The sequence below is a fragment of the Micromonospora sp. NPDC047738 genome, from assembly GCF_040642675.1.
Lineage (GTDB): Bacteria > Actinomycetota > Actinomycetes > Mycobacteriales > Micromonosporaceae > Micromonospora.
Genome location: NZ_JBEYSO010000002.1, coordinates 394,197 through 579,113 on the forward strand (window position 1 = coordinate 394,197; position 184,917 = coordinate 579,113).

At 72.4% G+C, this 184,917-nt stretch carries 176 protein-coding genes, 1 tRNA gene, 6 pseudogenes and 1 riboswitch (1 of these 184 cut by a window edge); of the genes and pseudogenes, 106 read left to right on the forward strand and 77 right to left on the reverse strand.

Annotation, left to right across the window (positions count from 1 at the left end; genetic code table 11):
• Positions 1 to 1,033 carry the 3' portion of an FAD-dependent oxidoreductase gene (locus ABZ783_RS05200; RefSeq protein ID WP_357434612.1) on the forward strand. It extends 452 nt beyond the left edge of the window, so the window shows 1,033 of its 1,485 coding nt (coding positions 453-1,485); its start codon lies beyond the left edge, outside the window; it ends in the stop codon at positions 1,031 to 1,033.
• Positions 1,034 to 1,040: 7 nt separating this feature from the next.
• Here ABZ783_RS05200 and ABZ783_RS05205 read toward each other — a convergent pair whose 3' ends face one another.
• The 6 genes and pseudogenes from ABZ783_RS05205 to ABZ783_RS05230 form a co-directional block, all read right to left on the reverse strand.
• Positions 1,041 to 1,805: a crotonase/enoyl-CoA hydratase family protein gene (locus ABZ783_RS05205; RefSeq protein ID WP_357434613.1), complete on the reverse strand. Its 765-nt coding sequence runs from the start codon at positions 1,803 to 1,805 to the stop codon at positions 1,041 to 1,043.
• Between the two features lie 85 nt (positions 1,806 to 1,890).
• Positions 1,891 to 2,316: a PIN domain nuclease gene (locus ABZ783_RS05210; RefSeq protein ID WP_357434614.1), complete on the reverse strand. Its 426-nt coding sequence runs from the start codon at positions 2,314 to 2,316 to the stop codon at positions 1,891 to 1,893.
• Positions 2,313 to 2,522 (reverse strand): type II toxin-antitoxin system VapB family antitoxin, encoded by a 210-nt coding sequence (locus tag ABZ783_RS05215; protein WP_357434615.1) that lies wholly within the window; start codon positions 2,520 to 2,522, stop codon positions 2,313 to 2,315. Before ABZ783_RS05215 ends, ABZ783_RS05210 begins: the two co-directional genes overlap by 4 nt.
• A 77-nt stretch (positions 2,523 to 2,599) precedes the next feature.
• Positions 2,600 to 2,770, reverse strand: a pseudogene (locus tag ABZ783_RS05220) (DUF397 domain-containing protein); the annotation flags it as partial.
• Between the two features lie 16 nt (positions 2,771 to 2,786).
• Positions 2,787 to 2,924 (reverse strand): annotated as a pseudogene (locus ABZ783_RS05225) (DNA-binding protein); the annotation flags it as partial.
• A gap of 456 nt (positions 2,925 to 3,380) precedes the next feature.
• Positions 3,381 to 4,112: a replication-relaxation family protein gene (locus ABZ783_RS05230; RefSeq protein ID WP_357434779.1), complete on the reverse strand. Its 732-nt coding sequence runs from the start codon at positions 4,110 to 4,112 to the stop codon at positions 3,381 to 3,383.
• Between ABZ783_RS05230 and ABZ783_RS05235 the strand changes: the two genes are divergently transcribed.
• Positions 4,008 to 4,226: a hypothetical protein gene (locus tag ABZ783_RS05235; RefSeq protein ID WP_357434616.1), complete on the forward strand. Its 219-nt coding sequence runs from the start codon at positions 4,008 to 4,010 to the stop codon at positions 4,224 to 4,226. The genes ABZ783_RS05230 and ABZ783_RS05235 overlap by 105 nt on opposite strands.
• A gap of 202 nt (positions 4,227 to 4,428) precedes the next feature.
• On the opposite strand, the pseudogene ABZ783_RS05240 reads toward ABZ783_RS05235, so the two are convergent.
• Positions 4,429 to 4,769: pseudogene (locus ABZ783_RS05240) on the reverse strand (type VI secretion protein); the annotation flags it as partial.
• On the opposite strand from ABZ783_RS05240, the gene ABZ783_RS05245 reads away from it, so the two are divergent.
• A complete protein-coding gene (locus ABZ783_RS05245; RefSeq protein WP_357434790.1) occupies positions 4,738 to 4,914 on the forward strand; it encodes a hypothetical protein in 177 nt (58 codons plus the stop codon). The pseudogene ABZ783_RS05240 and the gene ABZ783_RS05245 overlap by 32 nt on opposite strands.
• 3 nt (positions 4,915 to 4,917) lie before the next feature.
• Here the strand turns inward: ABZ783_RS05245 and ABZ783_RS05250 are convergent, their stop codons facing one another.
• Positions 4,918 to 5,205, reverse strand: a complete 288-nt coding sequence (locus ABZ783_RS05250) for a hypothetical protein (protein WP_357434617.1) — start codon at positions 5,203 to 5,205, stop codon at positions 4,918 to 4,920.
• Positions 5,206 to 5,427: 222 nt separating this feature from the next.
• Here ABZ783_RS05250 and ABZ783_RS05255 point away from each other — a divergent pair, with 222 nt between their 5' ends.
• On the forward strand, positions 5,428 to 5,790 hold the full coding sequence (locus ABZ783_RS05255) for a hypothetical protein (protein ID WP_357434618.1): 363 nt from the start codon (positions 5,428 to 5,430) through the stop codon (positions 5,788 to 5,790).
• Between the two features lie 57 nt (positions 5,791 to 5,847).
• Here ABZ783_RS05255 and ABZ783_RS05260 read toward each other — a convergent pair whose 3' ends face one another.
• Positions 5,848 to 6,747, reverse strand: coding sequence for an EamA family transporter (locus ABZ783_RS05260; protein WP_357434619.1), 900 nt, complete (start codon positions 6,745 to 6,747; stop codon positions 5,848 to 5,850).
• Between the two features lie 137 nt (positions 6,748 to 6,884).
• Between ABZ783_RS05260 and ABZ783_RS05265 the strand changes: the two genes are divergently transcribed.
• On the forward strand, positions 6,885 to 7,736 hold the full coding sequence (locus tag ABZ783_RS05265) for a Rieske 2Fe-2S domain-containing protein (protein ID WP_357434620.1): 852 nt from the start codon (positions 6,885 to 6,887) through the stop codon (positions 7,734 to 7,736).
• Between the two features lie 14 nt (positions 7,737 to 7,750).
• Here the strand turns inward: ABZ783_RS05265 and ABZ783_RS05270 are convergent, their stop codons facing one another.
• The 12 genes from ABZ783_RS05270 to ABZ783_RS05325 are packed head-to-tail and all read right to left on the reverse strand — an operon-like array spanning position 7,751 to position 16,954.
• Positions 7,751 to 8,914 carry a LysM domain-containing protein gene (locus ABZ783_RS05270; RefSeq protein ID WP_357434621.1) on the reverse strand — a complete coding sequence of 388 codons (1,164 nt, stop codon included), beginning with the start codon at positions 8,912 to 8,914 and terminating at the stop codon, positions 7,751 to 7,753.
• A gap of 16 nt (positions 8,915 to 8,930) precedes the next feature.
• On the reverse strand, positions 8,931 to 9,362 hold the full coding sequence (locus ABZ783_RS05275; RefSeq protein ID WP_357434622.1) for a hypothetical protein: 432 nt from the start codon (positions 9,360 to 9,362) through the stop codon (positions 8,931 to 8,933).
• Entirely contained in the window at positions 9,359 to 9,826 is a 468-nt protein-coding gene (locus tag ABZ783_RS05280) for a TadE/TadG family type IV pilus assembly protein (RefSeq protein ID WP_357434623.1), read from the reverse strand. The genes ABZ783_RS05275 and ABZ783_RS05280 overlap by 4 nt, the downstream gene beginning before the upstream one ends.
• Before the next feature lie 5 nt (positions 9,827 to 9,831).
• Positions 9,832 to 10,320 carry a TadE family protein gene (locus tag ABZ783_RS05285; protein WP_357434624.1) on the reverse strand — a complete coding sequence of 163 codons (489 nt, stop codon included), beginning with the start codon at positions 10,318 to 10,320 and terminating at the stop codon, positions 9,832 to 9,834.
• Positions 10,320 to 10,529, reverse strand: a complete 210-nt coding sequence (locus tag ABZ783_RS05290; protein WP_073834216.1) for a hypothetical protein — start codon at positions 10,527 to 10,529, stop codon at positions 10,320 to 10,322. Before ABZ783_RS05290 ends, ABZ783_RS05285 begins: the two co-directional genes overlap by 1 nt.
• A 24-nt stretch (positions 10,530 to 10,553) precedes the next feature.
• Positions 10,554 to 11,414 carry a type II secretion system F family protein gene (locus ABZ783_RS05295; RefSeq protein ID WP_357434780.1) on the reverse strand — a complete coding sequence of 287 codons (861 nt, stop codon included), beginning with the start codon at positions 11,412 to 11,414 and terminating at the stop codon, positions 10,554 to 10,556.
• A 55-nt stretch (positions 11,415 to 11,469) separates the two neighbouring features.
• Positions 11,470 to 12,369 carry a type II secretion system F family protein gene (locus tag ABZ783_RS05300; RefSeq protein WP_357434625.1) on the reverse strand — a complete coding sequence of 300 codons (900 nt, stop codon included), beginning with the start codon at positions 12,367 to 12,369 and terminating at the stop codon, positions 11,470 to 11,472.
• A 55-nt stretch (positions 12,370 to 12,424) separates the two neighbouring features.
• Entirely contained in the window at positions 12,425 to 13,954 is a 1,530-nt protein-coding gene (locus ABZ783_RS05305) for a CpaF/VirB11 family protein (RefSeq protein WP_357434626.1), read from the reverse strand.
• The gene (locus tag ABZ783_RS05310) at positions 13,944 to 14,777 is read right to left on the reverse strand and encodes a ParA family protein (RefSeq protein WP_357434627.1); all 834 of its coding nucleotides are present in this window, start codon (positions 14,775 to 14,777) and stop codon (positions 13,944 to 13,946) included. The genes ABZ783_RS05305 and ABZ783_RS05310 overlap by 11 nt, the downstream gene beginning before the upstream one ends.
• The gene (locus tag ABZ783_RS05315; RefSeq protein WP_357434628.1) at positions 14,777 to 15,433 is read right to left on the reverse strand and encodes an SAF domain-containing protein; all 657 of its coding nucleotides are present in this window, start codon (positions 15,431 to 15,433) and stop codon (positions 14,777 to 14,779) included. The genes ABZ783_RS05310 and ABZ783_RS05315 overlap by 1 nt, the downstream gene beginning before the upstream one ends.
• A gap of 19 nt (positions 15,434 to 15,452) precedes the next feature.
• Positions 15,453 to 16,394 carry a hypothetical protein gene (locus ABZ783_RS05320; protein ID WP_357434629.1) on the reverse strand — a complete coding sequence of 314 codons (942 nt, stop codon included), beginning with the start codon at positions 16,392 to 16,394 and terminating at the stop codon, positions 15,453 to 15,455.
• Positions 16,388 to 16,954 (reverse strand): hypothetical protein, encoded by a 567-nt coding sequence (locus ABZ783_RS05325; protein WP_357434630.1) that lies wholly within the window; start codon positions 16,952 to 16,954, stop codon positions 16,388 to 16,390. The genes ABZ783_RS05320 and ABZ783_RS05325 overlap by 7 nt, the downstream gene beginning before the upstream one ends.
• A gap of 680 nt (positions 16,955 to 17,634) precedes the next feature.
• Between ABZ783_RS05325 and ABZ783_RS05330 the strand changes: the two genes are divergently transcribed.
• On the forward strand, positions 17,635 to 18,315 hold the full coding sequence (locus ABZ783_RS05330) for a prepilin peptidase (RefSeq protein ID WP_357434781.1): 681 nt from the start codon (positions 17,635 to 17,637) through the stop codon (positions 18,313 to 18,315).
• A 140-nt stretch (positions 18,316 to 18,455) separates the two neighbouring features.
• On the opposite strand, the gene ABZ783_RS05335 is transcribed toward ABZ783_RS05330, so the two are convergent.
• The 4 genes from ABZ783_RS05335 to ABZ783_RS05350 form a co-directional block, all read right to left on the reverse strand.
• On the reverse strand, positions 18,456 to 19,082 hold the full coding sequence (locus ABZ783_RS05335) for a phosphatase PAP2 family protein (RefSeq protein ID WP_357434631.1): 627 nt from the start codon (positions 19,080 to 19,082) through the stop codon (positions 18,456 to 18,458).
• 125 nt (positions 19,083 to 19,207) lie between these two features.
• Complete coding sequence (locus ABZ783_RS05340; protein WP_357434632.1) at positions 19,208 to 19,699, reverse strand: hypothetical protein; 492 nt, start codon at positions 19,697 to 19,699, stop codon at positions 19,208 to 19,210.
• A gap of 142 nt (positions 19,700 to 19,841) precedes the next feature.
• Positions 19,842 to 20,738 (reverse strand): SdrD B-like domain-containing protein, encoded by an 897-nt coding sequence (locus tag ABZ783_RS05345; RefSeq protein ID WP_357434633.1) that lies wholly within the window; start codon positions 20,736 to 20,738, stop codon positions 19,842 to 19,844.
• Positions 20,739 to 20,834: 96 nt separating this feature from the next.
• Positions 20,835 to 21,317 (reverse strand): nuclear transport factor 2 family protein, encoded by a 483-nt coding sequence (locus ABZ783_RS05350; RefSeq protein WP_357434634.1) that lies wholly within the window; start codon positions 21,315 to 21,317, stop codon positions 20,835 to 20,837.
• A 352-nt stretch (positions 21,318 to 21,669) separates the two neighbouring features.
• Here ABZ783_RS05350 and ABZ783_RS05355 point away from each other — a divergent pair, with 352 nt between their 5' ends.
• The 5 genes from ABZ783_RS05355 (at position 21,670) to ABZ783_RS05375 (ending at position 24,487) form a co-directional block, all read left to right on the forward strand.
• Entirely contained in the window at positions 21,670 to 22,056 is a 387-nt protein-coding gene (locus tag ABZ783_RS05355) for a YbaB/EbfC family nucleoid-associated protein (RefSeq protein WP_357434635.1), read from the forward strand.
• Between the two features lie 5 nt (positions 22,057 to 22,061).
• Positions 22,062 to 22,391 carry a type VII secretion target gene (locus tag ABZ783_RS05360; RefSeq protein WP_357434636.1) on the forward strand — a complete coding sequence of 110 codons (330 nt, stop codon included), beginning with the start codon at positions 22,062 to 22,064 and terminating at the stop codon, positions 22,389 to 22,391.
• Complete coding sequence (locus ABZ783_RS05365; protein ID WP_357434637.1) at positions 22,388 to 23,089, forward strand: hypothetical protein; 702 nt, start codon at positions 22,388 to 22,390, stop codon at positions 23,087 to 23,089. Before ABZ783_RS05360 ends, ABZ783_RS05365 begins: the two co-directional genes overlap by 4 nt.
• Positions 23,090 to 23,378: 289 nt before the next feature.
• Positions 23,379 to 23,813: a hypothetical protein gene (locus tag ABZ783_RS05370; protein WP_357434638.1), complete on the forward strand. Its 435-nt coding sequence runs from the start codon at positions 23,379 to 23,381 to the stop codon at positions 23,811 to 23,813.
• Positions 23,810 to 24,487: a pentapeptide repeat-containing protein gene (locus ABZ783_RS05375; protein WP_357434639.1), complete on the forward strand. Its 678-nt coding sequence runs from the start codon at positions 23,810 to 23,812 to the stop codon at positions 24,485 to 24,487. Before ABZ783_RS05370 ends, ABZ783_RS05375 begins: the two co-directional genes overlap by 4 nt.
• Before the next feature lie 586 nt (positions 24,488 to 25,073).
• On the opposite strand, the gene ABZ783_RS05380 is transcribed toward ABZ783_RS05375, so the two are convergent.
• From ABZ783_RS05380 to ABZ783_RS05390, 3 genes are all read right to left on the reverse strand, one after another.
• Positions 25,074 to 25,262, reverse strand: coding sequence for a hypothetical protein (locus tag ABZ783_RS05380; RefSeq protein WP_357434640.1), 189 nt, complete (start codon positions 25,260 to 25,262; stop codon positions 25,074 to 25,076).
• A 174-nt stretch (positions 25,263 to 25,436) separates the two neighbouring features.
• Positions 25,437 to 25,676, reverse strand: coding sequence for a hypothetical protein (locus tag ABZ783_RS05385; protein WP_357434641.1), 240 nt, complete (start codon positions 25,674 to 25,676; stop codon positions 25,437 to 25,439).
• Positions 25,677 to 25,969: 293 nt separating this feature from the next.
• Positions 25,970 to 26,041 (reverse strand) — tRNA-Lys (locus ABZ783_RS05390).
• A gap of 129 nt (positions 26,042 to 26,170) precedes the next feature.
• On the opposite strand from ABZ783_RS05390, the gene ABZ783_RS05395 reads away from it, so the two are divergent.
• The 3 genes from ABZ783_RS05395 to ABZ783_RS05405 all read left to right on the forward strand — a co-directional run bounded on the left by ABZ783_RS05395 (position 26,171) and on the right by ABZ783_RS05405 (position 28,193).
• Entirely contained in the window at positions 26,171 to 26,644 is a 474-nt protein-coding gene (locus tag ABZ783_RS05395; RefSeq protein ID WP_357434642.1) for an anthrone oxygenase family protein, read from the forward strand.
• A 122-nt stretch (positions 26,645 to 26,766) separates the two neighbouring features.
• On the forward strand, positions 26,767 to 27,066 hold the full coding sequence (locus ABZ783_RS05400; protein ID WP_357434643.1) for a hypothetical protein: 300 nt from the start codon (positions 26,767 to 26,769) through the stop codon (positions 27,064 to 27,066).
• Positions 27,067 to 27,110: 44 nt separating this feature from the next.
• The gene (locus ABZ783_RS05405) at positions 27,111 to 28,193 is read left to right on the forward strand and encodes an NAD-dependent epimerase/dehydratase family protein (protein ID WP_357434644.1); all 1,083 of its coding nucleotides are present in this window, start codon (positions 27,111 to 27,113) and stop codon (positions 28,191 to 28,193) included.
• 128 nt (positions 28,194 to 28,321) lie between these two features.
• Here ABZ783_RS05405 and ABZ783_RS05410 read toward each other — a convergent pair whose 3' ends face one another.
• The 4 genes from ABZ783_RS05410 to ABZ783_RS05425 form a co-directional block, all read right to left on the reverse strand.
• The gene (locus tag ABZ783_RS05410; RefSeq protein ID WP_357434645.1) at positions 28,322 to 29,071 is read right to left on the reverse strand and encodes a ZIP family metal transporter; all 750 of its coding nucleotides are present in this window, start codon (positions 29,069 to 29,071) and stop codon (positions 28,322 to 28,324) included.
• Between the two features lie 39 nt (positions 29,072 to 29,110).
• Positions 29,111 to 30,310 (reverse strand): GNAT family N-acetyltransferase, encoded by a 1,200-nt coding sequence (locus tag ABZ783_RS05415; RefSeq protein WP_357434646.1) that lies wholly within the window; start codon positions 30,308 to 30,310, stop codon positions 29,111 to 29,113.
• Between the two features lie 49 nt (positions 30,311 to 30,359).
• Complete coding sequence (locus ABZ783_RS05420; protein WP_357434647.1) at positions 30,360 to 31,079, reverse strand: protein phosphatase 2C domain-containing protein; 720 nt, start codon at positions 31,077 to 31,079, stop codon at positions 30,360 to 30,362.
• 103 nt (positions 31,080 to 31,182) lie between these two features.
• On the reverse strand, positions 31,183 to 31,731 hold the full coding sequence (locus tag ABZ783_RS05425) for an XRE family transcriptional regulator (protein ID WP_357434648.1): 549 nt from the start codon (positions 31,729 to 31,731) through the stop codon (positions 31,183 to 31,185).
• Positions 31,732 to 31,801: 70 nt separating this feature from the next.
• On the opposite strand from ABZ783_RS05425, the gene ABZ783_RS05430 reads away from it, so the two are divergent.
• From ABZ783_RS05430 to ABZ783_RS05440, 3 genes are all read left to right on the forward strand, one after another.
• Positions 31,802 to 33,022, forward strand: coding sequence for a benzoate/H(+) symporter BenE family transporter (locus tag ABZ783_RS05430; protein WP_357434649.1), 1,221 nt, complete (start codon positions 31,802 to 31,804; stop codon positions 33,020 to 33,022).
• 96 nt (positions 33,023 to 33,118) lie between these two features.
• On the forward strand, positions 33,119 to 33,517 hold the full coding sequence (gene tnpA / locus ABZ783_RS05435) for an IS200/IS605 family transposase (RefSeq protein ID WP_357434650.1): 399 nt from the start codon (positions 33,119 to 33,121) through the stop codon (positions 33,515 to 33,517).
• A complete protein-coding gene (locus ABZ783_RS05440) occupies positions 33,518 to 34,735 on the forward strand; it encodes a transposase (protein WP_357434651.1) in 1,218 nt (405 codons plus the stop codon). It abuts the gene before it with no gap.
• A gap of 59 nt (positions 34,736 to 34,794) precedes the next feature.
• Here the strand turns inward: ABZ783_RS05440 and ABZ783_RS05445 are convergent, their stop codons facing one another.
• The 4 genes from ABZ783_RS05445 to ABZ783_RS05460 all read right to left on the reverse strand — a co-directional run bounded on the left by ABZ783_RS05445 (position 34,795) and on the right by ABZ783_RS05460 (position 36,709).
• Positions 34,795 to 35,154: a hypothetical protein gene (locus tag ABZ783_RS05445; RefSeq protein WP_357434652.1), complete on the reverse strand. Its 360-nt coding sequence runs from the start codon at positions 35,152 to 35,154 to the stop codon at positions 34,795 to 34,797.
• Positions 35,155 to 35,184: 30 nt separating this feature from the next.
• Positions 35,185 to 35,433 carry a hypothetical protein gene (locus ABZ783_RS05450; protein WP_073834232.1) on the reverse strand — a complete coding sequence of 83 codons (249 nt, stop codon included), beginning with the start codon at positions 35,431 to 35,433 and terminating at the stop codon, positions 35,185 to 35,187.
• Between the two features lie 80 nt (positions 35,434 to 35,513).
• A complete protein-coding gene (mscL, locus tag ABZ783_RS05455) occupies positions 35,514 to 35,984 on the reverse strand; it encodes a large conductance mechanosensitive channel protein MscL (protein ID WP_357434653.1) in 471 nt (156 codons plus the stop codon).
• A gap of 41 nt (positions 35,985 to 36,025) precedes the next feature.
• Positions 36,026 to 36,709 carry a FadR/GntR family transcriptional regulator gene (locus ABZ783_RS05460; protein WP_357434654.1) on the reverse strand — a complete coding sequence of 228 codons (684 nt, stop codon included), beginning with the start codon at positions 36,707 to 36,709 and terminating at the stop codon, positions 36,026 to 36,028.
• Between the two features lie 49 nt (positions 36,710 to 36,758).
• On the opposite strand from ABZ783_RS05460, the gene ABZ783_RS05465 reads away from it, so the two are divergent.
• A complete protein-coding gene (locus tag ABZ783_RS05465; RefSeq protein ID WP_357434655.1) occupies positions 36,759 to 38,066 on the forward strand; it encodes an MFS transporter in 1,308 nt (435 codons plus the stop codon).
• 10 nt (positions 38,067 to 38,076) lie between these two features.
• On the opposite strand, the gene ABZ783_RS05470 is transcribed toward ABZ783_RS05465, so the two are convergent.
• Positions 38,077 to 38,433 carry an STAS domain-containing protein gene (locus ABZ783_RS05470; protein ID WP_073834183.1) on the reverse strand — a complete coding sequence of 119 codons (357 nt, stop codon included), beginning with the start codon at positions 38,431 to 38,433 and terminating at the stop codon, positions 38,077 to 38,079.
• A gap of 219 nt (positions 38,434 to 38,652) precedes the next feature.
• On the opposite strand from ABZ783_RS05470, the gene ABZ783_RS05475 reads away from it, so the two are divergent.
• Positions 38,653 to 39,831, forward strand: a complete 1,179-nt coding sequence (locus tag ABZ783_RS05475; RefSeq protein WP_357434782.1) for a PP2C family protein-serine/threonine phosphatase — start codon at positions 38,653 to 38,655, stop codon at positions 39,829 to 39,831.
• A 30-nt stretch (positions 39,832 to 39,861) separates the two neighbouring features.
• Here ABZ783_RS05475 and ABZ783_RS05480 read toward each other — a convergent pair whose 3' ends face one another.
• Positions 39,862 to 40,671 carry an AraC family transcriptional regulator gene (locus ABZ783_RS05480; RefSeq protein ID WP_357434656.1) on the reverse strand — a complete coding sequence of 270 codons (810 nt, stop codon included), beginning with the start codon at positions 40,669 to 40,671 and terminating at the stop codon, positions 39,862 to 39,864.
• A 31-nt stretch (positions 40,672 to 40,702) separates the two neighbouring features.
• Between ABZ783_RS05480 and ABZ783_RS05485 the strand changes: the two genes are divergently transcribed.
• The 3 genes from ABZ783_RS05485 (at position 40,703) to ABZ783_RS05495 (ending at position 44,013) form a co-directional block, all read left to right on the forward strand.
• The gene (locus tag ABZ783_RS05485) at positions 40,703 to 41,269 is read left to right on the forward strand and encodes a TIGR03086 family metal-binding protein (RefSeq protein WP_357434657.1); all 567 of its coding nucleotides are present in this window, start codon (positions 40,703 to 40,705) and stop codon (positions 41,267 to 41,269) included.
• Between the two features lie 141 nt (positions 41,270 to 41,410).
• Positions 41,411 to 41,893, forward strand: coding sequence for a hypothetical protein (locus tag ABZ783_RS05490; RefSeq protein ID WP_357434658.1), 483 nt, complete (start codon positions 41,411 to 41,413; stop codon positions 41,891 to 41,893).
• Positions 41,894 to 41,895: 2 nt separating this feature from the next.
• On the forward strand, positions 41,896 to 44,013 hold the full coding sequence (locus ABZ783_RS05495) for a bifunctional polysaccharide deacetylase/glycosyltransferase family 2 protein (RefSeq protein ID WP_357434659.1): 2,118 nt from the start codon (positions 41,896 to 41,898) through the stop codon (positions 44,011 to 44,013).
• A 54-nt stretch (positions 44,014 to 44,067) separates the two neighbouring features.
• Here the strand turns inward: ABZ783_RS05495 and ABZ783_RS05500 are convergent, their stop codons facing one another.
• Complete coding sequence (locus ABZ783_RS05500; RefSeq protein ID WP_357434660.1) at positions 44,068 to 44,247, reverse strand: hypothetical protein; 180 nt, start codon at positions 44,245 to 44,247, stop codon at positions 44,068 to 44,070.
• A gap of 52 nt (positions 44,248 to 44,299) precedes the next feature.
• On the opposite strand from ABZ783_RS05500, the gene ABZ783_RS05505 reads away from it, so the two are divergent.
• Positions 44,300 to 45,253, forward strand: coding sequence for a threonine/serine dehydratase (locus ABZ783_RS05505; RefSeq protein WP_357434661.1), 954 nt, complete (start codon positions 44,300 to 44,302; stop codon positions 45,251 to 45,253).
• A 99-nt stretch (positions 45,254 to 45,352) separates the two neighbouring features.
• Here the strand turns inward: ABZ783_RS05505 and ABZ783_RS05510 are convergent, their stop codons facing one another.
• Entirely contained in the window at positions 45,353 to 47,443 is a 2,091-nt protein-coding gene (locus ABZ783_RS05510; protein ID WP_357434662.1) for a S9 family peptidase, read from the reverse strand.
• A 99-nt stretch (positions 47,444 to 47,542) separates the two neighbouring features.
• Between ABZ783_RS05510 and ABZ783_RS05515 the strand changes: the two genes are divergently transcribed.
• Entirely contained in the window at positions 47,543 to 49,015 is a 1,473-nt protein-coding gene (locus ABZ783_RS05515; RefSeq protein WP_357434663.1) for an FAD-binding oxidoreductase, read from the forward strand.
• Between the two features lie 97 nt (positions 49,016 to 49,112).
• On the opposite strand, the gene ABZ783_RS05520 is transcribed toward ABZ783_RS05515, so the two are convergent.
• Positions 49,113 to 51,179: a SpoIIE family protein phosphatase gene (locus tag ABZ783_RS05520; protein ID WP_357434664.1), complete on the reverse strand. Its 2,067-nt coding sequence runs from the start codon at positions 51,177 to 51,179 to the stop codon at positions 49,113 to 49,115.
• A gap of 167 nt (positions 51,180 to 51,346) precedes the next feature.
• On the opposite strand from ABZ783_RS05520, the gene ABZ783_RS05525 reads away from it, so the two are divergent.
• Both ABZ783_RS05525 and ABZ783_RS05530 read left to right on the forward strand, forming a co-directional pair.
• Entirely contained in the window at positions 51,347 to 55,711 is a 4,365-nt protein-coding gene (locus ABZ783_RS05525; RefSeq protein WP_357434665.1) for a HAMP domain-containing protein, read from the forward strand.
• Positions 55,708 to 56,265: a response regulator gene (locus tag ABZ783_RS05530; protein WP_357434666.1), complete on the forward strand. Its 558-nt coding sequence runs from the start codon at positions 55,708 to 55,710 to the stop codon at positions 56,263 to 56,265. Before ABZ783_RS05525 ends, ABZ783_RS05530 begins: the two co-directional genes overlap by 4 nt.
• A gap of 4 nt (positions 56,266 to 56,269) precedes the next feature.
• On the opposite strand, the gene ABZ783_RS05535 is transcribed toward ABZ783_RS05530, so the two are convergent.
• Positions 56,270 to 56,773, reverse strand: coding sequence for a MarR family transcriptional regulator (locus tag ABZ783_RS05535; protein WP_357434667.1), 504 nt, complete (start codon positions 56,771 to 56,773; stop codon positions 56,270 to 56,272).
• 96 nt (positions 56,774 to 56,869) lie between these two features.
• Between ABZ783_RS05535 and ABZ783_RS05540 the strand changes: the two genes are divergently transcribed.
• Positions 56,870 to 57,787 carry an ABC transporter ATP-binding protein gene (locus tag ABZ783_RS05540; RefSeq protein WP_357434668.1) on the forward strand — a complete coding sequence of 306 codons (918 nt, stop codon included), beginning with the start codon at positions 56,870 to 56,872 and terminating at the stop codon, positions 57,785 to 57,787.
• A complete protein-coding gene (locus tag ABZ783_RS05545; RefSeq protein ID WP_357434669.1) occupies positions 57,784 to 59,376 on the forward strand; it encodes an ABC transporter permease in 1,593 nt (530 codons plus the stop codon). Before ABZ783_RS05540 ends, ABZ783_RS05545 begins: the two co-directional genes overlap by 4 nt.
• A gap of 98 nt (positions 59,377 to 59,474) precedes the next feature.
• Here ABZ783_RS05545 and ABZ783_RS05550 read toward each other — a convergent pair whose 3' ends face one another.
• Positions 59,475 to 59,807 carry an STAS domain-containing protein gene (locus ABZ783_RS05550; protein WP_357434670.1) on the reverse strand — a complete coding sequence of 111 codons (333 nt, stop codon included), beginning with the start codon at positions 59,805 to 59,807 and terminating at the stop codon, positions 59,475 to 59,477.
• 146 nt (positions 59,808 to 59,953) lie between these two features.
• Here ABZ783_RS05550 and hemL point away from each other — a divergent pair, with 146 nt between their 5' ends.
• The 6 genes from hemL (at position 59,954) to ccsB (ending at position 66,064) form a co-directional block, all read left to right on the forward strand.
• A complete protein-coding gene (hemL, locus tag ABZ783_RS05555) occupies positions 59,954 to 61,291 on the forward strand; it encodes a glutamate-1-semialdehyde 2,1-aminomutase (RefSeq protein WP_357434671.1) in 1,338 nt (445 codons plus the stop codon).
• Positions 61,292 to 61,376: 85 nt separating this feature from the next.
• Complete coding sequence (locus ABZ783_RS05560) at positions 61,377 to 62,024, forward strand: histidine phosphatase family protein (RefSeq protein ID WP_357434672.1); 648 nt, start codon at positions 61,377 to 61,379, stop codon at positions 62,022 to 62,024.
• Positions 62,024 to 62,596, forward strand: coding sequence for a TlpA disulfide reductase family protein (locus tag ABZ783_RS05565; protein ID WP_073834163.1), 573 nt, complete (start codon positions 62,024 to 62,026; stop codon positions 62,594 to 62,596). The genes ABZ783_RS05560 and ABZ783_RS05565 overlap by 1 nt, the downstream gene beginning before the upstream one ends.
• Positions 62,596 to 63,465, forward strand: a complete 870-nt coding sequence (locus ABZ783_RS05570; RefSeq protein WP_357434673.1) for a cytochrome c biogenesis protein CcdA — start codon at positions 62,596 to 62,598, stop codon at positions 63,463 to 63,465. The genes ABZ783_RS05565 and ABZ783_RS05570 overlap by 1 nt, the downstream gene beginning before the upstream one ends.
• Positions 63,465 to 65,081: a cytochrome c biogenesis protein ResB gene (locus ABZ783_RS05575; RefSeq protein ID WP_357434674.1), complete on the forward strand. Its 1,617-nt coding sequence runs from the start codon at positions 63,465 to 63,467 to the stop codon at positions 65,079 to 65,081. Before ABZ783_RS05570 ends, ABZ783_RS05575 begins: the two co-directional genes overlap by 1 nt.
• Positions 65,081 to 66,064 carry a c-type cytochrome biogenesis protein CcsB gene (gene ccsB, locus ABZ783_RS05580; RefSeq protein ID WP_357434675.1) on the forward strand — a complete coding sequence of 328 codons (984 nt, stop codon included), beginning with the start codon at positions 65,081 to 65,083 and terminating at the stop codon, positions 66,062 to 66,064. The genes ABZ783_RS05575 and ccsB overlap by 1 nt, the downstream gene beginning before the upstream one ends.
• Here ccsB and ABZ783_RS05585 read toward each other — a convergent pair.
• Positions 66,057 to 66,263 (reverse strand): hypothetical protein, encoded by a 207-nt coding sequence (locus ABZ783_RS05585; RefSeq protein ID WP_357434676.1) that lies wholly within the window; start codon positions 66,261 to 66,263, stop codon positions 66,057 to 66,059. The two genes, ccsB and ABZ783_RS05585, sit on opposite strands and share 8 nt — an antisense overlap.
• 103 nt (positions 66,264 to 66,366) lie before the next feature.
• Between ABZ783_RS05585 and ABZ783_RS05590 the strand changes: the two genes are divergently transcribed.
• The gene (locus ABZ783_RS05590) at positions 66,367 to 67,893 is read left to right on the forward strand and encodes an ATP-binding protein (protein WP_357434677.1); all 1,527 of its coding nucleotides are present in this window, start codon (positions 66,367 to 66,369) and stop codon (positions 67,891 to 67,893) included.
• Positions 67,894 to 68,059: 166 nt separating this feature from the next.
• On the opposite strand, the gene ABZ783_RS05595 is transcribed toward ABZ783_RS05590, so the two are convergent.
• The gene (locus tag ABZ783_RS05595; RefSeq protein WP_357434678.1) at positions 68,060 to 68,530 is read right to left on the reverse strand and encodes a MarR family transcriptional regulator; all 471 of its coding nucleotides are present in this window, start codon (positions 68,528 to 68,530) and stop codon (positions 68,060 to 68,062) included.
• A gap of 63 nt (positions 68,531 to 68,593) precedes the next feature.
• Here ABZ783_RS05595 and ABZ783_RS05600 point away from each other — a divergent pair, with 63 nt between their 5' ends.
• A complete protein-coding gene (locus tag ABZ783_RS05600) occupies positions 68,594 to 69,154 on the forward strand; it encodes a carboxymuconolactone decarboxylase family protein (RefSeq protein ID WP_357434679.1) in 561 nt (186 codons plus the stop codon).
• Positions 69,155 to 69,462: 308 nt separating this feature from the next.
• Here the strand turns inward: ABZ783_RS05600 and ABZ783_RS05605 are convergent, their stop codons facing one another.
• Entirely contained in the window at positions 69,463 to 70,656 is a 1,194-nt protein-coding gene (locus tag ABZ783_RS05605; RefSeq protein ID WP_357434680.1) for a S8 family serine peptidase, read from the reverse strand.
• 26 nt (positions 70,657 to 70,682) lie between these two features.
• Positions 70,683 to 71,342: a hypothetical protein gene (locus ABZ783_RS05610; RefSeq protein ID WP_357434681.1), complete on the reverse strand. Its 660-nt coding sequence runs from the start codon at positions 71,340 to 71,342 to the stop codon at positions 70,683 to 70,685.
• Positions 71,343 to 71,748: 406 nt separating this feature from the next.
• Between ABZ783_RS05610 and ABZ783_RS05615 the strand changes: the two genes are divergently transcribed.
• Together ABZ783_RS05615 and mqnP are read left to right on the forward strand one after the other, a co-directional pair.
• Entirely contained in the window at positions 71,749 to 73,209 is a 1,461-nt protein-coding gene (locus tag ABZ783_RS05615; RefSeq protein WP_357434682.1) for a menaquinone biosynthesis decarboxylase, read from the forward strand.
• Entirely contained in the window at positions 73,209 to 74,123 is a 915-nt protein-coding gene (mqnP, locus tag ABZ783_RS05620) for a menaquinone biosynthesis prenyltransferase MqnP (RefSeq protein ID WP_073834153.1), read from the forward strand. The genes ABZ783_RS05615 and mqnP overlap by 1 nt, the downstream gene beginning before the upstream one ends.
• Positions 74,124 to 74,131: 8 nt before the next feature.
• Here the strand turns inward: mqnP and ABZ783_RS05625 are convergent, their stop codons facing one another.
• Positions 74,132 to 75,127 carry a terpene synthase gene (locus ABZ783_RS05625; RefSeq protein ID WP_357434783.1) on the reverse strand — a complete coding sequence of 332 codons (996 nt, stop codon included), beginning with the start codon at positions 75,125 to 75,127 and terminating at the stop codon, positions 74,132 to 74,134.
• A 168-nt stretch (positions 75,128 to 75,295) separates the two neighbouring features.
• Here ABZ783_RS05625 and ABZ783_RS05630 point away from each other — a divergent pair, with 168 nt between their 5' ends.
• Positions 75,296 to 75,940 (forward strand): UbiX family flavin prenyltransferase, encoded by a 645-nt coding sequence (locus ABZ783_RS05630; RefSeq protein ID WP_073834152.1) that lies wholly within the window; start codon positions 75,296 to 75,298, stop codon positions 75,938 to 75,940.
• Between the two features lie 30 nt (positions 75,941 to 75,970).
• Here ABZ783_RS05630 and ABZ783_RS05635 read toward each other — a convergent pair whose 3' ends face one another.
• Positions 75,971 to 76,237 carry a BldC family transcriptional regulator gene (locus tag ABZ783_RS05635; protein ID WP_073834151.1) on the reverse strand — a complete coding sequence of 89 codons (267 nt, stop codon included), beginning with the start codon at positions 76,235 to 76,237 and terminating at the stop codon, positions 75,971 to 75,973.
• A 270-nt stretch (positions 76,238 to 76,507) separates the two neighbouring features.
• Here ABZ783_RS05635 and ABZ783_RS05640 point away from each other — a divergent pair, with 270 nt between their 5' ends.
• The 3 genes from ABZ783_RS05640 to ABZ783_RS05650 all read left to right on the forward strand — a co-directional run bounded on the left by ABZ783_RS05640 (position 76,508) and on the right by ABZ783_RS05650 (position 78,981).
• The gene (locus tag ABZ783_RS05640; RefSeq protein ID WP_357434683.1) at positions 76,508 to 76,966 is read left to right on the forward strand and encodes an Lrp/AsnC family transcriptional regulator; all 459 of its coding nucleotides are present in this window, start codon (positions 76,508 to 76,510) and stop codon (positions 76,964 to 76,966) included.
• A gap of 70 nt (positions 76,967 to 77,036) precedes the next feature.
• Entirely contained in the window at positions 77,037 to 77,867 is an 831-nt protein-coding gene (locus ABZ783_RS05645; protein WP_357434684.1) for an SDR family oxidoreductase, read from the forward strand.
• A 22-nt stretch (positions 77,868 to 77,889) separates the two neighbouring features.
• Positions 77,890 to 78,981: a PLP-dependent cysteine synthase family protein gene (locus ABZ783_RS05650; protein ID WP_357434685.1), complete on the forward strand. Its 1,092-nt coding sequence runs from the start codon at positions 77,890 to 77,892 to the stop codon at positions 78,979 to 78,981.
• Between the two features lie 16 nt (positions 78,982 to 78,997).
• On the opposite strand, the gene ABZ783_RS05655 is transcribed toward ABZ783_RS05650, so the two are convergent.
• The 4 genes from ABZ783_RS05655 to ABZ783_RS05670 all read right to left on the reverse strand — a co-directional run bounded on the left by ABZ783_RS05655 (position 78,998) and on the right by ABZ783_RS05670 (position 84,817).
• Complete coding sequence (locus ABZ783_RS05655) at positions 78,998 to 79,618, reverse strand: putative glycolipid-binding domain-containing protein (RefSeq protein WP_357434784.1); 621 nt, start codon at positions 79,616 to 79,618, stop codon at positions 78,998 to 79,000.
• Positions 79,619 to 79,767: 149 nt separating this feature from the next.
• A complete protein-coding gene (locus ABZ783_RS05660; RefSeq protein WP_357434785.1) occupies positions 79,768 to 81,678 on the reverse strand; it encodes a DEAD/DEAH box helicase in 1,911 nt (636 codons plus the stop codon).
• A gap of 235 nt (positions 81,679 to 81,913) precedes the next feature.
• Positions 81,914 to 83,152 (reverse strand): hypothetical protein, encoded by a 1,239-nt coding sequence (locus ABZ783_RS05665; RefSeq protein WP_357434686.1) that lies wholly within the window; start codon positions 83,150 to 83,152, stop codon positions 81,914 to 81,916.
• A gap of 111 nt (positions 83,153 to 83,263) precedes the next feature.
• Positions 83,264 to 84,817: a C40 family peptidase gene (locus ABZ783_RS05670; protein WP_357434687.1), complete on the reverse strand. Its 1,554-nt coding sequence runs from the start codon at positions 84,815 to 84,817 to the stop codon at positions 83,264 to 83,266.
• 243 nt (positions 84,818 to 85,060) lie between these two features.
• Between ABZ783_RS05670 and mqnE the strand changes: the two genes are divergently transcribed.
• From mqnE to ABZ783_RS05755, 17 genes are all read left to right on the forward strand, one after another.
• Positions 85,061 to 86,230, forward strand: coding sequence for an aminofutalosine synthase MqnE (gene mqnE / locus ABZ783_RS05675; RefSeq protein WP_357434688.1), 1,170 nt, complete (start codon positions 85,061 to 85,063; stop codon positions 86,228 to 86,230).
• Between the two features lie 118 nt (positions 86,231 to 86,348).
• On the forward strand, positions 86,349 to 87,098 hold the full coding sequence (locus tag ABZ783_RS05680; protein ID WP_357434689.1) for a hypothetical protein: 750 nt from the start codon (positions 86,349 to 86,351) through the stop codon (positions 87,096 to 87,098).
• Positions 87,099 to 87,432: 334 nt separating this feature from the next.
• Positions 87,433 to 87,945, forward strand: coding sequence for a hypothetical protein (locus ABZ783_RS05685; RefSeq protein WP_357434690.1), 513 nt, complete (start codon positions 87,433 to 87,435; stop codon positions 87,943 to 87,945).
• Entirely contained in the window at positions 87,942 to 88,988 is a 1,047-nt protein-coding gene (gene pstC, locus ABZ783_RS05690; RefSeq protein WP_357434691.1) for a phosphate ABC transporter permease subunit PstC, read from the forward strand. The genes ABZ783_RS05685 and pstC overlap by 4 nt, the downstream gene beginning before the upstream one ends.
• Before the next feature lie 10 nt (positions 88,989 to 88,998).
• Complete coding sequence (gene pstA, locus ABZ783_RS05695) at positions 88,999 to 90,264, forward strand: phosphate ABC transporter permease PstA (RefSeq protein ID WP_357434692.1); 1,266 nt, start codon at positions 88,999 to 89,001, stop codon at positions 90,262 to 90,264.
• A 4-nt stretch (positions 90,265 to 90,268) separates the two neighbouring features.
• On the forward strand, positions 90,269 to 91,981 hold the full coding sequence (pstS, locus tag ABZ783_RS05700; RefSeq protein ID WP_357434693.1) for a phosphate ABC transporter substrate-binding protein PstS: 1,713 nt from the start codon (positions 90,269 to 90,271) through the stop codon (positions 91,979 to 91,981).
• Positions 91,978 to 94,605, forward strand: a complete 2,628-nt coding sequence (locus ABZ783_RS05705; protein WP_357434694.1) for a hypothetical protein — start codon at positions 91,978 to 91,980, stop codon at positions 94,603 to 94,605. Before pstS ends, ABZ783_RS05705 begins: the two co-directional genes overlap by 4 nt.
• A 187-nt stretch (positions 94,606 to 94,792) precedes the next feature.
• Positions 94,793 to 95,962 (forward strand): hypothetical protein, encoded by a 1,170-nt coding sequence (locus ABZ783_RS05710; protein WP_357434695.1) that lies wholly within the window; start codon positions 94,793 to 94,795, stop codon positions 95,960 to 95,962.
• A 97-nt stretch (positions 95,963 to 96,059) separates the two neighbouring features.
• Positions 96,060 to 98,030 (forward strand): Ig-like domain-containing protein, encoded by a 1,971-nt coding sequence (locus ABZ783_RS05715; protein WP_357434696.1) that lies wholly within the window; start codon positions 96,060 to 96,062, stop codon positions 98,028 to 98,030.
• Between the two features lie 79 nt (positions 98,031 to 98,109).
• Entirely contained in the window at positions 98,110 to 99,057 is a 948-nt protein-coding gene (locus tag ABZ783_RS05720; RefSeq protein WP_357434697.1) for a sortase, read from the forward strand.
• Positions 99,058 to 99,244: 187 nt separating this feature from the next.
• On the forward strand, positions 99,245 to 100,009 hold the full coding sequence (locus ABZ783_RS05725) for a phosphate ABC transporter ATP-binding protein (RefSeq protein ID WP_357434786.1): 765 nt from the start codon (positions 99,245 to 99,247) through the stop codon (positions 100,007 to 100,009).
• Positions 100,010 to 100,165: 156 nt separating this feature from the next.
• A complete protein-coding gene (locus tag ABZ783_RS05730; protein ID WP_357434698.1) occupies positions 100,166 to 101,356 on the forward strand; it encodes an Ig-like domain repeat protein in 1,191 nt (396 codons plus the stop codon).
• A gap of 114 nt (positions 101,357 to 101,470) precedes the next feature.
• On the forward strand, positions 101,471 to 102,568 hold the full coding sequence (locus ABZ783_RS05735; protein ID WP_357434699.1) for a DUF916 domain-containing protein: 1,098 nt from the start codon (positions 101,471 to 101,473) through the stop codon (positions 102,566 to 102,568).
• On the forward strand, positions 102,565 to 103,002 hold the full coding sequence (locus ABZ783_RS05740; RefSeq protein WP_357434700.1) for a hypothetical protein: 438 nt from the start codon (positions 102,565 to 102,567) through the stop codon (positions 103,000 to 103,002). Before ABZ783_RS05735 ends, ABZ783_RS05740 begins: the two co-directional genes overlap by 4 nt.
• 56 nt (positions 103,003 to 103,058) lie before the next feature.
• Positions 103,059 to 103,481 (forward strand): hypothetical protein, encoded by a 423-nt coding sequence (locus ABZ783_RS05745; protein ID WP_357434701.1) that lies wholly within the window; start codon positions 103,059 to 103,061, stop codon positions 103,479 to 103,481.
• A 36-nt stretch (positions 103,482 to 103,517) separates the two neighbouring features.
• A complete protein-coding gene (locus ABZ783_RS05750; protein WP_357434702.1) occupies positions 103,518 to 103,796 on the forward strand; it encodes a DUF4229 domain-containing protein in 279 nt (92 codons plus the stop codon).
• Between the two features lie 123 nt (positions 103,797 to 103,919).
• Positions 103,920 to 104,405 (forward strand): hypothetical protein, encoded by a 486-nt coding sequence (locus ABZ783_RS05755; protein ID WP_357434703.1) that lies wholly within the window; start codon positions 103,920 to 103,922, stop codon positions 104,403 to 104,405.
• Positions 104,406 to 104,477: 72 nt separating this feature from the next.
• Here ABZ783_RS05755 and ABZ783_RS05760 read toward each other — a convergent pair whose 3' ends face one another.
• Both ABZ783_RS05760 and ABZ783_RS05765 read right to left on the reverse strand, forming a co-directional pair.
• On the reverse strand, positions 104,478 to 105,821 hold the full coding sequence (locus tag ABZ783_RS05760; protein WP_357434704.1) for a C39 family peptidase: 1,344 nt from the start codon (positions 105,819 to 105,821) through the stop codon (positions 104,478 to 104,480).
• A gap of 27 nt (positions 105,822 to 105,848) precedes the next feature.
• Positions 105,849 to 107,186, reverse strand: coding sequence for a C39 family peptidase (locus tag ABZ783_RS05765; RefSeq protein WP_357434705.1), 1,338 nt, complete (start codon positions 107,184 to 107,186; stop codon positions 105,849 to 105,851).
• Between the two features lie 205 nt (positions 107,187 to 107,391).
• Here ABZ783_RS05765 and ABZ783_RS05770 point away from each other — a divergent pair.
• From ABZ783_RS05770 to ABZ783_RS05785, 4 genes and pseudogenes are all read left to right on the forward strand, one after another.
• Positions 107,392 to 108,702 (forward strand): annotated as a pseudogene (locus ABZ783_RS05770) (M14 family metallopeptidase); the annotation flags it as partial.
• Between the two features lie 119 nt (positions 108,703 to 108,821).
• Positions 108,822 to 108,915, forward strand: a riboswitch (cobalamin riboswitch).
• Positions 108,916 to 109,027: 112 nt separating this feature from the next.
• Positions 109,028 to 109,966, forward strand: a complete 939-nt coding sequence (locus ABZ783_RS05775; protein WP_357434706.1) for an ABC transporter substrate-binding protein — start codon at positions 109,028 to 109,030, stop codon at positions 109,964 to 109,966.
• A gap of 142 nt (positions 109,967 to 110,108) precedes the next feature.
• Positions 110,109 to 111,197 carry an iron ABC transporter permease gene (locus tag ABZ783_RS05780; RefSeq protein ID WP_357434787.1) on the forward strand — a complete coding sequence of 363 codons (1,089 nt, stop codon included), beginning with the start codon at positions 110,109 to 110,111 and terminating at the stop codon, positions 111,195 to 111,197.
• Entirely contained in the window at positions 111,194 to 112,033 is an 840-nt protein-coding gene (locus ABZ783_RS05785; RefSeq protein ID WP_357434707.1) for an ABC transporter ATP-binding protein, read from the forward strand. The genes ABZ783_RS05780 and ABZ783_RS05785 overlap by 4 nt, the downstream gene beginning before the upstream one ends.
• 44 nt (positions 112,034 to 112,077) lie before the next feature.
• On the opposite strand, the gene ABZ783_RS05790 is transcribed toward ABZ783_RS05785, so the two are convergent.
• The 3 genes from ABZ783_RS05790 to ABZ783_RS05800 all read right to left on the reverse strand — a co-directional run bounded on the left by ABZ783_RS05790 (position 112,078) and on the right by ABZ783_RS05800 (position 114,583).
• Entirely contained in the window at positions 112,078 to 112,851 is a 774-nt protein-coding gene (locus tag ABZ783_RS05790; RefSeq protein ID WP_357434708.1) for a VOC family protein, read from the reverse strand.
• A 94-nt stretch (positions 112,852 to 112,945) separates the two neighbouring features.
• A complete protein-coding gene (locus ABZ783_RS05795; RefSeq protein ID WP_357434709.1) occupies positions 112,946 to 113,683 on the reverse strand; it encodes an ABC transporter permease in 738 nt (245 codons plus the stop codon).
• A 12-nt stretch (positions 113,684 to 113,695) separates the two neighbouring features.
• Positions 113,696 to 114,583: an ABC transporter ATP-binding protein gene (locus ABZ783_RS05800; RefSeq protein WP_357434710.1), complete on the reverse strand. Its 888-nt coding sequence runs from the start codon at positions 114,581 to 114,583 to the stop codon at positions 113,696 to 113,698.
• 187 nt (positions 114,584 to 114,770) lie between these two features.
• Between ABZ783_RS05800 and ABZ783_RS05805 the strand changes: the two genes are divergently transcribed.
• From ABZ783_RS05805 to ABZ783_RS05820, 4 genes are read left to right on the forward strand one after another with little or no spacing between them, the layout of a single operon-like run.
• Entirely contained in the window at positions 114,771 to 115,091 is a 321-nt protein-coding gene (locus tag ABZ783_RS05805) for a type VII secretion target (RefSeq protein ID WP_073834123.1), read from the forward strand.
• 9 nt (positions 115,092 to 115,100) lie between these two features.
• Positions 115,101 to 116,027 (forward strand): WXG100 family type VII secretion target, encoded by a 927-nt coding sequence (locus ABZ783_RS05810; RefSeq protein WP_357434711.1) that lies wholly within the window; start codon positions 115,101 to 115,103, stop codon positions 116,025 to 116,027.
• Positions 116,028 to 116,036: 9 nt separating this feature from the next.
• Positions 116,037 to 116,390 carry a YbaB/EbfC family nucleoid-associated protein gene (locus ABZ783_RS05815; protein ID WP_357434712.1) on the forward strand — a complete coding sequence of 118 codons (354 nt, stop codon included), beginning with the start codon at positions 116,037 to 116,039 and terminating at the stop codon, positions 116,388 to 116,390.
• A 4-nt stretch (positions 116,391 to 116,394) separates the two neighbouring features.
• Positions 116,395 to 116,994, forward strand: coding sequence for a hypothetical protein (locus ABZ783_RS05820; protein ID WP_357434713.1), 600 nt, complete (start codon positions 116,395 to 116,397; stop codon positions 116,992 to 116,994).
• A 124-nt stretch (positions 116,995 to 117,118) separates the two neighbouring features.
• Here ABZ783_RS05820 and ABZ783_RS05825 read toward each other — a convergent pair whose 3' ends face one another.
• A complete protein-coding gene (locus ABZ783_RS05825; RefSeq protein WP_357434714.1) occupies positions 117,119 to 119,326 on the reverse strand; it encodes an AAA family ATPase in 2,208 nt (735 codons plus the stop codon).
• Positions 119,327 to 119,509: 183 nt separating this feature from the next.
• Between ABZ783_RS05825 and ABZ783_RS05830 the strand changes: the two genes are divergently transcribed.
• Genes ABZ783_RS05830 through ABZ783_RS05840 form a run of 3 tightly spaced genes read left to right on the forward strand, consistent with a single transcriptional unit; the run spans position 119,510 to position 122,386 of the window.
• A complete protein-coding gene (locus ABZ783_RS05830; protein WP_357434715.1) occupies positions 119,510 to 120,091 on the forward strand; it encodes a winged helix-turn-helix domain-containing protein in 582 nt (193 codons plus the stop codon).
• A gap of 42 nt (positions 120,092 to 120,133) precedes the next feature.
• Entirely contained in the window at positions 120,134 to 121,501 is a 1,368-nt protein-coding gene (locus ABZ783_RS05835; protein WP_357434716.1) for an MFS transporter, read from the forward strand.
• Positions 121,502 to 121,534: 33 nt separating this feature from the next.
• Positions 121,535 to 122,386, forward strand: a complete 852-nt coding sequence (locus ABZ783_RS05840) for a menaquinone biosynthesis protein (protein ID WP_073834117.1) — start codon at positions 121,535 to 121,537, stop codon at positions 122,384 to 122,386.
• A 72-nt stretch (positions 122,387 to 122,458) separates the two neighbouring features.
• On the opposite strand, the gene ABZ783_RS05845 is transcribed toward ABZ783_RS05840, so the two are convergent.
• Entirely contained in the window at positions 122,459 to 123,403 is a 945-nt protein-coding gene (locus tag ABZ783_RS05845; protein ID WP_357434717.1) for a hypothetical protein, read from the reverse strand.
• Positions 123,403 to 124,356, reverse strand: coding sequence for a hypothetical protein (locus tag ABZ783_RS05850; RefSeq protein ID WP_357434718.1), 954 nt, complete (start codon positions 124,354 to 124,356; stop codon positions 123,403 to 123,405). The genes ABZ783_RS05845 and ABZ783_RS05850 overlap by 1 nt, the downstream gene beginning before the upstream one ends.
• Before the next feature lie 368 nt (positions 124,357 to 124,724).
• Here ABZ783_RS05850 and paaA point away from each other — a divergent pair, with 368 nt between their 5' ends.
• From paaA to paaE, 5 genes are all read left to right on the forward strand, one after another.
• Positions 124,725 to 125,795, forward strand: coding sequence for a 1,2-phenylacetyl-CoA epoxidase subunit PaaA (paaA, locus tag ABZ783_RS05855; protein ID WP_357434719.1), 1,071 nt, complete (start codon positions 124,725 to 124,727; stop codon positions 125,793 to 125,795).
• 76 nt (positions 125,796 to 125,871) lie between these two features.
• Complete coding sequence (gene paaB / locus ABZ783_RS05860; protein WP_357434720.1) at positions 125,872 to 126,159, forward strand: 1,2-phenylacetyl-CoA epoxidase subunit PaaB; 288 nt, start codon at positions 125,872 to 125,874, stop codon at positions 126,157 to 126,159.
• A gap of 67 nt (positions 126,160 to 126,226) precedes the next feature.
• Entirely contained in the window at positions 126,227 to 126,952 is a 726-nt protein-coding gene (gene paaC / locus ABZ783_RS05865) for a 1,2-phenylacetyl-CoA epoxidase subunit PaaC (RefSeq protein ID WP_357434721.1), read from the forward strand.
• 55 nt (positions 126,953 to 127,007) lie between these two features.
• Positions 127,008 to 127,484 carry a 1,2-phenylacetyl-CoA epoxidase subunit PaaD gene (paaD, locus tag ABZ783_RS05870; RefSeq protein ID WP_357434722.1) on the forward strand — a complete coding sequence of 159 codons (477 nt, stop codon included), beginning with the start codon at positions 127,008 to 127,010 and terminating at the stop codon, positions 127,482 to 127,484.
• A complete protein-coding gene (gene paaE, locus ABZ783_RS05875) occupies positions 127,481 to 128,617 on the forward strand; it encodes a 1,2-phenylacetyl-CoA epoxidase subunit PaaE (protein ID WP_357434723.1) in 1,137 nt (378 codons plus the stop codon). Before paaD ends, paaE begins: the two co-directional genes overlap by 4 nt.
• A gap of 78 nt (positions 128,618 to 128,695) precedes the next feature.
• Here the strand turns inward: paaE and ABZ783_RS05880 are convergent, their stop codons facing one another.
• Positions 128,696 to 129,376: a hypothetical protein gene (locus ABZ783_RS05880; protein WP_357434724.1), complete on the reverse strand. Its 681-nt coding sequence runs from the start codon at positions 129,374 to 129,376 to the stop codon at positions 128,696 to 128,698.
• 134 nt (positions 129,377 to 129,510) lie between these two features.
• On the opposite strand from ABZ783_RS05880, the gene mqnC reads away from it, so the two are divergent.
• From mqnC to ABZ783_RS05980, 20 genes are all read left to right on the forward strand, one after another.
• The gene (gene mqnC / locus ABZ783_RS05885) at positions 129,511 to 130,701 is read left to right on the forward strand and encodes a cyclic dehypoxanthinyl futalosine synthase (RefSeq protein WP_357434725.1); all 1,191 of its coding nucleotides are present in this window, start codon (positions 129,511 to 129,513) and stop codon (positions 130,699 to 130,701) included.
• A 297-nt stretch (positions 130,702 to 130,998) separates the two neighbouring features.
• A complete protein-coding gene (locus tag ABZ783_RS05890) occupies positions 130,999 to 132,216 on the forward strand; it encodes a cell wall anchor protein (RefSeq protein WP_357434726.1) in 1,218 nt (405 codons plus the stop codon).
• A 163-nt stretch (positions 132,217 to 132,379) separates the two neighbouring features.
• A complete protein-coding gene (locus ABZ783_RS05895; RefSeq protein ID WP_357434727.1) occupies positions 132,380 to 133,090 on the forward strand; it encodes a demethylmenaquinone methyltransferase in 711 nt (236 codons plus the stop codon).
• 90 nt (positions 133,091 to 133,180) lie between these two features.
• The gene (locus ABZ783_RS05900) at positions 133,181 to 133,399 is read left to right on the forward strand and encodes a hypothetical protein (RefSeq protein WP_073834102.1); all 219 of its coding nucleotides are present in this window, start codon (positions 133,181 to 133,183) and stop codon (positions 133,397 to 133,399) included.
• 134 nt (positions 133,400 to 133,533) lie between these two features.
• The gene (locus ABZ783_RS05905; RefSeq protein WP_357434728.1) at positions 133,534 to 134,808 is read left to right on the forward strand and encodes a geranylgeranyl reductase family protein; all 1,275 of its coding nucleotides are present in this window, start codon (positions 133,534 to 133,536) and stop codon (positions 134,806 to 134,808) included.
• Between the two features lie 133 nt (positions 134,809 to 134,941).
• The gene (locus ABZ783_RS05910; RefSeq protein WP_073834101.1) at positions 134,942 to 135,307 is read left to right on the forward strand and encodes an NADH-quinone oxidoreductase subunit A; all 366 of its coding nucleotides are present in this window, start codon (positions 134,942 to 134,944) and stop codon (positions 135,305 to 135,307) included.
• Positions 135,308 to 135,321: 14 nt separating this feature from the next.
• A complete protein-coding gene (locus ABZ783_RS05915) occupies positions 135,322 to 135,999 on the forward strand; it encodes an NADH-quinone oxidoreductase subunit B (RefSeq protein WP_073834100.1) in 678 nt (225 codons plus the stop codon).
• The gene (locus ABZ783_RS05920) at positions 135,996 to 136,733 is read left to right on the forward strand and encodes an NADH-quinone oxidoreductase subunit C (protein ID WP_357434729.1); all 738 of its coding nucleotides are present in this window, start codon (positions 135,996 to 135,998) and stop codon (positions 136,731 to 136,733) included. The genes ABZ783_RS05915 and ABZ783_RS05920 overlap by 4 nt, the downstream gene beginning before the upstream one ends.
• Positions 136,730 to 138,058, forward strand: a complete 1,329-nt coding sequence (locus tag ABZ783_RS05925) for an NADH-quinone oxidoreductase subunit D (protein WP_357434730.1) — start codon at positions 136,730 to 136,732, stop codon at positions 138,056 to 138,058. The genes ABZ783_RS05920 and ABZ783_RS05925 overlap by 4 nt, the downstream gene beginning before the upstream one ends.
• A 55-nt stretch (positions 138,059 to 138,113) precedes the next feature.
• Positions 138,114 to 138,944 (forward strand): NADH-quinone oxidoreductase subunit NuoE, encoded by an 831-nt coding sequence (gene nuoE / locus ABZ783_RS05930; protein WP_357434731.1) that lies wholly within the window; start codon positions 138,114 to 138,116, stop codon positions 138,942 to 138,944.
• Complete coding sequence (gene nuoF, locus ABZ783_RS05935; RefSeq protein WP_357434732.1) at positions 138,941 to 140,257, forward strand: NADH-quinone oxidoreductase subunit NuoF; 1,317 nt, start codon at positions 138,941 to 138,943, stop codon at positions 140,255 to 140,257. The genes nuoE and nuoF overlap by 4 nt, the downstream gene beginning before the upstream one ends.
• On the forward strand, positions 140,257 to 142,773 hold the full coding sequence (locus tag ABZ783_RS05940; RefSeq protein WP_357434733.1) for an NADH-quinone oxidoreductase subunit G: 2,517 nt from the start codon (positions 140,257 to 140,259) through the stop codon (positions 142,771 to 142,773). Before nuoF ends, ABZ783_RS05940 begins: the two co-directional genes overlap by 1 nt.
• Positions 142,770 to 144,119, forward strand: coding sequence for an NADH-quinone oxidoreductase subunit NuoH (nuoH, locus tag ABZ783_RS05945; RefSeq protein WP_357434734.1), 1,350 nt, complete (start codon positions 142,770 to 142,772; stop codon positions 144,117 to 144,119). Before ABZ783_RS05940 ends, nuoH begins: the two co-directional genes overlap by 4 nt.
• Position 144,120: 1 nt before the next feature.
• Positions 144,121 to 144,762, forward strand: coding sequence for an NADH-quinone oxidoreductase subunit NuoI (nuoI, locus tag ABZ783_RS05950; protein WP_357434735.1), 642 nt, complete (start codon positions 144,121 to 144,123; stop codon positions 144,760 to 144,762).
• The gene (locus ABZ783_RS05955) at positions 144,759 to 145,529 is read left to right on the forward strand and encodes an NADH-quinone oxidoreductase subunit J (RefSeq protein ID WP_073834092.1); all 771 of its coding nucleotides are present in this window, start codon (positions 144,759 to 144,761) and stop codon (positions 145,527 to 145,529) included. The genes nuoI and ABZ783_RS05955 overlap by 4 nt, the downstream gene beginning before the upstream one ends.
• On the forward strand, positions 145,526 to 145,825 hold the full coding sequence (nuoK, locus tag ABZ783_RS05960) for an NADH-quinone oxidoreductase subunit NuoK (RefSeq protein ID WP_073834091.1): 300 nt from the start codon (positions 145,526 to 145,528) through the stop codon (positions 145,823 to 145,825). Before ABZ783_RS05955 ends, nuoK begins: the two co-directional genes overlap by 4 nt.
• Positions 145,826 to 145,835: 10 nt before the next feature.
• Positions 145,836 to 147,794, forward strand: a complete 1,959-nt coding sequence (gene nuoL / locus ABZ783_RS05965) for an NADH-quinone oxidoreductase subunit L (protein ID WP_357434736.1) — start codon at positions 145,836 to 145,838, stop codon at positions 147,792 to 147,794.
• A 64-nt stretch (positions 147,795 to 147,858) separates the two neighbouring features.
• Positions 147,859 to 149,391: an NADH-quinone oxidoreductase subunit M gene (locus ABZ783_RS05970; protein ID WP_073834089.1), complete on the forward strand. Its 1,533-nt coding sequence runs from the start codon at positions 147,859 to 147,861 to the stop codon at positions 149,389 to 149,391.
• Positions 149,388 to 150,941 (forward strand): NADH-quinone oxidoreductase subunit NuoN, encoded by a 1,554-nt coding sequence (nuoN, locus tag ABZ783_RS05975; protein ID WP_357434737.1) that lies wholly within the window; start codon positions 149,388 to 149,390, stop codon positions 150,939 to 150,941. The genes ABZ783_RS05970 and nuoN overlap by 4 nt, the downstream gene beginning before the upstream one ends.
• Positions 150,942 to 151,026: 85 nt before the next feature.
• The gene (locus ABZ783_RS05980; RefSeq protein ID WP_357434738.1) at positions 151,027 to 152,109 is read left to right on the forward strand and encodes a polyprenyl synthetase family protein; all 1,083 of its coding nucleotides are present in this window, start codon (positions 151,027 to 151,029) and stop codon (positions 152,107 to 152,109) included.
• Positions 152,110 to 152,188: 79 nt separating this feature from the next.
• Here the strand turns inward: ABZ783_RS05980 and ABZ783_RS05985 are convergent, their stop codons facing one another.
• Positions 152,189 to 153,373 carry an MFS transporter gene (locus tag ABZ783_RS05985; protein ID WP_357434739.1) on the reverse strand — a complete coding sequence of 395 codons (1,185 nt, stop codon included), beginning with the start codon at positions 153,371 to 153,373 and terminating at the stop codon, positions 152,189 to 152,191.
• A gap of 174 nt (positions 153,374 to 153,547) precedes the next feature.
• Here ABZ783_RS05985 and ABZ783_RS05990 point away from each other — a divergent pair, with 174 nt between their 5' ends.
• The gene (locus ABZ783_RS05990; protein WP_148799720.1) at positions 153,548 to 154,330 is read left to right on the forward strand and encodes an IclR family transcriptional regulator C-terminal domain-containing protein; all 783 of its coding nucleotides are present in this window, start codon (positions 153,548 to 153,550) and stop codon (positions 154,328 to 154,330) included.
• Between the two features lie 75 nt (positions 154,331 to 154,405).
• Here the strand turns inward: ABZ783_RS05990 and ABZ783_RS05995 are convergent, their stop codons facing one another.
• The gene (locus ABZ783_RS05995) at positions 154,406 to 156,523 is read right to left on the reverse strand and encodes a PhoX family phosphatase (protein ID WP_357434740.1); all 2,118 of its coding nucleotides are present in this window, start codon (positions 156,521 to 156,523) and stop codon (positions 154,406 to 154,408) included.
• A 239-nt stretch (positions 156,524 to 156,762) separates the two neighbouring features.
• Here ABZ783_RS05995 and ABZ783_RS06000 point away from each other — a divergent pair, with 239 nt between their 5' ends.
• On the forward strand, positions 156,763 to 157,257 hold the full coding sequence (locus tag ABZ783_RS06000; protein WP_357434788.1) for a sigma-70 family RNA polymerase sigma factor: 495 nt from the start codon (positions 156,763 to 156,765) through the stop codon (positions 157,255 to 157,257).
• Positions 157,254 to 157,940 carry a zf-HC2 domain-containing protein gene (locus ABZ783_RS06005; RefSeq protein WP_357434741.1) on the forward strand — a complete coding sequence of 229 codons (687 nt, stop codon included), beginning with the start codon at positions 157,254 to 157,256 and terminating at the stop codon, positions 157,938 to 157,940. The genes ABZ783_RS06000 and ABZ783_RS06005 overlap by 4 nt, the downstream gene beginning before the upstream one ends.
• A gap of 7 nt (positions 157,941 to 157,947) precedes the next feature.
• Here the strand turns inward: ABZ783_RS06005 and rarD are convergent, their stop codons facing one another.
• From rarD to eccE, 4 genes and pseudogenes are all read right to left on the reverse strand, one after another.
• Positions 157,948 to 158,877 (reverse strand): EamA family transporter RarD, encoded by a 930-nt coding sequence (rarD, locus tag ABZ783_RS06010; protein ID WP_357434742.1) that lies wholly within the window; start codon positions 158,875 to 158,877, stop codon positions 157,948 to 157,950.
• Positions 158,874 to 159,362, reverse strand: a complete 489-nt coding sequence (locus ABZ783_RS06015) for a GNAT family N-acetyltransferase (protein WP_357434743.1) — start codon at positions 159,360 to 159,362, stop codon at positions 158,874 to 158,876. The genes rarD and ABZ783_RS06015 overlap by 4 nt, the downstream gene beginning before the upstream one ends.
• Positions 159,363 to 159,455: 93 nt before the next feature.
• Positions 159,456 to 159,842, reverse strand: a complete 387-nt coding sequence (locus tag ABZ783_RS06020) for a phage holin family protein (RefSeq protein WP_073838920.1) — start codon at positions 159,840 to 159,842, stop codon at positions 159,456 to 159,458.
• Positions 159,843 to 159,907: 65 nt separating this feature from the next.
• Positions 159,908 to 161,682, reverse strand: a pseudogene (eccE, locus tag ABZ783_RS06025) (type VII secretion protein EccE).
• A gap of 345 nt (positions 161,683 to 162,027) precedes the next feature.
• Here eccE and ABZ783_RS06030 point away from each other — a divergent pair.
• Together ABZ783_RS06030 and ABZ783_RS06035 are read left to right on the forward strand one after the other, a co-directional pair.
• Entirely contained in the window at positions 162,028 to 162,345 is a 318-nt protein-coding gene (locus tag ABZ783_RS06030; protein WP_357434744.1) for a WXG100 family type VII secretion target, read from the forward strand.
• A gap of 18 nt (positions 162,346 to 162,363) precedes the next feature.
• On the forward strand, positions 162,364 to 162,657 hold the full coding sequence (locus tag ABZ783_RS06035) for a WXG100 family type VII secretion target (RefSeq protein ID WP_357434745.1): 294 nt from the start codon (positions 162,364 to 162,366) through the stop codon (positions 162,655 to 162,657).
• 123 nt (positions 162,658 to 162,780) lie between these two features.
• Here the strand turns inward: ABZ783_RS06035 and mycP are convergent, their stop codons facing one another.
• Positions 162,781 to 164,112 (reverse strand): type VII secretion-associated serine protease mycosin, encoded by a 1,332-nt coding sequence (mycP, locus tag ABZ783_RS06040; protein ID WP_357434746.1) that lies wholly within the window; start codon positions 164,110 to 164,112, stop codon positions 162,781 to 162,783.
• Between the two features lie 152 nt (positions 164,113 to 164,264).
• Between mycP and ABZ783_RS06045 the strand changes: the two genes are divergently transcribed.
• Both ABZ783_RS06045 and ABZ783_RS06050 read left to right on the forward strand, forming a co-directional pair.
• Positions 164,265 to 167,084, forward strand: coding sequence for an SseB family protein (locus ABZ783_RS06045; protein WP_357434747.1), 2,820 nt, complete (start codon positions 164,265 to 164,267; stop codon positions 167,082 to 167,084).
• Positions 167,081 to 167,446 (forward strand): hypothetical protein, encoded by a 366-nt coding sequence (locus tag ABZ783_RS06050; RefSeq protein WP_357434748.1) that lies wholly within the window; start codon positions 167,081 to 167,083, stop codon positions 167,444 to 167,446. Before ABZ783_RS06045 ends, ABZ783_RS06050 begins: the two co-directional genes overlap by 4 nt.
• A 1-nt stretch (position 167,447) precedes the next feature.
• Here the strand turns inward: ABZ783_RS06050 and ABZ783_RS06055 are convergent, their stop codons facing one another.
• The 7 genes from ABZ783_RS06055 to acs form a co-directional block, all read right to left on the reverse strand.
• A complete protein-coding gene (locus ABZ783_RS06055) occupies positions 167,448 to 168,380 on the reverse strand; it encodes an alpha/beta hydrolase (RefSeq protein WP_357434749.1) in 933 nt (310 codons plus the stop codon).
• 186 nt (positions 168,381 to 168,566) lie between these two features.
• Complete coding sequence (locus ABZ783_RS06060; RefSeq protein WP_357434789.1) at positions 168,567 to 171,008, reverse strand: immune inhibitor A domain-containing protein; 2,442 nt, start codon at positions 171,006 to 171,008, stop codon at positions 168,567 to 168,569.
• 276 nt (positions 171,009 to 171,284) lie between these two features.
• Positions 171,285 to 173,591 (reverse strand): immune inhibitor A domain-containing protein, encoded by a 2,307-nt coding sequence (locus ABZ783_RS06065; RefSeq protein WP_357434750.1) that lies wholly within the window; start codon positions 173,589 to 173,591, stop codon positions 171,285 to 171,287.
• A 350-nt stretch (positions 173,592 to 173,941) separates the two neighbouring features.
• On the reverse strand, positions 173,942 to 175,258 hold the full coding sequence (locus ABZ783_RS06070) for a phosphatase PAP2 family protein (RefSeq protein ID WP_357434751.1): 1,317 nt from the start codon (positions 175,256 to 175,258) through the stop codon (positions 173,942 to 173,944).
• A gap of 177 nt (positions 175,259 to 175,435) precedes the next feature.
• Positions 175,436 to 176,353 (reverse strand): hypothetical protein, encoded by a 918-nt coding sequence (locus tag ABZ783_RS06075; protein ID WP_357434752.1) that lies wholly within the window; start codon positions 176,351 to 176,353, stop codon positions 175,436 to 175,438.
• Positions 176,354 to 176,609: 256 nt separating this feature from the next.
• Complete coding sequence (locus ABZ783_RS06080) at positions 176,610 to 179,399, reverse strand: immune inhibitor A domain-containing protein (protein ID WP_357434753.1); 2,790 nt, start codon at positions 179,397 to 179,399, stop codon at positions 176,610 to 176,612.
• Between the two features lie 239 nt (positions 179,400 to 179,638).
• Positions 179,639 to 181,627, reverse strand: a complete 1,989-nt coding sequence (gene acs, locus ABZ783_RS06085) for an acetate--CoA ligase (protein WP_357434754.1) — start codon at positions 181,625 to 181,627, stop codon at positions 179,639 to 179,641.
• A 344-nt stretch (positions 181,628 to 181,971) separates the two neighbouring features.
• Here acs and ABZ783_RS06090 point away from each other — a divergent pair, with 344 nt between their 5' ends.
• Complete coding sequence (locus ABZ783_RS06090) at positions 181,972 to 182,718, forward strand: oxidoreductase (protein ID WP_357434755.1); 747 nt, start codon at positions 181,972 to 181,974, stop codon at positions 182,716 to 182,718.
• A gap of 153 nt (positions 182,719 to 182,871) precedes the next feature.
• On the opposite strand, the gene ABZ783_RS06095 is transcribed toward ABZ783_RS06090, so the two are convergent.
• Positions 182,872 to 183,678 (reverse strand): HAD-IB family hydrolase, encoded by an 807-nt coding sequence (locus tag ABZ783_RS06095; RefSeq protein WP_357434756.1) that lies wholly within the window; start codon positions 183,676 to 183,678, stop codon positions 182,872 to 182,874.
• Positions 183,679 to 184,278: 600 nt separating this feature from the next.
• Between ABZ783_RS06095 and ABZ783_RS06100 the strand changes: the two genes are divergently transcribed.
• The 3 genes and pseudogenes from ABZ783_RS06100 to ABZ783_RS06110 all read left to right on the forward strand — a co-directional run.
• Entirely contained in the window at positions 184,279 to 184,509 is a 231-nt protein-coding gene (locus ABZ783_RS06100; RefSeq protein ID WP_357434757.1) for a hypothetical protein, read from the forward strand.
• Between the two features lie 3 nt (positions 184,510 to 184,512).
• Entirely contained in the window at positions 184,513 to 184,635 is a 123-nt protein-coding gene (locus tag ABZ783_RS06105; protein ID WP_357434791.1) for a hypothetical protein, read from the forward strand.
• Positions 184,629 to 184,828, forward strand: a pseudogene (locus ABZ783_RS06110) (pilus assembly protein CpaF); the annotation flags it as partial. The gene ABZ783_RS06105 and the pseudogene ABZ783_RS06110, both read left to right, overlap by 7 nt.
• Positions 184,829 to 184,917 lie beyond the last annotated feature (89 nt).

The window sequence follows — 184,917 nt, forward strand, 5'->3', positions numbered from 1 at the left end:
CGACGGCCTGGCCGACACCCCGTACTGGACGAACCACCAGGCGATCGAGGTCGAGGAGCTGCCGGCGTCGCTGCTGGTGCTCGGCGGCGGCGCGATCGGGCTGGAACTGGCCCAGGTCTTCGCGCGGTTCGGCGTCCAGGTGACCGTGATCGAGGCGGCCGACCGGGTGCTCGCCATCGAGGAGCCGGAGGCGTCCGAGGTGGCCGCCCGGGCGCTGCGCACCGACGGCGTACGGATCGAGACCGGGGTGCGGGCCGGGCGGGTCAGCCACGACGGCACCACCTTCACGGTGCACGCGGACGGCACCGAGTTCACCGGCGAGCAGTTGCTGGTGGTGACCGGCCGGAGGGCGCACCTGGAGGAGTTGGGCCTGGACACCGTCGGCGTGGACGCCGCCCAGCGCTACCTGCCGGTCAACGAGCGGATGCACGTCACCGAGGGCATCTGGGCGGTCGGCGACCTCACCGGCGAGGGCGCATTCACGCACATCGCCATGTACCAGGCGGCCATCGTGGTGGCCGACGTGCTCGACCACATGCGGCATACCAGGGGCGGCCCGGACGCGAGCGGCACCGCCAGCGTGGTCGGCGGCGCCGCCGGGGCGGCCAGCGCGGTCGGCGGGGCGATGAGCGCCGGCGGGCCGACCGCCGCGCCGGGCAGCGTCCCGCGCGCCGACTACCGCGCGATGCCCCGGGTCACCTTCACCGACCCGGAGGTGGGCGCGGTCGGCCTCACCGAGCGGCAGGCCCGCGAGCGCGGCATCAACGTCCAGATCGGGTACGCCGACCTGACCGCCTCGGCCCGGGGCTGGATCCACAAGGCCGGCAACGAGGGCTTCATCAAGCTGGTCGCCGACGCCGACCAGGGCGTGCTGGTCGGCGCCACCTCGGTCGGCCCGGCCGGGGGCGAGGTGCTGTCCGCGCTGGTGGTGGCGGTGCACGCGGCGGTCCCGATCAGCCACCTCCGGCACATGATCTACGCGTACCCGACGTTCCACCGCGCCATCGAGGACGCGCTGCGGTCGTTGAAGTAGGCCCGGCTCAGTCGGCCGGTGCGCCGTGGCGGCCGGCGCCCTCGGTGAACCGGGCGGCGCCCTTCATCGCGTCGGTGATCAGCGACTCCGTGCCGAAGGCCAGCTCGGTGGCCATCGCCTCCGGCTCGGGCAAGCCGGCGTTGGCGAGCAGCGCCGCGCGGTCGTTGCGCAGGCAGGTCTGCGGGTGCCGGGCGATCTCGACCGCCAGCCGCTCGGCCGCCGCGCGGGCCTCGCCCGGGGCGACCAGCCGGTTCACCAGACCCATCGTGTACGCCTCGTCGGCGGGGACCGGGCGGCCGGTGAGGATCAAGTCCATGGCCCGGCTCTCCCCGATCAGCCGGGGCAGCCGCACCGTGCCGCCGTCGATCAGGGGTACGCCCCAGCGCCGGCAGAACACCCCGAGCGTCGCGTCCGACTCGGCGATCCGCAGGTCGCACCAGAGCGCCAGCTCCAGGCCGCCGGCCACGGCGTACCCGGAGATCGCGGCGAGCACCGGCTTGGAGAGGCGCATCCGGGTCGGGCCCATCGGGCCGTCGCCCTCCGGCTCGACGCGGTTGCCGCGGGGCGTATCGATGGACTTGAGGTCGGCGCCCGAGCAGAAGATGCCGCCCGCGCCCCAGAGCACGGCGACCGCCGCGTCCGGGTCGGCCTCGAACGCGCGGAACGCGTCCGCCAGGGCCCGGGCGGTCGGGCCGTCGACGGCGTTGCGGGCCTCCGGCCGATCCAGGATCACCGTGGTCACCGGCCCGGCGTGCTCGACGCGTACTCCCATCGGGTCAGCATGCCGTCGGCGGCGGCCGGCGCGCCAGAGATCGGCGCGGTGACGGCAGGTCTCGGTCCGTGGTGCGGAACATTCCTCACTTGATCGAACCGGCCGGGGCCAGCCAGCGCATCGGCTGGCCGGTCACCGCGCCGACCTGCTCGAAGTCCCGGTCGTAGTGCAGCAGGGACAGCCCCTGGTATTCAGCCGTTGCCGCGATGAGCAGGTCAACGGCACCAGCCGACCGGTGAGTTCCGCGCTCGGTCAGCTCCAGCTGTATCTCGGCCGCCCGCTCATACACCCGGTCGGGCATCGCCACCCAGCCAAAGGCGGCGCGAAGCTGCTGTTCAAGTCGGGTGCGGTCGGCGACGGAGCGGGCCGAGTAGAGGAACTCCAGCTCGACGAGGGGGCAGATGGCGACCAGACCGGCGGTGATGGTGGGTTCCCAGCGGGCCAGCACCTCCGGGTCGCGGAGTAGCCGGACGAGTGCGCTGGTGTCGACGAGATAGTCGGCGAGCTTCACGACCGGTAGGCGTCCTTGTCGAGCAGCTCGTCGAAGTCACCGGCCTGCCCGCGGCTGGCCAATTCGGCCAGCGCGCGGGCCCGGCGCAGCCGTGCCGCTCCCTCGCGGAGCGCGACGTTGACCGTGTCCTTCTTCGTCTTGGTGCCGAACGCCCTGGCCGCGTCGGCCAGCGCCTCATCGTCGACGTCCACGAGGATCTTGGTCATTCGCGCCTCCTATATACGGCAAGCAGTAGCAGTATATCCGAGCGCGGGCCCTGAACAGGGATGGTGAATGGATCGCGTCAGGCGCGGGTGGGTGGCTGGGTGAGGAAGGTGCGCCAGGCGGTGGGGGTGAAGGTGAGGGTGGGGCCGGTCGGGTCCTTGGAGTCGCGGACGGCGACCAGGTCGGGAAGGTTGTCGGCGACCTCGACGCAGTCGCCGCCGTTGCCGCTGCTGCGGCTGCTGGTGTAGCGCGGTGAGGATCGGTGGAATCGGCACCCGGTAGTGGGCTCCGGCGCAGATCAGCGGCACGGGGAAGGCGTTCCGGCGGGCCAGCTTGTAGGCCGCTGACCGTGAGATGCCGAGGATGTCGGCGGCGGTGGCGAGGTCGGTGGTCAGGCCCAGAGCGGCGGCGGGGTGAGGGGGGAGGATTGCGCCGCGAAGCGAGCGTGGGCTCTCTTGGTTATTGACGGTTAAGGACGGTTCGGCGGAAGCACGCTTCCGGCCGTTCGGTAGCACACTTCCGGCCGTCTGGTACTGCACTTCCGCCCGGTCGCGGACCGGGGGGAAGCTGGCTTCCGCCCGCTTTTCCACAGGCTCCGGGGGCTCGGTCGGGCGGCCCGACTCGGCGGCGTTTGCGCTGGGAAGCTGCCGTGACAGGCGCGAGGTGTAGGTCACGAGCCGACCTGAGAGGTGGGGTTTGGGTGATCCCGCTGGCGCGGGCGCATCTGCAGAGGAGCAGACGGGCGGCGGTGCGAGGAAAGAAAGAAATTTTCACCGTACCTTTGTGACCTGACAGCACCGCGCCTGTCAGGAATCACGACCATGCCTCTGACCTGGGCTGACAGGATTCGTCAGGGCTTGTCAGAGCACGAATACGCCGTCGTCGTAGTTCGGGTTGTCCGCCACGGGCTGGCCGTGGTCGCTGGGCAACTCGGCGAGCCGGATCCGGCAGGTGGCGCCGCCGGGGAGCCAGGCCACTGCGGCGGGGTCGGTGGCGTGGGTGGCGGTCGCGAATGGGGCATCGCCGCGCCTGCCGCGCAGGAGCCGGTGAAGGTGTTCGTCGCGTTGCTGGCTGCGGAGCCAGAACAGCACCGGGTAGCCGGGTCCGCCGCGCCGGGGGAGTGGGGCGTAGCGGTCGAGTTTGGCCACGACCCGGCCCAGGGGTTCGGTGCCTGTGTCGGCCTCCAACCAGAACCCTGCGGTGGTGTCGGCGACGCTCCACAGGCCGTGCCCGTCGGCGGTGATGGTGCGGAACTGCTTGGTGGTCGTCGCCTCCGACCACCACCGGTCCAGCCGCGTCGCGGAGTGCTGGCGGGTGTGTGCGGTGAGTCGGACGAAGAATTCGTTGGTGGTGAGCAGGTGTGTCAGGTTGGGGTTGGCCGACAGCCGTTGCACGCTCTGGCGGCTCGCTCGGACGGTGGGTTCGGGCAGGTTGTGGGCGGCGGCTTGGAATCGGTGGCCGTTGTGGCCGAGGGTCCAGTGCCACGGTTGGCTGCCGCCGCCGTCGCGGGCGAACCGGAACCGGTCCAGCAGGCCCAGGGCGGCCAGCTCACCGAGCCGGATCTGACAGGTCCGGTGGGCGTGGAACAGGATGCGGTGGATCTGGTCGGTGGTGAGGACCTGATGGTCGTCGAGCAGCTGGAGCAGCAGGCGGTCGCGGGTGGTGGTGTGGGGATAGGTGGCCAGCAGAGCACGATTGCGGCATAGGTGTGTTCACCCCTGGAGAGAGAATCCCGTAGGGAGTCTGGACGAGTCGATCTTGCATGCGACGCTGTTGTCGGCCGGATTTGGGCAGTTCAGGCACCTGACAGGCCGGATGGAGGGGACTCGTGTGGGGCCTCGTCTCGTGGACACCCCCAAACGAGCCCCCCATGCCGTACCCGGCCGAGCCCCCGAACGAGCGAGCGGGTCAGCGTTCGTGTTCGGCCATGCGCCGCTTCATCGCCGTGCGGGCGAGCTGCTGCAACGGCGGCTCGCCGTCGGTGCGGCGGTGGGCGGCGGCGCACTCCTGCCGGATCGCGGTCGCCTCACCCACGACCGGCGCCGGCGGATTGGTCACGAACGTGAACCCGGGCAGTTCCCGGTTGCCGACCAGCAGCCGGGCGGCGGTGTACACGTCGAGGTGGGCGAGGTCGTGCTCGTCCAGCTCGGGTTTGGTGTGCCGGGACAACTCCCTGGCGTCGCCTGGGTCGACGGTGAAGAACAGCTTCGACCGCCGTTGGCGGACACTGCCGCAGCGACGTCCCTGGGCAACCCGGGGGCGCGGCGCGGTGGTCGAGTCCGCCGTCGCGTCCGGCGCCGCTACGCCGGCGTCCGCCCGGTCCGGCTGCCCGCCAGCCTGGTCAGCCTGGTGCCGGCCGGCAGCCCGCTCGACCCGGCCGCCGCCCCCGCCTGACGATCAGCCCGACCGGCCGGCGCCGGCGTCGGGCGAGGTGCCGCCCCGGCGGCGGCCCGCCCACAGCGCCAGCCCGGCGTAGGGCAGCAGGAAGGTGAACCCTAGCCCGACGGGGCTGTCGAACGGCCAGTGCTGCCGCCAGTCCGCCGGCCCCAGCAACACGCACGCGACCACCACGGCCCAGATCACCGGCATCGCGAACAGCCCTGGTGCGGGCAGCCGCAGGATCCGCGCGGCCAGTGGGCCGACGACGGCCATCAGGACCGGCACGGACAGGATGGCGAGGATCACGGGCCCGAGGTCGGGCAGGCACGGCGCATCCTCGGCGCAGGATGCCGGCTCCCGCTCGGCGAGCTTGGCGAGAGCCAGGCTGCCGCCACCGCGACACCGAGCGTCACCAGTCCGACCAGCAGCCCAGCCGCAACCAGGCGGAGGGCCTTTCGCGGGCGGACAAGGCGGGCCGGAGCGGCCGGGGCAACCGGGTCGTCAGACATCCCGGCAGCATAGGGGCAAATGGATCAGCCGGCGGGGCGGCGAAGGACGCTGACCGCGAAGTCGGCGTCCTCCTGCCACCGACGCAGGTCCCAGGTGGCGGGCCGGTGGATGGCGGCGGAACGGCGGCGTGAGATGAGCCGGGCGTCCCGCCCCCACCTGCCGATGCGTCCGCTGTGGCGGTGCCGGCGATGCGGCGCGGAGTGGCCCTGCCAGCCGGCCCGGCTCGCCCTGCTGGTCGAGTACCGAGCCGACCGGACGGCGCTGCTGGTCTACCTGAGCACGTTGATGGCCGAGGCGGGCGCGCAGTTGTCGCAGCTCAACGGGCATGCCGCGCCGGAGGACCTGACCCGGCGCTTCATCTCCTGGGCCCGGGCTCGGTGACCGGCTCGAGGACGCGGCCGCCCGGTGGGCGGCGCGAGCCGCGTGGCCGGTGAGCGCTCAGCCGCGGCGGGCCAGGGTGGCGCCGAGGGCGGCCCCCACCACGCAGGCCACGCCGAGCATTTGCGGCCAGGCGAGCAACTCGCCGAGCAGCAGCGCGCCCACCAGCGCCGCCACCGCCGGCTCCAGGCTGAGCAGCACCGCGAAGACCCGGGCCGGCATCCGGCGCAGCGCGGCCAGCTCCGCCGAGTACGGCAGCACCGACGACAGCAGCGCCACCCCAAGCCCGAGCGCCACGATGCGGGGGTCGAGCAGTTCCGCGCCGCCGGACGCCACCCCGAACGGGAGTACGCAGAGCGCACCCACCGCCATGCCCAACGCCAGCCCCCGGCTGCCCGGCACGTGCCCGCTCATCGCCTTGCCGAGCAGCACGTACCCGGCCCAGCCGACCGCGATCAGCGCGCAGAGCAGCAGGCCGAGCGGGTCGACCCCGATCCCGCCGAGCCCGGCCAGGAGCAGGACGCCCGCCCCGGCCAGCAGCGCCCAGAGCACGTCGACCACCCGGCGACTGCCCAGCAGCGACACCAGCAGCGGGCCGGCGAAACCGACCGTGACCGCCACCCCGAGCGGCACCCGCTGCAGGGCGGCGTAGAAGGCGAGGTTCATGGCGGCCATCGCCACCCCGAACGCCCCGACCAGGCCGGCCGCCCGCCAGCCGGGCCACCGCGTGGGGCGGGTGACGGACAGCAGGACCAACGCGCCGAGGCCGAGCCGCAGCGTGGTGGTGCCCCCGGCACTGGTGTCGGCGAAGAGCTGCTTGGCCACCGCCGCACCGACCTGGGTGGACACCATCCCGAGCAGCATCAGCAGCGGCGGGGGTACGGCCTCGGGGCGGCTCAGCGCCGCGACCAGCCGGGCCGCTGGCAAAGACGACGGGGTGCGGGAGGCGTGCGCGTACACCCGAACCACGATGGCGGCCGGCGGCGCGGAAGGCGACGGATTTACCGTCGCGAGGCCGCTCCGCGAGGTGACACCCAATGGGGTGATTCGGGGTTGCCGCCCGGTTTGGGAGCTCGACTGCCGGGAAGTTGGACCGGGTGCGCGGACTATTGATGAAACTCGAACAGAACTCCCGGCTCGACGGGATCGGCGACCGGCTTCAGCGGGCCGTCCAGGGCACCCTGCGCGGCCAGCGGATCCGGGACTTCCTGCACGGTGTCTGGCTCGGGCATCCGCTGCACCCGGCGATGGTGCAGCTGCCCGTCGGCGCCTGGATGAGCGCCGCGGTACTGGACCTGATGCCCGGGCAGCGCCGGGCCGCGACCACCCTGATCGCGGCGGGCACGGTGACTGCCGTACCGGCCGCCGTCGCCGGACTCAACGACTGGGCGGCCCTGTCCCGCGACCAGCGGCGGGTCGGCCTGGTGCACGCCACCGCCAACAGCATCGCCCTGGCCTGCTACGTCGGCTCGCTGGTCGCCCGGCGGAACGGTCGACACGGCATGGGCCGGGCGCTCGCGTACGCGGGGCTGTCGGCGGCGAGCGGCGGGGCGTACCTGGGTGGGCACCTCGCCTACAAGCAGGGGGCGCAGGTCAGCCAGAGCATCTCGGAGATGCACCTGATGAGCGAGGGCTGGCACCCGCTGGGTGACCTGTCCAGCGTGCCGCAGCGGCAGCTCGTCACCCGGGAGATCGACGACGTGGCGGTGATCCTCTACCGGCACGGCGACGACGTCACCGTGATGCTGGAGCGCTGCCCGCACCAGAGCGGCCCGCTCGGCGAGGGCAACGTGGAGCAGGTGGACGGCCACGACTGCGTGGTGTGCCCGTGGCACGGCAGCACGTTCCGGCTCAACGGTGGCGAGGTGGTGCACGGGCCGGCCGCCAACGACCAGGTCATCCTGCCGACCCGGGTGGTCAACGGCCGGCTCGAGGCCCGCCTGCCCTGACCCGGGGCCGCCGGTCAGTCCTTCCGATGCCGGCCGATGGCCAGCGCCCGGCCGGCGGCCCGGGCGGCCACCGGCCGTCTCCGCAGGCCGAGCACCGCCCCGATCTGCGCGCCGACGATGCTCGCCACCGCCAGAACCGCCGAGATCGCCAGCGGCCGGTTGATGCCGTCGGCGGCGGTGGCCGGGGAGGCCCCCGCCGCCATCGCCGGCGGCTGGCCCGCCGGTTCCGCCACCGTGGGCCCCGCCCCGGTCCGCCCTGGGGACGGCTTCGCCTTCGGCGCCTGCCCGGTCGCCCCGGCACCGCCCGCGTTCGACGTCACGCCCGCTCCGTTCAGGGGCGTCGTCGACGATCCGGGCGCCGCCGGTCCGTCCGGAGCGGCGGCCGGCGTACCCGGGCCGGAGGCCGGCCGGGCCGGGATGACCACCTTTCCGGTGGCGTGCCGGCGGGCTCCCTCGTCCACCGCCCCCGCGGGCAGTTTCAGCAGTTGGCCGGGGCGGATCCGGTCCGGGTCGGCGAGCCGGTTCAGCCGGGTCACCTCCCGGTAGCGCTCGAAGTCGTCCAGGTACCGCTCGGCCACCGTGCCCAGGTAGTCGCCCTTCGCCACCCGGTAGACGGCTGGCCCACCGGCGTCGGACGCCGGCGGGGCGGCGAGGACGGGAGCGGCCACCTGTTCCGGCGGGGCGGCGCGCCTCGGGGCGGCCTGTTCCGGCGGCGCGGCGGCGAGCGGCGGCGCGGCGGCGACCGGCGGCGCGGCCGCCGGGTGCGGGGCGGCCAGGGTGGCGGCGCTCGCCGCGGCCGGGCTCGCCGCCAGGATCAGCGCCACTGAGCCGACCAGCGCGGCCGCCGCCCGCTGCTGCCGGCGCATCCCGGGCAGCCGGGGCGCCGGCCGGCGCAGCGCCGCCGCCAGCAACTCCACCAGTACGGAGAACGCGAACGTCGCCCAGCCGAACCAGCCCACCACGGCCAGCGCCCGCAGGAAGAGCTGTCCGTCGTCGCGGCTGGTCAACGCCGTACCCACCTCGGCGAGGGTGGGCAGGTGATCGGGGAGGGGGTTGCCGGCGAAGGCGAGGAGCGCGATCGGCCCGCCGGCCAGCACCGCGCAGAGCACCACGAGGGCGCCGAGCCCGGTGAGGACCTGGCCGGTCCGCCGTACGGCGGAGCGTTGCGGTGCGGCCATGGCTGCCTTCCTTTCCTTACGGTGCCCCGGTGAGCGCCCGCGCGGTGGCCTCACCGGTGACGGTGACGGAGTTGCCCAGGCCGAACAGGCCGAGCAGGTCCCGGCGGTAGGTGATGCGGACGCGTACCTGGATCTGCTTCTCGCCGTCGACCACCGGGAAGCTGACGTCGTGCCCGCGGACCCCGCCGGCGGCCCGCAGGTAGTCCGCGACGGCGTCCCGGGCGCCCGCCTCGTCGATCTCCTTCGGGCCGCCCTCGATCGCCCGGGCCCGGTCGATGACCTGGCCACCGCTGCGGGCCGCCTCGGCGGCCAGGTTGTCCGCGCGCTGCAACGAGCGGAGCTGCCCGGCGCCGTCGTAGGCCAGGCTGATGATCACGAGTACGCCGGTCATCGCCACGGCGAGGAAGATGCTCACCCGGCCGCTGTCCGACACGTGCCCACCGCTCATCGTCGGCTCCGGTAGGTGTCCAGCGGGGAGGTGAAGCTCGCCGAGACGGTCTTGCCGTCCGGCACCCCGGGCAGCCCGGGCGCCTCCAGGTCGGCGAAGGAGACCCGGCAGGTCACCGTGACCGTGACGGTGGCCGGCACTCCGGGCGCGCTGCGGTACGCGGCGGCGAAGCTGGTTTCCCTCCCCCGTATCGAGCCTCGGAAGGTCAGTGCCGGCGGGGCGGTGCAGTGCAGCCCCGACCAGTCGAGCTGACGGCGGGCCGCGTCGGTGGCCGCGGTCCGGCCGGCACCCGCGTCCCGAGCGATCGAGGCGGCCCGGGCGGCATCGTGCGCGGCCGACTCCACCGCCTCGGCGGCCACGGCCGTCCGCCCGGCCACCCCGGCCAGCACCATCAGCCCGATGAAGGCCGGGGCGAGCACCGCCACCTCGATCGAAACGGAACCCCGGTCCCGCCGGCCCGCCATGCGCCTCACCCCGTCGTCCAGCGTTCGACCGTGCCGTGCGCGGTCTGCCGGACCGGGAAGTGGACCCCCGGAATCACCGACAGGCTGCGCCCGCTGACCGTGCAGGTGACCTCGGTGGCGGTCGTCGTGCAGGTGGGACCGGGGGCCTGCCAGCCGACGAGCCAGTCACCGGCGGCGCGCAGGAAGGCGCTGGCCCGGTCCCGGCCCGCGTCGGGCGGGGCCTGGAACGCACGCTGGGCGTTGACCCCGGTCTGCGCCGCGTTGAGGGCGGTGGACCGGGCGACGAACCAGACGGCGACCTGGATCGAGGCGAAGAGCAGCACCAGGATCGCCGGCATCACCACCGCCAGTTCGACCGGGTTGGCCCCCCGCTCCGTTCCGCCCTCGGCGAGCCGGCCACGGACGACGGCGGCGATCCGCCCCGGGTCGCACCGGCCGGTGGGCCGGCTGGCGGACGCCGGCCGGGTCCGGTCCGTACGAGCGGGGCGACGCATCACGGTGCCTTCGGCGCCGTGTTGTCCGGGATGGCGTTCATCCAGTTGTTGGCCTTGGCCAGGGCGAGTCCGGTGACCGCCATGGCGACCGCGACCAGGCCAAAGATGATCACCGCGGTCGGCACCGGGCTGTCGCCGCGCTCGGTGTCCCGCCGTAGCTCGGCCAGGCGGCTGGTCACCGCGGCGTACAGGTAGGTGGACAGGCGCATGGGGTTCTCCTTCTCGCGGGTGGTTCACAGACGGGCGAGGAACGGATAGACGGCGAAGCCGAGCAGTACGAAGACCAGCAACGAGCCCGGGATGTCCAGCCGGCTGGTCACCCCCTCGGCCCGGGCCAGGTTGTCGGTGCGGATCTGGTCGCGCAGCGAGTCGGCGCGGCTGCGCAGGGTCTCGTGCACCTGGGCGCCCTCGCTGCCGGAGGAGCGCATGATCGCGCCCACGTCGCCCAGCTCCGGGATGCCGATCCGGTCGGCCAGCTCCTGGAGCTCGTCCCAGGGCGAGTGCATCTGGAGCTGGGCGATCCGCAGCGCCTCCCGGATCCGGTCGAAGACCCAGCCGTCGCAGACCGCCGCCGCCCGTTCCAGCGACTGCACCGGGCCGTGCGCCGCGGACAGCTGCAACGCCACCAGGTCCAGGTAGGTGCAGACCGCCTGGCGGAACTCGTCCCGCGCGGCGTCCGCCTTCGCCAGCACCTCGCGGTGGGCGAGCAGGCCGGCCAGGAACGCCACCCCCAGGCTGCCCAACACGGGTACGACCAGCGGCAGCGACACCCCGCCGAGGAACAGCACGGCCGACGTCAGGGCCGGCGTGGCGAACCCGATCAGGGCGGAGAGCAGCACCGACAGGGCGTACTGCTCGGGGGTGCGGTCGAGCAGGGCGAGCTGCCGGTGCGGCGGGCGCAGCCAGCGGGAGAAACCGCCCAGCCAGTCCGGCCCGCCCCGGGCGGTGGCCAGTTGCCCGGGCGGCTGGTGCAGCCGGCGCAGCGCGGGGCCGAGCGCGGGGGTGGCCGGCAGCGCCTCGCGGACCAGCAGGAAGAGGCCGAGCCCGACGGCGGCCCCGCCCAGCACGGCCGCGGCGAGCTGCCAGTTGAGGATCACCTGAGCCTCTTTTCGTTCGCGACTGCGGGGCTCACCAGCACACTCCGCGCGCTCACGCGATCACCTCGTCCGGGTCGGGAGCCGGCAGGAAGCGCGCGGGCCGGGGCGGCTGGCTCATCGACCGGACCCAGACCAGCAGCCCGATGAACGCGCCACCCAGCACCGCCATCACGAGCTGCCCGACCGGCGTCCGGTACGGCCGGATGTACTCGGTGTTGACCAGCCCGTACGCGAGCGCGGCCAGGGTCATCCCGGTGAGGAAGCGGACCGCGAACCGGGGTTGGGTGCGCTTGGCCTCCACCTCCCGTCGGGTGGCGACCTCGGCCGACGCGGCGGCGGCGATCGAGCCGAGCACGTCACCCAGCCGCTCGCCGCGGTCGGTCAGGTGCAGGATCAGCGCGGCCACCACCTGGTCGCAGACCGGGTCGCGGATCTCGTCGGCGAAGGCGAGCAGCGCCGACCTCGCCAGCCAGCCCGCCTGGAGCCGGGCGGCGAGGGTGCGTACCTCCTCCTGGATCTCCTCCGGGGCGGTGGCGATGGTGCCGATGATGGCCTGCTGGAGGCCCTGGCCGGTGCCGCAGATGTCCTTCAGCCGGCGGGTCCACTCGCCGACCGCCTCGACCCGGGCGATGGCCCGCTGCTCGGCCTGGCCCACCCCGAAGAGCCACGGCACCCCGGGCACCGCCAGTGCCACCAGCAGGCCGACCACCGGCAGCCCGGTCAGCAGGAAGGCCACCGCGCCGGCCACCACCGCCGCGCCGAGCAGCACCTGGTACTGGCGCTGCTCCCGTCGGCTCGCTCCGGACCCGGTCCAGACGCGGCGCAGCACCGGCCGGGTGCCCGCCGCCGGACCCGCCGGCCGGTCGGTGCCGACCAGCGCGACCACGGCCAGCACCAGCCCGGCCACCGCCGCCGCGCCGGAGAAGAGAGCGACCAGCTCGATCATCGTCATGAGCCTGCCTCTGTTCGCGACTGCGGGGCTCGCCGGACCGGCTCACTCCTCGCGCTCATGACTGCCGCCCGTCGAGGTGGGTGTGCCGGGGGCGGCGCCAGGCGCCGGTGCCGGCCTCGATGAAGCGGGTCAGCAGCCGGGCGTCGTAGCCGACGCGCAGCAGCTGGTCCCGGATCCGCTCGGGGAGGTGGCGGGGGACCGCCCGGCCGTCCGGCCCCGGCCCGAAGACCGAGGTGGTGGTGATCCGGTTGCCGTCACCGACGCCGATCACCTCCTCGACGTGCGAGACGAAGCGGTGCTTGCGGCCGCCGATCGCCGTCTCGTCCTCCACCGTGACGTAGACGATCAGGTCGAGCGCGTTGCCCGCCATCCGGCGCGCCTGGTCGACCGTCATCTCCCGGCCGTGGGAGAGCGCGAGCTCGATGATCCGTTCGCTCACCCCCGCCGGGGTACGGGCGTGGATGGTGCACATCGACCCCCGGCTGGTGGTCATGGCCTGGAGCATCGGCACGATCTCCCGGGACCGGACCTCGCCGACGATGATCCGCAGCACGCCCATCCGCAGCGCGACCGGGATCAGGTCGGCGATGCTCACCTCACCGGCCGGGCGGCCGTCCAGCCCGCGTTCGCCGTGCCCCTCCCGGGCCTCGAAGCTCATCACCGCCCGGTGCCGCTGCCCCCGGCGGGCCGGCAGCAGCTCGCGGCTCTCCTCCAGCAGCACGTACGGCTCGTCCACCGGGATCTCGTCCATCAGCGCCCGGATCACCGTGGTCTTCCCCGCCCCGGCCAGCCCGGCGACCATGATGTTCAGCCCGGCCCGCAGGGACGCGCGGAGGAAGTCGCGCAGCAGCGGGTCGATCATCTCGTCCAGGTCGGGCCGGCCGCCGGCGATGTCCTCCAGGCTCACCGCCAGGGTGTTGTGCTTGCGGATCACCGCGTACGGGCGATGGCTGACCAGGAAGACCGCCGCGAGCCGGCTGCCGTCCGGCAGTTGCAGGTCGAGGGTCGGCTTCGAGGTGGACAGCGACCGCTCGGTGGCCCCGGCCCGGCGGGCCGCCGCCTGGAGGATCTCCACCAGCTCGTCGTCGCTGTCGGCGATCGGCTCGGCCCAGTCCACGCCGCCGCCGTGCCGGGTGATGCGTACCTGGTCGCAGCCGAGGATGTGCACCTCCTCGATGGTCTCGTCGACCAGCAGCGTCTGAAGTCGGCCCAGGCCGACCAGCTCGGCGGTCACCTGGTCGAGCAGCAGCCGTTCCGCCTCGGCGGGCATCGGCGTGCCGGCCCGGCGCACCGAGTCCGCGTATGCGGAGACCACCGAGACGGCCAGCCGGGCCCGCTCGACCTCCTCGGCGTCCGCGTCGAACTCCCGGCCCCGCTGCCAGAGGGTGAGCCGCTCGCTCAACTCCCGGCGCAGCTCGCGGACCACCGCGAAGTCGACGCGGGGGCGGGGCGGCGGTGAAGGCGCCGGCGGCGCGACGGCCGGTGCGCCGGGATGGTGCCGGTTCGGCGGGACCAGCGGCGGCACGGTGGAGGTGGCGCCGGGCTGCTGCCCCCGCGGGTCGTGGGAGACCGGCTCAAACCGCACCGGACACCCCCGGCGCGCTCGGCGCGGTCACCGCCCGCGGTGGCGCCGCCCCCGGCCAGGCCAGCCGGGCCCGCCGCCGGTCCAGCAGCGCCCCGACCGGCACCTCCAGGGCGCCGGCCGCGCGCATCAGCGACCGGCCGGAGCGTACGGTGCCGCCGAGGCTGAGCACCGCGGCGGTACGCGGGTCGTGCGGCAGCCGGGCGATCACGGGCAGCCGCAGCGCCTTGCTGATCTCGCTGGTGCCGTGCCCGTCCCCGACCACCAGCAGGCGCAGGGTGCCCGGGGGGACCCGGTGCTCGGTGAAGTCCCGTTCGATGGCGCGGACGGCCGACCGGGTGGCCGACAGGTCCGGCAGGTGGCCGCGGGTGACCAGCAGCACCACCGCAGCGGCCCGCAGCACCGGCCACGGTGGGCCGCCCACCTGGAGCCGGCCACAGTCGACCAGCACGTCGTACGGCGGGACACCCTGCTCCAGACTGGTGAAGAAGTCGGCGAAGCGCTGCCAGAGCGGGCTCACACTGCCGGCCTGGGCCGGGTCGACCACGCCGGGCAGCAGCAGCCGCTCCCGCTTCGGGGCGTCCAGGTCGACCAGCTGCGACCAGAAGGCGCTCTCCAGGTTGCCGTCGCGCAGCTCCCCGACGGCCAGTTCGCCGATGCCCCGGGGACCGTCGAGCGCGCCGCCGAGGTAGCCGGCGAGGATCGAGCCGCCCGCCGGGTCGCACTCGGCCAGCACCAGCCGCCGGTGCCAGCTCAGCGCGGCGGCCAGCGCGGCGGTGGTGACGCCCGGGGAGCCCTTGGCCGAGACCAGGGCGATGACCGCCATCAGGCCGCCCCCGTGAGCACGAGCGCGATCCGGTCGTCCGCGGCGAGCGCCACCACCGCCGGCACGTGCCGGACGGCCAGGGCCAGATAGACCACCACGTCGTCGTGCTCCGGCGCGACGGTGTCGATCACCGTGGCCTCGAACCGGGTGCCGCCGGCGCGCGCCTCGCCCTCGGCGTTCCTGTCCGGGGTGCTGATCAGCAGGACCTTGTCGCCGGGGTGCAGCGTACGGGCCGGCACCTGACTCGGCTTGAGCCCGAGCGCGATCTGCTGCTGCCCGGGCCCGAGCAGCGGGGCGTCGGTGAGCTGCGCCGGGGTGAGCAGGGTGCCCGGGGTCAGCCGGACAGCCGCCCGCAGGCCCACCACCTCCTTCAGCCGCCGGGTCGGCACCGGCTGCAGCCCCTGGCCGCCGGAGACCCGTACCGCGACCAGGTCGTCGGCGCTGAGCTGCCGGCCCACCTCGACCGGGCGGGCCACCGCCAGGTAGCTGCCGGTGGACCGGACCGAGGTGACCGCGAAGGCCGCGCCCAGCCCGCCGAGGGCGATCAGCAGCACCGCCAGACCGAGCAGGCCGGGGCGGATCCGCCGCTGCCGGACCACCCGGGGCGGCGCCACCGGCGCGTCCAGCGGGGTCCCGTTCCGGGTCGCCACACTCACCGGGCCACCATCCTCGCGCTCATCGGGTCACCACCTGGAGTTCGTTGATCTGCACCGGGACCGTGCCGCTGACCCGGCTCTGCGCGATGTCGCCGCTCGCGCCCCCGCCGACCCAGCGCACGGTCCAGTACGTGGTGGCGCTGACCTGGTAGGTGCCGGCCCGGGCGTACCCGCGGTGGTAGCCGCAGTCCGGGGAGGTCAACCCGGCCCGGGGGCCGTCGGCGGCGTACGGGGTGCCCGGCTTGCGGCAGGTGATGCTGCTGCCGTCACCCATGTTCCAGACGATCCGGGTCACCCGGGCGGTGATCCGGACCGTCAGCCCCCGGTCCGAGGCGGACGCGCGCAGCGGCCCGAAGTAGGAGGACCCGCCGCTGGCCCACATCCAGACCGGCAGGCCGACCAGGCCCGGCCCCTTGCTCCGCCGGGGCGCGACCGCGATCCGGGGCGGCAGCAGCGTGATCGAGGCGAGCGCGCGGCGGGCCAACTCCTCCGGGTCGGGCGGCGCGCCGTAGCCGGGCGGCGGGGCGTCCCGCAGCACCATGGTCTGCGCGCCCAGGTCACCGCCGTTGCAGGTCTGGAGGTACCACTGCTTGCCCTCGGGCGCGGCCTGCTGCGGCTCGGCCAGCTTGTAGTAGCAGCCGTCAGCGTTGTTGAACCAGCCCAGCTCGTCGTGGTAGCAGGGGATGGCCCGGCCGTTCCACTGGCACTTCGGGGCGGTGCCACCACCGTTGCCGCCCCCGCCGGTGTTCCCGCCGCCGCCCGGGCCCGGGACGCCCGGATCGTCGTCCCAGACGTTGCAGTCGTTCTGGCCGGGCGGGCAGCCGCCGCCGGGACCGGCCGCCCGGGCGGGTAGGCCGGTCAGCGTGAGGAGCAGCGCCAGGCCGGCGGCGAGCAGCAGCCTTCGGGGTGCCCCGGCCCGGGTCGGGTGGGCCGGGACACCCCCTCCTCCCCAGGTCAGCACGGCTGGTCCTGATGCGCGGCGCCGGCGTTGATCAGCCATCGGCCGTCCGGGTAGCGGGCGGCGGTGGCGGTGGCCAGGTACCGCCCGCCACGGGTGCCGGGGACGACCCGGTGGTCCTTGGCGTAGACCAGGCGGTAGCCGGTGGCGTCCAGGCAGTCCTGGATCTCCACGACGGGTGGGTCGGCGGCCAGGTCGACCGACACGACGGTGGGATCGGAAACGAGCGTTCCGGTACGCATGGCACCGTGCTCCTTCGCCGCACGAATTGCCACCCGAACCCGAGTCAGCAGCGGATCCGCCAGGAATCGGGCCAGCGCGGGATGCGTCGGGTCGCTGCGCGCGCTCGCCGCACGGGACGCGTCCAGATAGCCGGAATAGGCGGCGAGAGCGGCTTTTCCGGCCGATTGTTCGTCGGCCGTCGATTGGGTGGCCGGCGCGCCGCTGGGCCCGGTCAGTGGGCGGGCCGCCGCCTCCGGCTCGGTGCCGCAACCGGTGCTCGCGCCCAGCAGGGCAAGGCTGAGCAGGCAGCTTGTCCAGCGGCGGGAATCCCGTGTGCGCAACGCCGTGCCCTCCTCGGTGATGGCCCGGAGCGGTCGCGCGGGCGTACTCCGGGCATGCGGAAGCGCGCCCGGATGAATGTGACCGGGCCTCAACTGACTGCCGCTGCATTTACCTGTGTTGATCTTCAGGGAATTCGAAAGGTTGTCTCCGATTGGCCTCCGACGCCAATTGCTCGGGGTTGCGTCGTACCCAAGGGGCGAGCATAGGCTGACGTCCGCCGATACAACAGAGGCAATTCATTCGACTACTTTGAGTGATGACAGGTGGTGGTGCGGGTGGGTGTCCGAACGGTGACGTTCGCCCGACAGTCGGTCAGGCCGGTGGCAGGAGTGCCCGCAACCTGTCAAGAGCCCGGCCGGGCCGGTTGGCGGCCGAGCGGTGGAGGAATGGGTGGCATCGGTGCCTCTGGTCCGATCCGTCCCGGCGGAATCCGGGCTGCTCCTCCGCGGTTGGTCAGTGGTCTCCCGGCCTCCGGCCGCTGTGGTCGGGACGCCGGTTTCCGCGCCATCCGCCACACGCCGGCACGGCTAACATCACTCTCCGTGATCCAGAGTGGAACGGTCAGCAACCGTGCCGGAGGGGGGAGGTGACGACCGTACGGCTCCGGGGTGCCGGACCGGAGACCCCTGCCCGGCGTCCGGTGGTGCGGCTGCTCGCCGCTTTGGCGCTCGTACCGCCGATGCGGCTGGCGGTCGCGCGGTACGCCGTACCCCCGGGCTCGGTGGACCGGGCCGGGTGCGACCGCTGCGGCACGCCGGTCGGCCTGGACCGCCCGCTGCCGGCGCTCGGACCGGCGGCCCGCTGCCCGGGCTGCCGGGCCCGGATCGGCGCGCCGCCCGGCGCGGTGGAAGCCGCCCTGGCCGCGGCGGTGGTGGTGCTCGCACTGGCCGACGGACCGCTCGGCGGGCGGGCGGCGGTGGCCTGGTGGCTCGCCTGGGCGGTGCCGCTGGCCCTGATCGACGCGGCCGTGCACCGGCTGCCGGACCGCCTCACCTATCCGGCGGCGGCCGGCGTCTGGGCGCTGCTCGGAGTGGCCGCGGTGGCCGGGGCCGGTCCGGCGCCCTGGCTGCGGGCCACCGCCGCCGGGCTCGTCCTCGGCGCGGGATTCGCGGCCACCACCCTGCTGCTCGGCCGGCGCGGGTTCGGGCTCGGCGACGCCAAGCTCGCCCTCGGCGCGGGCGCGCTGCTCGGCTGGTACGGATGGTCGGTGCTGGTGGTCGGGCTGGTGCTCGCCGTCAGCCTCTCCGCGCTGGTCGGGCTGGCCCTGCTGGCGGCGCGCCGGGTCCGCTGGTCCAGCCACCTGCCCTTCGGCCCGTTCCTCATCCTCGCCACCGCCCTGGCCCTCCTCCTCACCCCCTGACGCCGCCCGCCGCGCCTGTCCCTCCGTCGCCACCCGGTGGCCGCACCTTCACCGAAAGAGTGGCCATGACGCGCGGGACAAGGACTGTTTCCGTGAGTCTGCGGCCAGGGCGGGCATGGGCGCGGGCGGCGGCGGGTGGGTCAGCGGCGGGCGGGGCGGGTGAGTGGTCGGGCGGCGCGACGGCTGCGCCGAGCCAGCAGCTCGGCGACCGGGCGGGCGGCGAGCGGGGTGAGCAGGGTGCCGACGAGGACCCCGAGCAGCAGGCCGGCGGCCACGTCGTGCGGGTAGTGCACCCCGACGAAGGTGCGGGACAGCGCGGCCAGCAGGGCCAGCGGGGCGGCCACCAGGCCGATCCGGCGGTGCAGCAGCAGCGTGGTGGCGGCCAGCGCGCCGGCGATCGTGGCGTGGTTGCTGGGGAACGACCAGTCGCCGACGGGTGGGCAGTGCCCGGCGACGATCACCAGGTCGGCGGGGCTGCGGCAGGGCCGGTCCTCGGCGATCAGGTCCTTGAGCCCCTCGCTGGCGCCGTACGACAGCAGCACCGTGATCGGCGCGGCCAGGGCGAGCGCCCGGCCCCGGACGTCCCCGCCGACCAGCCGGGTCAGCGCGGCCAGCACCATGAGTACGCCGAGCAGCAGGATCGCACCCTCGGTGAAGTGGGTGGCGAACCAGTGCACCGGCTGCGGCGTGCTGTCGGCGTACCGCACGATGTCGTGGTACCAGTCCGCGCTGATATCCGGAACGTCGGTCATGACGGCGTCAGTCATGGATCACCTCACCAACTGTTCATACTCCGTTCACCCGGAGGGTGCCGGGAAAATCCCCATCGGGCACCGGAGTCTCAGGCGGTTCACAGCCGGTGAGCAGCGATCACCCAGTGGCGGGGAGGGGGCTATGGAGCGTCGGACGGGTGGGTCGGCGCCGGCTGCGCGGGCACCCCGGACATGCGCTCGACGATCTCCTCCAGCGCCTCGAAGGCGTACGCCCAGTTGTGGCACTTGAAGCTGCGCAGCCCCTCGATCGGGCTGCGGCAGTCGGCGCAGTGCACGCCGGGGATGGCGTCCGGCACCTCGGTGTTCACGTACTTGCGCTCACCGAGGATCACCCGGGCGATCATCGTGCGGTCGTGCACCCCGTGTAGGGCGGAGGAGACGATGTCGTACCAGTTCACCCGGCGACCGCACTTCGGGCAGTCCGGCTCGTCGCCGCTGACCCAGAGCGGGGCGCCGATGCTGCGCGCCGGCATGTTGAGCAGCTTCTCCAGCCGGCGAACGTCCGACTCCGGGGTGGTCCACCGGTGCCGGCCCGGCAGCGAGGCGGGCGAGTCGTAGACGGCGCGGAACACCACCGGATCGACCTCCACGGTCTCCCGCCTACCGGTCATCGCTACCCCCTCACTGCGGCATGCTTGCCACCGTCGTACCAGGTGGCGGCGCTCGCAGCCGGATCATGGACACGACGGGCCAGGGGCGTGTCGGCGGGGCCCGCTCGCCCCGGGATCGCTTCCCGGGGCGAGCGGGTGCGGTTCAGCTCTGGGCCACCAGGCCAGCGTCGACCACGTATTCGCCACCGTGGTGGGCGGAGAACTCCGCGCTGCCGATCAGCAGGGTGGGCTCGAACTGGTACGACGTCACCATGTCGGAGTCGGTGGTGTCGTCACCCATGTCGGCGACGGTGCGGCCGTACCGGCTGGACGCCTCGATCCGCACCTGGTAGAGCAGCTCGGTGCGAGCGGTGATGGACCAGGTGCCGTCAGGGTTGACGGTGGTCGAGCCGCCGCCGACCGCCTGCCCCTGCCGGGCCCAGAGGCTCACCCGCAGCACGCCGTCCGGGCCGTCCGCGACGGCCGGCTCACCCTCATCGCGCTGCCCGTCCCGGTCCAGGTCCTGCCAGACGGTGCCGCGGATGACGCAGGTGCCGGCGATGGCCACGGTGACCGAGCCGGTGTTGTTGTCGGGGTTCGCCTCCCGCTTCTGCGGGGCGATGCTCGCGGTGATCGGCACGGTGCTGCCCGGGGTGGCGTTGGCCACGACGAGCGGCACGTTCAGCCGAACCCGGCCGCCGGCCACGAGCTGCGGGTACGTGCACGAGTAGCTCGTCGCGCTCGCCACCGTGCAGTTCCACCCCGAGCCGCCGTACGGGGTGGTCGTCTGCAGCCCCGGCGGCACCGAGACGGTCACCTTGACCGGCTCCGAGTCGCCGTTGCCGACGTTCCGGACGTCGATCTGGGCGGTGAAGGTCTCCCCCTCCGCCGGATTCAGCACGTCGGTCGTCACCAGGTCGACCAGCAGGTCGGGCTGGGTGCGCCCGGCCGCCACCGCGTCAGCCGGGAGGACCGCCGCCGTGACTCCGAACAGCGCGAGGCCGGCCAGGGTGGTGGGGATGACATGTCGGAGCGAGCGGGACAGGGAATTCTGTCGCATTGACTTCCTCACGTCGCACGGAACGCCCCTGCCGGATGGTGGGGCGGGTTGGAGATCAACCTCTCCACTCATCCGGCGTTGTCGATGCGACTGCCGTTACGCCGCAGCGATGGTGGGCCGCCTGCTGCGCGCCTTTCGCGTCAGTGTCAGGGCATCAGGTCGAGCTGCGCCATGATGCCCGCCAAGTCGGGGTGGATGCTGAGCTCCACGAACCGCCCATCCCTCGCCCGAGCGAAGTATGCCCCCCGCCCAACCACCGTCTTGCCGGTCGGCGGCACCTGGGTCGAACCCACCGCCATGGGACCGGTGGGTTCCGGTGAACTCCACCTCGGCGGCGACCGCGCCATCATCCTCGTCCACGAGGCGGCTGGTACGGCGGATCCGCATGTCCGGCAACGCGGTCAGCCATGCCTGCACGTATTCACGCGCGCCATCCCTGGTGGTGATTGGCGCGCCGACCGTGGTGTCGCGTAGCACGAAATCATCGGCCAGCAGGTCAACGAAGGCATCGAGACGGTGGGTGTCCCACGCCGCGAGCCGGGCATCATCCAACCTTTCGAGGGCTTCCCTGTCGATCACGCACCTCCAGCTGACCTCCGCACGCTCTCGGCACATCCTGCCTGGGCGCCGCTGGCCAGCTGCCGCGTATCGCTTTTTCCGCCCCGATCAAGGCGGTGTCCGCGTCCGCTGGGGGCTGTGCTGGTTTCGGCTTGGCGAGGTCGGAATCGCCGCCTCTACCGCCAGTGTCGGCGACATCTTCGACAACGCTGTGACGTACGTCTGTTGTGGGCCGTGGCGGCACCGACGGTAGTCGCCCGTGTGGATGCGATGTTAGTCTGCGTCGGCCATGAAATGATCACGGTGAGCAACCGGGGGACACATGGGGGCCGGCGTTCCGAGCGCGGGGGGCTTGCTGGATCCGGACGGCGCGATGGATCGGCTGGCGGCGTGGAAGGGTCGGATCGACCGGTTGGCGGCCGACACCAAGGCGATGAGTGACCGGCTCCAGGAGCTGCGGTTGACGGTTGCCGACGGCAACGGCCTGTGCGAGGTCACGGTCGACTCCGTGGGGGCGTTGGTCGACCTGCGGCTGGGTCCACGGATTCAGCGGGTCGCTCCCGAGGTCGTGGCCAGGACGATCATGGACACGATCCGCGAGGCGAAACGGCAGTTGGCCGACCGCTCGCAGGAAATCATCGCCGACACGGTGGGCACCGAGTCGGCGGCGGCGCGAGCGATCGCCGAGCGCGTCGGGCAGCAGCTACGCGACGCCGATCCCGCCGCGGACAGCCCCGACGACCGGCATTCCGGGTGGTGAGCCTGATGGCCGACGGTTTCGCGGTCGACGCCGAGCAGATCCGCGCACATGCCCGCAATGTCGACACGCTGCGCGGGCGTTTCGACGCGGTCAAGACCGCCAGCGCGCACATCGCGCAGAACGACGAGGCGTACGGACTGCTCTGCAGTTGGCTGCCGGCGATCCTGGAGGGCCGGCACCGGCGGCAGGACGAGTTGATCGCGTACGTCGAGGAGAACCTGTCGTTGGTCGTCGCCGGGCTGCGGAAGACCGCCGACAACTACGACAACGCCGACACCGACGCCGATACCGCGATCCGTAAAGCGGGTGGGGGGCTGACGGGGGCGGCGCGATGACCGACACGTCGCTGGTCGCCGACGTCGTCTCGACCCGCAAGCCTTGGACCGGGGCGGCCCTGGCCGACAGCTTCCAGGGGCTGGTCGACGCCATCCACAGCGAGGGCTGGGTCGACGACCTGATCGCGGGCGCGGCGTTCGGGATCGAAGCCGCCGCGAGCGTGATGGATCCGTTCAGCGCGCTGCTGGCCAACGGGCTGGGCTGGGCGATGGAATACTTCGAGCCGCTGCGGCAGATCCTCGACGAGCTCACCGGCATGCCCGACGTGGTGGCCTCGCACGCGACCACCTGGGACAACATGGCCGCCGCGCTGCAGAGCATGGCCACCGACCTCAAGTCCTTCGTCGAGGGGGACACGCCGCACTGGCAGGGGCCGGCCGCCACGGCCTACCACAACCTGATGGAACACAACGTGGAGGCGATCAACGGGCTGGGCGGGATCTCCGCCGCGATGGCCGCCGCCACCCAGGCCGCCGGGAACCTGGTGATGTTCACCCGCGACATCGTGCGTGACCTGATCGCCGACCTGGTGGCCCGCGTGATCGTGTGGGCGGTCGAGGCGATCTTCGTGGTCACGATCCCGGTGATCGCCGCGCAGATCGCGGCAGCCGTGGTCAAGTGGGCCGGGCGCATCCTGACCTACGTCATGTCCCTGATCACCAGCCTCACCAACCTCTCCAAGCTGCTGGACGGCTGAGGGCCCGACGATGGCGAAACCCAAATCCCCTCACGGCGGCGGAAACGGAGACGGCCCGAACCCGTCCCGCCCACCCGGCGACGGTGAGGGCGATGGCACCGGCACCCCGTCAGGGCGACGCCGCACTACCGACGTCCCCGAGAACGTCAGCCGAGCGCAGGAGACCGTCGCCGAGGAGGCACGCCAGGGTCGCCCGGGCGGCGACCAGGGCGGCTCGCAGGGCAAACCCTCGGGCAGCGACGACGGATACCAGACCCCCAAACCCGGCACTCCGGAGTACGACCGCCGGGTGCAAGAGCTCGCCGCCGACCCGGCCCACAACGGAAAGATCAGCGCCAAGTCGCGCCGCGAGGCGGAGGTCGGGCTCGAGGCCGAGGCGCAGGGCAAGATCCCTGGCCCGATTCGCCGCGCCGAGCTCGACAACACCGATCCTGCATTCCAGAAGGACCAGGGCGAGTTCATCGACGCCAACGGAAACAACTGGGACGTCAAGAGTCCCGTCGACACCTTCCCAGCCGGCCGGCAGGCCGGCCAGCCGATGCCCGAGGGCACGAAGGGACGCTACGACGGCGACGAGTTCGAGCAGAAGCTCGCCGACGAGGTGGACGGCGGACAGCATGTCATCATCGACAGCAAAAACCTGTCTCCGAGTTCCCTGGCCGACCTCAAGAGGCGGGTCGCCGGTAACACGGACTTGGACGGCAAGGTGGTGTTCCTCGAATGAGCAGGTACAAGCAGAGCAGCGCTGACGTGACCCGTTGGCCCGACAGTCCCGAGGCCAGGGAGGCGCTCGAGGAATGGTTCACCGCCGTCGCCGCGGACCCCACGTCGTACCTGTCGGGCGATTTTCTCGATTTCCGCGGCGCGGACCTCAGCACCATCGACCTGACGGATGCCTACCTGGTCAGTTCCTGCCTGACCGGCGTCCGATTCGAGGACGCCAATCTCGGCGGCGCAAACCTGAACAACGCAGAGCTTGCGGACGCGGACCTGAGCTTCGCCGACCTGGCCAAGGCGGAACTGGTTGGCTGCTCGGCCCCGAACGCCCGCTTTCGCGCTGCGCGGCTGTTCGCGGCGGAGCTCGACGAAGCCGTCCTGGCGGGCGCCGACCTCAGCCACGCGATTCTCAACTCGGCTAAGCTGTACAAGACCGATCTGCGCGGAGCCAACCTCGAGTTCGCGAGCCTGCGGTGGTGCAACCTCGGAGGCGGCACCATGCCCGCAGTCCTGACCGGCGCACGGATGTTCGGCTGCCAACTTGAGGGCGCCAAGGGGACCGTGGTCGGCCCGGTCGTGGTGGACGAGCACGGGACCCGGTCGCTCGACGGCGCCGAACTCGAGGCGTGGTTCTCGGAACGGGGCGCGGAAAACATCCAGGTGCTGCGCGTCTCGGGCTGAGCAGCGCCTCCTTCGCGAGCGCCTCCACTGGGCCACCCCGCTCCGCCTGGCCAGAGCGGAGAGGGGTGGCGGTTCCCACCGGGATGGCCGCCCCCGCCCGCAGGCTGGGTCCCGCCCCAAGGCCGGCGGCCCGATCCGTCGTGGCCTCCTGCGCCTGATGACTGGCAGTTCTGGGTACGAGACTGAGGGGGCCGCTCCGTTTACCCCTCAGTTCACCAACTACAGGCGAGGAGGCCCCGGCCAGCCTGGTCATCCGGCCGGTCACGCCTTGTCACTTGGGCAGACGTCGTCACCAGTGGTCGTCGTTGGTCGCTCGCGGCCGGCCTGGTGACGGCCTGGGCCTGGTCCTTGTTGATCCATCTGCTCACGTTGTTGATGCTCAGGAAGCGGGCGCAGCTCACGGCTGTGCGGACCGCGCTCGCGGCGGACACGCGATATGGTTGTCTATGCCGTCACCTCCTTTAGCCAACCGAATTTGGTGGCTTGGTCTGATCTCAGCGATCGTGATGACCGGGTGCGATTCCACACGCGAGATCGCATCCGATCCCTTGCCGCAGACGTCCTCATCTGGGCAACGGCAGGCAGCTCAGTCGTCTGCACCGCCTACCGGCTCGGTCTGTCCGGCGACCGCGCAGTACACGTCCCAGGATCTACAGGGCGCCGGTGACGGCGCAACGCTGTGGGCGATGCTGTTTTCAACGGTGCTGAGGACCGGCACAGAAATCAAGGTGGTCTGGCGCATGACCGGCAGTGGCGACTTCTCGATCAGCGCCACAGGTCCCGATGGAAAAGTCGTCAAGCCCGTTTGGGGCCCCGAGCCGCATGGCGGCAGCAACTGGAATCGGCCGGGCGACGAGTGGGGAACCGGCTGGGTCTTTCCCACTCCTGGTTGCTGGACGATCAATGCGACGCGAACCAGCGGGACAGGATCCCTAGTGTTACGGGTCGCTCAATAAGTTCGGTGGCTTTTCGGGTGCAGGCCGAAGACTTCGTCGAACTGAGGATCGTAGATGACCAGACCATGGCGCTCCGCCAGACCCAGGACGACGTCGACCGCCGCGTTGCCCCGCGGTGAGTAGGTGATGTGCATGCTCACGTGGTCGATGCCGACGGCGAGAGGTTGTGACAATCCACGGCGACTCCGGGTCGTACGGCGGATGATCCGGGAAGCGTGCTCGAAGTTCCCCATAGAAGGAGACGATCCGCTGGTCAAGCTCGCCGTCTCGATGGTTCATGCTGGTGCAGTGATCGGCCATCTGCCGCACATCGTCTGCCGTCGCGGACGGCTCGACCGCCAGGACCACAAGATCAAAGCTCACCGCTACATGCTCCCTGACCAGAGGCGGCCCGGTCGACCTTCTCCGCCGGGCCGACAACAAGCGGCGGGGCATCGCCGCGAGCCAAGATCAGCGCTAGTTTGTGCCCTGGTTGTGCCCGATGATCTTCTCCCGGCGTTGCCGCAGCTCAGCGGCGGTGAAAAAGTGGGCCGCCAGGGACTCGAACCCTGAACCTATGGATTAAAAGTCCACAGCTCTGCCATTGAGCTAGCGGCCCGCCCGCCCAGGCTACCGGAACCCGCCCGCGCCGGGATTCCGGCTTCCCCACCGTCCATCGATGTCCGGCACCCGACGCCCAGCCGATCAGGGGTGGCCGGCGGCGCGGTTCTCCGCTTGGCTTACCGGCATGATGATCGTACGTACGGGGGTGCTGGTCGCGGCGACCCTGCTGACCGGGCTGATGGCGGGGTTGTTCTTCGCGTACTCGTGCTCGGTGATGCCGGGGCTGGCCGCGACGGACGACCGGAGCTTCGGGCAGACCATGCGGTGGATCAACCGGCGGATCCTGAACGGGTGGTTCCTCACCGCCTTCCTCGGGTCGATGGTGCTGCTCGTGGCGGCGGTCGCGCTGCACTTCAGGAACGGGCCGGTGCTGGCCTGGACGGGCGCGGCCCTGGTCCTCTACGGCGCCACGCTGGTGATCACCATGCGGTGGAACGTGCCGCTGAACGACCAGCTCGACCGGGCCGGCCCGGCCGACGACCCGGCGGAGGTCCGCAGGCGCTTCGAGGCACCGTGGGTGCGGTGGAACCTGGCGCGGACGATCACCTCGGTCGCGGCGTTCGGCTGCCTGATCGGGGCCCTGGTGGGCAGCGACTGACGCACGGCGGCGGATCGGCGACGTGGTGGTGTCCTGCCAGTGGGTCACCGCCAGATCGCCGACCCGGCGTCGCACCAGTCTTGCCGGGCATGGCACCGGCCCGGTGGGGAACCGGGTGGGGCATGAGGTTGAGCAGCCGGCCCGCGGTGGCCGCGTCGAGCGAGGTGGCGGGGGCCGACGGGGTACGCCGGCCCGGTGGTGAGGTGCACGCCTGGCTGCCCGGGCAGAACCAGACGGTCTGCGGGCTTCCGCTGAGCCGTACCCGGCTGCGTCGCTTCCCGCACGTGCCGTTCGACTACTCGTCCACCGACGTGCTCACCGATGCCGACCCGGAGGGGTACGTCTGCCCGCGCTGCCTGGCCGCCACCCAGGGCCGCCGGCGGCAGGAGCGGAGCTGGGTACGGCACGCGCCACGGCCCTGACCGGTCCGCGGTTGGGACCCGCCGCAGCGGGTACGGCAGGCGACATGCGCATCGTGATCGTGGGGGCCACCGGCAACGTGGGGACGGCGCTGCTGCGCCGGTTGCGGCGGGAGCCCGGGACGGAACTGGTCGGCGTGGCGCGCCGGCTGCCGGGGCTGGACCCGGGGGAGCCGTACGACCGGGTGGCGTGGCACTCCTGCGACATCGGCGACCCGGGGGCGGTCGAGCGGCTGGCCGCGATCTTCGCCGGGGCGCGGGCGGTGGTGCACCTGGCCTGGCAGATCCAGCCCAGCCACGACCGACGCACCCTGTACCGGACCAACGTCGACGGCAGCCGGGCGGTGATCGACGCGGCCGTCCGCGCCGACGTCCCCGCCCTGGTGTACGCCTCGTCCGTCGGCACGTACGCGGCCGGCCCGAAGGACCACCCGGTCAGCGAGCGCTGGCCGGCGACCGGGGTGCCCGAGTCGTCGTACAGCCGGGACAAGGCCGAGGTGGAGGCGCTCCTCGATGCGGTCGAGCGGGAGCACCCGGAACTGCGGGTGGTCCGGCTGCGGCCGGGGCTGACCTTCCAGCGGGACGCCGCCACCGAGATCAGCCGCTACTTTCTCGGCCCGCTGGCCCCGGTGCGGCTGCTGCGGTACGGCCGCATCCCGCTCGTACCCACGAACCGCCGCCTCCGGATCCAGGCGGTGCACGCCGACGACGTGGCCGACGCGTACGCGAAGGCGGTTCTGGGTGACGCGCGCGGTGCCTTCAACGTGGCCGCGGACCCGGTGCTGACCCCGGAACTGGTGGCCCGGCACTTCCACGGCTGGACGCTGCCGGTGGCCGCGCCGGTGCTGCGGGCGGCGGCGGCGCTGACCTGGCAGGCGCGGCTGCAGCCGGTCGACGCCGGCTGGGTGGACCTGGCGTTGAACGTGCCGCTGATGTCCAGCGAGCGCGCCGAGACCGAGCTGGGCTGGACCCCGCAGATCGACTCGGTCACCGCCCTCCGGGAACTCTTCACCGGCATGGCAGACCGCGCCGGCACCCACTCGCCGCCCCTGTCGACCACCCCCACCCTCCCCGGCCGCCCCGCCGCCCTGCTCCACTCCCGCCTCCCCGGCCACCCCAACCCCTACTAACCACCCACCCGCCCACCCCCCAACCCCGCCGGGTTGATCAAGGAGTTCGCGTCGGAGCGGATCTTCCAGGCGACGCAAACCTCTTGATCACCGAGTTCGAGCCGGAGGGGGCGGTGTGCGGGGGCGGGTCAGGTGTGGGAGAGGGCGAAGGCGACCAGGAAGCCGAGGACGGTGATCAGGCCGACCAGCAGGTGGGCGTCCTCGAACGCCTCGGGGACCATGGTGTCGGTGATCATCGCGAGGATGGCGCCCGCCGCCAGCGCCGTGATGGCGGCCAGCACCTCGGGCGGCGCACCGCCGAGCAACGCGTACCCGGCCAGCGCCGCCACGCCGCTGACCAGGGCGATCGCTGTCCAGAGCAGGAAGACATAGCGCCGGGTGCGGCCGGCCCGGCGCATGCCGGCGGCGCTGGACAGGCCCTCAGGCACGTTGCTCAGGAAGACCGCGATCACCGTGACCAGGCTGACCGGGCCGCCGGCGAGCAGGCTGGCGCCGATCACCACCGACTCCGGTACGCCGTCCAGCAGCGCGCCGACCGCGATCGCCGTACCGGAGCCGGGCTGCTCCTGTTCGGAGGGCTGCTCCTCGCCGGAGCGCTTGCGGTGCTGGGCCCCGCGCCGGGCCAGCAGCACGTTTGCCCCGGTGTACGCGAGCGCCCCGCCCACCGCCCCGATCACGGTCGGGGTCAGGCCGCCCCGCTCGTGCGCGTCGGCGATCAGCTCGAACGAGACGGCGGAGAGCAGCACACCCGCGCCGAACGCCATGACGGAGGCGATGACCCGGCGGGGCACCCGCGCGAAGTATCCGGCGACCGCCCCGATCAGGAGGGCGGACCCGGCCAGCAGGCCCCAGAAACCCGCTTCCAGCCACTGCGGCACGGGCAGCACCCTACGCCCGAGCGGGGGACGAGAACCAGCTCAGAAGTCGGCGAAGAGGTACGGCAGTTGGCGCGGGAAGATGCGGCGGAGCTCGGTGGCCGCGTCCACCGGCACCACGCCGAGCCCCCGGATGGCGACCTCGGCCGGGTCGAGCACGCCGTACGCCAGGGCGCTGAGCCCGGCGGCGGTGAGCGTCGCGGTGGGGACGGTGCCGACGGCGGCGGCGTCCCCGGGCAGCACCTCCAGCCGCCCGGTGGCGCCGTCGAGCAAATGGGTGCCGGCCAGCCAGCGGTCGCCGACCAGCTCCACGGTGACCCGGCCGGTCCCGACCGGCAGGCCGGCGAGCGCGTCCAGGCTCAGCAGCCGGGCCATCGGGGCCGGCGACCCCGGCCGGGACACCCGCGCCTCGACGTGTACCGCCAGGTCGGTGAGCCACAGTTCGGGCAGCTCGTCGGCGGGCAGTTGGACGCGGACCCGGTCCACCTGGTCGACGTGGCGGGCGAAGAACTGCAGCAGCGACGCCCGGGCGTACGGGTCGCCGGCGAGCAGGTCGTCGGCGATCAGCTCGCCGCCGTGGTCGTCGATGCGGTAGGTGACCGCGCCGACCGTCTCGCCGTCGCGGACGACGGTGAGCAGCCAGCGGTCGTCCCGGTCGCGCAGCCCGACCGCGCGGAAGTCGGGGAAGACGGCGAACCCGTGCCGCTCCTGCAGGCACCGTTCGGTGAACGCGCGCCACGCCGGGTAGCCGGCGCCGATCCGCTCCCAGACCACCTCGCCGGGCAGCTCGGCCCGGAGCAGCGGGGCCAGGTCGGCCGGGGAGAAGACCGCGGTACGCCGGGCGGGCAGCCCGACGTACCCGAAGCGTTCGTAGAACGAGGCACGGAACGGGTAGAGCGCGGTCAGCGAGTGCTCCTCGGCGCGCATCTCGTCGAGGAGCTGGTGCAGCAGCGCCCGGACGTGGCCGCGCCGGCGGGCCAGCGGGTGGGTCGCCACCCCGGCCACGCCGGCCATCGGCAGGACGCGTCCGCGCAGGTTCTGCCGCATCGGCACCGCCGAGACGGCGGCCGTGGTGCCGCCGTCCTCCTCGACGACCAGCGTCCGGTTGCCCGCGTTGTACGGCAGGTACTCCCGGAACTGCTCGACCCGGCCCGGCCCCATCGGCGACGCCTCGAACGCGTACGCCTGGAGCGGGAAGCTGTGGGTGAGGCGTTCCTCGGCGGTCAACCGGCGGATGATCATTCGTCCATCCCAACCCGGCCCGGCGGTCGGCGCAACCCGATTGCCGGGGTCAGACCGCGGTGACGTCGGAGACGATGACGGTGACGTTGTCCGGCGCGCCGGCCTGGTGGGCGAGCTTCACCAACTGCTCGCCGCACTGCTGCCGGTCGCCGTACGTGGCCAGCGCCGAGGCGATCGCGGCGTCCTCCACGTAGTCGGAGAGGCCGTCGCTGCAGAGCAGCAGCCGGTCGCCGGGTGCGACGGTGAGCATGCCGATGGCGGGCGGCGCGTCCGAGCCCTGCACGGCGCGGGTGACCAGGGAGCGCTGCGGGTGGTGCCGGGCCTGGTCGGGGGAGAGCGCACCCTGGTCGACCAGCGCCTGGACGAAGGTGTCGTCCCGGGTGAGCTGGGCCAGCGTGGTGTCCCGCAGCAGATAGCAGCGGGAGTCGCCGACCTGGGCGAGGACCAGGGTGTCGCCCGCGAGCAGGCCGGCGGTCAGCGTCGTACCCATGCCGTCGCGGGCCGGGTCCACCGTGATGGCGGCCCGGATGCGCTGGTTGGCGGTGCTGACCACGGCGCGCAACGCGTCGGCGGCCTCGTCGGGGACGGCCGGCGGGGTCAGCTCGTCCAGGATCCGGATGACGATCTCGCTGGCCACCTCGCCGGCGGGCAGTCCGCCCATGCCGTCCGCGACCGCCAACAGGCGGTCACCGGCGAGAGCGGAGTCCTCGTTGTTGGTCCGGACGAGGCCGACGTCGTTGAGGATGGCCGAGCGGAGGATGAGCGTCATGGGGTCAAGCTTGCCAAGAAGACCCCACCGGCGTCTCTACGCTACCGGTGGGTATGCCGGAGAAAGATTCCCGGTGACTGGTCGGCAGCATTGTCCACAGTGGTCACCGGCGAGGGTAGCGCAGCAGCAGGCTCGCCCGTACCTCCTCGTCGCCGACTGCGGCGTAGCTGTGCGGGACGTCGGAGGTCCAGCGCAGGTGTTCGCCGGTCGCGGCGGTCAGCGGGGCGTCCAGCGGCCCGGCCCGCAGCACGCCGGCGAAGACGGTGATGTGTTCGGTCACCCCGGGCTGGTGCGCGGGGGAGAGCTGGCCCGGGCCGGGGGCGACCCGCATCCGGTAGAGCTCGTAGGTCGCGTCGGTGTCGGTGAACACCTCCAGCAGGGTGGCGGTGACCGCCGCACCGGTGACGGTGGGGGCCGCCGCGGGCTCGGAGAGGACGGCGGTGAGCGGTACGCCGAGTTGCGCGGTGATCGCGTACAGGGTCTCCAGGGTCGGGTTGCGGGTGCCGTTCTCCAGGCCGGAGAGGGTGGCCTTCCCGACGCCGGCCAGCCGGGCCAGCGTGGAGAGGGACATGCCCCGCTCCTCGCGCAGGGCACGGACCCGGCGGCCGACCGTCTCGGGCGCCCGGTCCCGGGCTGGTGGGGCTGCTGCCATGCGGCTATGGTGCTACACCGAGGCGTTCCGTAAACGGAACGGTGGACGGTCCGACGGTCGGGAGGATGACGTGGCCGGTCGACTCCAACCGGTGCTGGCCGGTCTGGTGACCGCGCTGGTCGGGTTCGCCAGCTCCTTCACGGTCGTGCTGGCCGGGCTGCGGGCGGTCGGCGCGGACCAGGCGCAGGCCGCCTCCGGCCTGCTCGCGCTCTGCCTCGCCACCGGCGCCTGCGCGGTCTGGCTCGGCCTGCGGCACCGGCTGCCCCTGGCGATCGCCTGGTCCACCCCGGGCGCGGCGCTCCTGGTGGCCACCGGTCCGGTGCCCGGCGGGTGGCCGGCCGCAGTCGGCGCGTTCCTGCTCACCGGCCTGCTGATCACCGCCGCCGGACTGGTCCCGGCACTCGGCCGGGCGGTCGCCGCGATCCCCGCCCCGGTCGCCAGCGCCATGCTCGCCGGGGTGCTCCTGCCGCTCTGCACCGCGCCCGTCCGGGCCCTGGTCGAGGTGCCCGAGCTGGCCGGGCCGGTGGTGCTCACCTGGCTGGTGCTGCACCGCTTCGCCCGCCGCTGGGCGGTGCCGGGCGCGCTGGCCGTGGCGGCCGTGGCGATCGCGCTGACCGCGTCCGGGCCGGCCCGACCGCACCTCGCCCCGGCCGTCGCGCTGACCGCGCCGGCCTGGACCGTGCCCGCCGTGGTCGGCCTCGCCCTGCCGCTGTTCCTGGTCACCATGGCCGCGCAGAACGTGCCCGGGACGGCCGTCCTCGCCGGCTACGGCTACCGCGCCCCGCTGGGCTCCGCGCTCCGGGTGACCGGGCTCGCCACCGCGCTCGGCGCGCCGGCCGGCGGGCACGCGGTGAACCTGGCGGCGATCACCGCCGCCCTGGCCGCCGGCCCCGACGCCCATCCCGACCCGGAGCGGCGCTGGATCGCCTCGGTCACCGCCGGGATAGGCATGGCGCTGCTCGGCCTCGGTGCCGGGATGGCGACCGCCCTGGTGCTGCTCTCCCCGCCGATCCTGGTCGAGGCGGTGGCCGGGCTCGCGCTGCTCGGCGCGCTGGCCGGCGCGGTCTCGGCGGCCGTCGCCGAGCCGGACGCCCGCGAGGCGGCGGTGGTCACCTTCGTGGTCACCGCCTCCGGGGTGAGCCTGCTCGGGGTGGGCGGCGCGTTCTGGGGCCTGGTCGCCGGCTGGCTGATGCTGCTGCTCTTCCGCCGCCGCCGGGGCGCCGAGCGTCCGGCACCACCCCCGACGGACGCGTCCGCGGCGGAGCCGGCCACCCCGGCGCGGGTCGGCTGATCGAATGCGTAGCGCGCAGTCCCCCGGCTTTAGCCGTGGGGATAGCGCGTCAATTTGGGACGGACAGTAGATAGCAAGATGCTGCATATTGCACGGGTGTCCGTTGCCCTGTGGTCGAACAGTGACGTCGTCTTCCAGTGCGCTTTCCATGTCGTGTGGTGCCCGAAGTACCGACGTAGGGTGCTCGGCGGCCGGATCGAGGAGCGGTTGACGCAGCTCATCCGGGAGGTGGTGGAGGAGAAAGGGGCGTGGCTGGTGGCGTTGGAAGTCATGCCCGACCACGTTCACCTGCTGGTCGAGGTGGACCCGCAGTTCGGTGTCCACAAGCTTGTCAAGGCGATCAAGGCACGGACGTCGCGGGTGTTGCGGGAGGAGTTTCCGTCGCTGCGTTCCCGGCTGCCTACCTTGTGGACGAACTCGTACTTCGTGGCGACCACCGGCGGCGATCCGGTGGCAGCGGTGGAGCGGTACGTTGAGCAGCAGAAGGGCCGTTGAATGCTGACCGGCCGCCGCTATCTGCTCGCGTTCTCCGACGAGCAGGCTGCCTACGCCGAGCAGGTGGGTGCGGTGTGTCGGGCGGTGTGGAACACCGGGTTGGAGCAGCGGCGTGAGTACCGCCGACGCGGCGCGTGGATCACTTATAACGAGCAGGCCCGGCAGGTGGCCGAGGCGAAGAGGGACCCGGCTTGCGGGTGGCTGGCTGACGCGCCGTCGCACACATTGCAGCAAACCCTGCGGGACCTGGACCAGGCGTGCAAGACGCATGGCACGTGGAAGGTGCGCTGGCGGTCCAAGACGCGTACCGCCCCGTCGTTCCGGTTCCCCGACCCCAAGCACATCGCGGTGCGGCGGTTGAACCGCAGGTGGGGTGAGGTACGGCTGCCGAAGTTCGGGCCGGTCAAGTTCCGGTGTACCCGCCCGCTCGGCGGCACTATCCGCAACGTCACCGTCTCCCGCGACGGCGGACGCTGGTACATCTCGTTCTGCGTCGAGGACGGCGTTGCCGAGGCGGCGCCGAACGGTAAGCCGCCGGTCGGTGTGGATCGGGGTGTGGCCGTGGCGGTGGCTACCTCTGACGGGGGTCTGGACGATCGGGAGTTCGTCACTCCCGGCGAGGCGGTCCGGCTCAAGCGGTTGCAGCAGCGCCTGTCGCGGTCGCTGCGGGTCCATGGCCGCAACCGCGGGTCGAAACGTCGGGATGCTATCCGCGCGCAACTCGGCCGGCTGAATGCCCGTATCCGGGCCCGCAGGGCGGACTTTGCTGCGCAGACCGCCGTGCGGCTGGTCCGCGAGCACGGCATGGTCGCTGTCGAGGGCCTGCGGATCAAGAACATGACCGCGAGCGCGAAGGGCACCGTTGACCAGCCCGGCCGGAATGTGAAGGCCAAGGCTGGCCTGAATCGGGCCATCCTGTCAAAAGGCTGGGGCGGATTCCTGCTGAAACTGGAACACGCTGCCCGCTACCACGGAGCACACATCGAGAAGGTCAACCCCGCGTACACGTCGCAAACCTGCAATGCCTGCAAGCATGTCGCCCCGGAGTCCCGCGAGAGCCAAGCGGTCTTCCGGTGCGTCGCCTGCGGGCATCAGGACCACGCCGACGTGAACGCGGCCAAGAACATACTCGCCGCCGGGCTGGCGGTAACAGGGCGCGGAGACCTCGCCGCAGGGCGGTCCGTGAAACGCCAACCACCCGAACGGCTCGCGGCGTGAACGCGCCTCAGCCACGGGAATCCCCCCGCCTTCAGGCGTGGGGAGGAAGTCAACAGGCGTCACTCCTCCTCGGGCAGTTCCGCGGCCGGGACGTCGAGGCGTACGCCGTCGTCGGTGACGGCCGTGATCCGGTCGGCCAGCACGTAGACCGCGCCGGTCCGGGCCCGTTCGGTGGAGACCTTGAGATATCCGGTACGTAGCAGTCGGGCGGCCAGGTCGGCGGGGACGTCCGGCTCCTCGACCGCCGCCGACTCGATCAGCTCGTCCAGGCTGCCGCCCGGGTCGACCCCGGCGGGCGCCTGCACCGTCACCGCGTTCGGGTCGCCGCGCTGGACGAGATCCACGGTGCCGACCTCGGCGCCGGTCGAGTCGACTACCCGCATGCCGGTGGTGACCCGGGAAATGACCTGCTGACTCATGTCGTCAGCGGTTCCCGGGCCGGCCCGGCGCTAAACGGGCGGGGCCCAGCCGCTCGGCGGGCGGGGCGACAACTCGCGCCAGGTGTCCGTCCCCTCCAGCAGCGCCCGGACCGTCTCCTCCGCCTCCTCCACGCTGCCGTACTCGTAGAACTGGGAGACCCCCTCGGCGCCGCCGGCGCGCTGCTCGACGTGCCAGCGGTCGCCGTCGACCCGGAGGAAGACGTCCCGCCGGGCCAGCCGCCCCCATTTCCCGTTCCACCAGTGCCTGCGCTGCTCCATGACGCGGACTCTATCGAACATGTGTTCGACACACGTCGGCCCCCGTGGGATTCCCACGAGGGCCGGTGTGCTCGGGTGGGTCAGCGCGCGGTGGGCGGCTCCTGCCGGCGGCCCAGCACGTCGTCCAGCGCGCCCCGCTGGCCCGGCGTGGCGTGGTTGCCGGCGAGCAGCGCGTCCCGGATCTCGGTGAGCAGCTTGATTTCCTCGCTCGGCGCCTTCGGCGGCGGCTCCTCGCCACGCCGCCGCCGCTCGGCGAGCTTGTTCATCGGGAAGACCACGAGGAAGTAGAGCGCCGCCGCGGTGAGCAGGAAGGTGATCACCGCGTTCACGAAGGCGATCCAGTCGAACGCGATGCCCCGGAACTCGGGAGCGGTGCCGGCCAGTCCCTTGTCGCTGCCGGTGATCAGCAGCACGAAGACCCGGATCAGCGGGTCGAGGAACGACTTGGTCAGCTGGGTGACCACGCCGGTGAACGCGGCGCCGATGACGACACCGACCGCCAGGTCGACGACGTTGCCGCGCATGATGAAGTCTTTGAAGCCCTTGAGCATCCGCACTCCAGTGCTGTCCGGTATCGGGGGTCCGGGACAACCTATGCCCTGGGCTGTGCCTCCAGAAAAGCACCGGCCTCGAGTGCGGCCCGGGTCGGGTCGCCGTCCCGGATCGCGTCGACCAGGCGACCGTGGTCGACGTACCGCTCGGGCTCCAGCGCGTCACCCATGGCCTGGGCGACCGTGCTGCGCAGCGCGGCGCCGACCGAGGCGTACAGCTCGGCCAGCATGGCGTTGTGCGCGGCGGCCACCACCGCGGTGTGCAGTGCGGCGTCCGCCTCGACGAACTCGTCCACCCGGCCGGAGCGCCACGCGGCCTCCCGGGTGGCGAGCGCGCCGTCGAGCGCCGCCAGGTCCTCGGGGGTACGCCGTAGCGCGGCGAGCCGGGCGGCCTCCACCTCGAAGGCGCGGCGGACCTCGATCACCTCGGTCATCCGGTCGTCGGTGAGCCGGCGAGCGACCACCGGGGCCAGCTCGTCGGTCGACACCACGTACGTGCCGGAGCCCTGGCGGCACTCCAGCACCCCGGCGTGCACCAGCGCCCGGACCGCCTCGCGGACGGTGTTCCGCCCCACGCCCAGCGCGGCCACGAGCTGCGGCTCGGTCGGGATCCGGCCGCCGACCGGCCACTCGCCGCCGAGGATGCGGGCCCGGAGCTGCTCGATGGTCTGGCGGACCCGGTGGCCGCGTGGGGGCACGGCGACGGCGTCGACGGGGGGTGTCACCGGTAACAACTCCTGCCGAAATTCATCCCATGATTGTAGGTTGGAGGTCATGACGCCGCCACCCACCTGCACCGAGGCACCGGCCGCCGACCAGATCACCGCCGACGTGACGCCCGGTCCGGCGCCGGCGGCGGCCCCGCCCGCAGTGGCCCCGCCGGCGGCCCGGCGGGCGGCCGGCGGCGGCGCGCTGGTGCTGGTCGGCATGCTGCTGGTCGCGCTCAACCTGCGCGCCGCGGTGACCAGCCTGGGCGCCCTGCTGGACGAGGTGCGCGGCGGCCTCGGCCTCTCCGGCACGATGGCCGGCTTCGTCACCACCCTGCCCACCATCGCGTTCGCCGGGCTCGGCGCGCTCACCCCGTGGCTGGTCCGCCGCTGGCCGGCCGCCCGGGTGCTGGTGGTGGCGATGCTCGCGCTCACCGTCGGGCAGGTGCTCCGGGTGGTCACCGACTCGGCGGCGGTCTTCGTGCTCACCAGCGCGCTCGCCCTGGCCGGCATCGCGGTGGCGAACATCCTGCTGCCGATGCTGGTCAAGCAGCACTTCGCGCACCGCACCGGGCTGGTCACCGGGGCGTACACGATGGCCCTGACCACGGGCACGACGGTGGCCGCCGCCTCGGCGGTGCCGGTGGCGCACGTCTTCGGGTCGTGGCGGGCCGGGCTCGGCGTCTGGGCCGGGCTGGCCGCGGTGGCCGTACTCCCGTGGGTGCCGCTGGCACGGCGCGCCCGCGCCGCGCGGCGGACGGCGACCCGGGACGCGGCCGTCGCGACCTCGGCCGGGGTACGACCGGCGCGGACCCGGCTCGGCTGGGCCATGGCGGTCTACTTCGGGGCGCAGTCGCTCAGCGGGTACGCGATCATGGGCTGGCTGGCCCAGCTCTTCCGGGACGCCGGCTACGCACCGGGCACGGCCGGCCTGCTGCTCGCCGGGGTGACCGCGCTCGGCGTGCCGGTGGCGCTGGCGATGCCGACCCTCGCCGGCCGGCTGCGGACGCTGCGGCCCCTGGTGCTCGGGCTGACCGTCTTCTCGGCGGCCTCCTACCTCGGTCTGGCCGTCGCCCCGCACGGCCTCGCGCCGCTCTGGGTGCTGCTGCTCGCCCTCGGCCAAGGCGCGTTCCCGCTGATCCTGACCACCATCGGGCTGCGTGCCCGGACCGCCGAGGGCACGGTGGCACTGTCCGCCTTCGCGCAGAGCACCGGATACGTCATCGCCGCGCTGGGTCCGCTGCTGGTCGGCATCCTCTACGAGGCGACCGGAGGCTGGACCGCGCCGATCGGTTTCCTGCTGGTCGCGCTCGCGGTGCAGACCGCGGCGGGCCTGGTGATCGCCCGCCCCCGCTACATCGAGGACGAGCGCTGAGGCGGGACGGTCAGGAGGAGGCCGGCGTCGGGTCGCCCGCGACCGCCTGCTCCACCGTCGGGTAGGTGTGCAGCACCTCGACCAGGCCGCTGACCTCGAGGATGCGGAGCACCCCGCGTTGCGGGGCGGCCAGCCGGACCACGCCGCCGGCCTCGTCGCAGCTGTTCTTCGCCCGTACGAACACGGACAGCCCGGTCGAGTCGCAGAACGACAGCTCAGCCAGGTCGAAGACGAGCCGGTTGCGCCCCTTGTCCAGCAGGTCCGTGATCTGGTCCTGCAGCTGCGGTGCCGTCGCCATGTCCAGCTCGCCCGCGACCGACACGACGACCACGTCGCCGCGCTGTTCCGTGTGCACCGTCAGGGACATACGCAGACCTCCTGTGTTCGGTGGAACGGTATCCCACGAGAAGGGGGATACGCAGAACGGGAGCCGGCATCGTGCTGTCGATCATTCCTTTGCTGCGTGACAAGTAGCGCGCAGATTCCGGTGATAGAGTCCGCCCGTCCAGAATCAGGAGGTCGTCGTGGCGTTGAGCGCGATCATCCTCCCTTCGGCCGGAGCGTGACGGTGGACGGCGGCGCGGCCATGGTCCGCTACCACGAGGCCCGGCAGCGGGCCGAGTTGCTTGCCGAGCGGCTGGTCGCGCTGGCCGACACGACTGTGCAGATGCATGCCGCGCCGAACTTCGGCCGGCTGCTGGCGGCGGCCGCGGCCGGTGCGGCGCGGATCTTCAAGAGTCCGGCGGCGGTGATTGCCGAGACCTTCGACGGCGACGGCCTGGCCGCGGTGGCCGCCGCGCCGGCCGCCGCCGGAGTCCTCGTCCCGTGGACCATCGACAGCGCCGGGGTGCCGATCGGCACCACCGTCCGGATCGACGAGCCGGGCAACTGGGGGTTGGTGGGCTGGCCGACCGGCGACACCGTCACGGTCGCCGCCGCCCGGCTACGCGAGGACCGGGCTCCGCTCTACGTGGTGGTGCCGACCGCCACGCAGACCGTCCGTACGCCGGTGCTGGTGCAGCTCGCCCAAGCCGTCGCCTCGGCGGTGGAGGCCCAGCGCTCCTTCGACCAGGAGCACCGGATCGCGGTGACCCTCCAGCGCAGCCTGCTGCCCCGCCGGCTGCCCGAGATCGCCGGCCTGGACCTGGCCGTCCGGTACGAGCCGGCGAGCGCCCACACCGAGGTGGGCGGCGACTTCTACGAGCTGGTGATGCTCGACGGCCACCTGCTGATGGCGATCGGCGACGTGGCCGGGCACTCGCTGCACGCCGCGACCGTGATGGCCGAGCTGCGGCACGCGGTGCGGGCGTACGCGGTCGAGGGGCACCCGCCGGGGGTGATCCTGGACCGGGTCAACGAGCTGATGCGCATCCTGCTGCCGAACGAGCTGGCCACGCTCTGCCTGCTGCTGCTGGACCCGGGCAGCGGGCTGGTCCGGCTGGCCAGCGCGGGGCACCTGCCGGCCCTGATCAGCACCGGCGGCCGGGTGGAGTTCGTGCAGCAGTCCGCCCCGCTGCTCGGGGTTCGCGCGCCCCGCCCGCCGGACCTGGAGTTCGTGCTGCCGGCCGGCGCGGCGCTGGTCCTCTACACCGACGGCCTGATCGAGCGCCGGGACACCACCATCGACGAGGGGATGGCGGCGCTGGCCGCCGTCGCCACCCGGGTGGACGACGACCTCGACCAGTTCTGCCAGCGGCTGCTGGTCGAGCTGGCGCCGCCGGAGATCCACGACGACGTCGCGGTGGTCGCGGTCCGCCGCCGCTGAGTGCCGGTCCGTCCGCGGCACGCCCGGCCGTCACCCACCGCGTGACGCGGCCAGCGAGCGGGCGTACGCGGCGGGGGAGACACCGGTGACCGCGCTGAACTCGCGGACCAGATGGGCCTGGTCGGCGTACCCGAGGTCGGCGGCGACCCGCGCCCAGTCCAGCGGCCCGGCGGCGGCCTGTTCGATCGCCTCCTGGAGCCGGTACCTCCGGATCACCCACTTCGGGCCGACGCCGACGTGGTCGAGGAAGAGCCGTTGCAGCCGCCGGGTCGAGACGCCGTGCCGCCGGGCGAAGTCGTCCACCCGCAGGATCCGCCGGTCGGCGCGGATCTCCTCGACCAGCGCGGTGGCCTCGGCGGCGAGCGGGTCCGGCGCGGGTGCCCAGGCGGTGAGCAGCGCGTCCAGCCGGCGGCACCGCTCGTCGTCCGGGCCGGCGCAGTGTTCGCCCTCGACCGGCAGCCCGACGTGGGTGAGCGGCCGGCGCCGTCCGGTCAGCTCACGGACCGGCCGCCGCCAGAAGGGCCGGAAGCCGCCCGGGCGGAACTGGATCCCGCTGACCCGGCCGGTGCCGTGCAGCGTGACGGTGAACAGTTCGAGGCCGACCCCGGCGACCTCGCCGGTCTCCGGGCCGCCGGCCTGGGCCTGGAACACCACGTTGACCGCCGGGTGCGGCACCACCCGCTGCCGGTGCGGCTCGGTCAGCGCCCAGTCGACCAGCCAGTAGTGCTCGACGTACGGGCGCAGCGCGGGGGCGGCCAGCCGGCGCCGGAAGCGGACCGTCCGCAGCAGCCGGCCGGGGTCGAGGATGCCCCGGCTGTCCTGTCGCGGTTCGTGTCGCATTTTTTCAAGACCACCCCCATACGCTGGCCCTATGAGCACGAAGACTAGTGAGCTGCTGGCCGCCGCCGCGCCCCGGACGGTGGCGGTGGTCCAGGGCATCTCCGACGACCAGCTCGACCTGCCCACCCCGTGCCCCGACTACGCCGTGCGCGACCTGATCAACCACCTGTACGACGTGGTGGTCAACTTCCAGGCGCTGGCCCGGCGGCAGGAGGTGGACTGGTCGGCGAAGGAGGACCACCTGACCGAGGGGTGGCGGGACCGGTTCGCGGTGGAGACCGGACGGCTGATCGAGGCGTGGTCGGATCCGGCGGCGCTGGAGGGCGTCTCGCCGGGGATGGGGTTGCCGCAGGAGACGGTCGGCGACATGGCCCTGATCGACCTCGCGGTGCACGGCTGGGACCTGGCCCGGGCGACCGGTCAGCGGCTCGAGATCGAGCCGGCGGTGCTGGCCGCGGGGCACGGCTTCATGGACCGGATGGGTGAGACCGGCCAGCGGATGGGCGCCTTCGGTGAGCCGGTGCCCGCCACCGCGGAGGCCACCGCGCTGGACCAGTTGCTCGGCCGGACCGGCCGGAATCCCGCCTGGACGCCCTGACGCCACGGCCCGCCCGGCACCGCGCCGCGGTGGGGGTCGGCCTGCTCTTCCTGCGCGCCAGCACCGCCCTGGAGGAGCTGCGGACCACCTGATGTGACGCGGTGACCAGCGCGAACGCTGTTGGCACCGGGAGGCCTGCCGATGGCCTTCCCGGAGCCGGGCCGCAGCGGCCAGCGGAGAGCGCGACAGCGGGAGACCACCAGCATGCACAACCAGCCCGGCAGACCGGCACCGGTGTTCGTCGACCGGACCGGCCGCCGCCGCCGGCTGACCATGGTCGCGGGCACAGCGATGGGCCTCGGCCTGCTCACCAGCCTCGGTTTGATCTTCGCCGGCCTCTTCTTCGACTCCTCCGTGCCACTGCCCGGGTGGTCGGAGACGAAGGTCGGGCCGCCGCTCGAGGTCGGGGTGGAGGTCTCGCCCCCGGCCGGGCAGACCAGGCCGCGCCCTCGTCCCGAGCCGGTGACCAGCATCACCCCGCCCGTGCCCTCGCCCACCACCATCCAGCCGACCGGCGCCGTCCGGGCCGCAACTCCGGCCGCCCGCCGCTCCGGCGGCGTGCCGGGTCAGGGTGACGAGCGGCGCAACAGCGCCAAGCCGAGCAAGAGCCCGGGCAAGCCCTGACCATGGCACGACACGTGGCCCGCCGCGACCCTCGGGCACACTGGTTGCTGCTCCTGCTGGGGCTGGTCGCCCTGCTTGCGGCGCTCAGCTTCAACGGCCTGGTCACCAACGTCCGCGGCGGCTCGGGCCCCGCCCAGACGCCCACCGCACCGGCACCGAAACAGGTCAGCGCCGCGGGACCCGTGCTGCGGCTGGACGGCCCCGCGCCGGTCACTCGGCGGCTCGCGCCGCGCACCCTGGCGCTGACCTTCGACGACGGGCCGGACCCGCGGTGGACGCCGCAGGTGCTGGACGTGCTGCGCCGGCACCACGCCCGCGCCACCTTCTTCGTGGTCGGTGCCCGGGTGAACGAGCACCCCGACCTGGTCCGGCGGATCCTGGCCGAGGGGCATGAGATCGGCTCGCACACCTTCACCCACGCGGACGTGGGCAACGTGCCCGGCTGGCGGGCCAGGGCCGAACTCGCCTGGACGCGGAACGTGATCGCCGGCGCCACCGGCCGCGAGGTGACCCTGTTCCGGCCGCCCTTCTCGTCGACCCCGGCGGCGCTGACCCGGCCGCTCTACGACGCGCTGCGCGACGCAGCCGGCAGCGGGCACGTCGCGGTGCTCGCCGACCGGGACACCAGGGACTGGGAGGGCCCCGGTGTCCCGGCCATCGTCCGGGCGGCCACGCCGCAGGGCGGTGCCGGGGCGGCGGTGCTCATGCACGACGGCGGTGGCGACCGCAGCCAGACCGTGGCCGCCCTCGATCAGTTGCTGCCCGGCCTAGGCCAGGCGGGATACCGGTTCACCACCGTGTCGGAGGGGGTCGGGGCTCCCGCGTCGATGCTCCCGGCAGGCGTCGGCGCCCGGATGAGCGGGATCGCGGTGCGCTGGGCGCAGACCGGGGCCGGCTGGCTGGCCTCGGCCATGAATCTGCTGCTCGGCGTGGCGCTGCTGCTCGGGGTGGCTCGGCTCGGCGTGCAGGTGGCCTGCGCCCAACTGCACGTACGCCGGGTCCGCCGGCCCCGACGTCGCCGGCCCGTGGTGGGCGCGCCGGTCTCGGTGATCGTGCCGGCGTACAACGAGGCCGCGAACATCGCCGCCACCGTGCGGTCGCTGGTGGCCAGCGCATACCCGACGCTGGAGGTGATCGTGGTGGACGACGGCTCCAGCGACGGTACCGCCGAGATCGTCGAGCGGATGCGGCTACGGGGGGTACGCGTCATCCGGCAGGCGAACGCCGGCAAGCCGGCCGCGCTGAACACCGGCATCCGGGCCGCGCGCGCCGACCTGCTGGTGCTGGTCGACGGGGACACCGTCTTCCAGCCGGACACCCTCCACCGGCTGGTCCAAGGCTTCGCGGACCCTCGCGTCGGCGCGATCAGCGGCAATACCAAGGTGGCCAACCGGCGCCGGCTGCTCGGCCGCTGGCAGCACCTGGAGTACGTGATCGGGTTCAACCTGGACCGCCGGATGTACGACGTGCTCGAGTGCATGCCGACCATCCCCGGCGCGATCGGGGCGTTCCGCCGCGAGGTGCTGCTCGCCGTCGGCGGCGTCCCCGCCGACACCCTTGCCGAGGACACCGACCTGACCATGAAGGTGCTCCGGGCCGGCTGGCGGGTGGTGTACGAGGAGCGCGCGATCGCCTGGACCGAGGCGCCGTCGTCGCTGCGCCAGCTCTGGCGGCAGCGGTACCGCTGGTGCTACGGCACCCTGCAGGCGATGTGGAAGCATCGGCACGCGCTGTACGAGCCGGGGGCGGGCGGGAAACTGGGCCGACGGGGTCTGCCGTACCTGACCGTGTTTCAGGTCGTGCTGCCGTTGGCCGCTCCGGCGGTCGATGTCTTCGCCCTGTACGGACTGCTCTTCCTGCCCTGGTCGAAGCTCGTGCTGGCCTGGGTCGGGCTGCTCCTGCTCCAGGGCTTCACCGCCGCGTACGCGTTGCGCCTGGACCGGGAGCGGTTCGGGCCCCTGTGGGCGCTGCCGTTCCAGCAACTCGTTTACCGGCAGGTGATGTACCTGGTGGTGGTGCAGTCGGTGGTGACCGCGGTGATCGGCAACCGGCTGCGCTGGCAGCGGATGGCGCGTACCGGGGAGGCGGCCGCCCTGGCCCCGCCGGCCCCGGTCCGTTGAGCGGTTGCTGGGTGACCCGGTGACGCCCCTGCGACGCGGCGAACGTGGCGGGCGTCAGCGGGTGGTGAGGAGGCCGGCGGACCCGGCGACGACCAGGCCGATCACCGCCGAGCAGCAGCAGACCAGCAGGGCGGCGGCCACCACCGCGAGGATCATCCAGGTCGGCCCGCGCCGGGCCGCCCCCGTCGGGGGTGCCTCCGCTCCGGCCGGCTCCTCCTCGGCGGTCCCGGTCATCCTGGCAGTCTAGGGGCGGCGAAGGTTCGCGGCGGTGGGGCAGGATGGGCCGATGGAGCTGATCTCGATCGAGGACGTCCAGGCTGCTGCCGACGACATCGCCGGAACGGTCGTGCGTACCCCACTGCTGCCGGCACCGTGGGACGACGAACTCTGGCTCAAGCCGGAGAGCCTGCAACCGGTGGGGTCGTTCAAGCTGCGCGGCGCGACCCACGCGGTGGCCCGGCTCGACCCGGCCGCCCAGTCCCGGGGCGTGGTGACCCACTCGTCCGGCAACCACGGGCAGGCCCTCGCGTACGCGGCGCGGGCGTTCGGGGTCCGGTGCTCGGTGGTCGTCCCCGAGGGAGCGCCGCAGGTCAAGGTGGACCAGATCCGGGCGCTCGGCGCCGAAGTGCGGTTCGTCCCGCGGGCCCGCCGGCTGCCGGAGGCGGAGCGGATCGCCGCCGACACCGGGGCCACGCTGGTGCCGCCCTTCGACGACCGGCGGATCATCGCCGGGCAGGGCACCATCGGGCTGGAGATCGTGGCGGACCTGCCCGACGTCGACGTGGTGCTGGTGCCGGTCGGCGGCGGCGGGCTCTCCTCGGGAGTCGCCACCGCGGTGAAGGCGCTGCGTCCGTCGGCCACCGTCGTCGGGGTGGAACCGCTGCTCGCCGCGGACGCCCAGGAGTCGCTCGCCGCCGGTGAGCTGGTGGTCTGGGACGTCGAGCGGACCTACCGGACCAGCGCGGACGGGCTGCGTACCAACCTCTCCGAGTTGACCCTCGCCCACCTGCGGGAACGCCTCGACGGCATTATCACGGTGACCGAGGAGGAGATCGCCGCGACGATGGGCCGGCTGGCCCGGGAGGCCCGGCTGGTGGTGGAGCCGAGCGGAGCCGTGGCGGTCGCCGCCCGCCTCTTCCACGCCGACGCGCTGCCGTCCGGCCGGACCGCCGCCGTGCTCACCGGCGGCAACGTCGACCCGGCGGTCCTGGCGTCGGTGCTCACCGCTCCCGCTCCCTGAGGCCCTCGCGCACTTGCCCGGGAAGAGTGGCTATCGGAGTCGAAATAGGCACTCCTTCCGGGAAAGCGGGGCCAAGGGCGCGGCGCGTCAGTGGCGGGATCAGGCTCGGCCCAGCCGGTCGAGGATCCAGGCGTTGATGAACGCCTCCTCGCGCCAGGCGTCGTAGCGACCGCTCGGGCCGCCGTGGCCGGCGCCCATCTCGGTCTTGAGCAGGTAGTTGCCCTCCGGGGCGACCGCCCGCAGCCGGGCGATCCACTTGGCCGGCTCGTGGTAGAGCACCCGGGTGTCGTTCAGGCTGGTCACCGCGAGGATGGCCGGGTAGGCGACCGGGGCCACGTTCTCGTACGGGGTGTACGACTTCATGTACGCGTACACCTCGGGGTCGTCGAGCGGGTTGCCCCACTCCTCCCATTCGGTGACGGTGAGCGGCAGCGACGGGTCGAGGATCGAGGTGAGCGCGTCCACGAAGGGCACCTGCGCGACAATCCCGGTGAACGCGTCCGGCGCGAGGTTGGCCACCGCGCCCATCAGCAGGCCGCCGGCCGACGCGCCCCGGGCCACCAGGCGGTCGGTGGCCGTCCAGCCGGCCTTGACCAGGTGCCGGGCGCAGGCCACGAAGTCGGTGAAGGTGTTCTTCTTGGCGAGCAGCTTGCCCTCGTCGTACCAGCGCCGGCCGAGTTCGCCGCCGCCGCGGATGTGCGCCACGGCGAAGATGACGCCCCGGTCGAGCAGGCTGAGCCGGGCGATGGAGAACCACGGGTCCATGCTCGCCTCGTACGAGCCGTAGCCGTAGATGAGGCAGGGGGCGGAGCCGTCGCGCGGGGTGTCCTTCCGGCAGACCAGCGAGATCGGCACCCGGGTGCCGTCGTCGGCCAGTGCCCAGTCCCGGTGCTGCTCGTAGTCGGCCGGGTCGTACGCCCGCCCGTCCGGCCCGGGGCGGACCGGCTTCTGCTTGCGCAGCACCATCTGCCGGGTGACCAGGTCGTAGTCGTAGACCGAGTCCGGGGTGACCAGCGAGGTGTAGCGGAGCCGCAGCTCGCGGGTGCGGTATTCCGGGTTGGCGTCCAGCCCGACGCTGTAGATCGGCTCCGGGAAGTCGATGTCGTACGGGTCGCCGCCGCCGACCGGCAGCACCCGCAGCCCGGTCAGCCCGTTGCTGCGCAGCGAGACGACCAGGTGGTTCTCGAACGCGTCGACGGACTCCAGCCGGGTGCCGGGCGAGTGTTCGATCAACGGGGTCCAGTCGCCGGGCGTGTCCGCCGAGGTGAACGCGAGGGCGAAATCCTCCGCGCCGTCGTTGTGCAGGATCAGAAACCGGTGCCCGTGGTGCTCCACCGAGTATTCGACGCCCTGCCGACGCGGGGCGATGACGGCGGGCTCGCCGGTCGGGTTGGCCGCCGGGACGACCCGTACCTCGCTGGTGATCTTGCTGTGGATGTCGATCAGCACGAACCGCTCGGAGCGGGTCAGCTCGACGCCCACCCAGAACCGCTCGTCGTCCTCCTGGTGGACCACCACGTCCTCGCTCGACGGGGTGCCGACGGCGTGCCGCCAGACCCGGTTCGGCCGCCAGGCGTCGTCCACCGTGACGTAGAAGAGCGTCGAGGCGTCGCTCGACCAGGCGGTGCCGTAGAAGGTGTCCGGGATCTGGTCGGGCAGCACCTCGCCGGTGCTCAGGTCCTTGATCCGCAGGGTGAACCGCTCGTCGCCGGCGAGGTCCGTCGAGTATGCGAGCCAGCGCCCGTCCGGGCTGACGTCGAACGCGCCGAGGGCGAAGAAGTCGTGCCCCTCGGCGAGCAGGTTTTCGTCGAGCAGCACCTCCTCGCCGTCCAGCGGGGCGCCGTCGGCGCTGATCGGGGGCGCGGTCTCGCCGTCCCGGACGGCCCGGCGGCAGTGCACGCCGTACTGCTGGCCCTCGACCGTGCGGGTGTAGTACCAGTACCCGTCCTTGCGGGTGGGCACCGACAGGTCGGTCTCCTGGGTGCGCCGGCGGGTCTCCTCGAACAGTTGGGACCGCAGCTCCGCCAGGTGCGTGGTGCGGTCCTCGGTGTACGCGTTCTCCGCGGTCAGGTAGGCGATCGTCGCCGGGTCGTCCTTGGCCGCCAGCCAGGCGTACTCGTCGACGACGGTGTCGCCGTGGTGGGTGCGCTCGCTCGGCACGCGCTTGGCGACGGGAGTCTCGGTGGTCACGGCGTCACGTTACCGGCCGGCCGCCCGGCTCCGGGCCCGCGCTCTGCCGGATCCGGCAACTTGCCGCCGAGGCTTTCGAACATGTGTACGATGACCGCCATGGCGGCTGCAGCGAGTTCCACCCATCGTCCCGGAGCCCTCGACATCACCCGGCGCCTGGCCGAGATCTGCGGCCCGCCGTTCGCCCGGTTCGCCGGCCCGGCCGACGAGGTGGCCGGCCGGACGGCCCGCTGGGTGGCGGTGCCGGGCGGCCCGCACGCCGCCGCGGAGGTGTTGCGGCTGGCCGCCGCGCACGACCTGACGGTGGTGCCGCGCGGCGCCGGCACGAAGATCGACTGGGGAGCCGCCCCGGCGCAGGTCGACATCATGCTGGACACCGGCCGGCTCGCCGGGGTCTGGCACGAACCGCAGGGCTCCGGGGTGGCCGAGATCGGCGCCGGCACCCCGCTCCGGGCGGTCCAGGCCACCCTGGAACGCACCGGCCAGCGCCTCCCGGTCGACGCGCCCTCCCCGGGGGCGACCCTGGGCGGAGTGCTCGCCGCCGACGAGGCCGGCCCGCTCCGGCTCCGGCACGGCAGCCCGTGCGCCCAACTCGTCGGAGTGCGCTACCTGGACGCCGACGGCGAACTCGTCAGCGTCGGCGAGCCCGGAACGGCGTCGCTGGGCCGGGCGGCACCGACGGCTCGCGACCGGGCGAGCGGCGCGGCGGCGCCCGCCGGCGGGCCTGGCGGCGGTGCCGCGGCGCTCTTCGGCACGGGCGACCTGCCGGGGCTGGACGTGGCCCGGCTGCTCTGCGGCTCGCAGGGTGGCCTGGGCGTGCTGGTCTCGGCCACCCTGCGGGTGCAGGCCGCGCCGGCCAGCCGGGTCTGGGTGTCCCGGCCGGTCTGGACCCCGCTGGAGGTGCACGACCTGGTCCGGGCGGTGCTCGCCGCGCGGCTCGACCCGGCGGCCGTCGAGCTGGACCTGCCCGTACCGGTGCCGCTGCCGCGCCGGCGGGTCTCCCCGTGGCACCCGTCGGTCGCCGGGCGACCCGACCACCCGGCGCTGACCGGGCAGGCCACCCGGCCGGCCGCCGCAGGCAGCCTGGTGGTGCTGCTGGAGGGCGGCCCGGCGGACGTCGCGGAGCGGGCCGAGCGGCTCACCGCCCTGCTGGGCGGCGATGCGGTCGTCGGCCACGCGGCGCCGGAGTGGTGGGGGCGCTACCCCTTCGCCCCCGGCGACACCGCGCTGCGGATCGAGGTGCCCATCAACGACCTGCACGCGGCGGTCTACGCGCTGCGCGACGCGGCCGGCAGCCCGGTGCCGGTCCGGGGCTCCGCCGGGGTCGGCACGGTGCACGCCGCGCTGCCCGGCTCGCTGGCCCCCGACCGGGTGGCCTCGATCCTCGCGGCCGTCCGTGGCGTGCTCCTCGCCCGGCAGGGCCGCTGTGTGGTGGTGTCCGCCCCGGCGCCGGTCCGCCGCACCGTCGACCTCTGGGGTGAGCTGCCCACCCTGCCCCGCCTCCGCACGGCGAAGGCGCACCTCGACCCCCACCACCGCCTGGCCCCCGGTCGCCTCCCCGGCGGCCTCTGACCCCAGGCCCCGCTCTCGTTGATCAAGGAGTTTGCGTCACGATCCGGCCCGCGCCGGACGCAAACCTCTTGATCAACGCCGCCAGAGGGGGCGGCGGTCAGAGGGTGTCGTTGCGGAGGACGAGGATGGCGATGTCGTCGCGGGGGGTCTCCACGGAGAAGCCGATCGCCGTGGCGCGCAGCCGGGCCGCGACCACGTCGGCGGAGTAGCCGGCCAGCGGGGCAGCAGACTCGCGCAGCCGTTCGGTGCCGAACAGCTCCCGGCCGCGCCGGCGCTCGGTGACCCCGTCGGTGTAGAAGATCAGGGCGTCACCCCGGCCGAGAGTGATCTCGGCCGTCGGGGTGGTGATCGAGTCGAGCAGCCCGAGCGCCGTACCGCCGGTGCCGACGAAGGCCGCCCCGCCGCCACCGGGCAGCAGTACCGGGCGGTCGTGCCCGGCCAGGTGCAGGGACACGTCGAGCTGGCCGCCCTCACCCGGCCCGACCGCCGCCAGCGCCAGCGTGCAGTACCGGCCGCTGCCGCGCTCCACCAGCGTCTCGTTGAGTCGGCCCAGCACCTCCGGCAGCGGCTTGCCGTCGCCGACCAGCACCCGGATCACGTCCCGGACCAGACCGGTCACCGCCGCCGCCTGCACGCCCTTGCCGGAGACGTCGCCGATGACCACCAGCCACCGGCCGTCCGGCAGTGGGACCACGTCGTAGAAGTCGCCGCCGACGTCGGCATCGTCGCCGGTCGGGACGTACTCGGCGGCGAAGCCGATGCCCTCGACGACCGGGAGCACCGGCGGCAGCAGCGACTGCTGGAGGGTCTGGGCCACCCGGCGGCGCTCGGCGTGGATGCGGGCGTTCTCGATGGCGAGGGCGGCCCGACGGGCCACGTCCTCCAGCACCGAGACCTCGTCCGGGTCGTGCCGATGCCGCTGGTGGCGGCCGACGGCCAGGGTGCCGAGCCGTTGCCCGCGGGCGATCAGCGGCACGGCGAAGCCCTCCATCGGCCCGCTGAGCGGCACCTGCGCGGCGCTCCGGGACGCCTCCCGCAGCCGGGCCTGGATCGAGTCCGGTCCGGTCTCCTCGAGCACGCGGTGCAGCTGCGGCAGCACCGACTCGTCGGCGTGGCTGCACGCGGCGAGCCGCAGCCGCCCCCACTCGTCGGTGGTGTGCACCGCGCACCACTGGCCGAGCCGCGGCACCACCAGCTGCGGGATGAGTGCCATGGTCAGCTCGACGTCGAGGGACTGGGCGAGCAGCTCGCTCGCCTCGGCGAGGAAGGTCAGCCAGGCCGACCGACGGACGTCCGCCCGGCGCAGCCGGTCGTTCTCCAGGTGCAACGAGAGCCGTTCGGCGGCCAGCACCGCGAGCGGCCGGGCGTACGCCGACGGCGCCGCGTCCAGCTCCAGCTCGCCGGCGTACGGCCGGTGCACGGCGAGCGGCACCCGGAGCAGCTCGCTGCCCGCCCGGGGCTGCCGGCCGTACCGGGCGAGCACCTGGGTGCCCTGCCCGTCGCCCCGGTCCAGCCGGACCACGCCGCCGGCCGCGCCCACCATCTCGGCGAGCCGGGCCAGCAGCCCGTTGGCGAACTCCGGCAGCGGGTCGTCCGCGTACGGGTCGGGGGTGGTCTGCATCAGCTCGCTCATCGCGGCGGCGCTCGGGGCGCTGTCTGTCGCCCCGCCCGGGGTGACCGCCGTGTGGTGCTCGGCCACGGCCGGTGGCGCGGCGGACGTCACCTCGTGCCGGTCGAGCCGGAACCAGACGCCCTTGCCGGTGGGCAGGTAGGTGGTGCCCCACCGGCTGGCGAAGTGGTCCACCAGCAGCAGGCCGCGCCCGCGCTCGGCCACCTCGGCGATCTCGGTGCTGACGTTGCGTACCCCGACGATCAGTTCCTCGACCGGACCGGACGCGAAGTCGGTGACCGTGACGGTAAGCCCCCCGTTGTCCGCCTCGACCTCGATGTCGAGTTCGGTGCGCGCGTGCTCGATGGCGTTGGTGGTGAGTTCCGTGGTGAGCAGCAGGGCCTCGTTGAGCAGTTCGTCCAGATCCGCCTCGCCGAGGACGGACCGGACCAGCGCCCGGGCCGCGGCGGGCGTACGCCGGTCGGCGGGGAGCCGGACACGCCGGACGTGCTCATCCGCGCCGCCGTCCATCGCGGGCCCCGCCTCCGCTGACACCTTCGTATCCTCCACCGCCGCCGTCCCTGGTGCCAAGCGCCCCCCCGCCGCGGCACTCCGCCAAGCGAGGGGGCGCGCCGGGTCGGCTGGTCGTCACCTCGACCTGCCGCGGGCAGAATGGTGGGATGTCGGCACGAGCCGGTTGGCCCCGAGCTGAGCGAGGAATGATGACCACGGCGAAACAGTCGCTAGCCGCGGACCCGTCCGCGCCCGAGCACGAGGCGCTCCTCGGCGACCTCGTCGAGGCGCTGCGGCAGGTGCGCCGGGGCGACCTCAAAGTCCGGCTGCCTCGACGGGCCGGCCTGGCCGGTGAGGTGGCCGACGCCTTCAACGACGTGGTGTCGCTGCAGGAGCGGCAGCACCTGGACCTGCGCCGGATCAGCCGGATCGTCGGCCGGGACGGCAGGCTGACCGAACGCCTCGACGACGAGGGCCTGGACGGCTCGTGGGCGGAGGGGCAGCGGGCGATCAACTCGTTGATCGACGACCTGGGCCGGCCGACCACCGAGATCGCCCGGGTCATCGTGGCGGTGGCCGACGGCGATCTGTCCCAGCACATGGCGCTGGAGATCGACGGTCGCCCGCTGCGCGGTGAGTACCTGCGCATCGGCCGCACCGTCAACACCATGGTCGACCAGCTCTCGTCCTTCTCGAACGAGGTGACCCGGGTGGCCCGCGAGGTGGGCACCGAGGGCAAGCTCGGCGGGCAGGCCGACGTACGCGGGGTCGCCGGCACCTGGAAGGACCTCACCGACTCGGTGAACACCATGGCGTCGAACCTCACCTCGCAGGTGCGGTCGATCTCCCAGGTAGCCACGGCGGTGGCGAAGGGTGACCTGTCGCAGAAGATCACCGTGTCGGCCAAGGGCGAGGTGGCCGAGCTGGCCCACACCTTCAACTCGCTCACCGACACCCTGCGGCTCTTCGCCGAGCAGGTGACCCGGGTGGCCCGTGAGGTGGGCACGGAGGGCAAGCTGGGCGGCCAGGCGGAGGTGCCGAACGTCGCCGGCACCTGGAAGGACCTGACCGACAGCGTCAACTCGATGGCGTCGAACCTGACCGCGCAGGTGCGCAACATCGCCCAGGTCTCCACCGCGGTGGCCCGGGGCGACCTCTCCCAGAAGATCACGGTGGCCGCGCAGGGCGAGATCCTGGAGCTGAAGGACACCGTGAACACGATGGTGGATCAGCTGTCGTCGTTCGCGGACGAGGTGACCCGGGTGGCCCGCGAGGTGGGCATCGAGGGCAAGCTCGGCGGTCAGGCCCAGGTACGCGGGGTGTCCGGCACCTGGCGCGACCTCACCGAGAACGTCAACCAGCTCGCCGGCAACCTGACCAGCCAGGTGCGGAACATCTCGCAGGTGTCCACGGCGGTGGCGAAGGGCGACCTGTCGCAGAAGATCACGGTGGATGCGCAGGGCGAGATCCTGGAGCTGAAGAACACCGTGAACACGATGGTGGATCAGCTGTCGTCGTTCGCCGACGAGGTGACCCGGGTGGCCCGTGAGGTGGGCACCGAGGGCAAGCTCGGTGGTCAGGCGCAGGTGAAGGGTGTGTCCGGCACCTGGCGGGACCTGACCGACAACGTGAACTCGATGGCGTCGAACCTGACCAGTCAGGTGCGGAACATCGCCTCGGTCACCACGGCGGTCGCGAAGGGTGACCTGAGCCAGAAGATCACGGTCGACGCCCGGGGCGAGATCCTGGAGCTGAAGTCCACCGTGAACACGATGGTGGATCAGCTGTCGTCGTTCGCCGACGAGGTGACCCGGGTGGCCCGTGAGGTGGGCACCGAGGGCAAGCTCGGCGGCCAGGCCCAGGTACGCGGCGTCGCCGGCACCTGGCGCGACCTGACCGACAACGTGAACTCGATGGCGTCCAACCTGACCAGTCAGGTGCGCAACATCGCCCAGGTGTCCACGGCGGTGGCCAAGGGCGACCTGTCGCAGAAGATCACGGTGGATGCGCAGGGCGAGATCCTGGAGCTGAAGAACACCGTGAACACGATGGTGGATCAGCTGTCGTCGTTCGCCGACGAGGTGACCCGGGTGGCCCGTGAGGTGGGCACCGAGGGCAAGCTCGGTGGTCAGGCGCAGGTGAAGGGTGTGTCCGGCACCTGGCGGGACCTGACCGACAACGTGAACTCGATGGCGTCGAACCTGACCAGTCAGGTGCGGAACATCGCCTCGGTCACCACGGCGGTCGCGAAGGGTGACCTGAGCCAGAAGATCACGGTGGACGCGCAGGGCGAGATCCTGGAGCTGAAGTCCACCGTGAACACGATGGTGGATCAGCTGTCGTCGTTCGCCGACGAGGTGACCCGGGTGGCCCGTGAGGTGGGCACCGAGGGCAAGCTCGGCGGCCAGGCGCAGGTGAAGGGCGTCTCGGGCACCTGGCGCGACCTCACCGAGAACGTCAACCAGCTCGCCTCGACCCTGACCACCCAGCTCCGGGCGATCGCCCAGGTCTCCACCTCGGTGACCCGGGGCGACCTGACCCAGCGGATCGCCGTCAAGGCGCAGGGCGAGGTCGCCGAGCTGAAGGACAACATCAACCAGATGATCGTCACCCTCCGGGAGACGACGAAGAAGAACGCCGAGCAGGGCTGGCTGGACTCCAACCTGGCCCGGATCGGCGGCCTGCTCCAGGGCCAGCGGGACCTCGGCGAGGTCTGCCGCATGATCATGATGGAGGTGACCCCGCTGGTCGACGCGCAGCTCGGCGCGTTCTTCCTGGCGGACAGCTCCGAGGGGAGCATGCGGCTGCGGCTCACCGCCTCGTACGGGTATGTGGCGCGGGGGCACGACGTGACCTTCGGGCCCGGCGAGGGGCTGGTCGGCCAGGCCGCCCTTTCCCGGCGGACCATAAGGGTCAGCGCCCAGCCCGACGGGCGGCTGATGCTGCGCTCCGGGCTGGCCGAGACGCCCCCGGCCGACCTCGTGGTGCTGCCCGTCCTGTTCGAGGGCGAGCTGCTCGGCGTGATCGAGTTCGCCGGGGTGATCACCTTCTCCGAGCTGCACCTGTCGTTCCTGGAGCGGCTGGTCACCACGATCGGCATCGCGGTCAACACGATCCAGGCCAACCGGCGTACTGAGGAGCTGCTGGCCCAGTCGCAGCGGCTGGCGCTCGAACTTCAGGAGCAGTCGGCGGAGTTGCAGCGCACCAACGCCGAACTGGAGGACAAGGCCAAGCTGCTCTCCGAGCAGAAGGCCAACATCGAGACCCAGAACCGGGAGATCGAGCTGGCCCGGCTCGGCCTGGAGGAGAAGGCGCAGCAGCTCACCCGGGCGTCGGCGTACAAGTCGGAGTTCCTGGCGAACATGAGCCACGAGCTGCGCACGCCGTTGAACTCGCTGCTGCTGCTGGCCCGGCTGCTGGCCGAGAATCCGGACCAGAACCTGACGCCGAAGCAGACCGAGTTCGCCCGCACCATCCACAGCGCCGGATCGGACCTGCTCTCCCTGATCGACGACATCCTGGACCTGGCCAAGATCGAGGCTGGCCGGATGGACGTGGAGCCGACCGAGGTGCGCTTCTCCGAGCTGCGCGGCTACGTCGAGCAGGCGTTCGCCCCGCAGGCCGAGGAGAAGGGCCTCGACTTCCAGGTACGGATCAGCAAGGATCTGCCCCCGGCGCTGGTCACCGACGCCCAGCGGTTGCAGCAGATTCTGCGCAACATGCTCTCCAACGCGGTGAAGTTCACCGACCACGGCGCGGTGACGCTGCGGATCGCCCCGGCCGCCGAGAACGCGGTCTTCGACGTGCCCGCGCTGACCAACGCCCGGCGGGTGATCGCGTTCACGGTGATCGACACCGGGATCGGTATCTCCGATGACAAGCTGTCGCTGATCTTCGAGGCCTTCCAGCAGGCGGACGGCACCACGAGCCGCCGGTACGGGGGCACCGGGCTGGGCCTGTCGATCAGCCGGGACCTGGCGCGCCTGCTCGGCGGCACGATCACCGTGTCGTCGGCGCCCGGCCAGGGGTCGACCTTCACCCTCTTCGTACCGGACGTGCTGGCACCGGACGCGGTGGTGGCGCCGGCGCCACCCTCGCCGAGCCGCGCGGGCCTGCCGTCGTCGCTGCTCATGCCGATGGAGCTGCCGCAGCCGCAGGAGACTCCGGCGGCCCGGCGGCTGGAGGGCGTGACCGTCCTGATCGTCGACGACGACGTCCGTAACGTGTTCGCCCTGACCTCCGCGTTGGAACTGCACGGGATGACCGTGCTGTACTCGGACAACGGGGCGGACGGCGTCCGCCAGTTGGCCGAGCATCCGGAGGTGGACATCGTGTTGATGGACGCGATGATGCCGGACCAGGACGGCTACGAGACGACCCGGCAGATCCGGCGCAATCACCGCTTCGTGGACCTGCCGATCGTGTTCCTGACCGCCAAGGCGATGCCCGGTGACCGGGATTCGGCGATCACGGCCGGGGGTAGTGACTACATCACCAAGCCGGTGGACCTGGACGAGCTGATCGAGATGATGGCGTCCTGGATCGGCCGGAGCCGAGGCGAGGAGACCCCGTGACCCAGACGGCCAAGGCGCTGCTGGTGGACGACCGGCGGGAGAACCTGATGGCCCTGGAGGCGATCCTCCAGGGGCTGCCGGTGCAGTCGGTCGCGGTGGAGAGCGGCGAGGCGGCGCTGAAGCAGCTCCTCGTCGACGACTTCGCGGTGATCCTGCTCGACGCGCAGATGCCCGACATGGACGGCTTCGAGACCGCCACCCACATCAAGCGGCGGGAGCGGACCCGGCACGTGCCGATCATCTTCCTCACCGCGGCGGACAAGGACGCCCAGCTCGCCCTGCGCGGCTACGCCGTGGGCGCGGTCGACTACCTGACCAAGCCGTTCGACCCCTGGGTGCTGCGCGCCAAGGTGTCGGTCTTCGTGGAGCTGTGGGTGAAGACCCGGCAGCTCGCCGCCCAGTCCGACCTGGTGCGGGAGCGGGACACCCAGTGGCGGGTGCTCACCGACGCGGTCGACGAGGCGACGGCGCTGCTGCGCGCGGACGACGGCCCGGACGCCCGGGAGCGCGCGGTGGACCTCCTGGAGCAGGCCCGCTGGGGCAACACCCGCTGAAGGGTCAGCCGGCCCGGTCGCCGTGTCCCCTCGCGGCGCGCCAGGCCCGCCACCGGTCGCCCATCGTGTCGAGTTCCCCCTGTACGAAGAGGAAGAAGTCCCGCATCTCGGCCACCCGCTCGCCGGCCGGCGTGTCTCGCCCGAGCAGCGCGTCCACGCCGCCGTTGGCGATGTCGATGAAGTTCTTGTAGAGGGCGGTCTTGGTGATGGTGGCCTCGTACCAGGGGTTGTCCGGCATCCGGTATCGGTCCCTCCGGGAGCCCTTGACCGGCTCGCGGACCAGCATGGCGAACTGGGTCAGGTAGCGGACCGCGCCGGAGACCGCCGCCGCACTGACCCCGAGCCGCTCGCCGATCTCGGCGGCGGTCAGCGGCTCGTCCGCGCTCATCACGGTGAACAGCACCCGGCCGGCCATCCGGGGAAAGCCGACGTCCGCGAAGGCCATCGCCATCCGTTCGACGAAGAGGTGGACCTCCTCCTCGTTGCGGGCCGGGCGGTGGTCAAGCATCGGCGGTGGCTCCTCCCGTTAAAAAGTCGTGAAGACGATGGTGCCCCAGCTCTCACAGTCTTCACAAGTTTATGAAACGAGCGTAGCTTCCGAAGTATGGAAACCCCAATTGAGGTGTCCGGCCTGGTGAAGAATTTCGGCCGGACCCGGGCACTCGACGGACTCGACCTCACCGTCCGCACCGGGGAGGTGCACGGCTTCCTGGGCCCCAACGGCGCCGGCAAGTCGACCACCATCCGGGTGCTGCTCGGCCTGCTGCGGGCGGACGCGGGGGCCGTCCGGCTGCTCGGCGGTGACCCGTGGCGGGACGCCGTCGCCCTGCACCGCCGCCTCGCGTACGTCCCCGGTGACGTCACCCTCTGGCCGAACCTGAGCGGCGGCGAGGTGATCGACCTGCTGGGCCGGATGCGCGGCGGGCTGGACCCGAAGCGCCGCGCCGAGCTGCTGGACTCCTTCGAGCTGGACCCGCGCAAGAAGGGCCGGGCCTACTCCAAGGGCAACCGGCAGAAGGTGGGCCTGGTGGCCGCGCTCGCCTCCGACGTCGAGCTGCTCATCCTCGACGAACCGACCTCCGGGCTGGACCCGCTCATGGAGGAGGTCTTCCAGCACTGGGTCCGCCGGGCCAAGCAGGACGGCCGCACCGTGCTGCTCTCCAGCCACATCCTGGCCGAGGTGGAGGCGCTCTGCGACCGGGTGACGATCATCCGCAACGGCCGCGCCGTCGAGTCCGGCACCCTCGGCGAACTGCGCCACCTGCACCGCACCGCGATCGACGCCGAGGTCGCCGCGCCACTGGACGGGCTGGCCGACCTGCCGGGTGTGCACGACCTGCGGGTGGACGGCAACCGGGTGCGCTTCGACGTGGACTCCGCCGCCCTGGACACCGCCCTGCGCCGGCTCACCGAGCTGGGCGTACGCAGCCTGGTCAGCCAGCCGCCGACGCTGGAGGAGCTGTTCCTGCGGCACTACGAGGCGATCCCCGGCCAACCGGCCCCTGCCGAGGCGACCCGATGAACACCTTGACCGGCACGCGTCACCTGGCCCGGCTGATCCTGCGCCGGGACCGCGTCCTGCTCCCGCTCTGGGTGCTGCTGCTCGCCGTCCTGCCGATGACGTACGCGACCAGCTTCTTCGAGCTCTTCCCGACGGACGCCGACCGGGCCGCGTACGCCGCCGGCACGGCCCGCAACCCGTCGATCGTCGCGCTGCTCGGCCCGGTGTACGGCGACAGCGTCGGCGCGCTGACCGCCCAGCGCTCCGGCTTCCTGCTGGTGATCATCGCGCTGGCCAGCCTGCTCACCGTCGTCCGGCACACCCGCACCGAGGAGGAGGCCGGCCGGCGGGAGCTGCTCGGCGGCACGGTGCTCGGCCGGTACGCCGGGCTGACCGCCGCGCTGCTCGTGACGTACGCGGCCGACCTGCTGCTCGGGCTGCTCACCGCGGCCGGGCTGGTCTCCACCGGGCTGCCGGCGGCCGGCTCGTACGCGTACGGCCTCTCCGCCACGCTGACCGGCGTCGTCTTCGCCACGATCGGTGGGCTGGCCGCCCAGCTCACCGAGACCGCGGGCGGGGCGCGGGGCATCGCCATCGCGGTGCTCGGTGCCGCCTTCGGGCTCCGGCTGCTGGGTGACACCGCCACGCACGACTGGCCGAGCTGGCTCTCCCCGCTGGGCTGGGCGCCGCGGGTGCGGCCGTACGAGGGGGAGCGCTGGTGGGTGCTGGCCCTGCCGCTCGTCGCGTCGGTGCTGATCGCGGCGGTCGCGTACCCGGTCTCGGTGCGCCGCGACCTGGGGGCCGGGGTGCTGCCGCCCCGGCTCGGGCCGACCACCGCCGGCCGGGCCCTCTCCGGATCGTTCGGGCTGGCCTGGCGGCTGCACCGCGCGCAGATCCTCTGGTGGTCGGTCGGCTTCGGTCTGCTCGGGTTGATCCTCGGCGGGGCGGCGCAGGCCGCCGGCCGGTCCGTCGAGGGCAACCCGCAGCTGGAGGAGATCATGGCCCGGATCGGCGGTGCCTCGGGGCTGTCCGACGCCTACCTGGGCGCCACGCTGAGCCTGGCCGGCCTGGCCGCGGCCGGGTACGGCGTCCAGGCCGCCCTGCGGATGCGGGCGGAGGAGACCGCCGGGCGGGCCGAGCCGCTGCTGGCGACCGGCGTGCACCGCTCGACCTGGCTGCTGTCCCACGTGGTGTTCGCGCTGCTCGGGCCGGTGGTGGTGCTCGCCGTGACCGGCTTCACCACCGGCCTGACCTACGGGCTGAGCGTGCACGGCGTGCCGGCGGAGCTGCCCCGGATGGTCGGCGCCGGGCTGGCCCAGGTGCCGGCGGCGTGGGTGCTGACCGGGATCGCCGTGCTGCTCTTCGGGCTGCTGCCCCGGCTCGCCTCGGTGGCCTGGGCGGTGCTCGCGGTCTGCGTGCTGCTCGGCCAGCTCGGCGCCGTGCTGAAGCTGGACCGGCGGCTGCTGGATCTCTCCCCGTTCAACCACACCCCGCAGGTGCTGCGGGAGCATTGGAACGCCACCCCGCTCTACGTGCTGGCCCTCGTGGCGCTGCTGCTCGCGCTCGCCGGCCTCACGGCCTTCCACCGCCGCGACACCCCCGTCACCTGACCCCTGCGGCCCGCACCGTTGATCAAGGAGTTTGCGTCAGAACATCGCCGCCGGCAGACGCAAGCTTCTTGATCAACGCAGCAAACGGGCGGGGTGGGTCAGGGGGCGGTTTCGTTGCGGATCATCAGGGCCGAGCGGAGGCCGGTGATGTCCAGGACGCGCAGGAGGAAGTCGCCGACGTTGCTGAGGACCAGGAGGCTCTGCGCGTGGCTGGCCTTGCGGCTCAGCACCACCAGCGTGCCGAGCCCCTGCGAGTCGCAGAAGGTCACCCCGCCGAGGTCGAGCACGATGCGCGGCGGCGCATCGGTCAGCACCTCATTGACGACAGTCGACAGCTGGGCGGCCGTGAGCATGTCGATCTCACCAGCGAGGCGAAGCACGGCTTCGTCGCCCGACCGGTGTACCGCGATGGACAGTTCGGCACGATCCACCCGGTTAGCCTATCGCGATCTCGACCGCCCGGCCCGTCGAGGCACCCCAGCTGTCGATCTCGGCCGGACGGACGGCGTGAGCCCGGTAACCCCCCGTGCGGGGTGGCTGCTGATCAGCCGCCCGACGCTGACACAATGGCGGCATCGTGACCGAGACCATTTCCGCCGGATCCGGCCGTTACCCGGCCGACGCGCCGGCCTCCGAGGCCCTGTTCGACCGCGCCAAGGCCATCGTGCCCGGCGGGGTGAACTCCCCTGTACGCGCGTTCCGTGCCGTCGGCGGCACCCCGCGCTTCATGGTCCGGGGGGAGGGTCCCTGGCTCTTCGACGCCGACGGTCGCCGCTACGTCGACCTGGTCTGCTCCTGGGGCCCGCTGGTCCTCGGCCACGCCCATCCCGCGGTGGTCGAGGCGGTGCAGGCCGCCGCCGCGTACGGCACCAGCTTCGGCACGCCGACCCCGGGCGAGGTCGAGCTGGCCGCGGAGATCGTCGACCGCACCCCGGTCGAGCAGGTCCGCCTGGTCAACTCGGGCACCGAGGCGACCATGTCGGCGATCCGGCTGGCCCGCGGCTTCACCGGCCGCGCAAAGATCATCAAGTTCGCCGGCTGCTACCACGGCCACTCGGACGCGCTGCTCGCCGCCGCCGGCTCCGGCGTGGCCACGTTCGGCCTGCCCGACTCGCCCGGCGTGACCGGCGCGGCCGCCGGCGACACCATCGTGCTGCCGTACAACGACCTCCGTGCGGTGGAGGAGGCCTTCGCCGCCGAGGGAGCGCACATCGCGGCGATCATCACCGAGGCGGCCGCCGGCAACATGGGCGTGGTCGCCCCGCGCGACGGCTTCAACCAGCAGCTCGCCCGGATCGCCCACGCGCACGGCGCGCTGCTCATCGTCGACGAGGTGATGACCGGGTTCCGGGTCTCCCGCGCCGGCTGGCACGGCCTCGACGCCAGCGACGCGGACCTGTGGACGTACGGGAAGGTCATGGGTGGCGGACTGCCCGCCGCGGCGTTCGGCGGGCGTGCGGAGGTCATGTCCAGGCTGGCGCCGGCCGGCCCGGTCTACCAGGCCGGCACCCTCTCCGGTAACCCGCTGGCGTGCGCCGCCGGCCTGGCCACGCTGCGGCTGGCGGACGACGCGCTCTACCGGAAGCTGGACGAGACGGCCGCCGTGGTGGGCAAACTCGCCACCGACGCGCTGGCCGCCGCCGGCGTCCCGCACCGCCTGTCGACCGCGGGCAACATGTTCTCGATCTTCTTCACCGACGCCGACGTGGTCGACTACGACAGCGCCCGCACTCAGCAGGTGCCCGCGTTCAAGGCGTTCTTCCACGCGCTGCTCGCGGCCGGCGTCTACCTGCCGCCGAGCGCGTTCGAGGCCTGGTTCGTGTCGGCGGCGATCGACGACGCCGCCCTGGAGCAGATCGCCGACGCCCTGCCGGGCGCGGCGACGGCGGCGGCAGCGGCGGGACACGGGGGGTAAAGGCCGTGAGCGAGCGGAGCGAGCGAACCATCAGGCTCAGTAGCGTGGCGCCTCGCGCCGCCGCGGAGCGGAGCGGAGTGGCGGCGTGAGCGAGACGGTGGTCCACGTGCTGCGGCACGGCGAGGTGTACAACCCGAACGGCATCCTCTACGGCCGGCTGCCCGGTTTCCGTCTCTCCGAGCTGGGCGTCCAGATGGCCAAGGCCGCCGCCCAGGCGCTCGCCGACAAGACCGTCGTGCACGTGGTGGCGAGCCCGCTGGAACGCGCGCAGCAGACCGCCGAGCCGATCGCCGCGCAGTTCGGTCTCCCGGTCGGGGTGGACGAGCGGCTGATCGAGAGCGCCAACTGGTTCGAGGGCAAGAAGGTCTCCCCGGGCGACGGGTCGTTCCGCGACCCGCGCAACTGGTGGGTGCTGCGCGACCCGGTGACCCCGTCCTGGGGTGAGGCCTACCGGGCGATCGCCGAGCGGATGTTCGCCGCGCTGCACGCCGCCCGGATCGCCGCCGAGGGACGCGAGGCTGTGCTCGTCTCCCATCAGCTCCCCATCTGGACGCTGCGCCGGTACGTCGAGCGCAAGCGGCTCTGGCACGACCCGCGCAGGCGGCAGTGCGGGCTGGCCAGCCTCACCTCGTTCCACTTCGACGGCGCCAAGATCGTCGGCATCGGGTACTCCGAGCCGGCGGCCCACCTGATCGCGATCTCGCCGACCGCCCGGACGGCCAAGGGGGCCTGATGCTCACCCGGAGGCTCGTCGCCGCCCTGCTCGCCGCCGTCACCGCCGGTACGGCGCTGGTCGGCTGCTCCTCCGGAAGCCAGGAGAGCCGCTGCTCCGACCAGAACGGCGTCATCGAGTGCGCGCCCGACCAGCGGTCGAAGGCCCCCAAGCTCGCCGGTGACCTGCTCACCGGCGGCCGGTACGACGTCGCCGACGCGCGCGGCCAGGTCGTCGTGGTCAACTTCTGGGGCTCCTGGTGCGCGCCCTGCCGGGCCGAGGCCGACGACCTCGAAGCCACCTACCAGGCCACCAAGGCGTCCGGGGTCAGCTTCCTCGGCATCAACGTGCAGGACAGCAAGGACAAGGCGATCGCCTTCGAGGAGGGCCGGGTCACCTACCCGAGCCTCTTCGATCCGGCGAGCCGGCTGGCGCTGGCCCTGGACATCCCGCCGAACACCATCCCGGCCACCGTCGTGCTGGACCGCGAGGGGCGGATCGCCGTCGTGATCCGGGCCGCGGTGACCCAGGACCGGCTGCGGCCCGTCGTCGAGCGGATCGCCGCCGAGCAGCCGGCGTCCGGATCCCGCTGATGGGTGAGACCTTCCGCCAGCTCGCCGAGTCCGGCCCGCTGCTGCTGGCCGTGGGCGCGGCGGCGCTCGCCGGGCTGGTCAGCTTCCTGTCCCCGTGCGTCCTGCCGCTGATACCCGGCTACCTGTCGTACGTCACCGGGCTGGCCGGCGCCGACCTGGAGGGGCGGGCGGAAAGGAACGGTCCCCGGTCGACGTCCCCGGCCCCGGCGGACAGCGAAGGCGGCGGGGACGGCCCGACCGGCGGCGCGGTGGCCGTCGCGGCGCCCCCGGCGGCCCGGCCGGTGGCGGCGGTCAAGGGGCGGGTGCTCGCCGGCACGCTGCTCTTCATCGCCGGATTCACCGCCGTGTTCACCGCCACCGCGATCCTCTTCTCCGGCGTCGGCAGGCTCTTCTTCGAGCACGAGCGCACGCTGGAGATCGTCATCGGCGCGCTGGTCGTGGTGCTCGGGTTCGGCTACCTCGGGGTGATCCCCGGGCTGCAGCGCGAGTTCCGCATCCGCCGGCTGCCCGCCGCCGGGCTGCTCGGCGCCCCGGTGCTCGGCGCGGTCTTCGCGCTGAGCTGGCTGCCGTGCACCGGCCCGACGCTCGGCGCGGTGCTCGGCCTGGCGACGGCGGAGGGCAAAACCGACCGGGCGGTGCTGCTCGCCGTGGCCTACTGCCTCGGGCTGGGGGTACCGTTCGTCGTCTTCGGGCTGGGCTTCCGCCGCCTGCTCGGGGTGTTCCGCGCCGTCCGGCGCAACAGCCGGTGGGTTACCCGGATCGGCGGTGCCCTGCTGATCCTGATCGGCCTGGCGCTGGTCACCGGCGGCTGGCAGAACTTCGTGATCTGGCTGCAGACGCACGTGGGCGTGGGCGAGGTGAGCATCTGATGACGACCGTGGACGACCGGCCGGCGGCCCCGCCCGCGCCCCGGCGGCGGGTCAACCCGGTGCTCGCCCTGCTGCGCAACTCGTGGCGGCAGCTCACCAGCATGCGTACCGCGCTGATCCTGCTCTTCCTGCTCGCCGTCGCCGCCATCCCCGGCTCGGTGCTCCCGCAGCGCGGCGTCAGCCCGGAGAAGGTCAACCAGTGGTTCGTCGACCACCCCGACCTCGCCCCGCGCCTGGACCAGCTCGGCATGTTCGAGGTCTTCGGCTCGGTCTGGTTCTCCGCGATCTACCTGCTGCTCTTCACCTCGCTGGTCGGCTGCATCCTGCCCCGGGCCCGCGACCACGTCCGCGCGCTGCGGCTGAGGCCGCCGGCCGCCCCGAAGCGCCTGGAGCGGCTGCCGCAGCACACGGTGCTGGAGGCCCCGGCCGCCGCCGACCCCGAGGCGATCGCGGCGGTGCTGCGCCGCCGCCGCTGGCGGGTCGTGGTCCGCGGCAACGAGGTCTCCGCCGAGAAGGGCTACCTCAAGGAGACCGGCAACCTGCTCTTCCACGTCTCGCTGGTCGCCGTCCTGCTCGGGGTCGCGGTCGGGTCCTGGTACGGCTGGCACGGCAACCGCATCCTCGTGGCGGGCGCGGACAACGCCTTCTGCAACACCCGGCAGCAGTACGCCGAGGCGACGCTCGGCCCCCGGGTGGACAGCGCCGACCTGCCGCCGTTCTGCCTCACCCTGGAGCGGTTCGAGGCGGACTACCTGGCCTCCGGGCAGGCCGCCCGCTACTGGGCCACGGTGAAGGTCGACCACCTGGCCGACGGGTCGGAGCGGAGCGCCGGCTTCTCGGTGAACTCGCCGCTGCGGCTCGGCTCGGCCAACGTCTACCTGCTCGGCAACGGGTACGCGCCGATCCTCAGGTACACCGACAAGTACGGCAACACCCAGACCAGCGAGGCACCGTTCCTGCGCACCGGCGACGCGAACGCGACGGAGGAGGGGGTGGCCGCGTTCCCGGACGCGAACGTCGACCCCAGGACCGGCCAGCGGGACCCGGCCCAGCAGATCGCCTTCGACGGGCTCTACCTGCCCACCGCTCCGGAGAGTGCCCCGTTCGTCGCGTCGCAGTTCCCCGAGGAGCGCAACCCGGCGGTGAACCTGCGGGCCTACCGGGGAAACCTCGGGTTGGACGCCGGCATCCCCGGGTCGGTCTACCAGCTCGACCAGCGGCAGATCGACAACGGCAAGCTCAAGGAGATCGGCAACAAGAAGCTGGCCATGGGCGAGAAGTGGACCCTGGACGACGGCAGCACACTGGAGTTCGTCGGCACGAAGCCCTACATCACCATCGCGGTCCGCCACGCCCCCGGGCAGACGCTGATGCTCGGCGCCTGCGTGACGCTGCTCGCCGGCCTGATGGGCTCGCTCTTCGCCCGGCGGCGGCGGGTCTGGTTCCGGGTTTCGCCCCCCGAGGGTGGATCTCCGACGCGCGGTAGTAGTTTGGTGGAGGCCGGTGGGCTGCCGCGCACCGAGCATCCAGGGTTCGCCGACGAGTTTGCGCAGCTCGTCGCCGCGGTCAGCGACGACGGGCGACGCGCCAGCCGGGCGCGAGAAGGGGTCGAGTGATGTCCGCACTCTCCGACCAGCTGGTCACGTACGCGATCCTGGCGTATCTGGTCGCGATGATCAGTCACGCCGTCGAGTACGCGCTCGGCAACGCCCGCGCGGTGGCGGTGAAGGCGGCCGCCCCGGCCCGCGAGCTGGTGGGCGCCGGTGTCGGCGGTGCCGGCGGGACCGTGTCGGCGCCGGCACCGGCCCCGGCCGAGACCCGGCCCAGCCGCTCGGCCACCCGGGCCGTGCTCGCCGGGCGGATCGCCGGCTGGGTCACCGCGCTCGCCGTCGTCCTGCACCTGGGCGCGGTCGTCACCCGGGGCGTGGCCGCCGAGCGGATGCCCTGGGGCAACATGTACGAGTTCGTGCTGACGGTCACCTTCATCGGGGCCGCGGCCTGGCTGGCGGTGCTCTGGCGGCACCCCGCGCTGCGCCGGCTCGGGCTCTTCCTGACCCTGGTCATGGTGCTGCTGCTGGCGTTCGCCGAGCTGAAGCTCTACGTGCAGGTCACGCCGCTGATGCCGGCGCTGCAGTCGTACTGGTTCATCATCCACGTGTCGACGATCATCTTCGCCTCCGGCATCTTCCTGCTGGGCGTGGTGCCGGCCGCGGCGTTCCTGATGCGGGCCGGCTGGGAGCAGGGGCGGCGGAGCTTCCCGTACACCCTGGCCCGCCGGCTGCCGGCGGCGGCCGGCCTGGAGCGGCTGACCTTCGCGCTGCACGCCTTCGCCTTCCCGATCTTCACCTTCGCGGTGATCGCCGGGGCGATCTGGGCCGAGGCGGCCTGGGGTCGGGCCTGGGGCTGGGACCCCAAGGAGACCTGGGCGTTCATCTCCTGGGTGGTGTACGCCGGCTACCTGCATGCCCGAGCCACTCCGAGCGTCAAGCGGAACGTGGCCACCTGGATCTCGATCCTGGGCTTCCTGACCATGCTGATGAACCTGTTCGGGGTCAACTTCTTCTTCACCGGCCTGCACTCGTACGCCGGCGTCAACTGATCCCCGTCGGGCGTCGGCCGGTGAGCACCCGGTTGACGCCGAGCGCCACCTGGTAGGCGATCTCGGGAACGTCGGCCAGCTCGATCCGTTCGGCCCGCATGGCCAGCTGGGCGTGCAGCTCCCTGGCGACCGCGTCCCGGATCTCCCGCAGCAGCGGGGAGAGGCCGTCCGGGTCGCCCACCACGTACGCGTCACTCATACTCGTACGGTCGCGCCACGGGGCGACCCTGTCTACTCCTACCTCTGCAAAATGTAGGACTACACTTCTAAGAACTGTAGTTCTATGAAATGCGGTGGCTCTCGTGGCTCAACTGTCCAAGCCGAAGGGGATCTTCGACCGGGACGTCGAGTGGGCCGAGCTGACCCGCTTCGCCACCGACGAGCGCCCTGGCGCGACGCTCGGGGTGGTCAGTGGGCGACGCCGGCAGGGTAAGACGCTCCTGCTCTACGAGCTGGCCCGAGCCAGCGGCGGCTTCTACTTCGGGGCCACCGAGGCGACGGCGGCGGATGCGCTACGGCGGCTCGGCGAGGCGCTCGGCGCCTTCGCGGATGCGCCGGGCCCGGTTCAGCTGGCGGACTGGAGCGCGGCGGTGGATGCCCTGCTCGCCCTGGGCCGGGAACGCCCGGTGACCGTGGTCATCGACGAGTTCCCGTATCTGGTACGTGCGGCCCGGGACCTTCCGTCGATCATCCAGCACGCCCTTACGCCCGGGCGGCCGGAACGTGCCGAGTCCCGTACCCGCCTGCTGCTCTGCGGATCGGCCCTGTCCTTCATGGGTGGCCTGCTCGCCGGGTCCGCCCCGCTGCGCGGCCGGGCCGGCCTGGAGCTACCGGTGCAGCCGCTGGACTATCGGGCCGCCGCGGCGTTCTGGGGCATCGAGGACCCGTTGCTGGCCGTGAAGGTCTTCGCCATCGTGGGTGGGACGCCGGCCTACCGTCGGGAGTACGTCCAGGACGACGCGCCGAGCGGTCCGGACGACTTCGACAGTTGGGTGGTGCGTGCGGTCCTCAACCCGGCGCGGCCGTTGTTCCGGGAGGCGCGTTACCTGCTCGCCGAGGATCCTGATCTGCGGGATGCCGCGCTCTACCACTCCGTGCTGTCGGCGGTTGCCGAGGGCAACGCCAGTCGTGGCGGGATCGCCGGTTACATCGGACGCAAGGCGAATGACCTGCAACATCCACTCACCGTGCTGGAGGATGCCGGCCTGCTGGTGCGGGAACCGGACCCGCTGCGGAGCGGACGCAGCAGCTACCGGATCACCGAACCGCTCATCACCTTCTACCAGGCCGTCATGCGACCCGCCTGGACCGCGCTGGAACAGCGGCGCGGCGGAGACGTCTGGCGTAGGTCGAAGCGTCGATACGCCAGTGCGGTCCTCGGCCCCCGATTCGAGGAGATCGTTCGGCAGTGGGCCATCCGTTTCGCCGATCTCGACGTCTTCGACGGCATCGTCGCGGAGGCCAGTGCCGCGACCGTGACGGACCCGTCCTCCCGTACCAGCCACGAGCTGGATCTCGTCGCGCTGGGTGAGCCGCCGCTCGGCGACGGTCCGCGTCCGCTGCTCGCGATCGGGGAGACGAAGTGGGGCCGACGGTTGGGTCAGGCGGACCTGGAGCGGTTGCGGCGCGTACGGGAATTGCTCGTCCGCCGTCCAGGAGTCGACACCGCCCACACTCGCCTGCTGTTGGCGAGCGCGGAGGGGTTCACTGAGGACTTGATCATGGCCGCGTCGACGCGACCGGACGTCATCCTGGTGGACCCGGGAGTGCTCTATGGCATCGAGGGCAGGGCCTCCACTTCTCTTCCAGGACCTGAGCTGCGGGCCTGACAGGACGCTTTCCGGGTCGCTACCGTCCGACGCGATCGGGCTGTTTGGCCCGTCACCGGGCGGCCCGACCGGGCCTCCTGCCGTGTCAGCGCCGCCGCGCGCTCAAGATTCGCATAACTTCTGCTCCTGCAGGTCGGGTCGCTGAGGCGTAGCCGGTCCTGACGGGTCAGGTGCCGAACCAGCCGGGGACGTCGAGGCGGAAGACGTCGGCCGGGACCATCCGGCGCAGGTCGTCCTCCAGCGCCGCGACCCGGTCGGTGCCCAGGACCGCCGCCCAGCGATCCCGGAGCTGGTCGAACACGACCGCCGAGCGGCGCAGCCCGTCCAGTCCTCGATCGGTCAGCCGGACCAGCTTGCGGCGCGCGTCGGCGGGGTCGTCGGCGCGTTCCAGGTAGCCGAGCGTCACCAGCCGGTCGACGGTCTTGCCCGCCGCCTGCTTCGAGACGCCGAGGCGCTGGCCCAGCTCGCTGGCGGTGGTGCCGGGCACGCCGACCGCCTGGAGGACGAAGCCGTGCACCGGGCGCAGGTCGGGGTGGCCCTGCCGGGCCAGCTCGGCGTGCAGGTCGTCGATGAGCGTACGGAAGCCGGCGAGCAGGAGCAGCGGGAGCGCGAAGCCGGCGCGGTCAGGCGTTGTCACGTTCGACAACCACGTTTACTATTTGGTCAACCACGTTGACTATCGTACCTGGGAGGGCTCGGCATGTCCCGAGGCGTCTTCACCGCACACACCCCCGACACCGCGCCCGCCGCCGCCCGCGCCACCATGGCCGGCGTCCACCGCAAACTCGGTCACCTGCCCGCCGCCGTTGCGCTGATGGCCGAGTCCCCGGAGCTGCTCAAGGGCTTCCTCACCGCCAACGCCGTCTTCGAGGCCACCGACCTGGACCCGGTTGCCCGGGAGGTGGTGGTGCTGACCGTCGCCACCCGCAACGAGTGCCACCTCTGCGTGGCCATGCACACCGCGACCCTCACCCGGCACGACGGCCCGCCCGAGCTGGTCGCGGCGCTCCGCGCGGGCACCGACCTGCCCGACCGGCGCCTCGACGCGCTGCGCCGGTTCACCCTCGCCGTGCTCGACCACCGGGGCGCCGTGCCCGACGACGAGCTGCACGCCTTCCTCGCCGCTGGCTGGCTGCCCCGGCACGCGCTGGACGTGGTGCTCGGCGTCGGCACGTACACCATCTCCACCTTCGCCAACCGGCTTACCGACGCCCCGCTCGACCCGCCCCTCGCCGCGTACGCCTGGGAGCCGGCCGCCTGACCGAGGATTGCCGTGAATCCTCCTGGTTTCTCGTCGTTTACGGGCCCTGTAGCGCTGCGTCCTATCGGGACGGGATCCGGTAAGTTGCCCCGTCATGGGACGCTCGATCTTGTTCGCACTCATCGCTGGCGTGCTCTGCCTGGCGGTCACCGGCGCCATTGCCGTGGCAATCGTGCTGTTGACGAAGCGGGGCAAAAGGTAGCGCGCCGCGAAGCAGATCACCGACAGAACCTCCTGCTCACCTGACCGTGCGGCGAAGCGGTGGGCACCGCGGGTGCGGGTGCCCACCGCTGTTGCCGTGCTGGTGATCAGCGTGACGCGAGGGCCGGTAGCCTGCTGCGCGCTGCGGCCCGGCGGCCGGCGAGGAACAGGAACAGGCCGACGGCCAGACCGAGCAGTCCGAGCCCGCCGCCGATGCCGCCGATGACCAGGTACGCCCGGTCCCACGGTTGCCCGATGCGCTGCGGGGTGCCGTCGTCGCCGGGGCCGAAGTGGCCGCCCGCGCCCTGCTTGCCGACCGGCAGGGCGGCCGTGCCCGGCTTCAGGCCGGCGGCCGCCCTGAGCGCGGCTTCGGCGTCGACCATGCCGTACCCGGTCTGCGGGTTGTGTCCCTTGCGGTGGGTCGAGGCGGTCCGCTGGAGGAGTTGTTCGACCTGGCGCGGCGACAGGTCGGGATACTTCGACACGATCAGCGCCGCGACGCCTGCGGCGAGCGCGGTGGCCGACGAGGTGCCCTGGACCTTCTTGCGTCCGCCGCTCATGTAGGCGGAGTAGATCTCCACCCCGGGCGTGACGACGTCGACGTAGTTGTGGACCTGGGAGAACTCCGCCCGTGTGCCCTGTGGGGTGGCCGCGCCAACGGCGATCACCCCTGGGTACGCGGCCGGGTAGGACAGCTCGTTGAGCTCGTCACCCTCGTTGCCGGCGGCGGCGATCACCACCACGCCTTTCGACAGGGCGTACGCGATCGCCTCGGCCTGGTCGTCAACATAGGACGCAAAGCCTGACTCACTGCCGAGCGACATGGAGATCACCTTGGCGCCCTGGTCGGTGGCGGCACGGATCGCCCGCTCCAGGGCCAACCCCTCGCGCTTCTCCTTCTCCGGGTTCTCTCCGTAGCTCTCCATCTGCTCAAGCCAGGTCTGGAAGTCCGGATCTTCATCGTCGCGGATGGCTCGAAGGCCCAGCACCTTGGCGGCTGGCGCGACATCCAGCACGCTGGAGGCCATGGAGGTGCCGTGGCGGCCGTACCACGACTCGTTCTGATCGGTTTCGCCGAGGAAGTCGGTGCCCTCCGTGGCACGGCCGCGCAGCGCCTTGTGGTCGGTGCGGATCCCGGTGTCGATGACGGCGACCGTGACCCCCTCGCCTTTGCTGATCTTGTGCGCGGCCGGCACGGACATCGCCGCCAGTTCCCACCCGTTCGGTGCCGCGAAGGCCGGGCTCGGTGTGCCGGTGACGATGCCGGCGGTTGCGGCGAGCACGGCCGGAACGGCGATCATCTGCCGTACCCGTGACGAGAACCTGATCATTCGCCCCGTCCCGTGATCGCGTAATCCAGCTCCCGGGCGAAGCCCATTAGCAGCGTGTTGGAGGTCTCCCAATAGCTCTGCGTCTCGTGTCTGCCGTCCAGCTTCCACTCCCCCGGCAGGGCGCCGATGTCCCGGGTGCCGTCGGCCGGGCCAACCGAAATCGCCACCATGTAGGGCATGTCGAGCCCGACCCCGGCCGCGCCGCCGGTGAAAGCCCGCTCCTTGACCCACATGGCGGCGGGCGTGCCGGGAACCGCTACTGGACGGACCAGCGGCCCGGGGTCCTTGGCCCAGAAGAACTTTTCCTCGAGGACGGGCTCGGCCTCGTCAAAGGAATCGAGCACGATGACCGCGACGGTCGCCGCTGTGTCCCCGCCGATGTGAATGTAGGTGGCGCGCAGTGCGGTCTTGCAGTTCTCTGCCGTGAGGGCCTCGGCGAAATCCTTGCGGAGCGCCTCCTTGCAGGACGTCTCCTCGACGATCCCCTGCCGCGACCACGCGCGGGTCTCCTCGTCACGGCGTGGCCAGCCGAGGTGGTCGGGGAAGATCTCGTCGGTCTTCAGGTTGTGCCAGGCCACCGGGTTGAAGGCGTCGTTCGAGACCTGGATCTGGTGGTTCTTGTATGCCTGTAGGACGACGACACCGCCGATCAGCATGGGAAAGATGCTGAGCGCCGCGATCAGGATGCCGAAGACCTTGCGCTTCGTGCCCTTCCGCTTGACCGGCGGTGCCGGAAGAAGGCCGGGTGGCGCCCCGGGCAGGGGCGGTCCTGCGTGTGGATGCGGGTGTGGCACCGCGGGATAGCCCGGCTGGGGCGGCGGCCCCGGGAACGACTGGGGTGGCTGAGGGTATGACAAAACGATCCTTCCTGCATGCAGGGAGCACGCTATGACGCGGCATCCTGCCGGAGCTACCGTGCACGATGCTCAGATTTCCCATCGAGGTGTGCACGGTGCCCACCCACGGCGCGGAGGAGGTTGATCAGGGTGGCCGGCGGCCAACCGTGCCATCCAGGGACCCCGGCGGGGCCGGGCCGGTGGCCGGTGGGGGACACTGGCGGTCATGGCGGCTCGTGGCTTCCCGTACACCGATCTCAAGGACTTCCTCGCGGCGCTGGAGCGCGCGGGCGAGCTGCGGCGGGTGATCGTCCCGGTCGACCCGACGCTGGAGATCAGCGAGGTGGTCACCCGGACCGTGCGGACCGACGGCCCGGCGCTGCTCTTCGAGCGGCCGACCCGGGGCGAGATGCCGGTGGCGATCAACCTGTTCGGCACCGAGAAGCGGATGGCGATGGCGCTCGGCGTCGACTCGTTGGACGAGATCGGCGAGCGGATCGGCGGGCTGATCAAGCCGGAGCTGCCGGTCGGCTGGTCCGGCATCCGCGAGGGCCTCGGCAAGGTCATGCAGCTCAAGTCGGTCCCGCCGCGCAAGGTGAAGACCGCGCCCTGCCAGCAGGTGGTCTACCGGGGCGACGACGTCGACCTGAACCGGCTGCCGGGCCTGCAGGTCTGGCCGGGGGACGGCGGGATCTTCCACAACTTCGGGCTGACCCACACCAAGCACCCGGAGACCGGCAAGCGCAACCTCGGCCTCTACCGGCTCCAGCAGCACAGCCGGAACACCCTGGGCATGCACTGGCAGATCCACAAGGATTCCACCGCGCACCACGCCGTCGCCGAGCGGCTCGGCCAGCGGCTCCCGGTCGCCATTGCGATCGGCTGCGACCCGGTCGTCTCGTACGCGGCCACCGCGCCGCTCCCCAGCGACATCGACGAATACCTGTTCGCCGGCTTCCTGCGCGGTGAGCGGGTGGAGATGGTCGACTGCCTGACCGTGCCGCTGCAGGTGCCGGCGCACGCCCAGGTGGTGCTGGAGGGCTACCTGGAGCCCGGCGAGCGGCTGCCCGAGGGGCCGTTCGGCGACCACACCGGCTTCTACACCCCGGTCGAGCCGTTCCCGGTGCTGCACATCGAGGCCATGACCATGCAGCGCGACCCGGTCTACCACTCGATCGTCACCTCGAAGCCGCCGCAGGAGGACCACGGCCTGGGCAAGGCCACCGAGCGGATCTTCCAGCCGCTGCTCAAGCTGCTGATCCCGGACATCGTCGACTACGACCTGCCGGCCGCCGGGGTCTTCCACAACTGCGCGATCGTGTCGATCCGCAAGCGCTACCCGAAGCACGCGCAGAAGGTGATGAACGCGATCTGGGGCGCGCACCTGATGTCGCTGACCAAGCTGATCGTGATCGTCGACGAGGACTGCGACGTGCACGACTACAACGAGGTCGCCTTCCGGGCCTTCGGCAACGTCGACTACGCCCGCGACCTGCTGATCACCGAGGGGCCGGTGGATCACCTCGACCACGCGTCGTACCAGCAGTTCTGGGGCGGCAAGGCGGGCATCGACGCGACCCGCAAGCTGCCCGCCGAGGGCTACACCCGGGGCTGGCCGGAGGAGATGACCATGTCGCCCGAGGTGGTCTCGCTGGTCGACAAGCGCTGGAAGGAGTACGGGATCTGATGGCCGCCGTCGCCGAGGCCCCGGTGGCACGCCCGGGCAAGGTCAAGTCGTTCCTCAAGCTGGTCACGATCGAGCACTCGGTCTTCGCGCTGCCGTTCGCGTACCTGTCCGCGCTGACCGCGATGCAGGTCCACGGCGGCCGGGTCCGCTGGGTCGACCTGCTGCTGATCACCGTGGCGATGGTCGGGGCGCGGACGTTCGCCATGGCCGCCAACCGGATCCTCGACCGACGGATCGACGCGCGGAACCCGCGTACCGCCAACCGGGAACTGGTCACCGGGGCGGTGAGCCTGCGGACCGCCTGGACCGGCGCGGCTGTCGCGGTGGTGGTCTTCCTCGCCGCCGCCGCCCTGCTCAACCCGCTCTGCCTGGCGCTCGCGCCGCTCGCCGTGATCCCGCTGGTCGTCTATCCCTACGGCAAGCGGTTCACCAACTGGCCGCACGCCATCCTGGCGGTCGCCCAGGCGGTCGGGCCGGTCGGCGCCTGGCTGGCGGTCACCGGCACCCTCGCCGGCTCGGGACCGGCCTGGCTGCTCGGCGCGGCCGTCGGCCTGTGGATCGGCGGCTTCGACCTGATCTATGCCTGCCAGGACGCGGACGTGGACCGGACCATCGGCGTGCACAGCGTCCCGGCGCGCTACGGGCTGCGCTTCGCGCTGCACGCCTCCACCGTCGCGCACGTGGTGACCTTCGCGCTGTTCATCTGGTTCGGCGCGCTGGTCGGCTTCGGCTGGCTCTGGTGGATCGGGCTGGCGTTCACCGCGCTCGCCTTCGGCTACCAGCACCTGGTGGTCAGCCCGACCGACCTGAGCAAGGTCAACCGGGCGTTCTTCACCGCCAACGGATTCGTCGGCATCGCGCTGTTCGTGTTCGCCCTGCTCGACCTCGTGGTCCGCCTCGGCCTGCGGGCCTGAGTCGAAGGTCAGCGGGCGGCGGTGCCCGTGAGCCCGGGTCGGCGGGTGGAACCGGCCGGGTAACGGGCGCTCTCCAAGGTCCAGTCGACCGTGCCGCGGACCGCGTTCGAGAAGCCGTCGAGGTGGACGGCGACCGACCCGTCCAGCGCCGGGCCGAACGACGGTACGGCGGCGCGCAGCGCCATGAAGCGGGCCATCTCGGCCCGCCAGCGGTCGGCGACCAGCGCCACCGCGTCCGCCGCCGGCACGCCCCGCTCGGCGGCCAGCGCCAGCACCAGGTTGTGGCCGCCGGCGGTGGCCCGGTCGCGGTCCAGCGAGGCCAGGTCGTTGAACCAGGAGAGCAGGTCGTTGGCGAGCTCGGCGAGGCGGCGCAGCGCCGGATGGTGGTAGACCGGGTCGGGCAGCGGCCGGCCGGTCGCGAACTCGATCAGCGGGTACGACACGTACGCGGCCGAGGTGGCCCGGCGCAGCGCCACGTACTCCTCGATCCCGGGCGGGCGGCCGGCGGCCTTGGCGGCCGCCTCCCGCCAGGCACCGTCGAGATGGTCGGCGACGGCGTCGGAGAAGCGCAGCCGCCAGCGGGCCGGCATCCGCCGCCGGGGCTCCCGCCACGCCTGCACGAGCAGCCGGCGCAGGGGACCGGAAAAGCCGGGGTGGCGGGCCCGGGGGCCCTCCCGGAGCAGGGCCAACGTCCCATCCCGCAGCGCCCGGATGCCCGCCGGGTCGGGCCGCCCCGGCCCGTCGCACAGATCGTCGACCAGGAAGAACCAGGCGAACAGAGCGGCCAGCGCGCGCAGGTCGGGCTCGGTGGCGTCCGGGTAGAGCCGGCCGGCGTACCGGGCGAAACCGGCCCGGGCCAGCCGCTCCCGGGCGGCGGCGTCCCGGAGCAGGCCGAGCTGGTCGAGCTGGTCGCCCAGCCACTCCTGCACCCCGTCCGCATACGGCGAGAGCCGGGGCCGGATCGGGCAGTCGGACCGCAGCGAGCGGAGCACCGCCTCCGTCATCACCGATCCCTTCATGGACATGAATGATCGTCGGAAGCATGGCAGGTCGACGAGGCGCCCGCCGCCCCGGTCGGACAACCGCGCTTGTCGTGGGACAAGCAGGACGGCCCAGGCGTGCCGTGGGGGGTCCCCGCCCGGTCGCCCGGCCGACCAGGCACGCTTGACGGTATGCGCGAACCATGGGTGGTCGGCGTCTCCGGGGCCTCCGGCACGCCGTACGCGGCCGCGGTCGTCCGGGGCCTGCTCGACGCCGGCGAGGCCGTGGACCTGATCGTCTCCCGGGCCGCCCGGCTGACCATCCTGGACGAGACCGGCCGCGCCTTCCGGGACGCGCACTGGGCCGACGACCTGGCCGCCTGGCTGGGCCGCGACCTCGCCGACGCGGACCTGCGGCACTGGCCCGCCGGCGACCTGGCGGCCGGCCCGAGCAGCGGCTCCTACCGGGTACGCGGGATGGCGGTGGTCCCGGCGAGCACCGCGGCCTGCGCGGGTATCGCGATCGGCCTCTCCAAGGACCTGTTGCAGCGCGCCGCCGAGGTGAACCTCAAGGAACGGCGGCCGGTGGTGGTGGTGCCGCGGGAGACTCCGGTGACCCGCAGCCACCTGGAGCACCTCATCGCCCTGCACGACGCCGGTGCGGTCGTGCTGCCGGCCAGCCCCGGCTTCTACGGTGCCGGCGCGGCGGCCTCCGCCCAGCAGTTGGTCGACTTCGTGGCCGGCAAGGTGCTGGACGCGCTCGGCGTACCGCACACGCTCTTTCGTCGTTGGTCAGGTGAGCTGGCCGCGGCCCGGCGGGACGCGGACCGGGCCTGACGGCCGGCCCGCGTGCCGATCGTTACCGACTCAGTACATGCCGGCGTTCGCCGGTCCGGGGCCGGTCGAGGCGGTCGGGCCCATGTTGCGCGACTTGCCCATGTCCTCCGCCTCGTCCAGCATGCCCTCCCCCTCGAGCAGAGCTCGTACCTCCGATTCCCGAAACCGGCGATGCCCGCCTGGAGTCCGGATGCTGCCTATCCGGCCGGCCGCTGCCCATCTCGTCACGGTCTTCGGGTCAACCCGAAACAGCGCGGCGACCTCACCCGGTGTCAGCAGGCGATCTCCAGTGTCCACAGCCCCCTCCTCGCATCGACGAAGCCCCCGGCTGAACACACTGCCCCCGGCCGGTGCGAGCCCAGAGCCGTCATGAGGGACGTATGGCAATTACAGCACCAGCGACCTGGCCTGTCCGCCAAAACGCGAAAAACGCACGGAAGTGAGAAGTTAGTAAATGGTACCGGCCGAGAACTGCCCTGACTGCTGGTTTGTGAACCGTTACATGACGTCATGTTCAACTGTTGCCGACCGTCGGGCGTTACGCCCGAACGGATAGGGTGACACTCCGTGGACGCGATCGACCTGAGCCTCGTGGAGCTGCTGCGCGGCAACGCCCGTTTGTCGTACGCCGAGCTGGCCCGCCAGGTCGGGCTCTCCGCCCCGGCCGTGCACGAGCGGGTCGGCAAGCTCGAGTCGAGCGGGGTCATCCGGGCGTACCGGGCCGAGGTCGAGCCGGAGGCGATCGGGCTCAGGGTCACCGCGCTGATCGGCATCGTTGAGGACTCCAACGCCGACACCGACGACGTGCTGGAGGCGTTCCGGCAAATGCCCGAGATCGAGTCCTGCTACTTCATGGCCGGGGTCGAGTCCTTCCTGCTCAAGGCCCGGGTAGGCACCATCGCCGAGCTGGAGCAGCTCATTGTCCGGCTGAACCGGACGCCCGGGGTGGCCTCCACCCGTACCGGGATCGCCCTGTCGACCAAGTGGGAGAACCGGCCACAGCCGATCGAGCCTTCCGCCTCCTGACCGGCTCGCACCGGCCGGCCGGTCCCTGAGACCTCTGGTCCTGACCTGGCTGCGGAGATACGGTGCGCCGATGACGATCTCGGCGCGGGGAGCGGCCGTGGTGACCGGGGCGGCCGGCGGGCTCGGCCGGGCCATCGCCGCCGCGTTGCACGCCGACGGATGGCGGGTCCTGCTCACCGATGTGGCCGCCGAGTCGGTGGCCGCCGCCGCGGCACCGCTCGGCGGCTGGTCCCGACGGCTCGACGTCCGGGACGCGGCCGCCTGCGCCGAGGTCGCCGCCACTGCGGCAGGGGCGGCCGGCGGGCTCGGGCTCTGGGTGAACAACGCCGGCCTGCTGGCCACCGGACCCGCCTGGACGCACGACGCGGCGACCCGCCGGCGGCTGGTCGAGGTGAACGCGCTCGGCGCGATGACCGGGACGCTCGCCGCGCTGGCGGTCATGCGCCGACAGGGCCACGGGCACGTGCTCAACGTCGTCTCCCTGGCCGGGCTGGTCGCCGCCCCCGGCGAGACCGTCTACGCGGCCAGCAAGCACGCCCTGCTCGCGTTCAGCCTGGGCACCCTGGCCGACCTGCGGATGGCCGGCATCCGGGACGTACACGTGTCGTGCCTCTGCCCGGACGGGATCTGGACGCCGATGCTGCACGACAAGCTCGACGACCCCGGGGCCCTGGCCTCCTTCACCGGGTCGCTGCTCACGCCGGAGCGCGTGGCCGCACGGGCGGCGCGGCTGGCCCGCCGCCCGCGCCCGGTGGTCAGCCTGCCACGCTGGCGCGGTGCCCAGGTCCGGCTCCTCGACACCTTCCCCCGGCTCGCCCTGGCCCTCACCCCGGTGATCCGGGCCGCCGGTCGGGCCGGCCAGCGCCGGCAGGCGCGCCGGGTCCCCCCGGGCGTGAGCTGACCTCGCTTGTAACGTTGCCGGCGTGACTCATCTCGACCGGTGTGACGAGGCCAGCCGAGCCTGGGTGACCGAGGCGATCGCCACGGTCGAGGCGGACGCCAACCGCTCCGCCGACACCCACCTGCTCCCCTTCCCGCTGCCCCGCGAGTGGGGCATCGACCTCTACCTCAAGGACGAGTCGGTGCACCCCACCGGCTCGCTCAAGCACCGGCTGGCCCGCTCGCTCTTCCTGTACGGGCTGTGCAACGGCTGGATCGGGCCGGCGACCACGATCATCGAGGCGTCGTCCGGCTCGACCGCGGTCTCCGAGGCGTACTTCGCGCGGATGCTGGGGCTGCCGTTCATCGCGGTGATGCCGGCCAGCACCTCGCCGGAGAAGATCGCCCAGATCGAGTTCCAGGGCGGGCGCTGCCACCTGGTCCCGGATCCGGCCAAGGTGGTGATCGAGGCCCGCTGGCTGGCCGAGGACACCGGCGGGCACTTCATGGACCAGTTCACGTACGCCGAGCGGGCCACCGACTGGCGGGGCAACAACAACATCGCCGAGTCGATCTATGCGCAGCTCGCCCTGGAGCGGCACCCCGTACCGGCGTGGATCGTGGTGGGCGCCGGGACCGGCGGCACCAGCGCAACCATCGGCCGGTACGCCCGCTACCGCCGGCTGCCCACCAAGCTCTGCGTGGTCGACCCGGAGAACTCCGCGTTCTACCCCGCCTGGCAGGCCGCCGACTGGTCGGTGCGGACCGGCCGGGGCTCCCGGATCGAGGGGATCGGGCGGCCCACCGTCGAGGCGTCGTTCGTGCCCTCGGTGGTGGACCGGATGGTCCAGGTGCCGGACGCCGCGTCGCTGGCCGCCATGCGGGCCGGTTCGGCGGTGCTCGGCCGCCGGGTGGGCGGCTCCACCGGCACCAACCTGTGGGGCGCGTTCGGGCTGATCGCGGAGATGGTCGCCGCCGGGCGGACCGGGTCGGTGGTGACCCTGATCTGCGACGCCGGCGACCGGTACGCGGACACGTACTACGCCGACGACTGGGTCGCCGGGCAGGGCCTCGACCTGGCCGCGCACCACGCCACCATCGACCGCTTCCTCGCCACCGGCGCCTGGCCGGCCTGACGGACCGCGGGGCAGGTCAGCGGGGGAAGACCCGCTCGGCCAGCCCCGGGTAGCGCACCACGAAGCCGTTCGGGTCGAGGTCCAGGTCGGCGGTGTAACTGTCGCTGGCGAAGCGGATCCGGGCCGGCCCGAGCGAGGTGTAGATCTGCTCGGCGGGGATCACGGCCAGGCCCGGCACCAGCACCCAGGCGACGGCGATCCGCCGGGCCTGCTCCGCCGGAGCCCGGCTCAGCCCGAGCCGGCGGATCGGAAGGGTGTTGAACAGCGCGGCACCGCCCAGGTCGACGTCGAGCGCCGCGGCCAGCCGGTCCGGCTCGTCGGTGCCGGGCAGCCCGGCGGGCGGATGCCCGGCCGCGGCCAGCACCGCGTCCAGGTCGCCCTCCTCGCCGGTGCGCACCCGCCACCCGTCCCCGTCGCGTTCCAGGCGTACGCTCCGCGCCCAGCCGGCGCCGTCGGCCTCGACCTCCAGCCGGGTCGTCGACCAGTCCGCGCCGGCCGTCAGTCGGTACCGGCAGGTGTAGGGGATCGGGTCCACGGCCAGCATCACGCCCTGCGCGGTGAGGCCCTGGCGGTCGTCGAGGACGGCGTGCTCCGAACCGGCGGTGTCGGTCCTGGACCAGAAGAACGACTTCGGCATCGTGGGCATGAACCGGACGTTACGCCACCCGACCGACGCCGTCGCGGGATGCGGCGACGCCGCCGCCGAGCAGTCGCTCGACGGCGGCGTCCATCAGGCTGGTGGTGCCGGCGGGCGGGATTCCCGTCTGGCCGGCGATTCTCGCCCGGTCAGTGGGTGCGGGCCGGCGGCCGCCCGCCGAAGCCGCGCCGGTCGTCGCGCGACCGGTCGTCGCGGCCCCGGCCCTCCGGCCGGAACCCGCCCCGGCGGTCGGTCGGCCGGAAGTCGCCCCGGCCGTCGCGGTCGCCGAAACGCCGCTCGCCCCGCCCGTCGCGGTCGCTGAAGCGTCGCTCGCCCCGGCCGTCGCGGTCGAAAGCGTCCCGGTCCCGGTCGCCGAAGCGCCGGTCCGCGGCGGGCTCGCGCCGCTCCCACGAGGGCCGGCCGGAGCGCTGGTCACCACGGTCGCCGTACCGTTGCTCGCCGCGCCCGTCGACGGAGCCCCGCTCGCGGCGGTCGCCCCGGTCCGTGAAGCTGCGCTCGCCGCGGTCCGTGAAGCTGCGTTCGCGGCGCTCGCCCCGGTCCGGGTAGCCGCGCTCGCCCCGGTCTTTGAAGCTGCGCTCGTCACGGCCCGGAAAGCTCCGTTCGCGGCGGTCGCCCCGGTCCGTGAAGCTGCGCTCGCCCCGGTCCGCGAAGGTGCGCTCGCGGCGGTCGCCCCGGTCCGTGAAGCTGCGCTCGCCCCGGTCCGCGAAGGTGCGCTCGCGGCGGTCGCCCCGATCCGCGAAGCTGCGCTCGCCCCGGTCCGGGTAGCTGCGCTCGCGGCGGTCGCCGAAGCGGCGCGGGCCGGACGGGCGGTCGCCGTGCCGGCGCGGCTCGGGTTCGTCGCGGACCGGCACCCCGCTCGGCTCGCGGGCGCCGGTCAGCTCGGCCAGCGCCGGGTCGCCAGCGCGGACCCGGGTCTGGGCCGGCTCGACGCCCGCCTTCTCCAGCATGGCCAGCGTGGTCCGGCGCTGCTTCGGCAGCACCAGGGTCGCCACCGCACCCGACTCGCCGGCCCGGGCGGTACGCCCCGCCCGGTGCAGGTAGTCCTTCGGGTCCTTCGGCGGGTCCACGTGCAGCACCAGCGACACCCCGTCGACGTGGATGCCCCGGGCCGCCACATCGGTGGCGACCAGCACGTTCATCCGGCCCTCCCGGAACTCGGCCAGGGTCCGGGTACGCATCCGCTGGGTCTTGCCGCCGTGCAGGCCGCCGGCGCGCACGCCCACCGCGGCGAGCTGTTCGACCAGCCGGTCCACACCGAGCTGCGTACGCGCGAAGAGCATGGTGCGGCCGTCCCGGGCCGCGATGGACGCCGCCACGGCGAACTTGTCGTGCGGCGGGATCAGCAGCAGGTGGTGGTCCATGGTGGACACGGCAGCGGTGGGCGGCGCGGTCGAGTGGGTGACCGGGTCGGTCATGAACCGCTTGACCAGCGTGTCCACGTCGTTGTCCAGGGTCGCCGAGAAGAGCAGCCGCTGGGCACCCGCCGGGGTCTTCGCGAGCAGTTCGGTGACCTCGGGCAGGAAGCCCATGTCGGCCATCTGGTCGGCCTCGTCCAGCACGGTGATCTCGACGTCGTCGAGGCGGCAGACCCCGCGCTCGATGAGGTCGCCGAGCCGCCCCGGGGTGGCCACGATGATCTCCACGCCCCGACGCAGCGCGTCGATCTGGCGGTCGTACGGGACGCCGCCGACGGCGGTCTTGAGGAAGATGCCGACGGACTTGCCGAGCGGCACCAGCGCGTCGTTGACCTGCATGGCCAGCTCGCGGGTGGGCACCAGGACCAGCGCGCGGGGGTGCAGCGGCCGAGCCCGGTTGCGCTCGGCGAGCCGGGCGATCACCGGCAGGCCGAAGGCGAGGGTCTTGCCGGAACCGGTCTGGCCCCGGCCCAGCACGTCCCGGCCGGCGAGGGCGTCCGGCAGGGTGGCCCGCTGGATCTCGAACGGGGTGGTGATGCCCTGACGGGCCAGCGCGTCGACCAGTTGCCGGGGCAGGCCCAGGGCGGCGAAGTCGGGGGTCTCGGTGGCCGGAAGCTCCGGCATGGGGGTGAAGTCGGCGGACGGGGACGTGCCAGGGGCGGCGAAGGTGGTCAAGAAATGCCTTTCGAGCGGGGCGCATCTTCGCGATGGCCTGCCGCAGCGCTGCACGCCGCCGAATCGCCCGCAAGATCGCCCATGGGCGCGCAACGGCGCGCCGGGTCAGTGATCTCCACAAGTGTACGGCGGGACGACGGGTACGGCGCGGTGCCGCGAGGCGGTAGTGGGCGGGCTCACCCCGTCACTTGCTCACCGCAGCGTCGGTCAACCCGCTCAGCGCGTCGTTGGCCAGGAACACCACCAGCAGGCTGATCGCGATCAGCAGGGCGAGCGAGGCGGCCAGCACGATCACCACCCTGGTGTTGCTGGACCGGGTCGCCGGGGCGTCCTCGGCCCAACCCTGAGCCAGGATGTGCCCGGTCAGCGAGCCGGAGTTCTCCAGCGGGCTGCCCTGCGGGAACGACACCGTGGTGAAGCCGGGCCCGTCGGTGCCGCCGTACGCCGTGCCGGCCAGGTCGGGACCGCCCTGGTAGGGAGGCCGGCTCGCCGGGTACGCCGGGGCGCCGCCGCGATCGGCCGGCCCGGTCGGGGTGGTCGAGGGCGGCCAGGTCGGCAGCGCGGGTGCCGGCACCAGCGGCGGGGCGGCGGCCGACGCGGGCGGCGCCGAGACCGACGCGCTCGCCCGGGCGGTCGGCGCGGACGGGGACCCGAGGACACCGGCAGTCGCGGGCGGTGGCGGGAACGGCGGGGCCGGCATGGGGCCGGGCGGCGGCGGGGGCGCGGGCACCGGCGGGGCCGGTGGCGGCGCCGGCGGCGTCGGCATCGGCGGGACCGGTCCCGGCGGGGTGGGCCCGGGCGGCGGGTTGGGCACCGGCGGCGTCGGGCGGAACGGCGGCTCCGGTTCTGGTATGGGCGGGGCCGGCGACGGTGGGGTCGGGCCCGGTACGGGGGTCGGCGCCGGCTCGGGTTCCGGCGTGGGCGGCGTCGGTGGTTGAGCCGGCTCCGGTGGCTGTGCCGGCTCGGGCGGCTCCGGGTTGACCGGATTTCCGCGGTAGACCTTGGCCACCCCGGCCTTCGCCACCACCGCGTCGGCGACCTCGCCCGGCGAGACCCGGTTCAGCCCCGGTACGGCGGCGCTGGCCCGGGCCTGTTCCGCCTCGGCGCGCGGCGCGGGCGGCACCGGTGCCGGCGACTTTCCCTCGGGGACGGGCACCCGTGCGGAACCGGAGACCCGTGGCGCGGGTGGGGCGCTCGTCGGCGCCGGTCCGGGACCGCCGGCCGCCGCGCCGTCCTGGTCGGACGGGCGGTCCGGGTCCGCCGGGCCCGCCGCCGGGGCGGGGACACCCACCCGGGCCCGGGCCACCACGACCGCGGCGGGCGCAGCGCCGGCCCGGCCGGTCTCCGTCCCGGCCGGCCGGTCGGTGCGGTTGGGCTCGGATCCGGGGTGGACCGTCTCCGCCGGAACTTCGTGCTCGCCCATGCTCGCCCCTCCGCGCCCGCGCTCGCCCCGGGCCGTGGCGCCGGCCGGGAGTGCCTGAGTCTCACCGTGCCACATTCCGGCCCGGCCGCACAGCCGGAGTGGACGGTTGGGTCAGCTCCCGGTGCTCGGGCTGGCCGACCTGCTCTCCACCGCGCTGTTGGACGGATCGGCGGCGTTCGTCGTCGAGGCCGGCGCGCTGCTGGCCGCGTCGCTCGGCGCGGTGCTCGGCGAGCCGCTCGTCGCCGAGGGGGACGGCGAGTCGGACGGACTGGGCGACGGCGAGGTGCTCGGCGAGGTCGACGGGCTGGGGCTGGGCGAGGTGGGCTGCGGCGTCGGCGGCTTGGTCGGCTTCGGGGTGGCGGTCTGGGTGGGCTTCGGGGTGGCCGTCTGGGTGGGCTTCGGCGTCGCCGGAGTGGTCGGCTGGGTCGGGGCCGGCGTGGGGGTGGCCGGGGCGGGGACCGCGCCGACCACCCGGGTGGCGGCGTAGAGCCGGCTCCAGCGGACCACCGAGATCTTGACGACGTCCCCGGTGCGCGGCGCCTCGACCATCTTGCCGTTGCCGATGTACATGGCGACGTGGTGGATGGTCGTCCAACTGCTCCCGGAGGCGAAGAATAGCAGGTCACCCGGGAGAAGCGCGTTCGGGTCGACGGTGCGGGAGCGGGTGGCGTAGTACTGGTCGCGGGAGACCCGCGGCAGGCCACGGTAGCCGGCCGACCGGTACGAGGCGAGCACCAGCCCGGAGCAGTCGAAGCGGTCCGGCCCTTCCGCCGCCCAGAGGTACGGGTCGCCGAGCTGGGCGAGGGCGTACCGCACGGCGGCCAGCGCCGTCGGGTGGGCGACCATCCCGCTGACGCTCTGGTTGCTGACGTACGAGCTGCCGATCTGCTGTTCGGCGGCGTCCTCACGCCGGGCCGCCTCGAGCAGCAGCGCGGCGTTGTCCTTCCGCAGCTTGAGCAGCGCGGCTTCCTGCTGGCGCAGGTCGGCCTCGGCCTTGGTGTACGCCGCGGCGGTGTCGGTGGCGCGCTGCTGCGCGGCCGTGTACGCCTCCCGGGCGATCTTCTCGGCGGCGGTGGCCCGGGCGACCTCGCCGTCCACGGCGCCGGTGGCGCCCTCGGCCTTGTCGCCGCGGATGATGCGCTGCAGGGCGTTCAGGTCGCGCAGGTCGGTGCCGAAGTCGCCGGGCGGGAGCGCGGCCGCGGCCTTGACCGCGTCGGCGGCGGTCGTCTCGGCCTTCCGCTGGGCCTGGGCGAGCGCGTCCTCGGCTTCCCTGAGCGTGGCGGTGGCGGCGGCGAGCTGGGCCTGCGCCGCATCGCGGTCGCCCTTCAGCCGGATCAGGTCCTCGCCGAGTTGGGCGACCCGCGTGTCGGCCTGGTTGATCTGGGCGATCAGCGGGCCGTCGGCCGGGTTGGTGACGCCGAGCCCGCCCGAGGGGGTGACGCCGGGTATGCCGGGCACCGAGGCAGGCAGCTGGAAGGTGCCCGTGACCTCCGGCCGGGAGCCGGCGTTGGGGATGGTGTCGGGAAGCGGATCGGCCCAGACCGGGGTGGCGAGCGCCGCGGCCGCCACCACGCCGAGCAGAGCGGACCAGAGCTTCGGCCGCAGCACCGGAGAGATCACCGGGCTCCTGCGTCGTTGCCGTCGGCCCTGCTTGCTGTAGCCCATTCCGCTCCCCGTCCGGTGTGGCGTCTTCCGCGCGAGGTGGGCGCGGTGAACCGGGACGGTGCCAGTGTGTGTTCCGCCCCATCCTGTCTTACCTCACCGGCGCAGCTATGTCGATGTGCGGAGGGTGACGGCCGAACGGGCGGCCGGTGAACTTGGTCGCTGCGGTTGACCGCGTCGCCGGTTCGTCGGAGGGCCGACGTACGCTCGACCGGGACAGCGGGGTGGAAGGGACGTGGCTTTCGGATGGACGCCGGACTCAAGCGCGAGCTCGAAGCGAAGGTCTACGCGGGAGAGCGGCTGAGCCGCGAGGACGGTGTCGCCCTCTACGCGTCCGACGACCTCGCCTGGCTCGGGCGACTGGCCCACCACAAGCGCACCGAGCTGAACGGCGACCGGGTGATGTTCAACGTCAACCGGCACCTCAACCTCACCAACGTCTGCTCCGCCTCGTGCGCGTACTGCTCGTTCCAGCGCAAGCCGGGTGAGAAGGACGCCTACACGATGCGTATCGACGAGGCGGTCCGCAAGGCCAAGGAGATGGAGGACGAGCAGCTCACCGAGCTGCACATCGTCAACGGGCTGCACCCGAGCCTGCCCTGGCGCTACTACCCGAAGGTGCTGCGGGAGCTGAAGGCCGCACTGCCCAACGTCAACCTCAAGGCGTTCACCGCCACCGAGGTGCAGTGGTTCGAGAAGATCAGCGGCCTGAGCGCGGACGAGATCCTGGACGAGCTGATGGACGCCGGCCTGGAGTCGCTGACCGGCGGCGGCGCGGAGATCTTCGACTGGGAGGTCCGGCAGCACATCGTCGACCACGCCTGCCACTGGGAGGACTGGTCGCGGATCCACCGGCTGGCCCACTCGAAGGGCATGAAGACCCCGTCGACCATGCTCTACGGCCACATCGAGGAGCCCCGGCACCGGGTCGACCACGTGCTGCGGCTGCGTGAGCTGCAGGACGAGACGGGCGGCTTCCAGGTCTTCATCCCGCTGCGCTACCAGCACGACTTCGTCGACTCCGCGGACGGCAAGATCCGTAACCGGATCCAGGCCCGCACCACGATGGCGTCCCCGGCCGAGTCGCTGAAGACCTTCGCCGTCTCCCGGCTGCTCTTCGACAACGTCCCGCACGTGAAGTGTTTCTGGGTGATGCACGGTCTCTCGGTGGCCCAGCTCTCGCTGAACTTCGGGGTGGACGACCTGGACGGTTCGGTCGTGGAATACAAGATCACCCACGACGCCGACGCGTACGGCACGCCGAACACCATGCACCGGGACGACCTGCTGCACCTGATCTGGGACGCCGGCTTCCGCCCGGTCGAGCGGAACACCCGCTACGAGACCGTCCGCGATTACGACCCGGCCCCGTCGCTGGCCGAGCGCCGGGCCGAGCCGCAGCAGGTCTGGGCCTGACCTCGGCGCCGGCCCGTGCGGGCCGGTGCACTTGTCGCCGTCGCCTGTTCACCTGCTGGCTGTCCGGCGCGTGGCTCCCGGTGTCCGGGCGGTTCCACTGTGGGCCTAGACCGGCGGTGTGCTTCGAAAACTGTCTGTCCTCGCCGCGGCCGCGAGCACTCTGGCGGCCGGCCTCGTCCTTCCCACGCCGGCCCGGGCCGCCCCGCTCGGCGGGGTGCAACTCTCGGCGACCAGCGGGAGCATCGACGCCGCCCCGGTCTTCGCCAGCGCCACCACGTCGGCGCCCTGCCCGGCCGGGTTCGGCCGTAACGCCCAGCTGCGGGTGGGGCCGCCCGGCGGGCCGTACAGCAACCTGGCCCGGCCGCTGACCGCCGGCGGGTACGACCGGCAGCCGGTGACCGCGACGCCGAACCGGTCCTTCGCCACCGCGTTGGGCGGTGCGCCGGTCGACGGGGAGTGGTGGGTCGTCGTCGAGTGCGTCAGCGACACCCAGGGCGTACACCCGGAGCGGTTCATCACCCCGATCACCGTCTCCGGGCGGCAGTGGCGCGCCGGTCGCCCGGCCGGCGCGCCCCCGGCGACGCCTCGCGCTGCCGGGGCTCCGCTGGTGGTGCCCGGGTCGACCGGGGCGGCCGGCGCCCCACCGGTGGGCCCTCCGCCGGCCGCCGCGCCGGCTGCCGATGCCCCGACCCCCGCCAGCGCCGGGCCGGAGACCGGCGTGGCCCGGCGGCTGACCGGCAACGGCGGTGTCGGCGGTGCCTCGGTGGCCAACATCTGGTGGATCCTCGCCCTGCTCGGGGCGCTGGCCCTGGTCGGCACGGCCTGGCTCACGACGCGCCGCGGGAAGCCGGGCGGCACCCGCCGCTGAACCGACCCAGACCGGTGCGATGGCCGGCCGCGTCCACCCGGACGCGGCCGGCCATCGCCGTTCCCGGTGATGACCGAGCCGGCGGCCATCGCCGTTCACCACCGGATCCGGGTGACGAATCGGTACGAACCGATGTCGGGTCAGCCCCGTGGCGGCTGGGTGTATCCGAACGGTGGATGCCTCGGTACTCGCTGTTCACATGCTGCACGTCTGGCGTGAGCGGATGGCTGCGTACCGAGTCACCGATGCTGCCGACGCTGATCCCGTCAGTCCGGAAGTCCTGGGGAAGCGGCAACCTGCGCGCGTAGGCGCGCCGAAAGGGAAGGGAATCGAGGTGCAGCGTTCACGGTTCGTGTTTCTCGCCGCGCCGATGCCCGGGGCGCCGCAGGGACAGCCGAACGACGGCGTCCTGTGGATGCTCGTCTCACCGAACAACCGCCCGCTGGGGCGGGGCGCGGTCTACCACGCGGCCTACGCCGGGTGCCGGGAGTCGGTACTGGCACTGCAGGCGAGCATGGACCGGATCGTGCCGGTCGAGGGCACGGTGCCGGCCAGCGGCCAGTGGACCTGGCGGATCGAGCTCGACGAGGTGGCGGTTGCCCTGTCCAGCCGCTCATACCTGCGCGCCCGCGAGTGCCGCTACAACCTGGACCGGTTCCTCGAGGCGTTGCCGCACGCGGAGGTGGTCCCCGGCACCCGTGCCGTCCGGCGCGGCCGGCGGGCCGCCTCCGAGCCCACCACGCCGTCGTCCGGCGGGACGCTCGGGGCACCGCTGGTTCCGCCGACGCGCCTGGCGTACCGGCCGGCGCCGGGGATCGAGCCACGAAGGCGGGATGCGAGCCGATGACTGTCGTCGTTTCGCCGCCCGACCCGGCGGAGACCGCCGCGCGGCCCCCGGCCCCGCGCCGCGTACGCCAGCGCCGGACCGCTTCCGACCTGGTCTTCCGTGGCGTGATCCGGGTCGGCGGCATCGTCGTGCTCGCGGTGATGCTGCTGGTCGGGATCTTCCTCACCCTGCGGGCGGTGCCCGCCCTGCGCACCATGGGCTGGCACTTCCTCACCGCGCAGGAATGGGACCCGGCGGGCGGCGACTTCGGCGTCGCGGGGGTGCTCATCGGCACCCTGCTGATCGCCGCGGTGGCGGTCGTCATCGCGGTGCCGCTGGCCACCGGCGCCGCCCTCTACATCGCCGAGTACGCGCCCCGGCGGATCGCCCCGGTGCTGGTCAACCTGGTCGACCTGATGGCCGCGGTGCCCAGCGTGGTGTACGGCATCTGGGGTCTCTACCTGCTCCAGCCGCACCTGCTCGTCCAGGGTGAGCACGGTGCGGGCCTGCCCCGCTGGCTCGCCACCTACCTCGGCTGGTTCCCGCTGTTCCGGGTGGACGGCTTCGACCCGAGCGACCCGTTGGGCAGCAACAGTTCCCTGACCAGCTCCACGTTCATCGCCGGGATCATCGTCGCGATGATGGTCACGCCGATCATCTCCTCGGTGATGCGGGAGGTCTTCTCCCAGGCCCCGGTCGGCGAGCGGGAGGGCGCGTACGCCCTGGGCGCGACCCGCTGGGGGATGATCCGCTCGGTGGTGCTCCCGTTCGGCCGGGGCGGGATGATCGGCGGCACCATGCTCGGCCTCGGCCGGGCGCTCGGCGAGACGATCGGGGTCTATCTCGTCATCTCGTTCGTGTTCGTCATCCAGCCGCACATCCTGCAGGTCGGCGGCGGCTCGATCTCGTCGCTGATCGCGCTGCGCTACGCCGAGTCCAACCCGATCGGCATCGCCGGTCTGATGGCCGCCGGCCTGGTGCTGTTCGGGATGACGCTGCTGGTCAACTTCGGCGCCGGCCTGATCATCAACCGCAGCCGCTCCGGCGCGGCCAGTGACGCGTGAGGAGCCGCAGGTGACGCCGAGACCCAACGCCTACGCCGAGGACCGGGCCGCGCCGCCGGCGCCGGAGCAGCCCCCCGCGCCGCCCAGGCCGATCACCACCATCCCGGTACGCCCGGACCAACCGGGCGCGGAGCGGCGCCGCACGACCAGCACGGTACGCCGTACCGACGTCTTCGCGGTGCTCGGCGCGGCGGTGGCCGCGGTGTGCCTGACGGCGCTGCTCTTCACCGCGCTGACCCCCTTCGACGGCGCGCTCGGTTTCCTGGTCGTGGCGTACCTCCTCTTCCTGGCCTGCTATCTGGTGCTGGTCCGGCTGGACGAGGCCGGCCCGGTGGTCCGGGACCGGCTCGCCGGGGTCCTGGTGCACAGCCTGGCGGTCACCATGCTGGTGGCGCTGGTGGTGGTGATCGGGTTCACCCTCTTCCGCGGGCGGGAGCCGCTGGCCTGGGCGAACTTCTACACGCAGGACATGCGGTCGGCGGGGCCGCTCGACCCGTTGAGCGTCGGGGGCATCCGGCACGCCATCATCGGCACGCTGGAGCAGATCGGCATCGCACTGGCGATCACCATCCCGCTCGGCCTGCTCTGCGCGGTCTTCCTCAGTGAGTTGCCCGGCGCGTTCAGCCGGTTCGTCCGGATCGTCGTGGAGGCGATGACGGCGCTGCCGTCCATCGTGGCCGGCCTGTTCATCTACGCCACGGTGATCCTCGCGCTCGGCCGGCAGAAGTCCGGGTTCGCCGCCGCGCTCGCGCTGAGCGTGATGATGCTGCCGATCATCATCCGTGCGGCGGACGTGGTGCTGCGCCTGGTGCCCGGCACCCTGCGCGAGGCGAGCCTGGCGCTGGGCGCCTCGCAGTGGCGGACCATCTGGCACGTGGTGCTGCCGACCGCCCGCTCCGGGGCGATGACGGCGATCATCCTGGGCACCGCCCGGGGCATCGGCGAGACCTCCCCGGTGCTGCTGACCGCGGGCTTCACCCAGTTCACCAACGCGAACCCGTTCCAGGCCAACCAGGTCTCTCTGCCGCTGTTCGTCTTCGACTCGATCCGCCGGCCGGACGCCACGATGGTGGCCCGCGGCTTCGGTGCGGCAGCTGTGCTGATGGCGCTGGTGCTGCTGCTGTTCGTGCTGGCCCGGCTGCTCGGCGGGCGGGCCCCCGGCCAGCTGAGCCGGGCCCAGCGCCGCCGCCGGGCGCTGGCCTCGCGCCGGGACGCCATGCGCTTCGCCCGGCGAGCCGCCGCCGGCTCCCCGCCCGATCACCCGAACCAGAGGTAGCGACATGTTCAAGCAATGGATCCGCCGTCGACCCCGGACGACCTCCCGCCTGGCCCGGGTGGTCGCTGCCGCAGCCGCCGCGGCCGTGTTGCTGACCGCCGCGCCGCCGGCGTCCGCCGCGCCGCGGCTGGTGCCGATCGTCGGGATCGGCTCGACCTGGAGCGCCAACGCGATCACCGCCTGGGCGCGTAACGTGCAGGCCAGCAACATCCAGGTGGAGTACGAGGCTGCCGGCTCGACGCAGGGCCGGGTGCAGTTCCGGGAGGGCAAGGCCCACTTCGGCGTCTCGGAGATCCCGTACGGGATGAAGGACATCTTCAGCGGCACCGACAGCAAGGGCTCCCGGCAGTCGGCGTACATGCCGATCGTGGCCGGCGGCACGGCGTTCATGTACAACCTCAAGATCGGCGGCCGGCGGGTCACCAACCTGCGGCTCTCCGGCGAGGTGATCGCCAAGATCTTCACCGGCGTGATCCGGAAGTGGAACGACCCGGCGATCAAGGCGGACAATCCCGGGCTGGCCCTGCCGGCGCGCTCGATCATCCCGGTGGTGCGGCAGGACGGCTCCGGCACCACCGCCCAGTTCACCCTCTGGATGAGCAAGCAGCACCAGGCCATCTGGGACAACTACTGCCGCAAGTGGAACAAGCCGACGCCGTGCGGCATCACCTCGGTCTACCCGCGCCAGTCCGGGTCCGGCTTCGTCGGCGCGACCGGCTCCGACGGGGTGTCGGGCTACGTCCGGCAGGAGAACGCCGAGGGCGCGATCACCTACGTCGAGTACTCGTACGCGATCAACGCGAAGTTCCCGGTGGTGAAGGTGCTCAACGCCGGCGGCTACTACGTCGAGCCGACGGCCAGCAACGTGGCGGTGGCACTGACCCGGGCGCGGATCAACAAGGACCAGAAGTCCGACGACTACCTGACCCAGATCCTGGACGACGTCTACCGGTCCAGCGACCCGCGCGCCTACCCCCTCTCCTCGTACTCGTACATGATCGTTCCGACCAGGCTCGAGTACAACCTGACCGCCGACGCCGGATACACCCTCAGCAAGTTCGCCTACTACTTCCTCTGCGAGGGGCAGCGGCAGGCCGAGGTGCTGGGCTACTCACCCCTGCCGATCAACCTGGTGCAGGCCGGCATGGAGCAGGTCCAGAAGATCCCGAGCCACGAAACGATCGACATCGCCCAGAAGCTGCGCAGCTGCAACAACCCGACCGTCTCGGCGGACGGCGGCAACGCGCTGGCGAAGAACGCCCCGCAGCCGTCGCCCTGCGACAAGCGGGGGCCGACCCAGGCCGTCACCGGCACGGCCGGCGCGCGCCAGGAGACGCCCGTGCTGGCGGCAGCCCGGTGCGGCGCGGCCGGGAACACCGCAGGCGGCGGGAACACCGCCGCGGGCGGCGGCACCACCGGCGCCGGCACCCCCGGCGGCACCGCGGCGACCGCGGGCCCGACCGGCGGAGTTCCGGTGCCCGGCGCCGCTCCCCAGGTCGACCCGGACACGGGCGAGGTGGTGGGCGGCACCGCGGGTGTGGCGGCCGGCGAGCAGGTGGCGGCGGTGCCGGTGGCGCTGGACGGCACGGACGGCTGGCGGCTGCGGCACACCCTCATGCTGCTCGCAGCGGTGCTGCTGGTCGCACTGATCGTCGGGCCGCCGCTGGTCTCCCAGGCGCTGCAGGGCCGCCGCGACGACCACCGGGGCGACCGGTGAACCCGCGCCGCTGGCTGGCCGGGACCGTCCTGCTGCTGGCCGTCGGGGCGCTCGCCCCGTTGCCGCCGGCCGCCGCCCCGGCCCGCGCCGACGACACCGGCTCCACCGCGATGACCGTGCACGGCGTCAAGGTGGACGGTGGGTACGAGGACTTCACCGGCCTGTCCGTGACGGTCGACCAGACGAAGGACCTGGTCAACCAGGCCGTCGTGGTGACCTGGACCGGCGGGACCCCGACCCCGCGCAACCGTCCAATCGGGGTGGACTTCCTCCAGGTCATGCAGTGCTACGGCGACCCGCACGCGCCCGACGACCCGGACGGGTTGAAGTTCCGGGAGACCTGCCAGTTCGGCACCAAGCTGGACACGCCGGTGATGCCGTTCGAGGTGACGGCCGCCGCCGCGGCCAACGCCAACTCCCGGGAGCTGCACCTCGACGCGCCGGGCTACCCGGCGAAGGATCCCCGGGAGACGCTGCCGGAGGACGCCCGGATGGTGCCTTTCCGGCCGGTCTCCTGCCCGGTGGGGACCACCTCCTGCGAGCGTCCGCGTACGCCGGACGGCAGCCAGGCGCAGCCGTTCCCGGTGATCGCCGACCCGCAGACCGGCGCCGAGCGGGAGGCGTACCCGGACGAGGTGCTGTCCGGCTACTTCAACAAGTCGGTGACCAACGAGTACCCGTACGCGCTGACCGCGGCGAACGGCGCCGGCCGGATCTCGTTCGAGGTGCAGAACTCCGCCCTGGCTCCCGACCTGGGCTGTGGCGATCCCTACACCGACGCCACCGGCGCGACGCGCCCGTCCCGGCCGTGCTGGCTGGTGATCGTGCCGCGCGGTCACCACCACCCCTACACGGGCCAGGACGTGTCGGCCACCGGCTCGCCGCAGGGTTCCCCGCTGATCGTGCCGAACTGGCAGTACCGGATGGTGGTGCCGCTGGAGTTCGAACCGGTCACCGGTTACTGCGCGAGCGACCAGCAGGAACGGCTGACCGCCGGCACCGAACTGGCCGCCGAGGCGGCCGCCGCCTGGCGTCCCGCGCTCTGCGCGGCGGCGAGCGGCCCGTCGATCAGCTACTCGCCGATCGGCGACGACGAGGCCGCCCGTCAACTCCTCTCGACCTCGCCGAACGCGCCCGGGCTGATCTACAGCTCGGACCCGGTGACCGCCACCGCCGACGACCCGCCGGTGGTGCACGCCCCGGTCACCCTGAGCGGCCTGGTCATCGCGCTCAACATCGACGTCAACCTGGAGAACGTGCCGCTGCCACAGCAGGTGGCCGAGCTACGCGGCACCGCCCTGAACGAGCTGAAGCTCACCCCCCGGCTGGTGGCGAAGCTGCTCACCCAGTCCTACCGCCGGGACGTGCCCGGCGGTGGCGGCCAGGCGTTGGCGACGAACTACGACAGCATCAAGCAGGACCCGGAGTTCCTGGGCCTCAACCCGCTGTTCAGGGACTGGGACCGGCGGGCCGGGGTGACCTTGAACGGCCTGATGGTGCCCAACGGCAGCTCGGTCGCGGCCCGCGCGCTCTGGCAGTGGGTCCTCGCCGACCCGGCGGCGAAGGAGTGGCTCAGCGGTACGCCCGACAAGGACGAGGCGTCCGGCAAAGAGATGGTGGTGAACCCCGCCTTCAAGCCGCTGTTCACCGGCGAGACCCCGGACTACTTCCCCAAGGCGGACCGCTCCTGCTACGAGGAGACGTTCGCGGGCGAGACCTACCAGCTCTGCTCGCAGGAGCTGCGGCCGTACACCGGCGGTTTCGGGCGGGGCGCGGCGCAGACCCTGCGCGGCGACACCGGGGCGTTCGGGCAGTCGCTGAACACCAATGTGACTCCGCCCCGGTTCGATCGGCTGCCCCGGGAGCAGCCGGGCTTCCGGTTCACCATGGCGGTCACCGACTCCGCCTCCGCCGCCCGGTACGGCCTGTTCACCGCCCAGCTCTGCAAGGCGGCGAAGGGCACGGACGGGGCGTGGACGGCCAGCGACTGCCGGGGCGCGACGGACGAGGCGATCAGCGCCGCGGCCGGCACCGCCGCGCCGAGCCAGGTGGCCGGGGTCTCCGTGATCGACCCGGCGAAGGCCTGGGCGACGGCGGGTGCGTACCCGCTGTCGCTGCTCACCTACGCGGTGGCGGACCGCACCGACCCGGCGGACGCCCGCCGCGACTACGCCAAGCTGCTGCGGCACGCCGCCGACCAGGGCCAGCGGCGGGGCGTCGGCCGGGGCATGCTCCCGGAGGGCTACGTGCCGCTGCCGCCGGCCCTGCGGGAGCGCACCAAGGCCGCCGCCGCCCTGCTGGAGGTGGATCTGCCGGCCCCGTCAGCCTCGGCGTCGTCCGACGGGTCGGGTGCCACGGAGCCGCCGCCCGCGGCGCCGCCCGCCCCATCCGTCCCGGCCCCCGGTGCGGTGCCCTCCGTGGGTGCCACGCCGTCGCCCGGTGGTACGGCGCCGTCGCCGCAGCCGCCGGCCCGGCAGGCGTCGAACGCGACTCCCGGCAGCCCGGTGGGTGCCCTCCGGTACGTGCTGGTCGTCATTTTCGCGACCGGCCTCGTGGGCGGGGTGATCGGGCCGGTGTTGCGCCGGTTCGGCACTCGAAATAGGCCGGCGGGTGGCGCGGAATGAACCCGGAAATGGCGCTGGATTCGATTGTCGACTGTTGTTCATTCGGCCTACGTGTTGGCGAGAAGTCGCACGTCGAAACGTTTGTCTACGCGCGGTTTCGAATGCCCGCTCGACGCCGCGACGATGACTGCGGCTCACCCGCCCATCGGGTGGGCGGAACTGTCATGCCCCGCAGAAAGGGAGCAGCATGAAGGTCAGATCCATCAGCAAGGTGGCCGCGGTCGGCTTCGCCGCCGTGGTCGCCGCTGGCCTGGTGGCCGCGCCGGCCGCGGCCGACCCTTCGCCCGTGACCGAGTACCGCACGCTGGCCGGCGTCGGCTCGGACACCACCCAGGACGTGATGAACGGCCTGGGCAACGTCATCACCAGCGGTGGCAACAAGGTCATCGCCTCCTGGGACGCCCGCGGCACCGCCAACGTCCGGACGAAGGCCGCGAACTGCGACTTCCCCCGGCCGAACGGCTCCAGCAACGGCCGCCGGGCGCTGCGGGCCTCCGAGGGTGAGGACATCGGCCAGGGCGGTCCCGGCTTCTGGTCCAACGTCAACGTGGTGGGCTGCGTCGACTTCGCCCGCTCGTCGAGCTACGGCGGCGGCAGCACCCCGTCGAGCACCGGCAACTACACCTACATCCCGTTCGGGGTGGACGCGGTGACCCTCGCCCGCAACGTCACCGGCGACCTGCCGGTCAACGTGTCGTTCGCGCAGGTGCAGCGGGTGTACCGGTGCTTCGACCGGACCATCGCCGGCAATCCGGTGAGCCCGGTCATGCTCCAGGCCGGCTCGGGCACCTGGGACTTCTGGTCCTCGAAGGTCGGCATCACCGAGGTCGAGATCAACCTCGGGGACTACCCCTGCCTGGCCGCGGACACCGACAGCAACCCGGCCACCGCGGCCGTGCCGCTGATCCCGCGGGCTCAGGAGCACGACGGCACGGTGCTCACCGGCTTCCCGACCCGGGTGGCCCCCTTCTCGGCCGGGCAGTTCATCGCCCAGGGCAACGCCGCGAAGATCGCCAGCCTGACCGGCGTCACGGTGGCCGACCGGCGCGGGGAGGCGGCGCTGTCCGGCATCCGCCCGACCGGCGGCGCGGTCCAGCAACCGGTGGTCAACGGCGTCCTGAACATCAACTTCCCGCTCCGCCGGGACGTCTACAACATTGTGCCGACCGCGGACCTGACCAACCCGACCGTCGCCGCCACCTTCGTCGGTGGCAGCTCGGCCGTCTGCACCGCCACCGTCAACGACGGCGGCACCCAGCGATCGGTCGTCGAGCTGTTCGGGTTCGGCGTCCGGAGCACCCTGGTCTCGCCGCTCGACGCCAACTGCGGCTACACCAACCTCCGGTTCGGCAACTGACCTCCCATCCGGTGGCCCGGGCCAGCGCCCGGGCCACCGGCCCCGTTCCCATCCACCGGCGTTCGCGGACGCCGACGACCAGCAGAGGACGACGCAGATGAGCAGGCCCGGCTTCGCCCGCGCGATGGCGGCGGCTGCGGTGTTCGCGCTCTCGGTGAGCGTGTTCGTCACCGGGGTGGTGCTGACGCTCAGCGGACCGGCGCAGGCCGCGTCGCTCGGCACGCTCACCCTTTCGCAGACCAGCGGCAGCGTCACCGACAAACCGATGTTCCTCAGAGCCACCACCCCCGCCCCCTGCCCGAAGGGGTACGGCGAGAACGCCAACCTGCGTATCGGGCCGGCGGGTGGGCCGTACACGAACCTGGCGGTGGCGCTGGGTGGTGGCGGGTGGGATCTGGAACCGTTCACGATCGATCCGAACCGCTCGTTCGAAACGGCCGCCGGCCGCGTCCCTGAGGACAAGAGCAAGTGGTGGGTCATAGTCGACTGCTACAGCCTCACCGAGGGCCGCCACGCCGACGAGTTCCGCGCCCCCATCCAGGTCTGCGGCAGCACCTGGACGACGGAGGCGACCTGCCCCAGCGCCGCGCAGACCAGCACCATGCTGACCGTGACGCCGACCGGCACCGCGTACGCCGGTGCGCCGGTGACCCTCACCGCCACCGTGACGCCGGCCGCCGCCGGCACGGTGCTGTTCCGGCGTACCACCGGGACGGAGACGGCCGACGTCGGCAGTGCCCCGGTCAGCGGCGGGCAGGCCGTGCTGACCACCTCCGATCTGCCGGGCCCGGCCGGTGCCGAACTGGAGAAGGCGCACAAGTTGACCGCCACCTTCCAGCCGGCCGACCCGAACGCCTTCCTGACCTCCACCTCGGCGCCGGCAGACCTCACCGTGGTCCCGGCCGGTTCGGTCACCGTCACGTTGAAGACAGACAAGGTCAGCCCGCAGCCGCCCGGCACCGCCCTGGCGCTGACCGCGGAGGTCAAGCCGCGGGTCGAGGGCGAGCAGCCGGCCACCGGCTCGGTGTCGTTCGTCCGGTTACCCGCTGGGGGAAGCAACGGCGAGCAGGCCATCGGCTCGGCCGAGCTGGCCGCCGGCGCGGCGACGGTCACCGTCGCTGACCTGCCGGGCGGGGCCTACGACCTCAAGGCTGTCTTCACCCCGGCGACCGGCTCCGGCTGGCAGGCCGCGGAGTCGGCCCGGACCCGCTTCGTGATCGGTACGCCGACGCAGACCACCACCACCCTGGCCGTCACGCCGGACGGCCCGAAGCCGCAGGGCATCGAGTTGACCCTGACCGCCAGGGTCACGCCGACCGACGCGACGGGCAGCGTGCAGTTCATGGACGGCTCCGCCGCGCTCGGCGGCGCCCAGCCGGTCGCAAGCGGGCTGGCCAGCCTGAAGACGACTCAGCTGGCGGCGGGCAGCCACCCGCTCAAAGCGGTTTTCACTCCACAGAACGAGGTGGACCACTCGGGCTCCACCTCCCAGGCGGTGACCTACCAGGTCACCGCGCCCGGCCAGGTGGACGGCCTGGAGGTGACCGACACCGACGGCAACAAGCTGGGCGTCAACCCGACGCTCAGCCCGGGGCAGAAGGTCACCGTCGTGGCCCGTGGCTTCGCCGGCAACGAGACGATCACCGTCACCTTGAACGACGCCGAGCCGACGACCGTCACCGCCGCCGACGGGACCGCCCGGTACGAGCTGACCGTCCCGGCCGACGCGCCGGACGGTGCCGCCCGGCTCACCCTCGCCGGCGCCGCGCACCGGGTCGTCTTCGACTTCACCGTGGTCGGCAACGGCAACGGCAACGGCAACGGCGATGACGACGGCGACGGGGACGGGGACGGTGATGGCGACGGGAACGGCGACGGTGGCGACGGGAACGGCGACGGCGGGACGGGCGGCGGTCAGCTGCCCCGGACCGGCCTGCCCCTGATCGGCATCGGGCTGACCGGGATGGCGTTGGTCGGGGCCGGCAGCGGCGCCGTGGTGTCCACCCGCCGTCGGCGCCCCGAGCCCGCGCCGGTGGTCTGGCCGGACAACGAGAACCCCACCGACTGAGCAAGGTCGTCACGCCCGCCGGGCGGTACGCCGACCCGGCGGGCCGCCCGGTCCGGGTGCCAGGACGAGGAGAGAGAGCATGTCGACGGTCACCATCGACCCCCGGGGACCGCGGCCGTCCGCGGACGCCCCGACCGGGGTGCCCCGCGGGGCGGCGTCCCTGGCCTACCAGGTGCCGGGGACCGCGTTGAGCATCCTCGCCGCACTCGCCCTGGGCCTGGTCTGCCACCTGGTGCTGATCTCCCAGCTGGCGTACGAGCGGGACCAGCAGACCGCGTTCGCCGACTTCCGCGCGGAGTTGGCGCTCGGCACCGCCCCGGTGGGCCAGTTCCGGACCGAGTTCGTCAACGGCGTTCCGGGTCCGGAACGGCTCGTCGAGCCGGGCTCGCCGGTGGCCGTGCTGAGCGTGCCCCGGGTCGGCCTGAGCACGGTGGTGCGGGAGGGCACCAACGGCGGGGTGCTGCGTTCCGGCCCGGGGCACCGCCGGGACACCGTGCTGCCCGGGCAGGCCGGCAACAGCGTGATCATGGGCCGGCGGGCCGCGTACGGCGGGCCCTTCCGGGACCTGGACCTGCTGGTGCCCGGCGACACGATCACCGCGACCACCGGGCAGGGCAGCCACACCTACGTGGTCACCGGGCTGCGCCGGCCCGGTGACCCGGCGCCCGCCCCGCCCGACACCGGGCAGGGACGGCTCACCCTGATCACCGCGCTGGGCACCGAGTTCATGCCGACGGACGTGCTGCGGGTCGACGCGGCCCTGGCCAGCCCGGTCCAGCCCGCCCCGGCCCGGCGGTTCGGCGCCGCCGCCCTGCCCGCCAGCGAGCAGGCCATGGCCAGCGACGCGGACGCCTGGACGCCGGTGCTGCTGTGGGGGCAGGCGCTGCTGCTGGCCGCGCTCGGCACCACCTGGCTACGGGCCCGCTGGGGCCGCTGGCAGAGCTGGATCGTCAGCGTGCCGGTGCTGCTCGCGCTCGGCGTCGCCACCGCCGACCAGGCCGTCCGCCTGCTGCCCAACCTGCTGTGACCGCCGGACCCGACGACACCCCGAGACGAGTGAAGGACCGACCGTGACGCAGCACATCGAGAGCCCCGCCCCGGCGACGTACGCCCCCGGTCGTGCCGGCGCGACCGGCCCGGCGATCGCCGTCCCCACCCGGGTCGACCTGCCACCGGTGCCGGCGCACCGGGCGCCGGCCGACCACCTGGCCACCCTGGACGCGCGGTCCATCTCGGCCTGGTTCGGCAGTCACAAGGTGCTCGACCGGGTCTCGCTGACCATGCCGGCCGGCCAGGTGACCGCCCTGATCGGGCCGTCCGGCTGCGGGAAGTCCACCTTCCTGCGCATCCTCAACCGGATGCACGAGCTGGTCCCGTCGGCGTCGCTCGCCGGCGAGGTGCTGCTCGACGGTCGCGACCTGTACGCGCCGGACCGGCGGATCACCGATGCCCGGCGCCAGGTCGGCATGGTGTTCCAGAAGCCGAACCCGTTCCCGGCCATGTCCATCTACGACAACGTGCTGGCTGGGCTGAAGCTGACCGGCACCCGGGCCTCCCGGGACAGCAGGGAGGCGCTGGTCGAGGAGACCCTCACCAAGGCGGGCCTGTGGAAGGAGGTGCGCGACCGGCTGCGCCAGCCCGGCGGCGCCCTCTCCGGCGGCCAGCAGCAGCGGCTCTGTATCGCCCGGTCGCTCGCGGTGCGGCCGCGGGTGCTGCTGATGGACGAGCCGTGCTCGGCGCTGGACCCGACCTCGACCCGCCGGATCGAGGAGACCATCGCGGAACTGGCCGCCGAGGTGACGATCGTCATCGTCACGCACAACATGCAACAGGCCGCCCGGGTCTCCGACCAGTGCGCATTCTTTCTGGCCTCGCACGGCGCCCCCGGCGCCATTGTCGAATACGGCCCGACCGCAGCGATGTTCGACAATCCACAGGATGAGCGGACGCACGACTACGTAAACGGCCGATTCGGCTGATCGCCCCATTTTCCTGATGCTCGGGCACCCAGAATTCGCTTTGCGCACGTTCGGCGGAGAGGTTGGCCTGCATGTCGGGACACAGCGCCTGTGGAGCCTGATCGAGGCCGGTCCAGGGGGACCGACCGGTTTCACCCTCACGAGAGGAAGTGATTCATGAACAAGCGTCTGCTCGCCCGCGCCGGCGCCCTCCTGGGCGCCGCGGTGCTCTCCGCCGGCCTGGTGGTCGCGGTCGGCGCTCCGGCGCAGGCGGCTTCGCTCGGTGACGTCACCCTGTCGCAGACCAGCGGCACCGTGACCGACACCCCGATCTTCGCGAGCGCCACCACCGCCAAGTGCCCCACCGGGTACGGCGAGAACGCCAACCTGCGCATCGGCCGCCCGGGTGGCCCGTACTCGAACCTGGCCGTGGCGCTGGGTGGCGGCGGGTACGACCAGAACCCGATCACCATCAACCCGAACCGGTCGTTCTCCACCGCCATCGGTGGCGCGCCGGCCGCGGGTGAGTGGTGGGTCGTCGTCGAGTGCTACAGCCTCACCGAGGGCCGCCACGTCGACGAGTTCCGCACCTCCATCCAGGTGACCGGCAACACCTGGCGGGTGCCGGTGGCCGAGGACACCACCACCTCGCTCGCCGTCAGCCCGGCCAGCCCGGTCTCCCAGGGCACCGAGGTCACCCTGACCGCGACCGTCTCCCCGGCCACCGCCACGGGCACGGTCGACTTCCGGCGCGGCGCCTCGTCGCTCGGCACCGCCACGGTCAGCGGCGGTAAGGCCGTCCTGTCCACCACCGCCCTGCCGGTCGGCACCTTCTCGCTGTCCGCGGCCTTCACCCCGGCCGACGCGACCGCCTACAAGCCGTCCGCCTCGAGCGCCACCTCCTTCCAGGTGACGGCCGCCGCGGGTGCCATCACCGCGCCGGTGGAGATCATCGCCGACGTCGCCCCGGGCGCGTTCAGTCTCGACGTGGCGAACCCGACCGCGTCGCTGACCGGCGGCACCGTCGGTGGCACCGCCGCCGGCAAGCTGCCCGCCGCGAAGGTGACCGACCTGCGCGGCACCAACGTGGGCTGGGACCTCACCGGCCAGCTGGAGGACTTCACGCTGGGCGCGAACACCATCGCCAACAGCAACCTCGCCTGGACCCCGAGTGCCGCCAAGACCAGCGGCTCGGGTGCGGTGACGGCCGGTGCCGCCGCCGACCTCGGTGACACCCGCACCCTCTGCTCGGCGAACTCCGGCGCGAGCGCCGGCGTCTTCACCTGCGGTGCGGACCTCAACCTGACCATCCCCGACAACGTGCCGCCGGGCGAGTACTCCGCGACCCTCACCCTCACCCTGGCCTGACCGGTCCCACCCGGGCGCACCCGCCCGGGGTGGAGCAGCGGCGGAGGCGTCGCGGGCACCCGCCCGTGACGTCTCCGCCGTGTCCGGTGCCAGCCCCGAACCCCGGAGCCCCGCATGACCGACCTCCCCGCACCCCGGACCGTACCCACCTTCTGTTCGCGACTGCGGGGCTCCGCTCCGCTGCACTCCTCGCGCTCACCGGCCCCCGCGCGACGCGTTGGGGCGCTGTTCGTCACCGCACTCGCGCTGCTCGGCAGCCTGATCGCGCCGTCGCCCGCGCGGGCGGCCGCGTCGGACGAGCCGACCTGGACGGTGGTGCCGTCCAGCCCCAGCGGGCCCAAGGGCCGCAAGCAGTTCGACTACGAACTGTCGCCGACCGAGCAGATCACCGACTGGTTCTCGGTGAGCAACCTGGGCGACAAGCCGATCAAGGTGGATCTGTATCCCACCGACGCCTTCACCGCCCTGGACGGCGGCTTCGCCCTGCTGCCTCGCAGCCAGGCACCCAGCGACGTGGGTTCGTGGATCAAGCTGCCCCGGGCGGCCGTCACGCTGCCCCCGGGCAAGCGGGCGGACATGCCGTTCCGGCTGTCCGTGCCGGCCGGTACCGCCCCCGGTGACCACGTCGGCGGCATCCTCGCCGCGGTGACCGAGGAGCAGGTCGGCAAGGACGGCCAGCGGGTGTACGTCGAGCGTCGCATCGGCGCCCGGGTCTACCTGCGGGTCGCCGGCCCGCTCGGGCCCGCCGCCGCGGTGCGGGCCGTCCAGGTCGAGTACGCCAACCCGGTGGTGCCGATCCCTGGTGGGCGGATGAAGGTCACCTACCGGATCGCCAACACCGGCAACGTGCGGATCTCCGGCAAGGCCCGGGTGCAGGTCCGCGGCCCGCTCGGGGTCCGGCTGGCGACGGGCGACCTGATCGACCTGCCCGAGGTGCTGCCCGACTCGGAGATCCGGCTGACCCAGGAGTTCGCGCACGTCGTACCGGCCGGCCCACTCACCGCCACGGTGGTGCTGAACGCCGACACGAACAAGGAGTCGCTGCCCTCGCAGGAGGGCTCCAGCTCCGTCCTCGCGGTGCCGTGGGCGCTGCTCGGCCTGCTGGTGCTGATCCTGGCCGTGGTCGCGTACCGGCTCTGGCTGCGCCGGGCCCGCCGGCTCCTGGCGGCGCCGGTCGCACCGGCCCGGGAACCCGAGCGGGCCGCGCGGTGAGCGGTCCCCGGAACGTGGCCCGCGGCGGTCGGGTCGGCGTGCGGCCGGCCGGCGTGGTGGTGACCGCCCTGCTCGCCGTGGCGTTCGCGGTGGCACTCTGGCCGGGGCGCCCGGCCGGGGCGGTCCCGGACGCCGAGCCGACGCCCGGTGGTCAGGTGTCGATCCGGGTGGGCGTGTCGATCGGCCCGAAGCCCGGCGGCAGCCCGTCCCCGACCGGCCAGCCGTCGCCCACCATCGAGCCGTCCCCGTCCGGGGTGACGACGACGACGCCGATCAGCCCGCCGGCGGGCGGCGGGTCCCTGCCGCGTACCGGCGTGGCGCTGGGCGGGCTGTTCCTCGTCGGCGGTGCGCTGGTCGCCGGCGGCGTGGCGCTGCGCTGGTCGGCCCGGCGGCGGGCCACCGCCGAGGCCTGGTTGAGCCGGACGGGTGGCTGACCCCTCCCGGCCGGCCAGTCGTGCCGCTCAGCGGGTTCGCGTACCCTCGTAGGGTCATGAGCGAGCAGCGGAGCGGTTTCCCCCGGCGGGACGCGGAGGGGCGCATTCTCACCCTGGGCGACCTGCTCGGGGTGAGCCTGGCTGGCCTGGTGATCGGGGTGCTCGCGCTGGTGCTCTTCGAGTGGGCGTTCGCCACCATGGGCGCGGGCGGGTTCGGCCGGACCAACGGCTGGCTGGCGGTGATCCTGCCGGTCTGGCTCTTCTGGGACGACTTCCGGGCCTGGGAGTTCGGCGCGGCCCGGGTGGTGGCGGCGCTGGGCGGCCTCGCCGTCGGGGTGTTCGCCGGGCTGCTCGCGGCCGGCCTGGCCGCCGGGCTGCCGCCACTGCTCTCCGGCGCGCTGGCCGCGGCGGTGTTCACCGTGGTCTACGCGGTGATCTGGTTTCAGGGCGTGCACTGGTTGGCCCGGCGTACGAGTTGAGGCCGCCCCACCGGTGATGGAGAACGGAGTGCGAACGTGAGCGCGGCGGTCAAGTACACGCTGGGCCGGATCGGGCTGTTCGTCGGCGTGCTGGCGGCCCTCTGGCTCGTCGACATGAACCCGTTCCTGCGGCTGATGCTGGCGCTGGTCTTCTCGGCCGCGCTGTCGTTCTTCCTGCTCCGTGGCTGGCGGGACGAGATGGCCGGGGAGATGGCCGAGGCGTCGGACCGGCGCCGGGCCGAGAAGGAGCGGCTGCGCTCGGCGCTCGCCGGCGAGGACCAGCCCGCGCCGGCCGAGCCGCGCCGCGAGGAGTAGGCCGGGCGGTCGTCCGCCCTCCGCGTCGGCCGGGCCGCGACCGCGGCCTCGGTCACCGGCCGGGCCGTGCGGCCCGGGAAACGGGGCAGCAGGATGGCGGCGGCGCCGCTAAGGTCGGCCGCTGTGAGTTTGCTGAACACGATCAACGGGTGGCGGACCAAGGTCTTCGTCTGGATCGGTCTGCCGGTCATCGCCGCCATCGGACTGATGATGGGCGCCACCGACCTCGCCCCGACCTGGCAGGCGAAGAACGGTGGCGGAACGCCGGGCACGTTCACCGCGGTGAACGAGGAGTGCGGCCGGCGCAACTGCGAGTGGCGCGGAGACTTCGTCGCCACGGAGGGCGGCGCCCAGCGCACCGATGTGATCCTCTACGACGCGCCGGACGGGCTGACCGTCGGCGCCACCGCCCCGGCCCGCGACACGGGCGCCCGCGCGGGCGTCTTCTCCACCACCGGCGGGTCGACGTACCTGCTGGTCACCGGCCTCACCCTGGGCGGCGTGATCGCCCTGGTGGTGTGGGTGGTGATCATCGTGCGGGCGATCCGTCGCCGCCGCCAGGCGGCCCGGCCGTCGACCCCGCCCGCCTCGTTCGCGCCGTCCGCGTAGCACCGGGCGGCCCCAGGACCGTACCGACGGGCCCGGCACCGTCCCGAGCGGGACGATGCCGGGCCCGTCCCGTCACCAGTTGGTCGAGCCCGGCACGACCGGCCAGGCCCGGTTCGCCGGCTTGATCAGGTAGGCGATGCCGCCCGAGCCGCCGGCCACCGTGCCGTTCGCCCGGTACCGCTTGGTACGCAGCCAGATCTGCTCGAACTGCGCCCGCTTGTAGACGTTGCGCACCGCGTCGTTCGAGGACGACGCGGGGTCGTTGACGATCACGTCACCGTCGGCGGTGAAGCCGACGATCACGAACAGGTGCCCGGAGGTGCCGTAGTTCGATCCGTCCAGCTCGTTGCCGAGGAAGGACTGCGAGGTGATGACCGGGATGCCGGCCTTGATGAAGCGCTCCACCTCGTCCAGCGAGTGCAGTCGGGTGACCTTGGCGTCGATGCCCGGGAAGCTGGCTGCGTACGCGGTGTTGAACGGCCAGTTGCCCGCGCCCTCGTACTCGAAGTCCCAGGTCATGCGGGCGGCGTAGGCGACCTGCGGGTCGGTGTAGCCGGGGGTGATCCAGGACATGTCCTCAGTCGAGGGCCTCTTGCCGTAGTACTCCAGCACCATCGTGGTCGACGTCGGGCTGCACCAGACCTGGCCGCCGCCGCCCCACTCCGGGTAGTTGCCCCGGTGGATCATCTGGGAACGGGCGGGCACCGGCAGCTCGGTGCCCCAGGCGATCCCGCCCTTGCTCGGCGTGACAGTGAACCGGTCCGGCACGTTGGAGCTCATCGCGCCCAGCATCCAGACCCGCGGCGAGGCGGCCTGCCCCGGCGCCCGGTAGAGGGTCAGCCGGAGCTGGTACGACCGGAGCAGCACACCCTTCTTGGCGTCGTCGATGGAGAAGGTGTCGGTCCAGATGGTCGACCAGGGGTCGCCCTGGCCGTCCAGCGTGGTCCGCTTGATGTCCTGGTCCCCGGAGGCCCAGCGGCCCATCACGTACCAGGGGGTCTGCTGGCCGGTGTTGTACGTGCCGTGCAGCTCGACCTGGATCCAGGTGCCGGCCGGGGTCTCCGCGTTCCACGAGGCGACCAGCTCGGTGGCGTCGAAGCCGATCTGCCGCTCCGGCGAGGTCCAGGTGGCGTACTCCCAGGTGCTGGTGGCACCGGTGTGCTTGTCGGTGTACGGGACGGTGCCGACCGGCTCGCCCATGGTGATCCCGGTGCGGTGGCCGGGGATGGCGTGCGTGCCCTGGTGGGTGCCGGTGCGCCAGTCCGGGTACTTCGACCAGTCCTGGAAGGTGATCTGCTCGTCGTGGGCGACCACGGGAAGGTTGTTGTCCGCGTGGGCGGGCACGGCGGTGCCGAGGAGGCTGAGCGCGGCGACGCCGGCGAGGGCGACCGCCGCGCGTAGAGCGGGTCTGATCATGTCATCTCCATGGGTGGGTAGGGGAAATCACCAGTTGGTGGAACCGGCCACCGAGGGCCAGGCCACGATGGTCGGCTTGATCAGGTAGACGACGCCGCCGGAGCCGGTGCCGGTGCCGCCGTTGGCGGTGGTCCGCTTGGTCCGGAGCCAGATCTGCTCGAACTGGTCCCGCCGGTAGACGTGGCGGACAGCGTCGTCGCTGGGCGAGGCCGGGTCGTTGGCGATGACGTCGCCGGTGGCAGTGAAGCCGATCACCACCATGAGGTGGCCGGCGGTGCCGTAGCCCGCCCCGTCCAGCTCGCTGGCGAGGAAGGACTGGCTGGTCACCACGGGGATGCCGGCGGCGATGAAGTGCTCGATCTCGTCGAGCGAGTGCAGCCGGGTCACCTTCGCCTCCAGCCCGGGGAAGGTGGCCGCGTACGCGGTGTTGAACGGCCAGTTGCCGGTGCCGCCGTACTGGGCGTCGTAGGTCATCCGGGCGGCGTGGTCGACGGTGGGGTCGGCGTAGCTCGGGTCCACCCAGGACGTGTCGGCCGGGGACGGCCGGCGGCCCCAGTACTCGACCACCATCTCCGTGGAGGTGGGCGAGCACCAGGCTTCACCGCCGCCGCCGTACTGCGGGTACTGGCCGGCGTGGATGTTCTGCGAGTAGCGCGGCACGGCCAGCTCGGTGCCCCACGCGATGTGGCCGGGGCTCGGGGTGACCGTGAACCGGTCCGGCACGGTCGAGCTCATCGCGCCCACCGACCGGACCACGGGTGAGGCGGTCCCGGCCGGGTCCCGGTAGAGCGTCAGCCGGAGCTGGTACGCCCGCAGCAGCACCCCGGCGCCCGGGTTGTTGATGGCGAAGGTGTCCGTCCAGATGCTGGAGGTCCGATCGCCCTGCCGGTCGACGCTGGTCCGCGTCATGTCGGCGTCGCCCGAGGCCCAGCGACCCATGACGTACCAGGGGGTGCGGACGCCGGTGGTGTAGGTGCCCTGGAGTTCGACCTGGAGCCAGGTGCCGGCGGGGGTGTCCGCGTTCCAGGAGGCGACCAGCTCGGTGGCCCCGAAGCCGACCTCGGTCAGCGGCGACGTCCAGGTCCCGTACGCCCAACTGCGCCGGACGCTGCGGTGCGGGTCCTTGTACTGGACGGTGCCGACCGGGGTGCCCAGCGCGAGGCCGGCGGCGGTGACCGTGGTGCCGGCGGCGGCGCCGGCCGACCAGGCCGCGCCGGACCAGCCCTGCCAGGTGATCTGTTCGTCGTGGGTGGCCGTGGTGGTCCCGGTGGCCGGCTTCGCGGCCCCGGCGGGACTGGTGGTGCCGAGGATGGCGAGCGCGGTGACACCGGCGACGGCGGCCGCGCGCAGGGGTCTCATGGCCATGGCAGCTCCCCAGGGAAACGGGCATCGTTGCCGTTCACTGTCGCGCCTGGAGGGAACTTTCGCCAGAGGTCAAATGATGGAAAATCATTGCCGGAATGAGGATCCGGTCGGGATGGGGTTAATGCAACGACGGATATTGATATGACCATGTGACTCCTGCTGAAGTGTGCGGACGCGGGATCTCCGTACCCCGAGGAGGTTGTCCATGGCGTTCCGCACGCCCCTGTTCCGCCGCCGGCTGGCCCTCGCCGCCGCCGTCAGCCTGACCCTCGTCACCGTCACCACCGGTCCGGCCGCCGCCCGGCCCACCCCGGACCGGTCCAGCGAGCCGGCCGCCGTCGGCTACCGCGTGCTCGGTCCGCGTACGCTCGCCGACCGGAACGCCGTCGCGCGCACCGGCGCGGCGATCGACTACTCCGAACACGGCGTCCTGCACGTCACCGCGACCAGCGCGGAAGCCGCCGCGATCACCCGGCTCGGCTTCCGACTCGACAAGGACGTCGCTCCGGCCCCCGCAGCCGGGGCGACCGCCTACGCCTTCCCGCCCGCCGATTCCAACTACCACGACTACGCCGAGTTGACCGCCGTGGTGAACAAGGTGGTCGCCGACCATCCGGCCATCGCCCGCAAGCTCAGCATCGGCACCTCGTATCAGGGCCGGGACCTGATGGCGGTGAAGATCTCCGACAACGTCGGCACGGACGAGAACGAGCCGGAGATCCTCTTCAACGCCCAGCAGCACGCCCGCGAGCACCTGACCGTCGAGATGGCGATCTACCTGCTCGACCTCTTCACCGACAACTACGGCACCGATTCCCGGATCACCAACATCGTCAACTCCCGGGAGATCTGGATCGTCCCGACGCTGAACCCCGACGGCAGTGAGTACGACATCGCCACCGGCTCGTACCGGTCCTGGCGGAAGAACCGGCAGCCCAACAGTGGCTCGTCGTACGTCGGCACCGACCTGAACCGGAACTGGTCGTACCAGTGGGGCTGCTGCGGCGGCTCCTCCGGCTCCACCTCGTCGGAGACCTACCGCGGCCCGTCCGCCTTCTCCGCACCGGAGACGCAGGCGCTGCGCAACTTCGTCAACAGCCGGGTGGTCGGCGGGGTGCAGCAGCTCAAAGCCAACATCGACTTCCACACCTACTCGCAGTTGGTGCTCTGGCCCTTCGGCTACACCACCGCGAACACCCCCAGCGGGATGACCGCCGACCAGTACAACACCTTCGCCACCATCGGCCGGCAGATGGCCTCCAGCAACGGCTACACGCCGGAGCAGTCCAGCGATCTGTACATCGCCGACGGCACCAGCATCGACTGGATGTGGGGTGCGCACCGGATCTGGGCGTACACCTTCGAGATGTACCCGGGATCGGCCTCCGGCGGCGGCTTCTACCCGCCCGACGAGGTGATCCCCGCGCAGACCTCCCGGAACAAGGAGGCCGTGCTGCTACTGTCCGAGTACGCCGACTGCCCGTACCGGGCGATCGGCAAGCAGACCCAGTACTGCTGACGCGACTCGCGGGTGGGGGCTCCGAGGCACCCCCGGCGGAGCCCCCACCCACTCCTCCCGTCCGGACGATCTCCGCTGGTCATGCGCTACCGTGGCACCGACCAACCCGCAGCGAAGCCGGTGCGAAACCGGCGCTGTCCCGCAACTGTGATGCCCCGCACGCGGCGTCGGCCCACCGGCCGGCGCTGACAACTGCGGGGACGAGCCAGGTCGCCTGCGGCACGGTCGCGACACGCGCTCTCGAGGAAGGGCGCCTCGCGGACGGGCGAGCCCAGGCGGTCCTGTCGGCGAAGCACCAGCTCCTCGACCGACAGGAGGACCAATGTCCAGACGTACCCCCCGGCTCTTCGCCACCGCCCTCGCGGTCGGCGCGCTCCTCCTCGGCGGCTGCGCCGAGAAGACCTCGACCGACACCCCGGCCGCCGGCGGCAGCTCCGCGGCTGCCGCGTTCCCGGCCACCGTCGGCAAGCTGACCCTGGAGAAGCGCCCGGAGAAGATCGTCTCGCTCTCGCCGAGCGCAACCGAGATGCTCTTCGCCATCGGGGCCGGCAAGCAGGTCGTCGCCGTCGACGACCAGTCGAACTACCCGCCGGAGGCGCCGAAGAGCGACCTGTCCGGCTTCCAGCCGAACGCCGAGGCGATCGCCGGCAAGAACCCCGACCTGGTGGTGCTCTCCAACGACATCAACAAGATCGTCGACCAGCTCACCACGCTGAAGATCCCGGTGCTGCTCACCCCGGCCGCCGCCACGCTCGACGACACGTACCAGCAGATCACCGACCTGGGCACGCTGACCGGCCACGCCTCCGAGGCGGCGGACGTCACCAAGAAGATGAAGGACGACATCGCCGCGCTCACCAAGGACCTGCCGCAGCGGGCGAAGAAGCTCACCTACTACCACGAGCTGGGCCCGGAGCTGTACACCGCGACCAGCAAGACCTTCATCGGCTCGATCTACGCCCTCGCTGGTCTGGAGAACATCGCCGACCCGTCGGACGCCGACGGCGCCAAGGGCGGCTACCCGCAGTTGTCCCAGGAGGTCATCGTCAAGGCGAACCCCGACTTCGTCTTCCTGTCCGACACCAAGTGCTGCCAGCAGTCCCCGGAGACCGTCAAGGCCCGCAGCGGCTGGGCCGGGGTGACCGCGGTGAAGAACAACCAGATCGTCGCCCTCGACGACGACATCGCCTCGCGCTGGGGCCCGCGCGTGGTCGACCTGGTCCGGGCGATCGTCGACGCCACCGCCAAGGTTCCGGCGTGACCCACCGGTGACCGTGCGACCAGCGGATTCCGCCGGCCCGGCGGCCGGGACGCCCAACGCGTCCCGGCCGTCCGGCGGGTCCCCGACCGACTCAGCGACCGCGCCGGCCACCCGCACCGGCCCCGGGCGGGCCGGCGGGGCGCTGCCCGGTCATCGGCGCGCCGCGGCCGGGCCCGGTGCCCCGGTCCGGCCGGCCGGGCTACGGAAACGATGGCTGTTCGCCGGCCTCGGGGCGGTGCTGGTCGCGCTGGTGGCCGGGGTGTCGCTGGGCCCGGTCAGCCTGCCGCCCGGCAGCGTCGCCGCCGAACTGCTCAACCTGCTGCCCGGGGTGCACCTGGACAGCGGGCTCACCGAGCGGGAGATCGCCATCGTCACCGAGCTGCGGCTGCCGCGGGCCGTGCTCGGCCTGCTGGTCGGCGCGCTGCTGGCCCTGGCCGGCGGCTGCTACCAGGGCGTCTTCCGCAACCCGCTGGCCGACCCGTATTTGCTGGGCGTGGCGGCCGGCGCCGGGCTCGCGGTGACCACGGTGATCGCGCTCGGCGTCGGGGCGGGCGGGGCGCTGAGCGGCATGCCGCTGACCATCCCGCTCGCCGCGTTCGTCGGCTCGCTCGGCGCGGTGGCCATGACCTACCTCCTCGGCGCGGCCGGCGGGCGCGACCGGTCGCCCGCCACGCTGATCCTGGCCGGGGTGGCGGTGTCCGCGTTCCTCGCCGCCGGGCAGACCTACCTGCTGCAACGCCACGCCGAGAGCATCCAGCAGGTCTACTCGTGGCTGCTCGGACGGCTGGCCACCGCCGGCTGGCAGGACGTCCGGCTGGTGCTGCCGTACTTCGTGCTCACCGCGGTGGTGGTGCTGCTGCACCGGCGGGAGCTGGACGTGCTCTCCGTCGGCGACGACGAGGCCACCAGCCTGGGGCTGCACCCGCGGCGCTCGCGCTACCTGCTGATCGCCGCCGCGTCGCTGGGCACCGCCGCCGCGGTCTCCGCCTCCGGGCTGATCGGCTTCGTCGGCATCATCGTGCCGCACACCGTACGCCTGCTGGCCGGCTCCAGCTACCGGGTGATCCTGCCGCTGTCGATGCTCTTCGGCGGGGCCTTCCTGGCGCTGACCGACGTGGCCGCCCGGACCGTCGCCGCCCCCGCCGAGCTGCCGATCGGCGTGGTCACCGCGCTGCTCGGCGGCCCGTTCTTCGTCCTGGTCCTGCGCACCTCCCGCCGGGTGTTCACATGAGCGCGCGTCCGCGAGCGCATCGTCAGCTCAGCGCGCGGAGCGCCACGACGACGAGCGCCGTCGAGGTGCGCGACCTGCACGTCGACCTGGGCGGGACGTCGATCCTGGCGGGCGTGGACCTGACCGTCGCGGCGGGCGAGTGGGTCACCGTCATCGGCCCGAACGGCGCCGGCAAGTCGACCCTGCTGCGCGCCGTCGGCGGCCTGCTGCCCGCGCCGGGCGCGGTCGCCCTGTTCGGTACGCCGATCCAGTCCCTCCGCCGCCGCGACCGGGCCCGGGTCGTCGCCACGGTGGCGCAGTCCCCGGTGGTGCCGGCCGGCATGTCGGTGTTCGACTACGTGCTGCTCGGGCGAACCCCGTACATCCCGCCGCTGGGCCGGGAGTCGACCGCCGACCTGGCCGCCGTGCACGAGGTGCTGGACGGGCTCGACCTCGGCGCGTTCGGGCACCGGGAGCTGGCCACCCTCTCCGGTGGGGAGCGGCAGCGGGTCTTCCTGGCCCGTGCCCTGGCGCAGGGCGCCACCCTACTGCTGCTGGACGAGCCGACCAGCGCGCTGGACATCGGCCACCAGCAGGAGGTGCTGGAGCTGGTCGACCGGCTCCGCCGCGAGCACGGCCTGACCGTGCTCGCCACCATGCACGACCTCTCCGTGGCCGGCGAGTACGCCGACCGGCTGGTCCTGCTCGCCGACGGCCGGGTGGCCGCGGCCGGCCCACCTCGGGAGGTGCTCACCGAGGACCTGCTCGCCACCCACTACCGCGCCCACGTCCGCGTCATCCAGGGCGACCACGGCCCGCTCGTCGTCCCGGTCCGCCCCCGGCCCCTGGCAGGTTGATCAGAGGTTGTTGCCGCAGCCCGTCGGGGTCGCGCACGACATGATCAACCAGTGTGGTGGGGACGTAGGGTGAGGACGGAGAAGAGGGCGCCCTCGGGGTCGCGGAGGGCGGCGAGGCGGCCCCGCGGGGTGTCCCGGGGCGGGACCAGGACCGTGCCGCCCAGCTCGGCGGCACGGGCGGCGGTGGCCTCGGCGTCCGCCACCGCGAACCACACCGACCAGTACGCGGGCAGGTCGGCCGGCAGCTCCTCCAGCGGTGGCGTCATGCCCGCGACGATCCGGGCACCACACCGCCAGCCCGTGTAGGGGGCGGGCTGCGTCGGCTGCTCCTCCGCGTGCCAGCCGAAGACCAGCGCGTAGAAGTCCCGCGCGCCCTCCGGGTCGGGAGTGACCAACTCGTTCCAGCACATCGCCCCGGGAGCGTTGAACAGCTCCGCGCCGCGCATCGCCATCGGCTGCCAGACGCTGAACACCGCGCCCGCCGGGTCGGAGAGGACCGCCATCCGGCCCTGGTCGAGGACGTCGAACGGGGCGACCACCACCTGTCCGCCGGCCGCCTCCACCCGGGTGGCCACCAGATCGGCGTCGTCGGTCGCCACGTACGTCGACCAGATCGGCACCTGGTCCGGGGCGGCCGGCGGGCCCGCCGCGGCGACCGCCCGCCCATCCTTGAGGAAGATCGTGTAGCCGCCGGCCGTCGGCTCCGGGGAGACGCGGCCGGTCCAGCCGAACAGCTCCGGGTAGAACCGCTTCGCGTCCTCCAGCCCAGGCGTGGCCAGGTCGGTCCAGCAGGGCGTGCCGGGCTCGACGCCGCTCACGCTGACCCCTCTCGCCGGGGGCGGCCCCGCTGGCACACCCTGCCGGCATCGTGGCACCGTCCCGCCGCCCCCCGGGCCGGAATCGGACAAGAGGTCAGGTGAAGCGCCGTCCCTCGTCCCGCCGGTACGCCCATCCAGCGACCCCGGCCAGCACCACGATCCAGACGCCGAGCATGGCCACGGAGACCAGGTTCGGCCGCCAGTCGGTGACCGCCGCCCACATCAGCTCCACCGCGCCCCGGGTGGGCAGGTAGGGGGCGATCGCCTTGATGAAGCTGGGCGCGTCGTCCGGGCCGGAGAGCAGGCCGCCGCCGAAGGCGAGGGGGAAGAAGATGAGCTGGGCGACCACGATCGCCGCCTTGCTCGGCAGCGAGTAGCCGATGGCCAGCCCGAGCAGGGTGAACGGCACCGAGATCACCGCGACCCCGGCGGCACCGAGCAGGAACTGCGCCGGGGTGACCCGGGCCGCCGTGGCCACCGCCGCGATCACCACCACCGGGAGCATGGACAGGTAGGTGAGCGCCAGGCCGGCCAGGATCCGGCCGGCGAGGCGCGGCCCCGGACCGGCCGGCAGCGTCCGGGTGTACGGGTTCCACGGCTGGTCGCGGTCCTCGGCGACGCCGATCCCGTACTGGAAGATGTTGGCGCTCATCACCGCGAAGGTGACCATGGCGCAGGTGGCGTAGGTGGCCCCGGCCGGGTCGTCACCGGCGAACGGCACCACGAAGAAGAGCATCGCGGCGGCTGGGAAGAACGCGCTGCCGAAGATGGCGACCGGGATCCGGACGGTCTCGAGAAGCTGGTAACGGGCGTGGACCAGGGCGAGCGGCACGAGATCTTCTCCTCAGACGGTGGCGGGCGCGGGCCGGTCGCCGGTGGTGATGGCGAGGAACGCCTCCTCCAAGGAGGTGGGCCGCACCTCCAGGTCGCGGAACGCCACGCCGGCGGCGACCAGGTCGCGGACGAGTTGGTCGGCGTCCGTGGTGAGCAGGTGGGTACGCCCGTCGGTGTGCTCGGTGGCGACCACCCCGGGCAGCGGCGGCAGGTCGTCGGCGACCAGGCTGACCCGGCGTACGCCGACGATGCCCCGGATCGCCTCGACCGTGTCGTCCGCGAGCACCCGGCCCTGGCCGATCACCACCACCCGCTGGGCGAGGGCCTCCACCTCCTCCAGGTAGTGGCTGCTGAGCAGCACGGTGCCGCCGTCGGCGTGGAAGCTGCGGATCGCCTCCCAGAGCGTGTGCCGCGCCTCGACGTCCAGCCCGGTGGTCGGCTCGTCGAGGACGACCAGCCGCGGGCGGCCGACGAACGCGAGGGCCACGGCGAGCCGGCGGCGCTGCCCGCCGGAGAGCCCGCCGGTCTGCCGTTTCACCTGGTCGGCGAGGCCGAACCGGTCGAGCAGTTCGCCCCGGGGGATCGGGTCGGGGAAGTGCGCGAAGACGAAGTCGACCACCTCGCCGACCCGCAACGTGCCGGGCAGGCCGGTCTCCTGCGGGGTCACCCCGAGCTGCCGCCGGCTCGCCGGGTCGCGCGGGTCGCCGCCGAACAGCTCCACCCGGCCGGACGTGGGCCGGCGCAGCCCCACCAGCAGGTTGATCAGGGTGCTCTTGCCGGCGCCGTTCGGGCCGAGCAGGCCGACCAGCTCACCGGCGTGGACGGTCAGGTCGACCCGGTCCAGGGCCAGCACCTCGCCGTAGCGGCGGCTGACCTGGTCGGCGCGGGCCAGGATCATCGAGAACTCCTCGGGGGTGCGGGCGACAGCTGTGCCGCCCCATGTGTAGCGCGCCGGCGCCAGTCCCCGCCGCCCCCTGGGACGGGGCGACGACGGATCCGGCGCATCACCTACTGTGGTAATCCCGTCGGCCGCTTCGCGCCACGGCGACGACGGACGCGTGCCGACTGGACACTGGGGAGGGTCAGTGACGAGTCCGAGCAAGAACCTGGACGTCCAACCGGAGGCGCTGAAGGCCTTCGCCGCAGCCAGCCGGGGCCGGGCGACCCGGTTCAACGAGTTGGCCCGGGTCTTCCGCGACGGGCACGTGCCCCGGCACGCCTTCGGGATCATGCCGGCGTCCTTCAGTCTCGCGGCCGCGTACGCCGAGCAGTTCGAGGCGTGCCTGCAGGGGCTGGAGGAGGGCGCGGAGACGATGGCCGACATCGCCGAGGGGATGAGCGACACGGCCGACGCGTACACCGGGACCGACGTGGCGACCAACGACATGTTCGTGCCGGGCGCCTGAGGGGGACATGTGAGCACCGAGGCGCTGCAGCGCAACAAGACCTACTTCGAGCAGGTCGTGTCGGGCACCCCCGACCCGTTCAAGCCGCTCTCCCAGGCCGTCCTGTGGCCGTTCGAGCAGCTGCTGGAACTGGTCGCCGGTGAGCCGGACGACCTGATGCAGGCGGCCCAGCTCGCCCTGACCACCGGCGAGGCGGTGCGGCAGATCGCTGGCGACCAGATCGCCGACCGGGCCCGGCTGCGCGGCGCCTGGGACGGCGACGCGGCGGAGAAGTTCCATGCCTCGATGGAGTCCGTCGAGCAGGCGATCGAGGAGCTGGCCAAGGGGCTGGACGGCACGAAGGAGGTGCTGGTCGACGCGGCGAACGCGGCGGTCGAGGCGTTCAACCTCCTGGTCGAGCTGATCCTGGAGTTCCTGCTCTGGTTCCTGACCGAGGTCATCATCGCCGCGGTGGCCGCCGTGCTCAGCGCGGGCGTGACGCTGGCCGCCACGGTGGTCCGGGTGCTGGCCCGGCTGGCCACCACGGTCGGCCGCATGGTCAAGATCGTCGCGCGGTTCGCCGAGATCCTCACCAAGCTGGTGACCAAGCTGGAGAAGGTCGCCGAGCTGCTCACCCGCTACCGCAAGCTGGTGATGGAGCTGCGCAAGGCCAAGAAGGCGTACAAGGCGTGGAACAAGTCCGGCTACACCAAGGAGGCGTTCGCGTTCAAGATGAAACGCGCCGCCATCCTGTTCCCCGGCAAGTTCGCCATCAACCAGGCATCCCCGGTGAACATCCCCGGCATCGGCGGCACCCTGCTGGACACCGGCGTCGGCCTGCACGACATCTCGGACGGGCACAAGGACCGCAACTACCTGGTGGACGGCACCTACAAGGAGGACCTGGGCCCGTACACCAAGGGCGTCCAGAATGTCTTCGACTCGATCGTCAACTGAGAGGCAGCCATGACCTTCCCCGCCCTGGACCGGATCGAGGCGCTGGCCCGCAACCTCGACGGGTGGCAGCGCGAACTCGGCGCGCGGATGGCCGAGCTGGAGCAGAGCAGCGCCGAGGGGGTGAGCGACTCCGGCCTGGTCACGGTCACCGCGGCCGCCGACGGCAAGATCCTCTCGACCGAGATCAACGCCCGGGCCATGCGCTTCGACTCCTACACCCTCGCGGAGGAGTTCACCGCCGCCGCGAACCGTGCCCAGGAGGCCGCCGCCGCCCGGGTCCGCGAGATCGTCGGCGAGGTGATGGGCAACGCGCCGGCCGCGCCGCGCCCGGCCGCCGACGACTACGGCTACGACCGGTACTGAGCCGATGGAGGAGACCAGGTACCGCGACCGGATCGGTCAGCTCGCCGATCCGGGCGAGCGGGTGCTGGCATCCGCGAAGGCCGAGGTCGCCAACGGGGCCACGCCGGCCCCGCCGCGCGACCCGGGCGCACCCGAGGTCTCCGGCCGGGCGACCGTCGGCTCGGTGCTGCTCAACGTGCTCGCCCCGCTGGCCACCTGGGACCGCGGCGACCGACTGGTGGACGTGATCGCCTGGGGGATCGCCGGCCGCGGCGCCCCCGGCTCCGCCGCCTCCCGGCTGCACCACGCGGTGCACCCGGCCCGGCCGGACGGGGCGGTGCGGCACACCCTGCTCGCCGTCACCGACCGGCGGATGCTGGTCTGCGTCACCGGTCCGCTGAAGCTGCTCGCCAGCCGGGGGGACGACGAGCGCGCCCTGGCCGAGACCCGGGTCGCCTGGTCGGCGTCGCGCGCCGAGGTGGCGTCGGCCCGGGTGGGCTGGCACCGGCTCAACCCGAAGCGGCTACGCATCGACTTCACGGACGGCTCGTGGCTCGCCTTCACCGTGCCGATCGCCGAATCCGGCCGCCCGCTCCGCGCCCTCGCCGCCGCCCTCTCGGGCTGAGCCGCCGTCGCCGTCCCCAAGATCGCGCTCGAACCGGGATGTAGTGGCCTACTGGAGTCCGGGAGGCCACTACATCCCGGATACAGGTGCTCTTGCTTGCGGTCGGCGACGGGCCCAGCCGCCGTCAGCCGGCCAGGGGAGCGGGCAGTGGGTCGTGGTGCAGCACCGCCAGCCGAGACACCGCCCGGGTCAGCACCACGTAGAGGCGGTGCAGGCCCCGCGGCTCGGCCGCCACGATCGCGGCCGGCTCGACCACCACGACGTGGTCGTACTCCAGGCCCTTGACCAGGGTCGCCGGGACCACGGTGACGCGCGCTGCGGTCTCCACGTCGTCGGCGGTCGCGGTCTCGACGCCCGCGCCGGAGAGCGCCGCGCGGAGCCGGTCCACCGCGTCGTCGGCGGCGATCACGCCGACCGAACCGTCGTGCCCGAGCGCCGCGTGCACCTCGGCCACCGTCGCCGCTGTCAGGTCCTCGACCGTACGCACGTCCAGCGTCCCGTCGCGGCGCAGCGACTCGGCCGCGGGTACGTCGACCGCGAGCGCCGGCAGCAGCCGGTTGGCGAACGCGACGACCGCCGCCGGCACCCGGAAGCCGACGCTGAGCGGCACCACGGTGGCGTCCGGCTTGCCCAGGTGGGTCAGGGACTCCCGCCAGTCCGTGGCGGCCCAGGGCGCGGTGCCCTGGGCCAGGTCGCCGAGCAGGGTGATCGAGCCGTGCTCGCTGCGCCGGGCGATGGCCCGGCACTGCATCGGGGACAGGTCCTGCGCCTCGTCGACCACCACGTGCCCGAAGCCGGCCGGCCGTTCGATCAGCCCGGCCGCCTCGTCGATCAGGACCGCGTCGGCGGCCGTCCACTTCGTCGCCTTCGGGGTACGGCCCAGCTTTGTCCCGGTGGCCGCCGAGCCGCGCCGCCGGTCGGTGCCTGCGCGCTGCGGCCCGCCCGCGCCGGCATCTCCTGTTTCGGCGTCTGCCGGGTCCGGTCGCCCGCCGGGGCCTGCGTGCCCGAGCAGCAGGGCCTGCTCGTCGGCGTCGAGTAGGCCGTCGGCCGCCGTGGCGAGGAATTCGGCGTCGGACCAGAGCCGGTGCAGCAGCCCGTCCGGGGTGAGCGCCGGCCAGACCGCGTCGAGGAAGGCGGTGACCGGCTGGGCCTTGCCCATCCGGCGCAGCCAGGCGTCGCTGGGTGACTCCGCCCGGCGGGCCTCGGCCTGGCGTTGCAGCAGCCCCACCACCCGGGCCCGGACGCGCTCCCGGCCGGTCGCGTACGGCAGCCCCTCCCGGCGGGTCTCCTCGACCACCCGGTGCAGCGGGTCGAGGCCGATCCGCCAGCGGAACGAGCCGTCCGACACCATGATCGGCTCGGTGGGCGTACCGATGTGGGCGTCGACCGCGCGGCGGAGCACCTCGGCCATCCGGGCGTCGTGCTTGACGGTGGCGACGGCGGGATCGTCGACCGCGCGTACCGGCACCCGGGCGACCAGGTCCTCCACCGTGGCCTGCTCGACCTCGACCTCGCCGAGCGCCGGCAGCACCGCGGCGATGTACGACAGGAACGCCCGGTTGGGCCCGACGATCAGCACTCCGGACCGGCGTAGCCGTTCCCGGTGCAGGTAGAGCAGGTACGCGGCGCGGTGCAGCCCGACCGCCGTCTTTCCGGTGCCGGGCGCGCCCTGCACGCAGATCGAGTCGGCCAGGTCGGCCCGGACCAGTTCGTCCTGCTCGGGCTGGATGGTGGCGACGATGTCCCGCATCGGGCCGACGCGGGGACGCTCGATCTCGGCGGTGAGGATCCGGCTGGCCGTGCCCAGTTCCTCCCCCCGGTCCAGGTGCTCGTCCTCGAAGCTGGTCAGCAGGCCGGAGCTGAACCCGAAGCGGCGTCGGACGGCGACCCCCTGTGGGTCACGGGCGCTGGCCCGGTAGAACGACCGGGAGACCGGGGCTCGCCAGTCCAGCACCAGCGGCTCGCCGAGGTCGTCGGTCACGTGCCGGCGCCCGACGTGGTACACCCCGACGATGTCGTCGGGCTCGGCGTCGCCGCTGTGCCGGCTGTCGGCGGTTCCGCCGCTGTGCCGGCTGTCGGCCGTCCCGCCGAAGTCGAGCCGGCCGAAGAAGAGGGGCGTGGTGGGGTCGTCGGCCAGTTCCTTGACCCGCCGGGCCATGTGGCGGCCCAACTGCTCGGCGGTGTAGGCGTCACCGGCGACCTTGTCGCCGGTGGCGAAGAGTGCCTCTGCCCGCTCCCGCATCCGGCGTAGTGCCGCCCGGGAGGTCTCCAGGTGGGCGCGTTCGGCGGCGAGTTCGAGGTCCAGGGTCTGTTCGGGGGCGTGCAGGGTCATCCACGTACTCCTCGTCACGGGGAAAAACGCTGCCGCTCGCGTTTCCGACCACGGGTCGGCGCGGGGACGTCCGCTGCGGTGCTACTCACCTCGGCCGTCGGGCGGGACAGAGCAGCTTACTCCGACCGGGGTGGCGGGCAACTGAATTTCGTCGGGTCGTGCCCGGCGCGGGATCATGGGGGCATGACCGAGGAGCGCCCCGAACAGCGCCGGGTGACGATCAGCGACCCGCAGGTGATGCGGGCCCTCGCCCACCCCGCCCGTATGGCGATCATGGAACATCTCAGCACGGTGGAGGGCGGTGCGACCGCCACCGAGTGCGCCCAGATCGCCGGCCTCTCCCCGAGCGCGACCAGTTACCACCTGCGGGAGCTGGCGAAGTACGGGCTGATCGAGGAAGCCCCCAGCCGTGGTGACGCCCGGGAGCGGGTCTGGCAGGCGTTCAGCCCTTCGTACTACATCGAATCGGGCCCGGACGCCGACTCGGAGGCCCGCGCCGCCGAGGCGGCCCTGGTGGAGGCCCACATGGCTCGGGACAGCCAGCGCGTCCGGGACTGGATCCAGCGCGCCCCTGACGAGCCGCGCGAGTGGTACGAGGCGGCCTGGTTCAGCGACAGCCTGCTGCAGCTCACCGCCGAGGAGCTGACCGGACTCAACAACGCGATCCAGAAGTTGATCGAGCCGTACCGGCGGCGGCTGCGGGCCAACCCGCCCGCCGGATCCCGAAGCGTCGCCGTGCAGTACCGGGCGTTGCCCCTCGACTGACGGGGGTTGCGTCGACCAATTGTGAAGGATTATTTTCGAAATATGTCCTTCGCATCTGGCCGTTCGCGCTGGTCCGACGTCTGGCTGGTCACCGGCTCCCGCGCCGTCTCCACCTGCGGCGACTTCCTCGCCGCCACCGCCCTGGCCCTGGCGCTCCAGTCCGCCGGCGCGGGCGGGCTCGCGGTGTCCGGGCTGATGCTCGCCGCCACCGCGCCGCTGGCGGCGCTCGCTCCGCTGACCGGCCGGCTCGCGGACCGGGTGGACAGCAGGCTGCTGCTGGTGGTCGCCGGGCTCGGCCAGGCCACCGCCTGTGTCGCCCTCGCCTACGCCAGTCACCCGGCCCTGGTCATCGCGCTGGTGGCGCTGCTCGCGTCCGGCCTCGCGGTCACCCAGCCGGTGCTCTCCGCGCTGGTGCCGGCCATGGTCCGGGCCGAGGACCTGCCCCGGGCCGCCGCGCTGAACCAGACCGCCGGGACGCTCGGCGCGCTGGCCGGCCCGGCCCTGGCCGGAGTGCTGGTGGGCGGCTTCGGCACCCGGCTGCCGCTGCTCCTCGACGCCGCCAGCTACCTCGCGCTCGTGGCGGCCGCGCTGCTCATCCGGACCCGCCGGGGTGGCAGCCGGCGATCGGACCCGGCGACGGCACCCGGCACGTCCGCCGCGCCCGCGGTCGCCTGGCGGCTGCGCGGCGACCCGATGCTGGTCGCGATGATCGTCACCATCGCCGGCGTGATCGCCGCCGTCGGGGCGATCAACGTGGTCGAGGTCTTCTTCATCCGCGAGACCCTGCACAGCTCCACCACCATGTACGGCCTGGTCACCGGCTCGTGGACGCTCGGCATCCTGGTCGGGGCATGGCTCTTCGCCCGGCTGGCCCGGCGGTTGGTCGACGACCGCCGGCTGCTCGTCGGATACCTCGTCCTGCTCGCCGGATGCTGCCTGATGATCCTGCTCTCCGCTGCGGTGCCCTCCGCACTGCTGCTGGTGCCGGTCTGGCTGCTCGGTGGAGTGGGCAACGGCGGGGCGAACGTCTTCGACAACGTGCTGCTGGCCCGGCGGGTGCCCGAGGCGAGCCGCGGCCGGGCGTACGCCGCGCTCGGCGGGTCCGTCCAGGGTGCCTCCATGGTCGGCTTCCTGCTCGGCGGTCTCCTGCTCGAGGCGGCCACGCCCCGGTCCCTGGTCGCCGGTTGCGGTGTCGCCGGGCTGCTGGTGATCGCGCTGGTCGTGCCCTCGGTCACCCGGGCCGTCCGGGCCGTGCGGGCGCCGGTCGGCGTACCCCCGGCCGGGCCTGCCGAAGCACCGGCGCTCCGGCCCGGCGGCGTGGCCGAAGGCGGACCGGTCGGTCCGGCGGCGTCCGGGGCGCGGCAGGTGGCCGCCGGTGCGGAGTTGGCCACTCAACTGCCCTCCCCGTGAGCCGGCGAGGCGGCGCGGCGATAACGTCGGGTCATGGCCGACCGCATCGCCCGCCCCCGGGTGGGACACATCCAGTTCCTCAACTGCCTGCCGATCTACTGGGGGCTGATGCGGTCCGGCGCGCTGATCGACGTCGACCTGCACAAGGACTCGCCGGACCGGCTGAACGCCGCACTGGTCGCCGGTGACCTCGACATCGGGCCGATCTCGCACGTGGAGTACCTGCGGCACGCCGACGAGCTGCTGCTCCTGCCGGATCTGGCGGTCGGCAGCGACGGCCCGGTGCTCTCGGTGAACGTGGTCTCCACCAAGCCCCTCGCCGAGCTGGACGGTGCCCGCGTCGCGCTCGGCTCGACCTCCCGTACCGGGGTGCTCCTGGCCCAGCTGCTGCTCGCCGAGCGGTACGGCGTACGTCCGGAGTACTTCCGCTGCCCGCCGGAGCTGACCCAGATGCTCCTGGAGGCCGACGCCGGTGTGCTGATCGGCGACGTGGCGCTGCGCGCGCTCTACGAGGCGCCCCGCAAGGGCCTCCAGGTGACCGACCTCGGGCAGGCCTGGCGGGAGTGGACCGGGCTGCCGATGGTGTTCGCCGTCTGGGCGGTCCGCCGCGACTTCGCCGCCGCCCACCCCGGCGTGGTGAAGGAGGTGCACGAGGCGTTTCTGCGCTCGCGCGACCTCTGCCTGGCCGAGCTGGATCAGGTGGCCGAGGCGGCGGCCCGCTGGGAGCCGTTCGACGCGGCGACCCTGGCCACCTACTTCCGTACCCTCGATTTCTCACTGGGCGAGCGGCAGGTGACCGGGCTGCGTGAGTTCGCCCGCCGGGCGGCCGCGATGGGTGAGGCCCCCGCCCTCCCGGCCGGCGGGCCGGAGTTCTTCCTTGGCTGACGCCGAAACGGCGATGTGGCGGTCTCCCCGGAGCCGGGACACCGCCACGTCGGCGAGCTGAGGAACGGGCGGTTACGTGGCCGGGCGGAGCAACGCCTCGGTGATCTTCTCGCAGTTCTTCATGCCGTAGTCGTAGCCCATGCCGATCGGGTAGCGGACCATCACGCCCATCGTCCAGGTGTCGCCGATGGCCAGGCAGTTGATGTGCATCTCCTGCTCCTTGGTCCGGTCGATCCAGCCGTTCTTGATGGCGATGGTCTTCTGCACCTTGGCGGGGAACGCCTTGCGGATGCCGAAGTCGCCGGCACCACGGACCAGCCGCATCTCGTTGAGCAGCCACTTGGTCCACTTCGGTCCGGCCGCCCGGCTGTCGTCGATGCACAGACCGAGCCGGGCGGTGTCCCGTGGGGACAGTTTGGTCCGGCTCCAGCCGCCGTCACTGGCGACCTTGCTGTCGGTCAGCCCGCACATCGAGATCAGGCGTTTGATCGAGGCGGACCGGCCGACGCTGTTGTAGAACTGCTCGGCGCGGGTGTTGTCGCTGTCCCGGATGATCTTCGTGGCGTCGGCCAGCTTCGCGTCGCTCGGGGTCTGCCCGTTCTCGGCCGCCCGCCGCAGGTAGTCGGCCACGATCCACGACTTGATCATCGAGGCGGTGGTGCTGGTCTCGGCCATGTTCTCCGAACCGATGATTTTCCCGGTCCGCTTGTCCAGGACACTCCACGCGTACCAGCCCTTGATCCCGAGGTCGTCGAGGTCCTGCGCGGCGAACGGCAGCGGCTCGAGGGACGGGGAGGGTGAGGGCGAGGCAGACGGGGCGGGACGGGTGTTGCGATCGGTCGGCGTACCCGCGGACCGGCCGCCCGCCGCGGCCGGCTGCGAGGCGACGGCGGGGCGCAGCGGCGAGCCGGGCACCAGCCGGAGCGCCACGAGCGACAGGCCGACCAGGATGACGGCGACGGCGGCGAGGGCCAGCGGGCGATGATTGCTGCCCGGGCGGCGGCGGGTGCCGGCCATCAGAGCTTCCCGAGCGGCTGCTGCGGCACCTTCAGGGCGGCGCCGGGCTGCGGGGTCACCAGCTGGGTGGCGACACTGGCGCAGACCTTCGCGCCGTACTCCAGGCCGGCCTTCTGCGGGTAGCGCATCATCACGGTGAGGGTCCAGTCGTCGGTGATAGCGAGGCAGTTGACGTGCCACTGGACGTCGGCCCAGAGCATGGTGAAGCCGTTCTTGATGCTGACCGGATGCTGGGACGTGATCGAGTCGGGCAGGCCGTCGATGATGCCCCAGCGACCACCCTGAACGGTCGTGCTCTTCTGGTCCTCGACGCCACCGCGGACCTTCGTCATCTCGCCGAGGACGAACTTGGTCCACTTCTTTCCGGCGGCGGTGCCGTCACCGATGCAGTCGCCCATCCGCACCGCGTCGCGCGGCGACATCTGGGTGTACGCCCACTTCGCCCGGGTGGGCTCGATCGTCGTGTCGGTCAGCTTGCACATCTTGATCAGCCGCTCCAGCACCGGCCGCCGTCCTCCGGCGTTGTACAGCGCTTCGGCGGCCACGTCGTTGCTGTCCCGGATGGCGGTGACAACCTGTTGCTTCCGCTGCGTGGTCAGCGGCTTGTTGCCGAGCTGGCGCAGATAGTCCGAGACGATCCACGCCTTGATCATCGACTCGGTCGAGTTCGTCTCGGTCATGTTCTTCGCGCCGCTGATCTCCCCGGTCTTGCGGTCCATCAGCGCCCAGGAGAAGAACTCGCCCGTGAAGTTCACCGAGACCGGTGCGGCGGCCAGGGTCGGCAGGGCTGGCGCGGTGGGCTCGGGCGCGGGGACCTTTTCGCCGCCACCGATGCCGCCGAGGCTGGCGATGGCGTCGCCGCCACTGAGGCGGGCGTACGCGGCGGGCACCAGCATGACGCCACCGAGGAGGACCGTCACGATGGCGAGCACCATGATCACGCGATGTCGCATGAGTGGGTGAACTCCAGATGTCTGGCCGGGGGGACCGGCTTTTCCGAATGTGTTCGGCCTGATCGCCGGGGCCGGGGGAGTGGCCTGGAGCCGGTGGCGATCGTCAGCAGCCGATCGGTGTGCCGGGGGAAGTCTACTTCCGGACAGGCCCGATGCCAGAACTCGTGTGGTGGCAACTCGCCGTGAAGGCGGGGTAATTCGCCGTTGTGCCGTGCTTGCGAGGATTCACCTTCTGGACGTGGCCGACATCACAGCGCGGTGGCAGATCGGCGCCACTGACCGTAAGCGGTCATCGGGTGACGGAAGGTGTGTCCGGAAACCTGTTACACCCTCTGGTGTCATCGGTCGCGAGCTGTAACACTGGCCTCATGTATGGCAACGACTTCGCCCCGCCCGAGGAGGGTCCGGGCGGCGGCCTGCTCGGCGAGGTGGAGGCGGCGGAGGTAGCGCTGCGGGAGGCCGCGGCGCGGGCCCGACGCGGCGGTCCGGCGCCCGACGAGGACCTTGAGGCGTACTTCGCGGACGTGATCGACGCCGATCAGAAGATCGAGCCGCGGGACTGGATGCCGGAGGCGTACCGGAAGTCGCTGATCCGGCAGATCGCCCAGCACGCGCACTCCGAGATCATCGGCATGCAGCCGGAGGGCAACTGGATCAGTCGCGCCCCCTCGCTCAAGCGCAAGGCGATCCTGCTGGCCAAGGTGCAGGACGAGGCCGGCCACGGCCTCTACCTCTACGCGGCGGCCGAGACGCTGGGCGTGAGCCGGGACGAGCTGGTGGAGCTGCTGATCGAGGGCCGGCAGAAGTACAGCTCGATCTTCAACTACCCGACGCTGACCTGGGCCGACGTGGGTGCGATCGGCTGGCTGGTGGACGGCGCGGCGATCGTCAACCAGGTGCCGCTGTGCCGCTGCTCCTACGGTCCGTACGCGCGAGCGATGATCCGGGTCTGCAAGGAGGAGTCGTTTCACCAGCGCCAGGGGTACGAGATCCTGCACACCCTGGCCCACGGCACGCCGGAGCAGAAGGCGATGGCCCAGGACGCGGTGGACCGCTGGTGGTATCCGTCCCTGGCGATGTTCGGCCCGCCCGACGGTGACTCGACGCACAGCGCGCAGTCGATGGCCTGGAAGATCAAGCGCTTCTCCAACGACGAGCTGCGCCAGCGCTTCGTCGACATGTGCGTGCAGCAGGCGGAGATCCTCGGGCTCACCCTCCCCGACCCCGACCTGCGGTGGAACGAGGAGCGGCAGGCGTACGACTTCAGCCAGCCCGACTACGACGAGCTGATGCGGGTGATCAAGGGCGACGGTCCGTGCAACCGGCAGCGGATGGCGCACCGGCGCGGCGCCCACGAGGAGGGCGCCTGGGTACGCGAGGCCGCCGCGGCGTACGCCGCCAAGCGGGCGGAGACGCAGAAGGAGAAGGTGGCGGCATGAGCGAGCGTCAGCGAGCGAGTCATCAGCACAGCGCGGAAGTGCCTCATGCCGGCGCCGAGCGGAGCGAGGTGGCGGCATGAGCAAGGAACAGACCCCGCTCTGGGAGGTGTTCGTGCGGGCCCGGCGCGGGCTGTCGCACACCCACGTGGGCAGCCTGCACGCCCCCGATGCGGAGCTGGCCCTGCGCAACGCGCGGGACCTCTACACCCGCCGGCAGGAGGGCGTCTCCATCTGGGTGGTGCCGGCGAGCGCGATCACCGCGTCCAGCCCGGACGAGAAGGATGCCTTCTTCGACCCGGCCGCCGACAAGGTCTACCGCCATCCGACCTTCTACCAGGTGCCGGACGGGGTGGCCCACCTGTGAGCGAGCGAACCATTCGGCTCAGCAGCGTGGTGCGAAGCGCCGCCGCCGAGCGAAGCGAGGTGGCGGCGTGAGCGCCCCATTCGACTTCGCCCTCGCCCTCGGCGACGACGCGCTGATCGCGGCGCAGCGGCTCGGCGAGTGGACCTCCCGCGCGCCGGAGATGGAGGAGGACGTCGCGCTGGCGAACATCGCCCTCGACCAGCTCGGTGCGGCCCGCCTCCTGCTCACGTACGCGGGCGAGCTCGAGGGCGCGGGGCGGGACGAGGACGCCCTGGCCTACCTTCGCGGCGACCGGGAGTTTCGCAACTGCCTCCTGGTCGAGCTGCCCAACGGCGACTTCGCGGTCACCATGGCGAAGCTGTTCTTCCTGGCCGCGTACCAGCTCCCGCTCTACACCGCGCTGGCCGGGTGCGGCGACGAGCGGCTGGCCGCGATCGGCGCGAAGGCCCGCAAGGAGTCCGCGTACCACCTGGACCACGCCTCGCTCTGGGTGCGGCGGCTCGGCGACGGCACCGAGGAGTCGCACCGCCGGATGCAGGCCGCGGTCGACCAGGTGTGGCCGTACGTCCACGAGCTCTTCACGGCGGACCCCGGGGCGCCGGTCGACCCGGCCACCCTGCGGGCCGACTTCGACGCCCACGTCTGCGCCGTGCTGGCCGAGGCGACGCTGACCCGCCCGGCGGACGGCTGGGCCCCGGGCGGTGGCCGGGACGGCGTCCACACCGAACACCTCTCGTACCTGCTGGCCGAGATGCAGGTGCTGCACCGCGCCCATCCCGGGGCGAAGTGGTGAGCGCGAGGAGTGCAGCGGAGCGGAGCCCCGCAGTCGCGAACGAAAGGTGGCACCGGTGAGTGACCCCAGGGCGGCCGTGGCGGCGGTGGTGGACCCGGAGATCCGGGTCGTCACCATCGACGAGCTGGGCATCCTGCGGTCGGTCGACGAGGACAAGGCCACCGGCCGGCTCGTCGTCACCATCACCCCCACCTACACCGGCTGCCCGGCGATGGACGTGATCCGGGCGGACATCCGCCGGGCGCTCGCCGCCGCCGGCCACCCCGACGCCGAGATCCGCACCGTGTACGCCCCGGCGTGGAGCACCGACTGGATCTCGGCGAGCGGCCGCGCCAAGCTGGCCGCCGCCGGCATCGCCCCGCCCGCGCCGGCCCGCGCCGGCACCGTCGTGCCGCTGACCCTCGCCGTACGCTGCCCGCGCTGCGGCTCCCCGGAGACCGAGCAGGTCAGCCGCTTCGGTTCCACCGCGTGCAAGGCCCTCTGGCGCTGCCGCTCCTGCTCCGAACCCTTCGACCACCTGAAGGCGCTGTGACTGTCACGATCACCCGACCGGTCCGTCGCCGGCCGGTCTTCCACCCGCTCCCCGTCGCCGCCGTCGACCGGCTCACCGCCGACGCCGTGGCGATCACCTTCGCCGTACCCGAGGAGCTGCGGGAGACGTTCGCGTTCTCCGCCGGTCAGCACCTCACCGTCCGGCTTCCCGCCGGTGGCGGGCTCACCGGCTCGGCCGGGGAGGGCGGGGAGGAGGTGCGGCGGTCGTACTCGATCTGCTCGACGCCGGCGGAGTTGGCGCGGCACGGCCGGCTGCGGATCGGGGTGCGGGAGATTCCCGGCGGCGCCTTCTCCGCGTACGCCTGCGGCGCCCTGCGCGGCGGCGACACCGTCGAGGTGCTGCCCCCACTCGGGCACTTCACCACGGCGTTCGCGCCGGACCGGGTCCGCCGGTACGGCGCGGTGGTGGCCGGCTCGGGCATCACCCCGGTGCTCTCGCTGGTCGCGACCGCGCTGGCCGTCGAGCCGGCCAGCACCTTCACCCTGGTGTACGGCAACCGCACGGCGAACTCGGTGATGTTCGCCGAGGAGTTGGCCGACCTGAAGGACCGGTGGCCCACCCGGCTGCATCTGGTGCACGTGCTCTCCCGGGAGCTGGGGGAGTCGCCGCTGCTGTCCGGGCGGATCGACGCCGACCGGCTCACTCGGCTGCTCGACACGATCGTCCCCGGCGACGCCATCGACGAGTGGTTCCTCTGCGGCCCGTACGGGATGGTGGTGGACGCCAAGGCGGTGCTGGCTGCCCGCGGTCTGCCGGATTCGGCGGTGCACACCGAGCTGTTCCACGTCGACGCTCCGCCGGAGCCGGTCCGCCGCCTGACCGACGAGCCCGGCGCCGGCGCCGAGGTGACGATCGTGCTGGACGGGCGCTCGTCGCGGTTCACCATGGGTCGGGACGAGCGGGTGCTGGACGCGGCGCTGAAGGTCCGCGGCGAGCTGCCGTACGCCTGTAAGGGCGGGGTCTGCTCGACCTGCAAGGCCAAGGTGGTCGAGGGCGAGGTGACCATGGCCCGCAACTACGCGTTGGAGCCCGACGAGGTGGCGGCCGGCTACGTCCTCACCTGCCAGTCCAGCCCGGTGACCGACAAGCTCACCGTCGACTACGACGCCTGACGCCACGCCACGCCGCGTGCCGGTCCGTCCGTGATCCGGGACCGGCACGCAGCGGGCAGAGGCCAGCGAAAGGAACTGTCACCCGTTCTGGCCGAGGCACAGCAGGAGCTTGCGCGAGTTCTGTTCTTCGGTGTAGCTCGCGACCGTGCTGGGGAACTGCTCGCACTTCGCATCGTCGGTGGTGTCCTCGACCTTGCCGAGGATGACGTACGCGGCGGCCGGGTCGCCGCAGTCGACGACGGTGACATCCGGGTTCGTGCTCGTGCCCTCGGCGCTGACGCAGGCGCCGACTTCGGCGTAGGCCGGGTCACTGGAGATGGCCCAGCCGAGAGCGAAGGCGATGACCACGGGTACGACGAGGCCGAACGCCGCGGCCCGCTGCAACACGGGCTTGCCCGGCACCGCCGGTACGCCCGGCGCGCCGGGCACCGGCTCGCCCAGGCGGCCGAGCCGGACCCGGGTGATGAGGTTCCCGATCAGGACGAGTGGGGTGATGATCATGGAGAGGAAGCCCCACCAGCCTTGCCAGAGGGTCTTCGCGCTCATGTCGCGACAGGTGGCGATGCCGCACGCCCTGCAGAACGGGCCGTGCTGGGTGAGGACACGCATGAAGATGAGGAAGCCCTGATGCCCGTGCAGCGTCGCCTTGATCGCCGGAATCGATCCACAGAAGCGACAGGTGAGGGGAGCGACGCTGGGCGCGGCCGCCGGCTGCGGGGCGGGCGGAACCTGAGGTTGGTGCGGGAATGGTGCGGTCACGACTCTTCCTTGAGAGAGGCCTGAGAACCACCGCACGATAGGCGACGACCAACTGCTTCGTTGTCCCGCCGGGCACGTCACATGGCGGAACACCCCGACAAGGCGTGGCGTCAAGCGGGCGTAGGCTCAGAGGCGTGACGGTGAGCCGGGAGATCGACGACATCCTGCAGCGCGGCGCGGACGGCGGGCGGATCACGCCCGAGGAGGCCCTGCTGCTCTACACCGAGGCGCCCTTCCACCCGCTCGGCGAGGCGGCGGACGCGGTGCGCCGGCGGCGCTACCCGGACAACGTCGTCACGTACCTGATCGACCGCAACATCAACTACACGAACGTCTGCGTGACGGCGTGCAAGTTCTGCGCGTTCTACCGGGCACCGAAGCACAAGGAGGGGTGGACCCACCCCACCGAGGAGATCCTGCGCCGCTGCGGCGAGGCGGTCGAGTTGGGCGCCACCCAGGTCATGCTCCAGGGCGGCCACCACCCGGACTACGGCGTGGAGTACTACGAGGAGCTCTTCTCCGCGGTCAAGCGGGTGTACCCGCAGCTCGCCATCCACTCGATCGGCCCGAGCGAGATCCTGCACATGGCCAAGGTCTCCGGGGTGAGCCTGGACGAGGCCATCGCCCGGATCAAGACGGCCGGGCTGGACTCCATCGCGGGCGCCGGCGCCGAGATGTTGCCGGACCGCCCGCGCAAGGCAATCGCCCCGCTCAAGGAGTCGGGCGCGCGCTGGCTGGAGGTCATGGAGCTGGCGCACCGGCAGGGCCTCGAGTCGACCGCGACCATGATGATGGGCACCGGCGAGACCAACGCCGAGCGGATCGAGCACCTGCGGATGATCCGCGACGTGCAGGACCGCACCGGCGGTTTCCGGGCGTTCATCCCGTGGACCTACCAGCCGGAGAACAACCACCTCAAGGGCCGCACCCAGGCGACCACGATGGAATACCTGCGGCTGATCGCGGTGGCCCGGCTCTTCTTCGAGACGGTGCCGCACCTGCAGGCGTCCTGGCTGACCACCGGCAAGGACGTCGGGCAGCTCGCCCTGCACATGGGGGTGGACGACCTCGGCTCGATCATGCTGGAGGAGAACGTCATCTCCTCGGCCGGTGCCCGGCACCGGTCCAACCTGCACGAGCTGATCGGCATGATCCGCTGCGCCGACCGGATCCCCGCGCAGCGGGACACCCTCTACCAGCGGCTCGCGGTGCACTGGACGCCGGCCGACGACCCGAGCGACGACCGGGTGGTCTCGCACTTCTCCTCGATCGCCCTGCCGGGTGGCGGGGCCGGGAAGTCGTTGCCGCTCGTCGAGGTCAACTGAGCCCGTCCCGTCCACCGGTCGCGCCCGCCTGGGCACCGTCGGTGACCGCGTCCGGCCTGACCGGCGTCGGCCGAACGGCCAATGGTTGGCTGTCGATGGGCCTTTCCTGTCAGCCGTTCTACGGAGGCTCGTCCGGGACCGTCGGTGTCAAGTGCCATCAATTCGGGCAATCCTTAAGCGACTCTTAGCCCTGCAGGTGGTGAAGGTTCGGCGTGGGGGGTGGCGGGGGTGATCGCGGGCCGCTAACGTGCCCGCTCGTCCCCGTTCATTCACCGATCCCGCGGGGGGATTGATTTCATGATCTTCCGTAACCGGCCGCTGGTGCGGCTCGGCGCTGCCACGTTGCTCGCCTCCGGGGCGATCACCGCCTTCGGCGCGCCCGCCCACGCCGCCGGCACCGAGACCGACCTTGAGCTGAAGGTCGCGGGCACGCGTGTCGCGGCCAACGCCGAGGGCAAGATCGCCTTCGCCAAGGTCACCAACCTCGGCACGAACACCCCGAGCGAGTTGGCCGTCCGGGTCGACGTCTCCAAGGTGGACTTCAGCAAGGTCATCGCCGTGCCGCTCGTCGAGGACGGCTGCGACGTCGAAGGCACCGACGAGAAGCCGACGGCGTTCACCTGCCACGCGACCGGGGCGGGCCTGCCCGGCCCGGGCGAGACGACCGATCTGCCCCTCGTGATCTTCAAGTTCGAGGTCGAGGGCACCTACCAGGCGCCGCTGTCGTTCAAGCTGATCTCGAAGGACGACACCAACGCGGAGAACAACAGCGCGTCCGCCACGCTCGAGCTCTCCGACGAGAGTGGCCCGGACCTCGCGGTCATCGCCGACGACGTCAAGCAGGCCGCCAAGATCGTCGACGGCAACCCGGTCTACTCGGGTGGCCTGCACCCGGGCGGTCAGTCCGCGCTGACGTACTTCGTCGCCAACCAGGGTGACCAGGCGACCGCGGGCCTCAAGATCACCGTGAAGCTGCCCAAGGGCGTGACCCCGGCCGAGACCGAGCAGGACTGCGAGTACTCCGCCGACAAGTCCACCTTCACCTGCACCTACGCGGACTTCGGCCTGATCCCGCAGGACCAGGACACCGGCGAGGACGACAACCTGTACTCGGCTTACGGCTTCTACCACCTGTTCAACGTCGGGTCCGATGTGAAGCCGGGTGCCCTGACCGGCGGCCTCGTGTCGGTCGAGCCGGTCGGCGCCGCCGTGCCGTCCATCACCCGCGCGAAGCCCGTCAAGCAGCTGCCGAAGAACGTCGAGGGCATGCAGGCCAAGGATGTCGACGCCAGCGACAACAGCGACGGCTACGCTGTCATCGTCGCCGCCAAGGGCGGCGCCGGCGGTGGCGTGGGCGGCGGCGACGAGGGTGGCCTGCCGGTGACCGGTGCGAAGGCCGGCCTGATCGGCGGTATCGGCGCGGCTGTGCTGCTCGCGGGTGGCGCGATGTTCCTGGTTGCCCGTCGGCGCCGGGTGGTTCTGGTGACCCCGGGCGACGAGAAGCCGACCGCCTGACGGTCGTCCTCCATCGGCCCGCGAGGGTCGTTCACATAACGCACGGCAGTGGGGCGGGATGGTTCACCATCCCGCCCCACTGTCTTCGCACCATCCCGCCCTCAACGGGTCCGGGGTGGCACCCGTCGGGGGCGGCCCGCGGCCCAGCTGGCAGAGTGGAGGGGTGAGCCGTACCCCGCAGGGCCAGCGCGCCAACCTGGACAAGCAGCCGCACGAGGTCGCCGCGATGTTCGACGGCGTGGCGGCCCGCTACGACCTGACCAACACCGTCCTCTCCTTCGGGCAGGACCGGTTCTGGCGGCGGGCCACCCGCGAGGCGCTCGGGCTGAGCGCGGGCGAGCGGGTGCTCGACGTGGGCGCGGGAACCGGCGTCTCGACCGAGGAGCTGTCCCACTCCGGCGCGTACGCGGTGGGCGCCGACCTGTCGCTGGGCATGCTGCACGCCGGCAAGCGCACCCGACCGGCGGTGCCGCTGCTGGCCGGGGACGCCCTGCGGCTGCCCTTCGCCGACGCCAGCTTCGACGCGGTCACCATCTCCTTCGCGTTGCGCAACGTCAACGACACCGACGCGGCGTTGCGCGAGCTGGCCCGGGTCACCAGGCCGGGCGGCCGGCTGGTGGTCTGCGAGTTCAGCAGGCCGGTCAATCCGGCGTTCCGCACGGTCTACCTGTCGTACCTGATGCGGTCGCTGCCCGCGGTGGCGCGGGCGGTCTCCAGCAACCCCGACGCGTACGTCTACCTCGCCGAGTCCATCCGGGCCTGGCCGGATCAGGCGGCGCTGGCCGCGCGGATCGGCGCGGCGGGGTGGAGCCGGGTGGCCTGGCGCAACCTCACCGGCGGCGTCGTCGCCCTGCACCGTGCGGTCCGGGACTGACAACGGGCCGGCCCGTCGCCAGCGGCAGGGCAAACCACCCTATTTCGTGAATATCCGTTTTTGGTCTACTTAGTTTCGTAGGCTCGGCCCATGACGGGACCCGAGCAGGTGGCCACGGACGATGACGCCGCGGAACTCATCGCCCAGCTCAAGGAGCTGGCCGGTGCGGATCCCGCCGACGTCCGTCAGGTGGTCGCGGAGGTGCTGGCCGCTCTCGACCGGGCGGCCGGCGGCGCGCTGCGCGAGCACCTGCCGGAGGCGATCCGCCTCGACGCCGGCCTCGGGCCGGCCACTTCCGCCCGCCCGTAACGTCGAAATGGACTCCTACCGGCCCGTTTCCGCGAAGTTAGGTACCCCTCACCACCTCCAGGTGTAACCCCGGTCATAGACTCCAACCCGATCGGCTTGTGAACCATTTCACGAGCATGCGGGAGGAGGCGCAGATGACCGCGGTGGAGAACGACGCCGACGTGATCGTCGTGGGCGCCGGTCCCGGAGGATCGGCGACGGCGTACCACCTGGCGCGGCACGGCGTACGCGTGCTGCTGCTGGAGAAGACCGAGTTTCCCCGGGAGAAGGTCTGCGGCGACGGGCTCACCCCCCGGGCCGTGCGGCAGCTGATCCGGATGGGCGTGGACACCTCGCCCGAGGCCGGCTGGCTGCACAACAAGGGCCTGCGGGTGATCGGCGGCGGGGTACGCCTGGAACTGGACTGGCCGGACCTGGCCAGCTTCCCCAACTACGGCCTGGTCCGGACCCGGCTCGACTTCGACGACCTGCTCGCCCAGCGGGCCGTCGCCGCCGGGGCGAAGCTACGGACCAGCGTGAACGTGGCCGGCCCGGTGCTCGACGCCGACGACCGGGTGATCGGCGTGCAGGCCGAGGTGGGCCCGGACAAGGAGCCGGCCACCTTCCACGCCCCGCTGGTGGTCGCCGCGGACGGCGTCTCCGGCCGCTTCCCGCTCGCCCTCGGGCTGGCCAAGCGGGAGGACCGGCCGATCGGCGTGGCGGTCCGCCGCTACTACCGCTCGCCCGCCAAGCACGACGACGACTACCTCGAGTCGTGGCTGGAGCTGCGGGCCAAGGGCAACGACGCGCTGCTGCCCGGCTACGGCTGGATCTTCGGCCTCGGTGACGGTCGGGTCAACGTCGGCCTGGGCGTGCTCAACTCCTCCGCCGCGTTCGGCAAGACCAACTACCGGCGGCTGCTCACCGACTGGCTGGCCAACACCCCGGAGGACTGGGGGATGACCGACGAGGCGAACGCCGAGGGGCCGATTCTCGGCGCCGCGCTGCCGATGGGCTTCAACCGGGTGCCGCACTACACCCGCGGGGCGATGCTGGTCGGCGACTCCGGCGGCATGGTCAACCCGTTCAACGGCGAGGGCATCGCGTACGCGATGGAGTCCGGCGAGCTGGCCGCCGAGGTGGCGGTGCAGGCGCTCGCCCGGCCGGCCGGTGCCGAGCGGGAACGGGCGCTGATGGCGTACCCGCAGGAGCTGAAGACCCGCTTCGGCGGCTACTACCGGCTCGGCGGGATCTTCGTGAAGCTCATCGGCCGGCCGGAGATCATGCGGCTGGCCACCAAGCACGGCATGCCGCACCCGATGCTGATGCGCTTCGTGCTCAAGCTGCTGGCCAACCTGACCGACCCGCGCGGCGGGGACGCGATGGACCGGGTCATCAACGCGATGACGCGGGTGGCGCCGGCAGTCTGACAACGGCGCCGGCGGCCGATGAGGCCGCGGGCGCCGACAAAGATCGACCCCCGCCGGCCGAGGTCACGAGGGACGTGAATAGTGTGATTTTTGCCAACCACCGAGGTCAGGGAAGGACGAGCAGGAGACAACGATGACGCTCTCTCCTTACGCACCCATCATCGGGCTGTTCGCCCTCGCCGCGGGGTTCGCGCTGTTCTCCGTGGCCGCCGCCCGATTCGCCGGCCCCCGGCGTCTGAACAAGGCCAAGCTCGAGGCGTACGAGTGCGGTATCGAGCCGAGCCCGCAGCCCGTCGGCGGCGGCCGGTTCCCGATCAAGTTCTACCTGACGGCGATGCTCTTCATCGTCTTCGACATCGAGATCATCTTCCTCTACCCCTGGGCGGTCTCCTTCGACGCCCTGCCGATCTTCGGCTTCGTGGAGATGGTCCTGTTCATCGTCGCGGTCTTCGTCGCCTACGCCTATGTCTGGCGGCGCGGCGGCCTGGACTGGGACTGAGGGAGGTACGGCAGATGGGCATCGAGGAGAAGCTTCCCTCCGGCGTCCTGCTCACCACCGTCGAGAAGCTGGTCAACTGGTCGCGGAAGTCGTCCGTCTGGGGCGCCACGTTCGGCCTGGCCTGCTGCGCCATCGAGATGATGGCGGCCGGTGGCCCGCACTACGACATGGGTCGCTGGGGCATGGAGGTCTTCCGGGCCTCGCCCCGGCAGGCGGACCTGATGATCGTGGCCGGCCGGGTGAGCCAGAAGATGGCCCCGGTCCTGCGCCAGATCTACGACCAGATGGCCGAGCCCCGCTGGGTGCTCTCGATGGGCGTCTGCGCCAGCAGCGGCGGCATGTTCAACAACTACGCCATCGTGCAGGGCGTCGACCACATCGTCCCGGTCGACATGTACCTCCCGGGCTGCCCGCCCCGGCCCGAGATGCTCATCGACGCGATCCTCAAGCTCCGCGAGAAGATCATGTACGAGCCGCTGGGTCCGAACGGCCGCAAGATGCTGGAGGCCCGCAAGGAGCGCGGTGACGTGCCGGTCGTGCCGTACGGCTCGATGCCGTCGTCGTACCGCAACGACAAGGCCCGGCGCGCCGAGTGGACCAGGGCGGTCCGCGAGGGGCGCGAGGAGCAGTTGCGGATCGAGAACTGGATGAAGGCGCAGAACCACCTCCACGCACACGGGGGCCCGAAGTGACCGCACCAAACGACAGCAACAACAACGGCGGCGTGCCGGTACCGGTGCCGCCGGCCGGTGCCACCAGCGGCGCACCGGCCGAGCTCCCGCCGGCCAGCCCCGCCGGCCGTGGCATGTTCGGCATCCACGGCACCGGCGACGTCTCCGGCTTCGGCGGCCTGGTCCGGCAGCGCACGGCGATCGAGGACAGCCCCCGGCCGTACGGCGGCTACTTCGACGAGGTCCGGGACGCGCTGGAGGAGGCGTACCCCGACTTCGGCGACGCCATCGAGAAGGTCGTGGTCGACCGGGGCGAGCTGACCCTGCACGTCCGCCCGGAGCGGATCGCCGAGGTCTGCCAGGTGATGCGCGACGACCTGGCGCTCCGCTTCGAGCTCTGCTCCTCGGTGTCCGGCGTGGACTACCTGGGCGCGGAGGAGCGCCGGCTGCACGTCGTCTACCAGCTCACCTCGATGACCTACCGGCGCCGGGTCCGGCTGGAGGCCGCGGTCTCCGCCGAGGAGCCGCACCTGCCGAGCGTCACCAGCGTCTACCCGACCGCCGACTGGCAGGAGCGGGAGACGTACGACATGTTCGGCATCGTCTTCGACGGCCACCCCAACCTGACCCGGATCCTCATGCCGGACGACTGGGAGGGGCACCCGCAGCGCAAGGACTACCCCCTCGGCGGCGTGCCCGTCGAGTACAAGGGCGCGGAGATCCCGCCGCCGGACAAGCGGAGGTCGTACCAGTGACGACGTCGAACTACGCGACCGAGCGCGAGACCACCGAGGGCAAGGTCTTCACCGTCACCGGTGGGGACTGGGACACGGTCGTCTCCGGCACCGACCCGATCAACGACGAGCGGATCGTCGTCAACATGGGTCCGCAGCACCCGTCCACGCACGGCGTGCTCCGGCTGATCCTGGAGCTGGAGGGCGAGACGGTCCGCGAGGCCCGCTCGGTCATCGGCTACCTGCACACCGGCATCGAGAAGAACCTCGAATACCGGAACTGGGTCCAGGGCTCGACCTTCGTGACCCGGATGGACTACCTCTCCCCGCTGTTCAACGAGACGGCGTACGCGCTGGCGGTGGAGAAGCTGCTCGGGATCACCGACGACATCACCGAGCGGGCCAACACCATCCGGGTGCTCATGATGGAGCTCAACCGGATCTCCTCGCACCTGGTCTGGCTGGCCACCACCGGCATGGAGCTGGGCGCGATCTCGATCATGCTGTACGGCTTCCGCGAGCGGGAGTACATCCTCGACATCTTCGAGACCATCACCGGCCTGCGCATGAACCACGCGTACGTGCGGCCGGGCGGGGTGGCGCAGGACGTGCCGGACGACGCGATCGTCAAGATCCGCAACTTCCTGAAGATGATGCCGAAGAAGCTCAAGGAGTACGAGGACCTCCTCTCCGGCCAGCCGATCTGGGTCGAGCGCACCAAGCACGTCGCGGTGCTCGACGTGACCGGCTGCCTGGCGCTCGGCGTCACCGGTCCGGTGCTCCGCTCCGCCGGTCTCGCCTGGGATCTGCGCAAGACCATGCCGTACTGCGGCTACGAGACGTACGAGTTCGACGTCCCGACCCACACCGACGGCGACGTCTGGGGCCGCTACCAGGTCCGGCTCGCCGAGATCCGGGAGTCGCTCAAGCTGGTCGAGCAGGCGGTGGATCGGCTGAGCAAGCCCGGCCCGGTGATGGTGGCCGACAAGAAGATCGCCTGGCCGGCGCAGCTGGCCATCGGCGTCGACGGCATGGGCAACTCGCTGGAGCACGTCGCCAAGATCATGGGTCAGTCGATGGAGTCGCTGATCCACCACTTCAAGCTCGTCACCGAGGGTTTCCGGGTCCCGCCAGGCCAGGTGTACGTCGGCATCGAGTCGCCCCGCGGCGAGCTGGGCGTGCACGCGGTCTCCGACGGTGGCACCCGGCCGTACCGGGTGCACTACCGGGAGCCCAGCTTCGTCAACCTGCAGGCCCTCCCGGCGATGGCCGAGGGCGGCCTGATCGCCGACGTGATCGCCGGTGGCGCCTCGCTGGACCCCGTCATGGGGGGGTGTGACCGGTGAGCGCGAGGAGCGCAGCGAAGCGGAGCACCGCAGTCGCGAACGAAGGGCGGCTCTGATGACGACGAATTTTACTGAAGAGACCCGGGCCCGGGCGCGGGAGATCATCGCCCGGTACCCGGCGGACCGGTCCCGCTCGGCCCTGCTGCCGCTGCTGCACCTGGTGCAGTCGGTGGAGGGCTACGTCTCCCCCGCCGGCGTCGAGTTCTGCGCCGAGGTGCTCGGCCTGAACAAGGCCCAGGTCGGCGCGGTGGCCACCTTCTACACCATGTACAAACGCAAGCCGACCGGCGACTACCTGGTCAGCGTGTGCACCAACACCATGTGCAACGTGCTGGGTGGCCAGGAGGTCTACGACACCCTCGCCGAGCACCTGGGCGTCGGGCACGACGAGACCACCGAGGACGGCCGGATCACCCTGGAGCACGCCGAGTGCCTGGCGGCGTGCGACTACGGCCCGGTGATGACGGTCAACTACGACTTCTTCGACGGGGTCGACCCGCGGACCGCGCTCGGTGTGGTCGAGGAGCTGCGCGCCGGCGGCCGGCCGATGCCGACCCGGGGCGCCCGCCTCTGCAGCCTCAAGGAGATGTCGGTCCAGCTCGCCGGCTTCGCCGACGAGCGGGAGGGCGCGGTCGCCGACGGCGGCCCGGGCGAGCCGACCCTGCGCGGCCTGCGCCTGGCCGAGCAGCACGGCATCTCGGTGCCGGGCTTCGACCCGAACACCCCGATCCGCAGCAAGGCCGAGGCCGACAAGGTTGCCGAGCAGGCCAAGGCCGCCCAGGCCGCGGGCACGGCGGCCAACCCGCCGGCCACCGACCGCAAGCCGGCCGGCGACGGGGCCGGGGCGCAGCAGCGCAACCTCAAGGAAGCGGAGGCCAAGAAGTGACGACGCCTCGGCCGGAGACGCTGGCCAAGCTGACGCCGGTGCTCACCAAGCGCTGGCTGTCGCCGGACGCCTGGCGGATCGGCACCTACGAGAAGCTGGACGGCTACGCCGCCCTGCGCAAGGCGGTCAAGGCACACCCGGACGACCTGATCCAGCTGATCAAGGACTCCGGGCTGCGCGGCCGGGGTGGCGCGGGCTTCCCGACCGGCCTCAAGTGGGGGTTCATCCCGCAGGGCGACGGCAAGCCGCACTACCTGGTGGTGAACGCCGACGAGGGCGAGCCGGGCACCTGCAAGGACCTGCCGCTGATGACCCACGACCCGCACTCGCTGGTCGAGGGCGTGATCATCGCCTCGTACGCGATCCGGGCCAACCGCGCATACATCTACATCCGGGGTGAGGCGGTGCACGCCGCCCGCCGGCTGCGCAACGCCGTGCAGGAGGCGTACGCCAAGGGCTACCTGGGCCGGAACATCCTCGGCAGCGGCTTCGACCTGGAGCTGGTGGTGCACTCCGGCGCCGGGGCGTACATCTGCGGCGAGGAGACCGCGTTGCTGGACTCGCTGGAGGGCTTCCGGGGCCAGCCCCGGCTGCGGCCGCCGTTCCCGGCGACCCACGGCCTCTACGCCAGCCCGACCGTGGTCAACAACGTCGGCACCATCGCCAGCGTTCCGTACATCGTGCTCGGTGGCGCGGACTGGTGGCGGACCATGGGCACGGAGAAGTCGTCCGGCCCGATGATCTACTCGCTCTCCGGCCGGATCGCCAACCCCGGCCAGTACGAGTGCTCGATGGGGATCACCCTGCGCGAGCTGATCGAGCTGGCCGGCGGGATGCAGCCCGGGCACAACCTGAAGTTCTGGACCCCGGGCGGCTCGTCGACGCCGCTGCTCACCGCCGAGCACCTGGACGTGCCGCTGGACTTCGAGGGGGTGGCGGCGGCCGGCTCGATCCTGGGCACCACGGCCACGCAGATCTTTTCCGACCAGGACTGCCCGGTGTACGCGACGTACCGGTGGCTGGAGTTCTACCACCACGAGTCGTGCGGCAAGTGCACCCCGTGCCGCGAGGGCAACTACTGGATGGTCCGGGTCTACCGGCGGATCCTCTCCGGCCAGGGCACCCACGAGGACCTGGACACCCTGCTCGACACCTGCGACAACATCCTCGGCCGCTCGTTCTGCGGTCTGGGTGACGGTGCGACCAGCTCGGTGACCTCGTCGCTGCAGTACTTCAAGCAGGACTACCTCGACTACATCGAGGGACGTACCGCGCCGAAGCTCTCCGACAAGCAGTTGGTGGGAGCCCACTGATGACCGACGTAGCCAAGCAGACCGAGACCGTCACCCTGACCATCGACGGCGTCCAGGTCACCGCGCCCAAGGGGGCGCTGCTGATCCGGGTCGCCGAGCAGATGGGCACCGAGATCCCGCGCTTCTGCGACCACCCGCTGCTGGCCCCGGCCGGCGCCTGCCGGCAGTGCCTGGTGGAGGTGGAGGGCCAGCGCAAGCCGGTCGCCTCCTGCACCCAGACCGTCGCCGACGGCATGGTGGTGCGGACCCAGCTCACCTCGCCGGTCGCCAAGAAGGCGCAGGAGGGGGTGATGGAGCTGCTGCTCCTCAACCACCCCCTGGACTGCCCGATGTGTGACAAGGGCGGCGAGTGCCCGCTGCAGAACCAGGCGATGTCCACCGGCCGGACGGACTCCCGGTTCCACGAGCACAAGCGGGAGTACGAGAAGCCGCTGGAGATCAGCACCCAGGTGCTGCTCGACCGCGAGCGGTGCGTGCTCTGCCAGCGCTGCACCCGGTTCTCCGAGGAGATCGCCGGTGACAAGTTCATCGACCTCATGAACCGGTCGTCCGCCGAGGAGATCAACATCTACCGGGACGACGCGTACGGCGCGGAGTCCGGGGACGAGGCGGGTGACGTCCCGTTCAACTCGTACTTCTCCGGGAACACGGTGCAGATCTGCCCGGTGGGCGCGCTGACCGGCGCGCAGTACCGGTTCCGGGCCCGCCCGTTCGACCTGGTCTCCACCCCGAGCGTCTGCGAGCACTGCTCGGCCGGCTGCGCCCAGCGCACGGACTGGCGGCGCGGAAAGGTGCTGCGCCGGCTGGCCGGCGACGACCCGGCGGTGAACGAGGAGTGGAACTGCGACAAGGGCCGCTGGGGATTCCAGTACGCCCGGGCGTTCGACCGGCTCACCACCCCGCTGGTCCGCGACGAGCGGACCGGTGAGCTGCGCGAGGCGTCCTGGAGCGAGGCGCTGACCCGGGCCGCCGAGGGCCTGCGGGCCGCCCGGGACGGCGGGCCGGGCACGGCCGTGCTGACCGGCGGCCGGCTGACCGTCGAGGACGCCTACGCGTACGCCAAGTTCGCCCGGGTCGCGCTGCACACCAACGACATCGACTTCCGGGCCCGCCCGGTCTCCCGCGAGGAGGCCGACTTCCTGGCCAGCAGCGTCGCCGGGGTCACCGACGTGACCTACCAGGACGTGGAGAACGCGCCCGCGGTGGTGCTGGTTGGCCTGGAGCCGGAGGAGGAGTGCCCGATCCTCTTCCTGCGGCTGCGCAAGGCGTACCAGCAGAAGAAGCTCACGGTGTACGCGATCGCGCCGTTCGCGACGCGCGGCCTGGAGAAGCTCGGCGCCAAGCTGGCCCGGGTGGTGCCGGGCGAGGAGGCCAGCGTGCTGGCCGAGCACGCCACGGTGGCCGAGGCGCTGAGCCAGCCGGGCGCGATCCTGATCGTCGGCGAGCGGCTGGGCGCGGTGCCCGGCGGGCTCTCCGCCGCGGCGGACGTCGCCCGGCGTACCGGGGCCAAGCTGGCCTGGGTGCCGCGGCGCGCGGGTGACCGCGGCGCGGTCGACGCGGGCTGCCTGCCCAACCTGCTCCCCGGTGGCCGCCTGGTCACCGAGCCGGCCGCCCGCGCCGAGCTCGGCGAGGCGTGGGACATCGCGGCCGGGGTGATCCCCAGTCAGGCCGGCCGGGACACCGACGGCATCCTCGTCGCCGCGGCCAACGGCCAGCTCGGCGCCCTCGTGGTGGCCGGGGTGGACCCGGCCGACGTGGCCGACCCGCGCCTGGCCGAGCAGGCCCTGGACGCGGTGCCGTTCCTGGTCAGCCTGGAACTGCGGATGAGCGCGGTGGCCCGCCGGGCGGACGTGGTCTTCCCGGTCGCCCCGGTGGTCGAGAAGGCCGGCAGCTTCCTGGACTGGGAGGGCCGGCTGCGCACCTTCGAGAAGGTGCTGGACACCGCGGCGATGAGCGACGGGCGGGTGCTCGACGCGCTGGCCGCGCAGCTCGACGTCCGGCTCGGCACCGGCGACGTGACGAGCGTCCGCCGCGAGCTGGCCGCGCTGCCGCCGACCCGGGTGGATGCCCCGGCCGCCCCCAGCGTCGAGCCGGGCACCGTCCAACAGCCTGGGCCGGGCGAGGCCGTGCTGGCCACCTGGCACCAGCTGATCGACCTGGGCAGCCTCACCGACGGTGACGAGCACCTCGCCGGCACCGCCCGCCCGCCGGTGGTCCGGCTGGGCAAGGGCACCGCCGAGGCGCTCGGCGTCGCCGACGGCGACCCGGTGACCGTGGGCACCGACCGCGGCGCGGTCACCCTGCCGGCGGCGATCACCGAGATGCCGGACGGCGTCGTCTGGCTGCCGACCAACTCACCCGGCTCGACCGTCCGGCGCAGCCTCGGCGCTACGTCCGGCGACGTCGTGCAGGTCTCCGCCGCGTCGGTCGGCGCTCCGGCCGTTCCGGCCGGGCGCGTCGCCGCGGACGCCGATGGCCGCCCGGGTCCGCTCCTCAACACCGGGAGTGTCCAGTGAACCTCTACCTCGCGGCGCAGGATCCGACGCTGGCCGACTTCGGCAAGGACCCGTGGTGGCTGGTCCTTATCAAGATCGTCTTCGCGTTCGTCTTCGGCCTGCTGGCCACGCTGCTCGGCGTCTGGTTCGAGCGTCGGGTCGTCGGCTACATGCAGGTGCGGCCCGGACCCAACCAGGTCGGCCCGTTCGGCCTGCTGCAGACCCTCGCCGACGGTCTGAAGATGGCCTTCAAGGAGGACATCCTCCCGCGGACCGCCGACAAGGTCGTCTACTTCTTCGCCCCGACCATCTCGGTGATCTGCGCGGTCACCGCGCTGTCGGTGGTGCCGTTCGGCCCGAAGGTCAGCATCTTCGGCCACTGGACGCCGCTGCAGGTGACCGACGTGTCGGTGGCGGTGCTGGTGCTGCTGGCCTGCTCATCGATGGGCATCTACGGCATCGTGCTCGGCGGTTGGGCCTCCGGGTCGACGTACCCGCTGCTCGGTGGTCTCCGGTCCAGCGCCCAGATGATCTCGTACGAGGTCGCGATGGGGCTGAGCATCGTGGCGGTGTTCATGACCGCCGGCACGATGTCCACCAGCGGGATCGTCGCCGCCCAGGCGCACGGCACGCAGCTGAACATCCTCGGCGTCGACGTCCCGGCCCCGGGCTGGTACGCGATCCTGCTGCTGCCGAGCTTCATCATCTTCTTCATCGCCACCGTCGGGGAGACCAACCGGGCGCCGTTCGACCTGCCCGAGGCGGAGTCGGAGCTGGTCGCGGGCTTCATGACCGAGTACAGCTCGCTGAAGTTCGCGCTCTTCATGCTCTCCGAGTACGTCTCGATGGTCACCATGTCCGCCGTCACCACCACGCTCTTCCTCGGCGGGTGGCGGGCCCCGGCCCCGATCACCACCTTCTGGGCCGGCGCCAACTCGGGCTGGTGGCCGATGCTCTGGTTCTTCGGCAAGGTGCTGATCCTGGTCTTCGTCTTCGTCTGGCTGCGGGGCACCCTGCCCCGGCTGCGGTACGACCAGTTCATGCGCTTCGGCTGGAAGGTCCTGCTCCCGATCAACCTGATCTGGATCCTGGTCCTGGCCGGGCTCCGCTCGATCGAGGACTGGCAGACCGAGGACCGGATCGTCGCCACCAGCATCGGCGCCGGCGTCCTGCTGCTGGCCACGCTCTTCTGGCCGAGCCGGAAGAAGGAGCCGATGCCGTCGCTCCAGGAGCAGGTCAACAGCCGGCCGCACGGCAGTTTCCCGCTGCCGCCGATGGATCTTCAGGTACCACCGAGCCCGCGCACCAGGCGCGTGGTCGCCGAGCGGGAGCCGGCCAACGTCGGCTCGGACTCCAGGGAGGTGTGACGTGGGCGCGATCACCGGAACGTTCAAGGGCTTCGGGGTCACCTTCTCGCACATGTTCAGGAAGGTCGTCACCACCGACTACCCGTTCAAGCCGCCGGTCTCGGCGCCGCGCTACCACGGGCGGCACATCCTCAACCGGCACCCGGACGGCCTGGAGAAGTGCATCGGCTGCGAGCTGTGCGCCTGGGCCTGCCCGGCGGACGCGATCTACGTGGAGGGTGGCGACAACACCGAGGAGCAGCGCTTCTCCCCGGGTGAGCGGTACGCCAGCGTCTACCAGATCAACTACGCCCGGTGCATCTTCTGCGGGCTGTGCATCGAGGCGTGCCCGACCCGTTCGCTCACCATGAGCAACGAGTACGAGCTGGCCCGGGACAACCGGCAGGACCTGATCTTCACGAAGGAGCAGCTGCTCGCGCCGCTGCTGCCCGGCATGGAGCAGCCGCCGCACCCGATGCGGCTGGGCGACAGCGAGAAGGACTACTACGTCGGCGGGCTGACCAACCCGGGCACGTCCGCCGGCGCGGAGCACTCGCCGAACGGCGCGGGGCCGTACCGGGTGGACGAGCACCCCGGGGTGACCTTCCCCGGCGCCGAGCAGGCCGCGCAGCGGGCCGAGGCGGGCAAGGGAGCAGGGGCATGACCACTCAGACAGTGCTCGCCGCGGCGGGCCAGGTGTCCGGGGGTGAGGAGGTCACCTTCTGGATCCTCGCCCCGCTGGCGCTGATCGGCGCCATCGGCATGGTCTGGGCGCGGAACGCGGTGCACTCGGCGCTCTGGCTGGTGCTGACCATGCTCTGCCTGGGCGTGTTCTACGTCCTGCAGGCCGGGCCGTTCATCGGCATGGTGCAGATCATCGTCTACACCGGCGCGATCATGATGCTCTTCCTGTTCGTGCTGATGCTGGTCGGCCGGGACGCCTCCGACTCACTGATCGAGACGCTGCGCGGCCAGCGGGTCGCCGCGGTGGTGCTCGGTGTCGGCTTCGCCGGCCTGGTGGGCAGCGGCCTCTACCGGGCCCTGGAGGGCGTCCAGGCGGTCGGCCTGGACAAGCCGAACGCCGAGGGCAACGTGCAGGGCATCGCCCGGCTGCTCTTCACCAAGTACGTCTTCGCCTTCGAGCTGACCTCCGCGCTGCTGATCACGGCGGCCGTGGGCGCGATGGTGCTGGCGCACGTGGAGCGGCGCAAGGAGGACCGGATGGACCAGATCGCCACCATGAAGGCGCGGTTCCGCCCCGGCAACTACCCCGGGCCGAAGCCCGGACCGGGTGTCTTCGCCACCTCCTCGTCGGTGGCCACCCCGGCCCGCCTGCCCGACGGCCGGCTGTCCGACCGCAGCATCCCGGAGATCCTGCCGGTGCGGGAGCTGACCGCTGAGGAGACCTCGTTGAAGGGGACGGAGAAGTGACCCCGGACTACTACCTGATCCTCGCCGCGGTGCTGTTCACCATCGGTGCCGTCGGCGTGCTGATCCGGCGTAACGCGATCGTGCTGTTCATGTGCGTGGAGCTGATGCTCAACGCCGCCAACCTGACGCTGGTCACCTTCAGCCGGATCAACGGCGACCTGAACGGCCAGATCATGGCGTTCTTCGTGATGGTGGTGGCGGCGGCCGAGGTCGTGGTCGGGCTCGCGATCATCATGTCGATCTTCCGGACTCGACGCTCGGCGAGCGTCGACGACGCCAACCTGCTGAAGTACTGAGGGGCCTGCGGTGGAACAGACTCTGACCTTCGCGTCGGCTGAACCGACCGGGGCCGTTGCTTTCGCGACGGCGGATGGGCTGCTCGGCAGCGTCTGGCTGCTGGTGGCGATCCCGCTGGTCAGCGCGGCGATCCTGCTGCTGCTCGGCCGGCGGGCGGACCGCTGGGGCCACTGGCTGGGGGTGGGCGCGATCGGCGCCGCCTTCGTGCTCGGCCTGACCTACTTCCTCCAGCTCCGTGGTCTGGAGAGCAAGCAGGTCCAGCTGAGCCTCTGGCAGTTCATCACGGTCGGCGACCTGAAGGTGGACTTCGGTCTGCTCTTCGACCCGCTGGCCGCGGTGTTCGTCCTGCTGATCACCGGGGTGGGCTTCCTGATCCACCTGTACGCGGTCGAGTACATGGCGCACGACGAGGGCCGGCGACGGTTCTTCGGGTACTTCAACCTCTTTGTCGCCGCCATGCTGCTGCTGGTGCTCGGCAACAACTACGTGATGCTCTACTTCGGCTGGGAGGGCGTCGGTCTGGCGTCGTACCTGCTGATCTCCTTCTGGTACGGCCGGCCGAGCGCGGCCACCGCCGGCAAGAAGGCGTTCCTGATGAACCGGGTCGGCGACGCCGGCCTGGCCATCGGCATCTTCGTGCTGTTCGCCCAGCTCGGCACCACCCAGTACGACGAGGTGTTCAGCGGCGTCGGTGCGTTGAGCCAGACCACGGTGCTGGTGCTCGGCCTGCTGCTGCTGCTCGGCGCGGCCGGCAAGTCCGGCCAGTTCCCGCTGCAGGCGTGGCTGCCGGACGCGATGGAGGGCCCGACCCCGGTCTCCGCGCTCATCCACGCGGCCACCATGGTCACCGCGGGCGTCTACCTGATCGCCCGCTCCAACCCGATCTTCTCGGCCAACGCCACGCTCCAGCTGGTGGTGGTCAGCGTCGGCGCGGTCACCCTGCTGATGGGCTGCCTCATCGGCGCGGCGAAGGACGACATCAAGCGGGTGCTGGCCTGGTCCACGGTGAGCCAGATCGGCTACATGTTCCTCGGTGTCGGCCTGGGCGGCGCGGCGTACGCGCTGGCCATCGTGCACCTGCTGGCGCACGGCTTCTTCAAGGCCAACATGTTCCTCGGTGCCGGCTCGGTCATGCACGGCATGAACGACCAGGTGGACATCCGCCGCTTCGGCAACCTGGCCAAGTACATGAAGGTCACCTGGCTGACCTTCATGATGGGCTGGCTGGCCATCATCGGCATGTTCCCGTTCTCCGGCTTCTTCTCGAAGGAGCCGATCATCGTGGCGGCGTTCGCGCGGGAGGGCTGGACCGCCTGGCTGTTCGGCGGCGCGGCGCTGCTCGGCGCGGGGCTCACCGCCTTCTACATGACCCGGCTCTTCGTGCTCACCTTCCACGGCCCGGCCCGCTGGACCGAGGACATCGAGCACCCGCACGAGTCGCCGAAGCTGATGACTATCCCGCTGATCCTGCTGGCGATCGGCTCGGTCGGTGCCGGCTTCCTGCTCTCCACGTCCGTGCCGGACTGGCTGACCGCCACCGCCGGCCTCGGCGGCGAGCACGCGGAGCACGAGGCCGTTCTCTCCCACGGGCTGATCACCGCGCTCTCGCTGCTGGTCACCGTGCTCGGCGCCGGACTGGCCTGGTTCCTGTTCCGCAGCGGCACGGCCACCGCGCCGCAGCCGGCCGGCGTGCTGGTCACCGCCGCGCGCCGGAACCTCTACACGGACGCCTTCAACGAGGCGGTCTTCGAGAAGCCGGGCATCTTCCTCACCCGGGCGCTGGTCTTCCTCGACAACCGGGGCGTGGACGGGCTGGTCAACGGCCTGGCCGCCGCCGTGGGCGGGGGCTCGGGCCGGCTCCGGCGGCTGCAGACCGGTTTCGTGCGGTCGTACGCGACCTCGATCCTGACCGGCGCGCTGCTCGTGGTGGCGGCGTTCCTGGCGGTGCAGGCGGGGTGGCTGGCGTGATCGACCTCAACGCGGCCGCCCCCGCCGGCGGGCCATGCAGTCACGACGGAGGTAAGGCCGAATAATGTCCAACTTCCCGTTCCTCTCGGTGCTGACCGTGGCGCCGCTGGTGGGCGCCCTGGTGGTGGCCCTGCTGCCGCGCCGCAGTCCGGACCTCGCCAAGCTCGTGGCGTTCGCCTGGTCGCTGCTGGTGCTGGTGCTCTCGGTGGCCATGTGGATCGCCTTCCAGGTGGACGGCGACCGCTTCCAGTTCCGCGAGTCGTACGCGTGGATCCCCAACTGGGGGGTCAACTTCACCTTCGCGGCGGACGGCATCGCGCTGGTCATGCTGATGCTGATCGCGATCCTGGTGCCGCTGGTGATCCTGGCCTCCTGGCACGACGCCGAGTCGTCCAAGCGCTCGGTGCCGGTCTACTTCGCGCTGCTGCTCGTCCTCGAGTGCACGATGATCGGCGTCTTCGCCGCCGCCGACGTCTTCCTGTTCTACGTGTTCTTCGAGGTCATGCTGGTGCCGATGTACTTCCTGATCGGCAGCTACGGCGGCCACCAGCGGCAGTACGCGGCGGTCAAGTTCTTCCTCTACTCCCTGGTCGGCGGTCTGTTCATGCTGGCCGCGGTGATCGGCCTCTGGGTGGTCGGCGGGAAGACCTTCGACTGGCAGGCACTGAGCCAGGCCGACCTCCCCACCGACACGGCCCGCTGGCTCTTCCTCGGCTTCTTCCTCGCGTTCGCGATCAAGGCGCCGTTCTTCCCGTTCCACACCTGGCTGCCGGACGCCGGTGGCGCGGCCCCGGCCGGCGCGGCGGCACTGCTGGTCGGCGTGCTGGACAAGGTCGGCACCTTCGGGATCCTGCGATACTGCCTGCCGCTCTTCCCCGAGGCGTCGAAGTGGTTCGCCCCGTGGGCGCTGGCGCTGGGCCTGATCGGCATCATCTACGCCGCGCTGCTGGCGGTCGGGCAGAACGACCTCAAGCGGCTGGTGTCGTACACCTCGATCGCGCACTTCGGCTTCATCGGGGTCGGCATCTTCGCCTTCACCACCCAGGCCGGCACCGGCGCGGTGCTCTACATGCTCAACCACGGCCTGGCCACCGGCCTGCTCTTCCTGGTGGTGGGCATGCTCATCGCCCGCCGCGGCTCGGCGTTGATCAGCGACTTCGGCGGCGCGGGCAAGCTGGTCCCGGTGCTGGCCGGGGTGCTCTTCTTCGCCGGTCTGGCCTCGCTGGCGCTGCCCGGCACCGCGCCGTTCGTCTCCGAGTTCCTGGTGCTGATCGGCACGTTCACCACCAACAAGCCGGTCGCGGTGATCGCCACGCTGGGCATCATCCTGGCGGCGGCGTACGTGCTGTGGATGGTGCAACGCACCACCCAGGGCACGCTCAACCCGGCCCTGACCGAGGTCGACGGCATGCGCCGTGACCTGAGCCTGCGCGAGAAGGTCGTGGTCGCCCCGCTGATCGCGCTGATCGTGCTGCTCGGCTTCTATCCCAAGCCGGTCACCGATGTCATCAACCCCGCCGTCCGGGCGACCATGCAGGACGTCGGTCGGACCGACCCCGCCCCGACGGTCGGCAGCGTCCAGGAGGCCGCGAAATGACCGAGCTGAAGTTGCCGTCGATCGACTACGCGGCGCTCGCCCCGATCCTGATCATGTTGGGCGCGGCCCTGTTCGGCGTCCTGGTCGAGGCGTTCGTGCCGCGTCGGCTGCGCAACCCGGTGCAGCTGCTGCTCGCCCTCGCGGCGGTGCTCGCGGCGCTGACCATGGTGATCCTCAACGCCGACGACCGGCTGATCACCGCCGGGCACGCCATCGCGGTGGACGGGCCGACGCTCTTCCTCCAGGGCGCGATCCTGATCCTGGCGGCCATGGCGCTGCTGCTCATCGGTGAGCGCGCCGTGGAGCGGGGCGGGGCGTTCGTGGCCCACGCCGCGGTGACCGCCGAGTCGGTCGACGACCGGCGGCAGGCCGCGGGAGCGGGCGGCACCACCGAGGTGTACCCGCTGACCACGTTCGCGATCGGCGGCATGCTGATCTTCGTGGCGGCGAACGACCTGCTGACCATGTTCATCGCGCTCGAGGTCTTCTCGCTGCCGCTCTACCTGCTCTGCGCGCTGGCCCGCCGCCGGCGGCTGCTGAGCCAGGAGGCCGCGCTGAAGTACTTCATGCTCGGCGCGTACGCCTCGGCGTTCTTCCTCTTCGGAGTGGCGCTGGTGTACGGCTTCACGGCCGGTGTGCCGGACCGCGCGGCCGGCGTCGACTTCGCCACCGTGCACGCGGCGGTCGGCGAGTCCTCGTCCAGCCAGGTGCTGCTCTTCGCCGGCATGGCGCTGCTCGCCATCGGCCTGCTCTTCAAGGCCGCCGCCGCGCCGTTCCACGTCTGGACGCCCGACGTCTACCAGGGCGCCCCGACCCCGGTGACCGGCTTCATGGCCGCCTGCACGAAGGTCGCCGCCTTCGGCGCCCTGCTGCGGGTCTTCCACGTCGCCTTCTCCGGGGCCGCCTGGGACTTCACCCCGGTGCTCGGGGCGGTTGCGGTGCTGACCATGCTGGTCGGCGCGGTGCTGGCGGTCACCCAGACCGACATCAAGCGGCTGCTCGCCTACTCGTCGATCGCGAACGCGGGCTACCTGCTGGTGGGGGTGCTCGCGCCGGGCAGGGACGGACTGTCAGGCACGATGTTCTACCTGGTCGCGTACGGTTTCTCGGTGCTCGCCGCGTTCGCCGTGGTGACCCTGGTCCGGGACGCCGACGGGGAGGCCACCCACCTGTCCCGCTGGGCCGGGCTGGGCCGCCGGTCGCCGTTCTTCGCCGCGATCTTCACCTTCATCCTGCTGGCCTTCGCCGGTATCCCGCTGACCAGCGGGTTCACCAGCAAGTTCGCGATCTTCGCCCCGGCGTTGGACGCGAACCAGGCCTGGCTGGTGATCGCCGGTGTGCTGACCAGCATGGTGCTGGCCTTCCCGTACCTGCGGGTCGTGGTGATGATGTGGCTCTCCGAGCCGGGCGACGCCACCCCGACGGTCACCGTGCCGGGTGCCCTCACCTCGGCGGCGCTGGTCATCGGGGTGCTGGCCACCCTGGTCCTGGGGGTCGCCCCGGCACCCCTGCTCGATCTGGCCACCGGTGCCGCCGAATTCGTGCGATGACCGAGGTTCTCCCTCCGGGGGCCGGTACGCCTGGCGTACCGGCCCCCGTCGTATCCCCTCTTCGGGCAGGTCGAACGGGTGTGGCATGGTTGAAGGCGTGGTGATTCCGGCTGGCGAGCGTTCAGGTGCCACCGGCTCCGGCGGTCGCCGGGGTCCGGAGAGCACGGGTCAGTTCGGCGCGCTCGGCCTGCACCTCGCCGACCCGCACGTCGAGGCGTCCGTGCTGGGTCTGCTCGAGCGGGTCGAGAGCGAGCTGCGGGCCAGTGTGGCCAGTGCCGACCCGCTCGTCACCGAGGCGGCCCGGCACCTGGTCGAGGCCGGCGGCAAGCGGTTCCGCCCGCTGCTGGTGGCGCTGGGCGCCCAGTTCGGCGATCCGAGCGGTGCCCAGGTCGTACCGGCCGCCGTGGTGATGGAGCTCACCCACCTGGCGACCCTCTACCACGACGACGTCATGGACGAGGCGGCGGTGCGCCGGGGCGCGCCGAGCGCCAACTCGCGCTGGACCAACTCGGTCGCGATCCTGGTCGGCGACTACCTCTTCGCCCGGGCCGCGGACATCGCGGCCGACCTGGGCCCGGAGGCCGTACGGCTGCAGGCGCGCACCTTCGCCCGGCTGGTGCACGGGCAGATCGCCGAGACGGTCGGCCCGCGGGACAGCGACCCGGTCGCGCACTACCTGCACGTCATCGCCGAGAAGACCGGCTCACTGATCGCCACCTCGGCCCGCTTCGGCGGCATGTTCGGCGGTGCGTCCGCCGAGCACATCGAGGCCCTCGCCGGGTACGGCGAGATCATCGGCGTGGCCTTCCAGCTCTCCGACGACCTGCTCGACATCGCCTCCGAGTCGATGCAGTCCGGCAAGACGCCCGGCACCGACCTGCGGGAGGGCGTACCGACCCTGCCGGTGCTCTATGCGCTCGCCGGGGACGATTCCGACGCCGCGAGTGTCCGGCTGCGAGAGATCCTGGCCACCGGTCCGCTGGTCGACGATGCGCTGCACGCCGAGGCGCTCGGCCTGCTCCGCGAGTCCCCGGCGCTCAAGCGGGCCCGGGAGACCGTCCGCAGCTACGCCGAGGACGCGAGGGCGCAGCTCGCCCCCCTCCCCGACGGCCCCGCCCGCCGCGCCCTCGAGTCCCTCTGCGACTACATCGCCGACCGCACCAGCTGACGCCCCCCGCGTTGATCATGAGGTTGGCGGCGATGTTGATCGCGATGAGTGCCGCCAACCTCATGATCAACGGAAGTGGTCAGGGGGTGGGGTGGGTGAGGAGGCGGCTGCCGGTGAGCATGAGGAGGGCGGCCAGCAGCATCGAGGCGGCGGCCGCGGTCCACATGGTGGGGTAGCCGAGCGCGCCGGCCAGGGTGCCCAGGCACAGCGGGCCGAGGCAGCCGCCCGCGTACACGCCGGTCTGGGTGATCGAGGTGGCGGCGGCCGGAGCCTGCGGGTGGAGCCGGACCACCGCGAAGTTCATCAGCCCGGGCCAGGCCCAGCCGAGGCCGAAGCCGAGCAGCACGCCGACGACCAGCGGCACCGGCCCGGCCACCGCGAGCAGGGCCAGCCCGACCGCACCGACCACCAGCATGCCGGCGATCAGCGCGACGTGTCCGGTCTCCCGGCGGTCGGCGAGCCAGCCGGTGCCGATCCGGGCCACCACGCAGACCGCGCTGCCCAGGGTGAGCGTCAGGCCGGCCAGGGCCGGTGACAGCCCCCGGCCGGCGGACGAGTCCACCAGGAAGGTGCCCAGCGCGTTCGCCGCGCCGGAGGCCAGGGTGGCGGCCAGGCCGATCACCACCAGCGCCACCGTGGCCCGGCCCGCCCGCCCGCCGGTGGCCGGTCGTGCCGGGTCGCGCTCCTGCTCGGGCACGGCCGGCAGCGCGGCCAGCGCCGCCCCGGCGGCGGCCACGAACGCCCACCGCCAGCCGGCGGTCAGCGCGATGGTGGGCACCGCCGCACCGGCCAGCAGGGTGGAGACCGGGATGGCGGCCTGCTTCACCCCGAAGGAGAGCCCCTGCCGGTGGGCGGGGACGTGCCGGGCCAGCGCCGCGTTGCTGGCGAGCTGTCCCAGGGCGTTCGCGGCGGCGCTGAGGCCGAGCAGTGCGACCAGCACCGGGTACGACCGGGCCAGTGCCGCCACGGCCAGCAGCGAGCCGGCGGAGAGCACGATGGCGGCGCGGGCCACCACGGCGGAACCGTACCGCTCGACCAGCGCGCCGGAGGGGACCGAGGCGAGCGCGCTGATCCCGAAGTAGACCGCGACGGCCAGCCCCAGCCCGGCGGGGGAGAAGTGCAGCTCGTCGCCCATCTGCACGGCGAGGCCGCCGACCAGGAAGACGGGCAGGACGCAGGCGATGGTGGTGGCGATGGCGCCCGCGCTGGCGCGGACGGTACGGCGGGACGTGGGCGGCGAGGGGTGCAGCACGGTCTCAGTCATGGCCAGGCAAACCTACGCCGGTCACGTTTCGGCGACCGCCGTCACGTTTTGGCAGCTGATCGTGTCTGTCGGTGCACGGTCTGTGCCCGGTGATCTGGCATCCTCGATCCGAACAGGCATTTCGCGCGCGGCCTGTTTTTCATATGGTGTAAGTCCCCGGCGGCGGAGGTGGTTGTGCGCGACCCCTTGGCGGAACCTTCGGACCTGATCCGAAGTGTCTCCCGCGCGCTTCGAGTGCTCGAGTCGGTCGGCCGTGCGCCGAGGGGACTCACCGTCAAGCAGATCGCCCGCCGCTGCGAACTGACCGTCGCCACCACGTACCACCTGGTGCGCACCCTGGCGTACGAGGGATACGTGATCCGGCGGGAGGACGGGACGTACATCGTCGGCCTGGAGGTGGCCGACCGGTACCGGGAGCTGGTGACCGCCTTCCGGGGGCCGCCGGCGGTCGGCGAGTCGCTGCGGCGAGCGGCCGCGGACACCGGCTGGAGCCACTACCTGGGGCGCTTCGTGGGCGGCCAGGTGGCGGTCACGGCGGTCGCCGAGGGGCCGCGCTCGCCCTATCTGGAGGACCTGGTGCCGGGCTTCGACGAGGGCGCGCACGCCACCGCCCTCGGCAAGAGCCTGCTCGCCACGCTCACCCCCGAGCAGCGCTTCCGCTACCTGCGCGAGTACGGCATGCGCCCGTTCACCAGCGCCACCCTCACCAGCCCGGAGGCGTTCGAGGCGGACCTGGCGGCCGGTGACCGGCGCGGCATGCAGTTGGAGCTGGGGCAGTTCCGGCAGGGGGTGGCCTGCGCGGCGGTGCTGGTCACCCCGGACAAGGACATCGAACGCCGGGTGGTGCTGGCGTGCGCGCTGCCGGCCAGCGAGATGATGACCTCCGCCCGGGTGGTCCGGGCCAAGCTGCTCGCCGTGGCCCGCGCGGTGGCCGACGGCATCGCCGCCGACACCTGAGTACGCCGAAGGGCCCCTCCCGGCGGGGGAGAGGCCCTTCGGGAGCGGTCCAGCGCCGGACCGCTCGGGGTGGGGTCAGCTGCCGATCGGGCCGCCGTCGAGGCGCCAGGTCACCACCACGCCGGGCTTGGCGAAGTCGCCGTCCGGCCAGGTGGAGGCGGGGTTCTCCACCGACGCGCCGGTGATCTCGCCCGGGTGCTGCACCGCGACGAAGACCGAGCGGTTGTCGTTCGTGATGAACGGGCCGCAGGTCTCCGCGCCGTACGGCACGGTGAGGAACTGCTTCAGGTGGCCCCGCTCCGGGCCCTCCAGCGCGGTGGCGAACAGGCCGTCGTTGCTGCCCAGCGCGTTGCCGTCGGTGGCGATCCAGAGGTTGCCGGTGGCGTCGAACGCCACGTTGTCCGGGCAGGAGATCGGCGAGACCTTGGTCTTGTCGTACCCGGCGAAGTGGGTGGACGCGTCGGCCGGGTCGCCGCAGACGATCGGCAGCGACCAGGCGAAGGACTCGGCGGTGTTGTCGTCGCGGTCCTCGACCAGCTCCAGGATCTGCCCGTGCTTGTTGAGGTTACGCGGGTTCGCCTCGTCGGCGCCGGCCTTGCCGGCCTTGCCCCGGTCGGTGTTGTTGGTCAGCGCCACGTACACCTTGCCGGTGAGCAGGGACGGCTCGACGTCCTCCGGCCGGTCCATCTTGGTCGCGCCGACCTTGTCGGCGGCGAGCCGGGTGAAGGTGAGCACGTCGGCCGCGGTCATCCCGTCGACGTACGAGCGGTTGCCGCTGACCAGCTTGATCCACCGGCCCCGGCCGTCGAAGGCCCCGTCGGCGGGGAGCTTGCCGGTGCCGTCGATCTCGGCGGCGCTGTTGCCCGTCAGGGCGGCCACGTAGAGCGTGCCGGACTCCAGCAGGGTCAGGTTGTGCCGGCGGGCCACCGAGGAGCTGCCCGGCATGAACTTCTTGTCCGAGACGAACTTGTAGAGGTAGTCGAACCGCTCGTCGTCGCCCATGTACGCGACCACGCGGCCGTCCTTCGCCACGATGACGTTGGCGCCCTCGTGCTTGAACCGGCCCAGCGCGGTGTGCTTGCGCGGCTTGCTGTCCGGGTCGAACGGGTCGATCTCGACGATCCAGCCGAACCGGTGCGCCTCGTTCGGGTGCTTCGCCAGGTCGAAGCGCTCGTCGGCGCGCTCCCACTTGCGGCTGCCACTCGGGTAGCGCGAGTCGGTCGGGATGCCGTACCGGGCCAGCTTCGGCTTCAGCTCCGCCGGCGCGCCGTCGCCGCCGACGAAGTACTGGTTGAAGTTCTCCTCACCGGAGAGCACGGTGCCCCACGGGGTGACCCCGCCGGCACAGTTGTTCAGCGTGCCGATCACCGTACGGCCCTTCGGGTCCGCAGCGGTGCGCAGCCAGGCCGAGCCGGCCGCCGGACCGGTCAGCTCGAACTTCGTGGCCAGCGCGGTGACCCGCCGGTTGTACCGCCGGCCGTGCTTCACCGGCCGCCACTGTCCGGTGCTCTCCACCCGCTCCAGCTCCACCACGGACATGCCGTGCGCGGCCATCGCCACCCGCAACTGCTCCACCGAGAGCGCGTCCTGGCTGGTGAAGCCGGGGAACATCAGGTCCTCGTTGGTGTATTCGTGGTTGACCACGAGCAGCGCCCGCTTGCGGTCGATGGGCAGCACGCCCACGAAGTCGTTGTTGTAGCCGAACTGCTGCGCCTGCGCAGCGGCGGTCTGGCCGTGCAGGTCGAACTCGGGCGCGCCCTGGACGACCGGGTCGCCCCACTTGATCACGACGGCGTGGTCGTACCCGTTCGGGACGACCAGGGCGTCGAGCCTGTTCGGCGGGATCGGCTTGAAGGTCAGCGCGCCGCTGCCCACCCCGCCCTGCGGCGCGGCGGCGTCGCCCGCGGCGGGAACGGCCGGCGCGGCCGGCGCGGCGGCGGCCGGGGCGGCGCCGGCCAGCGCACCGGCGACGCTGCCACCGAACCCGAGCACCAGGGCGCCGACGGCGCCGGCCCGGACCACGCCGCGCCGGGACACCTCGGCGTCGACCAGGTCCCCGAAGTACGGGTTGTCGGAAGCGTTCGGCACCGGGTGGTCGCAGGCGTTGCCGCAGCGGTACAGACAGGTCATCGCATCACGGGAGCCGTGCCGGGTGGCGCCCAGCAGGGGGAGCAGCCGGGGACGGTCGCTCATCGGAAGGTGCCTCCTGGGAAGACGTGGATGGCGCGCCCGGGATCGTCCGCGCGCGTACCGGCCGGACGCTGCCAGGGCGCGGTGAGCGGGTGTCGGCCGTAATGTGAACCACTCGTGAACACCTGCGGTGTGAGCTGGGCTGAACCGAACGGCGTCACTACACGTATCCAGGAATGAACGCACCACCGGACTCGTCGTACGGGAGCGAGGAGACCGCCATCAGCGACCACGACGCCCAACTGCTGCGCGCCCTGCACGACGAGCATGCCGACGCGCTTTTCGCGCACGCCCTCCGGCTGGTGAACGGCGACCGGCCGCGCGCCGAGGACCTGGTGCAGGAGACGCTGCTGCGGGCCTGGCGGCACCCCGAGTCGCTGGACCCGGCCCGGGGGTCGGTGCGCGCCTGGCTGTTCACCACCGCCCGGAACCTGGCCATCGACGCCTGGCGGCGCCGCTCCACGCGGGTCGGTGAGGTCTACACCGACGAGTTGCCCGAGCCGGTTGACACGGCGGACGAAACCGAGCGCGCGGTGGAGGCGTGGACCGTGGCGGAAGCGCTGAACCGGCTGAGCCCCACTCATCGTGAAGTTCTGGTGGAGTGCTTCTACCAGGGGCGGTCGGTGGCGGAGGCGGCCGCCCGGCTCGGCGTGCCGCCGGGCACGGTCAAGTCGCGTACGCACTACGCGCTGCGCTCACTCCGGTTGGTCCTGGCCGAGATGGGGGTGACCCGATGAGCCGCTGCGAGTTCGCGTACGACGACGGCGCGTACGTGCTGGGGGCCCTCGCCCCCGCGGAGCGGGCCGCCTACGAGCGGCACCTGGCCGGCTGCGCGGCCTGCCGGGAGGCGGTGGCCGAGATCGCGGTGCTGCCCGGCCTGCTGGGGCGGCTCGACCCGGCCGGGCTGGAGCAGTTCCTGCCGTCGGCGTCGGAGGCCTCTCGGCTGCCCGCGCTGCTCGACGCCGCCCGGGAGCAGCGGCGCCGCGAACGGTCCCGGGCACGCCGGCGGTACGCGCTGAGCGGGCTCGCCGCAGCCGTGTTGGCCGTGCTGGCGGGCGTCGGGGTGAGCCTGGTCCGCCCGGCCACCCCGTCGGCGCCGCGGGTGGCCCTGGCCGCGATGCGGCCGGTCGCCGGCCCGGTCCCACTGCATGCCGAGGTCGGGCTGACCGACAAGAAGTGGGGCACCGAGGTCACCCTGCGCTGCGGGTACGACCAGCGGACGGGTCACCGGGAGGCGTACACCTTCCGGCTGGTGGCGCACGGCCCGGACGGCGCGACGGAGCAGGTCGCCACCTGGCTGGCCGCGCCCGGGGACGACCTCCGCATGGTCGGCGCCACCCACTTCACCCATGGCGAACTGGTCCGCCTCGAACTGCTGCGCGCCGACGGCACTCCCGTCCTCGCCTACGACTTCCGCTGAGGACCGGTCAGCGGGTCGCGGCGGGGACCGGGGTGGTGGTGGCGGCGCGCGCCTCGGCGCGGGTCCGGCGGGCGTTGCGGTAGGCGTCCGCGGTGAAGATGACCAGGGCGAGCCAGACCAGGGCGAAGCCGGCCAGCCGGGCCGGCGGCATCGGCTCGTGGTAGATCAGCACCCCGGCGCCGAGCTGGAGGATCGGGCCGACGTACTGCAGCATGCCGAGGGTGGACAGCGGCAGCCGGTTCGCCGCCCCGGCGAAGAGCAGCAGCGGGATCGCGGTGGCCGCGCCGGCCAGCACCAGCAGCAGGGTGTGCGCGGCCGACACCTGCCCGAACGTCGCCGCGCCACGGTGCGCCAGCCAGCCCAGATACGCCAGCGCGGGCAGCGCCAGTACCGCCGACTCGACGAAGAGTCCCTCCGCAGCGGGCAGCGCCAGCCGCTTTTTGACCAGGCCGTACCCCGAGAAGCTGAAGGCCAGGACGAGCGCCAGGTAGGGCAGCCGGCCGTAGTCGACGGTGAGCACCGCCACCGCGAGGCCGCCCACCCCGAGCGCGACCCACTGCGCCGGGCGCAGCCGCTCGCGCAGCAGGAAGACCCCGATCAGCACGATGACCAGCGGGTTGATGAAGTAGCCGAGGGCGGTCTCCACCACCCGGTCGGAATTCACCCCGTAGATGAAGGTGCCCCAGTTGACCGCGATCAGCGCGGCGGCGGCGCCGATGCCGGCGAGCGCCCGGGGCCGGCGGGCCAGCGCCCGCAGAAAGCCGATGTTGCGCAGCGCGGCCAGCAGCAGGGCCACGAAGACCACCGACCAGACGATCCGGTGCGCGAGGATCTCCATCGGGCCGGCCGGCCGGAGCAGCTTCAGGTAGATCGGGAAGAAACCCCAGATGAAGTACGCGCCGAAGCCGAACAGGTAGCCGAGGCGGGTCTGGTTCACGCCTCCACCGTAAGTGGTGAATCGGCACTCTGATCCTTTCCGGTGACCTGGCTCACCGGCGCTGCCCACGTCATCCACATGTCGGGTTCGACCGGGGTGAAGCCGACCTTGGCGTACACCCCGTGCGCGTCGGCGGTGGCCAGCACGATCCGGCGTACGCCCAGCTCGGTCAGGTGGTCGCGGACCGCACCGGCCAGCCAGGTGCCCAGCCCCCGGCCGCGCTCGGCCGGGTCCACGTAGACGTCGCAGAGCCAGGCGAACGTGGCCCGGTCGGTGACCACCCGGGCCACGGCCACCTGCTGCCCGTCACCGGGCCGGTAGACACCGAAACCGAGCGAGCCGGCGAAGGCCCGCTCGACCGTGTCCCGCTCACGCCCGAGCGCCCAGTAGGCGTCGGTGGAGAGCCAGTGGTGCACCCGGTCGAGGTCGAGCCGGGTCGGATCGGTGCTGAGGTGGTAGCCGTCAGGGCGGGTCAGGGCGAACACGCCTGCCACGCTAAGCCCTGTCCACCCGCCCCTCACCAGCCAATTCCCGCCCACTGGCCTGGCCGGTGGGCGGGAACCGACGGGTGCTGGGGATCAGTCGCGGTCGAGGATGGCGCCGAGGATCCAGGTCACGATGCCGACGAAGAGCGCGCCCAGCACCGCGGCCGGCCAGAAGCCGTCCACGTGGAAGGGCAGCCCGGCCTGACCGGCGATCCAGCTCGTGAGCAGGAAGAGCAGGCCGTTCACCACCAGCGCGATCAGGCCGAGGGTCAGCAGGTAGAAGCCGCAACCGACGGTCTTGATGATCGGCTGGAGCACGGCATTGACCACCCCGAAGATCGCCGCGACCAGCACCAGCGTGATCACCTTGTCGGTGACCGACTCGGTGTTCAGCGTGATGCCCGGGATGAGCAGCGCGGCCAGCCAGAAGGCGACCGCCGTGGTGGCCAGCCGGATCAGAAGACCCTTCAGAAAATCCATGGCCGGGATCGTGCCACGGTCCGTCCACCTGGGGAACCCGGGAAGATCGACGAATCGCGGCCGGATCAGCGGCGTACCGGGCGACCGACCAGTTGCGACTCGATCGGCGTGGGCGAGAGCAGCGCCCAGCGCAACGCCCGCCGGTTCACCACGGCGACCATGTCGTCGCGGATCCGGGTCAGCCGCCGAGCCGCCGAGGCCGAGGGCCGTGCCGGCCAGCGCCGCCTCCGCCGGGTCGAGCGGTTGCAGGATCGCCAGGTCGGCGCGGGCCAGCGCCGCCGAGTCCGCCGAGGTGAGTTCGCCCCGGACCACCAGGACGGACCGCCAGGGCGCCTCCGGCCCGGCCTCGGGCGACACCGGCCCGGCGTCGACCACCAGCAGCAACGGTGGCAACGGCGAACCCGATGCGCCGCCCACCGGCCGCCCGGGCGGGATCAGCGGCACCGCCCCGCCCACGCCCCGCACGAACGGCTCCCACACCCGGGGCCGGGCGGTCTGCACCACCACCCGGGCGCCCAGCGCCAGCGCGCGTAGTGCGATGAGCTGCGCGGCGCGTACCCCGCCGACCAGCAGCAGCCGGGTCGCCCCGGGCCGGAACAGGCGCACCGTCACCGCCCCGCCGCGGCGGTTGGTGCCCACCATCAGCCCCGACTCGCCGAGGGAGAGTTCCAGGTCGGCCGGGGCCGGGGCGACGCCGGCCGGGGCCGCCCCGAACGGCAGGGTGGCGGCCAGGCCGGCCAGGTGCTCGCCGTCGAGCCGCCGGACGTCCGCGCCGAGATCCCCGGCCAGCCGGCGCAGCTCCCGCTCGGCGACCGACAGCTCCGCGGCGGTCCAGGCGGCCAGCCGTACGGTCAGCCCGGCCGGCACCGGTGCGGAGTCGGTGCGCGGCCCGACGCAGAGCGACACGGTGGTGGCCGTGGCCGGCAGCGCCAGTAGCCGCGACACCAGCCCGCGGGCGGCGCCGGTCCGCGGGTCCGGCCAGCGCCGCAGCCGCCAGGTGGCCTGGGCCAGCCCGCCCGCCGTCAGCGTTGGCCAGCTCTCCCGGACCGGCGCTCCGACGTCGTGGTGGGCCAGTTCGGCGACCACCCGGAGCGCCGCCGGCCCGCCCAGCGGGCGGCCGGTCAGCGGGCCGAGGCGGCGGACGATCCGCCGGACCGTGCCGGACAGGGTGCGCCGTAGTTCCTCGTCCGACCAGCCGTCGACGCGCAGCACCCGGACGGCGAGCACCGCCCGGGTCCGGCCCGCCAGCCGCCCGTCGGTGAGCTGCCGGTACGACGTCCCGGCGGTGCCGGCCCCGCCGGCCGGGGCCGGGGACGCGGCGAGCAGGAGCTGGATCCGGACCGGCGGGCCCTCCGGGCCTGATGGGGGCAGCAGGGACAGCGGTGCGGGGAGGGCCTGCGGGCCGTCCCCGAGCAGGTCACCGGGGTCGCCGATCTCCAGCAGCGCGGTCATCCCGGCGGCGTCGTCCAGCACGGCGGCCGGACCGCCGGCCAGTTCGGCCGCGCGTACCGTCGTGCCGGGCGCGACGAGCTCCACCAGCGCCGCCGGCCCGGCCGCCGCGGGCAGGGCGCGCCGCCGGGTCAGGTGCCCCAGACCCACCAGCAGCCACTCGTAGAGCCACCGGCCACGGAACCGCACCCATGCGGCAGGGAGCAGCAGCGCGGCCAGCAGCAGGGCGGCAGCGGTCACCGCCACCCCCCCCCCCCCGGCCGACGGCCGCGACCAGCGCCGCCACCGCGATCTGTGCCGCCACCACCTGCCCGGCCCGTACGGCGGACACCGTCCACTGTGCCGCCCTGGCGGTCGCCGGCGCAGGCCGTCCGGTCGCGACCGCCGTCATCGGACCCTCCTGGTGCGCGGGGCTCGCCGACCCGGCTCACTCCTCGCGCTCACGGTGACCTTCCTGGTTCGCGGCTGCGGGCTCGCAGATTCGGCTCACTCCTCGCGCTCACGGTTCCCTCCGCGTAGTCGCCGGGTGACGGTGGCGTGGCTCATCGTAAGGGCAGCGTTGTCCACAGGGGAGCCCGAGGGGTAGCAGAACCGCAGTCGGGCGGCTACCGTCAGCGACGAGTTCCGCCGAGCGCGCGCCGTCCCCCGCCCCACCACTCCGGCTCTCGCGCTCCGGCGAGTCCACGTGGTCGTTCCAGCGACCAACCACGACCGAGGAGACGAGGTGACGTCCGGGGTGTCACAGACCCAGGCAGAAGCCGCGGTGATGCAGCAGACCGCCGCGAAGTTCGAGCAGGTGGACCAGTCGTTGCAGACCATGCTGAGCGGCCTGATGGCCGAGCTGGAGGTGTTGCAGCAGGCCTGGCGGGGCGCCGGTGGGCGTTCCTTCGAGCAGGTCAAGCAGCAGTGGGCGCAGGACCAGGCGGCGCTGCAGCGGGCCCTGCGGGAGACCGCGACCGCGATCCGCACCGCCGGCCAGCAGTACGACGTCTCCGACACCGAGGCCGCCGGCCGGGTGGCCGGCACCCACCGCGGCATCCAGCTGCCGCTCTGACGAGGAAGGACCGATCTCATGGATCACGGTGTGCTGGTCGTCAACTTCGCCGCGTTGCAGCAGGCGAGCGCGGACATCCAGAAGGCGCTGAACACCCTCGACAGCCAGCTCGGCCAGCTCGAACGGGACGCCGCGCCGCTGGTGGCGAGCTGGACCGGCGAGGCCCGCCAGGCGTACGAGCAGCGGCAGGCGCGGTGGCGGGCCGCCTCGCAGGATCTCCAGGCCATGCTGCGCGACATCAAGCTGGCAGTGGAGGAATCCGCGGCCGACTACCTCGACACCGAGAAGCGGAACGTCAACCTGTTCCAGTAGTCGTCGCCGCCCGTGCCGCCAAGATCCGCATAACCTCCCGGAAGGTGGGCCCGTGCTCAGCCGGTCGCAGCTTCCCCGAAGTTGTGCGGATCTTGGCGGCTGGCGTGGCGGCGGCCGGGTGGGTCAGCTCGGGTCGGCGGGGCGCCAGCGGCGCCGGGCTCCTCGGGGCACCACCACGGCGAGCAACACCACTGCCGTCGCCGCCGCTCCGATCGCGCCGGCCACCAGCAGCGCCCGCTGTCGGGCCGTCGCCCGTCGGGCCCGCTGTGCCACCGCGGCCGGGTCCGGCCGGTCCACCGCCAGCGCCGCGCCCCGAGCCGGGCGGGCCGTCACCGGCCCGGGTGACTCGGTGACCGCCCGGTACGGGTTGAGCACCCCGGCACCGTAGCCGTCCCCGCGCCCCGGGGCCGGGTCGGCGGTCGCCACCAGCCGCCGGGCGACGTCCACCGCGCTCAGTTCCGGGCGGTACTGCCGCAGCAGCGCCGCCGTCGCGGCCACGAACGGCGTGGCGTAGCTGGTTCCCTCCGCCCGGTGGTGCCCCTGACCGGGTGCCGCCATCAGCACGTCACCGCCGGGTGCGACGAGGTCCACGTACGGGCCGGTCTGGGAGAAGGGCGCCCGGCTGCCGTCCGCCCCGATCGCGCCCACCCCGAGCACTCCGTCGTACGCGGCCGGGTACGGCTGCGGGTCGCCGCTCTCGTGCAGGTTGCCGGCGGCGGCCACCACGACGACGTCGCGGCGCACCGCGTAGGCGATCGCGGAGCGGACGGCGGGATGGTCCGCGTACAGCACGACGGAAAGGTTCAGCACGTCGGCGTCGTGGTCGACCGCCCAGCGGATGGCCCGGGCGAACTCGGCCGCGCCGACCATACGCCCCGACTCCCGGCCCTCGACGACCTGCTGTTCGCTGACCCGTACCGGCAGGATGCGCGTGCCCGGCGCGAGTCCCCGGAACGCCACGCCCGGGCGGGGGGTCGCGGCGATGATGCTCGCCACACCGGTGCCGTGCCCGGCGCAGTCCCGCCTGCCGTCACCGCCCGGGTCCAGGAAGTCGGTTCCCGCGAGCACCCGTCCGGCGAGTTGCAGGTGGGTCCGATCCACTCCGGAGTCGACCACCGCGACGACCACCCCGGCGCCGGTCGCGAGCGGGTCGAGGCGGTCCGGCGCGTACCGCTGTTGCGGCCACGGCTGGTCGGCCACCGGCCGGGCCGGCGCGGGCGGCGTGGCGCAGCCCTGCGGCGCGCGCGCCACGGGTCCGGCGGCGAACGCGGGCCGCCGCGCGGTGCCGGGAACGGCTGGCGCGGCAGCGACGGTGGGTAGCGGTGCGGTGGCGGAACCGGCCGGTGGCGCAGCCGCGGCGGCGGGTGGTGGCGCGGCGCCGAAGACGGCCGGTGGCACGGCGGCGAGAAGGGCCGCCAGGGCGGCCAGGGGCGGGCGCGTGACGGGCCGGGACATCGACCGCCTCCGTATCGTGTCGGCTCCGGAACGGGATGTTAGCGCCTCGCTCGTGGTTCGGCAGACCGCCGACGGCCAGCCATTGTGATCTTGTTACCACCTTGTAGGTTGTAGGCGATGCCTATGGCCTGTTCGCGGGAGGAGAGGTGGCCGTGACCGGATGGGAGCCGGCCACCGAGGCCGAGGTGGCGCTGCGGGACGCGTTGCGGGCCCAGGACCAGCAGCTCTACTTCCGCATCCTGACCCGGGTCGATCTGCTGCTGCCGGTCGCCGCGGAGGGGCTGGCGGGACAGGCCCAGCTGGGCTGGGGCACCTGGACCACCGGCGGCCGGACCCACGTCCTCGCCTTCACCTCCGCCACCGCGTTGCGCGCCTGCCTGGGTGAGAACACCGGTGCCACCCGCCGCGTCCGGTACGCCGATCTGGCCGCTGCCTGGCCCAACCACGAGTGGTGGCTGGCGGTCAACCCTGGCCTGCCCATCGAGGGCTACCTGCCGGCCTGGTTCGTCGCCCAGCTCGCCCGGGGCGACGTCCGGCTGCCGGGCCGGACCATGGGCGCCCGCGCCCGCCTGGAGCGGGTGGAGGCCACCCGCGCCCGGCCCGCGGGCTCGACCGAACCGCCCGGCCCGCCGGCCGCCCGCCGGCCGGATCCGGCGAACGGCCACCGCGCCCCGGGCCCTCCGGCGCCGCTCGGCCGGTCAGCCGAGGACGACCGGCCGGCTCGCGACGGGTGGCCCGGCGGGTCGACCGTCGGCCCCGCCCGCGTCGGCGATCGGTCCGCCGCCGAGCCCGGCGCCGACGGCCGGTCCGGTTGGCTCACCGACCGGCATCGGCGTCCCGACGAGCAGGGTCCGCTCGCCCGCCCCGGCCGGTCCGGCGAGGCCGCCCCACCGCAGCCCGCCCGGTCGTTCTTCGAGCCCGCCTCGGGCCGGGCGTCCCGCCGCCCGCCGCCGGAGGCGGCGCCACGGGCCGTGCCGCCGTCCCGGTTCGCCAGCGGCAGCCAGCCGTTCCCGCGTCGCCGCCCGCTGAGCGAACCGGTGCCGGCGGACCCCACCCATGCGTTCCGGTCGGACGCCGCCGAGGCCACCCAGGCGATCCGTCCGGCGGAGCCGCCCCGACCGTCCCGGCCGGCCGCCCCGATCGCCGCCGAGGAGGCCACCCAGGCACTGCCCCGCCGGCATCCCCGCCCCGGGCCAGGTGCGGAGGAAGCGACCCAGCCGATTCCCGCTCGCGCCCACCCGGGCGGCGCCGCTGACCGGACCCGCTCCGGGCCGGCGGACGCGGAAGAGCTGCCTCCGTCGATCGCCGAACCGGTTTCCGGTCCGCCCGCGCCCCGCCGGGGCTTCTCGCCGATCGTCATCGAGGGCACCGTCATCGAGGCCCGGGACCTGACCGAGCCGGCGGAGCCGGGGGTGGCCCCGGCCGCCGGTCCACCGCCGATGGTGCCGGAGCCGTACGCCGTACCGACCGTCCCTGCCGCCGCCTCCGCGATGGCGACCGCGACGGTGCCGACGGCGTACCGGGCCGACAGCGACGACGCACCCGCGCCCTGGGCCGGTCCCGCTGATCCCACCGTGCCGATCACGGTCGACCCGCCCCCGTCGCCCGCCGCCGAGGAGGCCGTCCCGCCGGCGTTCCCGGCCGACCGGGCCACCGCCCCGACCGACGAGCGGACCGATCAGGCCGGGATCGACGACCGGACCGCGTCGCTGTTCGAGCCGGTCGCGTCGTCCGCCGAGCAGACCGTGCCGCTGTTCGGCCGGAGCGCCTCCCCGGAACCAGGCACCGGGTCGCTCTTCCAGCCCGCCGGCCCGCCGGAGCAGCGTCCCACGTCGCCGGCCGAGCCGCCCAGGATGGCGGAGGAGCCCACGGCGCGGGTGAGCGTGGCGACGGCACCGGACGAGGTGGCCGCGCCGACCGTGCCGACGAGCGGCCGCAGCCGGGAGACCGCGGGCGCGGACGCCACCCCCGCCGGTCCACCGCCCCCGGCACCCGTGCCGGCCAACTTCGTGCCCGCCAACGAGGTGGAGGAGGAACTCCTCGGCGCCGTGGGTAGCGGCAGCACCGACGGTTTCCTCTCCACCCTCCTGCTGGCCCGGGTGCTGCTGCCGGTCGCGGCCGACTCCGCGCCGGGCGCCCGACCCGGCGACTCCGCGTTCGTCTGGCGGACCGAGGAGCTCGACGGCGAGACGTACGTGGTGGTCTACACCTCCCCGGAGCGGCTGGCGGACCGGGTCGACGGGCCGGTCGAGACGGTACGCGTCAAGTTCGTCCAGCTCATCCGGCGCTGGCCGGACGAGAACTGGTCGTTCGCGGTGAACCCGGGCACCCCGGTCGGCGCGAAGTACCCCGGCGAGCAGGTCCTGGCGTTGGCCAACTGGGCCGCCGAGGTGGGGCTCGGCGACGACCCGGAGGGCGAGCCGGAGCCGCCCGCGCCGGAGCCGGCGGCCCCGGCCCGACCCGCGGTGCCCCCGGTGGACCCGAGCCGGCCGGTCACCATGCAGAAGGCGGTCGCCCCGAGCCAGCTCGCGTACTACCTGGAGCGTGGCTACGACCGGGTGTCCGGCTTCGTGCACCGGGCCGGCGAGCTGGCCCACCTGAGCACCCCGGCCAGGCTGTACGACGCTCTCGGCCTCGGTCATCCCGACTCGCCGTTCGCCCGCGACGCCGAGGAGATCTACGTGCTGCGTTGGCCGGCGTACCGGCCCAGCCTCTACCGCATCCCGTACGGCGGGCAGAACGAGGCCGCGATGCGGGCGATGGAGGGCTGGGTGATCGAGCGGCCCCCGTTCCGCGGCAACGGCTTCGCGCCGGGCGAGAGCAGCGACGTGGTGGCCGAGTTCAAGGTGGACAGTGCCCGGCTGCCGCACGGCGCGCAGCTGTGGCGGATCGGCGCGGACGGCAGCGAACGGATGGTGGCGATGCTCGACACCGACGCGCTGCGCTGGCTCCCGGTCGGTGACGAGTCGTGAGCCGCGACGGCTACGTGGCCCGCTGGCGGGGCCGGGAGTACCAGGCCAGCCCGGACGGCGACGACGTCCGCCTCTACCAGCCCGAACCGGGCGAGGGCTTCGAGGAGGTACGCCCCGGCCGCCACGTCCGGGTGGTGCCGGCCGCCGAGGTCGACGACCTGGCGTACGTGCGGACCACCTGCACCTGGCAGGGGCAGCCGTTCATCGTGCTGGCCGAGCACGAGGGCTGGCTGCGGGTGGAGTACACCGGCGGCCGCTGGCCGGTGGCCCGCGCGATGGGTCTGGAGGCGTTCGAGTTCGGCGTCTACCAGGGCTGGGCGCCGGCGCGCGAGGTCTCCGACCTGCGCGAGCAGCGGGTCTGAGTCAGGATTTCGCCCAGCGCAGGATCTCGCCGAGCACCACGTCGTGGGCCTCCACGTGCGGGAAGTGGCCGACCCCGTCGAGCAGCCGCCACTCGTACGGCGCGATGACGTAGCGGCCGGAACCCTGGGCGGTCCGCGGCAGGGACGCCTGGTCCAGCGCGCCGTGCAGCTGCAGGGTCGGCGTGACCAGCGGTTTCTGCATCAGCTTGACGAACCGGTAGCCGTGCAGCCGCAGCACCGAACGGAACGCCCACCGGTAGCCCTCCATGGCGCAGAAGGCGGCCTGTGGGATCTGCATCGCCTCCCGGCAGCACCGGGCGTACGCCGCGAAGTCCGGGCCTTCGACCCAGCGGGGTCCGCCCCAGCGACGCAGGATCGCCTCCACCTCGGCGGCGTCGTCCCGGGTCAGCACGTGCTCGTAGCGGGGTAGCTGGAACTTCAGCGTGGGCGTGGAGGCGGCGAACTGGCCGCGCGGGTCCGCGAAGATGGCGGCCCGCAGCCGGAGCGGGTGCGGCGCCCCGAGCACCACCAGTCGCCGGACCAGGCTGGGGTGGAACGAGGCGGCGGTCCACCCGATGAGGCCGCCGGCCCCGGAGCCGACCAGGGTCGCCGAGCGCTCGCCGAGCGCCCGGATCAGCCCGGCGACGTCGGCGGCGAGGGTGTAGCCGTCGTACCCCCGCGGTGGCTTGTCGCTCGCGCCGTACCCGCGCAGGTCGACCGCGACGGCCCGGAACCCCGCGTCCGCGACCGCCGGCAGCAGGTCCTTCCAGGCGTACCAGTACTCGGGGAACCCGTGCAGGAAGAGCACCATCGGGCCGGTGCCGGCCTCGACGACGTGGAAGCGGCTGCCGTTGGCGCCGACGAACCGGTGCGCCCACGGCCCGTCGGGGAGGACGCAGGACTCGTCGACAGGTCCGCCGCGCTGGTCGGTCATGTGCCCCAGCGTAGGCGCTGCGCGCGTGCGGCCGCCGCGCGCCGTCGGGCCGGCGCTCCGCACGGCTGCCGCCGTTCCGGGGCGACCTGCGTCGCTGCCGGCGCCCCGCGGCGACGGGCCAGGCCGGAACGGCGATGCCCGGGCAGGTGGCCTGCCCGGGCATCGCGTCGTGCGGTGATCAGCGGCTCAGGAGAACTGGACCTTCATCGAGGTGCCGTTCTGCTTCAGAACCTTGATCTTGGTGCCGGTGGCCGGGAGCTTGACGCCGTGGTTCGGCAGCTCCGGGAACCAGTACTGCTTGGTGTCGTCGAACAGCGGCTGCGCGTCCTGGCCACGGATGTACTGCGGCTGGCTGTTGATGTGCAGCGTGAACGAGTCCGCCTGCTTGAGGCTGAACGGCGCGTCGTAGACCTGGACCCGGGCCCGCCAGGGGTTGCCGGTCAGGTTGTAGATCGGCCGCGGGTGCGCGTCGATGATCATGTTCCGACCCTCGCCCGGGTGGGCGAAGGTGTCGTTGTCGGCCCAGCGGAGGTTCCAGTAGGAGATCAGCAGACCCTGCTGGTACGCGTAGTGGTCCACCCAGTCGGGCCGGCTGTTCAGGTAGCCGAAGTAGTACGGGCCGGTCTTCAGGTACTTGTCGTACGAGACGTACGACCGGTTGCCGGCGATGTAGTAGTTGGCGAAGTCCCGGGTGTAGGTCTCCTCGGCGATGCTCCAGCCCTTGAGCGCCCAGTCCCCGGCGCCGTTCTCGGCACCGTCGCTGAGCAGGGTCTGCCCGCCGGCGGTCACGGTGATCGCGTCACCGAAGAAGCCGCCCGCGGAGAGCCCGCCGTCCGTGACGTAGTGGAACCGGAACTGGGCCACCTTGCCGGCCGCCGCGTCCAGCGGGATGTTGACGTCCACCCACTTGCCGCCGCTGCTGCCGCTGAGGGCAGGACGGGGGTCGCTGCCCGAGACGGGCGGGAGTGCCTTGCCGTTGACCGTGCCGGGCAGCGCCGACCAGGTCTTGCCGCCGTCGGTCGACGCCTCGAAGAAGAGGTAGTCGAAGCCGGACTCGATGGAGTAGCGGCCCTTCATCGACAGGGCGGCCGTCGACTTCCCGGTGAGGTCGATCGTCCTGGTCATGGTGTTGTCCAGGTCGTCGTCGTTACCCGAGAAGTACTGCTTGGCGCCCTCGAACGGCTTGCCGTTGTTGAAGGTGTACGTCCGTGGCGGAAGCACCACGACCGCGGCCTGGGGCTTCTTGGAGTTGTACTCCTGCGGCCCGAGTTCCAGGGTGCGCTTCTGGCCGGCCTTGACCACCTCGTAGTCGAGCCAACCGAGCTGGAGCTTGTTCCACGCGCCCAGGTCGCCACCGCGCTCGCCGATGCCGCGGTCGTTCTTGTCGCCGAGCCGGCTCTGGGCCATCAGGGTCCAGTGCTCGTTGTTGTTGTCGCCGCCGCTCAGGACGTTGTAGTCGTCCGGCAGGCCGAGGTCGTGGCCGTACTCGTGGTAGAAGACGCTGCGGCCACCGTTCTCCGGTTGAATGGTGTAGTCACGGATCCAGACGCCGGTGTCGCCGATCTCGGTGCCGCCGATCGGGAAGTTCGCCGGACCGGTCTGCGAGGTGTTGTACGCCGCCCAGCGGTGGCTCCAGATCGCGTCCTCGCCCTGGTGCGGGTCGCCGTCCGCCTGGTCGCCGCCCGAGTGGACGATCTGAAAGTGGTCGATGTAGCCGTCCGGCTCGTTGAAGTTGCCGTCGCCGTCGTAGTCGTACCGGTCCCACTGGTCGAACGACTGCATGTCGGTCTTGATCTGGGCGTCGGTGCGCCCCTTGGCCTTCTGGTCGGCGACCCACTGGTTGGCGGCGTCCCGGATCAGGTCCCAGGTGTTCTGGCAGACGTTGCTGTCGCAGACCGCCGGGTCGTTGGCCGGGTTGTCGACGTCGTCGTCCGCGATCGGGTCGTCCGAGCGGCCGTACCGCGCGGCGTTGTACTTGACCTTCACCCAGTCGGTGACCATGCCGTCCACGGTGTACCGCCCGGACGACTGGGCCTCGTAGTACTGCTTGAGCGACTCGTCGCCCGGCTTCGTGCCGAAGTACAGCTGGCGGAAGTGCTCCGGGCTGTAGTTGGCCTGCCAGACGGTGGAGTTGTCGACCGCGCGGTTCGGTGCCGGGATCTCGTTGTGCCGCGGCCCGTCGAACCGGGTCGGACCCGGGATGTCCGGGTTCATGTCCTTGTCCGGGTAGGCCGGGTCCCGCTCGTCGCCGAACTCGGCCAGGATCACGAAGATCTTGTCGGTCCGCTCCCGGGCCAACTCGACGTACTGGTTCTTCTTGCCGCCCTTGCCCGGGGCTGCGGCCCGGGCGCCGGCCGCCGTCGCCGCGCCGCCGGCGGTCTCGCCGACCTTGACGACGGTGCTGCCGTTGATCTTCTGCGGCGTGGCCTTGCCGGACAGGACCTCGCTGAGACCCTCCTGACGAAGCGCGCGGCGCTTCTCTTCGAACTTGTCCGGCAGATCATGCTCAGCCTGCGCGGGCTCGGCCACCGACGGAGCGGTGGCCGGCAACTTCGGCTGCGGCGCGGCGCTGGCGGCCGTGCCCGCCACCAGTCCCGTCGCTGTCAGCGAAAGCCCGAGCAGACCCACTGCGACTTTGCGCACGTGGTACCTCCGGTGTGAGGGAACCGGCCCACGGGGTCGGGCCGGTGAGGCGTCCCACTAGTGGGACCATTGGTGAAGATAGACATTCCCGTGACGGGTGGGAAGACAAGCACGTCGATTTGTGGCAACTTCTTGACGGGATGGCTCTTCACCGTCACATCCGCATCGGTCGATCGGATGGATCGAGCAGGGCGACCGTCCGGGTACGCGAAAGGGGCCGGTGGCGTCGCCGCCACCGGCCCCTCCGTTGGTGCTACCCGATCAGTTGGTGACCTTGACGACCATGTCGCTGGTCGGGGCGGTGCCCTGCTGCAGGATCTCGATCTTGGTGCCGGTGCCGGCCATCTTCACCGAGTTCCACGCGTTGCCCGAGTTCCAGTACGTCCCGATGCCGCTGTCGTCGAAGATCGGGTTCGGGTCGAGCGCCGGGACCGTGACCGCCACGCCGTTCTTGTGGAAGGTCTGGGCCGGCTTGGCGTACAGGCTGAACGTCGCGTCGTAGCCACCGCGCCGGTTGGTGATCGTGCCCTGGCCGCCGATGTTGATCTTCTGCGGACGGACGTCGACCGGGAGGTTGAGGCCGTAGCCCGGGTGCTGCGACGTGTTGTTGTCGCCGTACGCGTAGTTCACGTACCACACCAGCATGCCGGGGTGGTTCGAGAACCGCTCGACGAAGTCCGGCCGGGTGTTGCCCCAGCCGAAGTTGTACCCACCGGTCCGCAGCGCGTCGTCGTAACCGAAGTAGGTCCGGTTCTCGGCGATGTAGAAGCGGGGGAAGGTGTCGGTGACCGAGCCGCCCATCCGGGTCCAGCCCTTCGCGGTCCATTCGGCGGCCAGCGTCTCCGCGTCGTCGGTCCACGCGACGGTGCCGTTCTTGGTCAGCGCGACGTTGTCCAGGAACGGACCCGCCAGGTGCACGCCGCCGTCGGTGGCGTAGCGGTAGCGGAACGTCACGGTCTTGCCGGCGTACGCCGACAGGTCGTAGGTCAGGTCGACCCACGCGCCGCTGGTGGAGCCGTCGACCCCGGTCTCACCCGGGTCGATGAGCGAGTTGCTCAGCGCGTGCCAGGTGGCGCCACCGTCGGTGGACACCTCGGCGTAGAGGAAGTCGTAGTCCTCCTCGATGTCCCACTGGGCCTTCGCGGTGATCGACGCGGAGGTCGAGCCAGTCAGGTCCAGGGTGCGGGTCAGCGTGGTGTTCAGGTCGTCCGCGCTGCCGCCCCACCACTCGTACGACCCGCCGAACGGCGTGTTGTAGTTCGTGGTCTGGGTCTGCGAGGGCAGGTTGACGACGACTGCCTGGGCCTTCGGCCCGTCGCTGTCGCCCGCCGGCCCGAGCGTCACCTGGGTGGTGCCGCTCTTCTGGTCGACCACCGAGTGGTTCAGCCAGCCCAGGAAGAGCTTCGACCACGGGTCCATGTAGCCCGGGGTCGAACCGATGTCGTCGGTGCCGTGGCTCAGCCACGAACCCGACGCCATCAGGCTCCAGAAGCCGACGCCGTTGTCGCCGCCCGCGGTGTCGTACAGGTCCGGCAGGCCGAGGTCGTGGCCGTACTCGTGGGCGAACACGCCCAGGCCGCCGTTCTCCGGCTCCGTGGTGTAGTCCCGGATCCAGAAGCCGGAGTTACCGATCTGGACACCACCGGCCAGGTTGCCGGCCGGGCCGGCCTTGCCCTCGAGGTTGGGGAACGCGGCCCAGCGGTGCGACCAGATGGCGTCCTCGCCCTGGGCGCCGCCGCCGGCCTCCTCGCCCTCGCCGGCGTGCACCGCCTGGAAGTGGTCGATGTAGCCGTCGGGCTCGTTGAAGTTGCCGTCGCCGTCGTAGTCGTACCGGTCCCAGACGTCGAACTGGGCCAGGTAGTCCTTGATCTGCTGCGGCGTCTTGCCGGCCTTGACCTGGGCGTCATACCAGGACGTGGCGCTGTCCTTGACGAAGTTCCAGGAGCCGTCGGCGTCGGAGATCTTGTTGCTGCCGTACCGCGCCTCGTTGTAGGGCACGGAGATCCAGTCGCTGACGTCGCCGCCGACCGTGTACCGACCGCCGGACTGCTGCAGGTAGAAGTCCCGCATCGACTCGCCCGAACCGTAGAACATGTCCGTGTAGTGCTCCCGGTGGAAGTCCGGGCGCCACAGGGTGCTGTTGTTGTCGGTCGAGCTGCCGTCCCACTTGCGGTCCGGCTCGGGGATCTGGTTGACCACCGGGCCGGGGGTGCCCCCGGTACGCGGGTCGGTCTTGTCGCCGAAGTTGACCAGCATCGTGAAGATGGGGTCGACCTTCGGCGCCTGCTGGTACTCGACGAACAGGTCGTCCTTCACCTGGATGACCTTCGAGCCGTTGCGCGTCTGAAGCTTGGCCTTGCCCGTCAGCAGGTCGGCGATGGCCTGCTTCCGGACCTCCCGGTGCTGATCCGCCTTCGGATCCGGGAGGTTGTCCTTGCCCTGCTTCACCTTCTCGGCGCCGGGGGTGGGCTCCGCCGCCGGGGCGGCGGACGCCGGCGCCGTGACGACACCGGCTGCCAGCAGCGCGGCCGCGGCCGAGGCCAGGCCTGCTGTGACTCGTCTCCTCAAAGGTCCTCCTCCTTTGTGGATCTGTTACATGACAGGGGCAGCCAAAGCCATCACTGTCATGTAGTGCGTCACCACCTTGGCAGAGGTCCGGATCGTTGTCACGGGTCAATCACCGGTGCGGGTGCCCATCTTTCTCGGGCAAATCCGGATCAAAAGGTGCAAGGATCTGACTGTGATTCGCATTGCGTTTTGGCCACGATCACGCTGCGTGAGCGTGATTATGAGGTCCCCGAGAAGGAGCGCTGGCATCCGCCGAAATGTCACGCGGCGGCTGGAAGAATCTGCCCCCGTGTAACGAGGGCGGGGCCCGTCCGGAGCAACTGCTCCGGACGGGCCCCGCCCGTGTCGGGTTAGCGTAGATAGTTGGCGTACACGTGGCCGGCGACCGCGTCACCGGCCGCCACGCCGTTGTCCCCGTCCCACTGGTAGTGGACGCCGAGGTAGATCCGGCTGCGGGCGTTCTCCACTGCAGCGGCGGTGAAGGTGCTGAAGGTGCGGGTGACGCCCACGGCGTGCGGGTCCTCGGTCGTCGCGGTGTAGGTGACATTGTCGGTGCCGAAGTAGCGCTTCATGATGCCGGCCCACGCCCCGCCGAAGGTGGCGTGGCCGGAGACGTACGCCGGGAAGTTCGGCGAGAAGTGCACCCCGGCGTTGTTGGAGAGCGGTTGCCAGTTCGGGTCCGCAGTCGTCGCCGCGTTGCCGTCCGTGCCGGCCTCGCGGATCGCGGTGACCGGCCGCCACAGGTCGATGGCGGTCCGGTACTTCGCGTCCCAGGCGGTGATCGCGGCGTCCGCCATCGCCATGCCGACCAGGGCGAAGAGCTTCGCGTTGGCGCTCTGGCTCAGGCCACGCTGCTTGGCGACGGTCTGGGTCAGCTTGAACAACTGGCCCGGCGGCTTGTACGTGCCGTCCAGGTCGTTGGCCCAGAAGTAGGCGATCGTGGTCTGCTCTGCCGTGCGAGTGGTCGAGTTCGCCGCGCCCAGGGACTGCACCTCGTTCACCTGCGCCGCGTATTCCGGACTGGCCAGCAGGCTGGCCGGGGTGCTGTAGCCGCCGGGCGGCCCCGGACGGAACTGCGAGCCGGAGGTGAGCCCGAACGGCTTCACCAGACCCCAGTTCGGCGAGGCGGCGTCGACCCCGTCGGTCGGCCGCCACTGGCCCGGTACCGGGTCCGGCGTGTAGGGGGTGTTGTTGGTCGACCCGTCGCTCGTCCGGTTCGCCCGCATCTGGTCGACCACCGACTCGGCGACGCTGGTGCTCCAGCCGCCCGGACCGGGCTCGCCTAGCGGCACGTCCAGCCGCGCCCGCTGGTAGTCCGCCGAGAAGTCCAGGCTCGGGAAGAGCTCCAGCTGCAACAGGTTGTAGGCGGCGACGTCCAGGTTGGCCTTGAGGTCATAGCTTGCCCCCGGCTCCCGGTTCACGTTGCCGCCGAGATACGGCGTACCGATCGGGCTGAGCGCGGTATAGGTGTCGAAGAGCGCGATGTGCAGCATCGCACCAGCCCGGGACAGCCCGGTCGGCGGGCCCCCCGTCTGCCGGTACGCCTTCAGCAGCACGTCGTTCCAGAAGAGGATGTGGTCGAAGCTGGTGGGCGCCGCGACCGCCGGAGCCGGCGCGGCGGCCACCGGGACGGTCAGCGTGAGCGCAGCGAGCGCGGCGATCCCCAATTTCCGAATTCTGGACAGCGTCTTCAACCCGGCCCTCCCATGTCGGTCGCTCCCTGCTCCGGCGTCGAGGCGGTGCCCCGGGCCGAAGTGGCTCCACTGTGGCGGCCGGGCGGCCGGGCCGGGAGGGCAAAGCGGCCAGCCTGGCCGCAAGCTGCACTGTGCAAACTGCGGCAGTGGTCAGACCAGTCCGCTCCGGGCTGCCGCGATGCCGAGGGTGAGGCGGTTGGTGGCCCCCAGCCGTTCCTCCAGCGATTCCATCTGACGTCGAACCCAGCGGGTGCTTCGGCCGAGGCTGCGCGCGATGGCCTCGTCCTTGAAACCGGCGGCGGCGAGCCGGAGCACCTGGAGCTGCGCGCTGCTGGGGCCACCGGTAGCCGCGGACGCCGGAGGGTCCAGTGGCACCGCCCGCCGCCACAACAGCTCGAACCAGTCCAGCAGCGCGTCGACGAGGGCCGGGACCCGGACCAGCAGCGCGCCACCATCCATCGATGGGATGCCGACGAGCGCCACCCGATCCGCGATGGTCAGTTGCACCGGTAGCCCGGGCAGGAGGCGGATGCTGCCCGCCCGGTCGTGCCCGGCCGCCGGCCCGGTCGACTGCGCCACTGTCTCGGGAGTGCGGATTGCCCGAAACCGGACGCCGGCCTCCGGTGCCGGCGCGGGCCAGCCGTACGGATCTTCGCCCCGCCGGTTGGTGCGCAGGTGGTGGCAGTGGTGCCGGGCCGTGGTTACCAGTTCGTGGAGCCGGGCGGCGATCTCGTCGCTGCCGCTCAGCAGCTCCAGCTGGGTGCCGGTGCCCCAGGCGGCCCGGGGCGGCTCTCGTTCGAGCCGCTCCAGCTCGGCGTACCGGTCGGCCAGCTCCCGGTTCGCGTCGGCCAGCTCCCGCTGCCGGGCCAACAACAGGCGACGCAGTGCCGCGGCCGGCGACACCGCGCGCAGGCTCCCGGCCGGGGTCTGGAACACCAGTGCGTGCCGGAGCAGTTCGGCGAGCGCGGGTGTCTCCGGTGCCTCCGGTGGGACGAACGGTGTCGAGGCGTCCGCCAGCAGAGCCTCGTACAGCTGTCGCGCATCATCGGAGAGCAGCCCAGCAAACATCCTCGTCCCCCGTCCCCCGCGGCCGCCGGTGGCGGCGTCGCGCTGCCGCAGCCGGTGCCCGGTTGGCGTGACGCTCCGTACGTCTCCGGTACGGCACTGTGACGACAGCACTCAGATGGTCACAGCGGAGTTCGGCGGATGTCAATATGAGACGCAGGCGTTCCGCTGGATGGCCCATCCGGGCCGCCGGGACAGGGCGAGGGCCCGCCGGGAGCAACAGCTCCCGACGGGCCCTCGTGGTGTTCGCCGGGTCGGTTCAGTTCTTCGCCGGGGTCACGAACACCGTGGCGTACGAGTTGTCCTGGGCGGCCCGCTTGATGGTGATCGAGACGCCGTACGCGACGCCCGCGTCACCGGGGTTGCCGGTGCCGAGCACGGTGAATCCGAGGTCGGTGCCGTACAGCCCCGTCGCCGGGCTGCCATCCGGGTTGGTCACCCGGGTGGTGTACGGCGCGCCGCCGCGCGACGGGATGACGACGGAGGCGTCGCTGTCCCGAGCGTAGAGCCGCCCGTCGCGGACCTCGATGCCCGGGTACCAGCCCTTGGCGTCGGTGAAGGCCGACACCGGAGCCTGGGCAGCGAAGTCGGTGCAGTACTCGCTGTACGGCTCGTCCGCCGCCTCCAGGCACTCCTTGAACGGGTACGTCGGGTTCAGGGAGAAGGCCGCGTTCGAGGACTGCGGGCGGCTGGGCAGGTTGTCCAGCAACGACGGGTCCTTGACGGCCGCCTCACCCTGCCGGCGCAGCGGCTCGTTGTGCGAGTCGACGATCAGCAGGCCGCCCTTGGCGCCGTAGCTCGGCAGGGAGGTCAGCTGTGCGGTGACGTGGTTGACGTTGCCGAGCACGGTGTCCCGGTACCAGACCAGCATCCCCGGCGCGTTGTACGCGACCTTGTCGACCTTCCACGCCTCGCGCGAGTAGACCGTGTCGTAGGCGTACTTCAGGCCGGCGTCGAAGCCGTCGAAGTTGCGCCACTCGGCCAGGTAGTACTGCGACTTGACCTGGGAGCCGGCGTCGAGGTGCCAGCCCGCCCCAGTGGTGTCGGTGAAGGTGCCACCGGTGAGGGTCCAGCCGTTGGCGCCGTTCTCGGCGTCGTCGCTCCAGGTGGTGGCCCCGCCGCCGGTGACCGAGAAGTCGTCGGCGAACCAGCCGCGCTCCACGAACGCCGCGTCCGTGCAGTAGCGCAGCCGCAGTTGCACCGTCTTTCCGGCGTACGCCGACAGGTCGACGTAGTCGTGCCGCCAGCCGTGGGTGTCACCGGTCAGGCCGTACTTCTTGTTGCCGTAGTCGGCCATCCGCCCGTTGGGGTCGCCGTAGCCGTCGTTGGTCGTGACCAGCTTGCCGGCGGCGTCGTAGACCTTCTGCTCGGTCCAGGTGGCGCCGCCGTCGGTGGAGACCTCGACGAAGCCCATGTCCCAGTCGGCCTCGATGACGTAGTTGTTCCACATCCAGAACTTCGCGTCGGCGGCGTTCGGGACGGTCACCGTGCGGCTCAGCTTGACGTCGGCCCAGTCCTGGTCGGCACCGCTGTACCACATGTTGGCGCCGCTGTGCGGATCGGCCAGGGTGATCACCTTGTCCGGCAGGTTGATCTTGATGCCGTCCTTGGTACCCACCGGGGTGCGCGAGGTCTGCCCGAGCTGCACCGCGCGTGGGTCGTCACCCGGGTTGACGTTCAGCGGGTCGGCCCAGCCGAGCACCCACTTGTCCCAGATGCCCATGTGGGTGGGCAGCGCCTGGAAGATCTCCCCGGAGTGCGATCCCGAGGACATCAGGTCCCAGAAGTCGACGTCCGAGTCGCTGTTGTTGCCCGAGGTGTCGTAGAGGTCCGGCAGGCCGAGGTCGTGCCCGAACTCGTGGGCGAAGACGCCGAGGCCGGCGTCCTCCGGCTGCACGATGTAGTTCGACACCTTCAGGTTGGTGCCGGGGACGGTGTAGCCACCGGCCACCGCCGAGGAGTGCGCCCAGACCGCGTAGACGCCCTGGTCGCCGCCGCCGCTGGACTTGCCCTTGCCGGCGTGCACCAGCACCAGGTGGTCGATGACGCCGTCCGGCTCGTTGTAGTTGCCGTCCCCGTCCCGGTCGCCCTGGTCCTCGATGTCGTAGTCGGCCCAGGGGAAGTTCGGGTCCATCTTGGCCAGCGCGTCGATCGCGTCCGTGGCGAGCCGTCCGGCGCCCAGCGGGTTGTCCGGGTGGCCGTTCATCGACTGCTGCCGTCCGGCGACCCAGTTGCCGTTCGCGTCCCGGCTGCAGCGGGAGGCGGCGTACCAGGCCTCCGAGTGCGGCACTGTGATCCACGGGCTGGCCTGCCCGTCGACCGTGTACGCGCCCTTGGACATCTCCAGGTACATGTTGTGCATGGTCCGGCCGGCCAGGCTGATGCCCGGCTTGCCGTCCGGCCCGGTCAGGTCCTTACGGACCCGCTCGGTGATGCCCTCCTTGGTGTAGAGCATCTTGTCGTAGTGCGCCGGCGAGAAGTCCGGCACCCACATCGAGTTGTTGTCCTTGTGGGGCAGGGTGGCCGGGTCGGCGATCTTGTTGTGCGTCGGGCCGTTCTGGACGGTGCCGGGGACGCAGGTCCGGTCGTCGAAGACCGTCCTGGGGACCATGACGTTGGTGAAGTCGTCGTTGGCCTGGTCGTTGAACTCCACCAGCAGGGTCAGCAGCTTGGCCGTCTGGGTGCTCTTGGCCTGCTTGATCTGGCGCGGGCTCTTGCCCGTCTTGATCGCCTTGGCCTCCAGCTTGGCCAACTCCCGCGCGGTCACCGGGTTACCCCCGGCGAACTTCCGGTCGTAGGCCTTGGCGTCGTCCCCGGGCGAGGTATAGATGCCGTCCTTGCCCTTGACCTCCTTGCCGCCGGTGTCCGGCTGCACCTCGGGCTCGGCGTAGTTGATGTAAAACTCGTCCGCCCCGATCGTGGCCGGAGCCGGACCGGCCGTCTGGGCGGCCGCGCTGCCCGTCACGGTCAGTGACGCTGCGGCGAGGGCGATGGCGGGCAGCGCGACGAGTATGCGCCGGCGTGACCCGGATTGCGGAGAGGTACTCATTCCGCTCCATTCGTGGGGCATGGGACAAGAAATCGGCCGGTGCCCGGCAGTGATGCCCGTCGAACCGGTCCAATGTGGCTGAACCTAAAGGAGAAGGCACCCCCACCGACAGAGGTCGAGTTGCCGCTCTACCCGTTCAGCCCGCCATGCCTCCACCGAACCGCTGATCCGTACGCCACGAAAATGATGATGGGTGACGGTCCGTGCGGACCGTCACCCATCTCGGGGTACGCCAGCCGTCAGTCCTCGTCGGACTTGCCGCCACCCATGCCCGAGGCGATCAGCTCCATCACCGAGGAGTCCTGCAGCGTCGTCACGTCGCCGAGCGAGCGGCGCTCTGCGACGTCCCGCAGCAGCCGGCGCATGATCTTGCCGGAGCGGGTCTTCGGCAGCTCGGGCACCAGCATGATCTGCCGCGGCTTGGCGATCGGGCCGAGCGTCTTCGCCACGTGGTTGCGCAGCTCGGCGATGAGCTGCTCGCCGGCCTCGCCCGAGGTCTCCGCGGTGCCCCGCGGGATGGCGAACGCGACGATCGCCTGGCCGGTGGTCGGGTCGGTCGCGCCGACCACCGCCGCCTCGGCCACCGACGGGTGGCTGACCAGCGCAGACTCCACCTCGGTGGTGGAGATGTTGTGTCCGGACACCAGCATCACGTCGTCGACCCGGCCGAGCAGCCAGATGTGCCCGTCGTCGTCCTTCTTCGCCCCGTCACCGGCGAAGTAGACCCACTCGTCGCCGGCGTTGGCGCCGGCCCCGAACCGCGACCAGTAGGTCTCGATGAACCGGTTGTCGTCGCCCCAGATGGTGCGCAGCATCGACGGCCACGGCTCGGTGAGCACCAGGTAGCCACCGCCGCCGTTCGGCACCGACTGGCCCTGGTCGTCCACCACGTCGGCGACGATGCCGGGCAGCGCGGTCATCGCCGAGCCCGGCTTGGCCTCGGTGACGCCCGGCAGTGGCGAGATCATGATCGAGCCGGTCTCGGTCTGCCACCAGGTGTCGACGACCGGCAGCTGACCCCGGCCGATGTGCTGGCGGTACCAGATCCACGCCTCCGGGTTGATCGGCTCGCCGACGCTGCCGAGCAGCCGCAGCGAGGACAGGTCGTAGCCGGCCGGGATGTCCTCGCCCCACTTCATCATGGTGCGGATCAGGGTCGGCGCGGTGTACAGGATGGTGACCTTGTACTTGTCGACGATCTCCCAGAACCGGCCCTTGTGCGGGGTGTCCGGGGTGCCCTCGTACATCACCTGGGTGGCGCCGTTGGAGAGCGGGCCGTAGACGATGTAGGAGTGGCCGGTCACCCAGCCGATGTCGGCGGTGCACCAGTAGACGTCGGTCTCCGGCTTGACGTCGAACACCGCGTGGGTGGTGTACGACGTCTGGGTCAGGTAGCCGCCGGTGGTGTGCAGGATGCCCTTCGGCCGGGCGGTGGTGCCGCTGGTGTAGAGGATGAAGAGCGGGTGCTCGGCGTCGAACGGCTGCGCGACGTGCTCCGGCGAGGCGGTCTCCACCGTCTCGTGCCACCAGTGGTCCTTCTCCGACCAGGCGACGTCCTCGCCGGTGCGGCGGACCACCAGCACGTGCTCCACCGAGGGGCACTTCGCCACCGCCTCGTCGACGGTCGGCTTCAGCGCCGACGGCTTGCCCCGCCGGTAGCCGCCGTCGGCGGTGATCACGACCTTGGCGCTGGCGTCCTGGATCCGGTTGGTCAACGCGTCCGCGGAGAAGCCACCGAAGACCACGCTGTGCGTGGCACCGATCCGGGCGCAGGCCAGCATGGCGGCCGCCGCCTCCGGGATCATCGGCAGGTAGATCGCCACCCGGTCGCCGGCGGTGACCCCCAGGTCGGTCAGCGCGTTGGCCGCCTGGCAGGTCAGCTGGTGCAGGTCGGCGTAGGTGAGGGTGCGGGTGTCACCCGGCTCGCCCTCCCAGTGGATCGCCACCTTGTCGCCCCGGCCGGCCTCGACGTGCCGGTCCAGGCAGTTGTACGCCACGTTGAGCTGGCCGCCCACGAACCACTTCGCGAACGGCGCGTTCGACCAGTCGAGCACCTGGTCCCACTGCTTCGCCCAGGTCAACCGGCCGGCCTGGCGCTCCCAGAACCCGAGTCGGTCGCCCTCGGCCTCGGCGTACGCGTCGGCCTTGACGTTGGCGTTCGCGGCGAGTTCGGCCGGCGGCGGGAACTGCCGCGTCTCGTTCAGCAAGTTGGCCAGTGCCTCGCTCATGCGGTGCTCCTTCGTCGCGTGACCTGCGTCTCGTACGCCGCTGAGGTTAGTCGCGCGGTGCCCGCCCCGCGACAGCCTGGTCCGACCCCGCGCGCCCAGCGGCCCTCGGCGCGCGCCGGGTGGCGCGCTCGGTCCTGCCCGTCTCGTGCGGCGCGGGCCCGGTGCGGCGGGGGCGGGCCTGGACCGGCGGGGCTCGGCATGGCGGGCGCGGGATTGCGGCATGTGGGCGGGTCATGGGCAGCTAAGGGCGCGGGCCACCGCAACCGGTGTCGATCACGGCGGCCGGACCGCCGTCCGGGCGGGCGGGTGCCCAGCCAGGGTGGCGGGGTGGATAGCGTGGCGGGGTGACCACCGATCCGCTCGCCCCGCTGCTCGCGCTCGCCGACATCGCGCCCGCCGTCGAGCAGGCCCGCGACCGGGTCGACCAGGCGCACCGGCACCGCGCGCTGCGCCGCCACGGTGGTCAGGTCGCCGCCGAGGTCAGCCTCCGCTCCGCCGTGGCCAGCGCCGCGCTGGACGGCCGGGTGCACGACCGTGAGGAGGTACGCGCCGGCACGGTCACCGACCCGGTGCTGCAGGGGGCGCTGCGGGTGGCCGGGGCCCTGCCCGGGCTGAGCGAACTCTGGCCGAAGGCTCCCCGGCAGGCCCTCGCGAGGTTGCACGTCCTCGCCGCCCGGGACGTCGTGGCCGAGTCCGAGCTGGGTCGGCCGGTGTCCGACCCGGTGGTCGCGGCGCGCCTCGACGGGCTGGCCGGGCTGGTCGCCGGCGGCACCCGGGTACCGCCGCTGGTGCTGGCCGCCGTGGTCCACGGCGAGCTGCTGAACCTGCGCCCGTTCGCCGGCCCGTCCGGGGTGGTGGCCCGGGCCGCCGCCCGGCTGGTGCTCATCTCCAACGGTTTCGACCCGCGTGGGCTGGTCGCCGTCGACGTTGGCCACCGGGAGCGGGAACCCGAGTACGTCGGCGCGGCCGGCGCCTTCGCCACCGGCACCCCGGACGGGCTGCGCTCCTGGCTCCGCCACTACATGACCGCCGTCGAGGTCGGCGCGGACCAGATCGCTGTCATCGGCGACGAAATCCTCGCCGCCTCCTGACCCGCCCCCGCGCGGTGCGCTCCGCCCGTGCGGCATCCGCGCGGTGCGGCATCCCCGCATTTTCGCCGAGAATGGTGCTATCTGACGCCGGGAGGCCGCACTTTCCGCGTAAGTGCGCGGTCTAACCGGTGGGCGCGAGGTGGGGAGGCGGAGTCAGGTGGTGGGGGTGGTGGCACGGGTGCGGCGGTGCCGGCCGTACCAGGCGATGCCGATGGCCACCCCGACGCCGACGCCGAGGGCCGCCGCGGCGACCGGCACGGCGGGACGTTCGCGCAGCCGCCGGCCCAGCGGGACCGGGTGCCGGAACTCCAGCACCGGCCACGAGTTCTCCACCGCCAGCTTCCGCAGGGCCCGGTCCGGGTTCACCGCGGTCGGGTGCCCCACGCACTCCAACAGCGGCCGGTCGCTGTACGAGTCGGAGTAGGCGTACGAGTCGGCCAGGTCGTAGCCGCGCTCGACGGCCAGCTCGCCGACCGCGTCGACCTTGCTGGGGCCGGCCGCGTAGAACTCGACCTCACCGCTGTAGCGGCCGTCCTCGACCGCCATCCGGGTGGCGATCACGTCGGTGACCCCGAGCAGCTCGCCGATCGGCCGGACCATCTCCTCGCCGGAGGCGGAGACCAGCACCACGTCCCGCCCGGCGGCCTGGTGCTCCTCGATGAGGGCGGCGGCCTCGGCGTACACGTAGGGGTTGATCAGCTCGTGCAGCGTCTCCGCGACGATCTGGCGGACCTGTTCCACCTGCCAGCCCTTGCAGAGCGTGGCGAGATAATCCCGGGTCCGGGCCATGGTCTGCTCGTCGGTGCCGCCCAGCCGGAACATCAGCTGCGCGTACGCCGACTTGACCACGTCACGCCGGGTGATCAGCCCGTCCCGGTAGAACGGCCGACCGAACGCCAGTGCGCTCGACTTGGCGATGACGGTCTTGTCGAGATCGAAGAAAGCGGCGCTTCGGCCCACGGCGCGAAAGTCTAGCCCGAGGGGTGACGGCCAGCGTGGCCCCGGGGTCGCCGGCGAGAGCCCGGCCCGCAGGTCGCTGCCCTGAGTGACGACCGTCACACTCTGCGAATGCGGATTAGCGGTGTGTGGAGCAGACACCACTCGACGTATACCGGTCCGCTGCGGCATGCTTGTGCTCGCGATGAGAGTTCACGTCTCATCGGCTGGAAGGCCCTCGGCGGTTGCACCCCCCGTGACCGCTGAGCCGGTTCGGCTCGACCCCCCCGGAGCCGAACCTCACGACGACCCCCGTCTCCCCCCGACGGGGGTCGTCCCATTCTGGGAGCGCTGCTCCACCGCAGGTCACCGGCCGTCCTCGTCCGGTGGCCGGCTTCCTGGTTGACCGTCGGCCCGGGAGTCGGGCGGAACCCCGTTCGGCCGCCGGTGCAGCCAGGTGCCGGCCGGGCGAACTGGCTGACCACCGGGACCACCTTTCACACCGTCGCTGACCGCCGCGCCTTCGGCGGCCGGATTGCCCTGCTCCCGGCGCCCATAGCAGATCGACTCGCCCGGGCGTGGCCTGTCCACAGCTGCTCTCGCCGTCCACAGGGGATCGCTGACGTGTTCTACGACGAGACTGACGGACTGTCGCCCAAGCTGCGCCGGATGGTCACGCAGGCCATTCAGGACGCCGAGGCCGACCTGAAGGCCAAGCACCGGGAGCAGTACCGCGAGAAGCTGAAGGCGCGGAACACCAAGCGCAACGAGCGCGTCATCGGCCGGTGTGACGAGCTGTGCGAGGAACTGGAAGACCTGATCGAGGAAATGGAGTCCGGGCGGATCGACCCGTGAGACGTGCTCGTGAAGTACCGCGACATCGGGCAGGAGCACGGCCGAATCACCGAGCTGCAGGACAACCTGCTTGCCAGCGACGACGAACTGGAGCGGTTCGAGGCGCTGACCCCGGACGAGCGTTGAACACCGGCCACGACGGCGGCGCCGGGACCTGGACGCCAGCTCCCCGACGGACGTACCGGCCCGGTTGGAGGCGCTCGGGCTGCTCGGTGGCCTGCCCCGGGCCGCCCTGCACGCTCAGGTCGCCGCGGTGCTCAAGGTCCTCCTCAACGTGCGGCGCACCGCCGAGGGGCGGGTGCTGGAATCCGTCAGCGTCTGACCGGAAAATGAGCCTGACCAGGGCGGGTCTTGTGCAGGGGGCATCGCCGGGCTGGTGGGGGCCGGTCCGGTGTGATGTTGGTGGTT

Excerpts from the sequence above, each read along its gene's own strand:
- ABZ783_RS05205 (WP_357434613.1), bottom strand. The coding sequence starts at position 1,805 with ATGGGAGTACGCGTCGAGCACGCCGGGCCGGTGACCACGGTGATCCTG.
- ABZ783_RS05215 (WP_357434615.1), bottom strand. The coding sequence starts at position 2,522 with ATGACCAAGATCCTCGTGGACGTCGACGATGAGGCGCTGGCCGACGCG.
- ABZ783_RS05255 (WP_357434618.1), top strand. The coding sequence starts at position 5,428 with ATGGATCAGCCGGCGGGGCGGCGAAGGACGCTGACCGCGAAGTCGGCG.
- ABZ783_RS05270 (WP_357434621.1), bottom strand. The coding sequence starts at position 8,914 with ATGGCCGCACCGCAACGCTCCGCCGTACGGCGGACCGGCCAGGTCCTC.
- ABZ783_RS05275 (WP_357434622.1), bottom strand. The coding sequence starts at position 9,362 with ATGAGCGGTGGGCACGTGTCGGACAGCGGCCGGGTGAGCATCTTCCTC.
- ABZ783_RS05280 (WP_357434623.1), bottom strand. The coding sequence starts at position 9,826 with ATGGCGGGCCGGCGGGACCGGGGTTCCGTTTCGATCGAGGTGGCGGTG.
- ABZ783_RS05285 (WP_357434624.1), bottom strand. The coding sequence starts at position 10,320 with ATGCGTCGCCCCGCTCGTACGGACCGGACCCGGCCGGCGTCCGCCAGC.
- ABZ783_RS05290 (WP_073834216.1), bottom strand. The coding sequence starts at position 10,529 with ATGCGCCTGTCCACCTACCTGTACGCCGCGGTGACCAGCCGCCTGGCC.
- ABZ783_RS05300 (WP_357434625.1), bottom strand. The coding sequence starts at position 12,369 with ATGACGATGATCGAGCTGGTCGCTCTCTTCTCCGGCGCGGCGGCGGTG.
- ABZ783_RS05310 (WP_357434627.1), bottom strand. The coding sequence starts at position 14,777 with ATGGCGGTCATCGCCCTGGTCTCGGCCAAGGGCTCCCCGGGCGTCACC.
- ABZ783_RS05330 (WP_357434781.1), top strand. The coding sequence starts at position 17,635 with ATGCGGCTGGCGGTCGCGCGGTACGCCGTACCCCCGGGCTCGGTGGAC.
- ABZ783_RS05335 (WP_357434631.1), bottom strand. The coding sequence starts at position 19,082 with ATGACTGACGCCGTCATGACCGACGTTCCGGATATCAGCGCGGACTGG.
- ABZ783_RS05340 (WP_357434632.1), bottom strand. The coding sequence starts at position 19,699 with ATGACCGGTAGGCGGGAGACCGTGGAGGTCGATCCGGTGGTGTTCCGC.
- ABZ783_RS05345 (WP_357434633.1), bottom strand. The coding sequence starts at position 20,738 with ATGCGACAGAATTCCCTGTCCCGCTCGCTCCGACATGTCATCCCCACC.
- ABZ783_RS05355 (WP_357434635.1), top strand. The coding sequence starts at position 21,670 with ATGGATCGGCTGGCGGCGTGGAAGGGTCGGATCGACCGGTTGGCGGCC.
- ABZ783_RS05360 (WP_357434636.1), top strand. The coding sequence starts at position 22,062 with ATGGCCGACGGTTTCGCGGTCGACGCCGAGCAGATCCGCGCACATGCC.
- ABZ783_RS05365 (WP_357434637.1), top strand. The coding sequence starts at position 22,388 with ATGACCGACACGTCGCTGGTCGCCGACGTCGTCTCGACCCGCAAGCCT.
- ABZ783_RS05375 (WP_357434639.1), top strand. The coding sequence starts at position 23,810 with ATGAGCAGGTACAAGCAGAGCAGCGCTGACGTGACCCGTTGGCCCGAC.
- ABZ783_RS05385 (WP_357434641.1), bottom strand. The coding sequence starts at position 25,676 with ATGGGGAACTTCGAGCACGCTTCCCGGATCATCCGCCGTACGACCCGG.
- ABZ783_RS05395 (WP_357434642.1), top strand. The coding sequence starts at position 26,171 with ATGATGATCGTACGTACGGGGGTGCTGGTCGCGGCGACCCTGCTGACC.
- ABZ783_RS05400 (WP_357434643.1), top strand. The coding sequence starts at position 26,767 with ATGAGGTTGAGCAGCCGGCCCGCGGTGGCCGCGTCGAGCGAGGTGGCG.
- ABZ783_RS05405 (WP_357434644.1), top strand. The coding sequence starts at position 27,111 with ATGCGCATCGTGATCGTGGGGGCCACCGGCAACGTGGGGACGGCGCTG.
- ABZ783_RS05415 (WP_357434646.1), bottom strand. The coding sequence starts at position 30,310 with ATGATCATCCGCCGGTTGACCGCCGAGGAACGCCTCACCCACAGCTTC.
- ABZ783_RS05420 (WP_357434647.1), bottom strand. The coding sequence starts at position 31,079 with ATGACGCTCATCCTCCGCTCGGCCATCCTCAACGACGTCGGCCTCGTC.
- ABZ783_RS05425 (WP_357434648.1), bottom strand. The coding sequence starts at position 31,731 with ATGGCAGCAGCCCCACCAGCCCGGGACCGGGCGCCCGAGACGGTCGGC.
- ABZ783_RS05440 (WP_357434651.1), top strand. The coding sequence starts at position 33,518 with ATGCTGACCGGCCGCCGCTATCTGCTCGCGTTCTCCGACGAGCAGGCT.
- ABZ783_RS05445 (WP_357434652.1), bottom strand. The coding sequence starts at position 35,154 with ATGAGTCAGCAGGTCATTTCCCGGGTCACCACCGGCATGCGGGTAGTC.
- ABZ783_RS05450 (WP_073834232.1), bottom strand. The coding sequence starts at position 35,433 with ATGGAGCAGCGCAGGCACTGGTGGAACGGGAAATGGGGGCGGCTGGCC.
- mscL (WP_357434653.1), bottom strand. The coding sequence starts at position 35,984 with ATGCTCAAGGGCTTCAAAGACTTCATCATGCGCGGCAACGTCGTCGAC.
- ABZ783_RS05465 (WP_357434655.1), top strand. The coding sequence starts at position 36,759 with ATGACGCCGCCACCCACCTGCACCGAGGCACCGGCCGCCGACCAGATC.
- ABZ783_RS05470 (WP_073834183.1), bottom strand. The coding sequence starts at position 38,433 with ATGTCCCTGACGGTGCACACGGAACAGCGCGGCGACGTGGTCGTCGTG.
- ABZ783_RS05475 (WP_357434782.1), top strand. The coding sequence starts at position 38,653 with ATGGTCCGCTACCACGAGGCCCGGCAGCGGGCCGAGTTGCTTGCCGAG.
- ABZ783_RS05480 (WP_357434656.1), bottom strand. The coding sequence starts at position 40,671 with ATGCGACACGAACCGCGACAGGACAGCCGGGGCATCCTCGACCCCGGC.
- ABZ783_RS05485 (WP_357434657.1), top strand. The coding sequence starts at position 40,703 with ATGAGCACGAAGACTAGTGAGCTGCTGGCCGCCGCCGCGCCCCGGACG.
- ABZ783_RS05490 (WP_357434658.1), top strand. The coding sequence starts at position 41,411 with ATGGCCTTCCCGGAGCCGGGCCGCAGCGGCCAGCGGAGAGCGCGACAG.
- ABZ783_RS05495 (WP_357434659.1), top strand. The coding sequence starts at position 41,896 with ATGGCACGACACGTGGCCCGCCGCGACCCTCGGGCACACTGGTTGCTG.
- ABZ783_RS05500 (WP_357434660.1), bottom strand. The coding sequence starts at position 44,247 with ATGACCGGGACCGCCGAGGAGGAGCCGGCCGGAGCGGAGGCACCCCCG.
- ABZ783_RS05505 (WP_357434661.1), top strand. The coding sequence starts at position 44,300 with ATGGAGCTGATCTCGATCGAGGACGTCCAGGCTGCTGCCGACGACATC.
- ABZ783_RS05515 (WP_357434663.1), top strand. The coding sequence starts at position 47,543 with ATGGCGGCTGCAGCGAGTTCCACCCATCGTCCCGGAGCCCTCGACATC.
- ABZ783_RS05525 (WP_357434665.1), top strand. The coding sequence starts at position 51,347 with ATGACCACGGCGAAACAGTCGCTAGCCGCGGACCCGTCCGCGCCCGAG.
- ABZ783_RS05535 (WP_357434667.1), bottom strand. The coding sequence starts at position 56,773 with ATGCTTGACCACCGCCCGGCCCGCAACGAGGAGGAGGTCCACCTCTTC.
- ABZ783_RS05540 (WP_357434668.1), top strand. The coding sequence starts at position 56,870 with ATGGAAACCCCAATTGAGGTGTCCGGCCTGGTGAAGAATTTCGGCCGG.
- ABZ783_RS05545 (WP_357434669.1), top strand. The coding sequence starts at position 57,784 with ATGAACACCTTGACCGGCACGCGTCACCTGGCCCGGCTGATCCTGCGC.
- ABZ783_RS05565 (WP_073834163.1), top strand. The coding sequence starts at position 62,024 with ATGCTCACCCGGAGGCTCGTCGCCGCCCTGCTCGCCGCCGTCACCGCC.
- ABZ783_RS05570 (WP_357434673.1), top strand. The coding sequence starts at position 62,596 with ATGGGTGAGACCTTCCGCCAGCTCGCCGAGTCCGGCCCGCTGCTGCTG.
- ABZ783_RS05575 (WP_357434674.1), top strand. The coding sequence starts at position 63,465 with ATGACGACCGTGGACGACCGGCCGGCGGCCCCGCCCGCGCCCCGGCGG.
- ccsB (WP_357434675.1), top strand. The coding sequence starts at position 65,081 with ATGTCCGCACTCTCCGACCAGCTGGTCACGTACGCGATCCTGGCGTAT.
- ABZ783_RS05585 (WP_357434676.1), bottom strand. The coding sequence starts at position 66,263 with ATGAGTGACGCGTACGTGGTGGGCGACCCGGACGGCCTCTCCCCGCTG.
- ABZ783_RS05600 (WP_357434679.1), top strand. The coding sequence starts at position 68,594 with ATGTCCCGAGGCGTCTTCACCGCACACACCCCCGACACCGCGCCCGCC.
- ABZ783_RS05605 (WP_357434680.1), bottom strand. The coding sequence starts at position 70,656 with ATGATCGCCGTTCCGGCCGTGCTCGCCGCAACCGCCGGCATCGTCACC.
- ABZ783_RS05610 (WP_357434681.1), bottom strand. The coding sequence starts at position 71,342 with ATGCTGATCGGCGGTGTCGTCGTCCTACAGGCATACAAGAACCACCAG.
- ABZ783_RS05615 (WP_357434682.1), top strand. The coding sequence starts at position 71,749 with ATGGCGGCTCGTGGCTTCCCGTACACCGATCTCAAGGACTTCCTCGCG.
- mqnP (WP_073834153.1), top strand. The coding sequence starts at position 73,209 with ATGGCCGCCGTCGCCGAGGCCCCGGTGGCACGCCCGGGCAAGGTCAAG.
- ABZ783_RS05625 (WP_357434783.1), bottom strand. The coding sequence starts at position 75,127 with ATGACGGAGGCGGTGCTCCGCTCGCTGCGGTCCGACTGCCCGATCCGG.
- ABZ783_RS05630 (WP_073834152.1), top strand. The coding sequence starts at position 75,296 with ATGCGCGAACCATGGGTGGTCGGCGTCTCCGGGGCCTCCGGCACGCCG.
- ABZ783_RS05645 (WP_357434684.1), top strand. The coding sequence starts at position 77,037 with ATGACGATCTCGGCGCGGGGAGCGGCCGTGGTGACCGGGGCGGCCGGC.
- ABZ783_RS05655 (WP_357434784.1), bottom strand. The coding sequence starts at position 79,618 with ATGCCGAAGTCGTTCTTCTGGTCCAGGACCGACACCGCCGGTTCGGAG.
- ABZ783_RS05660 (WP_357434785.1), bottom strand. The coding sequence starts at position 81,678 with ATGCCGGAGCTTCCGGCCACCGAGACCCCCGACTTCGCCGCCCTGGGC.
- ABZ783_RS05665 (WP_357434686.1), bottom strand. The coding sequence starts at position 83,152 with ATGGGCGAGCACGAAGTTCCGGCGGAGACGGTCCACCCCGGATCCGAG.
- ABZ783_RS05670 (WP_357434687.1), bottom strand. The coding sequence starts at position 84,817 with ATGGGCTACAGCAAGCAGGGCCGACGGCAACGACGCAGGAGCCCGGTG.
- mqnE (WP_357434688.1), top strand. The coding sequence starts at position 85,061 with ATGGACGCCGGACTCAAGCGCGAGCTCGAAGCGAAGGTCTACGCGGGA.
- pstC (WP_357434691.1), top strand. The coding sequence starts at position 87,942 with ATGACTGTCGTCGTTTCGCCGCCCGACCCGGCGGAGACCGCCGCGCGG.
- pstS (WP_357434693.1), top strand. The coding sequence starts at position 90,269 with ATGTTCAAGCAATGGATCCGCCGTCGACCCCGGACGACCTCCCGCCTG.
- ABZ783_RS05710 (WP_357434695.1), top strand. The coding sequence starts at position 94,793 with ATGAAGGTCAGATCCATCAGCAAGGTGGCCGCGGTCGGCTTCGCCGCC.
- ABZ783_RS05715 (WP_357434696.1), top strand. The coding sequence starts at position 96,060 with ATGAGCAGGCCCGGCTTCGCCCGCGCGATGGCGGCGGCTGCGGTGTTC.
- ABZ783_RS05720 (WP_357434697.1), top strand. The coding sequence starts at position 98,110 with ATGTCGACGGTCACCATCGACCCCCGGGGACCGCGGCCGTCCGCGGAC.
- ABZ783_RS05730 (WP_357434698.1), top strand. The coding sequence starts at position 100,166 with ATGAACAAGCGTCTGCTCGCCCGCGCCGGCGCCCTCCTGGGCGCCGCG.
- ABZ783_RS05735 (WP_357434699.1), top strand. The coding sequence starts at position 101,471 with ATGACCGACCTCCCCGCACCCCGGACCGTACCCACCTTCTGTTCGCGA.
- ABZ783_RS05745 (WP_357434701.1), top strand. The coding sequence starts at position 103,059 with ATGAGCGAGCAGCGGAGCGGTTTCCCCCGGCGGGACGCGGAGGGGCGC.
- ABZ783_RS05760 (WP_357434704.1), bottom strand. The coding sequence starts at position 105,821 with ATGATCAGACCCGCTCTACGCGCGGCGGTCGCCCTCGCCGGCGTCGCC.
- ABZ783_RS05765 (WP_357434705.1), bottom strand. The coding sequence starts at position 107,186 with ATGGCCATGAGACCCCTGCGCGCGGCCGCCGTCGCCGGTGTCACCGCG.
- ABZ783_RS05775 (WP_357434706.1), top strand. The coding sequence starts at position 109,028 with ATGTCCAGACGTACCCCCCGGCTCTTCGCCACCGCCCTCGCGGTCGGC.
- ABZ783_RS05785 (WP_357434707.1), top strand. The coding sequence starts at position 111,194 with ATGAGCGCGCGTCCGCGAGCGCATCGTCAGCTCAGCGCGCGGAGCGCC.
- ABZ783_RS05800 (WP_357434710.1), bottom strand. The coding sequence starts at position 114,583 with ATGATCCTGGCCCGCGCCGACCAGGTCAGCCGCCGCTACGGCGAGGTG.
- ABZ783_RS05815 (WP_357434712.1), top strand. The coding sequence starts at position 116,037 with ATGACCTTCCCCGCCCTGGACCGGATCGAGGCGCTGGCCCGCAACCTC.
- ABZ783_RS05820 (WP_357434713.1), top strand. The coding sequence starts at position 116,395 with ATGGAGGAGACCAGGTACCGCGACCGGATCGGTCAGCTCGCCGATCCG.
- ABZ783_RS05825 (WP_357434714.1), bottom strand. The coding sequence starts at position 119,326 with ATGACCCTGCACGCCCCCGAACAGACCCTGGACCTCGAACTCGCCGCC.
- ABZ783_RS05830 (WP_357434715.1), top strand. The coding sequence starts at position 119,510 with ATGACCGAGGAGCGCCCCGAACAGCGCCGGGTGACGATCAGCGACCCG.
- ABZ783_RS05835 (WP_357434716.1), top strand. The coding sequence starts at position 120,134 with ATGTCCTTCGCATCTGGCCGTTCGCGCTGGTCCGACGTCTGGCTGGTC.
- ABZ783_RS05840 (WP_073834117.1), top strand. The coding sequence starts at position 121,535 with ATGGCCGACCGCATCGCCCGCCCCCGGGTGGGACACATCCAGTTCCTC.
- ABZ783_RS05845 (WP_357434717.1), bottom strand. The coding sequence starts at position 123,403 with ATGGCCGGCACCCGCCGCCGCCCGGGCAGCAATCATCGCCCGCTGGCC.
- ABZ783_RS05850 (WP_357434718.1), bottom strand. The coding sequence starts at position 124,356 with ATGCGACATCGCGTGATCATGGTGCTCGCCATCGTGACGGTCCTCCTC.
- paaA (WP_357434719.1), top strand. The coding sequence starts at position 124,725 with ATGTATGGCAACGACTTCGCCCCGCCCGAGGAGGGTCCGGGCGGCGGC.
- paaB (WP_357434720.1), top strand. The coding sequence starts at position 125,872 with ATGAGCAAGGAACAGACCCCGCTCTGGGAGGTGTTCGTGCGGGCCCGG.
- ABZ783_RS05890 (WP_357434726.1), top strand. The coding sequence starts at position 130,999 with ATGATCTTCCGTAACCGGCCGCTGGTGCGGCTCGGCGCTGCCACGTTG.
- ABZ783_RS05900 (WP_073834102.1), top strand. The coding sequence starts at position 133,181 with ATGACGGGACCCGAGCAGGTGGCCACGGACGATGACGCCGCGGAACTC.
- ABZ783_RS05905 (WP_357434728.1), top strand. The coding sequence starts at position 133,534 with ATGACCGCGGTGGAGAACGACGCCGACGTGATCGTCGTGGGCGCCGGT.
- ABZ783_RS05910 (WP_073834101.1), top strand. The coding sequence starts at position 134,942 with ATGACGCTCTCTCCTTACGCACCCATCATCGGGCTGTTCGCCCTCGCC.
- ABZ783_RS05915 (WP_073834100.1), top strand. The coding sequence starts at position 135,322 with ATGGGCATCGAGGAGAAGCTTCCCTCCGGCGTCCTGCTCACCACCGTC.
- nuoE (WP_357434731.1), top strand. The coding sequence starts at position 138,114 with ATGACGACGAATTTTACTGAAGAGACCCGGGCCCGGGCGCGGGAGATC.
- ABZ783_RS05940 (WP_357434733.1), top strand. The coding sequence starts at position 140,257 with ATGACCGACGTAGCCAAGCAGACCGAGACCGTCACCCTGACCATCGAC.
- ABZ783_RS05955 (WP_073834092.1), top strand. The coding sequence starts at position 144,759 with ATGACCACTCAGACAGTGCTCGCCGCGGCGGGCCAGGTGTCCGGGGGT.
- ABZ783_RS05970 (WP_073834089.1), top strand. The coding sequence starts at position 147,859 with ATGTCCAACTTCCCGTTCCTCTCGGTGCTGACCGTGGCGCCGCTGGTG.
- nuoN (WP_357434737.1), top strand. The coding sequence starts at position 149,388 with ATGACCGAGCTGAAGTTGCCGTCGATCGACTACGCGGCGCTCGCCCCG.
- ABZ783_RS05980 (WP_357434738.1), top strand. The coding sequence starts at position 151,027 with ATGGTTGAAGGCGTGGTGATTCCGGCTGGCGAGCGTTCAGGTGCCACC.
- ABZ783_RS05985 (WP_357434739.1), bottom strand. The coding sequence starts at position 153,373 with ATGACTGAGACCGTGCTGCACCCCTCGCCGCCCACGTCCCGCCGTACC.
- ABZ783_RS05995 (WP_357434740.1), bottom strand. The coding sequence starts at position 156,523 with ATGAGCGACCGTCCCCGGCTGCTCCCCCTGCTGGGCGCCACCCGGCAC.
- ABZ783_RS06005 (WP_357434741.1), top strand. The coding sequence starts at position 157,254 with ATGAGCCGCTGCGAGTTCGCGTACGACGACGGCGCGTACGTGCTGGGG.
- ABZ783_RS06020 (WP_073838920.1), bottom strand. The coding sequence starts at position 159,842 with ATGGATTTTCTGAAGGGTCTTCTGATCCGGCTGGCCACCACGGCGGTC.
- ABZ783_RS06035 (WP_357434745.1), top strand. The coding sequence starts at position 162,364 with ATGGATCACGGTGTGCTGGTCGTCAACTTCGCCGCGTTGCAGCAGGCG.
- mycP (WP_357434746.1), bottom strand. The coding sequence starts at position 164,112 with ATGTCCCGGCCCGTCACGCGCCCGCCCCTGGCCGCCCTGGCGGCCCTT.
- ABZ783_RS06055 (WP_357434749.1), bottom strand. The coding sequence starts at position 168,380 with ATGACCGACCAGCGCGGCGGACCTGTCGACGAGTCCTGCGTCCTCCCC.
- ABZ783_RS06075 (WP_357434752.1), bottom strand. The coding sequence starts at position 176,353 with ATGTTTGCTGGGCTGCTCTCCGATGATGCGCGACAGCTGTACGAGGCT.
- ABZ783_RS06080 (WP_357434753.1), bottom strand. The coding sequence starts at position 179,399 with ATGAGTACCTCTCCGCAATCCGGGTCACGCCGGCGCATACTCGTCGCG.
- acs (WP_357434754.1), bottom strand. The coding sequence starts at position 181,627 with ATGAGCGAGGCACTGGCCAACTTGCTGAACGAGACGCGGCAGTTCCCG.